This window comes from Superficieibacter sp. BNK-5 (assembly GCF_047456055.1).
Lineage (GTDB): Bacteria > Pseudomonadota > Gammaproteobacteria > Enterobacterales > Enterobacteriaceae > Superficieibacter.
The window spans coordinates 973,519-1,204,204 of the sequence record NZ_CP179893.1 but is presented as its reverse complement, the minus strand read 5'-3'; the positions used below and the strand labels follow the sequence as shown (position 1 = coordinate 1,204,204).

Genomic DNA, 230,686 nt, shown 5'->3' with positions numbered 1-230,686 from the left:
TTACGCTGGCGTCATCGACCGCAATATCCGGAATGATATTCGGATCGATAATGACTTCTTTCACCTGACGCTCGCTATTGATGATCACCGCGTTGCTGGTCATCTCAGCGGCGGTCCCGGCGGTAGTATTGATCGCCACCAGCGGCACGCCCGCATTTTTCACTTTACCGACGCCGGAATAAGCGGTCGATGGCGCGAGGTTGGCGGTCAGGATTTTCACCGCTTTCGCGGTATCAATCGGGCTACCGCCGCCGAAGGCAATCAGGTAATCGCACTGCGCATCCTGATACGCGGCATAGCCTTTTTGTACCAGTGCTTCGGTCGGATTAGGGAAGACGTCATCAAACAGATGGTATGACATTTGATGCGCATCCAGCGCGGTAAACAGGCTGTCCAGCAGGCCGAGTTTGACCAGTTGACTGTCGGTAACAATCAGCGCCTTGCCCCACTGTTTGTCTGCAACCAGTTTTACCATATCGCCAATGGCACCTGCGCCGTGCAGGCTGATTTTTGGAAGTGCCAACATAAAGCTCATGAAATTCTCCTTAATGCTATCCGTTATCCTTCAGGCTGCCACGGTAAGGCGACGTTCTTATCCCGGTCACGAGCTTATGCCTTGATGCAGCTTGAATGATGTTATGTATGATTAGCCGCAATAAACGTTGCGCCCCGCCTGAGTGCGCGGGGCGTGAATTTTTACGCGTACAATTCTAATGCGCTTGCCATCGGGGTAACGCCAAAGCGTTTGCCGAGGGCGATCAACTCTTCACGGGTGATGGTCTGTTTCATGCCGCCCATGGAGATCACTTTCACCAGCACTTCTGCGGATTTTTCAGCGGTATCGATCAGACCGAAGGTTTCATCCAGCGTCGGACCGCTGCCGAACACGCCGTGGAAAGGCCACAGCACCAGCGAATGCTGCTGCATATCCCGCGCCGTCGCCTGGCCGATCTCATCGGTACCCGGCACCATCCACGGCAGAATGCCGACGCCGTCCGGGAAGACTACCAGGCATTCGGTGCTGCCTTCCCATAGCTTACGGGTGATCAGCGCGCTGTCATTTTCCAGCACATAGGTGAGGGCGATCAGGTTGGTGGCATGGCAGTGCATGATCACCCGGTCTTTACCGTTGGTTGCCTTGATGCGCTCGCAGTGGGAAAGAAAGTGCGCCGGTAATTCTGAGGTTGGCACCGCTTCTTCGGTAAGGCCCCAGAGAATGTGGTAACCCGCGCCGTCGCTGTCCACTTTTACTACGCCGAGGCTGGCGGCCGGATCGAGCTGAACGTTGCGGAAGAATTTGCCGGAGCCGGTAACGATAAAGGCGGTATTGGCGAGCAGTGGCATCGGCTGGCTCAGTGCGATGTAGCGCGGCTGCGCGTGGAAATCTGCCTGGTAAGGCGCAACGTCGGCCTCATCCAGACGTAGCGTCAGGTTGCCGCCGTTGCGCTCGTCCCAGCCTTTCAGCCAGGCATCGGAGGTGGCTTTGATCATGCCCTGGACGAACCAGGAATGGGTAATGGTCTGCATCGTCTTCACTTTCCTTCAAAATGCCGGGGAGCGTTTCGCTTACCCGGCCTGTGTTATCTGTTGAGCTGTCATGCCCGGTGGCGCTTCGCTTACCGGGCCTACGGGTGTTGAACTTTCTGCCCGGTGGCGCTTCGCTTACCGGGCCTACGGGTTTTGAACTTTCTGCCCGGTGGCGCTTTGCTTACCGGGCCTACGGTTTTGCCTGGTGGCCCGTCCATCACGTCGGGTGAATTTGTAGGCCGGATAAGCGCAGCGCCATCCGGCATGGGTTTACCCGCGCTGGCGTAAAATCTCTTTCTCGTACCCGCGCACGTTATCCAGCCACTGACTGCCGGCTGGCGTATCGTGACGCTGGCAATACATCTCCCACACCGCCTGCCACGGCAGGGATTTTTGTTCTTCCAGCAGCGCCAGACGCGCGGTGTAATCACCCGCCTCTTCAAGCTGACGCAGCTGATCGGTCGGTTCCAGCAGGGCGCGCAGCAGGGCTTTTTTCATATTGCGGGTACCAATCACCCATGCGGCGATGCGGTTGATCGACGCATCAAAAAAGTCGAGACCGATATGCACGCGGTCAAACAGGTCATGACGAATAATTTCGCTGGCGATAGCCTGGGTTTCGTCATCCAGCAGCACCACATGGTCGCTGTCCCAGCGGACCGGGCGGCTGACGTGCAACAGCAGGCGCGGAACATAAAGCATGGCGGCGGAGATTTTGTCGGAGATCACTTCCGTCGGATGGAAGTGGCCAGCGTCCAGACAGAGCGCGGTCTGACGGCTGGTGGCGTAGCCCATATAGAATTCATTGGAGCCGACGGTATAGCTTTCCGCGCCGATGCCGAACAGCTTGCTCTCCACGGCATCAATATGATGCGCCGGATCCAGCTTCTCGCTGATCACCTCATCCAGCGCGTCCAGCAGGCGCTGACGCGGGGCGAGGCGGTCGACGGTGACGTCTTTCATCCCGTCCGGAACCCAGATGTTCATCACCGACGGCGTGCCGAGCTGCTCGCCAAAGTACGCGGAGACGCGGCGGCTGGCCTTGCAGTGATCGATCCAGAACTGACGAATCTCAGGGTTAGCATGCGAAAGCGTAAAGCCATCGGCGCTCAGCGGATGGGAGAAGCAGGAAGGGTTAAAATCCAGGCCCAGCTTGTTGACTTTGGCCCACTCCACCCAGTTTTTAAAGTGTTCCGGCTTGATCTGGTCACGCGCGACTGGCGTTTCGGCCTCGTGATAAATCGCATGCAGATTAAGACGCTTCGGTCCGGGGATCAGGCTAAACGCCAGTTCCAGATCGGCACGCAGTTCGGCGGCATTACGCGCTTTGCCCGGATAATTCCCCGTGGCCTGGATACCGCCGGTCAGACTGCCTTCCGGATTTTCGAAACCGGCAACGTCATCGCCCTGCCAGCAGTGCATGGAAACGGGCAGGCGATCGAGCTGGCGCAGGGCCTCCTCGACATTGATACCTACAGCGGCGAACCGCTGTTTCGCGAGTTCCCAGGCGTGTTCTAGTGGAGTGGTCATGCGCAAAGCTCCTTTGTCTGTCGTGTTGACTGAGATTGCGCGACGTAGCGAGCGATCTCATTATCAGGATGAGGGGTGAAAGTGGTCAGGTCGTGGTTAGTAACCACCACCTTGCGAAAATCTGTGACGTCGCTCAGTTCATCCAGCGTCATGAGCTGGACGCCAATATTGCCGAGCGTGGAGGCTTCAATCGGTCCGGCGATCACCGTAATGCCGCAGGCGTCGGCGCAAAGCTGATTGAGCAACTGGTTTTGGCAGCCGCCGCCGACAATATGCAACTGGTTGAACGGCTTGCCGCGCAGAGCGGCCAGTTCGCCCAGCACGTCGGCGTACAGGATCGCGAGGCTGTCGAAAATGCAGCGTGCCAGTTCTGCATCGCTGGTCGGCTCTGGTTGGCCGGCCTCACGGCAGGCAGCCTGGATCTCCGCGCTCATGTTGCCCGGATTAATAAAACGATCGTCGTTGGGATTGATGACAAAGCGGCAGGCGGGCAGCGCTTCGGTACGGGCAATCAGCTCCGGCAGATCGGTAACCTGTTGTTCAGCAAGTACCCGCTGGAGCAGCCACAGGCCCATGATATTTTTCAGCACCCGATAACGCCCTTCCGCGCCGCCTTCGTTGGTGATATTGGCAGCCAGCGCCTTGTCGCTGGTATATGGCGTTTTGCTTTCAAAGCCCATCAGCGACCAGGTGCCGGAGGAGATCCACGCCGCGTCTTTCCCTTCCAGCGGAACGGCAATCACCGCGCTGGCGGTATCGTGACTGGCGACTGCCACCACCGGAATGGCATTACCCTGTGGACAGGTCCAGTGGCCAATCACATTGCCGGGATGCGTGGGTTTGCCGAACCAGGCGCCGTTCACTCCTGTCCAGTCCAGCAATGTTTCATCCCAGCTATCGGTATTGATATTGACCAGTTGGGTGGTGGTGGCGTTGGTATATTCCCAGTTCATCTGCCCGGTAAGGCGGTAGCTGAAGTAATCAGGAATGAGCAGTGCATGAGCGACCTCGCGCGCCACCTCCGGTTGCTGCCGGACCAGCGCGTGAAGCTGATAAAGCGTATTAAACGGCAGAAACTGAATGCCGCTGCGGCGGTAAATTTCCGCCTTGCCGAGTTGAGTCAGCGCCTGCGCCATCACGCCGTCGGTACGATCGTCACGGTAGGCGATGGGCAGACCGACGCGTTGGCCCTGGCGGTTCAGCAGCACGTAATCCACGCCCCAGGTATCCACGCCGATACTGTCAATTACGATGCCCGCCTCGCACACGTTCTCCAGACCACGGCGGATCTCCGCCTCCAGGCTGTCAATGTCCCAGCAGTCATAACCGTCCACTTTTTGCAGACGATTGACGAAGCGGTGCATTTCACGCAGCGTGAGGGTGCGTTGTTCGCGGTCATAGCGTGCAAGCATTACACGCCCGCTGGATGCGCCTAAATCGACAGCGACGCAATGGCGAAAAGTCATGATAGAGTCCTTCTGAGAGTCAATGCCCACAGTCTAAAAAAGGACGCCTGCTTCTACCTTCTTGTTACTGACAGGGGAAATTGGCCGCTGGCAAGAAAGCAAAGATGAACGTGAGGAAGCTCACATTTTGCTGCGAAAGGGGGGATGTGACCGCCGCCGCATTTCTGACGCTTTCCGTTCATTTCTTGAAAAATCGGCAGTGTTTGCACGCTTTGTCGTCAAAATTTCAAGATGAGAATGCGGGGCCTTAATTACTATCATGAGAATTCTTCTCACTGGTGGCGACTCTTATGACCGTACTTCACAGCGTGGATTTCTTTCCTTCGGGTAATTCGCCAGTGGCGATCGAGCCGCGTCTTCCGCAGTCGGCCTTCCCGGAGCATCATCATGACTTTCATGAAATAGTGATTGTCGAACACGGTACTGGCATTCATGTTTTTAACGGCCAGCCCTATACCATCAGCGGCGGAACGATCTGTTTTGTCCGCGATCATGACCGTCATCTGTATGAGCACACCGACAATCTGTGCCTGACTAACGTGCTGTACCGCTCCCCGGATGCTTTTCAGTTTTTAAGCGGCCTGCATTTGCTGCTGCCACAGGAGCAGAATGGTCAATACCCTTCACACTGGCGCGTTAATCAGACGGTGCTGACGCAGGTGCGGCAGCTTGTCGGCCAGCTTGAACCGAAAGACGATGCGGCGGATGCGCCGGAACGGGCAAACCGCGAACTGCTGTTTATGCAACTGCTGGTGCTGCTGCGTAAAAGCAGCCTGGCGGAAGGGGCGGAGGATAATGACGCTCGTCTCAACCATCTGATCGCCTGGCTTGACGATCATTTTGCCGACGAAGTGTGCTGGGACGATCTGGCAGATCATTTCTCGTTGTCGCTGCGGACATTACACCGTCAGCTCAAGCAATCCACCGGCCTGACCCCACAACGTTACCTGAACCGGCTGCGTTTGATTAAAGCGCGCCATCTGCTGCGCCACAGTGACGAAAGCGTGACGGATATCGCTTATCGCTGCGGGTTCGGCGACAGTAACCACTTTTCGACCCTGTTTCGCCGCGAGTTTTCCTGGTCTCCGCGCGATATTCGTCAGGGGCGCGACGAAATTCTTCAGTAACGCGAAGAGAATCAACGTTTTTGAACGACCGTCAGAAGATAATAACCGGTCATTCGTCGTTGAGGTGATCCTGCTGTGGGCAAGTTAATTCTTCGTAAAGCCGACTTTTTCACCAGCGTCGGCCAGGCAGTCGCCGTTGCGGATCGCTATCCGCAAAACGTCTTTGCTGAACATACTCACGAGTTTTGCGAACTGGTGCTGGTATGGCGCGGCAATGGCCTGCACGTCCTCAATGACCGCCCGTACCGCATCACGCGCGGCGACCTGTTTTATATCCGCGCCGAAGACAAACACTCCTATGCTTCGGTCAACGACCTGGTATTGCAAAATATTATCTATTGCCCTGACCGCCTGAAACTTAATTTCGACTGGGACGCGCATATTCCTGGCTTTAGCGGACCTGAAAGGCGGGCGCACTGGCGGCTTGGCAGCACTGGAATGAGTCAGGCACGGCAGGTCATCGCGCAGCTCGAACACGAAAGCGCCCATCCTGACGCGCAGGTCAATGACATGGCCGAACTGCTCTTTGCACAACTGGTGGTGACCCTGAAAAGACACCGCTATACCACCGATAATTTGTCGGCAACGTCGCGCGAGCCGCTGCTGGATAAGCTGATCACCGCGCTGGCAGGAAGTCTGGACACGCCTTTCGTACTCGAAACGTTTTGCGAACAGGAGCAGTGCAGCGAGCGCCCCCTGCGCCAGCAGTTTCGCAGCCAGACGGGGATGACCATCAGCCAGTATCTGCGCCAGCTACGAATTTGCCACGCCCAATACCTCTTACAGCACACTGAAATACTGATTGGCGACATCGCCATGCAGTGCGGCTTTGAAGACAGTAATTATTTTTCCGTGGTATTTAACCGTGAAATAGGCATGACGCCGGGACAGTGGCGTCATCGCAGCCGCGACGGAACCGCCTCTAATATAAATATGATGAATGATTAACGGGAAATAACGACCGCAATACTGCGCTAAAAATTAAAATAAATCTCTGTGCTATAAATCACATTTGTTGGCGAAAATTCTGTTTTATAATAGCGCATTCATCATGGAGGTAAAATGTTAGCCATTATCATTTTGCTGTTTATATCCGCCGCTGCTTTTTTGTTATCGCGAGATAACAAAGGTAACGTCGCGCTTGATGATATTTGTTGGCTAAATTCGCCTGACGATCTTTCTGACGTTGACCTGTTTTCTGCCGACTGTCCGCATTATCAAATGTCGCAGGAGTGGTCCCGTTTATGGGATTGTACCGGGCAGGCATTACGCGCCCGTTTCCACCGGCACAAACAACGTCTCGCGGCGATTTCGCCGTCACCTTGCCAGCGCGTGTTATGTTGCCGTAAACGCGATGAACTGCGTTTTAGTTTCCGTATATCCAGCCTGCGCCAGCTAATCGCGTGCCGCCATGCCAGCGGTGCCGATTGCCATCACGCAGGCCAACCTGGTTTCATCCACAAAGCACAATGCGCGTTTTCGCCATTGTGCTTTTTTTTGTCTGAACAAACCTGAGAGGCTGAATGATGTTTATTGTTTGTGTTGCTGCATGTCCGACCGGCGTTGCCCATACCTACATGGCAGCGGAAGCGCTTGAAATGACCGGAAAAAAACGGGGTCATGAGATCAAAGTAGAAACCCAGGGCAGCATAGGCGCGGAGAATGAGATCCTTGACGAGGATCTGGCGCGGGCCGACGCGGTGATTATTGCCGCCGACGTCGCCATCAGCGGCAAAGAACGTTTTGTAGGACTGGTTAAGCTGGAGTGCAGCGTCTCCGATCCGATTAAATTCGGGGATGCCGTTTTTGAAGCCGTTGAACAGGAGGTTGCGCATGGCTAAGTTTCAGGGAGGAGGCGGCAAGCCTTCAGCGGGTGCAGAAGTGAAAAACGCCATTATGACTGGCGTGTCGTGGATGTTGCCTTTTGTCATTGCCGGGGCGGTCATTATGGGGATCGCGCGTATTGGCGCGTCGATGTACGGCATTGATAATATCTGGGATGCCAGCCATGAGCAGGCTGCCAGCCTGGTCGTACAGGTACTGCATCGCTTCGATGGTTTCGGCGGACTGGCGCTGTCGCTGATGCTGCCGGTGGTGGCGGGTTATATCAGTTTTGCCCTCGCCAATAAGCCGGGCATCGCGCCGGGGATGGTGGGGGGATTACTGGCGAGCAGTCTGGGAACCGGCTTTCTGGGGGCGCTGGCCGCCGGTTTTGTCGCCGGGTATATCGTCCGGGCGCTCATCAAATACATCAAATTACCGAAAGCTCTGGCCTCTGCCGGGCCGATTTTTATCCTGCCGGTCGGCGGGACGCTGCTGACCTGCATTGTGATGGCGTTTGTTATTGGCACGCCGCTGGCGGCGCTTAATCACGGTATGGAGCACTGGCTGCTGTCGATGTCTGGTACCAATAAAGTGCTGCTGGCGGCGGTAATTGGCGGCATGGTGGGCTTTGACCTCGGCGGTCCGGTGAACAAGGCGGCGGTCACCACCGCGATGGCGCTACTGGCTTCCGGGATTTACGATCCTAATACTGCTGCACAGGTCGCCATCATTGTACCGCCTATTGGCCTGGGCGTTGCCACCCTGCTGTGGGCAAAACGCTTCCCGGAATCGCTGCGTGAAGCGGGCAAGGCGTCCACGCTGATGGGGCTGATTGGCGTCTCGGAGGGGGCCATTCCGTTTGCGCTGTCCAATCCTAAAATCATTGTGATTAACATGATCGGCTCTGCGGTTGGTGCGGCGATGGCGGTGGGCCTGGGGGCGGTGAACCAGGCTCCCATTTCCGGATTTTACGGCTGGCTGGCGGTTGAACAGTGGCCGATATATGTTCTCTCCATCGCCTGTGGCTCCGCGATTATCGCCTGTGGATCGCTGCTGGTATTTCGCAATGTGCCAGACGAAGCCATTAAAAAAGAAATGATGGCACCTAAATTTAAAGCCAGTCGTTAATATAAAGAGATATTAACGACGGTTCGTCGCTAATCATAAAAATTAACGGGTAATTATCCGTGGTATTTTCTCGCCCTCAAAAAGGCTGAAATAAAGATGAAAACAGTTCATTTGATCCAACATACGCACTGGGATCGCGAGTGGTATTTTACTGAAAATGATTCTCGGGTCGTGCTTTATTATTTTATGGCTGATTTACTTCAGCGTCTGGAAGCCGATGAGTCATTAGGCCCATTTATACTTGATGGGCAGACCGTGGTGCTGGAAGATTATTTTAACATTGCGCCCGAAAATCGTGCGCGGGTGCAAAAACTGATCGACGAGGGCAGGCTACTTATCGGTCCGTGGTACACCCAGACCGATTTCTTAGTGGTCGGCGCAGAATCCATCACCCACAATTTGCTGCTGGGCATGGCGGACTGCAACGCAATGGGAAGCCGGATGGCCGTGGGTTACGTCCCCGACTCCTTCGGCCAGAGCGCCCAGTTGCCGATGTTCCTGACGCAGTTTGCGATGGATCGCGCGGTGATCTGGCGCGGCTGGTGCGAGCACGACGTGGCTGCCAGCGAGTTTCGCTGGCAGAGCACTGACGGCAGTTGCGTCACCACTGCCGTGCTGCCGTGGGGGTATGGCTGCGCGAAATGGCTGCCCGCCGACGCGCAAAAAGCATGGCAGGTGCTGCCCGCTATTCTGCAAAAACAGGCGAAATTCAGCACCTCCGGGCACGTTTTGCTCCCCAACGGTAACGATCAGTCCCCCTTTGAGCATGGTGTTCCGGCGATGCTCGATGCGCTTAATACGCAGCAGTCCGACTACCATTTCGTGCGCAGCGATTTTAGCCGCTACTTTGACGCCCTGGAACGGACGGGAGTCGAACTGGCGACGTATCAGGGTGAGTTACTCAGTCCGAAATATATGCGCATTCATCGGGGGATTTTCTCGACGCGCATGGATATCAAGCAGGCTAACGTCCGGCTGGAGAACTTCCTCAGCCAGCAGCTTGAACCGTTATTAAGCGTGGTCTGGCAACTGGGGCTGCCTTATCCGCAAACGGCGGTGGAGAATATCTGGCGTGAGGCCATGAAATCCCACGCCCATGACAGCATTGGCGGCTGTAACGCCGATCGCGTCAATGCGATGGTGAAAGCGCGTCTGACCTCAGGTCATGAATCCGCCAGCCAGCTTTTCGACCTCAATATGAAAATGCTGGCGGAAGGGATTGCCGCGCGGCAGCAGGGCAAAAAAATCATTGTCTTCAACCCGCTGCCTTACGCGCGCGACGGGCGAGTGGCGCTGACGATTTACGTGCCGGGCGCACATTTTGCCATCGTCGATGAAGCGGGGCAGCCGTGCCGCTGGAAAATTGTGCAGGAAAAACAGCAGGATATGTCGGTAATTGTGCAGGAGCTTTCCAACAGTACGAGCACAGTGTGGTATCGCAAATGCGACATTATCCTTGAGGCAAAAGCCCTGCCTGCCTGCGGCTATCAAACATTTTATCTTCAGGAGAATGCGCCTGCCGGGTTTAACGTGCCGCAAGAGATGATTGCTGCGCTCGATAACCCGTGGCTGCGCCTGACGCTGACGGACGGGCACATCACGCTGCTCGACAAACGTAGCGGCAAACAGTGGAACTCTCTCCTGCGGCTGGTTGATGGCGGCGATGCGGGGGACAACTATAACTACTCCCCGCCGGAAGATGACTGGCGGGTCACCAGCGACGGCGCATTAGTCTCCGCCATCTGGCAGCGGGATGCGCTGGCCGATACGCTTAACCTGAGCTGGTGCATCGCTGCGCCGCAGGATCTGGCTGCCCGTCAGCAGCATCAGCGTAACGGGCAACTTAACGTCAGCATGACGATCGCCCTCGATCGCGATCGTCCGCTGCTGGATGTACAGGTGCGGATCGACAACACCCTGCGCGATCATCGCCTTCAACTGGAGATCCCCACCGGCACCAGCGGAATGTTCCATTTTGCCGATCAACCCTTTGGCCTGATCCGCCGGGAAAACCGTCCGCAGGCGCTGGATATCTGGCAGCAGGAGCAGTGGACGGAAGCGCCCGCGTCGCTGTGGCCGATGCAAAGCCTGGCAATGATGCATGATGAGCAGCACGGTATGTGCGTGGTCACCGACGGGCTGCGCGAGTATGAAATCCCTGCTGACCGTCCCGATACGCTGGCGATTACTCTGCTGCGTAGCGTCGGCTGGCTGGGACAGCCAGATATGCCGTGGCGTCCGGGGCGCGCTTCCGGCATGGTGCTGCCTTCACCGGACTCGCAGTTGCCTGGTCGTTTTGATTGTCATCTGGCGCTGGTGCCTCTGCATCAGGGGCCGGATGCGGCGTTCTGGCGTGACATTGAGAACTGGCGTACACCCGCTTCCGGCTGGCTGGACTCCGGCTGGTCGCGCTTTAAAACCAATCCTCACGGCATGCGCTTCCCGCCAACGTACAGTCTGCTGCGCTGGGATACCCCGCTGCATTTCAGCACGCTGAAGAAAGCGCAGAACGAGGAGGCGCTGATCCTGCGCGGCTGGAATCCGGGCACCACGTTACTCGACGGTGTCGAACCTGTACTCTCTGGCGACGTGGCGCGCGTGACGCTGGCAGAAACGCCGCTTCCTGGAAGTCATACCCCAGTCCAGCCCTGTACGCCAGTCAGCTGGCGGATCACCCCTGCGGAAAAAGGAAAATCCGATGCGTAAAATAGCGTTTGTGTGTCCCCTCGAAAATGGCCTTCATGCCCGGCCTGCGAGCGAATTGCAACTGCGCGTGGCGCAATTTCATTCCCGCGTCACGCTGCATAATCTGCGTAACCAGCGGCAGGTCGATGCCGGAAGCGTACTGGCGCTCATCGGCGCAGATGTGCTTCACCACGATGCGTGCGAACTGCATATTGACGGTGAGGATGAGCAGGACGTCTGGCAGACGCTGAGCGCATTTATTACGCGCGAGCTGACGGAATGCGACGGGCCACTCGTCCCTGTGACGAGCCATCACGAACAGCCGTTGCCCGTGTTTCTGGCGGCCACCATGGCCACCTGCCTGCGGGGTAACGGCGTCAGTCCGGGACTGGCAAGCGGGGTGGCGGTGCCTCTGGGCGCGGTGGATTTGCCGCAGCTTGCTGCGCAGGAAGCGCCGGAAGACGCTGGCCTTCAGCAGCAGCGCCGGACTGATTACGCCGGGTCAGTTTCTCGCCCTGCGCGGTCCTCATCTCAAAGGTATTGTGATGGGGGAGGGCGGCGAAACCTCCCACACGGTGATCCTCGCCCGTTCCTTTGGCATCCCGCTTTTATGCATGCCGAACGCGTCTGTGCCTGCGGGTGCCCTACTGCTGATCGTCGCGCCGGATGCCTGTGCTGAGCAATGGCGCGACATGGAAGAGGACAAAGTCGCGCGCATTGCCCGGCGACTGGAACCGCTCGCCCGGATGGCAGGCGTCAGCCGTGACGGAGAACGCGTGAAACTGCTGGCGAATATCGCCCTGGCTGACGAAGCGGAAAGCGCATTCGCGGCGGGTGCGGAAGGGATTGGTCTGTTTCGCACCGAAATGTTGTTTTGTGAGCGAAGCGTGCCGCCGGATGAAGAAGAACAATATCAGGCGTACCGGCATGTACTGACGCTGGCGCAGGGCAAGAAAGTCGTGATCCGCACGCTGGATATCGGCGGCGATAAACCCTGTGACTATTTAAACCTGCCGCAGGAAGAGAACCCGTTCCTCGGCTGGCGGGCAGTGCGCCTTTATCCGGCATTTATTGACCTTTTTACCAGTCAGGTACGGGCATTGCTGCGTGCCAGCGCGGCAGGGCCGCTGGATATCATGGTGCCGATGGTGGCGACGCTTGAAGAGATTAAATGGCTGCACGCCCGCTTTCATCAGGTAGCGGAACAGCTCCACGCGGAAGGCGTCGCCGTCGGCGAATGGCGTTTAGGTATCATGGCGGAGGTGCCTTCTGCGCTGTACCTGCTGGAAAGAGCGGCGAAATGGATCGATTTTGCCTCTATTGGCAGCAACGACCTGGTGCAGTATTTTCTCGCCTGCGACCGGGGCAATCCGCATGTTCGTCACCTGTACAACTACTGCGATCCCGCTTTCCTGATGCTGCTTAGCGAGATGGCGAGGCGGACAAACGTGGAACTCTGCCTGTGTGGAGAAATGGGCGGCGATCCGGCGGTAATGCCGCTGCTGCTGGGCGCGGGGCTGCGGCAGATCAGCATGTCCGCCGGACGAATTGCCGGGGCGAAAAAGCAGCTGGCCTCGCTGGAGATGGATGACTGCCGGAAGACGTTGCAGCAGGCATTAGCCTGTGAAAGCGCGGCGGAGGTGACATCCCTGCTGCGTGAGACATCGGCGGCCAGCGTGCTACCCGTTTTCGATCCGGCTCTGTTATTGCTGGATCGGGACGTCACCAGCAAGGCGGAGGCCATCAAGCTGCTCACGGATAACCTTGAGATTGAACAGCGGGTGCGCTCGGGGGTGGACGTCGAGACCGCCATCTGGCAGCGGGAAGCCGTTTTTTCCACCGCGCTCGGCTTTGCAGTCGCCATCCCGCACTGTAAATCCGCAGCGGTACTGAACAGCAGTGTGTCGCTAATGCGCCTGAAGACGCCGTTATCGTGGGGAGAGGGGGTAGACGTCTCGCTGGTGATTATGCTGACGGTGAGCGAGCAGGAGAAGGGCGATCACATGAAAATCTTCTCGCGGCTGGCACGCAAGTTGATGCATGACGATTTCCGCCAGCAGCTATTGCAAGGCAGAGATGCCGGTGACATGACCGCACGACTTGAGCGCGAACTGACACTCTGAGGCACGTTTGCCCGGTAGCGTGGCTATCGGGCAGTTAAGGATGTATTGCTGCTGCGTGACCGGCGCTATCGTGCTGACGCTTGCGGCGATCGTGCTGGCCAGCCGTGCGGGAGGCTACTGCCTGCTGACGATTGGCGTGATGAACTCGGTGTTATACCCGATTATTTTTTCCCGCACCTTAAGCGGGTTGCAGGACGATGCCGCGCGGATCTCGGCCTGAAGATGAGTTTTCTGGTGCCGGTATGCTGTTACCTGTTTCTGCTGTTCAACGGGGGCCGACATTCGTCGTAACCGACGTCCCCCTGCCGTGCCAGCAGGGGGCATCCGTTAACCCGCCATGCCCAGTCCGACAATATTTGCCGCGACAATAATCACCACGCAGCCGAGGCTCAGCACGCTGACCGGACGACGCCCGGCGTTATTCCACTCTTTCAGTACCAGACCGACAATCCCACCGCACAGCACGTAGAAACTCATATGCAGCATCCAGCTGACATAATCGTACTGCGCCGGAATACGCGCGTGGCCCCAGGCATAGAAGAAGAACTGGAGATACCACATCAACCCGCCGAGTGCTGACAGCAGGATATTGCTGACGATCAGCGGTTTTGCCAGCGAGAAGTCCGCTTTTACCGACAAATTTTTCACTTTTGCCAGACGAATAAAGCAGAAGCCGAGGTTGATCAGCGCACCGCCGCCCATAATCACCACGTAGCTTGGTAGAGCAACGTACAGGGAATCGACGCCCAGCGCCGCCGCCGCTTCATGCATCGGCTTGGCGGCGTTCATCGCAAACGACATGCCGGCGGAAAAGATCCCGCACATCACCGCCAGCAGGAGGCCTTTTTTCAGATTGAACTCTTCCGCTTCGATACCCATCTGGCGTTCTTTGAGCCGACCAGCATGGGTAACAATCCCCACGCCTACCAGCGCGACCAGCACGCCCAGCAGCGTCATACGGCCACCACGGGTGTGGATCAGGATGTCGAAATTACCGTTCAGGATCGGCGTCATCAGCGTGCCAACAATCAGCGTGATGCCAATCGCAATGCCAATGCCCATCGACATGCCGAGATAGCGCATGGTCAGGCCATAGTTGATATTACCAATGCCCCACATCGCGCCAAAAAGAAACACTGGCAGCAACGTGGAAGCGCTGAAAGAACCGTAATACGCCCAGAAGTCGGGCAGCAGAATGGCGCTGATCGTCCAGGGCAAAATCAGCCAGGAGACAGTACCGCCGACTGACCACATGGTTTCCCACGACCAGCCTTTGACTTTTTTGAACGGGGCATAGAAACAGGCTGCACTGGCTGCGCCTATCAAATGCCAAAGAATACCCATCGTAATCATGTTACTCATGCATTTATCCTCATCTTTTTTATGGCCGGTAAAACACCCCCGACCCGATGAGTGTAAAAATTGTGCTGTAAAGTAACCTTCAGCGGATTGCCGCGTTGTGTCGCACACTGGCAATGAACCGAGTAATCGAATGAGCAAGCTCACAATTTTGGCTTCATAACCTAAAGTTATAACCTTATTAAAACTACGGCATTGATAAACATTTTCAATATCATTTAATTAACTATAATGAACCAACTGCTTACGCGGCGTTAACACATCTGCCGCCCGACAATAATGGAGATGATTATGAGCTATACACTGCCATCCCTGCCGTATGCCTACGATGCCCTTGAACCGCATTTCGATAAGCAGACGATGGAGATCCATCACACCAAACATCACCAGACCTATGTTAATAACGCCAATGCCGCGCTGGAAAGCCTGCCGGAACTGGCTAATCTGCCGGTAGAAGAGCTGATCACCAAACTGGATCAGGTTCCGGCGGACAAGAAAACCGTGCTGCGCAACAATGCCGGCGGCCACGCTAACCACAGCCTGTTCTGGAAAGGCCTGAAAAAAGGCACCACCCTACAGGGCGATCTGAAATCCGCTATCGAGCGCGATTTTGGCTCCGTGGAAAAATTCAAAGAAGAGTTTGAGAAAGCGGCCGCTACCCGCTTTGGTTCCGGCTGGGCATGGCTGGTGCTGAAAGATGACAAACTGGCTGTGGTTTCTACCGCTAACCAGGACTCTCCGCTGATGGGTGAAGCCGTTGCCGGTGTTTCTGGCTTCCCGATTGTGGGCCTGGATGTGTGGGAACATGCGTATTATCTGAAATTCCAGAACCGTCGCCCGGACTACATCAAAGAGTTCTGGAACGTGGTGAACTGGGATGAAGCTGCGGCGCGTTTTGCGGCGAAAAAATAAGTCTTCTGATTAACACTCTGCACTGAGGTGTAGAGCAAAAGCCTCCGCAGGCTCTGCCGCGGGGGCTTTTTTTATGCCATGGTTCAGGGTGCTATGGTGATCTGTATCAAATAAAAAACAATGATCCATTAAAATAGAAACTGCGTTTCAATTTGTGTGTTCAGGATCACTTTTATAGTTTCGTTGAATGATTATCTTCCTTTCATCGATACGGGAGCACTTTGTGACTGAGGTGCGCTCGCCCATAAAAATCGCCCCATTTTTATGTTTACAGGTGAAGAAGATGCAGATTAAACGCAAGATTGAAAAAATTCCGGGGGGCATGATGCTCGTCCCGCTGTTCCTGGGCGCGCTGTGCCATACCTTTGCGCCGGGGGCAGGAAAATACTTCGGGTCGTTCACCAACGGTATGATTACCGGGACAGTGCCGATTCTGGCAGTCTGGTTTTTCTGTATGGGCGCATCGATTAAGCTGAGCGCGACGGGAACGGTACTGCGTAAATCCGGCACGCTGGTAGTAACCAAGATTGCCGTGGCCTGGCTGGTAGCCGCGATTGCCTCGCGCATCATTCCGGAGCACGGCGTAGAGGTAGGGTTCTTCGCCGGACTCTCCACGCTGGCGCTGGTGGCCGCGATGGACATGACCAATGGCGGGCTGTACGCCTCCATTATGCAGCAGTACGGCACCAAAGAAGAAGCGGGCGCATTTGTTCTGATGTCGCTGGAGTCGGGTCCGTTGATGACCATGATTATTCTGGGCACCGCAGGTATTGCGTCATTTGAGCCACACGTTTTTGTCGGTGCTGTCTTACCTTTCCTGGTGGGTTTTACGCTGGGTAATCTGGACCCGGAATTACGGGAGTTTTTCAGCAAAGCGGTACAAACGCTGATCCCTTTCTTCGCCTTCGCGCTGGGCAACACCATTGATTTAAGCGTGATTGCGCAAACCGGATTGCTGGGTATTCTGCTGGGCGTGGCGGTGATTATCGTGACGGGCATCCCGCTGATTATTGCCGATAAACTGATCGGTGGCGGTGACGGTACAGCGGGAATTGCCGCATCCAGCTCGGCGGGTGCCGCGGTGGCAACGCCGGTCCTGATCGCGGAGATGATCCCGGAATTTAAACCGATGGCCCCTGCGGCTACCTCGCTGGTCGCCACATCGGTGATTGTGACCTCCATTCTGGTGCCGATCCTGACCTCCATCTGGTCACGGAAGGTGAAAGCCAGAGCGGCAAAAGCCGAAGCCGCGAAAGCACATGTGCTGGGAACAGTAGAATAATAGGTAGTCTTTCTGAAAAAGCCCGGTTAGCGCTGCTGCCGGGCTTTTTCTTTTAGCTCTTGATATCAAACACCTCATCAATCGTGCGGCACTCGTGTTCGTTTAATGCGCCTCCCGCATTTCGCGATACCCCGGTGCAATAGCCGAATTTACGCGATACCACGGTCTTAATCGTTGAGACAAAATCATCGCCAATTGCATAGATGGACATGTAGGTGCCGATGTTCTGCTGTATCTCACGTAACGTCTCCAGGTCGCCTTGCTTAAATGCTTCGCGGGCGCTGACAAATAGCTCTGGCATCACATTGTTTAAACCGGAGATCACGCCAGCGCCGCCCGCCAGCAGATTGGGGATGTAATATTCGTCATAGCCAGAAAGTACGGCAAAATCCTCACGCACGGCGCGGGTCGCCTGGATCATACTGCGGGTATGAGACTGGCAATCGACGGTATCTTTAATCCCGGCAAAGTGCGGGAATTCAGCGGCGAGGGTGGCAATCAGATCCGGCGTTAAATCGCAGCCGGTGCGAGCCGGAAAGTTATAGGCAAACCACTGGCCGCTGAGTATGTTACCCAGCTGGCGGAAATAACTCAGCAATTGCTTCGGCGTTTGCCCGTAATAATAAGGCGGTAACACCATCACCGCATCGTAGCCAACGCGGTACGCCTCCTCCGCCATGCGCTGAATATCGTTCATACAGGTCGATGACACGTTGGCAACCATCTTGAGCGAACTCATCGTCCTGGCCTCGCGAATTAAGGTTAATCGCTCTTCCAGCGTAAAAGAAGCAAACTCGCCGATGCTGCCCATCAACAAAATCACGTCAATATTTGCCCTGGTCAGGCGTTGAAGATGCTGCTTCAGGCCGTTCAGGTCGAGCTTTCCGTCTTGATCCAGCGGCGTAATGGCAGGGCACCAGACGCCAGCAAATTGCGATTGTACCGTCACGTTGACTCCTTATTATGAAATGCTGTTTCAAAATCATTTTAATAAATAGCATGTCTGGCAACGCGCCATGTGAACGTGGTTCGCATTTTGGAAGGTACGGGTAAAAAATATGCTTTAATGGAGCAAATTTGTCGGGAAGAGAGATACAGATGCGATATCCGGTTGAGGGGTTCACTGGCAGGGTTCAGGACTACGAAGGAAGCCGTCCCAGCGCCATTGCGAAGGTGCAGGTGGCGGGCGAACTGACGCTGACGGAGCGGGGGCTGACCGGTGATGAGCAGGCAGAAAGCAAAATCCACGGCGGACCCGACCGCGCACTGTGCCACTATCCCCGGGAGCACTATCTCCACTGGGCGCGTGAGTTTCCTGAGCAGGAGGATCTGTTTGTGGCTCCCGCGTTTGGTGAGAATCTGTCAACCGAGGGGCTGAACGAACAGAACGTGTTTATCGGCGATATCTTCCGCTGGGGTGAGACCTTTATCCAGGTAACGCAGCCGCGATCGCCGTGCTTTAAGCTGAACTTTCATTTTGCTATCAGCGATATGGCGTCCATCATGCAGGCGAGCGGAAAAACCGGCTGGCTGTATCGGGTCGTGGCGGGTGGCAAGGTCTCAGCCGAGGCTCCGCTGGTGCTGGCATCGCGGGTAAGCGATGTGACGGTGCATGAAGCCGGGGTGATTGCCTGGTCAATGCCGTTTGATGATGAGCAGTATCATCGTTTGCTGTCAGCGGCAGGTTTGTCAGCAAGCTGGACGCGAACCCTGCAGAAGCGGCGGACGAGCGGTAAGATCGAGGATAATTCGCGTCGGTTGTGGGGAAAGTAGCCTTTCCCCAGCTTCACGCTGGGGAAGACCTTACGCCCGCTTATACAGCGGCAGCCAGATCACCAGACGCAAACCGCCGAGCGGGCTGTCTTCCGCTTTAACCCAGCCGCGGTGCTGCTGGATGGCGGTTTCAACAATGGCCAGCCCCAGGCCGGTGCCGCCTGACTCGCGGTCACGCGCTTCATCGGTACGGTAGAACGGGCGGAAAATCTGCTCCCGGTCTTCCGGACTGACGCCCGGACCATCATCATCAACGGTGATGGTGATGCCCTCTTTATCTACCGCAAAACCGACTGAAATTGTGGTATGCGAGTAGCGCAGCGCATTACGCACAATATTTTCCAGCGCGCTTTCCAGGGCGCTTGGGTTCCCGTACAGCGGCCACGGGCCAGGCGGATATTCGATCGTAAAGGATTTACCCATCTGCTCGGCTTCAAAGGCCGCGTTATCCAGCACTTCGCCCCATAGCTGATTGGCTTTCATGGTCTGGCTGACCAGGGCATTTTTTTGCTGGTTGCGCGACATAACCAGCAGATCGTTAATCATGCTGTCCAGCCGATGCGCTTCGGTCTCGATACGCTCCAGTTCTTTACTTTCGCCGCTGCGACGCCGCAGCAGCGCGGTGCCGAGCTGAAGACGGGTGAGCGGGGTGCGCAGTTCATGGGAGATATCCGACAGCAGGCGCTGCTGGGTCGTCATCATGCGCTCCAGCGCCGTCACCATCTGGTTAAAACTGGCCCCGGCTGCCTGAAATTCCTGCGGTCCGGCTTCCAGCTCCGGATGCTGGCGCAAATTACCCTGCGCGACTTCATCCGCCGCATTTTTCAGCTTACGCGCCGGTCTTGCCAGACTCCATGCCAGCCATAGCAGCAGCGGCGCGCTGACCAGCATGGTGACAATCAGCAGCAGCAGCGGACGGTCAAACAGCAGGTTGATAAAGTCGGACTGTGAACTGCTGGCAGGGCGAATCAGGTACAGCTGGTAGTTATCTTCGCCATCGTGAATCGAAAACGGCCCGACCAGTTCAACCCGACCATATTTTTTCTTTTGCGGTTGGTCGGCATCATCCGACTGACCGATAAAGTTGCGGATGATCTGCATTTCATTACGTTCGGCACCAATCACCCGGCCTTCGCTGGTCACAAGGACCAGACGCTGCCCCGGCGGTGCCCATTTGTCGATCGCGCGGAACAGCCGACGCCACCACATCAAATCATTGGGTGGATCGTTGGCAAGCTCAGCTTCAACATGCTGCTCAATCATCACACCCTGACGCTGCTCGCTTTCCAGCAGCTCGGTCATCTGGCGTGAATCCAGCTTGGGTAGCATCAATACCAGCATCAATACCAGCGCCAGCGTGAGCCAGAAGATAGCAAAGATGCGGGCGGTCAGGCTTCCAATCATGAAGCCGAAACCATCAGATACCCACGACCGCGCAGCGTTTTAAACCACGGATGCCCGTCTTTCCGCTCCGGCAGCTTACGCCGCAGGTTGGAGATGTGCATATCGATAGCGCGATCAAACGGTGTCAGGCGTTTACCGAGCACTTCCTGACTCAAATGCTCGCGGGAAACCACCTGGCCTAAATGCTGGGCCAGCAGATAGAGCAGGGTAAACTCCGTACCGGTCAGCTCCAGCGTTTCACCGTCAAAACTGGCTTCCTGACGTCCCGGATTCAGGCTCAGGCCATCCACTTCGACCGTTGGCGAACCGTTATCGCTATTTTGCTGCTGCTCGCTCCAGTGCGAACGGCGCAGGATAGCGCGGATACGCGCCACCAGCTCACGGTCATTAAACGGTTTCGGCAAATAATCATCCGCGCCCAGTTCAAGGCCAAGCACGCGATCCAGCTCGCTGCCGCGTGCGGTTAACATAATTACCGGTGTCTGGTGTGTCTGGCGTAGCTCTTTAAGCGTGTCGATACCGTTTTTCTTTGGCATCATCACATCAAGTAAAAGCAGATCTATGCTGTCATCAATCAACGTCAGCGCCTGCTCACCATCATGAGCCACTAAAACGTTAAAACCTTCCATGTCGAGCAGCTCTTTAAGTAACGACGTGAGCTCCCGGTCATCATCAACTAACAGGATTTTATTCATTTTTTAAATACCTCCGAGGCAGAAATTACGTCATCAAGGCTCGCTAATCCATGACTTTACGTTGTTTTACACCGCCTGACGCTAGTTTGCAGCCTGAATCGTAGACTGTCTCTCGTGGAATCGCGAAACAAAGTTTTTGGGAGCAAGTGATGCGCAAAGTTACCGCTGCCGTCATGGTCTCAACACTGGCGTTCAGTGCGTTAAGCCAGGCAGGTGAAGCCATCACAGGTGATAACTGGCACCCGACCGAAGGACTTACGCAGCGTAATAGTCAGCAGAGTCACATGTTTGACGGCATAAGTCTAACCGAGCATCAGCGCCAACAGATGCGGGACCTGATGCAACAGGCAAGGCACGAGCAGCCGCCTGTTAATGTTAGCGAAATTGAGGCAATGCACCGCCTTATTACCGCAGAAAATTTTGATGAAAACGCTGTGCGCGCTCAGGCTGAAAAAATGGCGCAGGAACAGGTAGCCCGGCAGGTCGAAATGGCCCGTGTGCGCAACCAGATGTTCCTTCTGTTAACGCCGGAGCAGCAAGCGGTTTTAAATGAAAAGTATCAACAACGGATGGCGCAGATGCGCGATATTGCGCAGTTACAGCAGAGTCCTCCGTTTAAGCCGTTTAGTAGCAGTAAGTAGCATCCCAGTGACATACCCTGTTTTCCTTGCCATAGACACCATCCCTGTCTTCCCCTCCATGATGGAGGGGTTTTTTTTGCCTGTTTTTCGTGAATCGGTAAAAAACACCGTAGCAAAGAAAGCGGGCTGGTCTTGCAAACCGCCTTTTTCTTCCTGACCTCGACCTACGTTATACTACCCGAGGGTTAAGCAGGAGAATCTATGAACCACTCTTACGGCCAACTGGTCAGCCGCGCAGCGATTGCCGCCACGGTGATGGCGTCCTGTTTGTTAATTATTAAAATCTTCGCGTGGTGGCATACCGGCTCGGTCAGTATCCTGGCTGCACTGGTGGATTCGCTGGTCGATATCGCCGCATCACTCACTAATCTCTGGGTAGTCCGCTACTCGTTGCAGCCCGCCGATGATGAGCATACCTTCGGACACGGCAAAGCCGAGTCTCTGGCGGCGCTGGCGCAAAGTATGTTTATTTCCGGTTCCGCACTGTTTCTTTTTCTCACCGGCATTCAGCATCTGGCAAGTCCCGAACCGATGAACGCGCCCGGCGTTGGGGTGGTGGTGACCATTATCGCGCTGATTAGCACGCTGATTTTAGTTACTTTTCAGCGCTGGGTGGTGCGAAAAACCCATAGCCAGGCAGTGCGTGCCGATATGCTTCATTATCAGTCTGATGTTATGATGAACGGAACCATTCTCATCGCCCTCGGTCTGTCATGGTATGGCTGGCACCGGGCGGACGCGCTGTTTGCGCTGGGGATTGGGGTTTATATCCTGTATAGCGCGTTACGTATGGGGTATGAAGCCGTACAGGCTCTGCTGGACCGCGCACTTCCTGATGCAGAGCGGCAGGAAATTATTGAGACCGTCACCGCCTGGCCAGGCGTGCGTGGCGCACATGACCTACGAACGCGGCAGTCAGGGCCGACCCGCTTTATTCAAATTCATTTAGAAATGGACGACAATCTGCCGCTGTTTGAGGCGCATCTTGTGGCCGAACAGATTGAGCAGGCGCTTTTACTTCGTTTTCCGGGATCGGACGTCATCATTCACCAGGATCCCTGCTCGGTAGTACCGCAGGAAGAACAACGGCTTTAAGCTTTTATCTTTCTTGTAAAAGTGTGGGCTGGATCGGCATTTTTTGTATAAATTAGCGCCGATTGGTCTGACCTGAATCAATTCAGCAACAGAGGATTGATATACTATCGGCAGTATTCGTTACGTACTTTGGGTGAGCCTAAGTCCGTTTCCGGCATCAGATTTCATTTTGCATTCTAAGTTCAGAGGTAGTCATGATTAAGAAAATCGGTGTGTTGACAAGTGGCGGCGATGCGCCGGGCATGAACGCTGCGATTCGTGGCGTTGTCCGTGCAGCATTAACGGAAGGTCTGGAAGTGATGGGCGTTTATGACGGGTATCTGGGGCTATACGAAGATCGTATGATCCAGCTCGACCGTTACAGCGTTTCCGACATGATCAACCGTGGCGGTACTTTCCTCGGCTCCGCGCGTTTCCCGGAATTTCGTGAAGAACACATCCGTGCTGTGGCTATCGAGAACATGAAAAAGCGTGGCATTGATGCGCTGGTGGTTATCGGCGGTGACGGCTCCTACATGGGGGCAAAACGTCTGACCGAAATGGGCTTCCCGTGCATCGGCCTGCCAGGTACCATCGATAATGACATTAAAGGCACCGACTACACTATCGGTTACTTTACCGCACTGGGCACCGTTGTAGAGGCGATTGACCGCCTGCGCGATACCTCCTCTTCTCACCAGCGTATCTCCATCGTTGAAGTCATGGGCCGCTACTGCGGCGATCTGACGCTGGCTGCGGCCATTGCTGGTGGCTGTGAATTCGTGATGGTGCCGGAAGTGGAATTCAGCCGTGACGATCTGGTCGCAGAAATTAAAGCCGGTATCGCAAAAGGTAAAAAGCACGCTATCGTCGCCATCACCGAGCATATGTGCGATATTCACGAACTTGCGGATTATATTGAGAAAGAAACGCATCGTGAAACGCGTGCGACCGTTCTGGGTCACATTCAGCGCGGCGGTTCCCCGGTGCCTTACGACCGTATTCTGGCGTCCCGCATGGGCGCGTATGCCATTGATCTGCTGCTTGAAGGGCACGGTGGCCGCTGCGTAGGTATCCAGAACGAAAAACTGGTTCATCATGACATCATCGATGCCATTGAGAACATGAAACGTCCGTTCAAAGGCGACTGGCTGGATACGGCGAAGAAGCTGTACTAAGTGAATTGAATGCCGGGTGGCGGTTGCGCCTTACCCGGCCTACAAAGCTTGTCATATCATCCAGTTACGTGTTGACGTAGGCCTGCGCAAGCGAAGTGCCGCCAGGCAAAAGTCCTACAGCGTTACGTAGAGAGAAATCAGAAGGGAAGGGAAACCTTCCCTTTTTCTTGGGCAGGGGAACTACTCGATATCCAGCGCGTCTTCCGACAGGATGATACCGGTATTGTCGGCGTAAAGATGGTCGCCGGAGAAGAAGGTGACACCGCCGAAATTGACACGCACGTCGCTTTCACCAATGCCTTCACCCGTCGCACCTGCCGGAATGGCGGCGATGGCCTGAATGCCAATGTCCAGTTCTTCCAGGTCGTCGACCTGACGTACCGAACCGTACACCACAATGCCTTCCCACTCATTTTGCGCAGCGGTGCGGGCGAGATCCGCATCGATTAACGCGCGACGGACAGAACCGCCGCCGTCGACCAGCAGCACCCGGCCGCGGCCATTCTGTTCGAGCAGATCGTACAGCAACCCGTTATCCTCGAAACATTTCACCGTAGTGATTTGACCACCAAACGACGGCCGACCCCCAAAGTTAGAGAAGAGCGGTTCCACGACGTTGACATCTTCCTGGTAGATGTCACAAAGTTCGGAAGTATCGTATTTCATAGGCTTAACGTTCCGTTGCTGCGAGAACCTTCAGTATATCGCGCCAGATGCGCTGTTGGCAAAATCAACAATTGTTAATTGATATTTGTCAGTTAATTCATCGTCTGGCTCAGGATAATCCCAACCACAAACAGCAGGTTAGTCAGCAGTGCGCCTTTTACGGTGCGTTCCAGCATCGGCCGCATCGCCAGAGGATCGTGCTCGCGCATGACATAGCGGGCCTGTCTGAACAGCATGGGTGCCGCCAGAATAAACAGCCAGCCCCACGGGCTGTGCAGTGAAATCAGGTTGAACAGGGCGAGGCAAATCAGTGCGCCGAACAGCAACACGCTATGGTAGCGTCGCGCATTGACGGGACCCAGGCGTACCACCAGCGTGTTCTTACCATTCTCCCGATCGCTGGTAATGTCGCGCAGGTTGTTGATATTCAACACCGCTGTTGCCAGCAGACCGCAGGCGGTTGCGGGCAGAATAATAGCCGGAATGAGACTGTGCGCCTGAAGGTACCAACTGCCCATCACGCTCAGCCAGCCAAAGAAAATCAGCACTGATATATCACCCAGACCGATATAACCGTAGGGGCGATTGCCCATGGTATAGGTGATGGCAGCGATAATAGAAAGACAGCCCAGCACCAGGAAACCGATAAAATCGGCCATCGTCTGATAGGCCATCGCGACCAGCGCCAGCCCGGACACACAGGTAAGGACAATGGTAATGACCAGCGCGCGCTTCATCTGTTGCTGAGTGATGGCACCTTTTTGCATACCGCGTAGCGGACCAATGCGATCAGGCTTGTCGCTGCCTTTGACCGCGTCGCCATAATCATTCGCCAGATTGGAGAGAATTTGCAGTAGTCCGGCCGTGACCAGCGCCATGACGGCAACCAGCGGATCAAAATGGCCCTGCCACCAGGCCAGCGCAGTACCCACCACGATAGCGCTAAAGGCCAGCGGGAGCGTTTTAGGTCGCAGGCTTTCCAGCCATGCCTGGGTCGGACTCAAAGGTTGTTCAGTCATAATTCCGGCTAATAAAAATGGGGCTTATACCCGTCATACTTCAGGTCGCAGGTGCGTTGGCTACGTTCGCTCACTCCAGTCACATAGTTATCTATGCTCCTGGAGATTCGCTCACTTGCCGCCTTCCTGCAACCCGAATTATTTTGGGTATCGTAGCCCCATCTGAAGTGATGAAAACGTATTGAGCACGATTATAAGATAAAACGGCTCAGATCTTCATCTGCCACTAAAGCATCAAGGTGTTTACTCACATAGTCTGCATCGATAACGATGGTTTCACCGTTCAGATCGCTGGCGTCATAGGAGATATCCTCCATTAAACGCTCCAGAACGGTATGCAGACGACGAGCACCGATGTTTTCGGTGGTTTCGTTCACCTGCCAGGCCGCCTGAGCGATACGCTTGATACCGTCGTCGGTAAACTCAATGTTGACGCCTTCTGTCGCCATCAGCGCTTTGTACTGCACGGTGACGGAGGCATTTGGCTCGGTCAGAATGCGTTCGAAATCGCCGGTCGTCAGCGCCTGAAGCTCCACGCGGATCGGCAGACGACCCTGTAGTTCCGGGATCAGATCGGACGGCTTAGCCACCTGGAATGCGCCGGATGCGATAAACAGGATATGGTCAGTTTTTACCATCCCGTGTTTTGTGGAAACGGTGCAGCCTTCCACCAGCGGCAGCAGGTCGCGCTGAACACCTTCACGGGAAACATCCGGGCCGTTGGACTCGCCACGCTTACAGATTTTGTCGATTTCGTCGATAAATACAATGCCGTGCTGTTCAACGGCGTCAACGGCTTCCTGTTTCAGCTCTTCCGGGTTAACCAGCTTCGCCGCTTCTTCTTCAATCAGCAGCTTCATCGCTTCTTTGATTTTCAGCTTACGCGGTTTTTGCTTCTGGCCGCCGAGGTTCTGGAACATCGACTGAAGCTGGCTGGTCATCTCTTCCATTCCCGGAGGTGCCATAATTTCAACGCCCATCGGTGCGGCAGCGAGATCGATCTCGATTTCTTTATCGTCGAGCTGGCCCTCACGCAGTTTTTTGCGGAATGCCTGACGCGCCGCAGATGGCTCAGCCTGTTGTTCCGCCTGGCCCCAGTTGTTTTTAGCCGGGGGGATCAGTACGTCGAGAATACGCTCTTCCGCCATCTCTTCGGCGCGGAAACGGTTTTTCTCGATGGATTGAACGCGGACCATTTTGATCGCTGAGTCGGTCAAATCGCGGATAATCGAATCCACTTCTTTACCAACATAGCCAACTTCAGTGAATTTAGTTGCTTCTACTTTGATGAACGGTGCATTAGCCAGTTTTGCCAGACGGCGGGCGATTTCGGTTTTACCCACGCCGGTCGGGCCGATCATCAAAATGTTTTTCGGGGTGACTTCGTGACGCAGATCTTCATCAAGCTGCATACGACGCCAGCGGTTACGTAATGCGATAGCCACTGAACGCTTGGCGGCGTCCTGCCCGATGATGTGTTTGTTCAGTTCGCTGACAATTTCGCGTGGGGTCATTTCAGACATGGGTGATCCTTACGCCTTAGACGGCAATTCTTCAATAGTGTGGAAGTGGTTGGTGTAGATGCAGATGTCGCCTGCAATCCCCAACGCTTTCTCCGCAATGTCACGTGCGCCAAGCTCGGTGTTTTCCAGCAGAGCGCGAGCCGCAGCCTGCGCATAAGGGCCACCGGAGCCAATTGCAATCAAATCATTTTCTGGCTGAACGACGTCGCCATTACCGGTAATGATCAGCGAGGCATTTTCATCAGCGACCGCCAGCAGCGCTTCAAGTTTGCGCAGCATACGGTCGGTACGCCAGTCTTTCGCCAGTTCAACGGCCGCTTTGACCAGATGACCCTGATGCATTTCCAGTTTACGTTCAAAGAGTTCAAAGAGTGTGAAGGCATCGGCGGTGCCGCCGGCAAAGCCTGCGATGACTTTATCGTTGTAAAGACGACGTACTTTTTTGACGTTGCCTTTCATTACGGTGTTGCCGAGCGTGGCCTGGCCATCACCAGCAATGACTACATGGCCGTTACGGCGAACGCTTACTATTGTTGTCACGAGATGCCCCCCTGGGTGCAAAAGCGGAATATGCGCCCCGCAGGTTCGCGGGGCTGAATGGAATTATAGATGGGGGGGTTTTTGGGGGTTTCAACCCCTGACGGCGACGCGAATGCAGTTTGCGTGACCGGCCATCTTCAGACGATTAAGCATACCGTCTGCGTTATCCTTGCCTTTAACCGGACCAATCACTACCCGATTAATGCCGTTACTATTGGTAATGTGGGAGTCAAAACCTTCAAATGCCAGTTGCGCGCGCACGGTTTCTGCTTGTTCAGCACCTTTAAACGCGCCGCACTGCATCAACCAGCGACGATCGTCTTTTTTCTCCGCCGTCTGCGCTGGCGCTTCTGCTTCGCGCGTCGCCGGGGTAGCTGGCTGTGTTTTAGGTTGCGTTGTATTGGTATGCGCAGGCGTCTGGATCAGATCCTGATACGGTTGTTGCGACGTCGTTTGCTTCGGCGGCTGGCTTTGACGCGGTTGTTGCACAGGCTGCTCGGCTACGCGAGGTTGCGTGCGCGGCTGCTGTGCGGGCTGCGTGTTCGACCACTGCTGTTGCTGCTGTTGAGCCTGCACCTGCCGCTGACGTTCAAGCGTTTGCTGACGCTGTGCTGGCGTCTGTTCGTTCCACGGCACTTCGTTAAGCTGCGTCGGCTGCTGGCGCATATCCGCCTGCATCTGCTCCAGCAACTGACGCTGTTCGTCCGTTAGCTGGTCTGGATTTTTTACCTCACCGCCTGCCGAGGGTTCGGTAGGCGTGCGGATGCCGGGCTGACGGCTCTCCAGCTCTTTGATGTATTTCCAGCGTTCTTCAGGCTTCGGCGGCAAGCCGTTACCGGTGACCTGATGGCCCTGAAGCGCTTCTGATTCTTCTTTTTTATGGTGGGTAATAAAGTACAGTCCCCCAATAAAGGCGACCAGGACGGCCGCAGCAATCGCGACCATTGCTGGCGAAACAGCAGGCAGGTTCCGTTGCTTTTTCCGTGATGTGCTCTTTTTGCGCCGCGAAGAAGCCGGTTGGCTGCGGCGTACATAATCTCGTTGTGCCACTATCGTTTCGCTGTATTTATTTGTTATCAGTCCGCCATGTTACTTAAGCGACGGCCCTTTGACCAGACAGGGGAGTCTTAAAGCGGGTTTACTTTAAGACAATATATTACCCGTACTGCCACGTATAATCAGTTCACAATCCAGTAAGCGTGAACCACTGCTGACATTTTGCCCGTGTAATTGATCAAGAAGTAGTAGCATAGCTTCCCGCCCAATCTCAAAACGCGGCTGCGAAACGGTGGTCAGCGGCGGATCGCAGAACTCAGACAGCGAGATATTATCAAAGCCGATAATCGACAAATCCTGCGGAACACGTAATCCCTGACGTTTTGCCCAGGATAGCGCACCCAGCGCCATCACGTCACTGTGGCAAAAGACGGCTGTCGGCGGCTTCGGCAGGGCCAGAAGCTGTTCCAGCGCCCTGGCTCCGGCTTCATAAGTAAAATTGCCGCGGGCAATGTAGTGCGGGTCAACGGTAATACCGCTGCGGCGCAGCGCCTGAACATAGCCCTGTAGTCGGTAGTGACACAGCGGCATTTCTTCCGGCCCCGCAATGCAGCCGATGCGCTGATGGCCCAGATCGTGAAGATAGTTTACGGCATCAAAGGCGGCGGTCAGATTGTCGATATGTACCGTCGGCAGTTCCAGTTCAGGGGCGAATTCATTCGCCATCACCATCGGCGGCAGATTACGCTGCTCTTCAATACTGGCGTCGAACGGCAGCTTTGACCCGAGCAATAGCATACCGTCGATCTGTTTAGTAATAATCAGATCGATAAAGGTTTTTTCCTGCTGGTTCTGGTGGGCACAATCACCAATCAGCACCAGATAACCCTGTTCGGCGGCGGTAACTTCGATACCGCGTATAATTTCGCTAAAAAACGGATCGCAAATATCCGGAACTATCACCAGCAGGGTGCGTGACTCATTACGTCGGGTATTGCGGCCGAGTGCCTGGGGATAATAACCCACGTCAATCGCCGCCTGCTCAACCCGATTACGGGTAGACTGCGACACTTTTTCCGGGTTCATCAGCGCCCGCGACACCGTCGCCGTCGACACTTTTGCTTTTAGAGCCACATCCTTCATCGTCGCCGAAGCAACCGCTTTCCTGGTCTTCACCTCTTCTCTCCTCGCAGACGCCGCGCAGGCACAGAGACGTCCTCTGTCTCTGACATCACCCACATTTTTATCAGATAGTTATCTGAAGAGTTACAGAAATTTCATGAAAAGTGTGATGAACATTAAATTTCTCGATCCGCCTCGCATCGTTGTGGTTTAACCCTCAATCGGATCGACGTCGAGAACCCATTTTACCCGCCGTGATTCTGGCAGCGTGTTGATCAATGCCAGCGTCCCACTGACCACCTGTTGCAGGCGGACGCGCGAAGGATGTTGCAGCAGAATTTGCCAACGATAGCGTCCGCCGCGTTTCGGCGCGAGCGCCGGGACCGGACCGAGGATCCACAATTTATCGTCGGCCAGCGGGCTGGCCTGTAACAAATTGCGCAACTGTTGCAGGAAAACGGGAGCCTGCTGGTTATTGTGGTCCTCCGCACGGATTAACACGTGACTGGTCCACGGCGGCAGTTGCATCGTCTGACGTTCCGCCAGCGCCTGTTGCGCGAAGGCGTCATAACCTTGGTGCAGTAATGTCTGTAATAAAGGATGCTCCGGATGATGGGTTTGCAGGATCACTTCACCCTGTTTCCCGGCACGCCCCGCGCGCCCTGAAACTTGCGTATAAAGCTGGGCAAAGCGTTCTGCAGAGCGGAAATCCGCCGAGAACAGCGCGCCATCAACATCCAGCAGCGCCACCAGCGTGACGTCCGGAAAGTGATGCCCCTTCGCCAGCATCTGCGTGCCAATCAGGATGCGTGCGCCGCCGCGATGCACCTCGGCCAGATACTGCTCCAGCGCGCCTTTGCGACTGGTGGTATCGCGATCGATACGCGAAATCGGCACGCCGTCAAACAGCGGCGTCAGCGCCTGTTCAAGCTGCTCAGTGCCCATTCCTACCGGCACCAGATGCGTCGAGCCGCAGGAGGGGCACTGACGCGGGATGGGCCGCTGGCTATCGCAATGGTGGCAACGCAGATGGTGCTGCGCCTGATGCAGAGTGTAGTAATGATCGCAGCGCGGACACTCAGCAATCCATCCGCAGTCGTGGCACAGCAGCGCCGGCGCAAATCCCCGGCGGTTAAGAAACAGGATCACCTGGTTATCGGCCTGCAGATGCTGACGCATACGGGCGATAAGCGCCGGAGACAGCCCGGCCTGAAGCTGCTGGCCTTTTAAGTCGAGCACATGCTGGCTGGCGGGGCGCGCGTTACCGGCGCGGCGCGTTAGCTGAAGCTGGCGGTACTTTTTCTGACGTACGTTGTGCAACGTCTCCAGCGCGGGCGTCGCGGAACCGAGGATAATCGGAATTTGCTCGCTGTGCGCCCGATACACAGCCAGATCGCGTGCATGGTAGCGCCAGCCTTCCTGCTGTTTATAGGAGCTGTCATGCTCTTCATCAATGACAATAACGCCAAGGTTTTTAAACGGCGTAAACAGTGACGAGCGAGTGCCGATGACAATCGCCGCCTCGCCGTTTTTTGCTTTCAGCCAGGCTGAGAGGCGTTCGCTGTCGTTAAGCGCCGAGTGCAACACCTCGACCGGGGCGTTAAAGCGCTCACGAAAGCGGGCGATGGTCTGCGGCGTGAGGCCAATCTCCGGCACCATCACCAGCGCCTGCTTGCCCTGGGCCAGCACGTTCTCCAGTACGCTCAGATACACTTCCGTTTTACCGGAGCCGGTAACGCCCGCCAGCAGCCAGGCGGAGAAGCTGTCCGAGGCGCTATGGATTGCGCCGACGGCAGTGGCCTGCTCGGTATTGAGCCGCAGGCGCTCGCCTGTCACCGCGTAACCAGTACGCCAGTCGCTCAGTGCGGGAGCTTCACTGCTAAGCTCACTTAGCCCTTTGGTCCGCAGCGCCTGCAATGCCGCGTCGTTAAATTCCAGTTCGGCAACCTGATGCCGCCAGATTTTTCCCTGACGCAACGCCGCCAGCGCCTGCTGCTGTTTGGGCGAGCGTTTCAGGCTATTAATATCGACCGCCTGACCCTGCTCAGTGGCAAACCAGTACCATAGCGGCGCGGCGCTGGCGGGTTTCCCCTGGCGCAGGAGAATGGGCAGGGCGTGAAAAAGCACGTCGCCAACGGGATGATGATAATAATCTGCCGCCCAGAGCAGTAAGCGCCAGACGGAGGTCGAAAAGACCGGCTCGCTATCCAGCACCTCGACCACCGCTTTTAAGTCGTTAAGCGGCAGTTCGCTTTTCTCACTGACCGATACCACAATCCCGATGCGCTCCTGCTGCTTGCCAAACGGCACGCGCACTCGACAGCCCGCCTTCACCGACATCTCTTCCGGCAGAAGATAGTCAAAAGTGCGGGGCAACGGAACGGGCAGCGCAACGTGAGCAACGGGCATAACATCATCCTGACTTGAAAACTGGCGGGATAGTATACACATTACAAGAGGCGGCGAGCGGATCAGTTTGCATACGCTGGTTAAATTCTGTATGATTCGCCCCCTTTGATGCGCTAATCGTGTATCAAAAACAACTACCATTAACATCGCGTGGTGTCTGGCGTTAGGGCTGGAAGAGCGACGCGGCCTTAAACTGAGGTTTTCCATGAAAAAAGATATTCACCCGAATTATGTAGAAATTACTGCAAACTGCTCTTGCGGTAATGTGATCAAAACCCGCTCTACCGTGGGTCACGATCTGAACCTGGACGTGTGCAGCAAATGCCACCCGTTCTTCACTGGCAAGCAGCGTGACGTTGCTACCGGTGGCCGTGTTGACCGCTTCAACAAGCGTTTCAGCCTGCCGACCAGCAAGTAAGTTTTGATGTCAGAAAAAAGCGCCGCAAGGCGCTTTTTTTGTCTCTGAATTTCCCTACCGCCGACGTTTTTCCCGTTGGTGTATAATAAGTGTTATAAAAAAGTATCATTTTATACAAATGAAACAGCGTTCCTCATTTAATGATAAATTGTTTTTATTGTTGATCTGCGTCTTTTAAATCTTTCATTTTCTGCCACCAATTTTATTTTTTGGCAAAATCCAAAAGGTTTTTACCCGTGCTCTGCCATAGACTTCCTGACGTTCCTTAATCTAATTATCAGACCTCAACGTTTCACTGCGGTTTTCACATTAATGAAACTCACAGGTTTATTCTATTGCTGGGATCTCATTTTTGAGAGGGTTTGTCATGAAGTCAAAATATGCATTATTACTTATTCCATTATTATCTTGTGCCGCTCATGCGGGTTACGTTGATTACCGCCATGAATATTATGACGACGGGCGTAACTATGACCGTGTTTATATGTCGCACCGTTTTGCGACAGGTTTCGGCGTTGCCGTAGAAGCCATTTCTCGTTCCGATGATGCGCAATCTAACGATGCGTGGAATAATATGGAAAGTAACGGTAACGAGTATACGGCAAGCTACCAGTTTACCTGGCAGGATCTGGTGTGGCAGCCTGGTATCGCTGTTGAAACTGGCGATAACATCACGATTTATAAGCCATATATCCGCGTGCAGTACAACATCAATGACCACTGGTGGACCGCATTCCGCTATCGTCAGGAGTATGCGCGCAGAAACACTGACGGTAAAGATGACCGTATGGTTTACCGCCCTGAAGCCTGGCTCGGCTATAACGTGGCTGACTGGATGTTTGAGCTGAACGGCATTTATAAAATCGCTGATAGCGAAGATTTATATAATAACAAAAAAGAAGATTATGAACTTAACTTCCGCGTGGCCCATAAATTTGGTTCGTGGGTGCCTTTTGCTGAAATTGGTAACGTCTCTTCAGGCTATAACACCACCACCACAGATGACCGTCAAACCCGTTATCGCGTAGGTATTGGCTATAACTTCTGACCGTTAATGTAATTACTCACAATTATTTATATACGGCTGCTATGCCGTATATATTTCCAATGCTTAAATATCAGGGTATACAGATGAATAAGCGTAAAGTTGGTATTGTAAATTATCTGGCGTATGGCTCGGGCGATTGCCTGGGCGCAGGTACGACAGCACTTACCGCAGCATGGTTGCTTTATTTCTACACCACGTTTTGTGGATTAACACCGATTGAAGCGACTTTTATTTTCGCGATGGCGAGAATACTGGATGCCGTCGTCAGCCCACTGATGGGATACCTTACCGACAACTTCGGCGGCACATGGTTAGGCAAGCGTTTCGGACGTCGCAAGTTCTTTATTTTACTGGGTATTCCCTGCGTATTTACCTATAGCTTAATGTGGATGGGCAGCATGAGCTATTGGTATTATCTGGTCACGTATCTGCTGTTTGATGTGGTTTACACCATGATCCTGGTACCGTATGAAACGCTGGTGCCGGAGATGACCGATGATTTCAAACAAAAAACCAAATTCTCTGGCGCGCGTATCGGTATGGCGCAGCTGTCAGCGATCCTCGCTGCGTTTCTGCCGGGGGTGTTGCTCAATCACTTCGGTAAAGACAATGCCATCTCCTTCTTCTACGCCAGCCTGGTGTTCTCCATCATGTGTGCCATCGTGCTGACCCTGGTATGGTGCTTCACCTGGGAGCGCGATCGCAGCGAAGAAGAACTGACTGCGCAGGCGCAAAAACTCACCCTCGGCCAGAGCCTGCATCGGTTAATCATCGAACTGAGTTCAACGTTCCGCATTCGCATTTTCCGTCAGCATCTCGGGATGTACCTCGGCGGCTATATCGCCCAGGATGTCTTTAACGCAGTGTTCACCTACTACGTGGTGTTTGTATTGATGCAAAGCCCGACGCTGGCCTCGGACCTGATGGGTACCATGGCGATCCTGCAATTCGTTGCGGTGATGGCGATGATCCCGCTATGTATCCGCTTCGGACAGGCTCCGTCATACCGGGTTGTTGTAACGTTATTCGGTTTGTGCTCGCTCTCTTATGCCGCACTTTATTACAGCGGGATGAGCGACAATTATTCCCTGCTGCTGCTTATCTCCGCGATTGCCGGGCTGGGTCGTGGTGGTATCAACTATATTCCGTGGAATATCTATACCTACATTGCCGATGTGGATGAAGTTATTACCGGTCAACGCCGCGAAGGTATTTTCGCCGGTATTATGACGTTGACGCGTAAAGCCTCGCAGGCAGGTGCGGTGATGCTGGTGGGGATCCTGATGCAAATGTCCGGGTTTGTTTCCGGCCAGTCCACGCAGTTGCCGGGCGTGAGTCATACTATCTTAATGATCCTCAGCGTCGGCACCGTCTGCGTATTGCTGATAGGCTTCCTGATTTCGCTGAAGTTCCGTCTGAATCTCAAAACGCACAGCGTGCTGCGTGAAGAGACGCTAAAAATGCGCGAGGCGGGTCGCCTGACGCCAGAAGCGATCGCCCCGGAAGCGCGCCAGACGGTTGAGATGCTGGCCGGTATGCCTTACGAGAAGCTGTGGGGTAACAATACGATTGGCTATCTTAATCAGCGGAAGGCGTTGCAACGTCAGAGTGTGTCACACCCATAATATCGTCAGAAAAAGGCAGAGGAGATCTCTGCCTCAGACGGGTGATAAACGTGATACCGTGGAATAATGCCTGGCGGCGCTTCGCTTGCACAGGCCTACGGATTGCGAATAACCTGTTGATAGGGCTGGTTTTTGTAGGCCGGGTAAGGCGAAGCCGCCACCCGGCAAAACGGCACAAACACTAATAAAAAGTCTCTTTATAATTTATATAGTTCATCGGCGCTAAGAATCACTTCGCCGATGTAAACCGGAATGTCTCCACTTATGGATGGGCGTTCAACGTCCAGGTTTATCTCTTCTTTGAGGTTCATTAATTCGCAACCTTCAAAAAAATCACTACGAAAAAAGCGGCCATTTCTTATCCACGGTCTCCAGCTGCGGCGCATCAAATACCGCCTGCGGGGAGATCACCGTTTCATCCAGCGGAATATTCTTTCCGTAGCGTTCTTTGATTTTGGCCTGAACGGCGGGATAGCTCAGATCGAACTCCTTCATCTTTTGCAGCTTTCCGACCTGCATATTCAGCGCGTGAAAATAGACCTTCCATACAACTTCAGAACAATACTGGCGATCGTCAGACCAGGCGAAAAATAAGTCATACGGTTTCCCCAGATAGCCTTTCGCCGTTTGTGCCAGTTTTTTCTGCTGCTGCGCAGACAGGCCACCGCTGACGCGGCGAATGACATACTTGCCATCTTCGCCGCGGGCGATAAATTTTTGCAGCGGGGTATAGACAACCGGCCCAATGGCCTCGAATACATACGGCTTTTTATTGCGAATGATGACCATACCCGTATGGCTATAGTTAGAGTGAGTCGCTAACTGGATGGCTTTACTCTGCGAGGAGCGGGAGATCTGAAAGATAAGGTCGCCCGTCTGCGGCTCGTAGGCCAGCGCGGGGTAACAGACAGCCAGCCCGAGGGCCAGAAGATATTTTTTCATACGGTTTCCCTGTAAACGAGCAGGGCGGTTCGACATCCATGAACCGCCGTTAAAGCATCAGTACTCCCACGTCTCCGGGTCGATCCCCAGCTCGCGCATGATCACTTTCGCGTCTTCCGGAATTTCGTCGCTGCGCTCTTTACGCAGATCGGCATCATTCGGTAACGGTTGACCGGTAAAGGCGTGCAGGAACGCTTCGCAAAGCAGTTCACTGTTGGTGGCATGACGCAGGTTATTCACCTGACGACGCGTGCGTTCATCGGTGAGGATTTTTAACACCTTCAGAGGAATGGAAACCGTAATTTTTTTTACTTGCTCACTCTTCTTACCGTGCTCAGCGTATGGGCTGATATATTCGCCGCTCCATTCAGCCATGAGTTACCTTGATCCTCTCACTATTAATAAAGGGCCGAACGTAGGTTCAGGCCGTAATTGCGCGTAGTTTACCTTAGTGAGAACGCTCTGACACGAGGTAAGCATTCTCAGATGTGCGCTAATGCATATAATTTTAACGGCTATTTGTCGTTTGCTCAATCTATACGCAAAGAAGTTTAGATGTCCAGATGTATTGACGTCTATTATAACAATGTTTACTCTGGTGCCTGACTTTTCATCGACTTTGCCAGGATGATTCACTATGACGCGTAAACAGGCCACCATCGCAGTGCGTAGCGGGTTAAATGACGACGAGCAATACGGCTGCGTTGTTCCCCCGATCCATCTTTCCAGCACCTATAACTTCACCGGTTTTAATGAGCCGCGCGCTCACGACTATTCGCGTCGCGGTAATCCTACCCGCGATGTGGTACAGCGCGCGCTGGCCGAGCTGGAAGGGGGCGCAGGTGCGGTGCTGACCAATACCGGCATGTCTGCCATTCTGTTAGTGACGACAGTATTTCTGAAGCCTGGCGATCTGCTGGTTGCGCCACATGACTGCTACGGCGGCAGCTATCGTCTATTCGACAGTCTGGCAAAACGCGGATGCTACCGGGTTCTGTTTGTCGATCAGGGCGATGAAAAGGCATTGCAGGCGGCGCTGGCCGAAAAACCGAAGCTGGTATTAGTCGAAAGCCCCAGTAATCCATTGTTACGCGTCGTGGATATTGCGAAAATCTGTCAGCTGGCGCGCGACGCTGGCGCGGTGAGCGTGGTGGATAACACCTTCCTGAGTCCGGCGCTGCAAAATCCGCTGGCGCTGGGAGCCGATCTGGTGTTGCATTCATGTACTAAATACCTGAACGGCCATTCAGATGTAGTAGCGGGTGTGGTTATCGCTAAAGATCCTGAGCTTGTCACCGAACTGGCATGGTGGGCGAATAATATTGGCGTGACCGGCGGGGCATTTGACAGTTATCTGCTACTGCGCGGTCTGCGCACGCTCTCGCCACGTATGGAAGTGGCCCAGCGCAACGCGCAGGGGATCGTTGAATACCTGAAAACACAGCCGCTGGTGAAAAAGTTGTATCACCCGTCGCTGCCGGAAAATCAGGGACATGAGATTGCGGCACGCCAGCAGAAAGGATTCGGGGCGATGCTGAGTTTTGAACTGGACGGCGATGAGCAAACGTTGCGTCGCTTCTTAAGCGGGCTGTCACTGTTTACGCTGGCGGAGTCTTTAGGTGGGGTTGAAAGTCTAATCTCCCACGCTGCCACCATGACGCACGCGGGTATGGCACCGGAAGCACGTGCCGCCGCCGGGATCTCGGAGACGCTGTTGCGTATCTCGACCGGCATTGAAGATGGTGAAGATTTAATTGCCGATCTGGAAAATGGCTTCCGGATCGCATCGAAGGGGTAAACATGAGTGTGATAGCGCAGGCAGGGACGAAGGGTCGTCAACTGCATAAATTTGGTGGCAGTAGTCTGGCAGATGTGAAGTGTTATCTGCGTGTCGCGGGCATTATGGCGGAGTATTCGCAGCCCGGCGATATGATGGTTGTCTCTGCGGCAGGCAGCACCACCAACCAGTTGATTAGCTGGCTGAAGCTCAGCCAGACCGATCGCCTCTCTGCGCATCAGGTTCAACAGTCGCTGCGTCGTTATCAGAGCGAATTGATTACCGGTCTGTTGCCTGCGGGCATAGCTGACGGATTAATCAGCGCCTTTATTCACGATCTTGAGCGCCTGGCGGGATTGCTGGATAGCGGTATTAATGATGCCGTCTATGCGGAAGTGGTGGGCCACGGCGAAGTCTGGTCCGCGCGTTTAATGTCGGCGGTGCTTAATCAGCAAGGGCTGGAGGCCGCCTGGCTGGACGCGCGTGAGTTCCTGCGTGCCGAACGCGCCGCGCAGCCGCAGGTGGATGAAGGCTTGTCTTATCCGTTGCTGCAACAGCTACTGGTACAGCATCCCAATAAGCGTCTGGTGGTCACCGGGTTTATCAGCCGCAACAACACGGGCGAAACCGTGCTGTTGGGGCGTAATGGTTCTGACTATTCCGCCACGCAAATCGGCGCACTGGCGGGCGTTTCCCGCGTCACCATCTGGAGTGATGTGGCTGGCGTTTACAGCGCCGACCCGCGTAAAGTCAAAGATGCCTGCTTGCTGCCGCTGCTGCGTCTGGATGAAGCCAGCGAACTGGCGCGTCTGGCGGCCCCGGTCCTGCACACCCGTACCTTGCAGCCGGTGTCCGGTAGCGATATCGATTTACAGTTACGCTGTAGCTACACGCCGGATCAGGGTTCAACCCGTATTGAACGCGTGCTGGCGTCCGGAACCGGCGCGCGCATCGTGACCAGTCATGATGATGTTTGTCTGATTGAATTCCAGGTGCCTGCCAGTCAGGACTTCAAACTGGCGCATAAAGAGATCGACCAGTTGCTGAAGCGTGCGCAGGTGCGTCCGCTGGCGGTGGGCGTGCATAACGATCGCCACCTGTTACAGTTCTGCTATACCTCCGAAGTTGCCGATAGCGCGCTGAAAATTCTCGACGAAGCGGGTCTGCCGGGGGAGCTGCGCCTGCGTCAGGGGCTGGTGCTGGTAGCAATGGTCGGCGCGGGCGTCAGCCGTAATGCGCTGCATTGCCACCGTTTCTGGCAGCAACTGAAAGGGCAGCCGGTCGAGTTTACCTGGCAGTCGGAAGAGGGCATCAGCCTGGTGGCCGTGCTGCGTACCGGCCCAACCGAAAGTCTGATCCAGGGGCTACACCAGTCTATCTTCCGCGCGGAAAAACGTATTGGTCTGATACTGTTCGGCAAAGGCAATATCGGATCGCGCTGGCTGGAGCTGTTTGCTCGCGAGCAAAGCACGCTCTCGGCGCGCACCGGCTTTGAGTTTGTGCTGGCGGGCGTGGTGGACAGCCGTCGCAGCCTGCTCAGCTATGAAGGGCTGGATGCCAGCCGCGCGCTGGCGTTCTTTAACGACGAAGCCGTCGAGCAGGATGAAGAGTCGCTGTTCCTGTGGATGCGTGCCCACCCGTATGATGATTTAGTGGTGCTTGATGTGACCGCCAGCGAGCAACTGGCCGATCAGTATCTGGATTTTGCCAGCCACGGTTTCCACGTTATTAGCGCCAATAAACTGGCCGGAGCCAGCAGCAGCGATAAATATCGTCAAATCCGTGATGCGTTTGAGAAAACCGGACGCCACTGGCTATACAACGCCACCGTGGGGGCGGGCCTGCCAATCAACCATACGGTGCGCGATCTGATCGACAGCGGCGATACTATTTTGTCGATCAGCGGGATTTTCTCCGGCACCTTGTCCTGGCTGTTCCTGCAATTTGATGGTACCGTGCCGTTTACCGATCTGGTCGATCAGGCGTGGCAGCAGGGGCTGACAGAGCCAGACCCGCGGGTCGATCTCTCCGGTAAGGATGTGATGCGCAAGCTGGTGATCCTGGCCCGCGAAGCGGGATACAACATCGAACCTGACCAGGTGCGCGTGGAGTCGCTGGTGCCGTCGCACTGCGAAGAGGGGTCGGTCGACCACTTCTTCGAAAACGGCGATGAACTGAATGAGCAGATGGTGCAGCGGCTGGAAGCCGCCCGCGAAATGGGCCTGGTGCTGCGCTACGTGGCCCGTTTCGACGCCAACGGCAAGGCGCGCGTCGGCGTGGAAGCGGTACGTCCGGAACACCCGCTGGCGGCGCTGCTGCCGTGCGATAACGTGTTCGCCATCGAAAGCCGCTGGTATCGCGATAACCCGCTGGTGATCCGTGGACCGGGCGCTGGTCGTGATGTGACGGCCGGAGCGATTCAGTCGGATATCAATCGGCTGGCGCAACTGCTGTAAGGATGTTCATAACGGGCATTCAACCGAATGGATGCCCGTTAACCAAAGACGTTGCTCAGACTACTGACAAACGTTATACCGTGGAATGATGCCTGGCGGCGCTTCGCTTGCACAGGCCTACGGTTACGAATAACTTATTGATGTTGATGGTTTTCGTAGGCCGGGTAAGGCGAAGCCGCCACCCGGCAAAACGGCGCATACAATAGCAAAACAGGTTGTCATCCACCTCGTTGCTTCTATTTACGTATTCTCGTTAATATCCTGGTTTACGCTGGCAGCCATTAGCCGGTTACATTTTTCCTGAAGCATAGCTATTCCCACCGGTGGAAAGAGTAGCCCCCATAACAGTACCCAGCCTGTTTTAACGCCAGTCTCTTTTTCCTTATTTGCCAGTTGTGAACACATTTCGTCACTGAGCATCAGACATAACATGGCGGTTCCTAATGGAACAAGTGCTGATATCCATCCCGCGCCGTGTGCGGTCATCAGTCGGGAGGAAGGCATTGCGGACTGCATTTCCCGATGGATCCTGACAAACCAGTAGATTTTGTAGAAAGGAACGATCATTGCCAGCAAGGCGACGATGACCGGTTCCGCGTGCTCAGATCGTTGGGTCGAGGATTTTCTCTGCGAGGGCGGCGCGTAAAACAGCGACGCTTTTATGGGAATCAGTACCAGTAAGGCGAGAACGACTATAACGAGACACGTTGTCGATAAATTTTCCGTCCATGTTTTATAAAGGAATATGGGCAGGCACGTTTTGATTATTACATTCGCAAACAGGCAAAAACCAAATGCAACCGCAAAGGCTTCAACACTCCCCACGGCGACGGCGAGAAGCATGGGGATCAATAACGTAATTGCCCCCTGACTTACCCCGCTCAGAAACGTTCCCGTTGCCAGCCAGAAGTATTGTGATGCGTCGTTGACAAGCCAGTGGCATAACGTTCCGGCAAGAAGTAACAATCCAACAATATAGAGTGGATATCGGTTTTTTAAACGGCATAAAAACCAGGTGAGAATCAGACCAGACAACAATCCGAATTGGGTAAAAGGTATGATTGACGAGATATCTCTCATGTCAATACCTAATGTGTTATGCCAAAAATAATAGTTATAGGTGGAGCTTAGCGTATAACTTATATTGATCAGGAAAAAGAAAAGGAGCATCCCCCAAAAACGGTAGCTACTTAACAGGTCTGCGCAGGTCCATTTCTGGCCGGATAGTGTAGGTGAAGAAATTTCCATTTTATAATCCTTTATTTAATATCTCTCCTAAAAGCATAGCGTCATCTTTTCACGTAATCTATCAATATTTATTTGCGGAATTGAATCTGGAATAATATACATGGCAGTGATGTTATTGCTTGAAATGATATATTTAAAAATGATTTTCTGTGAGTCTGGCGATGCCATAAGCATTTATCTGGCAAGCAAAATAAAAAGGAATCACGGTATTTTATTCTGCTGACTATTTTCCCCCGGAAGCACGTTTTATCCAGGTGCGCCAATGACGCTACGCTGTAGTACAGGTGTCGCAGGCTGCCCACAAGGATATCAGTTGAATCTTTTTCACCTTCCCTGAGCAATTCTCACCCCTCACCCTCATTTTCCTGTTGACGGCATCTCGCTTTTCCGTCATTTTTACATCTGGACGTCTAAACGGATAGATGTTCGAAACGCCCATAATAATGACACGCGATTGATGAGGTAAGGTATGAGCTTTTTTCACGCCAACCAGCGGGAAGCGCTGAATCAGAGCCTGGCGGAAGTCCAGGGTCGGATTAATGTTTCGTTTGAATTTTTCCCGCCGCGCACCAGTGAAATGGAGCAAACCCTGTGGGCCTCTATCGATCGCCTGAGCAGCCTGAAACCCAAGTTTGTCTCTGTGACCTACGGAGCCAACTCGGGCGAACGCGACCGCACGCACAGTATTATCAAAGATATCAAAGAGCGTACCGGCCTGGTTGCTGCGCCGCATCTGACCTGTATTGACGCCTCGCGTAATGAACTACGCGCGATCGCGCAAGATTACTGGAATAACGGTATCCGCCAGATCGTCGCGTTACGTGGCGATTTACCGCCAGATGGCGGCAGGCCGGAGATGTATGCCGCCGATCTGGTAGGGCTGCTGAAAGAGGTCGCGGATTTCGATATCTCCGTGGCCGCCTATCCGGAAGTTCATCCGGAAGCAAAAAGCGCCCAGGCGGATCTGCTCAACCTGAAGCGTAAAATCGATGCCGGGGCCAACCGCGCGATCACTCAGTTCTTTTTTGACGTTGAGAGCTACCTGCGCTTTCGCGATCGCTGCGTGTCGACCGGGATTGACGTGGAAATCGTGCCGGGCATTCTGCCGGTGTCGAACTTTAAGCAGGCGAAAAAATTTGCCGATATGACCAACGTGCGTATCCCGGCATGGATGTCGCAAATGTTTAACGGTTTGGATAATGACGCCGAAACCCGCAAGCTGGTCGGTGCCAATATTGCGATGGATATGGTGAAAATTTTAAGCCGTGAAGGCGTTAAGGATTTCCACTTCTATACCCTGAACCGCGCGGAGATGAGTTACGCCATCTGTCATACGCTGGGCGTGCGGCCGGCAGAGTAAGGAAGACCGGGCAGCTCGCACCGCCCGGTTAAGGTTAATGCGCTTTATTCGCCATAATTTCAATAATCTGCCGGTCGGTTTGTTGCATTGACTGACAGGCCAGCGCACACAGGTTGGCGATGGACTGCTCAACGTCGTGCGCCACAATCCCTTCATTCCCGGTGACGGCGGTGTTGTCCAGCGCCATCAGTACCGCTTTCCATGCCGCCGACGCGCTGGTGGACACCTTCATCGCACAGCTATTCGACGCACCGTCGCAGATCATACCGCTAACATCACCAATCATATTGCTGATGGCCATGGCGATAGTCTCGTAACGCCCGTCCACCAGCCATGCCATGCCTGCCGCTGCGCCCATGGAGGCCGTCGTGGCAGCGCATAGCGCTGATAACGTTGGCAACTGATGATGAATATAAATCGCGCTCAGGTGCGAGAGCATCAGCGCACGCGCCAGTTTTTCCTCGTCGGCATTGAAGTATTCCGCCACCACCATGACTGGCAGGGTGGCGGCGATCCCCTGATTGCCGGAGCCGGAGTTGCTCATGGCGGGTAGCGTTGCGCCTCCCATCCGCGCATCGGAGGCGGCGCTGGTACGGATCACAATCGCGGTGGAGAGATCGTCAGCCAGTAATCCCTTAGCGCACTGTTTTTCCAGCGTCGCGCCGATATGCAGCCCCCACTGACCGTTTAATCCTTCTTGTGACAATGCGCCGTTTAAACGGGCAGCCTCAAGAATAAAGAGGATATGCTTCAGAGGAACAAGATTTGCAAAACGCAAAATGTCCGCCAGCGAAGCACCGGAAAGTGCGGCAAGCGGCGAGTCTGTTAACGCCTGCTGCGAGTGCTCGTCCAGGCTAAACAGCCGCCCGTTCTGGTTTTCAATGGCGACGATGCGGGTATGGCCACCGATAATCGTCGTGCTGGCCCATGTCTCACCGCACCAGACCCTGACGCGAGAGTAAAGAATATCGTCGCAAGGGTCCTGAATCATCACGCGCACTTTCCCTGCCGCTAATAGCGCTTTGGCATCGGCCACGGCCTCAGGCGACGCGGCTTTAAGGACTTCCAGTCCTGCGTCGGCATCGCCCCCCAGCGCCCCCAGCGCAGCGGCGACGGGCAGGCCGACCATTCCTGTTCCCGGAACGGTCACACCCATGCCGTTTTTCATCAGGTTTGGTGACACCCAGGCTTCAATGCGTTCTGGTTTCCCCTCCAGATTTGCCGCAGAGACCGCCGCCGCCAGCGCCAGTGAAATAGGTTCGGTACAGCCGAGCGCGGGCTTTACTTCTTCACGCACCGCCTCGATAAAACTGTCCCATAGTGGATTCATTGTAGACTCAAACATAGCCATAACCTTTTACACATACATCAGGAAAATGCGAGGAACGGGGAGACGCACAGCAGCAGACCCGTCACGATAATAATGGCCAGCGAGACGCCTTTATATTTATGCAGGGCCGGAACCTGATAGACCAGCCATGCCGGGATTAAACAGCCCACCAGACCGAATATCGGGCTACAGATTGAGGTGAAACTCAGGACCGGAGCATTAAGCACGATGGCGCTCCACGCCAGCAAAATAGCGAAAAGCATAATGCCGCGCTGCACCCATTGTTCATTGATGCGGTCCGCCGGATATTTACGGCGCAGCAGGTTCATGACGATCCCCTGCGTGGCTTCGCGGAAACCCAGATAGACGCCAAAAAAAGCGGTCATCACGGCGAAAATGTTCAGGATCACGCTGACGATTTTTACCCAACCCGCGCCCGCGCCGCTAATAAATTGTGCGGCGATTGCCAGCGCGGAAATATTTTGTTCCTGGGCTTTTACCGCTTCGTCGTGGCCCATCGCCAGCGTAAACGAAACGGCATAGAAGAAGACGGTCACGAAGAGAATGCCGAAAGCGATATTCATGGCCCGCAACGCTTTATAGCGCGCCACTTCAATGGATTTTTCCCGCGAACGGTAGGAGATGACCATCGGGCTTAACGTCTGAATAAACAGAATCGAGGTCAGTGTAAAGGGCAGCGTGATAATGGCATTTTTGATTAACAGCCCCAGCGGCGGAAGTGCGCCAACGTTATACAGATGCCACATACCGACCATTGCGACGCCGAGCGCGGCGACCACCAGTAATTTGGTGAGCACCATGCCGGTTGAAATTTTAAACAATAACTTTTCACCGCGGGATGAAATGGCGACCAGAATACAAATTAGCACCAGACCATAAAACGGATTTTCGGAGAGCAGCGTGTCCGTTACGCCAAAGGTATGCAAATAGGAAGCGCTGTCGTTAGTGATGGCAGTGGAATAAACAAACATCCAGATCACCAGCATCACAAAATAGAGTGCGCCTAACAAAATGCCCCAGTTTTTACCCAGATAGCCGCTAATAACGCTTGGATAATCTTTACACTCCGGCGATTCTGCAAGGGTGTTAATAAAGAGACGCTGAAAAAGGTACATCGCCGGATAGCCAATAATTGAGGACAGCAGGAATACCCACAACCCCATCAGGCCGACCTGAACGGGTAAAAAGACAATGCCCGCACCAATGGCCATGCCAATACTCATAATGACCCATCCGGTGTCGGTACTGTCGAATTTTGTCGCTTCACGCCATTCACTCTCGCTCATATCACTCCGCCGACGAGAAGCGGGCGTCTCAATAACTACGCTGTTTTTATTAACAGTTTCCATAACGTTTTCGCTCAATAGGATAAGAAGTTTATGTTTTTATTGCCGTGAAAATAGCGAGCGATGCGCGGCAGGGTATGAGCAGGTACTTTTCTTATAATGGAGGCATCATACGCGAGCGCAGGGAGAAAATTTTCGCCAATCTCAGGAGTAAAATGCTTATTTTTGGAAATTTAAGCTCTAATTAAATTAATTATCAGGAAAGTATTCTATCACTTGTGTATGTGGGAGGCCGATCACACTTCATAAAAATAGCCAGACCTTCCTGGCAGAAGGTCTGTGTTAACCATTACAGCGTCAATTGCCGGTGGCCGGGTGATAGCTTCACAGCCAGTCAGCGAAGGTGACTGATCGTGGTATATGGCTCTGAAAAAGGCCATCCTGAACAGGATGGCCCGCTGAAAAATTACTGGTTGCCGGTTAGCGTGCCAAAAGGGAGCGAATCGTAGTCAATCAGGGCCTTTTTCTTATAGGGATTACCAATCCAGCGCGTTTTCTGCACAAATTGCGGGCTGACAATCGAGCGCGTTGGATCGTACCCGGTGTAGCTTAATCCCGCCAGATCCGACCAGGTATGGATAAGCTCAGAACTGCTGTACTTGCGATTCACGTCGCCGGAGACATCGCGCGGATGCGCCGCCTGCCATTTTTCTGACGTCCACAGCAGGAAGGGGATCGTGTACATATGGCGCGTCGGCGCTTCTTCGTTGCGCCCCTGCGTATGATGCGGCGGTGTGTCGTACACTTCTTCCCCATGATCGGAGAAATAGAGCAGGAAACCGTTAGGATCGGTCGCCTTATAATCCTTAATCAGGCTGGCAACAACATGATCGTTATAGCGGTTGGCGTTGTCATAGTCGTTATATGCTTCCCGCTCTTCAGCGCTTAACCCGGCGGGCAGGTCATCGGTTTTGCCGTCGAATATGCCTTCGTTCTCCGGATAACGGTATTTGTACTTAATATGCGTTCCCAGCAAATGCACGATGATGAATTTTTTTGGCGCGGGGTCGGCCAGCACTTCTTTAAACGGTGCCAGCACGTTGGTGTCATACTCACGGGCGCTCTGCATCCGCTCCTGATTCATATAGAACTGCTTATCGGTCTGCTTCGAGAATACCGTCAGCATGGTGTTACGCGCGGTCAACGTCTGCTGGTTGGTGATCCAGAACGTTTTATAGCCCGCCTGCTTCATCATGTTCATCAGCGACGGCTGCGTCAGATACAGATCGGGATGCTTCTCGTCGGCGAATGTCAGCGCCTGTTGCAGGATCTCGATGGTGTAGGGGCGTGAGGTCACCACATTATTGAATACGGTAAGCTGTTTATCGGTTTTATGCAGCGCGTCCAGCTCCGGCGTGGTTTCACGCGGGTAGCCGTACAGGCTCATGCGGCCGCGCTGAGTGGATTCGCCGATTACCAGCACCAGCGTGCGCGGCATATTGCCCGAACTGTCCTGTAAATTTTTCAGTGGGGCGAGGGCGCTGTTTTTATCCAGCAGACGGTTCAGGCTATCCAACTGGCGACGGTACTGATAATAGCCAGTGACAAATTGCCACGGCGCGGCAGGTTCCAGACGCGTCGAGAGTGAAGCGACCGACCGCTCGAATGACTTATCTTTTATCAGCATACTGCTGGCGACAGGATTCAGGATCAGTCCGTAGAGCAGGGCAAAAGAGACCACCCAGCGCCACGGCTTAGGGATATAAATTGGGCGCAGACGCGACCACAGCAGGATAGTGACCGCCGTATAAGCAACGGCCACCAGCACCAGCTTCAGGCTGAAATACTGGCTGAAGTATTCACTGGCTTCGCTGGCGTTAGTTTCAAACATCACAAACAGAACGCTTTGCGAAAATTCCTGCCCGTAAATCACGTAGTAACTCAGCACCGCGATGGACGAGGCCCACAGCACGACGCCGATAACGGCGGCAATAATGCGGGTACGTTGCGGAAACAGAAAAAGCGGAACGAGCCATAGCGAACTGAACAGTAACGAGTCGCGCAGACCGTTAGTACCGCTAAAACCGCTGAAGGTAATAACGGCCTGAAGCGCCGTGGAGAAAAAACAAAAGTAGAGTAAAGCCCAGCCGAAGGCTTTCCAGCTGAACGCGTGTTCAGACTGAGGTTGTGCGGAAGACATACGTTAGACCTGTAAAAAATTTTACCGGCAAGCGTAGCGGCCGAACATTAAGCCAACCTTAAATTTTGTATGACAAAGACGGAAGTTAACATCAGGGGGGAGGGAAAGGGAAAACACCTCTTGCACCTGGCGGGCGCAAGAGGTGTGAGGGAGATTAGCCCGTATTACGCATACCGGCGGCCACGCCTGCGATGGTGACCATCAGCGCCTGTTCAACGCGCGGGTCCGGCTCTTTGCCTTCTTCCTCGGCGCGGCGCGAACGGTGCAGCAGCTCGGCTTGCAGGACGTTCAGGGGATCGGTATAGACGTTACGCAACTGGATAGACTCAGCAATCCACGGCAGATCCGCCATCAGATGCGAATCGTTGGCGATAGCCAGCACCACTTTGATGTCATCTTCCAGCAGTTCACGCAGCTCGACGCCCAGCGGCCAGAGTTCCTTTTTCACCAGGCGCTGATCGTAGTATTCCGCCAGCCACAGGTCGGCTTTGGAATAAACCATTTCCAGCATCCCCAGACGGGTCGAGAAGAACGGCCAGTCGCGACACATTGCTTCCAGTTCGCTCTGCTTGCCGTCTTCCACCACTTTTTGCAGCGCCGCGCCGGCACCCAGCCAGGCAGGGAGCATCAGGCGGTTCTGCGTCCAGGCGAAGATCCACGGAATAGCGCGCAGTGATTCCACGCCGCCGGTCGGACGACGTTTTGCCGGACGCGAACCGAGCGGCAGTTTGCCCAGCTCCTGCTCTGGCGTCGCGGAACGGAAGTAAGGCACGAAATCTTCATTTTCACGGACAAAGCCGCGATACATATCGCAGGAGATGTCAGAAAGCTCATCCATGATATGACGCCATGCCTCTTTCGGCTCCGGCGGTGGCAGCAGGTTGGCTTCCAGAATCGCCCCGGTGTAGAGCGACAGGCTGCTGATGGTGATCTCCGGCAGGCCGTATTTAAAGCGGATCATCTCGCCCTGCTCGGTCACGCGCAGACCGCCTTTCAGGCTGCCCGGCGGTTGTGAGAGCAGTGCCGCGTGGGCCGGTGCACCGCCGCGACCAATCGAGCCACCGCGACCGTGGAACAGGGTCAGCTCAATACCGGCTTTTTCACAGGTCTTGATAAGCGCATCCTGTGCCTGATACTGCGCCCAGGAGGCGGCCATGACGCCCGCATCTTTTGCCGAGTCAGAGTAGCCGATCATAACCATCTGCTTGCCCTGAATAAAGCCGCGATACCAGTCGATATTGAGTAACTGGCTCATCACATCGTTGGCGTTGTTCAGGTCGTCCAGCGTTTCAAACAACGGCGCAACAGGCAGCGCGAAGCCGATGCCCGCTTCTTTCAGCAGCAGATGAACGGCCAGGACGTCGGACGGCGTTTTCGCCATCGAAATGACGTAGGCAGCAACAGAGCCATACGGCGCTTCGGCGATCACTTTGCAGGTGTCGAGCACTTCGCGGGTCTCTTCGCTCGGCTCCCACTGGCGCGGAAGCAATGGGCGTTTAGAGTTCAGCTCGCGGATCAGGAACGCCTGCTTATCGGATTCCGACCAGCTTTCGTAGTCGCCAATGCCGAGATAGCGGGTCAGTTCGCCCAGCGCTTCGGTATGACGGGTGCTCTCCTGACGAATATCAATACGCACCAGCGGGACGCCGAAACACTTCACGCGTCGCAGCGTGTCGAGCAGTTCGCCATTGGCGATAATGCCGAGACCACAGGCCTGAAGCGATTGATAGCAGGCGTAGAGCGGCTCCCACAATTGCTCATTCTGCGTCAGCAGCCCGGTCGGTTTTGGCAGACGCTGGCCTTTAAGACGTGCTTCCAGCCAGGTCTGCGTCGCCATCAACTGACCGCGCAGGTTTTTCAGCAGGTAGCGATAAGGCTCCTGCGCGCCCGCTTCGCCGACACGTTCGCGCAGTTCGTCGCTGCATTCGACCATCGACAGTTCGGAGATCAAGAGCTGAATGTCTTTCAGGAACAGGTCGGTGGCTTTCCAGCGGCTCAGCAACAGAACGTGGCGAGAAATATCAGCGGTAACGTTCGGGTTGCCGTCACGATCGCCGCCCATCCACGAGGTGAAGCGTACCGGGACAAAATCCACGGGCAGTTTGTAGCCCAGATGTTCTTCCAGTTGTTCGTTCAGCTCGCGCAGGTAATTCGGTACCCCTTCCCACAGGCTGTTTTCAACGACCGCAAACCCCCATTTGGCTTCATCGACCGGGCTTGGGCGATGTTTACGAATTTCATCGGTATGCCATGACTGGGCGATCAGCTGACGCAGACGGCGCATCAGCTGGTTACGTTCGTAATCCACCAGATCGTTGTTATCAAGCTGCTTGAGGCAGGCGTTCACCTCGCCCATCTTGTGAATCAGCGTGCGGCGGGTAATTTCCGTCGGGTGCGCGGTCAGTACCAGCTCCAGCGACAGGGACTCGACGGCTTTTTTGATGATCGTTTCGTTCAGTTCGGGCTGGTTTTTCAGTTTCTTCAGGGTGCGGGCAATGATTTCCGGATTGCTGGCACCTTCACCTTTCGGCGAGATGCTGTGGTACTGCTCGGCGGTATTTGCCAGATTTAAAAACTGGCTGAAGGCGCGGGCTACCGGCAGCAGCTCGTCATTCGACAGGTTTTGCAGGGTAGTGAGCAACTCCTGACGGTTAGCCTCATTACCGGCGCGGGAGGATTTAGACAGCTTACGGATGGTCTCTACGCGGTCGAGAATGTTCTCTCCCAGCGCATCTTTAATGGTCTCTCCCAGCAGCTTGCCGAGCATACTGACATTACTACGCAATGCGGAATATTGTTCGTTCATGTTACCCAGACACCCCATTCATTTTATTTTGTTATACCCAATTCTCTGCAACAGGAAGCATCGGGTATATGACATCGTCTTTTATAAAGCCACGTAAAACCCCTGACGTCAATTGCTGCGAAATCGCTTCAGCAAACGAATAAATCGCCGCAATTTACGAAAGTTAACTCACTGGCGAACAGATAAGTTGCGCTTATATAAATCGCCTGATTTTCTCCCTTTTTTGCCGGGATCAGTGCCAGCAAAAGTGGTGCACCACCTGAGTAATCAACTCGCGGGTGGGCTTGATAAAGCGCGTTTCCAGATACTCATCCGGCTGATGGGCCTGATTGATTGACCCCGGACCCAGTACCAGCGTTGGACACAGCGTCTGAATGAACGGCGCTTCGGTACAGTAGTTCACGACTTCGGTCTGTGCGCCGAGTAGCTTCTCGACCACCTGCACCAGTTGATGATCCGGTGGGCACTCGTAGCCAGGGATCGGCGGATGCAGTTCTGCCACGTTCAGGCGGCCCGGCCAGCGCTCGCTAACGGGGGCAAGCGCTTCATTCAGCAGGCCGTTCAAATCGTCGAGGGTCATGCCCGGCAGCGGACGGATGTCCATATGCAGTTCGCAGCAGGCACAGATACGGTTTGCCGCGTCGCCGCCGTGGATAGCGCCCAGATTCAGCGTCGGATACGGAACGGTAAACGCCTCATAGTGATAGCGCTCTTTCAGGTCGTCGCGCAGTTGCATAATCCGCCCGATGGCGTCGTGCATCAGCTCAATGGCATTGACGCCGCGCGCCGGATCGCTGGAGTGGCCGGACTGCCCGAGCACGCGGATCGCATTGGAAATATGCCCTTTATGCGCGCGTACCGGCTGCAATGAGGTTGGCTCGCCGATGATGGCGCAGTCCGGGCGCAGGGCGGTGCTTTCAGAGAAGTAGCGCGCGCCGGCCATGCTGGTCTCTTCATCGGCGGTCGCCAGAATATAGAGCGGCTTTTTCAGTTGCGTCACGTCTACATCGCGCAGGGCATCGAGGATAAAAGCAAAGAAGCCTTTCATATCCGCCGTGCCGAGGCCGTAGAGCTTGCCTTCATGCTCGGTCAGGGTGAAGGGATCGCGCGTCCAGCGACCATCGTCAAAAGGCACCGTGTCGGTATGTCCGGCGAGTAATAGCCCGCCCGCGCCGTGCCCAATGCTGGCCAGCATATTGAATTTGTTGCGCGTGTCCGGCACTGGCTGCACTTCAACGTTAAATCCCAAATCGCCAAACCAGCCTGCCAGCAGATTGATTAAAGACGCATTACTCTGATCAAGCGCTTCTTCCGTCGCGCTGATGGACGGTGTAGCAATCAGGGCGCGGTAAATCTCGATAAATGGTGGTAAGTTCTTTTTCATTGTTGACACGCCTCGGGTCATGATAGTATCAATATTCATGCAGTATTTATGAATAAAAATACATTATCGTTGAGCATAAGAAAACCCACCGTCTATAAGGTGATGTTAATACGCTGAACAGGGTTAGGGAGATTTCGGTCTTCCCAGGCAAACAGACGCAGAAGGTGAACCGCCCCGATGTTAAATACGCTGATTGTGGGTGCCAGTGGTTATGCTGGCGCAGAGCTTGTGACCTATGTAAATCGCCATCCTGATATGACCATAACCGCTTTGACCGTCTCAGCGCAAAGCAATGATGCAGGAAAGTTAATCTCCGATTTGCATCCACAACTTAAAGGCATCGTCGATCTACCCCTGCAACCGATGTCTGATATCAGCGAGTTTAGCGCAGGTGTGGACGTGGTGTTTCTCGCCACCGCTCACCAGGTCAGCCACGATCTCGCCCCGCAGTTTCTGGCGGCAGGCTGCGTGGTGTTCGATCTTTCCGGCGCGTTCCGGGTCAACGATCTTGCCTTTTATGAAAAGTATTATGGCTTCACGCATCAGCATCCTGAACTGCTTGAGCAGGCGGTCTACGGGCTGGCGGAATGGAATACCGATCGCTTAAAAGACGCTAACCTGATTGCCGTGCCGGGTTGCTATCCGACGGCGGCGCAGCTGTCGCTGAAACCGCTGATTAACGCTGATTTGCTGGATCTCACCCAGTGGCCGGTCATCAACGCCACCAGCGGCGTAAGCGGGGCGGGGCGCAAGGCGGCACTCTCCAACAGCTTTTGCGAAGTCAGTCTGCAACCTTACGGCATCTTTAATCACCGCCACCACCCGGAAATCAGCACCCATCTTGGTACGGATGTGATCTTTACGCCGCACCTGGGGAGCTTTCCACGCGGCATTCTGGAAACCATTACCTGCCGCCTGAAGCCCGGCGTGACGCAGCCGCAGGTGGCCGGGGCTTTCCAGCAAGCGTATGGTGATAAACCGCTGGTTCGCCTGTATGAGAAAGGCGTGCCGGCGCTGAAAAACGTGGTGGGTCTGCCGTTCTGCGATATCGGCTTTGCGGTTCAGGGCGAACACCTGATCGTCGTGGCGGCGGAAGATAATCTGCTGAAAGGCGCGGCGGCGCAGGCGATGCAGTGCGCAAATATTCGTTTCGGCTTTGCTGAAACTCAGTCTCTTATTTAAGGGTACGGTTATGAATCCATTAATTATCAAACTTGGTGGCGTACTGCTGGATAGCGAAGAGGCGCTGGAGCGTCTGTTTACTGCGCTGGTGAACTATCGTGAGTCGCATCAACGTCCGTTGATTATCGTGCACGGCGGCGGCTGCGTGGTGGATGAGCTAATGAAGCAGCTTAACCTGCCGGTGCAAAAGAAAAACGGCCTGCGCGTCACGCCTGCCGATCAAATCGACATTATCACCGGCGCGCTGGCGGGGACGGCCAATAAAACGCTGCTGGCGTGGGCGAAGAAACATCAGATTGCTTCGGTAGGTCTGTTCCTGGGCGACGGCGACAGCGTTAAGGTCACACAGCTTGATGAAGCGCTGGGGCATGTCGGGCTGGCGCAGCCGGGTTCACCGAAACTCATTAACACGCTGCTGGAGAGCGGTTTTCTCCCGATAGTGAGTTCCATCGGCGTCACCGAAGAAGGGCAGTTGATGAACGTCAATGCCGACCAGGCCGCTACCGCGCTTGCGGCAACGCTGGGGGCCGATTTGATCCTGCTCTCTGACGTGAGCGGCATTCTCGACGGCAAAGGGCAGCGCATTGCGGAGATGACCGCTGCGAAAGCGGAACAGCTCATTGCGCAGGGAATTATTACTGACGGCATGATCGTAAAAGTGAATGCGGCACTGGACGCGGCACGCACCCTTGGTCGTCCGGTGGATATCGCCTCCTGGCGGCATGCTGAGCAGTTGCCAGCACTATTTAACGGCACGTCGATCGGTACACGTATTACGGCGTAACCCGATAGCGGCTGCGCCTTATCGGGGCTTTCTGTAAGCCGGATAAGCGCAGCGCCATCCGGCAGTAAACTCGAAGAATACAGGCCGGGCAACCCGGCAACATTAACGAATAAAGGAAGCATGTTATGGCACTTTGGGGCGGGCGTTTTACACAGGCAGCGGATCAACGGTTCAAACAGTTCAACGACTCTTTGCGCTTTGATTATCGCCTGGCCGAGCAGGATATCGTTGGCTCTGTGGCCTGGTCAAAAGCGCTGGTAACCGTGGGCGTGCTCACCGCTGACGAGCAACTACAGCTGGAAGACGCACTGAACGTGCTGCTGGAAGAAGTGCGCGTTAATCCTGAGCAGATCCTGGAAAGCGATGCGGAAGATATTCACAGCTGGGTCGAAGGTAAGCTGATCGATAAAGTCGGTCAGTTAGGCAAGAAGCTCCATACCGGGCGCAGCCGTAACGATCAGGTCGCGACCGATCTGAAATTATGGTGCAAGCAAACCGTCGGCGAACTGCTGACCGCCAGCCGTCAACTCCAGAGCGCGCTGGTGGAAACCGCACAGCACAATCAGGATGCGGTAATGCCGGGATACACCCATCTTCAGCGTGCGCAGCCGGTGACGTTTGCCCACTGGTGTCTGGCGTATGTTGAAATGCTGGCGCGGGATGAAAGCCGTCTTCAGGATGCGCTCAAACGTCTGGACGTCAGCCCGCTGGGCTGCGGCGCACTGGCCGGTACCGCCTATGAAATTGACCGTGAACAGCTGGCGGGCTGGCTGGGTTTTGCCTCGGCAACCCGCAACAGCCTGGACAGCGTATCTGACCGCGATCACGTGCTGGAGCTGCTTTCTGACGCTTCCATTGGCATGGTGCATCTTTCCCGCTTTGCAGAAGATTTGATTTTCTTCAACACCGGCGAGGCCGGGTTTGTCGAGCTTTCCGATCGCGTGACCTCCGGTTCGTCCCTGATGCCGCAGAAGAAAAATCCGGATGCGCTGGAGCTTATCCGCGGTAAATGCGGCCGCGTGCAGGGCGCGTTGACCGGCATGATGATGACCCTGAAAGGTCTGCCGCTGGCGTATAACAAAGATATGCAGGAAGACAAAGAAGGGCTGTTCGACGCGCTCGATACCTGGCTGGATTGTCTGCATATGGCGGCACTGGTGCTTGACGGCATCCAGGTGAAACGTCCGCGCTGTCAGGAAGCGGCGCAACAGGGTTATGCGAACGCGACGGAGCTGGCGGATTATCTGGTGGCGAAAGGCGTACCGTTCCGTGAAGCGCACCATATTGTCGGTGAAGCGGTAGTAGAGGCGATTCGTCAGGGTAAACCGCTGGAGGATCTGCCGCTGGCCGATCTGCAAAAATTCAGCCCGGTAATTGGTGATGACGTCTATCCGATCCTCGCGCTGCAATCGTGCCTCGATAAACGCTCGGCTAAAGGCGGCGTGTCGCCACAGCAGGTGGCACAGGCGATTACGGATGCGCAGGCAAGGCTGGTGTAACGTACAGGCACAGTCCGGTTTCAAACCGCATCTGACTGCTGACAAACGTTATACCGTGGAATTATGCCTGGCGGCGCTGCGCTTGCACAGGCCTACAGATAACGAGTAATTTATTGATATTGTTGATTTTGTAGGCCGGGTAAGGCGAAGCCGCCACCCGCAAAACCGCGCAGAAAATAGCAAAACAGGTTTGTCACCAATCTCGCCCGGTTTCAAACCGGGTTTTTTTACGCAAAAAAATGCGGACCATCCGGTCCGCAAAAAATTCACGTTGGCTTTAGGTTCGAGAGAAACTCTCTGAAGGAGCAGTGGCTTCGAGGGTTAAACAAAGTACCGTCTCGCTTCTGATGACAATTATTGTACAGAGTGCTTGATAGGGATAATCGTTCATTGCTATTCTATCTATCGCCATGAACTATCGTGGCGATGGAGGATGAAGAATGAATATTCGCGATCTTGAATACCTTGTCGCACTGGCCGAGCACCGTCATTTCCGTCGGGCTGCCGATTCCTGTCACGTGAGCCAGCCCACGCTGAGCGGACAAATCCGTAAGCTGGAAGACGAGCTGGGCGTGATGCTGCTGGAGCGTACCAGCCGTAAAGTGCTGTTCACGCAGGCGGGATTGTTGCTGGTGGACCAGGCGCGTACCGTGCTGCGCGAGGTTAAAGTGCTCAAGGAGATGGCGAGCCAGCAGGGCGAGACCATGTCCGGGCCGCTGCATATCGGTCTGATCCCGACGGTCGGTCCTTATCTGCTGCCGCAGATTATCCCAATGCTGCACCAATCGTTCCCTAAACTGGAGATGTACCTGCATGAAGCGCAGACGCATCAGCTACTGGCGCAGCTCGACAGCGGTAAACTTGACTGTGCGATCCTGGCGCTGGTGAAAGAGAGTGAGTCCTTTATTGAAGTGCCGCTCTTTGACGAACCGATGAAGCTGGCGATCTACGAAGATCACCCGTGGGCCGGACGCGATCGCGTGCCGATGTCCGATCTGGCCGGTGAAAAGCTGCTGATGCTGGAAGACGGCCACTGCCTGCGCGATCAGGCGATGGGCTTCTGTTTTGAAGCGGGCGCGGATGAAGATACACATTTCCGTGCGACCAGTCTGGAGACACTGCGTAATATGGTGGCGGCGGGAAGCGGTATTACGCTGCTGCCTGCGCTTTCAGTGCCGCAGGAACGTCAGCGCGATGGCGTGGTTTACCTGCCATGTATCAAGCCGGAACCGCGCCGCACCGTTGGGCTGGTTTATCGTCCAGGGTCGCCGCTACGTAGCCGCTATGAACAGCTGGCGGAGGCCATCCGTGAAAAAATGAATGGCCACTTCGACCAGGCGTTAAAACAGGCGGTTTAAGCCGTTCAGCGCCGCTACCCGATAGGCTTCGGCCATGGTCGGGTAGTTAAAGGTGGTGTTAACAAAATACTCAATCGTGTTACCGCCACCTTTCTGCTCCATAATCGCCTGGCCGATGTGAATAATTTCGGCCGCGCGCTCGCCAAAGCAGTGAATGCCCAGAATTTCTTTCGTTTCCCGATGGAACAGGATTTTCAGCGTGCCAACGTTCATGCCGACAATCTGCGCTCGCGCCAGATGCTTAAACTGCGCCCGGCCCACTTCATAAGGCACCTTCATTGCCGTGAGCTGCTGTTCGGTTTTACCGACGGAGCTGATTTCCGGGATGGTGTAGATGCCGGTGGGGATATCTTCTATCAGATGCGCGGTGGCTTCGCCTTTGCTCATCGCCTGAGCGGCGATACGTCCCTGATCGTAGGCGGCGGACGCCAGGCTCGGATAGCCAATCACATCGCCCACCGCGTAAACGTGCGGCAGCGCCGTCTGGTACATGCTATTCACCTTTAACAGCCCACGGCCATCGGCTTCCAGTCCGATATTTTCCAGCGCCAGCGAATCGGTGTTGCCGGTACGCCCGTTGGCGTACAGCAGGCAGTCTGCCTTCAGCTTTTTGCCGGATTGCAGGTGCATAATCACGCCATCGTCCATGCCTTCGATTTTCTCGTACTCTTCGTTATGGCGGATCACCACGCCACTGTTCCAGAAGTGATACGAAAGGGAATCCGACATCTCCTGATCGAGAAACGCCAGCAGACGATCGCGGGTGTTAATCAGATCGACTTTGACATCCATTCCCCGGAAGATCGACGCATATTCGCAGCCAATCACCCCCGCACCATAGATAATGACGTGGCGCGGCTCATGATGCAGACTCAAGATAGAATCGCTGTCGTAAATACGCGGGTGAGAAAAATCGACGTTAGCCGGGCGATATGGGCGAGAACCGCAGGCGATGACAAACTTTTCTGCCGTCAGCGTTTCCACCGAGCCATCCGGGCAGGCCAGCGCCAGGGTGTGATCGTCGACAAAACTGGCATCGCCCTGCAGGATTTCACAGTGGTTACGCTCGTAAAACCCCTGACGCATCCGCGTCTGTTGATTAATCACGTTATCCGCATGGTTAAGAATATCGGCAAACGAGGAACGTAAAAGGCGGGAGTGGTCGCTGTAGAGCGGGTTTTGATTAAATTCGATGATGCGGCTGACGGCGTGGCGGAGGGCTTTCGAGGGGATCGTGCCCCAGTGGGTACAGCCGCCGCCAACATTATGATAGCGCTCGATAACGGCAACGCGCGCTCCCTGCTTGACCAGTCCCATTGCAGCGCCTTCGCCGCCGGGGCCGGACCCAATAACAATGGCATCATAATCCCAGGAATGTGGCATGGTATGACTCACCTGTTTTTATACACAAAATAAACATGATGATAACATTTGCCGCTGTTTAACCCAATTATCGTTGTGCTTTTTTCCTGCAATAAAGCAGAAACAGCTCGTAAACAATCATTCACAACCTGTGCAAACCGATCTGTTTTGATCTCTGGTATAGTGCTTTCTGGGCCTTTGGAAGGATTCAGACATCGTGATGGGCGTTAGAGCGCAACAAAAAGAAAAAACCCGGCGTTCGCTGGTAGAAGCGGCATTCAGTCAACTGAGCGCGGAGCGTAGTTTCGCCAGCCTGAGTTTACGTGAAGTTGCGCGCGAAGCGGGAATTGCCCCGACGTCGTTTTATCGCCATTTCCGCGACGTGGATGAGCTTGGTCTGACAATGGTTGATGAAAGCGGTTTAATGCTGCGCCAACTGATGCGTCAGGCGCGCCAGCGCATTGCCAAAGGCGGCAGCGTGATCCGCACATCGGTCTCCACGTTTATGGAGTTCATTGGCAATAATCCAAACGCTTTTCGCCTGCTTTTGCGTGAGCGTTCTGGCACATCAAGCGCGTTTCGCGCTGCGGTGGCGCGTGAAATACAGCACTTTATTGCCGAACTTGCGGATTATCTGGAACTGGAAAGCCATATGCCGCGGGCCTTTACGGAAGCACAGGCGGAAGCGATGGTCACTATCGTATTTAGCGCAGGTGCCGAGGCGCTGGACGTGAGCGCAGAGCAGCGCAGACAACTAGAGGAGCGGCTGGTATTGCAGCTGCGGATGATCTCTAAGGGCGCATATTACTGGTATCGTCGGGAGCAGGAGAAACCGACTCAACATGCTGAGGAGAAAGAAAGGTAATGAAACAGACCGTTCAGGATCGAGGTACGTTGCTGCTGGCGCTGATCGCTGGCTTATCCATCAATGGCACATTCGCCGCGCTGTTCAGTTCCATCGTGCCATTCTCTGTGTTCCCCATTATTTCGCTGGTGCTGACGGTTTACTGTTTGCATCAGCGCTATCAAAATCGCACCATGCCCGTGGGGTTGCCGGGCCTGGCTGCTGGCTGTTTTATTCTGGGTATTTTGCTCTATAGCACGGTGGTGCGGGCAGAGTATCCAGCGATTGGCTCTAACTTCCTGCCCGCGGTGCTGTCGGTGATTCTGGTATTCTGGGTAGGGTTCCGGATGCGCAATCGTAAGCAGGAACTGTCGGAGTAATCTTGTCAGCCACGCTATCGTAATTTTGCCGGGAGGCGCAGCGCCTCCCGGCATTTAAGTCGTTGTAGGCCTGCGCAAGCGAAGCGCCGCCGGGCATTTAAGCACTCACTTTCGCGTCAGCAGCACGCCGCATTCCATATGATGAGTGTAGGGAAACTGATCGAACAGCGCCAGCCGCTCCACCTTGTGCGTCTGGCTCAGGGTATCAAGGTTCTTACACAACGTCTCCGGGTTACAGGAGATGTACAGAATGCGCGGATACGCCTGTACCATCTTCTCGGTTTCATTATCCAGCCCGCTGCGCGGTGGATCGACGAAAATAGTCTCACACCGGTAGCTTTTCAGGTCGATGTCCTGCAAGCGGTTAAATTCACGCACGCCGTTCATCGCCTGGGTGAACTCTTCCGCCGCCATACGAATAATCTGTACGTTATCAATGTGATTGGCGCTGATATTATACTGCGCCGCCGCGACGGACGGTTTAGCGATTTCGGTGGCTAATACACGGTCGAAATTGCGCGCCAGCGCCAGTGAGAAATTGCCGTTTCCGCAGTACAGTTCCAGCAAGTCGCCGGTCGAATTTTTCGTCGCATTCAGCGCCCATTCCAGCATCTGAATATTCATCGCCGCGTTCGGCTGGGTAAAACTATTCTCGACCTGACGATAGATCATCTCGCGGCCGCCAACCGGCAGACGTTCATCAATATAATCCTGGTCCAGTTCAATTTTGGTTTTGGTCGCCCGGCCAATCAAATGCACGTTCAGGTTCTGCGCGCGCAGGGCATCTCGCAGCGTTTCCGCCTCCTGACGCCATTCTTCATCCAGCTTTTTATGATAGAGGAGACTGATCACCGCCTGGTTACTGAGGGTAGTCAGGTAGTCGATCTGGAAAAGCTTATGACGCAACACGCGGTTATTGCGCACCCCTTCCATCATGGCAGCCATTAACTGATTAATTAATTCGCTGGCCGCCGGAAAGCTATCGACACGAATGCGACTTTTGGTCTGCTGATCGAACATGATGTGATACAGGTCGTCGCCGTCATGCCAGATGCGGAATTCCGCACGCATACGATAATGGCTGACCGGAGAACGGAACACCTCCGGAACCGGCGCGGCAAAAGGCGTCATCATACTTTGCAGGCGGACGACCTTTTCTGCCAGTTGCGCGTCGTACTGTTCTGTCGGGAGATGTTCGGGGGTCATAATGCATCCTGAATGATAAAGAATTACGCGGGGATTGTAGGGATTGCGCCGGGGATGTCCAGCCTTTATCAGTCATAGCAGTATGGACATCTATACGTGTCTAATTGTAGCATTCTGTTTCCGGTCTCCTGTGAGTGAAAAGGGAATCCAGTGTAAATCTGGAGCTGACGCGCAGCGGTAAAGACTGGCGGGATGAATGTTGTAGACACTGCGCAATGACGTGGGAAGTCTTCATCCGCAAAACGCCACCTAGCCCGAAGACCTGCCGGGATCACGTCGCATTTGGTTTCATCATCGCGTGCTATAGATGAGGCCTGCGGCATCCTTCTGATATTGTGGATGCTTTTACAATGATTAAAAAAGCTTCGCTGCTGACGGCGTGTACCGTCACGGCATTTTCTGGCTGGGCGCAGGATAGCAACCCGGACACTCTGGTGGTCACAGCAAGTCGAATTGAACAACCGGTGAATACCGTTCTGGCCCCGGTGAGCGTGGTGACGCGGCAGGATATCGATCGCTGGCAATCAACCTCGGTGATTGATGTGATGCGTCGGTTGCCAGGCGTGGACGTCGCGCAAAACGGCGGTATCGGTCAACTCTCTTCTCTTTTTATTCGCGGCACTAATTCCAGCCATGTGCTGATCCTGGTCGACGGCATTCGCCTTAATCAGGCGGGCGTTAGCGGGTCATCAGACTTAAGCCAGTTCCCGGTGGCGCTGGTGCAGCGCATTGAGTATGTTCGCGGACCACGCTCGGCGATTTATGGCTCGGATGCGATTGGCGGCGTAGTGAATATCATTACCACGCGTGAAAAGGACGGTACAACCTTAAACGCGGGCATCGGCTCACACGGCTATCAGAACTACGGCGGCAGTACCCAGCAAACGCTGGGCGAAAACACGCGCGTCACCCTGGCGGGCGACTATACCTACACCAAAGGCTTTGATGTGGTCGCCGATGGCAACAACGGCGGATTAGCGCAGACGGATGGCGATGGGTTTATGAACAAGACGCTGTACGGCGCGCTTGAGCATGACTTCTCTGAGCAGTGGACCGGCTTTGTCCGCGGTTACGGCTACGATAACCGCACCGCCTACGATGGCTATTACAGCTCATTTACGCCTGATGTGCTGGTGGATACCCGCCAGCTGTATAGCCAGACGTGGAATGCCGGGCTGCGCTTCAATCAGGATATTTTCCATTCTCAACTCTATTCTGGTTACAGCCACAGTAAAGATTACAACTACGATCCTCATCTGGGGCGTTATGATTCTTCCGCCACGCTGGATGAAATCAAACAGTACAACGTGCAGTGGACCAACTCTGTTGATATCGGGCACGGAAACGTGGGCGCAGGTATCGACTGGCAGAAACAAAGCACCGAGCCGGGCACTAACTATGTGACCAATGGTTACGATCTGCGCAATACCGGCATCTACCTGACCGGACTGCAGCAGGTGGCCGACTTCACCTTTGAAGGCGCTGCCCGCAGTGACGATAACTCGCAGTTTGGCCAGCATGGCACCTGGCAGGGCAGCGCGGCGTGGGAGTTTGTTGAAGGCTACCGTTTTATTGCCTCTTATGGCACGGCGTTTAAAGCGCCGAACCTTGGCCAGCTGTACGGCTACTACGGGAGTAAAAGCCTCGACCCTGAAGAGAGCAAGCAATGGGAAGGTGCATTTGAAGGCCTGACGGCTGGGGTGAACTGGCGTATCTCGGGCTATCGTAATGACGTTGATAATCTTATCGATTATAACGATCAGCTAATGAAATATTACAACGTCGGGAAAGCGCGCATCAAAGGTATTGAAGCCACAGCAGCCTTTGATACGGGTCCGGTAACGCACAATATCGGCTATGACTATGTGGATGCCCGCAATGCCAGAACCGATCAACCGCTGGCGCGCCGGGCGAAACAGCAGGTTAAATATCAGCTCGACACGCAAGTCTATGATTTTGACTGGAGTCTGACATACCATTATCTCGGCACGCGATATGATGCCGACTACAACACTTATCCGACCCGGACGGTCAAAATGGGTGGTGTCAGTTTGTGGGATGCGGCAGTTTCATATCCAGTCACCTCACACCTGACAGTTCGTGGTAAAATAGCCAACCTGTTCGATAAAGATTACGAGACAGTTTATGGCTACCAAACTGCAGGACGGGAATACAACTTGTCTGGCAGCTACACCTTCTGATCCCCGACCCACCGTGCTGGTGTTTGATTCCGGCGTCGGTGGGTTATCGGTCTATGATGAGATCCGGCATCTCCTGCCGGACCTTCACTACATTTATGTTTTCGATAATGTCGCTTTTCCTTACGGAGAGAAGAGTGAAGCCTTTATCGTTGAGCGCGTGGTCGAAATCGTTACTGCGGTCCAGAAGCGTTATCCCCTGTCACTGGCGGTCATTGCCTGCAACTCGGCCAGCACCGTTTCATTACCTGCCCTGCGTGACAAGTTTACCTTCCCGGTGGTTGGCGTGGTTCCGGCAATTAAACCGGCCGCCCGTTTAACGGCGAACGGTGTCGTAGGCTTGCTGGCGACGCGCGGGACGGTGAAACGTCCCTATACGCATGAGCTTATCGCCCGCTTCGCCAACGAATGCAAAATCGAAATGCTTGGCTCTGCGGAGCTGGTGGAGCTGGCGGAGGCCAAACTTCATGGCAAACCAGTGCCTTTAGAAGAACTGCGACGCATTTTGCGCCCGTGGCTGCGAATGGCTGAACCGCCGGACACCGTAGTGCTGGGCTGCACGCACTTCCCGCTACTACAAGACGAGTTAGCGCAGGTGCTGCCGGAAGGTACGCGACTGATCGATTCCGGCGCGGCGATTGCCCGACGCACGGCCTGGCTGCTGGAACATGAAGCGCCCGATGCTAAATCAACTGAGGCGAATGTGGCATTCTGCATGGCGCTGACGCCAGCATCAGAACAATTATTGCCCGTTTTACAGCGCTACGGCTTTGAAACGCTCGAAAAACTGGCAGTTTAAGGGCGTTTTGCATAAAAAAGAGACGGTTGAAAAGTTTTTTGAAAAGAGGGCTTGTCAACGTCAGAGAACTCCCTATAATGCGCCTCCACTGACACGGAACAACGGCACGCAAGCCGCCGGGTCAGCGGGGTTCGAATAAGAACGCCGACAGAGAAAAGCGAAAATAAACGCTTGACTCTGAATGAGGAAAACGTATTATACGGGACCTCGCGACACAGCGCTAAAGCGCGTCGCAACTGCTCTTTAACAATTTATCAGACAATCTGTGTGGGCACTCGAAGATACGGATTCTTAAATGCCGAAAGGCAAAAAAGAAATACCAAGTCTCAGAGTGAACACGTAATTCATTACGAAGTTTAATTCATGAGCATCAAACTTAAATTGAAGAGTTTGATCATGGCTCAGATTGAACGCTGGCGGCAGGCCTAACACATGCAAGTCGAACGGTAACAGGAAGCAGCTTGCTGCTTCGCTGACGAGTGGCGGACGGGTGAGTAATGTCTGGGAAACTGCCTGATGGAGGGGGATAACTACTGGAAACGGTAGCTAATACCGCATAACGTCTTCGGACCAAAGAGGGGGACCTTCGGGCCTCTTGCCATCGGATGTGCCCAGATGGGATTAGCTTGTTGGTGGGGTAACGGCTCACCAAGGCGACGATCCCTAGCTGGTCTGAGAGGATGACCAGCCACACTGGAACTGAGACACGGTCCAGACTCCTACGGGAGGCAGCAGTGGGGAATATTGCACAATGGGCGCAAGCCTGATGCAGCCATGCCGCGTGTATGAAGAAGGCCTTCGGGTTGTAAAGTACTTTCAGCGGGGAGGAAGGGAGTGAGGTTAATAACCTCATTCATTGACGTTACCCGCAGAAGAAGCACCGGCTAACTCCGTGCCAGCAGCCGCGGTAATACGGAGGGTGCAAGCGTTAATCGGAATTACTGGGCGTAAAGCGCACGCAGGCGGCGTGTCAAGTCGGATGTGAAATCCCCGGGCTCAACCCGGGAACTGCATTCGAAACTGGCATGCTAGAGTCTTGTAGAGGGGGGTAGAATTCCAGGTGTAGCGGTGAAATGCGTAGAGATCTGGAGGAATACCGGTGGCGAAGGCGGCCCCCTGGACAAAGACTGACGCTCAGGTGCGAAAGCGTGGGGAGCAAACAGGATTAGATACCCTGGTAGTCCACGCCGTAAACGATGTCGACTTGGAGGTTGTGCCCTTGAGGCGTGGCTTCCGGAGCTAACGCGTTAAGTCGACCGCCTGGGGAGTACGGCCGCAAGGTTAAAACTCAAATGAATTGACGGGGGCCCGCACAAGCGGTGGAGCATGTGGTTTAATTCGATGCAACGCGAAGAACCTTACCTGGTCTTGACATCCACAGAACCTGGCAGAGATGCCGGGGTGCCTTCGGGAACTGTGAGACAGGTGCTGCATGGCTGTCGTCAGCTCGTGTTGTGAAATGTTGGGTTAAGTCCCGCAACGAGCGCAACCCTTATCCTTTGTTGCCAGCGGTCCGGCCGGGAACTCAAAGGAGACTGCCAGTGATAAACTGGAGGAAGGTGGGGATGACGTCAAGTCATCATGGCCCTTACGACCAGGGCTACACACGTGCTACAATGGCATATACAAAGAGAAGCGACCTCGCGAGAGCAAGCGGACCTCATAAAGTATGTCGTAGTCCGGATCGGAGTCTGCAACTCGACTCCGTGAAGTCGGAATCGCTAGTAATCGTGGATCAGAATGCCACGGTGAATACGTTCCCGGGCCTTGTACACACCGCCCGTCACACCATGGGAGTGGGTTGCAAAAGAAGTAGGTAGCTTAACCTTCGGGAGGGCGCTTACCACTTTGTGATTCATGACTGGGGTGAAGTCGTAACAAGGTAACCGTAGGGGAACCTGCGGTTGGATCACCTCCTTACCTTAAAGAAACGTTCTTTGTAGTGCTCACACAGATTGTCTGATGAAAAACGGGCAGTAAAAATCTCTGCAGGCTTGTAGCTCAGGTGGTTAGAGCGCACCCCTGATAAGGGTGAGGTCGGTGGTTCAAGTCCACTCAGGCCTACCAAATTCGTCCTGATACTGCGTTGTGAAACGACTCGCATACATAAGTATGCTTCGCCGTTCCACGCCTTGTCTCAGAACGAATTACGGTTAAATGAGATAACTACGATGGGGCTATAGCTCAGCTGGGAGAGCGCCTGCTTTGCACGCAGGAGGTCTGCGGTTCGATCCCGCATAGCTCCACCATCCTTTACTGTCCGAAACAAGAAAACTTCAGAGTGTACCTGAGAAGGTTCACTGCGAAGTTTTGCTCTTTAAAAATCTGGATCAAGCTGAAAATTGAAAAACACTGAACAACGAAAGTTGTTCGTGGGTCTCTCAAATTTTCGCAACACGAAGCGAAACATCTTCGGGTTGTGAGGTTAAGCGACTAAGCGTACACGGTGGATGCCCTGGCAGTCAGAGGCGATGAAGGGCGTGCTAATCTGCGATAAGCGCCGGTAAGGTGATATGAACCGTTATAACCGGCGATACCCGAATGGGGAAACCCAGTGTGACTCGTCACACTATCATGTCATGAATACATAGTGGCATGAGGCGAACCGGGGGAACTGAAACATCTAAGTACCCCGAGGAAAAGAAATCAACCGAGATTCCCCCAGTAGCGGCGAGCGAACGGGGAGGAGCCCGGAGTCTGAATCAGCATGCGTGTTAGTGGAACGGTCTGGAAAGTCCGGCGGTACAGGGTGATAGTCCCGTACACCAAAATGCATATGCTGTGAACTCGAAGAGTAGGGCGGGACACGTGGTATCCTGTCTGAATATGGGGGGACCATCCTCCAAGGCTAAATACTCCTGACTGACCGATAGTGAACCAGTACCGTGAGGGAAAGGCGAAAAGAACCCCGGCGAGGGGAGTGAAAAAGAACCTGAAACCGTGTACGTACAAGCAGTGGGAGCCTCTTTTATGGGGTGACTGCGTACCTTTTGTATAATGGGTCAGCGACTTATATTCTGTAGCAAGGTTAACCGTATAGGGGAGCCGGAGGGAAACCGAGTCTTAATTGGGCGTTAAGTTGCAGGGTATAGACCCGAAACCCGGTGATCTAGCCATGGGCAGGTTGAAGGTTGGGTAACACTAACTGGAGGACCGAACCGACTAATGTTGAAAAATTAGCGGATGACCTGTGGCTGGGGGTGAAAGGCCAATCAAACCGGGAGATAGCTGGTTCTCCCCGAAAGCTATTTAGGTAGCGCCTCGTGAATTCATCTTCGGGGGTAGAGCACTGTTTCGGCCAGGGGGTCATCCCGACTTACCGATCCGATGCAAACTGCGAATACCGAAGAATGTTATCACGGGAGACACACGGCGGGTGCTAACGTCCGTCGTGAAGAGGGAAACAACCCAGACCGCCAGCTAAGGTCCCAAAGTCATGGTTAAGTGGGAAACGATGTGGGAAGGCCCAGACAGCCAGGATGTTGGCTTAGAAGCAGCCATCATTTAAAGAAAGCGTAATAGCTCACTGGTCGAGTCGGCCTGCGCGGAAGATGTAACGGGGCTAAACCATGCACCGAAGCTGCGGCAGCGACGCTTATGCGTTGTTGGGTAGGGGAGCGTTCTGTAAGCCGTTGAAGGTGGCCTGTGAGGGCTGCTGGAGGTATCAGAAGTGCGAATGCTGACATAAGTAACGATAATGCGGGTGAAAAACCCGCACGCCGGAAGACCAAGGGTTCCTGTCCAACGTTAATCGGGGCAGGGTGAGTCGACCCCTAAGGCGAGGCCGAAAGGCGTAGTCGATGGGAAACGGGTTAATATTCCCGTACTTGGTGTTACTGCGAAGGGGGGACGGAGAAGGCTATGTCGGCCGGGCGACGGTTGTCCCGGTTTAAGCGTGAAGGTGGGTGTTCCAGGTAAATCCGGAACGCTGTTAACACTGAGGCGTGATGACGAGGCACCACGGTGCTGAAGTGACAAATGCCCTGCTTCCAGGAAAAGCCTCTAAGCATCAGGTAACACGAAATCGTACCCCAAACCGACACAGGTGGTCAGGTAGAGAATACCAAGGCGCTTGAGAGAACCCGGGTGAAGGAACTAGGCAAAATGGTGCCGTAACTTCGGGAGAAGGCACGCTGGTGCGTAGGTGAAGTGACTTGCTCATGGAGCTGAAACCAGTCGAAGATACCAGCTGGCTGCAACTGTTTATTAAAAACACAGCACTGTGCAAACACGAAAGTGGACGTATACGGTGTGACGCCTGCCCGGTGCCGGAAGGTTAATTGATGGGGTTATCGCAAGAGAAGCTCCTGATCGAAGCCCCGGTAAACGGCGGCCGTAACTATAACGGTCCTAAGGTAGCGAAATTCCTTGTCGGGTAAGTTCCGACCTGCACGAATGGCGTAATGATGGCCAGGCTGTCTCCACCCGGGACTCAGTGAAATTGAACTCGCTGTGAAGATGCAGTGTACCCGCGGCAAGACGGAAAGACCCCGTGAACCTTTACTATAGCTTGACACTGAACATTGAGCCTTGATGTGTAGGATAGGTGGGAGGCTTTGAAGCGTGGACGCCAGTCTGCGTGGAGCCGACCTTGAAATACCACCCTTTAATGTTTGATGTTCTAACCTGGCGCCATAATCTGGTGTGGGGACAGTGTCTGGTGGGTAGTTTGACTGGGGCGGTCTCCTCCTAAAGCGTAACGGAGGAGCACGAAGGTCAGCTAATCCTGGTCGGACATCAGGAGGTTAGTGCAATGGCATAAGCTGGCTTGACTGCGAGCGTGACGGCGCGAGCAGGTGCGAAAGCAGGTCATAGTGATCCGGTGGTTCTGAATGGAAGGGCCATCGCTCAACGGATAAAAGGTACTCCGGGGATAACAGGCTGATACCGCCCAAGAGTTCATATCGACGGCGGTGTTTGGCACCTCGATGTCGGCTCATCACATCCTGGGGCTGAAGTAGGTCCCAAGGGTATGGCTGTTCGCCATTTAAAGTGGTACGCGAGCTGGGTTTAGAACGTCGTGAGACAGTTCGGTCCCTATCTGCCGTGGGCGCTGGAAGACTGAGGGGGGCTGCTCCTAGTACGAGAGGACCGGAGTGGACGCATCACTGGTGTTCGGGTTGTCATGCCAATGGCACTGCCCGGTAGCTAAATGCGGAAGAGATAAGTGCTGAAAGCATCTAAGCACGAAACTTGCCCCGAGATGAGTCTTCCCTGAGACTACAAGTCTCCTGAAGGAACGTTAAAGACGATGACGTTGATAGGCCGGGTGTGTAAGCGCAGCGATGCGTTGAGCTAACCGGTACTAATGAACCGTGAGGCTTAACCTTACAACGCCGAAGCTGTTTTGGCGGATTTGAGAGAATATTTTCAGCCTGATTACAGATTAATCAGTGTGCAGCCTGCACCCTGATAAACAGAATTTGCCTGGCGGCACTAGCGCGGTGGTCCCACCTGACCCCATGCCGAACTCAGAAGTGAAACGCCGTAGCGCCGATGGTAGTGTGGGGTCTCCCCATGCGAGAGTAGGGAACTGCCAGGCATCAAATTAGCAGTAAACCGGGGCAACAAACCGGTGTAGTGTGACGAAATTCGGTGGAGTGGTAGTTCAGTCGGTTAGAATACCTGCCTGTCACGCAGGGGGTCGCGGGTTCGAGTCCCGTCCATTCCGCCACCCTAATTAGGGGCGTAGTTCAATTGGTAGAGCACCGGTCTCCAAAACCGGGTGTTGGGAGTTCGAGTCTCTCCGCCCCTGCCAGAAAATTATCCTTTGCTTCGGCAAAGGATTTTTTTTGCCCAAAATTCGTCAAATTCCTCCTTCATCTATTCCAGAGATCCCGCCTTGCGGCGGGAACATCAGTCAATAGCGCCTGCTTTAAGGATCTCACGGATTTGTGACTGCTTATCGCTGTTCTGCAGCCAGATGGCATATAAAGGCCGTGTCAGCGTCATACTGTCAGTTACCGTATGCAACCCCCCTTTTTCTCTGGCCCAGTTCACAGGCAGCCACGTACAGCCATTTAATGCAGTCAGTTGCTGCCGGGCTAACTCAGCGGAACTGGTCGTCAGAAGGGGGATATCATCACTGGCGATCAGCCCTTGTTCATGTTGCTGAAAATCAGCACCCCACTCCAGACGTAAATAGTTAAGTTCAGCCTTCAGACGCGATGCTGATGCACAAAACAGTGCCAGTGTGAAATGCCCTAACAGTTGGCTGCTGAACTCATCCATCTTGGGTGCTTCCGTAGTAATCAGCAAGTCCAGTTGCCGCTCATGAAGTTGTTTCACCAGCGACTGTCGCTGGGCAATTCGCGCCTCAAACTGTAACCCGTCCTGCGCCTGATATAACTCGCTTAGCCAGTCCGTCAGCAGGCACTCCCATAGCGAGGCGCTGGCACCAATCGAAAACTCATTGTGGCGCGATGTATTCGCCACCTCCTTCCGCGCCGCCTGCCAGGTATTCATTAGCGTCTCTGCGTAGGGCAAAAGTTTTTCACCCGCAGCCGTTAAGCGGATGTTGTTACGATGGCGGGTAAAAAGATTTACGCCGAGCTGGTTTTCCAGCTGGCGAATACGAAAACTGACCGCAGACTGCGTCAGGTATAGCGCTTCAGCGGCACGCCCAAAGTGGCGTGTTCTGCTCACTTCAAGGAAAGTTTTTAGCAATTCCGTATCCACATCTTTCTCCGCAAAAATTTTTGTCGTTATGATTTAAATGTTTTGTTTTACACTCTGTCAAGCGTAACTAATACTCCGCGCCATAAATAGCTCGGCCAGAAGAATTAGGAGCGTGTAGGATGGCGGAAAGCTTTACGACGACTAATCGATATTTCGACAATAAATACTACCCCCGTGGGTTCTCTCGTCACGGTGATTTCACCATCAAAGAGGCACAACTGCTTGAGCGTCATGGTTATGCCTTCAACGAGCTGGACCTGGGTAAACGTGAGCCTGCAACCGAAGAAGAAGTTCAATTTGTCGCGGTATGCCGTGGTCAGCGCGAACCGGTCACAGAAGCAGAGCGTGTGTGGTCCAAATACATGACGCGTATCAAGCGTCCTAAGCGTTTCCACACTCTGTCTGGCGGTAAACCGCAGATGGAAGGTGCGGAAGACTACACCGAATCAGAAGATTAAGTATTCAGGGGCGCAAGCCCCTTTTTTACGTCATCATCTTTTGCAGATGGATAAGCAATCTGTCGATTCCCCGATAACTCAGCGCTTCCTGCAAATGCTGGCGTTCCAGCCGATCGCAATGTTCAATATCAGCAATCGTCCGTGCAACCTTCAGCAAACGCTGCCAGGCGCGGATAGATAGCCCGAGCTGGGATAACGTCTGCTCGAGCCAGAACGCATCGTCATCGCTTAATCGACAGTGCTCGCGCAGCGCACTACTTTCAAGGTGGGCATTCAGGGTATTCTGCCGGGCATACTGGCGCTCATGTGCTTCCATAACCCGCTGCCTGACCGTTTCGCTGCTCTCGCCGCGCTTTACCGGCTGGCTAAGCAAACCCGGTGGGGGAAGCGGGATCTCCAGTGACAAATCAAAACGATCGAGAAAAGGACCGGACAACCGTCCGAGATAGCGCAGCGTCTGCTCCGGCGAGCAGCGATTATGATTGCCCTGATAATGTCCGGTGGGGCTGGGATTCATGGCGGCAATAAGTTGAAAGCGCGCCGGATAGGTGATTTTTGCCCGGGTACGGGAAATATGAATTTTCCCGGATTCAATCGGCTCGCGTAAAGCGTCAAGCACGCGCCGTTCAAATTCGGGTAGCTCATCAAGAAACAGAATACCGTTATGCGCCAGCGAGATCTCACCCGGCGCAGGAATCGACCCTCCGCCGACCATCGCGGTCAGCGACGCACTGTGATGCGGTGAGCGAAAGGGCCGACACCGCCACTGTTGGCGGACGTTGCTGGCATTGACCAGGCTGACAATAGCGGCGCTCTCCAGCGCCTCCTGATTACTGAGCGGCGGTAAAAGCCCATTCAGGCGGCTGGCCAGCATGGTTTTCCCGGTACCCGGTGGTCCGATAAACAGCAGATTATGTCCTCCGGCGGCGGTGATCTCTAACGCTCGCTTTCCCTGCTCCTGACCAATCACATCCGCAATATCCTGCGCAACGGTTGGCACAGCGACATCCTCAGAAGGTGGAAACGGTAACGCCTGCTTGCCTTCAAGAAACGCACAGACTTCCTGAAGATGTGTGGCGATAAAACAGTCTTCTCCACCGATTAATGCGATTTCTGCCGCATTCTCGTGCGAGACGATAATTTGCCGCCCGGTTTTTAATGCCTCCATGGCGCTGGATATCGCCCCGGGAACCCCACGTAACGCGCCTGTAAGCGCCAGTTCGCCTACAAACTCATATCGACCCAGTTGCGAGGCGTTGAGCTGCTCAGAGGCAGCCAGAAGCGCAATGGCGATAGGTAAGTCATACCGGCCGCCCTCTTTAGGTAAATCGGCCGGGGCAAGGTTAATGGTGATCTTTTTTGCCGGGAAGATATAACCGCTGTTTATGATCGCGCTACGAACGCGATCCCGCGCCTCTTTGACGGTCGTCTCCGGCAGACCGACCATCGTCAGACCAGGCAGACCATTGCTGATGTGCACTTCTACCGTAATCAGCGGGGCTGAAACCCCGAGTGCGGCGCGTGTGAAGACAATTGATAGCGACATAGCTCCTCCTTTGCGAGAGAGTAGTCGTCTGGCGATACGCTGTTAATGGCAAAATCCTGCCTTTGCGAGTGTGATTCCCGGCTTTTTAAGCCTGCGTGCAACATTACAAATTTTTCTGGATCGCCTTTGCAAAAAGAACATAAACGGCAGGCCATCACCTAAAAGGTGAAATATTTTCATTTAAATTTTTTCTCATAAAAAACAAAGATATTTTGCTAAACCGTTAGCGTGCTCAGAAAAAAGGTCATAAAAAAATCTTGTGTTTGTCCCTGAATCTGTGATAACTCTTTAGGTATTCCTTCGAACAAGAAGCCAGAAAGTACAGAAAATGACAGCCCTTCTACGAGTGATTAGCCTGGTCGTGATTAGCGTGGTGGTGATTATTATCCCACCGTGCGGGGCTGCACTTGGACGAGGAAAGGCTTAAAAATCAAGCCTTAACGAACTAAGACCCCCGCACCGAAAGGTCCGGGGGTTTTTTTTGACCTTAAAAATAGCAACAAGGAACAGAGAATGGCTAACAGCATAAAATTCTGTTCCACACGATCTACGGCGGGGAAGTCACTATGAATGGAGCACAATGGGTGGTACATGCGTTGCGGGCGCAGGGAGTTAATACCGTGTTCGGTTATCCTGGCGGCGCAATTATGCCGGTTTACGATGCACTGTATGACGGCGGCCTGGAACACCTGTTGTGTCGTCATGAGCAGGGCGCGGCCATGGCGGCTATCGGCTACGCTCGTTCAACCGGCAAAACCGGCGTATGTATCGCTACATCCGGTCCTGGGGCGACCAACCTTATCACCGGCCTCGCCGATGCGCTGTTAGACTCCGTGCCCGTTGTCGCTATCACCGGCCAGGTCGCCGCGCCGTTCATTGGTACGGACGCGTTTCAGGAAGTGGACGTCCTTGGTTTGTCGCTGGCCTGCACCAAACACAGTTTTCTGGTGCAGTCGCTGGAAGAGTTGCCGCGTGTAATGGCGGAGGCCTTTCAGGTGGCAAACTCAGGCCGTCCCGGCCCGGTGCTGGTTGATATCCCGAAAGACATCCAGTTAGCTGTCGGCGAGCTGGAGCCGCATTTTTCCACCGTAGAAAACGATGTTACGTTCCCGCAGGCAGAAATGGAGCAGGCACGTCAGATGCTGGCGCAGGCGCAGAAACCGATGCTCTACGTCGGTGGTGGCGTTGGCATGGCGCAGGCCGTGCCAGCGCTGCGTGAGTTTATTGCTGTCACGCAAATGCCTTCCACCTGCACGCTGAAAGGACTGGGCGCGGTCGAGGCTACCGATCCGCACTATCTCGGCATGTTGGGTATGCACGGTACAAAAGCGGCCAACTTTGCGGTACAGGAATGCGATTTGTTGATTGCCGTTGGCGCGCGCTTTGACGACCGCGTGACCGGTAAGCTGAACACCTTTGCCCCGCACGCCAACGTCATCCATATGGATATCGACCCGGCGGAAATGAATAAACTGCGCCAGGTACACGTTGGCTTGCAGGGCGATCTGAACACGCTGCTGCCCGCTCTGCAACAGCCGTTAGCGATTGACGCCTGGCGTCAGTACAGCGCGGACCTGCGCCGTGAACATGCGTGGCGTTACGATCATCCCGGTGAGGCCATCTATGCGCCGTTGCTGCTGAAACAACTTTCCGATCGTAAGCCGACGGACAGTGTGGTGACGACCGATGTCGGCCAGCATCAGATGTGGTCGGCGCAGCATATGACCTACACCCGTCCGGAGAACTTCATCACCTCCAGCGGCCTGGGGACGATGGGCTTTGGTTTGCCTGCGGCGGTCGGCGCGCAGGTGGCGCGACCGGATGATACGGTTATCTGTATCTCCGGTGACGGCTCCTTTATGATGAATGTACAGGAGCTGGGCACCGTAAAACGCAAGCAGCTGCCGTTGAAAATCGTTTTACTCGACAATCAGCGGTTAGGTATGGTTCGACAATGGCAGCAGCTGTTTTTTCAGGAACGTTATAGCGAAACCACCCTTACCGATAACCCCGATTTCCTCATGCTGGCCAGCGCCTTCGGCATCCCTGGTCAGCACATCACCCGAAAAGACCAGGTTGAAGCGGCCCTCGACGCCATGCTGAACAGCGAAGGACCATACCTGCTTCATGTCTCAATCGACGAACTTGAGAACGTCTGGCCGCTGGTACCGCCTGGTGCCAGTAACGCACAAATGCTGGAGAAATTATCATGATGCAACATCAGGTCGCCGTAGAGGCTCGCTTCAACCCGGAAACGTTAGAACGTGTTTTACGTGTCGTTCGCCATCGTGGCTTTCAGATTTGCGCCATGAATATGGAAACGGCTACCGATGCACAGAACATAAATATTGAATTGACCGTTGCCAGCCCCCGGCCCGTCGAATTACTGTTTAGTCAGTTGAATAAACTGGTCGACGTCGCTCGTGTCGAGATACAGCAACGAACAACTACATCACAACAAATCCGCGCCTGAGCGCAATAGGAAAGAAAATGACGACGAAAAAAGCTGATTACATTTGGTCCAATGGCGAGATGATTCGTTGGGAAGACGCGAAAGTTCACGTGATGTCTCACGCGCTCCATTACGGTACCTCAGTATTTGAAGGGATCCGTTGCTACGATTCTCACAAAGGGCCAGTGGTGTTCCGCCATCGCGAACACATGCAGCGTCTGCGTGATTCAGCCAAAATCTATCGTTTCCCGGTTTCACAGAGCGTTGACGAACTGATGGAAGCCTGCCGTGCGGTGATTCGTAAAAACAACCTGACCAGCGCCTACATTCGTCCGCTGGTATTTGTCGGTGATGTCGGGATGGGTGTGAACCCGCCAGAAGGTTATACCACTGACGTGATCATCGCCGCGTTCCCGTGGGGCGCTTACTTGGGTGCAGACGCGCTGGATCAGGGGATTGATGCGATGGTCTCCTCCTGGAACCGCGTGGCACCGAATACTATCCCAACCGCGGCTAAAGCGGGCGGCAACTACCTTTCCTCTCTGCTGGTAGGCAGCGAAGCGCGCCGTCACGGTTATCAGGAAGGGATCGCGCTGGACGTTAACGGCTATATCTCTGAAGGCGCGGGCGAGAACCTGTTTGAAGTGAAAGACGGCATCCTGTTTACCCCGCCGTTCACCTCTTCCGCGCTGCCGGGTATCACCCGCGATGCCATCATCAAGCTGGCGAAAGATCTGGATATCGAAGTGCGTGAGCAGGTACTGTCCCGCGAATCACTCTATCTGGCGGATGAAGTCTTTATGTCCGGCACTGCCGCTGAAATCACGCCAGTACGCAGCGTTGACGGTATTCAGGTGGGTGAAGGCCGCTGCGGCCCGGTCACCAAACGTATTCAGCAAGCATTCTTTGGCCTCTTCACCGGTGAAACCGAAGACAAATGGGGCTGGTTGGATCAAGTTAATAACTAATTAAAAAATGGGACGGCACGCACCGTCCCATTGAATAGACAGACACTGGGAGTAACTAAAGCATGCCTAAATATCGTTCCGCCACTACCACCCACGGCCGTAACATGGCCGGAGCACGTGCGCTGTGGCGCGCCACCGGGATGACCGACTCCGATTTCGGCAAGCCGATTATCGCGGTCGTCAACTCCTTCACCCAGTTCGTGCCGGGCCACGTACACCTGCGCGATCTGGGCAAGTTGGTGGCTGAACAAATCGAAGCGTCAGGCGGCGTGGCGAAAGAATTCAATACCATTGCGGTGGATGACGGTATCGCGATGGGCCACGGGGGCATGCTTTATTCACTGCCGTCGCGCGAGCTGATCGCCGACTCCGTTGAATATATGGTAAATGCCCACTGCGCCGACGCGATGGTCTGTATTTCTAACTGCGACAAAATCACCCCCGGCATGCTGATGGCCTCGCTGCGCCTGAACATTCCGGTGATTTTTGTCTCCGGCGGCCCGATGGAAGCCGGGAAAACCAAACTCTCCGATCAGATCATTAAGCTCGATCTGGTGGATGCGATGATCCAGGGCGCTGACCCGAAAGTCTCTGACGATCAGAGCGAACAGGTCGAACGTTCCGCCTGTCCGACCTGTGGGTCGTGTTCCGGGATGTTCACCGCCAACTCAATGAATTGCCTGACCGAAGCGCTGGGCCTGTCGCAGCCGGGTAACGGTTCGCTGCTGGCGACGCACGCCGACCGTAAACAGCTGTTCCTCAACGCCGGTAAACGCATTGTTGAGCTGACCAAACGTTATTACGAGCAGGAAGATGCCAGCGCGCTGCCGCGCAATATCGCCAGCAAAGCCGCCTTTGAGAACGCGATGACGCTGGATATCGCGATGGGTGGCTCGACCAACACCGTGCTGCATCTGCTGGCGGCGGCGCAAGAAGCGGAAATCGACTTCACCATGAGCGATATCGACAAGCTTTCCCGCAAGGTGCCGCAGCTGTGCAAAGTCGCGCCAAGCACGCAGAAATACCATATGGAAGACGTCCATCGCGCGGGCGGCGTCATCGGCATTCTGGGCGAGCTGGATCGTGCCGGACTGCTGAACCGCGACGTAAAAAATATTCTTGGCCTGACGCTGCCGCAAACCATCGAACAATATGATGTGGTAATAACCCAGGACGAGGCGGTAAAAAATATGTACCGTGCCGGACCGGCAGGCATCCGCACCACGAAGGCGTTCTCGCAGGAGTGTCGCTGGGATACGCTGGATGACGACCGCGCTGAAGGCTGCATCCGTTCGCTGGAGCACGCCTACAGTCAGGACGGTGGTCTGGCCGTGCTGTACGGTAACTTTGCCGAAAACGGCTGCATCGTGAAAACCGCAGGCGTGGATGACAGTATCCTGAAATTCACCGGCCCGGCGAAAGTGTATGAAAGCCAGGATGACGCGGTGGAAGCGATCCTCGGCGGCAAAGTCGTCGCAGGCGATGTGGTCGTGATCCGCTATGAAGGGCCGAAAGGTGGGCCGGGGATGCAGGAAATGCTCTATCCGACGACCTTCCTGAAATCGATGGGCCTCGGCAAAGCCTGTGCGCTGATCACTGACGGACGGTTCTCCGGCGGCACCTCTGGTCTCTCTATCGGTCACGTTTCGCCGGAAGCGGCCAGCGGCGGCAATATCGCGCTGATTGAAGATGGCGACATGATTGCGATTGATATCCCGAATCGCGGTATTCAGTTGCAATTGAGCGATCAGGAAATCGCTGCCCGTCGTGAGGCACAGGATGCGCGTGGCGCAGACGCCTGGACGCCGAAAGCGCGTGAACGTCAGGTCTCCTTCGCGCTGCGCGCTTACGCCAGCCTCGCCACCAGCGCGGATAAAGGCGCGGTGCGCGATAAATCCAAACTGGGAGGCTGATGATGGCCGACGCACAACCTCTCTCCTCCGCCCCCGAAGGGGCGGAGTATCTCAGAGCGGTGCTCCGCGCGCCGGTCTATGAAGCGGTGCAGGTCACCCCGCTGCAAAAAATGGAAAAAATCTCCGCGCGGCTGGATAACGTCATTCTGGTAAAACGTGAGGATCGGCAGCCGGTACATAGCTTTAAGCTGCGCGGTGCTTACGCCATGATGTCCGGGCTGACGGAGGAGCAGAAGTCGCACGGCGTGATTACCGCTTCGGCGGGCAACCATGCACAGGGCGTAGCGTTTTCCGCCACGCGTCTTGGCGTCAAAGCGCTGATTGTAATGCCAGTGGCAACGGCGGATATCAAAGTCGACGCCGTGCGTAGTTTTGGCGGCGAAGTGCTGCTCCACGGCGCGAACTTTGACGAAGCCAAAGCCAAAGCGATTGAACTGTCGCAACAGCAGGGCTTCACCTGGGTACCGCCGTTCGATCATCCGATGGTGATCGCCGGGCAGGGCACGCTGGCGCTGGAGCTGCTCCAGCAGGATGCGCATCTCGATCGCGTATTTGTCCCGGTAGGCGGCGGCGGCCTGGCGGCGGGCGTCGCGGTGCTGATCAAACAGCTAATGCCGCAGATCAAAGTGATCGCCGTTGAAGCCGAAGACTCCGCCTGCCTGAAAGCGGCACTGGATGCTGGCCATCCGGTCGATCTGCCGCGTGTCGGGCTGTTTGCCGAAGGCGTGGCGGTGAAGCGCATCGGCGATGAGACGTTCCGTTTGTGTCAGGAATACCTTGACGACATTATCACCGTCGACAGCGATGCGATTTGCGCGGCGATGAAGGATCTGTTCGAAGATGTGCGCGCGGTGGCGGAACCCTCCGGCGCACTGGCGCTGGCGGGTATGAAGAAATACATCGCTCAGCACAATATTCATGGCGAACATCTGGCGCACATTCTTTCGGGGGCGAACGTAAACTTCCACGGTCTGCGCTACGTTTCCGAGCGCTGCGAGCTGGGTGAACAACGGGAAGCGTTACTGGCCGTAACTATTCCGGAGGAGAAGGGCAGTTTCCTGAAATTCTGCCAGTTACTCGGCGGTCGTTCGGTCACCGAATTTAATTACCGTTTTGCCGATGCCAAAGACGCCTGCATTTTTGTCGGCGTGCGTTTAAGCCGCGGGCTGGAGGAGCGTCAGGAGATCCTGCAACTGCTCCATGAAGGCGGCTATGGCGTGGTGGATCTTTCAGATGACGAGATGGCGAAGCTGCATGTGCGCTATATGGTCGGTGGTCGCCCGTCAAAACCGCTTCAGGAGCGGCTGTTCAGCTTTGAGTTCCCGGAATCCCCCGGCGCATTGCTGAAGTTTTTGCATACGTTAGGAACCCACTGGAACATCTCCCTGTTCCACTACCGCAGCCACGGCACCGACTATGGCCGCGTGCTGGCGGCGTTTGAGCTGGGCGATCATGAGCCGGATTTCGAGACGCGGCTGAAAGAACTGGGCTATGAGTGTCATGATGAGACCCATAACCCGGCGTTTCGGTTCTTCCTGGCTTAAATGCTAACGTCTCCCGTGTACGGGAGACGTTACAGCGATTGTCGGGCGAGAAATGGGCTTTCAACCCGTACGGTATCCTGATGCGTCTCACCATTAATAATATGCAAGGCGCTGAGACGTCCGATTTCATAATGCGGCAATTGCACCGTTGATAGCGGCGGATAAAACAGCTCGCCGGTTCCTACCATATTGTCATATCCCAGCACAGCAATATCCTCAGGGATCTTCAGACCTCGTGTTAATAACGCCTGATAGACGACAAACGCTACGCGATCGTTACCACAAACAATCGCATCAAAGCGATGCGACGCCGCCAGGTGCTGGTTAATAATATTGGCGGCATTGAGGTAATGCTGATCGCCTTCTGGTAAGTAATGATGGATGAGCGTGCGTGGATCGATGCCCGAATCCAGACAGGCACGTTCAATTCCTGCCCTCCGCCGCTGGCTGGCAACCAGAGCCTGGGGAAGATGAATACACAGCAGCTTTTTATAGCCTGCCTGAAACAATGCTTTTACCCCAGCATATTGCCCATTTTCATCATCAGGAATGTAGCTGGCGAACTTATCCGTCAAACTTTCACAATTTGCCAGTACGCACGGAAGTGTACGGAGTTTTTTGGGAACGGGTACCTGACGTAATCCCATAGTGGTGTAAATAATACCATTGGGGCGGTGAGACATCAGGAGATCGACAATTTTATCCGGGTTGTCATTGGAAAACATATTTACCAAAAAACTGTTCCATCCATGCGCGCGCGCCGTTTCCTCAATGGAAAGCGTAATGTCGACAGAAAAGGGCGTCGTCATCGTATCCAGCGCCAGTACACCAATAGTGCTCGGCGTTGATTTAGCACCACGAATTTTCCGGGCTGATATATCTGAAACATAGTTAAGTTGCTTCACGGCAGCCATGACTTTGTTATACGTCTCTTTCTTCAACCGTGCAGGCTCGTTGAGCGCACGTGATACCGTCATCAGTGAAACGTTCGCGAGCTTTGCCACATCTTTTAATGACGCCATTTGCAAGCCGATCCTTAGTGGTTGATGCCAGACAAAACCTGGTAAAGAAATGGGAAGGCGATAACATTACCTTAATGTTAACGTTAACTTTTGTGATTAACATCGCAAGTCCCGCAATGCTTGGGTGATCATTCAAAATGTTAACGTTATCTTTTTTTCCAAAATGACTTCTTTTAATTTTTTCAGCAGGTAGATATGGACGGATTACTGGCTTCAGCAAATCATTTTATTAAGGAAAATCAGCCGGATGTGGATTATCGCTGGTATCCGCGCTTTCATTTAGCGGCTCCTGTCGGTTGGATGAACGATCCCAATGGTCTTACGTGGTTCAACGGTTATTTTCATGCTTTTTATCAGCATTACCCTTATGCGGCGGAATGGGGACCAATGCACTGGGGGCATGCAAGAAGCCGCGATATGATTCGTTGGGAACATCTTCCTGTCGCGCTGGCACCTGAAGGTCCGGAAGATAAGGACGGCTGTTTTTCGGGTTCCGCCGTGGTAGAGGGAGAAATACTTTCGCTGATCTATACAGGGCACAAATTCCATGGACAGCCCGTAGATGAAAATCTTTATCAGGTGCAGTGCCTGGCAACCAGTCGCGATGGCGTAACATTTCGACGGGAAGGTCAGGTGCTGGATACGCCAGCAGGCGCACACCATTTTCGCGATCCGAAAGTATGGCGTGAAGATAATGGCTGGTACATGGTGGTTGGCACAAAAGTGAATGATACTGGTGAGATCCTCATTTATCGTTCAGATGATTTACGTCATTGGCAGCATGAAAGCGCTATTCGCGGCACTGATATTTGCGATGGCTATATGTGGGAATGTCCGGATCTTTTTCCGCTCGGCGATAAACAGATATTGATGTTTTCTCCTCAGGGGGTAAACGCAGACGGCGATCATTATCGTAATCTTTTTCAGAGTGGCTATGTGGTGGGCAACTGGCAACCAGGGATGCCGTTTACCCCGCAACATGCTTTCCAGGAACTCGATCACGGTCATGATTTTTATGCCCCGCAAAGTTTTACCACACCGGATGGTCGCCGGGTCATCATCGGTTGGCTGGCAATGTGGGAATCCCCGATGCCGGAAAAAGCGGATGGCTGGGCAGGAATGCTCACCCTTCCACGCGAATTAACGCTTTCTGAAACGGGCCGAGTCCGCCAGGTGCCCGTTAAGGAAATAGAGACACTACGCACAGAACGTCTCGAGTGGCAGCCGGGTGAATTGTTCCAGCAAAATCTGCCGCTGATGGATGATGCACAGGCGCTGGAAGTGTTACTCGAATGGGATATTTCCCGCAGTATGGCAGAGCAGTATGGGATTTGCCTGGGCGCCGGCGCGCGTATCTTTATTGATAATCAGACACGGCGGATTGTGCTTGAGCGCAATTATCCAACGCTAAATGTCAGTGGTTACCGCAGCGTACCTCTTCCAGAGGGTGAAAGGTTGAACCTGCGCCTCTTTATTGATAAATCCTCGTTAGAACTTTTTGTTAATGAGGGGGAATACACGCTGAGTAGTCGTATTTATCCGGCAGAGAACGATCGTCAGCTTTCTCTGTTCTGCCACCATGGTAATGCCGTAGTGCATGAATGCTCTGCATGGCAATTGGCGTACTAACTAATATAGGGTAGTTAAGCCGCTACCCCTTATTCCGTTCCACTTTGCATCGGAGGTTACTCGCAAAGGATATGCATTTTTAGAATTGGCATCATGTTCGATAATTTATCATCAGAATCTATTAACAGAGGGATGGATAGTTACCCGGCAGTCGCCTGTAATGAGCGGGTGTTATCCAGGATATTTATAGCAGAAAATCACAAGCGTGATTGTATCCTTATGGCAGGATAAAAAAATGAAAATAAATATGCTTTTCAGTAATAAGAATTATTGCTGTGCTTCAGGGTATTTGCTCTTCTTCTTTGGAGCATGGTCATTATGGTGGTCATTTTACGCCATATGGTTAAAAACAAAGATAGGACTGACAGGCGAAGAACTCGGTTTACTTTATTCAGTAAACCAGTTTTTCAGTATGATTTTTATGATTGGCTATGGCATCATTCAGGATAAGCTAGGGGTAAAAAAAAGGCTTATCTGGCTAATGGCAATAATACTGATTTTAAGTGGCCCATTCCTTATCTATGTTTATGAGCCATTGCTCAGTACCAACTTTACGGTAGGTATGTTCCTAGGAGCAATATTTTTTGGCCTGGGTTTTCTTGCCGGATGCGGGCTGATCGAAAGCTTTGTTGAGAAGCTGAGCCGGATGTTCACATTTGAATTCGGTACGGCACGACTTTGGGGTAGCGTGGGCTATGCCGTTGGCACTTTTGTTGGTGGGATTTTTTTCAGCATTAACCCACATATTAACTTCTGGTGCGTCTCAGCGATGGGGCTATGCTTCCTGCTCATTAATATTGTATCACCATCGTCAACCGACACGCATAAAACGCAACAGGCCAGCGAAGTCAATGTCCATGACTTTATGACTATCTTTAAAGATAAGCAATTTTGGTTTTTCGTGTTATTTGTCGTGGGAACATGGTCTTTTTATAACATCTACGATCAACAAATGTTTCCCGTTTTTTATGCCGGACTATTTGATAATCCGGATATGGGATCCCGCGTATATGGTTACCTGAATTCATTTCAGGTTATTCTGGAGGGGGTGGGCATGGCGTTAGTGCCTTTCCTGATCAATCGTATTGGACCTAAATATTCATTGATTCTCGGTGGTATCATCATGACCTGCCGTATCCTTGGCTCAGCATTGTTTACTGATGTCTACATCATTTCATTTATTAAAATGCTGCATGCAATTGAAGTTCCGCTATTTGTACTGTCAGTCTTTAAATTCAGTATTGCCAACTTTGATAAACGGCTCTCTTCAACGATATATTTAGTCGGATTTAATATCGCCGGATCGCTTGGCATCATCCTGCTCTCGTTACCTATTGGTAAGCTATTTGATAGAGTGGGCTATCATTCTATCTTCTTTATCATCTCCTCAGCTGTCGCCGCCATGGTGCTTTTGGGTTTATTGACGCTCAGTAAAAAAAGGCAACCCGTTGCGGCTTCCTTCCCGGTTAACGAGGCCTGACGGGTGCAATGAGTCGCCCATGCAATAAGTGCAACAACGGGAAACGCGTCTGTTTCCCGTTTCCTGGTGAGAGATAGTGGCGCAAGAATGGCTCGATTCTTCCAGCAGGCCTGTATTGAAGCGATAAAATACGATTCGATGAACAGCGTTTTATCTACGAGCGCAGCCTGCTCACGCCATTTCGTGGGCTGGTGACGTTTGAGTTGGACGGTCACGAGCCGACTTCCGAAACGCGCTGAAAGATATGATGAGACCCATAACCCGGCGTTTCGGTTCTTCCTGGCGGGTTAGCCGTGATGATGACCGGAAAGAGCGATATGCGGCTTTGCGGTCATTTATCAAAATGACGTAGACAGCACGTGTCCTGGTGCGATAATGCACTAATAATATCTCGCAAAAAGGGCAACCAGATGGCAGGACGCTTCCACGGATTTGCACAAGAAGGACTCGATTTTCTCCAGCAGGTACGTATTGAAAACGATAAAGCCTGGTTCGATGAACACCGTTTTATCTACGACCGTAGCCTGCTCACGCCATTCCGCGCGCTGGTGGAAGACTTAGCGCCCGCGATGCTGGAGATCGACCCGCTGTTAGAAACCCGTCCCGCCATTGGCAAAACGCTGTCACGGATTCATCGCGATACGCGCTTCTCGCACGATAAATCGCGCTACCGTAGCCGGATGTGGCTGACCTTTAAACGCTCGGCTAAAAACTGGACCGACGCGCCGGTCTGGTTTTTTGAAATCAGCCCGGACACGCTGCGTTACGGCCTCGGCTACTACAGCGCCAGCAAGGCGACGATGGACCTGTTCCGCCATACGTTAAAACAGCGCCCGGCGCAGTTTCTTGAAGTAGCCGAATGCTGCCAGGCACCCTTTGAACTGGTGGGCGAAAGCTATAAGCGGCTAAAAATAAAAGATCTCGACCCCACCATTTCCGACTGGTATCACCGTAAAACCTTTGCCGTGATGGTGACGGATAACGAGGTGGGAAAATTATTCAGTGTGGATCTGGTCGACACGCTGACGCAAGGCTTTCAGCAGCTTGAACCGCTGTATCAGTGGCTGATGACGGTGGAGACAATGAAACAGGTGGACCCGGCGGATTTATAATGCAGCCGGGCTAACGCTGCTTCTGGAATATTATTTGAATAAGCCCTGCACATAGTTATCCAGCTTATCCGACTCATAAAACGCCATGCACTGCGCCAGCACGTTATTGGCGGTTTGAGCATGGTCGGGATGCAGGGACATCGTCAACTTGTCATAATCCTTTGTCTCTTTGGCGACGAATTTCAGAAACGCGTCCCAGACGCCCGCATTGCCCAGCGCATAACTCTCTACCATAAATGAGGCATCGTGAGACGGCGCAGAATTTGCGTCGGCCGGGGTAAGATCGCGATAGTTATCAACAAGACACTGCTTTAGCGCCAGATGCTTTACATCCTGCACGGTAATGCCCTTCGGTTTAGCCTGTACGCTGAAGCACATCGCTGCCAGCACGGATAACAGCATTATTTTTGTGCGCATTTTATTTCCTTATTAACCCTGAACAATTTTCCAGAACGCATCAATTAACGGTTCATGCAGCCGTTTTTTCTGTACGCAGACGCCCAGCTCAAACGGTGACTCCTCGTCGTTGCGCTCTAAAATCATCACCCGATTACGCACCGGTTCCGGACTGTTTTCCAGTACCACTTCTGGTAGTAACGCTACCCCGCAACCGAGTGCGACCATGGAAACCATCGCTTCGTGCCCGCCAACCGTTGCATAAATTAAAGGATTACTGATTTTATGACGGCGGAACCACAGCTCAATACGGCGACGCACCGGACCCTGATCGGCCATGATAAACGGCACCGTTGACCAGTCGGGCGCATCGACAGAGATTTGATTACGCACCGGGCAGGGCAGGGCAGGCGCGATGAGTACCACTGCCAGATTCTCCAGAATAGTAAAGGCTACCGCACCGGGTAAGGTCTCGGGCTTTCCGGCAATCGCCAGATCCGCTTCGCCGGTGACGACTTTCTCCATCGCGTCGGCAGCATCGCCGGTAGTGAGTTTGATCTCAACGGAAGGATGCTCGGCACGAAAACGGTCGAGGATCGGGGGCAGATGGCTGTAGGCAGCGGTGACGGAGCAGAACAGGTGTAACTCACCGGAAAGCGACGGCCCTTTCTGATCCATGGTGTGACGTAGCTGCTGGTATTGCAATAGCGTCTGCTGGGCAAAAACGCGCAGCTCCTCGCCTGCCTCGGTCAGGGTAACGGTGCGGTTATCACGAATAAACAGCGGCTGGCCGAGGTCCTCTTCCAGACGCTGAATCTGCCGGGAGAGCGTGGAAGGGCTGACGTGCATCGCCCGGGCGCTACGGCCAAAATGACGGCTATCCGCCAGATGTAAAAAGGTTTTTAGATCGCGTAAATCCACCAGCCGCTCTCCCTGATTTTACATTGCATAAATTGCAATGTGACGTTGTGAATATATCAATTTCCGCAATAAATTTCCTGTCATATAGTAAGTTCATTATCGCAAAAGCGAACTGAATAATAAGCACGACAACACAACATCACGAGGTATCACCATGGCTAACTACTTTAATACACTGAATCTGCGTCAGCAGCTGGCACAGCTGGGCAAATGCCGCTTTATGGGCCGCGACGAATTTGCCGATGGCGCAAGCTATCTTCAGGGTAAAAAAGTGGTCATCGTCGGCTGCGGCGCGCAGGGGCTGAACCAGGGCCTCAACATGCGCGACTCCGGTCTGGATATCTCTTACGCCCTGCGTAAAGAAGCCATTGCCGAGAAGCGCGCGTCATGGCGCAAAGCGACTGAAAACGGCTTCAAAGTTGGCACCTACGAAGAGTTGATCCCGCAGGCCGATCTGGTGGTTAACCTGACGCCGGACAAGCAGCATTCTGACGTGGTGCGTGCCGTTCAGCCGATGATGAAAGACGGCGCGGCGCTGGGTTATTCGCACGGTTTCAATATCGTCGAAGTGGGTGAGCAGATCCGTAAAGACATCACCGTGGTGATGGTGGCACCGAAATGTCCGGGCACTGAAGTCCGTGAAGAGTACAAGCGCGGTTTCGGCGTGCCGACACTGATTGCCGTTCACCCGGAAAACGATCCGAAAGGCGAAGGCATGGCGATTGCCAAAGCCTGGGCTGCGGCGACCGGTGGTCATCGCGCGGGCGTACTGGAGTCTTCTTTCGTTGCGGAAGTGAAATCTGACCTGATGGGCGAGCAGACCATTCTGTGTGGCATGTTGCAGGCCGGTTCGCTGCTGTGCTTCGACAAGCTGGTGGAAGAAGGTACTGACCCGGCCTATGCCGAAAAACTGATTCAGTTCGGCTGGGAAACCATCACCGAAGCGCTGAAGCAGGGCGGTATCACGCTGATGATGGACCGCCTGTCCAACCCGGCAAAAGTCCGTGCTTATGCACTGTCTGAACAGCTTAAAGGGATCATGGCACCGCTGTTCCAGAAACATATGGACGACATCATCTCCGGTGAGTTCTCTTCCGGCATGATGGCCGACTGGGCCAACGATGATAAGAAACTGCTGACCTGGCGCGAAGAGACTGGCAAAACCGCTTTCGAAACCGCGCCACAGTTTGAAGGCAAAATTAGCGAGCAGGAATACTTCGATAAAGGCGTCCTGATGATCGCGATGGTGAAAGCCGGTGTTGAACTGGCGTTCGAAACCATGGTCGATTCCGGCATCATCGAAGAGTCCGCTTACTACGAATCCCTGCACGAGCTGCCGCTGATCGCGAATACTATCGCCCGTAAGCGTCTGTACGAAATGAACGTGGTCATCTCCGATACCGCTGAGTACGGTAATTACCTGTTCTCTTACGCTTGTGTGCCGCTGCTGAAATCGTTCATGACTGAGATTCAGCCGGGCGATCTGGGTAAAGCTGCCGAAGGCACTGCGGTCGATAACGCCCAGTTGCGTGATGTTAACGAAGCCGTGCGTAACCATCCGATTGAAGAAGTGGGTAAAAAACTGCGCGGCTATATGACCGATATGAAACGTATCGCTGTCGCTGGCTAACGCTTCCCTTCTCTCTTCCCGAACCTGAACTGCTTCTCCGGCAGTTCAGGTTTTTTATTGCCTGAATGCTGTAATTGTTATTTGCTGTTGTTTTATGATCCTTATCACATGAGATCGCTATCAATATTTACTAATCGACACAAAACGATAATATGTGGCTGTGATTTATCCTCTGACAGCCCGACAGCAAGGCTGCTAAACATCATAACGGGAGAGAGAAATGAAATTAACCAAACAGTCACTGGCAAAGATGATCGACCAGACGCTGCTGAAGCCTTTTGCCTGTGAGCAGGACTTTAAGCAACTGTGCGAAAAGAGCAAACATTACGGCTTTAAAATGGTGGCGATCAATCCGGCGGTCGTAAAAACCTGCCTGAAGTATCTCGAAGGAAGCGAGGTTCTGGCCGGAGCGGCAATTGGTTTCCCGCTGGGCCAAAACACGATTGAAACCAAAGCGTTTGAAACGGAAGACGCCATCGCCAACGGTTCCGGCGAGATTGATTATGTGATTAACATCGGCGAGCTAAAAAACAAAAATTACGCCTACATCAAAAAAGAGATGGAGACGATCGTCGGCATTTGTAAGAAGCATCAGGTGACGTCGAAAGTCATCTTCGAAAACTGCTATCTGACTGATGAAGAGAAAGTGAAGCTGTGTGAAATCGCGCTCGAAGTGCGTCCTGATTTTATCAAAACCTCTACCGGCTTTGGCACCGGCGGCGCGACGCTGGCAGACGTTAAGCTGATGAAAAGCATCGTTAAAGATCAGATTAAAGTGAAAGCGTCCGGCGGCATTCGCGATTTAAAATTTGCTCAGGAACTGATTGACGCTGGCGTGGAGCGTATCGGCACCAGCTGCGGCGTAGAAATTGTTGACGCGCTGGCCGGGTAAACTTCAGGCGTTAATGTTTATTAAAGGGGGAGTGGTTTCCCCCTTTGGTGCGTTTCAACCTGAGAATTATTTCAGCAGGTCAATCAGCCGTAACAGAGCCAGTAATAACTCCAGCACGGCGATGAGCACAATCAGCTTCTGCGTCAGCGTGTCCATCCGCTCTCCTTATGAAAGGAGCGCAACCCTTGCACTTTACCCTTACACTGCCTGTCGGTGCAGGTTCACAATTTGCTAAATTGAAGTATCACGCATCGCTGCTCTAACCACTATCCGTGGTCTGAGGGCGAAAAATAAAAAACCCTGCCTCACCAGCAGGGTTTTTTATTGTCTGCGATTGGCTTACAGAAAAGTCATATCACTGGTATTTACTACTCCTGCGCCATCGGCGTCTCTTCGACTTTCACCGGCGTGCTGCCCTGAATTCCCTGAACGGTTTTTTCCACCTCGGCCACCTGGTCGCTGTTATGCAACAGGGTATAAGTGAGATCAAACTGGGTACTTGCTCCTGGCTGAAGCTGCTTCACGCGTTTCTGTTCCCGCTCGATGGTAACCGGATAGGCGTAACTGGTGCCCGGTTCGATACCAGTCACGTAGCCGTATTTATCGGTATCGGTATTTTTCCATAACGTCAGCACCGGAAGCTGTCGCGTATCAAACTGGATAGCCGCGCCCTTATTGCCAGCTTTATTCACCACTGCCGCCAGCGAATGATGATCGCTGTCAGATAACGGTTTGATGTTAAATACCATCTCATCAAAACCTTTCGTCTGCCCGTGGTAGGTCTGCCACGCTTTCACGCCGCCTTTTGCATAGTCATTAAAAGGACCAATACTCTCTATCGGTGCGAGGAAGCGCGCGCCCTCTTCGAGAATCGGCTTGCCAAAGTTGCTGTGGTAGATAATTTGATAATCGTGCGTATAGTCGGCGTGGTTGGTGAGGACGTCATGCAGGCTGAAGCTGTTGCTGCCGGGGACGTAGCGCAGTTCGGTCATGGTTTGCAGGTCAGCTTTTTTGAATGTGCTCTCTTTAATCAAACCACGAACGCGGATTTCATAAGGTGCGGTATCACTGACTTCCACTTCCACCCGCGAGGCGGGTGTATTGCCCGCCTTGCCGTGAAGCGTGTAGATCTGGCCGTCGGCGGTAACCGGGTGGCCGGTCCATTCATAGCCGCAGCGCACCATCATTTCGTTGAAGCCTTCCAGCCAGCCCAATCCGTTACGGCTCTCCAGATTAATGTATGCCGGGTTCACCACCTCTTTCACCGGTGAGTCCCAGCCCATGCGCACGCCAAAACCTTCGACGTGTAGCAGGTCCATGCCACGGGTAGGGCTAAGCGCAATGGTCAGGCCGTCTTTACTGCTGATGGTCAGCACTTTGCTGCCTTCCTGCTTACCGCCGTGCAGAACTTTTTGTTCAATACTGAAATGGCTGTCTTTTACCTTCAGCTTATCGCTGCTGATTTGCCAGTTGCCCTGCTCGGTGTTGCTTTCCGCGTCAGTGAGTACCCATGTTTTCGCCAGCGTCGGCGTGGAGATAAGCAGTGCCAGCGTGGTCAAAACAAATACCTTTTTCATGCAAAATCCCTCTTTTGATAGTGATGTCATTACTCGTCTTCAACCAGAGTTGCCAAAAACTCTCCCAGAGCGGCGCTGGCTTCTTGCTCCTGCGTCCCTTCGCAGTGCAGGGTAATCATGCTGCCGTTTACCACGCCCAGCTTCATCAGCCCGAGCATACTTCTGCCATCGGCGCTTTTATCCTGGTAAGACAGGCGGGTCTGGCAATCATATTTTTTTGCCATTTTTGCCAGCATCGCGCACGGGCGGCTGTGTAGCCCCATCGGATTAATAATTAAAATATCTTTATTGATCATGAGAATGTCCTTTCATTCATGACTAAAGCAGGCCCGAATGCCAGGCCTGCTCATGGCTTACGCTAAAGAATTATTCAGCGGTGCGGCGGTGGAAGCGGCCTGCGCCAGATATTTGCGCTTGCGGTAGAAACCGTAGATAACGCCGCCAACCAGCCCTCCGCAGACAATAGAGGCGATCCACAACATGCCGTGGGTGACTAACGGCAGGATGATCAGGCCGCCATGCGGGGCGGGAACCGCAACGTGAAACCAGTAGGTCAGGGTGGCACCGATGGAAGAACTGAGCATCAGAATCGGGATCACACGCAGCGGATCTTTCGCAGCAAAGGGAATTGCCCCTTCGGCAATAAAGGTGGCGCTGAGAATAAAGTTGACCAGACCAGCCGCCTGCTCCTCTTTCTCGAAATACTTTTTAAACAGGACGGTCGCGAAGGCAATCACCAGCGGCGGCACCATGCTTGCGGTCATGACGCCCGCCATAAATAGCGCGTTACCCTGCTCGGCCAGCAGCATCGTGCCGGTAACGTAGGCGGCTTTATTTACCGGACCGCCGAGGTCGAAGGCGCTCATACAGCCGACTACGACACCCAGAATCAGTGGGTTAGCGTGCTCCAGCCCGGCAACCCACGCCATCATGCCTTTATTAATCGCCGCGATGGAATCGCCCATATGCGTCATCACCAGACCAATGACCAGCACTCCGACCAGCGGCAGCAGGAAGATAGATTTAAAGCCTTCCAGCGAGCGGGGGAAGTTGCGGGTGATGTGCAAGACCCATTTCATAAAATACCCAGCGGCAAAACCCGCAATGATGCCGCCGAGGAAACCCGCGCCAACGTTGGCGGCTATCAGGCCACCGACGAAACCTGCGACAAAGCCCGGTCTGTTCGAAATGGAGTAAGCGATAAAGGCGGTAAACACCGGCACCATCATTGAAAAGGACAATTTACCGAGGTTAAAAATGCTGGCGGCGAACGGGGTATACTGGGCATTGGTCGGATCGAAAGAGTAGATGCCCCAGAAGAATGAGACGGCAATCAATACACCGCCGGCCACCACGAAAGGCAGCATATTCGAGACGCCGTTCATCAGGGCCTTATACAGCAGACGCCCCAGGCTTTCGCCATCGCTGGTATCCGTTTTACGCTCTCCGACTTCTGCACTCCCCTCATGGTGATAAACTGCTTCGTTGCCGCTCATCGCCCGGGAAAGCAGCTCATTGGCCTTTTTCACACCGTGGCCCACCGAGGCGCGAACCAGCCGCTTGCCGTGGAAACGCGCCATCTCGACGGCTTTATCCGAGGCGATAATCACCGCATCGGCGCGGGCGATTTCCTCATCCGTTAACGCATTTTCAATACCCGCTGCGCCGTTCGTTTCGACGCGGATAGCTACTCCTGCCTGCTGTGCTGCCTTTTTTAATGCGGCTTCGGCCATGAAGGTATGGGCGATACCGGTAGGGCAACCGGTAACAGCAACAAAAAATTTTTCCTTGTTCGGCATGTTTTTCGCTCCTGGATCAACATTTAATGGTGAACAGCCTCATCACCTGCCATATAACATTGTGATTTGCTGGTCTCTGTTTTCGTTTATGATTGTTTTGTGCGCGTTTTTATGTCAATTGGTTTTGTTTGTTGTTGTGATAACGATCCTGGTTTCGGGCGGTAATTAAGCGGGCAAAAAAGAGCGCCCCCGAAGGGGCGCATGACCGGAAATGCGCTTACGCGGTGAATTTATTCATAATATCAAGCACTTCACTGGCATCTTTTGCCTGATCGAGGTGCTCTCTGAAGTCGTCATCCATGATTGCAGCGGCGAGTTTGGTTAAAATTTTGATGTGCTCATCCCCTGCGCTGGCCGCCGGAACGGCAATCATAAACAGATTTTCTGCCCAGTCGTCTTCTTCCTCATCCCATAAAATCGGCTGCGTCAGACGGGCAAAAGCCACGGCTGGCATAGCGACCGCCGCGCTTTTACCATGCGGGATCGCATAGTTGTAGCCAACGGCAGTCGAAAACTCTTCCTCTCTTTTTAATAACGATAACATGTAGTTATCAAACCCTCCCGGCTGAAGCTTCCCCGCAGCTTCAATGCGTTTCGCCAGTTGTGTCAGCGCATCCTGCTTATCCTTTGCCGCCATTTGCAGAACAATTGTTTCGGTAGAAAAAATCGACATGGGTTGACCTCGCTGTTTAAAAGTACCGTCTTGATTGATGAATTTTGACTTATGCTATCGATATCACGTAATAAATTTATTAACCGATATCAAATGACAATAAACGATTGACACTGTTTTTTTCATGACTACACTCGCAAGAACAGAAATAAGCCGAAATTCATATCAACGAATGCCAGGAGGATGCATGGACAAGCAGGAGATTGGGATTGCCGTTATTGGTGCGGGCCGGGCCGGGATGATCCACGCGCGCAACTACGCCAGAGGGATCGCCGGAGCGCGCCTGGTTGCCGTGGTCGATCCGGTTGGATCGGTCGCCGAGGCCGCTGCCGGGGAATTACATCTTGATAAGTTCTACACCGATTATCACCAGGCCATTGCCGATAGTGAGGTCGACGCCATCGTGGTCGTCACGCCGACCAAATATCACTGCGAGATCGTCTGCGCCGCCGCCCGTGCCGGGAAACACATTTTCTGCGAGAAGCCGATGGCGATGACGCCTGAAGAGTGTCAGCAGATGATAGAGGTGACGCAACAGCATGGCGTACAGCTACAGCTTGGGTTTATGCGCCGGTTCGACCGCAACTTTATGGAAGCAAAGGCGGCGATTGACGCGGGCGTGATTGGTGATGTGGTGCTGGTGAAGGCGCTAACCCACGGCCCCAGCATCCCGAAGGCGTGGATGTACGACATCTCCATCAGCGGCGGTCCGCTGGCAGAAGTTTCCAGCCATGATATCGATGCTGTGCGCTGGTTCTCCGGGGCGGATTTTGCCGAGGTGTACGCGCTGGCGGGCAACTATCGCTGCCCGGATGCGAAGGATAAATTTCCGGATTACTACGATACCGTCACCCTGAGCGGACGCATGACCAACGGCACGCAGTGCATTGTTGAAGGTGCAGTTTCCGTTGGTTATGGCTATGACTCCCGCGTCGAAATCCTCGGCACCGACGGCATTCTCTTCGTTGGCGATCTCCAGGAAAGTTCAGCGCGTTATGCCAACCGGCAGCAAAAGCAGTTGATTACTAAAACGGTCAATAGCTGGCAGACGCTCTTTATTAAAGCCTATGAAGAAGAAGATAGCGCCTTTATCGCCTCTATTCGCAGCGGCTCGCCCGTCAAAGCCTCTGGCAACGATGGCCTGGAAGTCGTCAAAGTGGTGAACGCCGGCAATCTTTCTATTACCGAAAAACGCGTTGTTACCCTGAACGAAAGATAAGAGGTGGTCGATGAAAGCGATTCAGTTATTTGGTAAAAATGAACTCAAACTGGTGGAGCTGCCGAAGCCTGAGATTCAGCCTGATGAGATCCTGCTGGCCTGCAAAGCCGGAGCCATTTGTGGTACGGATCTGCGAATGTATGCCAATGGCCACCGCAACTCTCCCCATGCCCTGACGCTGGGCCATGAGCTTTCCGGCGTGATTGAAGAGATCGGCAGCGAAGTTAGCGGTGCATACTTTAAAGGGATGCGCGTTGCCGTCGCGCCAAACTATGGTTGTGGCGTGTGCGACAGTTGCATCAGCGGCAACACCCAGAGCTGTAAAGATTTTCAGGCGCTGGGCATCCAGAAACACGGCGCGTTTGCCGAGTATGTGGTGCTCCCGGCCAGGGCGGTACGGCAGGGGAATATCGTCGAACTTCCCGATCACGTCTCGTTTGAAGAGGGGGCGATGATTGAACCGTTCTCCTGCGTTTACAATGCCTTTGAACGCTGTCATACCCAGGTGGGCGATACCGTACTGGTGATTGGCGCAGGGCCGATTGGGCTGATGCATGCGCTTTTGCACAAGGCCGCGGGCGCGGGGAAAGTGCTGATCAGCGATATTAACCCTGAGCGTCTGGCGCTGGCATGCGAGTTTGACCCGGCGTTTATTCCGGTGAGCGGCACCGACACCAAAGCTGACGTCATGCGCATCACTCAGGATCGCGGCTGTGACGTGGTGATCACCGCTGCCTCCACGCCGGAAATCCAGACCTTGTCGTTTGAACTGACCGCGCTGAACGGTCGGGTACTCTTTTTCGGCGGCCTGCCAGCGGGCAAAGAGATGGTGAGTCTGAACACCAACATCATTCACTATCGCCAGATTAGCGTCACCGGCATGAGCGGGCAGAACCTGCGCCAGTATCGCGCCAGCCTGAAAATGGTTGCCAACGGGCAAATTAATCTGAAAAAGATCTTGACGCATACTTTCTCGCTTGAACAATATCAGCAGGCTTTTACCTGTGCTAAATCGGGTAATGCGCTGAAGGCAGGCTTTGTTTTATAGTCCTGCTCTGGCTATCCATTTCGGGAAAGATAATGAGCGACCATTCGGAAGATAAACTTTTTACGCAGGAACGGCAGCAGGCGATTCTGGCTTATGTTGAAGCACACAAAAAAGCGACGGTTGCCGAACTGTGTCAGCTCTTTAAAGTATCGACCGGGACGATTCGCAACGATCTTCGCGAGATGGAAAAGTTGAAGCTGGTCACGCGTACCCACGGCGGCGTGCTGATCCGCAGTAAAACCGGTCTCGAAATGATGGCGACCGAAAAGGAAGTGCGTAACCACGACGCCAAAGTCGTGGTTGCCCGCCGGGCGCTGGAGCAGATTGAAGACGGCGATACGCTGTTGCTGGATACCGGCTCTACCACGCTCGAGCTGGCGAAGCTGCTGGGTGAGCGTAAAGGACTGTCGGTTATTACCAACGATTTGCAGATTGCCATTATTCTGGAAGAGATCCCAGGGGTGGTGAACCTCTTTATTATTGGCGGCGCGGTGCGGCAAAAATTGCACTGCGTTATCCCGTTCAACCGTGACAGCGGCCTGTCGAATCTGATCATCGACAAGGCCTTTATGGGCGCAAATGGTTTTACGCTCAAAAATGGCGCGACCACGCCGGACGTTCGCCAGGCGAATCTGAAGAAAGAGATGATCGCCTGCGCGTCAAACGTCATTCTGCTAATAGACTCTCATAAAGTCGGCCATGACACTTTCGCCAAATTTGCCGAGGTTAGCGATATCAGTATCCTGATCACAGACAATATCAGTGAGGAAGACCGCGCCGGTATCGAGGCGCGAGGGGTGATGGTTGTTAGCGAGTAGAATACGCTTCAGACGACTGGCCAGGCACGCGCTGTGCAATCTGCCTGGCGGCGCTGCGCTTGCACAGGCCTATGGGTGGCAATCAAATCTTTGATATTGAAGGATTTAGCAGGCCGGGTAAGGCGAAGCCGCCACCCGGCAAAAAAAACAAACATCGCTGCATAAACAGATTTGCCATCAATCTTAAACCCGGCCCACGGGGTTTATTTCTTCCGGCGTAATGCCACGACTGAATCCGAGACCTGACCTTCCTGTCCTTCTGGCCCTTTCATTATCCGCTTCACGTCGTCGCAAAAGAGGACTTCCCATCCTTCAGGCAGGGTACCCAGCTGTGCTAACGCCTCCTTCGCTGACTGGAAGGGGCGATCGGCGTGTTTTGACCACTCGGGTGCTTTGGCGTGAGAGGTGATCAGCAGCATGCCGCCAGGTAAGACATGATCGAGGGCGGTGCGAAAGATCGTAAAGCGATCGAAGGTCAGCGGTGACTCAAGAAACGAGGCGACGATCAGATCATAATGGCCCTGTGGAAAACGCTGGGTCAGATCGTGCCGCGCAAACGTTATACGCTCCAGAACGCCGGATCGCTCAGCATTGGCAGACGCATACTCCAGCGCTGTAGACGACAGATCGACCGCCGTCACCTCCCAGCCTTTTTTGGCTAACCAGACGGCATCATCTCCGCGCCCGCAGCCCAGCTCAAGGGCTTGGCCTGGCGTAAGCGGATCGGCGAAGCGCACCAGAATTTTACCCGGAATGCCACTGGAAACCGGCGACATTGCCGCGTAATGATCTTCCCAGAAAATCAGGGGTGATTGTTCACTCTCAGACATACTTTTCTCCTGTACGGCTAACTCATGTAATAAACAAAGTATCATAAGTTTATTCACCGTCAACAGGCGCTATAATCAGCATTTGGCTTGCGCCAGCTAAGTCTATGTAATACTGTAAGTTACATGAAAATAAATAATTCTTTCTCCGCAACGCTGCATATTCTGCTGCATCTTGAGCAGATGGACCGACCGCTCACCTCAGAGCAGATGGCCGCGTTTATCGATGGCAATCCGGCCTTTATCCGTAAGCTGCTGGCGGGGCTACGTGAGCGGCAAATTGTGACCTCCACTAAAGGCCATCATGGTGGCTGGACGCTGGCACGTCCGGCAGGCGACGTAACGCTGTACGATATCTATATCGCGCTCGGCTCTCCGACGCTGTTTGCGCTGGGCAACCGTAACGAGAATCCGCAGTGCCTGGTGGAAAAAGGGGTAAACCGGGTGATGTCAGAGACGTTCGCCGACGCTGAATCATTAATACTGGAACGTTTTAAGCGACTAACGCTGGCGGAAGTGGGGCGGGAGTTTATCGACTATTTCAACGATAAAGGGCAGGGCGAATAGCCTCTGCCCTTCTAAATTAGTTGCGGTACAGCACCTTGATGATGTGGTAACCGAACTGGGTATGCAGCGGGCCAGTAGGTTCCAGCACCGGGCAGGAGAACACGACTTTATCAAATGCTGGCACCATCTGACCCTGACGGAATTCACCTAAGTGACCGCCTTTTTTGCCTGACGGACAGGTAGAATGTTTTTTCGCCAGCTTTTCAAAATCGCCGCCGTTTTTAATCTGCTCCAGCAGATCTAAAGCCAGTTTCTCTTCCTTTACAAGGATATGCATTGCTGCCGCTGTTTTTGCCATGATTGTGCCTTGAGTCATAAAGATTTCAGTCGCTATACTACCACGCACTTTTTCTTCCCTCCCGACTTTCATTGAGTGACTCTATGCGTTTAAACCCCGGACAACAACAAGCCGTCGAATTTGTCACCGGACCTTGCCTGGTGCTGGCGGGTGCTGGCTCCGGTAAAACCCGCGTCATCACCAACAAAATCGCCCATCTGATCCGCGGCTGCGGCTATCAGGCACGGCACATCGCGGCGGTGACCTTTACCAATAAAGCGGCGCGCGAGATGAAAGAGCGCGTGGCGCAGACGCTGGGACGTAAAGAGGCGCGTGGGCTAATGATTTCCACCTTCCATACGTTAGGGCTGGAAGTGATCAAGCGCGAATACGCCGCGCTGGGGATGAAATCTAACTTTTCGTTATTCGACGATACCGACCAGGTCGCGCTGCTTAAGGAACTGAGTGAAGGGCTGATCGAAGACGACAAAGCGGTGCTGCAACAGCTGATCTCGACGATCTCCAACTGGAAAAACGATCTGCTGACCCCGGCACAGGCGGCCGCACAGGCGAAGGGTGAACGGGATCGGATCTTTGCCCACTGCTACGGCCTGTACGATGCGCATATGAAAGCCTGCAACGTGCTGGACTTTGACGACCTGATCCTGCTGCCGACGTTGCTGCTTCAGCGTAATGAAGAGGTACGTGAACGCTGGCAGAACAAAATCCGCTATCTGCTGGTGGATGAGTACCAGGATACCAACACCAGCCAGTATGAACTGGTCAAACTGCTGGTAGGAAACCGTGCACGTTTTACCGTGGTGGGCGATGACGATCAGTCGATCTACTCCTGGCGCGGTGCGCGTCCGCAAAACCTGGTCTTACTCAGTCAGGATTTCCCGGCATTACAGGTGGTTAAACTGGAGCAGAACTACCGTTCCTCCGGGCGCATTCTGAAGGCGGCGAATATACTGATCGCTAACAACCCGCACGTATTTGAAAAGCGTCTGTTTTCTGAACTGGGCTACGGTGCCGAGTTGAAAATACTCAGCGCTAACCATGAAGAGCATGAAGCCGAGCGTGTAACCGGTGAGCTGATTGCCCATCACTTTATTAACAAAACGCAGTATAAAGACTATGCGATTTTGTATCGCGGCAACCACCAGTCGCGGGTGTTCGAAAAGTTTCTGATGCAAAACCGCATCCCGTACAAAATCTCCGGCGGCACCTCGTTTTTCTCTCGTCCGGAAATTAAAGACCTGCTGGCTTATCTGCGCGTGTTGACCAATGCCAACGATGACAGCGCTTTTTTGCGCATTGTGAATACGCCAAAACGGGAGATCGGCCCGGCCACGCTGCAAAAGCTCGGAGAGTGGGCGAATAGCCGTAACAAAAGCCTGTTTAGCGCCAGTTTTGATATGGGTCTGACGCAGACGCTCAGCGGACGCGGCTATGTATCCCTGACCCGCTTTACGCACTGGCTGGGAGACGTTCAGCGTCTGGCCGAGCGCGAGCCGATTGCCGCCGTGCGCGATTTGATCCACGGGATAGATTACGAGTCCTGGCTGTTTGAAACCTCGCCCAGCCCGAAAGCGGCGGAAATGCGCATGAAAAACGTCAACCAGCTCTTCACCTGGATGACCGAAATGCTGGAAGGCAGCGAGATCGACGAGCCGATGACCCTGACCCAGGTGGTAACGCGTTTTACCCTGCGCGACATGATGGAGCGAGGAGAATCAGATGAAGAACTGGATCAGGTTCAACTGATGACGCTGCACGCCTCAAAAGGTCTGGAGTTCCCTTATGTCTTCCTGGTCGGCATGGAAGAGGGACTGTTGCCGCACCAGAGCAGCATTGATGAAGACAACGTGGATGAAGAGCGTCGCCTCGCCTATGTGGGGATCACCCGCGCGCAGAAAGAGTTGATCTTCACCCTGTGCAAAGAGCGTCGTCAATACGGCGAACTGGTGCGCCCCGAGCCGAGCCGCTTTCTGCTGGAACTGCCGCAGGACGATTTAGTCTGGGAACAGGAACGCAAAGTGGTGACGGCGGAAGAGCGAATGCAAAAAGGGCAGGCAAGTATCGCTAATATTCGGGCGATGATGGCCGCGGCAAAAAAATAATCTTGCTCAGGGAAGGAGAATGGCATCATGAAATTGAAGGCGCTTATTATTATCACCCTGCTGTATTCGGCAGCCGCCAATGCGCAGGATAAATGGGCGTATCTCGACTACTGTGCGGTGTCGATGAAAAACATGGTGGCCAGCAGCAATCAGTCGTTAATGGTGGCCGAACACGTCAGTCTTCAGGATTTGGACGTCGAAGCTGAAGCGCATGACGATAACGTGATGTTTCAGTTATTCGACAAGCGGAAAAAAAGCACGCCAGATTCCCCCGGTGCCGGGATGCTCGGTTGGCTGACATACCACCCTGCGAGCAATACCCTGACTGACGGCAATGACACCGCGCTCCGGTTCGACCAGCAGAAAGGTAAACGCTATCAACACTGTTTATCCCGCATGCAAAGGTGTGCTGACATTAATCAGCAATTAGCGCTGGAGGCCACCATTGCGTCTCCGCGCTATGTAGTTACGGGGACATCACGGGCCTGGTTTTATGCCGCCCCCGTGCCTCAGTGCCGTAGTGAATCTGTCTTTATTGTCCCTGGCGATAGTGTCTCCCGCATCGGATTTGTTATCGCGCGTGATGACAACACCCAACAACGCTATCAGGCTTTGCGCGGCAACGATCCGCACAATTACGTACTGGCGGGATTCAACACTGTTCATGGATGGGTAGAAGCCGATAATCTTGCGAGTGTGGATGAGGTTTGTGACGATGCCCGCAAAAAAGCGGGTATAACCACACCCGCTGAGGATGATTTCATCACCCGAACAGTCGCCAACAAGCGCCAGCGCTTATACTTCTACGATGCGCCCAATAAAGCGTGCCTGCGCGAAGAGAACGCGTTTGTCGTGGATGGCGATCGTGTACAGATGCTGAATAAGCCCGCCTTTGCCGGGTATCGGTTTATCCGATATACCCATCCGACAAGCCAGAAAGTGACCGAAGGATGGGTCTCATCCGAAGGACTGTCACTGCCCTGAAGACAATACTTCCAGCGGCCAGTGAACATAACTTTGCCACTGGCTTTCCTGCTCGATCAGCTCCGTGCCAAGCGGGTGATGGCTTAGCCAGCCCGCAGGAAGGATCAGCGTCAGCTTTTCATCCGTGGCATCGAGGGTAATATCCGGCACCAAATCGTCGCGACGGCGGCTGGCGAACAGGATGGCCAGACGCAGTAAGCGGCAAAGATGCTCAGCGACCCGTGGCGGGACCGCATTTTGCTGATGCAGCGAGGAAAGATCGACGGCGTTGGTCTGATTCAGCAACAGCGTGGCCAGCAGCTTTTTCTGTGCTGGCGTAAAACCGGGGAGATCGAGGTTTTTAACCAGGTAAGCGGCGTGTTGCGGCGCAGATTTAAAATCCACGCTCAGGCCGATTTCATGCAATAAGCAGGCATTTACCAGCAGTTCGCGGCTAATTAGCTCCAGATCCCATGTTTTTTCCAGCTGACTCGCAAAACGTGATGCCAGTTTCGCTACCCGCTGTGCCTGGTCGGTATCGACCATAAAACGACGCTGAATATTACGCATCGTGCGGCTACGGATATCTTCCTCTACGGTGAGATGCAGCATCCCGTAGACCAGCCCTTCGCGCAGTGCGCCGCCAGCCAGGGTCATACACTGAATATTCAGTTCGGTGAAGATGGCAATCAGAATGGCAAGGCCGCTGGGGAAAACCAGCGCGCGCTCCAGCGTCAGACCTTCAATCTCTAACTCTTCGAGACGACCGCACTGGATAGCCCGCTGTTTAAGCTGCTCAAGTTTAGCGAGGGTGATGCGTTCATCCATCCCCTGCGCCATCATGATTTCCTGCAACGCCTGCACCGTACCCGAGGCTCCCACGCAGATTTTCCAGCCGTGATAGCGTAGCTCATCGGCGATCGGACGCAGCACCTCGCGGGCGGCGTTCTCCGCTTCCTCAAAGTTACTCTTACCCAGATTACGGCTGGAGAAATAGCGTTCAAGCCAGGTCACGCAGCCCATGGAAAGACTGAATAACGACGTGGTTTGTGCCCCCGTGCCGGTGACCAGTTCGGTACTGGCACCGCCGATATCGACCACCAGACGCTGATCGGCACCGCCGGTAGTATGGGCAACGCCCTGATAAATCAGACGTGCTTCTTCTTCGCCCTTAATCACCTGCACCGGACAACCAAGAATTTCCTGCGCACGGGCAATAAACTCGCCCGCATTAACCGCAAGACGCAGCGTTGCCGTGGCGACGACGCGAATTTGCGACTGGGGGATGTCCTGCAGGCGCTCGGCAAACAGGCGCAGGCACTGCCAGCCGCGCTCCATCGCGTCAGGAGAGAGCACGTTATTACTGCTCAGACCCGCAGCCAGCCTGACTTTGCGCTTGATACGGGCGACGGTCTGGATGCTTCCCGCCACCTCGCGCACGACCAGCATATGAAAGCTATTCGATCCCAGATCGATGGCGGCATAGAGCGAAGCGGCAGACGGCATTCTCGTTAACCCGGACGACGACGGTTACGCGGAGCGCCGGTACGACGCGGTCCGTTGCCAGGACGCGGGCGCGTCAGGCGCAGCGGTCTCGGCAGATCGGTCATTAATGCATCCGGATTGTATTTGCTCACCGGAATGGAATGCCCAATGTAGGTTTCAATCGCTGGCACGTTCAGCGCGTACTCTTCACAGGCCAGGCTGATAGAGTGACCGCTTGCGCCTGCGCGACCAGTACGACCAATGCGGTGTACGTAGTCTTCACAATCGTCCGGCATGTCATAGTTGAAGACGTGCGTAACGGCGGGAATGTGCAGGCCGCGTGCAGCAACGTCAGTTGCCACCAGAATATCGAGATCGCCACGGGTGAATTCATCAAGAATACGCAGGCGTTTTTTCTGTGCCACATCACCGGTCAGCAGGCCAACGCGATGTCCGTCGGCCGCAAGATGGCCCCAGATATCTTCACAGCGATGTTTGGTGTTGGCAAAAACGATCGCGCGATCCGGCCACTCTTCTTCAATGAGCGTTTGCAGCAGGCGCATTTTTTCGTCGTTGGACGGGTAGAATAGCTCTTCTTTAATACGGTGGCCGGTTTTTTGTTCCGGTTCGACCTCAACGTATTCAGCGTTGTTCATCTGCTCAAACGCCAGTTCGCGTACGCGATAAGACAGAGTGGCGGAGAACAGCATATTCAGGCGCTGGTTGGTGGCCGGCATACGGCGGAACAGCCAACGGATATCTTTAATAAAGCCCAGATCGTACATACGATCGGCTTCGTCCAGCACAACGACCTGAATCGCGCCCAGGTTAATATGGTTTTGTTTGGCGTAGTCGATCAGGCGACCGGTGGTGCCGATCAGAATATCAACGCCGCTTTCCAGCACTTTAAGCTGTTTGTCATAGCCGTCGCCGCCGTAAGCCAGCCCTAATTTCAGGCCGGTTGTTTGCGCCAGCGGCTCTGCATCAGCATGGATCTGCACCGCCAGTTCGCGGGTCGGAGCCATAATTAATGCGCGCGGTTGGTTCACCTGACGACCGTCGATCGCCGGATGAGAAAGGAGATAATGAAACGTTGACGTCAGAAACGCCATCGTTTTCCCGGTACCGGTTTGCGCCTGCCCTGCAACATCACGACCTGCCAGCGTAAGCGGGAGGGCGAGTGCCTGAATGGGCGTGCAGTTATGAAACCCTTTAGTTTCAAGGGCTTCAATCACCTTAGGGTGCAGGGCGAAGTCGGAAAACTTCTGTTCTGTTAAATGTGTTTTGCTCATAGTGTGGTAGAATATCAGCTTACTATTGCTTTACGAAAGCGTATCCGGTGAAATAAAGTCAACCTTTAGTTGGTTAATGCAACATCAACAGTTGTTGTTTAATGCTACACCAACATGCCAGGCTTATTCCTGTGGAGTTAAATATGAGCGATAAAATTATTCACCTGACTGACGACAGTTTTGACACGGATGTACTCAAAGCAGAAGGATTGGTTCTCGTTGATTTCTGGGCAGAGTGGTGCGGTCCGTGTAAAATGATCGCTCCGATTCTGGATGAAATCGCTGATGAATATCAGGGCAAACTGACGATTGCCAAGCTGAACATCGACCAGAACCCGGGCACTGCGCCGAAATACGGCATCCGCGGTATCCCGACGCTGCTGCTGTTCAAAAACGGTGAAGTGGCGGCGACCAAAGTGGGCGCGCTGTCTAAAGGCCAGTTGAAAGAGTTCCTTGACGCTAACTTAGCGTAAGGCGTTTCTTTTCGCGGCGTCCGTTATCCTTAAATTAACAGGATCTCTGGACGCCCGGCCTGAGTCGTGCTAAGTTAGTTTTGACTTCGTTTTAAACATATCTTGTTTTACCCGCTGCTTCTCGTAAGAAGCAGAAAGATTCCGGGCTTGTCGCTCAATCCGTCTTGTCGTTTCAGTTCTGCGTACTCTCCTGTGACCAGACAGCGAACAGACATGAGCCGATGGCCGTTAACAGGCATGGATGACCCTGCCATACCATTCACACATTAAGTTCGAGATTTACCCCGAGTTTAAGAACCCACACCACTATGAATCTTACCGAATTAAAGAATACGCCGGTTTCTGAGCTGATTACTCTCGGCGAAAATATGGGACTGGAAAACCAGGCTCGCATGCGCAAGCAGGACATCATTTTTGCCATCCTGAAGCAGCATGCTAAGAGTGGCGAAGATATCTTCGGTGACGGTGTACTGGAGATATTGCAGGACGGATTTGGTTTCCTCCGCTCCGCAGACAGCTCCTACCTCGCCGGTCCTGATGACATCTACGTTTCCCCTAGCCAAATCCGCCGTTTCAACCTCCGCACTGGTGATACCATCTCTGGTAAGATTCGCCCGCCGAAAGAAGGCGAACGTTACTTTGCGCTGTTGAAAGTCAATGAAGTTAACTACGACAAACCAGAAAACGCGCGTAATAAGATCCTCTTTGAGAACTTAACGCCGCTGCACGCGAACTCTCGCCTGCGTATGGAACGTGGTAACGGTTCTACCGAAGACTTAACGGCTCGTGTACTGGATCTGGCCTCACCGATCGGTCGCGGTCAGCGTGGTCTGATTGTTGCGCCGCCGAAAGCCGGTAAAACCATGCTGCTGCAAAATATCGCGCAGAGCATCGCATATAACCATCCTGACTGCGTGCTGATGGTGCTGCTGATTGACGAACGTCCGGAAGAAGTAACCGAGATGCAGCGTCTGGTGAAAGGTGAAGTTGTGGCTTCTACCTTTGACGAACCGGCATCCCGCCACGTTCAGGTCGCAGAAATGGTGATCGAAAAGGCCAAGCGCCTGGTTGAGCATAAGAAAGACGTGATCATTCTGCTCGACTCCATCACCCGTCTGGCGCGTGCCTATAACACCGTGGTACCAGCATCAGGTAAAGTCCTGACCGGTGGTGTGGACGCTAACGCCCTGCACCGTCCGAAGCGCTTCTTCGGCGCGGCGCGTAACGTGGAAGAGGGCGGCAGCCTGACCATCATCGCAACGGCGCTGGTCGATACCGGCTCTAAAATGGATGAGGTCATCTACGAAGAGTTTAAAGGCACCGGTAACATGGAACTGCATCTGGCCCGTAAGATTGCTGAAAAACGCGTCTTCCCGGCTATCGATTACAACCGTTCCGGTACCCGTAAAGAAGAGCTGCTCACCACTCAGGAAGAGCTGCAGAAAATGTGGATCCTGCGCAAAATCATTCACCCGATGGGCGAAATTGACGCGATGGAATTCCTCATTAATAAACTGGCAATGACGAAAACCAACGATGATTTCTTCGATATGATGAAACGTTCGTAAGTAAAGATTTGTCAAAAAAACGCCACGCTTTTGCGTGGCGTTTTTGTTTTCCGTTGCCTACGCTTTAGTTAACAATATTAAAAGGGCAAGGAGCCTGCAGAAGTTGCTGTCTGACTGAAATTTGTCAGATTTTCCTGAAGTCAGATCAGAGTTTTCCTTCTGGATAGGTTGCTTCGTGGTTATACTTCTGACACAACAATTACTTGAGAGTGTGAATTGTGAATTTACTGGCTGCAGCCGCTGATCTGATCAGTATATTTCTGTTCACTACCTTATTTCTTTTTTTTGCGCGTAAGGTAGCTATAAGAGTCGGGTTGGTTGATAAACCTAACTTCCGCAAGCGGCATCAGGGCCTGATCCCCCTAGTGGGCGGCATCTCTGTTTTTGCTGGTATCTGTTTCACTTTCGAAATCATTAACTACTATATTCCGCATGCCTCGCTTTATCTGATATGTGCTGGCGTACTGGTTTTTGTCGGTGCGCTGGACGACAGATTCGATATCAGCGTTAAATTCCGCGCCACGGTGCAGGCCATCGTCGGTATCGTAATGATAAGCGTCGCTAACCTACATCTCAGTAGCCTGGGCTATATCTTCGGCCCGTGGGAACTGGTTCTCGGCCCCTTTGGTTTTCTTCTTACGCTATTTGCCGTCTGGGCGGCGATTAATGCCTTCAATATGGTTGATGGCATCGACGGGCTGCTGGGCGGGTTATCCAGCGTCTCGTTTGGGGCGATTGGCCTGATCCTGTTATTTGACGGACAAACCAGCCTGGCAATGTGGTGCTTCGCCATGATCGCCGCCATTCTGCCCTACATCCTGCTGAATCTGGGGGCGCTGGGCCGCCGTTATAAAGTCTTTATGGGCGATGCAGGAAGTACGCTGATTGGCTTTACGGTGATCTGGATACTGCTGGAAACCACCCAGGGTAAAACGCATCCTATCAGCCCGGTGACCGCGCTGTGGATTATCGCTATTCCTCTGATGGATATGGTGGCGATTATGTACCGCCGCCTGCGTAAAGGGATGAGTCCCTTCTCACCTGACCGTCAGCACATCCACCATCTTATTATGCGTGCCGGTTTTACTTCTCGTCAGGCTTTTGTTCTTATTACGCTTGCCGCTGCGCTGCTGGCCGCCATAGGGGTGATTGCTGAAGCGACGCATATTGTTCCAGAATGGGTCATGCTGATACTCTTTTTGGTAGCCTTCTTCCTGTATGGCTACTGCATCAAGCGGGCCTGGAAAGTGGCGCGCTTTATTAAACGCATGAAGCGTAGAGCGCGTCGGCTTGGTAGTAGTAATCCAAAATTAACCAAATAAATCTGAGGAAGAGATGACTCAACCATTACCAGGAGCACAGTCAGTGAGCGCTGAGAATGAACTGGATATTCGCGGTCTGTTTCGTACTTTGTGGGCAGGAAAGCTTTGGATAGTGGGAATGGCGCTGCTGTTTGCTCTGGTTGCTCTGCTTTACACTTTCTTTGCGCGCCAGGAATGGGGCGCGACGGCAATTACTGACCGGCCTACCGTGAATATGCTGGGCGGCTTCTATTCTCAGCAGCAGTTTTTACGCAATCTCGACGCCAGGGCAAATCAGGTGCCGGTTGAGCAGCCATCGGTAATGGACGACTCCTACAAAGAGTTCATTGTGCAATTGGCTTCCTGGGATACTCGCCGGGATTTCTGGTCACAAACTGACTATTACAAACAGCGGATGGTCGGCAACTCCAGAGCTGACGCGGCGCTGCTGGACGATCTGATTAACGATATTCAGTTCACACCGGGCGATGCGCTTAAAAGCATCAGCGATAGCGTTAAACTGACGGCGGAAACCGCGCAGGACGCCAATAACTTGCTGCGTCAGTATGTGGCCTTCGCCAGCCAGCGCGCAGCGGGTCATCTGAACGATGAACTGAAAGGGGCCTGGTCTGCGCGTACTATCCAGATGAAAGCGCAGGTGAAACGCCAGGAAGCGGTGGCAAAAGCGATTTACGATCGCCGGGTAAAAAACATCGAGCAGGCGTTAACCGTCGCCCAGCAGCATAATATTTCCCGCAGTGAAACCGATGTGCCGGCAGATGAATTACCCGATTCTGAACTGTTCTTGCTGGGACGCCCAATGCTTCAGGCCAGGCTGGAAAATTTACAGTCCGTAGGACCGGAATTTGATCTGGATTACGATCAGAACCGGGCAATGCTGACGACGCTGAATGTTGGCCCCATACTGGATCCGCGTTTTCAGACCTATCGGTATTTGCGTACGCCGGAAGAACCTGTAAAACGTGACAGCCCTCGCCGCGCCTTCCTGATGATCATGTGGGGCATTGTGGGTGCGTTAATAGGCTCCGGGGTTGCATTAGTGCGCCGCCGTGTTCGCTAAACGCCGCATCTGTAATGAAGGCCGCTGGCCTTCATTATCCAATCGAAGAGAATCGATGTGAAAGTACTGACTGTATTCGGCACTCGGCCAGAAGCCATTAAGATGGCACCTCTGGTTCATGCGCTGGCAAAGGATCCTCATTTTGAGGCGAAAGTATGCGTCACTGCGCAGCATCGGGAGATGCTTGATCAGGTGCTGCACCTTTTTTCTATTGTCCCGGATTACGATCTCAACATCATGAGTCCGGGCCAGGGGCTGACCGAAATTACCTGCCGTATTTTGCAGGGTCTGAAACCTATTCTTGAGTCTTTTAAACCAGACGTGGTGCTGGTTCATGGCGACACTACTACGACGATTGCCACCAGTCTGGCGGCGTTTTATCAGCGTATTCCGGTGGGGCACGTTGAGGCGGGACTGCGTACCGGCGATCTCAATTCTCCTTGGCCGGAAGAAGGCAACCGGATGCTAACCGGCCGCCTGGCCACATGGCACTTTGCGCCGACGGAAAATTCACGCCAGAATCTGCGCGATGAAAATACCCTCGATGAACAGATTTTCGTGACCGGCAACACCGTGATTGACGCGCTGTTCTGGGTACGTGACCGGGTGATGGCGGATGAAGCGCTGCGCGCTGAACTGACCGCGCGTTACCCGTTTCTCAGCAATGGCAAAAAGATGATTCTGGTCACCGGCCATCGTCGCGAAAGCTTCGGCGAAGGCTTTGAGCAAATCTGTCACGCGCTGGCAGACATCGCCGCACAAAATCGCGACGTACAGATTGTCTATCCGGTTCACCTGAACCCCAACGTCAGCGAGCCGGTAAATCGCATTCTTGGGCACGTCGATAACGTGATCCTGATTGAGCCGCAGGACTACCTGCCGTTCGTCTGGTTGATGAATCACGCATGGCTGATCCTGACCGATTCCGGCGGTATTCAGGAAGAAGCGCCCTCACTGGGTAAACCGGTACTGGTGATGCGTGACACTACCGAGCGTCCCGAAGCCGTTGAGGCAGGTACGGTGCGTCTGGTGGGCACGGATCGCGAAGATATTGTTAAGCAGGTCACGCGCCTGCTGTATGACGACGATGAGTATCAGGCGATGAGCCGCGCCCATAATCCTTACGGTGACGGCAAAGCGTGTGAACGCATTCTGGATGCACTGAAAAACAATCAGGTAACGCTATGAGTTTTAATACCATTTCCGTTATTGGCCTCGGCTACATTGGCCTCCCTACTGCCGCCGCTTTCGCTTCCCGACAGAAGCAGGTGGTCGGTGTGGATATTAATCAGCACGCGGTAGATACCATTAATCGCGGGCAAATCCACATCGTCGAGCCGGATCTCGATAAGGTCGTCAAAGCCGCCGTCGAGGGCGGTTACCTGCGTGCCAGCACGACGCCGGTCGAAGCGGATGCCTGGCTGATTGCGGTGCCAACGCCATTTAAAGGCGATCACGAGCCGGACATGGTCTACGTCGAGGCGGCGGCAAAATCCATCGCTCCGGTGTTGAAAAAAGGCGCGCTGGTGATCCTCGAATCCACCTCGCCGGTGGGTGCCACCGAACAAATGGCTCAGTGGCTGGCGGAAATGCGCCCTGACCTGAGCTTCCCGCAGCAGGCGGGCGAACAGGCGGATGTCAACATCGCCTACTGCCCGGAGCGTGTTTTGCCCGGTCAGGTAATGGTTGAACTGATTAAAAATGACCGCGTAATCGGCGGCATGACGCCGGTGTGCTCGGCGCGCGCCAGTGAGCTGTATAAGATCTTCCTTGAAGGCGAGTGCGTGGTGACTAACTCGCGCACCGCGGAAATGTGTAAGCTAACGGAAAACAGCTTCCGCGACGTCAACATCGCCTTTGCGAACGAGCTTTCCCTTATCTGTGCCGATCAGGGGATTAACGTCTGGGAATTGATCCGTCTGGCGAACCGTCATCCGCGAGTCAACATTCTCCAGCCCGGTCCGGGCGTGGGCGGCCACTGTATCGCGGTTGACCCGTGGTTTATCGTGGCGCAAAACCCCGACCAGGCACGCCTCATCCGCACTGCGCGTGAAGTGAACGACTATAAGCCACACTGGGTGATTAACCAGGTGAAAGCAGCCGTTGCCGACTGCCTGACCGCCAGCGGCAAGCGGGCCAGCGAGATTAAAATTGCCTGCTTCGGTCTGGCCTTTAAGCCGAACATCGACGATCTACGTGAAAGCCCGGCGATGGAAATCGCCAAACTGATCGCCGACTGGCACAGCGGTGAAACGCTGGTGGTAGAACCGAATATTCATGAGCTGCCGAAAAAACTGGCCGGTTACTGTACGCTGGTGGATACGCAGCAGGCGCTGAACGACGCCGATGTGCTGGTGATGCTGGTCGATCACAATGAATTTAAAGCGATTAGCGGTGACAGCCTGACCCAGCAATATGTAGTCGATACCAAAGGGGTCTGGCACTGATGCTTTGCGCCCGCGTGGAGCCGCTCGACTGGGAAAGCCAGTTCTTTGGTCTGAAAAGCGCCATTGTGCGCCTTGACGACAGCGCGGCGGAATTGACCACCGGAGCACTCTCCGGCTGGGCACGGGTGCAGGCAAAAATTCCGACAGACCGCTCAGACTGGCTGGATGCGCTGCAACAATTAGGTTTTCGGGTGGTGGAAGGCGAGGTCGATCTGGCGCTTACGGTGAGACCTGGAGCCTCTGTAGCCGCTGAAGTGGCGACAGAGGCGGATATCCCGGCGCTGTGTGACATGGCGGCGCAGGACTTCGCGCTGAGCCGTTTTCGTGCGCCGTGGTATCCGCCGCAGGACAGCGGACGTTTTTATGCCCGGTGGATAGAAAATGCGGTGCGCGGCACCTTTGATCACCAGTGCCTGCTATTACGGGCAGAAAGCGGCGACATTCGCGGTTATGTCTCGCTGCGTGAACTTAATGAAACCGATGCGCGTATCGGCCTGCTGGCAGGACGTGGTGCGGGTGCAGAACTGATGCAGGCGGCGCTGAACTGGGCGCAGGCTCGCGGCAAAAAAACAGTGCGGGTGGCGACCCAGATGGGCAACACCGCCGCGCTTAAACGTTACATTCAGAGCGGCGCGAACGTAGAAAGCACCGCATTCTGGCTATACAGGTGACAAGATGATCCCATTTAATGCGCCTCCCGTGGTGGGAACCGAAATCGATTATATGCAATCGGCAATGGGCAGCGGCAAGCTCTGCGGCGACGGCGGCTATACCCGCCGCTGTCAGCAGTGGATGGAGCAGCGTTTTGGCAGCGCAAAAGTGCTACTGACGCCGTCCTGCACCGCGTCGCTGGAGATGGCGGCACTGCTGCTGGACATCGGCCCGGGCGATGAAGTTATCATGCCGAGTTATACCTTTGTCTCCACCGCCAACGCTTTCGTGCTGCGCGGCGCGAAAATTATTTTCGTCGATATCCGTCCGGATACCATGAACATCGACGAAACGCTGATTGAAGCGGTCATCACCGATAAAACCCGTGCGATTGTCCCGGTGCATTACGCGGGCGTGGCCTGCGAGATGGACACCATCATGGCGATCGCTAAAAAGCACGACCTGTTTGTAGTCGAAGATGCCGCGCAGGGCGTGATGTCTACCTACAAAGGCCGCGCGCTGGGCACTATCGGCCATATCGGCTGCTTTAGCTTTCACGAAACGAAAAACTATACCGCCGGCGGCGAAGGCGGCGCGACGCTGATTAACGACCGCAAGCTAATCGAGCGGGCGGAAATCATTCGCGAGAAAGGTACCAACCGCAGCCAGTTCTTCCGTGGTCAGGTGGATAAATACACCTGGCGCGATATCGGCTCCAGCTATCTGATGGCCGATTTGCAGGCGGCCTACCTGTGGGCGCAGCTGGAAGCGGCGGATCGCATCAATCAGCAGCGTCTGGCGCTGTGGCAGACCTATTACGACGCGCTGTCGCCGCTGGCGAAAGCCGGGCGTATTGAGCTGCCGTCCTGCCCGTCAGACTGCGCTCATAACGCGCATATGTTCTATATCAAGCTGCGCGATATGGAAGATCGCAGCCGCCTGATTGCGTGGCTGAAAGAAGCGGAAATCCTCGCGGTATTCCACTACATCCCGCTGCATGATTGTCCTGCAGGCGAGAAATTCGGCGAGTTTTTTGGTGAGAATCGTTATACCACGCGTGAAAGTGAGCGTTTGCTTCGCCTGCCGCTGTTCTTCAACCTGGCTCCTGTAAATCAGCGCACGGTGATCAACTCGTTATTAAGTTACTTCGCCTGAGATGTCGCTGGCGAAGGCTTCAGTGTGGACTGCCGCGTCCACGCTGGTGAAAATCGGCGCGGGATTGCTGGTGGTCAAACTGCTGGCGGTCTCCTACGGCCCGTCAGGCGTGGGTCAGGCGGGTAACTTCCGCCAGTTAGTGACCGTCCTCGGCGTGCTCGCCGGGGCAGGCATTTTTAACGGTGTGACCAAATTCGTCGCCCAGGCGCATGACGATCCGGCGCAGTTGCGCACGGTGGTCGGCACCTCGTCGGCGATGGTGCTGGGCTTCTCCACGCTGCTGGCGCTGATCTTTCTACTGGCCGCTGCGCCCATCAGCCAGGGGCTGTTCGGGCATACCCATTATCAGGGGTTGGTGCGCCTGGTCGCGCTGGTGCAGATGGGCATTGCCTGGGCCAACCTGCTGCTGGCGTTTATTAAAGGATTTCGCGATGCGGCGGGCAATGCGCTGGCGCTGATTGCGGGCAGTATTATCGGTGTCGTGGCCTATTATGGCTGTTATCGTTTCGGCGGCTACGAAGGCGCGCTGCTGGGGCTGGCGCTGGTGCCTGCGCTGGTAGCGATCCCGGCGGCGCTGGTGCTGATAAAACGCCGTACCATTCCGCTGCGCTATCTCAAGCCGCAGTGGGACAAATGGCTGGCGGGGCAGTTAGGCAAGTTTACCCTGATGGCGCTGATCACCTCGGTGACGCTGCCGGTGGCCTATGTGATGATGCGAAACCTGCTGGCGGCGCATTATAGCTGGGACGATGTAGGGATCTGGCAGGGCGTGAGCAGCATCTCTGATGCCTACCTGCAATTCATCACCGCCTCGTTTAGCGTTTACCTGCTGCCGACGCTCTCCAGGCTGACGACGAAGCAGGAGATTAGCCGGGAGATTGTCCGATCGCTGACGTTCGTGCTGCCCGCGGTGGCGGCGGCCAGTTTTACCGTCTGGCTGCTGCGTGATTTCGCCATCTGGCTGCTGTTTTCGACAAAGTTTGCGGCGATGCGCGATCTCTTTGCCTGGCAACTGGTCGGCGACGTACTGAAAGTGGGTGCTTACGTCTATGGCTATCTGGTGATCGCCAAAGCCTCACTGCGATTCTATATCCTGGCCGAAATCAGCCAGTTTATTTTGCTGATGGCCTTTTCGCATTGGTTGATCCCTGCGCATGGCGCGCTGGGGGCAGCCCAGGCGTATATGGCGACGTATATTATTTATTTCACGCTCTGTAGCGGCGTATTTTTACTTTGGCGTAGACGGGCATGACAGCACTGATACATGTACTGGGATCGGACGTCCCACATCACAACCAGACCGTCCTGCGGTTCTTCAATGATGAACTTGCCGCCACGGGCGAGCACGCGCGCGAGTTTATGGTCGTGGGAAGCGGCGCGGTGTTTCCGGCGCTGTCATTGACCTTTTACCCGGATAAAAAAACGCTGGCGCAGGCCGTGATCGCCAGGGCGAAAGCCGACCGGACGCAGCGCTTTTTCTTCCACGGCCAGTTTAACACCGGTCTGTGGCTGGCGCTGCTGAGTGGTGGCATCAAGCCGCAACAGGTGAGCTGGCATATCTGGGGGGCGGATCTGTATGAGATCTCGCACGGGCTAAAATTCCGCCTGTTCTATCCGCTGCGTCGTCTGGCACAGGGCCGGGTAGGCTGCGTTTTCGCCACGCGCGGCGACCTGAGCTATTTCGCCGAACGTCATCCAGAGGTGCGTGGCGAGCTGCTTTACTTCCCGACCCGGATGGAGCCTTCACTTAATACCATGGCAGACACCCTTCACCGTGACGGCAAGCTGACGGTCTTAATTGGCAATTCCGGCGATCGCAGTAACGAGCACGTTGCCGCGTTAAAAGCCGTGCATCAGCAATTTGGCGACACGGTGAACGCGATTGTGCCTATGGGCTATCCGCCCAATAATGAGGCGTATATTGCCGAAGTACGTCAGGCCGGGCTGGCGTTGTTCAGCGAGGAGAATCTGCAGATCCTCAGCGAGAAGCTGGAGTTTGATGACTATCTGGCATTGCTGAAGCGCTGTGACCTGGGCTACTTTATCTTTGCCCGCCAGCAGGGAATTGGCACGCTATGTTTGCTGATCCAGGCGGGCGTGCCCTGCGTACTGAACCGGGAAAATCCGTTCTGGCAGGATATGACGGAGCAGCATATTCCGGTGCTGTTTACCACCGACACGCTGAATGAAGCCGTCGTCCGGGAAGCTCAGCGCCAGTTGGCCTTAGTTGATAAAAACAGCATCACGTTCTTCCGGCCCAACTACCTGAAGCCGTGGCACCGGGCGCTGCGAATTGCGGCAGGAGAAGAAGCATGAGTCAGATGCAGTTCTGCGGCCTGCTGGTGGTCTGGCTGCTCTCTACGCTGTTTATCGCCACGCTGACGTACTTCGAGTTTCGGCGGGTGCGCTTTAACTTTAACGTTTTCTTTTCGCTGCTGTTTTTGCTGACTTTTTTCTTTGGCTTTCCGTTGACCTGCATTCTGGTGTTTCGTTTCGACGTTGGCGTGGCGCCTCCGGAAATCCTGCTCCAGGCGCTGCTGGCTGCGGCCTGCTTCTATGCGGTCTACTATGTGACGTACAAAACGCGGTTGCGCTCTGCCGAACGCCTGACGCCACGGCGACCGCTGTTCACCATGAACCGGGTCGAGACGCACCTGACCTGGATCCTGCTGATGGGCATTGCGCTGCTGAGTGTTGGCATTTTCTTTATGCATAACGGTTTCCTGCTGTTCAGGCTGCACTCCTACAGCGAAATCTTCTCCAGCGAAGTGTCCGGCGTGGCCCTGAAGCGCTTCTTCTACTTCTTTATTCCGGCGATGCTGGTGCTCTATTTCCTGCGTCAGGATGCTCAGGCGTGGCTGTTTTTCCTCGTCAGCACCGTGGCCTTCGGCATGCTGACCTATATGATCGTCGGTGGGACGCGTGCCAATATCATCATCGCCTTTGCCATTTTCCTGTTCATCGGGATTATTCGCGGCTGGATTTCGCTGTGGATGCTGGCGGCAGCGGGGGCGTTTGGCATTGTCGGCATGTTCTGGCTGGCGCTCAAGCGCTACGGGCTGAACGTCAGCGGCGACGAGGCGTTTTATACCTTCCTGTATCTGACGCGCGATACGTTCTCGCCGTGGGAAAACCTGGCGCTGCTGCTGCAAAACTACGACAAGATCGAGTTTCAGGGGCTGGCGCCAATCGTGCGCGACTTCTATGTGTTTATCCCCACCTGGCTGTGGCCGGACCGTCCGGGGATTGTGCTGAATACGGCCAACTATTTTACCTGGGAAGTGCTTAACAACCATTCCGGACTGGCGATCTCGCCGACGCTGATTGGCTCGCTGGTGGTGATGGGCGGAGCCTGGTTTATTCCGCTCGGCGCGGTTACCGTGGGGCTAATAATCAAATGGTTCGACTGGCTTTATACCCTGGGCATCCGGGAGACGAATCGCTATAAATCGGCGATCCTGCACAGTTTCTGTTTTGGCGCAATCTTCAATATGATCGTACTGGCGCGTGAAGGGCTGGACTCATTCGTTTCGCGCGTGGTCTTTTTCCTGGCAATTTTCGGCCTCTGTTTGCTGGCGGCCAAACTGTTGTACTGGCTGTTTGAAAGCGCGGGCCTGATCCGCAGACGTTTCCGGCCGCTGCCGCAACCTCAAGTCTGATAAGGATACTCATGACGAATACAACGTCCGCTCCGTCTTATACTCTGCGTGGCCTGAAGCTCATTGGCTGGCGCGATATGCAGCATGCGCTGGATTATCTCTACGCTGACGGTGCGCTGCGCAGGGGAACGCTGGTTGCTATCAACGCGGAAAAAATGCTGGCGGTGGAAGACAACGCCGAGGTGCGCGGCCTGATTGAAGCGGCGGAATTCAAGTATGCCGATGGCATCAGCGTGGTGCGGTCGGTGCGTAAAAAATATCCTGATGCGCAGGTATCGCGGGTAGCCGGTGCGGATTTATGGGAAGCGCTGATGGCGCGGGCTGGTGCAGAAGGCACGCCGGTGTTTTTGCTCGGCGGCAAACCAGAAGTGCTAGCGCAGACGGAAGCGAAATTGCGCGGACAGTGGAACGTGAATATTGTCGGCAGTCAGGACGGTTATTTTACGCCCGAGCAGCGCCCGGCGCTGTTTGAGCGTATCCGCGACAGCGGGGCGAAAATTGTGACCGTTGCCATGGGGTCGCCGAAGCAGGAGATCCTGATGCGCGATTGCCGTCTGATCCATCCTGATGCGCTCTATATGGGCGTGGGCGGGACGTATGATGTCTTTACCGGGCACGTAAAACGCGCGCCGAAGGTGTGGCAGAATCTCGGGCTGGAGTGGCTCTATCGGCTGCTGTCTCAACCCAGCCGTATTAGCCGCCAGATCCGCCTGCTGCGTTATCTGAGCTGGCACTATACCGGCAAGATGTAACGCGGGTGCCTCTCTGCCGGGTGGCGGCTTCGCCTTACCCGGCCTACGCTTCATTGACTTATCAGTATCCCTGTAGGCCCGGTAAGCGCAGCGCCACCGGGCACGCAGCCAACAGCAGCCTCTGCGTTGTAATGTTGCCGAATTACGCTTCACTTACCGAACCTTCCTCCTGCCTGTTTATTGTGCAATACATTCACTTCTTTAATCCTTTATTTGCCATTTAACGAAAATTGTTAAACCATTCGTGCGCGTTGATGCGCATAAGAAATGTTTTTACTCATAAAAAGAACCGGCATCGCCCGGAAATTTGCAAGCACAGAGGATTTATGGCTGAGAAACAACCGGAGCTTCAGCGAGGACTGGAAGCCCGGCATATCGAACTTATCGCCCTTGGGGGCACTATCGGCGTGGGCCTGTTTATGGGCGCGGCAAGCACCCTCAAATGGGCCGGGCCGTCCGTTTTGCTGGCCTATATCATTGCGGGTCTGTTTGTCTTCTTCATCATGCGATCGATGGGCGAAATGCTCTTCCTTGAGCCGGTCACCGGTTCCTTCGCGGTCTACGCGCACCGCTATATGAGCCCGTTCTTTGGCTACCTCACCGCATGGTCGTACTGGTTTATGTGGATGGCGGTAGGCATCTCGGAAATTACCGCGATAGGCGTTTACGTCCAGTTCTGGTTCCCGGAGATGGCGCAGTGGATACCTGCGCTGATTGCTGTCGCGCTGGTGGCTATGGCAAACCTCGCCGCCGTGCGTCTGTACGGTGAGATTGAATTCTGGTTTGCGATGATCAAAGTCACCACCATCATCGTGATGATCGTGGTGGGGCTTGGCGTTATCTTCTTTGGTTTCGGTAACGGCGGTCATAGCATCGGCTTCGGCAATCTTACCCAGCATGGCGGTTTCTTTGCCGGCGGCTGGAAAGGCTTCCTGACGGCGCTGTGTATTGTTGTCGCCTCTTACCAGGGCGTGGAACTGATCGGCATTACCGCTGGCGAAGCGAAAAATCCGCAGGTCACGCTGCGCAGCGCGGTAGGCAAGGTGCTGTGGCGTATCCTGATTTTTTACGTCGGCGCGATCTTCGTTATTGTCACTATCTTCCCGTGGAATGAAATTGGTTCTAACGGCAGCCCGTTTGTTCTTACCTTCGCGAAGGTTGGCATTACCGCGGCCGCGGGTATCATCAACTTTGTCGTGTTGACCGCTGCGCTGTCCGGCTGCAACAGCGGGATGTACAGCTGCGGGCGTATGCTCTATGCGCTGGCAAAAAACCGTCAGTTGCCTGCTGCGATGGCGAAAGTGTCGCGTAACGGCGTGCCAGTTGCAGGCGTGGCGATATCTATCGTCATCTTGCTTATCGGTTCATGTCTGAATTACATCATTCCGAATCCGCAGCGCGTGTTTGTTTATGTCTATAGCGCCAGCGTGCTGCCAGGCATGGTGCCATGGTTTGTGATCCTGATTAGCCAGCTGCGTTTTCGCCGTGCGCATAAAGAGGCGATTGCCAGTCACCCGTTCCGTTCTGTGCTGTTCCCGTGGGCCAACTATCTGACGATGGCGTTCCTGATTTGCGTGTTAATCGGGATGGGTTTTAACGCCGATACGCGACTGTCGCTTTTTGTCGGGATTATTTTTATGGCTGCCGTGACGCTTATTTATAAGGTATTTGGCCTCAATCGCTTCAGTTCTGCGCAGAAAGTGAAGTAATAAGCGGCAAAGTGCGCAAAGCATAACCAAACGCGCATTTTATTTAAAAAGGCACTAGACAGAGGGGTGGGAAGTCCGTATTATCCACCCCCGCAACGGCGCTAAGCGCCCGTAGCTCAGCTGGATAGAGCGCTGCCCTCCGGAGGCAGAGGTCTCAGGTTCGAATCCTGTCGGGCGCACCATTAACCCGGTGCTGGAGCTGCGGTGGTTTTATACCGCGTAAAAAGATTTCAGTGGTGGCTGTAGCTCAGTTGGTAGAGTCCCGGATTGTGATTCCGGTTGTCGTGGGTTCGAGCCCCATCAGCCACCCCATTAGATTTAAGCGTTTTGTGGAATGCGAAGGTGGCGGAATTGGTAGACGCGCTAGCTTCAGGTGTTAGTGTCCTTACGGACGTGGGGGTTCAAGTCCCCCCCTCGCACCACTACTTAAATTGAACTAAAAAGTCAAAAAGCAGTACATCGGCGAGTAGCGCAGCTTGGTAGCGCAACTGGTTTGGGACCAGTGGGTCGGAGGTTCGAATCCTCTCTCGCCGACCAATTTTGAACCCCGCTTCGGCGGGGTTTTTTGTTTTCCGCATCTTTCTACGTTTCCGCGTTGATATCCTCCAACTTTCTTCTTTCGTCAGACGTTAATTGACTCTCTGTCCTGATTGCCTTTTTATACAACGCGTTTCGCTGTAACAGGCGATCCAGAATGCTCTGGATTTAACGCAGCGGGATGACAGGCGGATGAGCAGTGTGTAATAATCCTGTATGTAGATGCTCATTCCATCTCTTATGTTCGCCTTACGGCCTCATAAACCCAGGAATGATGCAGAGCCGTTTACGGTGCTTATCGTCCACCTGCCAGATGTCGCTTCGGCCTCATCAAACATCATGGACATAACGTTGAGTGAAGCACCCATTTATGTTGTCAAACAGACCTGTTTTAACGCCTGCTCTGGTTTCAGAGCAGGCGTTTTTTTATGGAAGACATCAGGAGTGTGCCCGGCAACGGTGCGCCGCCGGGCAGGGGAGGATTTACGGCTGCGGATTGTTTTGCAACGTCAGTAGCAGACCGTCACGGCGCATCGCCGCCGCTTCTTCCGGCTTATGTTGACGGTCGAGCGTATCAGCAAGCCACGCATAGTCAAACGCGTCAGGACGCTGTTTCAGCGCGGCGCGGAAGGCCAGGCTGGCTTCCTGCCACTCGCCATGTTTCATCAGTGACTGGCCCAGCGTACTCCATAACAGCGGACGGTCGCCCGCCGTTTTGATCTGCTGGCGGAGAATTTTCTCCAGTTGCTCAGGATTATTGGTCTTCAGACGCGGGATAAGCAACGTCAGACGGTCATCGTACTGGCGTTTTAAGCCGTCAATAATGATCTGCTGCGCGGTGTCATGATCGTTGCACTCGATTAAGTGATCGGCCATGGCGACCTGAAGCGGGATCTGGCGGCGTGTCTTGCGGCTCTGATTTTTCCACCAGTCTTTCAGACCTTCGCTGCCCTGATCGGCGCGCGCCTGATCCATCAGACCAATCCACGCCTGCTGCTCCAGCGCGGCACGATGTTCTTCATCGCCGACGTCGGCCTTCGCCATCGAAGGAATAATCTCCAGCAACGAACTCCATGCTCCGGTACGGATATAGGCCTGTTCGGCCAGACGCAGCACTTCCGGGTGGCGCGGCGCAACTTCCAGCAGACGGTCAACCTCACGGCGTGCCGCATGATTTTCATTACGCGCCAGATGCAGACGCGTGCGGGTGATATCGACCGGGATCACATCATTGCCCGCCAGCTCGGCGGCGCGCTCAAGATGTTGATTCGCTCGAGCTTCGTCACCACGTTGCTGTGCCGCTTCCGCTGCCAGCAAATAGTTCACCACCGGCTGCTCGGCGTGATCGGCATTTTTCGACATCAGCTTCTCGACCTGCTGATAATCGCCTTCCGCCAGTTTCAGCAGCGCCTGTTCGGTTTGTTTGCGCGCGCGGCGGCGTTTACGGCCGGTAAACCAGCCGCGGGTATGCGCGCCGGTACGCATGATGCGGCGCAGGAGCCACTCCACGGCAAACAGCACGACCATCGCAAGAACAAGGATGATCACCAGCCCCGTGACGCTGGTTTCAATATTGTAGTTATCCGTCTGGATCAGCACGTAGCCCTGATGCCCGGCGACAATCGGACCGAGCACAATACCCGCCAGCAGCAGTGCGAAGAGTAATAAGACCTTTATCATCATTACTCTCCTTGTGGCGCAGCGGCTGGGGCTGACTCAGCCGCCGCCGTAGGGGCAGATTCACCGGCCGCAGGCTGCGCCAGCAGGTTACGCACCCGCGTTTGCATCAGTTTTTCCAGAATCGGCTGGCTTTGCAGCGTTTCCGGCACGTCCATGGTGATGCTTTGCTGACTGAGTTGATCCAGTTCATCAAGGAACCCTTTGGTGGTCGCATCATCGGTATCGTAATAAGCACGCACCCAGGTGGAAACGTTATCCAGCGCCTGTTTGTACACCTCATCCTGATGACGCGGTACCGCCTGCGCCGCTACCAGCAGACGGGAACGAATGTTTTCCCGCAGGTAGACGTCCTGATTCGGGGCCAGCAGGGGAATAGCCGTTTCATCGCGGCGGCGGATGGTAATAAAGCTGTCCATAAAGCTCTGCCAGCTTTTTTTCAGGTTCGCGCGCCATTCACCAAGAGAGCTGGAAAGCTCTTCGCTGTCCGAATCCATCGGTGAATCATCGTCATTGCTGTCTGCCAGACGCAGGTTATCGATTTGGTTGGAGAGCTGATTCAGCTTGAGAATAATGCCGTCGTAATCCACCTGTGAGACAGCGGACAGGCTGGCGATATCGTCGGTAATTGCCCGGCGAGCGGTGATCAGACTCGGATCGTTCATATCCGCCAGGCTTGCATCGGCGCTTTTCAGCAGCGCGGCTGCCGTGGTGACGTCCTGATCGCTCCACAGCTTACGCCCGGCCAGTTTTACCAGGAAGTCGGACTGCGCCAGGAGCCAGGTTTTAGCATCGCTACCGGAAATAGTGGCTACTTTTTGCTGAACGTCATTAAGCTCTTTCGCCATTGCCGTTTGCTGACGTCCCGCGTCATCAAGCTGGGTCGCCTGTTTCTTAATAATGCCTTCCAGCTCGGTTTTTTGCGTCTCCTGCGCTTTTTGCAGCGCGGCGATCTGGTTTACCAGCGCATCATTGTTCGCCGTTTGCTTACCAGCCTGCTGTTTGCCCCAGCTATACAGACCGACGCCGGAAGCCAGTGCAATGGCGATGGCGACAACGCTAAGCACCAGCGCGGTGTTGGTTCTGCCTTTCTTCTCAGCTTTTTGTGGCTGTGGCGTGGTGTCCACGGCCTCCCTGGTCTCTTCAACCACGGCAGAGGAGGTTTGTTGTTCCGTCATTATGGCTTCCCATTATGAAATTTATTGTAATGCGCGCAGCAGCGCATCGTTGTCAGCGTTATCAGCGACCTGAATATCTTGCCAGCCCAGTTCCCGGGCGAGGTGCGCCAGACGCTCGCTGACGACCAGTAGCCGACAGCGGAGTAACCAGTGCTCACGATACCATTGGGGGATCAGACTCCAGAGCTGTTGCAACATCTCCCCGCTGGTTACCACCAGAGTGGTGACGCCACGATTTTGCCAGCGCATCGCTTCTTCCGCACCATCGTAATGTTTTGCACTACGTTGATAACATTCACAAAATATAACTTCAACACCCCGCTCCGTCAGCGTTTCCGCCAACAGTTCACGACCGCCGTTACCCCGCAGGATTAGCGCACGCCTGCCCGCAACGTTCTGTAATTCAGGTAATTGTAGCAATACTTCGCTAATTTCCCGATCTTGTGGATAGCGAATGTCGTATCCGCTCACGGTATGCAGCGCCAGCGCGGTGGTGCGGCCAATAGAAAAATAACGCGGCGCGGAGGGCCATGACGCGCCCTGACGTTGAATCTGCGCGTGGGCAAACTCCACCGCGTGTCGGGAGAGGGCAAACACCAGATCGTCGGCGGTCAGGCTGGAAAGGAGGGGGCTGAGCTTCGGCAGTTCGCGCCCCGGCATAAATTCAATCAGCGGAAAGCTCCAGGCCACCTGCCCAAGTGCGCACAGTCGGCTCACTAATGCTTCTCCTTGCGGAGCGGGACGGGTGACCAGAATGCTCATGCCGGTGATTCTCCTTTATAGACCTCGTCGAGGATCTCCCTCGCGCCGTTCGCCAGCAGTTCATCCGCCAGTGAAACGCCCATCTGCTCTGCTTCTTCCGGTTTGCCCCGACGTTCGCCGCGAACGACCTGTGAACCATCCGGCGCGCCGACCAGCGCCCGTAACCAGATTTCGCCATCCACTATTTCAGCATAGCTGCCAATTGGCACCTGACATCCCCCTTCGAGGCGGGTATTCATCGCGCGCTCCGCCTTGACCCGAATCGCAGTTTCGACGTGATTTAACGGCGCAAGCAGTTCGCGGGTGCGATCGTCATCCATTCGGCATTCAATCCCGACGGCACCCTGGCCGACCGCAGGCAGAGAGAGTTCTGGCGGCAGCGCCACGCGCACGCGTGATTCCAGGCCAAGCCGTTTTAACCCTGCGACGGCGAGGATAATGGCATCATACTCACCGTTATCCAGCTTGCTCAGACGCGTGCCCACGTTACCGCGCAGGGAACGGATAATGAGATCCGGGCGCAGTGCGGCTATCTGGCACTGGCGGCGTAAACTTGACGTCCCAACCACGCTGCCTGCAGGCAGCGCATCCAGAGAGTCGTGGTGATTCGAGACAAAGGCGTCGCGCGGGTCGTCGCGCTCGCAAATCGTCACCAGCCCCAGCCCCAGCGGAAACTCAACGGGGACATCTTTCATGGAATGGACGGCGATATCCGCGCGGTTATCCAGCAGCGCCAGTTCCAGTTCTTTAACGAACAGCCCTTTGCCGCCCACTTTTGCCAGTGGGGTATCAAGGATCACGTCGCCTTTTGTCACCATCGGAACCAGCTCAACGCTCAGTCCCGGATGGCAGGCCATCAGGCGATCTTTGACATAATGTGCCTGCCACAGCGCAAGCGGGCTTTGGCGCGTGGCAATTCTTAAAACATTGTCTAACATGCTTGTTACCGTCATTGTCATCTACGTCCCATCCTAACACTCTTGTCAGCGGGATGTCAGTTTTCGCGGGAAGGACGGAGGGAAGCGTAGCCCAGGATTTACACCCGGCAAACGATGCTACAATGGTATGTAGTGCTTCTTTCTTTACGGTCAATGCGCAAGGTGTTAGATTGATCACGTTTTAAGCCATTTGTTCGTCTGCATCACCAAATCAGAGGGACGACAAGCGGGGACGTTTATTTGAATTACTGAAACCTCCTGCTTTGAGCCGCCGTCGCTGCTCAGGGACTCAGGTTTCACACATCAGGCGATATGTCTTGTACCTCTATATTGAGACGTTAAAACAGAGACTGGATGCCATAAACCAACTGCGTGTCGATCGCGCGCTGGCTGCTATGGGGCCTGCTTTCCAGCAGGTTTACAGTCTACTGCCGACATTGCTGCATTATCACCATCCGCTGATGCCGGGTTACCTTGACGGTAACGTTCCCCAGGGCATCTGCTTTTACACGCCTGATGAAACCCAACGCCACTACCTTGATGAACTTGAACTGTACCGGGGCATGCCGCCGCAGGAAACGGCGAAAGGCGAACTGCCGATTACCGGCATCTACTCCATGGGCAGCACCTCATCGGTAGGGCAGAGCTGTTCCTCTGACCTTGATATCTGGGTGTGCCACCAGGCCTGGCTCGACAACGATGAGCGCCAGTTGCTGCAGCGTAAATGCAGCCTGCTTGAGTCCTGGGCTGCCTCATTAGGCGTTGAGGTCAGTTTCTTCCTGATTGATGAGAACCGTTTCCGCCATAACGAAAGCGGCAGCCTGGGTGGCGAAGACTGCGGTTCCACCCAGCATATCCTTCTGCTTGATGAATTTTACCGTACCGCCGTGCGCCTCGCGGGCAAGCGTATTCTGTGGAATATGGTGCCCGGCGACGAAGAAGAACATTACGATGATTACGTGATGACGCTCTATGCGCAGGGCGTGCTGACCCCGAACGAATGGCTGGATCTCGGCGGATTAAGCTCGCTTTCCGCTGAAGAGTATTTCGGTGCCAGTCTGTGGCAGCTTTATAAAAGCATCGATTCACCCTATAAAGCGGTGTTGAAAACCCTGCTGCTGGAGGCGTATTCGTGGGAGTATCCCGACACGCGCCTGCTGGCAAAAGACATTAAACAGCGTCTGCACGACGGGGAGATCGTCTCTTTTGGTCTCGACCCTTATTGCATGATGCTCGAACGGGTGACCACTTACCTTACGGCCATTGAAGACATGACGCGCCTTGATCTTGTGCGTCGATGTTTTTATTTAAAAGTCTGTGAAAAGCTTAGCCGGGAACGCGCCTGCGTCGGCTGGCGTCGTGAAGTGATCAGTCATTTAGTGAGCGAATGGGGATGGGACGAAAGCCGTCTCGCCATGCTGGATAACCGGGCTAACTGGAAAATCGACCAGGTGCGCGAAGCGCATAACGAACTGCTCGATGCCATGATGCAGAGCTACCGCAACCTTATCCGTTTTGCCCGCCGCAACAACCTCAGCGTTTCCGCCAGCCCGCAAGATATCGGCGTGCTGACGCGTAAACTGTACGCCGCTTTTGAAGCGTTGCCGGGTAAAGTAACGCTGGTTAACCCGCAAATCTCACCGGATCTCTCCGAGCCGAACCTGACCTTTATCCATGTGCCGCCGGGCCGTGCCAACCGCACCGGCTGGTATCTGTATAACCGTGCGCCAAACATGGAATCTATCGTCAGCCATCAGCCGCTGGAATATAACCGATACCTGAATAAACTGGTGGCCTGGGCGTGGTTTAACGGTCTTTTGACCTCACGTACCCACTTGTTTGTCAAAGGCAATGAGGTTGTCGATTTAGCGAAACTACAGGAGATGGTGGCGGAGGTTTCCCATCACTTCCCGCTGCGTCTGCCCGCCCCGACGCCGAAAGCGCTCTACAGCCCGTGTGAAATTCGCCATCTGGCGATTATCGTCAACCTTGAATATGACCCGACGGCGGCGTTCCGCAATCAGGTGGTTCACTTTGACTTCCGCAAGCTGGACGTCTTTAGCTTTGGCGAACAGCAAAACTGTCTGGTCGGCAGCGTCGATCTCCTCTACCGCAACTCGTGGAATGAGGTGCGTACTCTGCACTTCAATGGCGAGCAGGCGATGATCGAAGCGTTTAAAACCATCCTCGGCAAAATGCATCAGGATGCCGCGCCGCCGGATAGCGTTGACGTCTTCTGCTACAGCCAGCACCTGCGCGGCTTGATCCGCACCCGCGTGCAGCAACTGGTCTCCGAATGTATCGAACTGCGCCTCTCCAGCACCCGTCAGGAGACCGGACGCTTCAAAGCGCTGCGCGTGGCAGGCCAGACGTGGGGACTGTTCTTCGAACGCCTGAACGTTTCCGTGCAGAAGCTGGAAAACGCCATTGAGTTCTACGGCGCGATTTCCCATAACAAGTTACATGGTTTGTCGGTGCAGGTGGAGACCAATCAGGTCGAACTGCCAGCGGTAGTTGACGGTTTTGCCAGCGAAGGGATTATTCAGTTTTTCTTCGAGGGGACAAGCGACGACAACGGCTTTAACATTTATATACTCGACGAGAGCAACCGCGCCGAGGTTTATCATCACTGTGAAGGTAGCAAAGAAGAGCTGGTGCGCGACGTCAGCCGCTTCTACTCGTCGTCGCACGACCGTTTCACCTACGGCTCCAGCTTTATCAATTTCAACCTGCCGCAGTTCTATCAGATTGTGAAAATTGACGGTCGCGTGCAGGTCATTCCATTCCGCAACCAGCCGCTTACTATTCCGCCAGCTAATCAGGATAACGGCGCGCCGTTGTTACAGCAGTACTTCTCCTGATAGCGCTGTTTTGCCGGGTGGCGGCTGCGCCTTACCCGGCCTACAAAATCTGCTATATCAACGAGTTGCTCGTAACCTGTAGGCCCGGTAAGCGCAGCGCCACCGGGCAGGATCACAGCGGGAGCTTCAGCGTAATTTCGCCGGGTGGCGGCTGCGCCTTATCCGGCCTACAAAATCTGCTATATCAACGAGTTGCTCGTAACCTGTAGGCCCGGTAAGCGCAGCGCCACCGGGCAGAATCACAGCGGAAGCTTCAGCGTAATTTCGCCGGGTGGCGGCTGCGCCTTATCCGGCCTGCGCTCGTTTAACCTTTAACGAAAGCTCACCGTTTCACCCGCCTGTTGGCTTGCCGCCTGCTCCAGCAAATCCCAGAACGTTTCGCCGCTACGATCGCAAATCCACTCATCGCCTTTCAGATCGAAATGATAGCCGCCCTGCTTTGTCGCCAGCCACACCTGGTGCAGCGGTTCCTGACGATTGACGATGATTTTGCTGCCGTTTTCAAAAGTAATGGTCAACACACCGCCGTTAATTTCACAGTCGATATCGCTATCGCCATCCCAGTCATCCAGACGTTCTTCGATGGTTTGCCATAGCGCGTCGGCAAGGCGATGAAATTCACTGTCGTTCATGGTGACATCCCGTTGGTAAATGATGGCGAGAGTATACAGGAAAATCGCTGAGGTTAACGGCGCGCTATACGGCGTGGCTTACATCAGCCAGCCATAAACCTCATAAGCCGCCCAGCCCAGCGCTGCGCCAGCGGGAAGGTCCAGCAGGTAGTGCTGTTTGGTGAACGTACAGGAACAGGCAATCAGAAGCGGGAACAAAAATACCCACGGTCCCAGCGTGCCGAGCGCCAGCAGCGCGGTTAACGTGGCAACGGAGACATGCATACTCGGAAAGCAGTTTGATGAGTCGTCGAATTTTTGTACAAACAGCAGAAATTTCTCGGACCAGCTTTTGCCCGTATTGATCGTGCGCCAGTGTTCAGGCGTGGAAACCGGGAACAGACTGAAGAAAGCCATCTGCATCACCAGCAGAATGATGTAGGAAAAAATGATAATGATGAAGTGGTGTTCGTCGGTGACGATCCAGTTAATGTAGAGGATCGCCGGGTAGTAAAGAAAACTGTAAACCCATGACCATCCAGGCCAGAACGGGATTTTTTCATCAATTGAGGAGCTAAACTCACGCGCCTCTCTCAACATGTGCCGCTGGGTAAAAAAGTAGAACTGATACACTCCAACTATAATAATGCCGCTAAGTATCAAGTGGATAATATAATCGAGGGGTCTCATGAGTTATTCCTTTAACGAGTATGGCGTAATATCGGGACAGGCTATCCCGCATTTGAACGAATAGCGTTGGTTCGTGGCTGTTCTGTCATTCTCCGAATGGCACCGGGCGTATTGTCACTGTTATAGCCCGGCACCTTATGAGCACTGATAGATACAATGTTCAGGTTCAGCGTGCACTAGCGTAAATGCACAACATCATGAAAGTACACAGGTTATTTTAAGCATTCTTTTTTCTCTTTGATAATTAGAATGTCGTAGTTATGGATCTCCCGAACATTCTTTTCTTTTACGCGTGTTTTTTCAGGGCATGGCGAAGACGTTCTGGTGAGCTGGGAATCCGTCCAGGTATAAACATAACGATCGTCATAAGCGAAACGCTCGGTTGTTGTTAGCTGCCCGCTAATAGTTATAACCTGCACGTCTTGGGACCGACCATCGTTACGGATAAAATAAGCATGATCTTTACCGCCATTGAAATCGCGATTAATCTTTAAGTCAGCTTTATCCAGAGTGATAACATTAAGCTGATCCTCACCGAACGGCGATAAGGTCGCTATATATAAACGATTCTGATATTGCGCAATGCGTTCAGTAATGATGCGGAATTGTTTAGGATCCAGATCTGGCAATATCTCCCATGCACCCCATTGTGAATCGGGTGATAGCGCCTTGCGCCAGCGAACCGCTGTTTTACCTACATCAAACGTGTTTTCATTCATTTCCGGAGATATTTCGGCCGTTTCGGCGAAGGGCGGGCGTGGTATGCCTGTCGGAATAAAAGTACCATCCCTCATAAGTTCACCGTCCAGGAGACCACTTTTGAAGTCTGCCCAATAGCCGTACCGTGAGTGCATCGTCTGCCATATCACACGTACTGCTTTTGCATTGGGTGTCGGGTAGCGCCAGAGTTGTGCACCATCGAAAGCGTAAACGTAGCGGTCATCTCGTGCATACCATTTTTTGTAATGCGGGCTGTCGCTAAGATGGGACTCGCGTTCATCAGGTACGTGATAATCCATCAGGATTAACGGTCCTGAAGACTCGAAAATTTGCAATTCTTCACTTCTTGTGAGCAGATAACCATGGTTTCTCCCGGCGTTAAAGCGTTTATCGATTGTTAAGCCAGGTTTATCAAGGATTACCGTGTCCAGTCTGTTTTCGCCAAATTCCGTTTTCCTGATGACATACAACGTGTCCTGATACTGTGCCACCGTACCGTTTATTGGCTTGAATTGTTCCGGGTCGAGGCCGGGAATTTCTTCCTGCTCGCAGAGCGGGCCTTTACGCCAGAAAACGTTTTTCTCTGTCATACTAAATGCCGCACAGCGTTTGTTCGCTTGCTCGTCCCAATCCAGATTATCCTGGTTGAGAACATAACGGTGCAGGCCATTTTTATCCCGCCAGCTCAACAGCGAGCCGGGCATCCAGCGAACCACTGAAAAAGTGTCTGGATCAGCGTCCAGTTGTTCGCCATTGATCATGATTTTTGTGCGAGTGCGAGCCAACGTATCCCACGGCCCAAAAGGTGCGATAACACAAGGGTTAAACGTGGCGGAAAATTTTCCGCCCGTATCCCAGGATTTTTGTGCCAGCACGGTAAAACTGTCAGGATCGATAAGGCGTCGTCCGTTTACGTAGAGATAACGTCCGTCGCGCAAAATAAGTCCTAACCAATCCGGATTCCATGTGCCGTTGAAAACGACCTTACGCAACGTTTTCATATTTACACTTTCTTCACCACCGTTATCCTCCGTGCGTTCCCCTGCGTAATAGAGACTATCTTTATCTGCGGCGAAATTTCCAAAGGCGCGAAAGGTGGCAACATCTACCGGTGGCTTATTAGGCGGATTGCGTACAATCTGACCTGCGTAAACAATGTACCGCCCATCGCTATGGTAAGAATAATGTTCTTGCCGGGAATGCGCGCCTGCTCTGACATAATCGGTCGCCAGATCCGTCAGCGGCGGGATTTCCTCCCACTCTTCCATTTGTGCAGGATCGATAGAGAAATCAGGCAAACGGCGCAGATGCCGGAAGTTAACCTCTGCAAGCGGCAGGTTGCGGCCTTTATTATCGTTGGGCTGGATATAGATAACGCCTTTCCCTTGCTGCTGATAGGCGTTGTTTGGTGGATCATATACTCTGCACCCCCACGCCGCAGGTACCGCTAACGCCAGAGAAAAAGCATAAAGAAGATTTCTGTTCATCACCGTGTCATCCTGACTACCGGGTAAGAGGGTTAATAAATTAGTAGAGCATATCTTCCAGCGCCTTCTTACTCTAACTGCGTTACAACGCCGCTTTTCGGATTTTATAAAGACTTGCTTTTACCTCTTCTCCTGCGATGATAGACAACAGAAAGCATGAACTTACAGGCAACCCTCAATGAAAAACGTTTTCTGTTCGCTGGCCGTTCTTATCACACTCTTTAGCCTGACGGGCTGTGGTCTGAAAGGGCCGCTCTATTTTCCGCCCGCTGATGAAAAAGCGCCGCCGCCGACGAAGAAGGTCGAACCACAAACGCAAAGCGCCACGCCAGATCGTAACGATCGCGCGACGGATGAAGGCCCTTCTCAGGTTGATTACTGATCGTTTCTTTCTGTACCCGCGCACATGGAGCAGATAATGCAGTTCTCAAAAATGCACGGCCTTGGCAACGATTTTATGGTCGTCGACGCGGTGACGCAGAATCTCTTTTTCTCACCAGAACTCATCCGCCGTCTGGCGGACAGGCATCTGGGGGTAGGTTTCGATCAACTGCTGGTAGTAGAACCGCCTTACGATCCCGATCTCGATTTCCACTATCGCATCTTCAACGCCGACGGTAGCGAAGTGGCGCAGTGTGGCAACGGCGCGCGCTGCTTTGCCCGGTTTGTGCGCCTGAAAGGACTGACTAATAAGCGCGATATCCGTGTCAGCACGGCTAACGGCAGAATGGTGCTGAGCGTGACCGAAGATGAGCTGGTGCGGGTGAATATGGGCGAGCCGAATTTTGAGCCGTCGCAGGTGCCGTTCCGCGCCAACAAAGCGGAAAAGACCTATATTATGCGCGCGTCGGAGCAAACCATACTCTGCGGCGTGGTCTCAATGGGAAATCCCCATTGTGTGATTCAGGTCGATGATGTCGCCACCGCTGCGGTGGAAACGCTGGGGCCGATCATGGAAAATCATGAACGCTTCCCGGAACGGGCAAACGTTGGTTTTATGCAGGTGGTGAGCCGCGAGCACATCCGCCTGCGCGTCTATGAACGCGGTGCGGGCGAGACGCAAGCCTGCGGCAGCGGTGCCTGTGGCGCGGTTGCCGTGGGGATCTTACAGGGGTTACTGGCAGAAGAGGTCCGCGTTGAATTACCTGGCGGGCGTCTTGATATTGGCTGGAAAGGTTCGGGTCATCCGCTGTTTATGACCGGCCCGGCGACACATGTTTACGACGGATTTATCCATTTATGAAACAGATTGGGGAAGAGCAACTGGATACGCCAGCCGTGCTGGATGACAGCATCGTAGCGGACTATCTGCTGCAACATCCTGAATTTTTCATTCGTAATGCCTGCCTTGTAGAGCAGATGCAGGTGCCGCACCCGGTGCGCGGTGCCGTATCGCTGGTCGAGTGGCATATGGTGCGCGCGCGTAATTATATCACTCAGATGGAAGATGATATGACGCTGCTGATGGAGCAGGCCAGCGCCAACGAAAGCCTGTTCCATCGTTTGTTGAACTTACAAAATCGTCTGGCGGCGGCCGACAGTCTGGAAGAGATGTTAAATCGTCTCCACCGCTGGGCGCGCGAGCTGGGTCTGGCGGGGGCGACTATTCGCCTGTTCCCGGATCGCTGGCGCATCGGCGCACCGTCGCGTTTTACCCATTTAGCGCTCAGCCGCCAGGTTTTTGAGCCGCTGCGCATTCAGCGCCTGGGGCAGGGAAATCATTACCTCGGGACGTTGAATGGACCAGAACTGCTGGTAGCATTGCCTGAGGCGAAAGCCATCGGATCGGTGGCGCTATCGCTGCTGGGCCGCGAGGGCGATCTGGGCGTGATGATTTTTAGCAGCCGCGATCCGCATCATTATGAATCGGGACAGGGCACGCAACTACTCCAGGAAATCGCCCTCATGCTCCCCGGCCTGCTTGAACGCTGGATCGAACGCGTATGAGCGACTCCCCGCTGTACGAGGCGGTGGCGCGTTTCCTGCGCTACCTCAGCGTTGAGCGCCAGCTAAGCCCCGTCACGCTGCTTAATTATCAACGTCAGCTTGACGCCATTATCGCCCTTGCCGATGACGCCGGGCTGAAACAGTGGTCGCAGTGCGACGCCGCGATGGTGCGTAACCTGGCGGTTCGCAGCCGCCGCAAAGGTCTTGGCCCTACGAGCCTCGCGCTGCGCCTTTCCGCGCTGCGTAGCTTTTTCGACTGGCAGATTAGCCAGGGAGAGCTGAAAGCGAATCCGGCAAAAGGTATCTCAACGCCAAAAGCGCCGCGCCATCTGCCGAAAAATATTGACGTCGACGATGTGAATCGCCTGCTGGATATCGATTTAAACGATCCGCTGGCGGTGCGCGATCGGGCGATGCTGGAAGTGATGTACGGCGCAGGGCTGCGTCTCTCCGAACTGGTGGGTCTGGATCTTAAGCATCTGGATCTCGATAGTGGTGAAGTGTGGGTCATGGGTAAAGGCAGCAAAGAGCGCCGTCTGCCTGTCGGACGCAACGCAAAGGCCTGGATTGAACACTGGCTTGATCTGCGCGGATTGTTTGGCAATGATGAGGATGCGCTGTTTTTATCGAAGCTCGGCAAGCGTATCTCGGCGCGAAATGTGCAGAAGCGTTTCGCCGAATGGGGCATTAAACAGGGGCTGAACAGCCATGTTCATCCGCACAAGCTGCGCCACTCCTTCGCCACGCATATGCTGGAGTCGAGCGGCGATCTGCGCGGCGTTCAGGAATTGCTCGGCCACGCGAACCTTTCGACAACCCAAATCTATACCCATCTCGATTTTCAACACCTTGCCTCAGTGTATGACGCGGCGCATCCGCGCGCCAAACGGGGGAAATAATGCGCTTTTACCGACCGCTGGGCCTTATTTCAGCGCTGACCTTTGATCTCGACGACACGCTTTACGATAACCGCCCGGTGATCCTGCGTACCGAGGAAGAGACGCTGAAATTTTTACGCAACTACCATCCGTCGCTGGTGGCGCTGGAAAACAGTGATTTTCAGCGTTTGCGCCAGGCGCTGCGTAAGGCGGAACCTGAAATTTACCATGACGTCACCGAATGGCGGCGTCGCGCCGTTGAGCAGGCGATGCTGGATGCCGGGTTAAGCCGGGAGGAAGCCGCCGCGGGTGCGGAGGCGGCAATGGTCAATTTTGCGACCTGGCGCAGCCGTATTGATGTGCCGCAGGCCACCCACGACACGCTGACCGCGCTGGCGGAAAAATGGCCGCTGGTGGCGATCACCAACGGTAATGCCCAGCCGGAACGGTTCGGCCTTAACGATTATTTTAAATTTGTACTGCGCGCCGGGCCGGATGGGCGTTCCAAGCCTTACCACGATATGTACCATCTGGCGGCGGAGCGGCTGGATCTTCCCCTCGGTGAGATTCTGCACGTTGGGGACGATTTGACTACTGATGTCGCGGGGGCCATCCGTTGCGGTATGCAGGCCTGCTGGATCAAACCGGAAAACGCCGATCTGATGCAGGCCACCGACAGCCGCCTGTTACCGCATATCGAAATTTCCCGGTTGGCATCCCTCTCGACGCTGATATAATCACCAGCAGTATTGTATAAATCACCAGGGTTTTCCTGGTCGACTAAGCGAAACGCCCCGGCGCGTTTCGTGGTTTTCCTGTTTTCAACGCGGCGGTGCCAATGGACGTTTCTTACCTGCTCGATAGCCTTAATGACAAACAGCGCGATGCCGTAGCCGCGACGCGCAGCAACATGCTGGTGCTGGCAGGCGCGGGCAGTGGTAAGACGCGTGTGCTGGTGCACCGTATCGCGTGGCTGTTGAGCGTAGAAAATTGCTCGCCCTATTCTATTATGGCTGTGACCTTTACTAACAAAGCGGCAGCCGAGATGCGCCACCGTATTGGTCAACTGATGGGTACCAGCCAGGGCGGAATGTGGGTAGGGACGTTTCACGGGCTGGCGCACCGCCTGCTGCGCGCGCACCATCTGGATGCAGGGCTGCCACAAGATTTCCAGATCCTCGACAGCGAAGACCAGCTACGTCTGCTTAAACGTCTTATCAAAGCAATGAATCTGGATGAGAAGCAGTGGCCGCCGCGTCAGGCGATGTGGTACATCAACGGCCAGAAAGACGAAGGGCTGCGCCCGCACCATATCCAGAGCTACGGCAACCCGGTCGAGCAGACCTGGCAGAAGGTCTATCAGGCCTACCAGGAAGCCTGCGATCGCGCCGGGCTGGTAGACTTTGCCGAACTGCTGCTGCGCGCGCACGAGCTGTGGCTTAACAAGCCGCACATTCTTCAGCACTACCGCGAGCGCTTTACCAATATCCTGGTGGATGAATTCCAGGATACCAACAACATTCAGTACGCGTGGATCCGCCTGTTGGCGGGCGATACCGGCAAGGTGATGATCGTCGGCGATGACGATCAGTCCATCTACGGCTGGCGCGGGGCGCAGGTAGAAAACATCCAGCGCTTCCTCAACGACTTTCCCGGCGCGCAGACTATCCGTCTGGAGCAAAACTACCGTTCTACCAGCAACATTCTCAGCGCGGCTAACGCCCTGATTGAAAACAATAACGGTCGGTTGGGCAAAAAGCTGTGGACCGACGGCAGCGAAGGCGAGCCGATTTCGCTGTACTGCGCCTTTAACGAGCTGGATGAAGCGCGCTTTGTGGTGAACCGCATCAAAACCTGGCAGGAGAACGGCGGCGCGCTGGAGCATTGCGCCATTCTCTACCGTAGCAACGCCCAGTCGCGCGTGCTGGAAGAGGCATTATTGCAGGTAAGCATGCCGTACCGGATCTACGGCGGCATGCGATTCTTTGAACGTCAGGAAATCAAGGATGCCCTTTCCTATCTGCGCCTGATCGCTAACCGTAATGACGATGCGGCGTTCGAGCGCGTGGTCAACACGCCGACGCGCGGCATTGGTGACCGCACGCTGGACGTGGTGCGCCAGGCGTCACGCGAGCGTCAGCTTACGCTATGGCAGGCGTGCCGTGAACTCTTGCAGGAAAAAGCCCTCGCCGGGCGTGCGGCCAGCGCGTTACAGCGCTTTATGGAACTGATCGACGCCCTGGCGCAGGAAACCGCCGATATGCCGCTCCACGTCCAGACCGACCGGGTGATCAAAGACTCCGGTCTGCGAATGATGTACGAGCAGGAGAAAGGCGAAAAGGGCCAGACGCGTATCGAAAACTTAGAAGAACTGGTGACGGCGACGCGCCAGTTTAGCTACAACGACGAAGACGAAGATCTGATGCCGCTTCAGGCGTTCCTTTCCCACGCCGCGCTGGAGGCAGGCGAAGGGCAGGCGGACACCTGGCAGGATGCCGTTCAGTTGATGACCCTGCACTCCGCCAAAGGGCTGGAGTTCCCGCAGGTGTTTATCGTCGGTGTCGAAGAAGGCATGTTCCCCAGCCAAATGTCGCTGGATGAAGGCGGACGTCTGGAAGAGGAACGTCGTCTTGCCTACGTTGGCGTCACGCGCGCCATGCAAAAGCTCACCATGACCTACGCCGAAACGCGCCGTCTGTATGGCAAAGAGGTTTACCACCGTCCATCGCGCTTTATCGGTGAACTGCCTGAGGAATGTGTGGAAGAGGTGCGCCTGCGCGCCAGTATCAGCCGCCCGGTCAACCATCAGCGGATGGGCACGCCTATTTCCGAAAATGATACCGGCTACAAGCTGGGCCAGCGCGTTCGCCATGCAAAATTCGGCGAAGGCACCATCGTGAACCTTGAAGGCAGCGGCGAACACAGCCGTTTGCAGGTCGCCTTCCAGGGACAGGGGATCAAATGGCTGGTCGCAGCATATGCGAAACTGGAAACAGTGTAACCTTAAGAAAAATATCATTATTTTGCAATATTCTGCTAGCCTTAATGACGGAGGGGCAATTATTGCTCGTTGGCGTCCCGTTGCGTGTTGACGGCAAATTTCTGCTGGCGTAACATGCGCGCACGATTACGCTAAGAGGACATTCGCCTTGGACACACCCAGTAGATACTGGCTCATTATCCTGTCATCCAGGATCAACTCCTAAGGCTATCCCTTTTTGCTGATAGCCTTAGCGGTTGTCAGCGACTTCTCTTGTTTCCCGTCGCGCTGAGTCAGGCTGTTTAATGGTCTGAAACCCAATTGTTTCTGTGTGCCCACCGAACTGTCCGATAATTTTTTGCATTGGGAGTCCCGGTCATGCTGAGCGCATTTCAACTGGAAAACAATCGTCTGATTCGTCTTGAAGCTGATGAAATCAATCACCTTGCCAGTTCGGTATGGGTTGATTTAGTCGAGCCGGACGATGAAGAACGACACCGTGTGCAAATGGATTTGGGTCAGAATCTGGCCACCCGCCCCGAACTGGAAGACATCGAGGCATCGGCACGTTTTTTTGAAGACGAAGACGGCCTGCATATTCACTCCTTTTTCTTCTTCGAAGATGCAGAAGATCACGCCGGTAACTCCACCGTGGCTTTCACCATCCGTGAAGGCCGCCTGTTTACCCTGCGTGAGCGTGAGCTGCCCGCGTTTCGTTTATACCGTATGCGCGCCCGTAGTCAGGAGATGGTGGATGGCAACGCTTACGAGCTGCTGCTGGATCTGTTTGAAACCAAAATCGAACAGCTGGCGGATGAAATCGAAAACATCTACAGTGACCTGGAAAAACTCAGCCGGGTGATCATGGAAGGCCATCAGGGCGACGAATACGATGAAGCGCTTTCCACGCTGGCTGAGCTGGAAGATATCGGCTGGAAAGTCCGCCTGTGTCTGATGGATACCCAGCGTGCGCTGAACTTCCTGGTGCGCAAAGCGCGTCTACCGGGGGGGCAACTGGAGCAGGCGCGTGAGATCCTGCGCGATATCGAATCCCTGCTGCCGCACAACGAATCCCTGTTTCAGAAAGTGAACTTCCTGATGCAGGCGGCGATGGGCTTTATCAACATCGAGCAGAACCGCATCATCAAGATCTTCTCGGTGGTCTCCGTGGTATTTCTGCCGCCGACGCTGGTCGCTTCCAGCTATGGGATGAACTTTGAGTTTATGCCGGAGCTGAAATGGAGCTTTGGCTATCCGGGAGCGATTATCTTTATGATCCTCGCAGGGCTGGCTCCGTATCTGTACTTTAAACGCAAAAACTGGCTGTAGGTTTTCTGCCGGATGGCGCTTCGCTTATCCGGCAATTTGTCAGCTATCTACGACGTCCCCGTCGCTGCGTATAAATCGCATCCATCACAAACACCGCCAGCGCAACCCAGATAAAAGCGAATGTTACCATCTTATCTGCGCCCGGATGCTCGTCATAAAACACCACCGCCAGCAGAAACATCAGCGTCGGACCAATATACTGGAAAAAGCCCAGCGTAGAGAGCCGCAGGCGGGTCGCTGCGCCGGTAAAGCACAGCAGCGGGATGGTCGTCACGATACCCGCGGCGATCAGCAGCAGGTTCAATGACCATGTGTTTTGCCCCATATGACTGGTCGCGCTGTCGGCGATGCCAAACAGCCAGATGGCCGCTACCGGCAACAGCCAGAGTGTTTCAACCAGCATGCCGGTTTGTGCATCCACGGCGATTTTTTTACGCACCAGACCGTAAAAGGCAAAGCTGAAGGCCAGGCCGAGGGCGATCAATGGCAGCGAACCGAAGGTCCAGAGCTGCACCAGCACGCCGCAGGCGGCGAGGATCACTGCCAGCCACTGCATCCGGCGAAAACGCTCGCCGAGAAAAATCATTCCCAGCACGATATTCACCAGCGGGTTAATAAAGTAGCCGAGGCTCGCTTCGAGCATGTGATGATTATTCACCGCCCAGATAAACAGCAGCCAGTTGCCGCCGATCAGCACGGCGGAAAGCGCCAGCAGAAAGATTTTTTTCGGCGTCGCCAGCAGTTTTTTGACCTGCGTCCACTGACGGCTAATGCTGATCAGCGCCAGCATAAAAAAGAATGACCAGATCACGCGGTGGGTCAGAATTTCGTTGGCCGGAACGTAGTAAATCAGCTTGAAGTAGGCGGGAGCGATGCCCCAAATAAAATAGGCAGCAAGGGCGAGCAACACTCCTTGCCGCGTTTGTTTAGCATCCATCGGAAAAACTCGTTACAAAAAAGTAACCCCAGTCTACCCGAATTTACTGGCTCAACCCACCATATAAGTGGCGGTTGCGCTGGCGATGTAAACCTGTTCTTCGTTATGTAATTCCACCCGCGCGACGGCGACTTTATTCCCGGCACGCAGCAAACTGCTGGTGGCCGTGAAGCGGTTGCCGCGTCCCGGACGCAGATAATCGACGCGCAAATCGATGGTGCCCATTCTTGAAAGTCGCTGACGCAGTTCCTCTTCGCTGATGGTATCGTGGCGGGTGAGCGTACTGCCTACGCAGACCAGACCTGCGGCCACGTCCAGCGCCGAGGCGATCACGCCGCCGTGCAGAATGCTTTGCGCCCAGTTGCCCACCATCATCGGCTGGTTACTAAAACTCAACTGGGCAAACTCTTTCTCGTAGCGGTCCAGCTCCAGGCCGAGCGCACGATTAAAAGGCATATGGTAGACAAAAATTTCGCCTACCATGCGGAGGGTGTCTTCGGCGGTAAGTACGGCTGACATAAAAGGCTCATCTTGCTGATTGTTAATTATATGTTGATTTTATGCTTGTGATTTGTTGAATGCCAGATCCGAATCACCTTTGATAGGCATCAAAATGAGAAATATGTAGAATGCTTGTTAGCCAGTTTTATACAAACATAATAATTTTGTTCAGGAGCACTCAATTGAAGCGTAAGTCTTTGGCCAGGTTAACCGCGTTAGCGGCGCTATTGCCCTTTTTTGCCTGCGCGCAGGAAGCCACGGTTAAAGAGGTACACGATGCGCCCGCGGTAAAGGGCAGTATCATCGCTAACCTTCTGCAGGAACATGATAATCCGTTCACGCTGTATCCGTATGATTCAAACTATGTGCTTTATACCTGGACCAGCGATCTCAATAAAGAGGCGATCAACACCTACAACTGGGCGGATAACGCGCGTAAAGATGAAGTGAAATTCCAGCTTAGCCTGGCGTTTCCGTTCTGGCGTGGCATCCTTGGACCGAATTCGGTGCTGGGCGCATCCTATACGCAAAAGTCATGGTGGCAGCTGTCGAATAGCGGTGAATCGTCACCGTTCCGCGAGACGAACTATGAGCCTCAGCTTTTTCTCGGTTTTGCGACTGATTATCGTCTGGGTGACTGGTCACTACGCGATATCGAAGTAGGTTTCAACCACGACTCCAATGGTCGTTCCGATCCGACATCGCGTAGCTGGAATCGCGCCTATACGCGTTTAATGGCGCAAAACGGCAACTGGCTGGTTGAAGTGAAGCCGTGGTACGTGCTGGGCAGCACGGATGACAATCCGGATATCACCAAATATATGGGTTATTACCAGCTTAAGCTCGGTTATCAGCTGGGTGAGGCCGTTCTGAGCGCGAAAGGGCAATATAACTGGAACACGGGCTACGGCGGCGCGGAACTGGGTGTCAGTTATCCGGTATCGAAGCATGTGCGTCTTTATACCCAGGTGTATAGCGGTTATGGTGAGTCGCTTATTGATTATAACTTTAATCAAACCCGCGTTGGTGTGGGTGTGATGCTGAACGATTTATTCTGATTAATTAACGCCATCCGGTGATTCACCAGGATGGCGTTATTCCTTTCGGGAGTTGCAAAAGTATTATTCTGGCGTCATTCTGTATTGTCTTATCCGTAAAAATCACGCCGCACTATTCTGCGGTGAGATACCTCATGGGGAAAAGAGTGGAATGCGCAAAAGTAAAATTATTATTGCATTTGTGATCTTCATTATTGTTTTGTGTTTTGCAGTTGTTGCGTTTTATTTATTGGTGATTCGGGAGCCTGGCGTGCCAGAAAATAAAGCGCAGCAAGTCGCCATCCTGCAGGTGGCCGGGCTGGCTGGACTGGCAGAGCGCAGCGATCGGGATATTAGTGCGCTTTACCACGAGCGCATCATTCCCCGGCTGGTGGATTTGAAACGTGGGCAACTGCTGCCGCCTGACGCTACCGGCGAGCCGCTGGCATCCTGTACGGCACCTGGCGACGGTGGACCGCTTTGCGACCGCGTTGAAATCTATCTGCTGAAAGGAAAAAACGGCGATATTCAACAGGTTATTCTGCCTGTTAACGGTAAGGGCGCGAAGTCGATGATGTACGCTTTCGTGGCGCTGGATACCGACGGCACCACGGTAAAAGGCATTAATTACTACCAACAAAATGAAACCCCTCTGCTGGGCGCGAGAGTGGCAGATCCTGAATGGCGTAGCCAGTGGCCGGGAAAACGTCTGGTAGATGAGCACGGTCAGCCCGCGCTGAAGGTGGTGCAGAACAGCGCGGGTCCTCATGACGACTATACGGTGGACGGTATTTCTGGCGCGACCATGACCTCTTCCGGCGTTGAAAAAAGTATGCGTTTTTGGATGGGTGAGCGTGGTTTTGGTCCTTTTCTGCAACATCTGCGGGCGGATAAGGATATTTTAAATCCGTAAGCCACTAATAATAAAATACTAAGTATATGGCCAGCGTGATTACAAGCGCTGGCTTTTTTATTCCCTTCAGTCGAATATCCACATTTTTCTGACCATTATTTCCGTTTCTGTTGTCGCCTTTATTGGGTGAGAAAGCACTTATGTTCTGGTTATTAAATAGTAATTATTAGAAATAATTTGAATAACTCTTAATTACACCTCTTTTTTATGATCCAGGTCATATACAAATCGCCAATAACAGATAATGATAATCGTTATCATTTGTGTTATTTATGGTATGCGTCGTGCTCACATCTCCTTGCCGTTTTCTTGCCGCGCTGTTCGGCGTGTTGTTCTGCGCAACCGCGTGGGCCGCGCCAAACTATGCGCCGTACATTAATGATATTGAACAGCGGCTGGATAAAACTGCCGAGCTTTATCAGCAGCAGAAAAACAATGAAGCGCGGCGTGAAGTGCAGTCGGCCTACTTCGAAGTCTTTGAAAACCTTGAAGGGCCGATTCGAATTAATTTTTCCGCCCGTAAAAGCTATGAAATGGAAAGCACCTTCGGCGAGATCCGCCGGATGATCGGCGAAGGTAAGCCGACTGCGGAAGTGCAGGCCAAAATTGACGGCCTGAAAAAGGCGCTGCGCGAGGTGGAACCGGTACTGGACGGCGGACACCGGCTGGTGGCAGAAGAGCAGCATAACGCGCTTTCCAGAGAAGATATCGCGGTTTACTGGCAGGACAGCTTCCGTACCATTGACGATCTGCTGGCACAGGCGGTCAACGACTATCAGGCGGGCAACTACAGCGCCGCCAGCCAGCATGTACAGCAGGCGCACTATCAGGGATTTAAAAACTCGGAAATGGAGATGTCGGTGCGCCAGAACCGCTCGGCCAAAGACGCCGCGTCTATTAACCAACAGTTTACGGCGCTAATTGCGCTGACCGCGCAGCCTGACCATTTGAACGATGTCTCTTACCAGGTCACGACCCTGCTACAGGATATCGAAGACGTTCTGCCTGGCCTGCCGACGACCCGTGACGAGCAGCCAGTGAACGCGCCGCAGGAACAGGGGACAGCGCCTGCCGCTGACGATGCGGCGTCCCGCACCGACTGGGGCAGCGTGGCGAACGGTATTAATCAAAGTATTGCCAGCGCTATTGCTCAATATCAGAACGGCGGTGCGGCGGATGCGATCCTGAGCGTGCAGGACACCTATTTCGACCATTTCGAAGCCAGCGGCATGGAGAACAAAATCGGCTCGCGCGATGCCGCGTTTAAAACCACCCTCGAAGGCTATTTCACGCGGATGGTCGGCCTGATGAAGGCGGGTCAGCCGGTAGAGAAAATCAATGCGGAAGCGGCGGCGCTGCAACAGGATCTGACGAAAGCGGTCGCCCTGCTGGGCGAAGGGGAAGAGACGCAGTGGAGCCTGCTGCTGTACAGCCTGATGATCATCGTCCGTGAAGGGATGGAGGCGCTGCTGATCGTGGCCGCCATCGTGGCATATATGGTGAAAAATAATCACAAGGACAAACTGCCGCTAATCCGTCAGTCGGTGGTGGTCGCGCTGATTGCCAGTGTGATCACCGCCGTTATCTTCCAGTTGCTGTTTACCAACTCGGGTGCCAGCCGCGAACTGCTGGAAGGCTTTACCATGCTGATTGCGGTGGTGATGCTGTTCTTCATGAGTTACTGGCTGCTCTCCAAAGTCGAGGCCCGGCACTGGAAAGCCTGGCTGGAGGGCAAACTTTCCCATTCATTATCCCGCGGATCGCTGGTCGGTCTGTGGCTGACCTGCTTTCTTGCCGTCTATCGCGAGGGGGCCGAAACCGTACTGTTTTATTACGCCCTGCTTGGCGATGCACAGGATCTCGCGGGTCATGTGGCGATTGGCGCTGGATTTGTCATTGGCTGCGTCGTCCTGCTGATCGCGTGGCTCATCATGCGTTATTCGGTGGTTCGTCTGCCGCTGAAACCCTTCTTTATGTTTACCGGCAGTTTGATGTACCTGATGGCGTTCGTCTTCGCCGGGAAAGGGGTGCTGGAACTGGTGGAAGGCAAATTGTTCCAGCCTACTCTGATCCCCGGCGTGCCCGAAATCAGCTGGCTGGGAATTTATCCCTGGCTGGAAACGTTGTTGCCGCAGGTGGCGCTGCTGATCGCCGCGCTGGTTGCACTCTGGGTAATGCGGCGGCGTAGTCACGTTCCGGGGGAACCCATAAAAAACAACCCGTAACCCTTTTTACGACAAGAGGATATGTCAGATGACTATGAAGAAAACCCTGATTGCCAGCGCCGTGATCGCCGGGATTTTTACCGCGCCTGCCGCGCTGGCGTTTAAAGAGTATCCGGCTGGCGAACCGGTGACGATGAACGAGATGGAACTGGCCGCCGTTTATTTGCAGCCGATTGATATGGAGCCGCGCGGCATGGGCCTGCCAGCGGCGAAATCCGATATCCACCTGGAAGCCGATATTCATGCGGTGGAAGGCAATAAAAACGGCTTTGGTGCCGGGGAATGGATCCCGTTCCTGACCATTAACTACACCCTGGTGAATAACGATACGGGCGAAAAACAGGAAGGCACCTTCATGCCGATGGTCGCCAGCGACGGCCCGCACTACGGCGCTAACATCAAAATGATGGGTGTGGGTAACTACAAAGTCACCTACCACATTGACCCACCATCAAAAGCCGGGATGCACCGCCATACCGACAGCGAAACTGGCGTTGGCCGCTGGTGGAAACCGTTTGATGTTAGCTATGAATTTAAATATGTCGGCCTGAATTAAGCCGGGAGGTCGGGATGACCGTATGGTTGTCCCGGCACGCGTTTCTGATCACCCTCTCTGCCGTACAGAACGGATGTTATGAGCTATTTTTTCGTTACGACGTTACAGGTTTTTTTCTGCATTGCACTGTTATCCGGCGTGCTGTGGAGCCGTGGTGATGCGCCAGGGCTGCGACCGCTGGTGTGGACGTTGGTCATTGCGCTGGTGGCCGGGCTGCTGGCCGGGCTTTACCTCCACGGTTCACGACAAGGTGAACTGCTGCTGGTCTGCGCTGAAATTCTGATTTCTTTCCTGTTCCTGCTGAGCTTCTGGTGGGCATCAATCCGCCTGCGCTACCTGTGGCAGGGCATCCTCGTTTTTGCGGCCGCGCGCCACTGGGCGCAGGATCCTAACCTTGGCGGACTCACCAGCACCCACGTCCTGAATACCGACCTGTTGTTGAACCTGAGCGCGCTGGTGGTAGCGTTCGGCATCCTTAGTCTGGCGGCGACGGTATGCGGCATGTTAATTCGGCGGATGCGCTGGCTTTACTGGCCGCTGACGATAGTGATTGTCGTCATGCTATGGCTGCCGCTGAGCGGTAATGTGCTGTTGTTGATGATGAAGCTGCAAATCGTGCCGCTGGCGAAACCGCTATTGAGTTTTGTCGCGCGAGTCACCAATAACGCGGCGCTCTATAACTGGGCGGGAGCCGCATTGTTGCTGGGGCTGTGCCTGTGCTGGCTTCCTTCTTTGCGGCGCTATTTCCGCGAGACAGCGGCGACGCATGACGCGGTGGCACATCGTCTGGCGCTGGCCCGGCGACGCAATGCCATGCGTTTGTTGCTGACTACCCTTGGCTGCGCAGCAGTGGTCGTCGCGGGCCAGCTCTGGTGGGTGTTAGTGGCTTCCCAGCCGCCCCGGCTGTCGGAAGCGCAGCCGGTGACCCTCGCAAGCGATGGTCAGATCCATCTGCCGGTTGAGCAACTACGTGACGGTAAGCTGCACCGTTTTGTCTGGGTAGCGGATGATGGCAAGGCGGTGCGCTTTTTCGTCATCAACCGTTATCCCGACAAACTGCGTTTTGGCGTGGTCTTTGACGCCTGCCTGCTGTGCGGCGATCAGGGCTACGTAATGGAAGGTAATCAGGTGATCTGCGTCGCCTGCGGGGTGCATATTTTTATTCCGTCCATCGGTAAACCCGGCGGCTGTAACCCTGTGCCGATTGAAAACTGGCGCAATGACGACAAAACGCTGACCATTCCCGGGGCGTCGCTGGCAGCGGGGGTGAATTACTTCTCAACGGTGCTGACTATTCAGGTTACCGATCCGGTGGATGGTTCATCGCTCACCAATACCGCCGCCGAATTTAAATACAGCTACGGCGGTAAAACCTGGTTCTTTGCCTCAGAGGCGAACTACAACCGCTTCCGCGACACGCCTGAACAGTTTGTTCCCGCCGGGATGAAGGAGGAATAGTCATGCTATGGCGAATGCTACGACAGTCCTGGGGCCGCAATGTGCGGCGTAAAGGACTGGCGATCCTGACCGTGTTCCTGGCGTCCAGCCTGATTTCCGCGCTGCTGGCGGTGTCGATTGATATTGGCGATAAGATGTCGCGCGAGCTGAAATCTTACGGCGCAAACATCCTGATTGAACCTGCCGGGCAGGCCGCGTTGCCCGCGTTGTTCAGCGAAAAAAGCAGCCCACTTTCCGGACAGGATTTTCTCGACGAAGCGGAACTGCCGAATATTAAAGATATTTTCTGGCGTAATAACATTGTTGGCTTTGCGCCCGCGCTGGGCGGCGACGTGACGGTGAATCATCAGGATGTGCGTATTCTGGGCACCTTTTTTAGTCAACCAGTCGATATCCCGGATGAAGAGGGGTATCAAACCGGGCAGCGTACCGTCAGCCCTTTCTGGCAGGTCGTCGGCGAGTGGCCACAGGAGCCTGCGGGTGACGCGCCGCAAACCTTAGTCGGGCACGCGCTGGCGAAGCGATACGGCTGGAAGGTGGGGGATACGCTGACGGTGCAGGCAGAAGAACGTTCTCAGCACGTTGTCGTTAGCGGGATTTTGTCCAGCGGCGGCGAGGAAGATAACCAACTGGTAATGCCGTTACATGTTGTGCAAACCCTGCTGGGGCTGCCCGGTAAGGTACAGACCATCCGCGTGTCGGCCCTGACGGTGCCAGAAAATGAGCTGTCCCGCCGGGCGCGGGAAAACCTTGAAGCGCTTAATGCTGAAGAGTACGACCTCTGGTACTGCACGGCCTATGTCTCCTCAATTGCTCATCAACTGGAAGAGGCGATCTCCGGGGCGGAAGTGCGTCCGGTCTGGCAGGTTGCTGCCTCTGAAGGGGTGGTTATCGACAAAATCCAGCTGCTGATGGCGGTGGTCACGCTGGCCGCGCTGGCCGCCGCCGCGATGGGCATTGCCTCGCTAATGACCAGCACCATCATGGAGCGCGCGCGGGAAATCGGCCTGATGAAAGCGCTCGGCGCGCGACAGTGGCAAATCCTGTTGCTGTTTTATCTGGAAGCCGCCTCAAGCGGACTGGCAGGCGGTGCGCTGGGATGTATTGCCGGATGGGGGCTGGCAAAAGCGATTGGCCTGATGCTGTTTGATGCGCCGCTGAACTTTGCATGGATCGTCGTCCCCTGCGTACTGGTGATCGCGGTGCTGATTGCGCTACTGGGCACGTGGTTCCCGGCGCGGCGTATCGCCCGTCTTTATCCGGTGGAGGTGCTGTATGGCCGCTAAGCGCGACATGCTCTGGTTACTGGTCTGGCGGGCGCTACGCCTGCGACTTCAGCGCGTTAGCGTGGTCTTTGCCGCGCTGATGGTCGGAGCCACCATCGTGACGGCACTTTCCGCCGTCTGGTTTGACATCAATACCAAAATGAGTGAAGAGCTGCGCACCTTCGGGGCCAATTTCTATATTGGTCCCGGTCACGGTGCCAGTATGCCGCAGGCGGAACTCCAGACCATTCTTGACCAGGCACCCAAAGGTCTAATTTATGGTGCCAGCCCCTGGCTGTACGGCATGGCGCGTACCGAGCTGGAAAAGGTGGTGATCGTCGGCGTGTGGTTTGAATCGCTGCAAAAACTGGCTCCTTACTGGCAGGTAACCGGCGACTGGATCAACGTCAGCTTTGACGATCGCAACGCGATGGTTGGCGTGAAGCTGGCGGAACGGCTGAATGTTAAACCGGGCGACAGCATCACCCTGGTCGATCATAACGCGCGGAAAAAGCTGATGGTCAAAGGGATCGTGGAATCAGGCGATGCCACCGACAATATGCTTATCGTCAGCCTTGATGTGGCCCAGGCATGGCTACGTCAGCCAGGTAAAATCAGTCACGGGCTGCTGAGCGTCAGTAATGACGTCGGCCAGGTGGAAAGCTACGCCCGGCGTTTGCAGCAGCAATTCCCCGATCTCGAGATCCGCCCGGTGCGCAAAGTCTCCGCGTCGGAAGGGCAGGTGCTGGACAAGATCAAAGGGCTGATGGGGCTGGTTTCGCTGGTTATTCTTGCGCTCTCATCGCTGTGCGTAAATACCACCCTGATGGCTATCGTCGGGGAACGTTCGCGTGAGTTTGCGCTGCAAAAAGCGTTGGGTTCGGGTAATGGCGATATCATCCGCCAGATGCTGCTGGAGACTGGCATTATCGCCCTGGCGGCGGTAGTGGCGGGCTGGATCCTGGGCTATCTGCTGGCGCAACTGCTGGGGCTGACGGTATTTAACGCCGCCATCTCGCTGCGCCTGCCGGTGCTGCCCATCACCCTGATCCTGTCTTTACTGGTCGCGGCACTCGCGGCCATTGTGCCGGTACGGCGTGCAGTCAGCGTCGAACCGGCGAAAGTGCTTAAAGGAGAGTAATCCCATGACCGTCATGCATATGCCTCAGGTGGCGATTGAAACGCGCCATTTGTATAAGCGCTTCGGCGATGTGATCGCGCTGGATGATATCAATCTGCGTATCGCACGCGGTGAATTTGTGGCGATTATGGGCGCGTCAGGCTCCGGTAAAACCACGCTGATGAATATCCTGACCTGTCTTGATACCGCCAGTGAAGGTCAGGTGATCCTTGATGGAACCGACGCGGCGGCGCTGGACGAAGAAGGGCGTCGACGTTTTCGCGCCGAAAAAATCGGCCTGGTTTTTCAGCAGTTTCATCTTATTCCGTTCCTGACGGCGCTGGAAAACATCATGCTGGCGCAGCACTATCATAGCGTGGTGGACGAAACCGCCGCCCGATCCGTGCTGGCGCAGGTGGGGCTGGAGCATCGAATGACGCATCTCCCCAGCCAGCTTTCCGGCGGCGAACAGCAGCGCGTGTGTATTGCCAGAGCGCTGGTGAATGAACCGCCGGTGATTTTCGCCGACGAGCCGACCGGCAACCTGGATGAAGAAAACGAGCAACGGGTACTGGACTTACTGAAGGATTTGCACCAGCAGGGGCGCACCATTGTGATGGTGACGCACAACCCGGCGCTGGGACAATTTGCCGATCGCATCCTGCGTCTGCAGCATGGTAAGTATCTGGGCGAGGAGAAGAATCAACATGCGCTGGCTTAACGTTGTGCTACTCATGCTGTTGGTGAGCCTTAGCGGCTGTAAAGAGGAAAAACTGGCGCTGGGTGAAACGGCCCCCGCGCTGGCAGCCTTTGATCTGCAGGGTAATGAAGCCAGCCTTGAACGCTGGCAGGGCAAAGGCATTTACCTGAATTTCTGGTCCTCCGGCTGCGGCGGTTGCCTGGCAGAAATGGACACGCTCCAGGCGCTGAGCCAGCAATGGAACGACAATGTCGTTGTGGTGGCCGTCAATACCGATCCGGACTCGGTGAGCGTTGAGTCGCTGCTGGCCAAACACCATATCAGCTATCCGGTACTGCGCGATCAGCTAAAAATTACCCAGGAACGTTATCAGGTGATCGGTACGCCGACGTCAATACTGATCGACGCTCGGGGGAAGGTGGTGGACCTGCATCAGGGCGTGCGCACGCCAGCGGCATTACAGGACGCTTTTGTGCGTCTGGCGAAACATTGATTTTACGGATGAATTTGCATAAAACTGGAAGCAGCCTCGAATGATTTCATGTCAGGCATTGCAGTTTCCTTCTCAGGCGCTGAAAATAGCGCCTGTTTTTATTTTGGGCGGTTGGAGTCAATGTGGCGCAGGCGGAAGTATTGAATCAGGAGTCGCTGGCTAAACAGGTTTTGCGGGAAACCTTTGGCTATCAGCAGTTTCGCCCCGGCCAGGAAGACATTATTCATACGGCGCTGGAGGGACGCGACTGTCTGGTCGTGATGCCCACCGGCGGCGGTAAATCGTTGTGTTATCAAATCCCTGCGCTTTTACTTGATGGACTGACCGTGGTGGTTTCACCGCTGATCTCGCTGATGAAAGATCAGGTCGATCAGCTGCTGGCAAACGGCGTGGCGGCGGCCTGTCTGAACTCAACGCAGACGCGCGAACAGCAGCAGCAGGTCATGGCTGGCTGTCGCAACGGCGAAATTCGTCTGCTCTATATCGCGCCAGAACGACTGATGCTGGACAACTTCCTCGACCACCTTGCGCACTGGAATCCGGTGCTGCTGGCGGTGGATGAAGCGCACTGTATTTCCCAGTGGGGCCATGATTTCCGTCCGGAGTACGCTTTGCTGGGCCATTTGCGCCAGCGCTTCCCCGCGCTGCCGTTTATGGCGCTGACCGCCACGGCGGACGACACCACCCGACTTGATATCGTCAGGCTGCTGGGGCTTAACGATCCGCTGATCCAGATCAGCAGCTTTGACCGGCCGAATATCCGCTATATGCTGATGGAGAAGTTTAAGCCTCTGGACCAACTGCTGCGTTACGTGCAGGAGCAGCGCGGTAAATGCGGCATTATTTACTGTAACAGTCGTGCAAAGGTGGAAGACACCGCCGCGCGGCTACAAAGCCGGGGCTTCAGCGCCGCCGCCTATCATGCAGGGCTGGAAAATAGCGTGCGCGCCGCGGTACAGGAAAAGTTCCAGCGCGACGATTTGCAAATCGTGGTGGCGACGGTGGCGTTTGGCATGGGTATCAACAAGCCTAACGTGCGTTTTGTGGTGCATTTCGACATTCCTCGCAACATCGAATCCTACTATCAGGAAACGGGGCGTGCCGGGCGTGACGGGCTGCCTGCGGAAGCGATGCTGTTTTACGATCCGGCGGATATGGCCTGGCTACGCCGCTGCCTGGAAGAAAAACCGGCCGGTCAGCTTCAGGATATTGAGCGCCACAAGCTTAATGCGATGGGCGCTTTTGCCGAAGCGCAAACCTGCCGCCGTCTGGTGCTACTCAACTATTTTGGCGAAGGGCGGCAGGCCTCCTGCGGCAACTGCGATATTTGTCTCGACCCGCCAAAACAGTATGACGGTTCTAATGATGCGCAAATTGCCCTGTCGACCATTGGCCGCGTCAACCAGCGCTTCGGGATGGGCTACGTGGTGGAAGTCATCCGTGGCGCAAACAACCAGCGTATACGCGAATTTGGTCACGATAAACTTAAAGTCTATGGCATGGGGCGGGATAAGAGCCATGAGCACTGGGTGAGCGTGATCCGCCAGCTTATCCACCTTGGCATGGTGACGCAGAATATTGCCCAGCACTCCGCGTTACAGCTCACAGACGCTGCGCGCCCGATATTGCGCGGCGAGCCGTTAATGCTGGCCGTACCGCGCGTTGTGGCGCTGAAACCACGCGTAATGCAAAAAGCCGCGGTCGGGAATTACGATCGCAAGCTGTTCGCCAAACTGCGCAAGCTGCGTAAAGCCATTGCTGACGAAGGCAATATTCCGCCGTACGTTGTCTTTAACGATGCCACGCTTATCGAGATGGCCGAACAGATGCCGGTTTCCGCCAGCGAGATGCTGAGCGTCAACGGCGTCGGCGTGCGTAAACTTGAACGTTTTGGTAAAGAATTTATGGCGTTAATTCGCTCGCATGTGGATGGCGATGATGATGAGTAGTCAGCCGACGCAAAAAGTGCCAGGATGATGACTCATTGAACTATTTTCCCGCGAGTTAATCATGTTGATGCTATTTCTCACCGTGGCTTTTGTGCATTTTATTGCCCTGATGAGCCCCGGCCCGGATTTTTTCTTTGTTTCTCAGACCGCCGTCAGCCGTTCCCGTAAAGAAGCCATGATGGGCGTGCTTGGCATTACCTGCGGCGTCATGGTCTGGGCGGGCGTTGCACTGCTGGGGCTGCATCTGATCCTCGAAAAAATGGCCTGGCTGCACAATATTATTATGATTGGTGGCGGTCTTTATCTGTGCTGGATGGGCTACCAGATGCTGCGTGGCGCGCTGAAAAAAGAGGCAGCCGATGCGCCTGCGCCGAAAGTGGAACTGGCGGCTGGTGGGCGCAGTTTCCTGAAGGGGTTAATGACCAATCTCGCCAATCCTAAAGCCATCATTTACTTCGGTTCTGTTTTTTCACTGTTTGTCAGTGACAGCGTGGGTACACCGGAGCGCTGGGGCATTTTTGTGCTGATCGCCATTGAAACTCTGGCGTGGTTTACCGTAGTTGCCAGTCTGTTTGCGCTGCCGGCGATGCGTCGCGGCTATCAGCGTCTGGCGAAATGGATTGATGGTTTTGCGGGTGTGCTGTTTGCAGGCTTCGGCATTCACCTGATTATTTCACGCTAAGAACCGGCCCACCCGGTGTGCATCGGGTGGGGTATTTTTACTGTTCGAGCTGTTGTAACTCGTCCTTCGACAGGCCGGTGATTTCCATAATTGCCTGACTATCGAAACCACGCTGCAACATTTTTTGCGCGATTTCCAGTAAGGCGGTAAGTTTACCTCTCTGAAGCAGCTCCTCTGCCATCGTCATTAGTGTCTCTCCATGTTTTGGCACCCGCTGTGCCAGTTCATATAATAACGGCTCAATACTCTGCGCGTATCATATAGTTTTTGTTGTCTGCTTTAGCAGGCAGAGCAACGGGGCCGCCTTCACGCATGCCTTGCCGACGCCAGTAGCGCCCCCACCAGCATAAACAGCGAGCCAAATACCCGGTTTAACGCTTTCATCTGCTTTGGCCCTTTAATCCAGGCGGCAATTCGCTGTGCCAGCGTGGCGTAGCCGATCATCACGACGATGTCGACCACGATAGTCGTCACGCCGAGAATGACGTACTGTGCAATTTGCGGCTGTGTGGGCAGGATAAACTGCGGAAACAGCGCGGCGAGAAAAACGATGCTCTTGGGGTTGGTCAGATTAACGAACACCGCGCGTTTAAACAGCCGCCCTCGTGATTGTGTTTGCGCCAGAGTATTGAGATCCAGCGCCCCGGCAGCGCGCCACTGTTGAATGCCAAGCCAGATAAGGTACGCCACACCCGCCCATTTCAGGATTTCAAACGCCAGCAGCGAGCGTGAAAATAACGTGCCCAGTCCTACACCGACCAGCACGATATGGATCCCCAACCCGGTTTGCAGACCGGCAATGGAGGCTGCTGCGCCACGATAGCCGTAGCTGATGGCCGTGGACATCGTATTGATTGCACCTGAGCCGGGCGAGAGACTGAGGATAATGGATGTCAGCAGATAAGCGAACCACCACTCGAAGGTCATGAGAAATTCCCTGATTGTTTATTTTTATGCCACAATACCCTGGTGTTGTAGCCTTGTGCGATAAGTCACAAAAAAACGATTTTACACGGTGAGCGGGGGTGGAAACCCGATGTTTCGGCAAAAAAGGAACTGGGAAACAAGAGAAAACGCGTTCGCGGCTTTTTCTATGGGGCCGCTAACCGATTTCTGGCGTCAGCGGGAAGAGGCGGAATTTATGGGCGTCGATAACGTTCCGGTCCGTTTTGTGCGTTTTCATGCGCCGGAAAACGATCGTGTCATCGTGGTATGTCCGGGTCGCATTGAAAGCTACGTAAAATATGCCGAACTGGCGTATGACCTGTTCCATATGGGGTTTGATGTATTAATCATCGACCATCGTGGGCAGGGGCGTTCGGGACGTCTTTTGTCCGATACGCATCGTGGCCACGTGGTTAACTTTAGCGATTACGTGGATGATTTCGCGGCGTTCTGGGAACAGGAAGTGCAGCCGGGACCGTGGCGTAAGCGTTATATTCTGGCGCACTCCATGGGCGGGACTATCGCCACATTGTTTTTACAGCGCACCCCCGGTGCCTGCGACGCCATCGCACTCTGTGCGCCGATGTTCGGCATTATTATTCATCTTCCGGACTGGATGGTGCGGCAGATCCTCGACTGGGCTGAGGGCCATCAGCGTTTTCGGGAGAGCTATGCGCTGGGAACGGGACGCTGGCACGCGCTGCCGTTTAGCGTTAACGTCCTGACCCACAGCCGCGCACGCTACCGTCGTAATCTGCGCTTTTATGCCGATGAACCAAAACTGCGCGTGGGTGGACCGACCCATCACTGGGTGCGGGAGGGTATCCTGGCTGGTGAACAGGTGCTGGCGGGCGCAGGCGACGACGCCACGCCCATGTTGTTGCTTCAGGCGGAAGAGGAGCGCGTTGTCGATAACCGCGTTCACGACCGCTACTGTGAAATTCGCGCCGCAGCGGGCCATCCTTGCGAAGGAGGTCAGCCGCTTGTCATAGGAGGCGCTTATCATGAGATCCTTTTTGAAAAGGACGCCATGCGCTCAGTCGCGCTAAATGCCATCGTCGACTTTTTCGATCGACACCATTGATTATTGCTTTACTGACCAGAGGTTGAATTTTCTTATGTATCAGGTTGTTGCATCCGATCTGGATGGTACACTACTCTCTCCTGACCACCGTTTATCCCCGTTTGCCAAAGAGACGCTTAAGCTGCTGACCGCGCGCGGAATTAACTTCGTCTTTGCTACCGGTCGTCATCATATTGACGTTGGTCAAATCCGTGATGCCCTTGAAATCAAAGCCTACATGATCACCTCGAACGGTGCCCGGGTGCACGATACCGATGGCAATCTGGTGTTTACGCATAATCTGGACAGCGATATTGCCGCCGACCTGTTTGGCGTGGTGCATACCAGCCCGGATATTATCACCAACGTCTATCGCGACGATGAGTGGTTTATGAACCGCCATCGTCCCGAAGAGATGCGTTTTTTCAAAGAGGCGATCTTTAACTATTCGCTGTATGAGCCGGGACTGCTGGATCCGCAGGGGATCAGCAAGGTGTTTTTCACCAGTCCAAATCATGAAAAACTGCTGCCGCTTGAGCAAGCGATCAACGCCCGCTGGGGCGATCGCGTTAACGTGAGTTTCTCCACGCTGACCTGTCTGGAAGTGATGGCGGGCGGCGTGTCGAAAGGGCATGCGCTGGAAGCGGTGTCTGCGGCGATGGGCTACGGTTTACAGGACTGCATTGCTTTCGGTGACGGCATGAACGATGCGGAAATGCTGTCGATGGCAGGCAAAGGCTGCATTATGGCGAATGCCCATCAGCGTCTGAAAGATATGTATCCGGCGCTGGAGGTCATTGGCACCAATGCCGATAACGCCGTACCGAATTACCTGCGCAAGTTGTATCTTGATTGATTCTTTATTGACCAGATGTCAACCGTGCTCTCCGCTACAATGAGTGCTCTTCAACTTAAGAGACATTCATTGTGGCGCTTCTTATCATCACCACTATCCTGTGGGCTTTCGCCTTCAGCCTGTTTGGCGAGTACCTTGCCGGGCACGTAGACAGCTATTTTGCGGTGCTGGTGCGCGTCGGGCTGGCAGCGCTGGTTTTCCTGCCGTTTTTACGCGCTCGGGGGCATAGCCTGAAAACCCTCGGGTTGTATATGCTGGTCGGGGCCATGCAGCTTGGCATTATGTATATGCTGAGTTTCCGCGCTTATCTTTATCTTACTGTCTCTGAACTGCTGCTGTTTACTGTGCTGACACCGCTGTATATCACGTTGATTTACGATCTGATGAGTAAACGCCCGTTGCGATGGGGATACGCATTCAGCGCGCTGCTGGCGGTCATTGGCGCGGGCATTATTCGTTATAATCAGGTCACCGATCATTTCTGGACCGGCCTGGTGCTGGTGCAGCTTTCCAATATCAGCTTTGCGATTGGCATGGTGGGCTATAAGCGCCTGATGGAAACGCGTCCGATGCCGCAGCATAATGCGTTTGCCTGGTTCTATATCGGAGCGTTTTTAGTGGCGGTAGTGGGCTGGTCCGTACTGGGGAATGCGCAGAAGATGCCAGAAACCACGCTTCAGTGGAGCATCCTTGTGTTTCTGGGGGTGGCAGCTTCAGGGATTGGCTACTTTATGTGGAACGTTGGCGCGACGCAGGTGGATGCCGGCACGCTCGGTATCATGAATAATATGCACGTGCCCGCGGGGCTGCTGGTGAACCTGGCGATCTGGCACCAACAACCTCACTGGCCGACGTTTATCACGGGTGCGGCGGTGATCCTGGCGTCGCTGTGGGTCCATCGCCAGTGGGTCGCTCCGCGCTCCGTACAAACGGCAGGTGATCGCAGGCGTGATTCCGCGTCGAGCGAATAAATGCCTCAACCACTGGCTGACGCTGTTCGCCGTCGCGCACGGCGGCGTACAGCCGGCTCCATAATCCCTCACCCAAGGTTTTGGTTACCACCAGGCCCTGACGTTCAAAACTCTCCACCACCCAGTGCGGCAGCGCGGCAATCCCCATCCGGGCCGCTACCATCTGGATCAGCAACAGGGTGTTATCCACGCTTTTGAACTGCGGATTGATACCTGCCGGTTGCAGAAAGTGACGCCAGACGTCCAGTCGACTGCGCTGTACCGGGTAAATCAGCAACGTTTCGCTGGCCAGATCGTCTGGCGTTATGCGCGCTTTCGCCGCCAGCGGATGATCCGGAGCCAGCACCAGCCGCACCTCAAAATCAAACATCGGCGAGTAGTGCAGACCGCTACGCGGCAGAATATCTGACGTCATCACCAGATCCAGCTCGCTTTGCTGAAGCGCGGGCTGCGGATCGAAGGTCACGCCAGATTTAAAATCCATCTCAACCTGCGGCCATTTCACGCGGAAATTCTCAAGCGCCGGGGTCAGCCACTGAATGCAGCTGTGGCACTCAATCGCAATGCGCAGCGTGGTCTGTTGCGGTTCATTACAGGCCTGTAGCGCCCGGCTGATCTGCGGCAGCACCTGGTTTGCTAACTGGAGCAGCACTTCTCCCTGCGGCGTAAAGCGCAGCGGCTGACTTTTGCGCACGAATAGCCGAAAGCCAAGGCGCTGTTCCAGATCGCTGAACTGGTGAGAAAGGGCGGATTGGGTCTGGTGCAGCGTTGCTGCGGCCGCCGCCAGCGAACCACTGTTCCGCAACGCCTGGAGCGTTTTCAGGTGTTTAATCTCGATCATGAAAGTCCTTCACTTCGGCATGAACAAATTGCGCTTGAGGATTATACAGTACCTACACATTATGGATGTGTAAACATCTGGATGGCTAAATAACAAATTTCTCAAGGGGCATACAATGACAATTTTGAATCACACCCTCGGTTTTCCCCGTATTGGCCTGCGCCGCGAACTGAAAAAAGCGCAGGAAAGCTACTGGGCTGGCAATAGCTCCCGCGAAGATCTGCTGGCGGTAGGCCGTGAACTGCGCGCTCGTCACTGGGATCAGCAGAAGCAGGCGGGCGTTGACCTGCTGCCGGTAGGTGATTTCGCCTGGTACGACCATGTTCTGACCACCAGCCTGCTGCTGGGCAACGTGCCGGCTCGTCATCAGAACAACGACGGCTCGGTCGATATCGATACCCTGTTCCGCATTGGCCGCGGCCGTGCGCCGACCGGCGAACCGGCGGCGGCAGCGGAAATGACCAAATGGTTTAATACTAACTATCACTATATGGTGCCGGAGTTCGTCAAAGGCCAGCGGTTTACCCTGACCTGGACGCAGTTACTGGAGGAAGTGGACGAAGCGCTGGCACTGGGCCATAAGGTGAAGCCGGTGCTGCTCGGGCCAGTCACTTACCTGTGGCTGGGTAAAGTCAAAGGCGAGTCGTTCGACCGTCTGAGCCTGCTTAACGACATTCTCCCGGTCTACCAGCAGGTGCTGGCTGAACTGGCAAAACGCGGCGTTGAGTGGGTGCAAATTGACGAACCGGCGCTGGTGCTGGAACTGCCGCAGGAATGGCTGAACGCGTTCAAACCGGCCTATGACGCGCTCGCAGGCCAGGTGAAGCTGTTGCTGACCACCTACTTTGAAGGCGTTACCGATAACCTTGACACCCTCACCACGCTGCCGGTCCAGGGTCTGCATGTGGATCTGGTACATGGTAAAGATGATGTGGCAGAACTGCACAATCGTCTGCCTGCTGACTGGCTGCTGTCCGCCGGGCTGGTAAACGGGCGTAACGTCTGGCGCGCCGATCTGACGGAGAAATACGCGCAAGTTAAAGATATCGTTGGTAAACGTGAACTGTGGGTGGCATCGTCCTGCTCGCTGCTGCACAGCCCCATCGACCTGAGCGTGGAAACCCGTCTGGATGCTGAAGTGAAAAGCTGGTTTGCCTTCGCCCTGCAAAAATGCGAGGAACTGGCCCTGCTGCGCGATGCCCTGAACAGCGGCGATACCGCTGCAATCGCCGAGTGGAGCGCGCCGATTCAGGCCCGTCGCCACTCAACGCGTGTGCACAATGCGGCGGTGGCAAAACGTCTGACGGCCATTACCGCTCAGGACAGCCAGCGCACAAATGCTTATCCGGTTCGCGCCGAAGCCCAGCGTGCGCGCTTTAATCTACCTGCCTGGCCGACCACTACCATCGGTTCTTTCCCGCAGACGACTGAAATCCGCGGCCTGCGCCTGGACTTTAAAAAGGGCAATCTTGATGCGAATAACTACCGCACCGGCATTGCCGGACATATCAGGCAGGCGATCGTGGAGCAGGAGCGGCTGGGTCTCGACGTGCTGGTGCATGGCGAAGCCGAGCGTAACGATATGGTGGAATACTTTGGCGAGCACCTGGACGGTTTCATCTTTACCCAGAACGGCTGGGTACAGAGCTACGGTTCCCGCTGCGTGAAGCCGCCGGTAGTGATTGGCGATATCAGTCGCCCGGAACCGATCACCGTGGAGTGGGCGAAATACGCGCAGTCGCTGACCGACAAACCGGTAAAAGGCATGCTGACCGGCCCGGTAACTATTCTTTGCTGGTCCTTCCCGCGCGAAGACGTGAGCCGTGAAACCATTGCTAAGCAGATTGCGCTGGCGCTGCGTGACGAAGTGGCGGACCTGGAAGCGGCCGGTATCGGCATCATTCAGATTGACGAACCGGCATTGCGCGAAGGTCTGCCGCTGAAACGCAGCGACTGGGATGCTTACCTGCAATGGGGCGTGGAAGCTTTCCGTCTCAATGCGGCGGTCGCGAAGGACGATACCCAGATCCACACTCACATGTGCTACTGCGAGTTTAACGACATCATGGACTCCATTGCGGCGCTGGATGCCGATGTGATCACCATCGAAACCTCGCGTTCCGATATGGAACTGCTGGAGTCGTTTGAAGAGTTCGACTACCCGAACGAAATCGGGCCGGGCGTGTATGACATCCACTCGCCGAACGTCCCGAGCGTGGAGTGGATTGAAGCCCTGCTGAAGAAAGCGGAACAGCGTATTCCGGCAGAGCGCCTGTGGGTGAATCCGGACTGCGGCCTGAAAACCCGCGGCTGGCCGGAAACCCGCGCTGCGCTGGCGAACATGGTCAAAGCGGCGCAGAATTTGCGTCAGGAGTAATGTAGCGCCCGCGAAGGGCTGCAACGGCGCATAAAATATGTAGTACCGGTTTGTCATCAACCTCTGGAGGCTTCGGCCTCCTTTTTGTTTTTCCCCGCCGGACCGATCATAAATTCACCTTTTTGACACTCCTCACAAAATATATAACATTATATTGTTATAACAATTACCACCAAAACAATAAAGAGACCTCTGTATGGACTACAACCAGGTGGGAAAGGCGATTGTGAAGCACTGTGGCGGCCTGTCGAATTTGCTCCACGTCACCAACTGTATGACTCGCGTGCGGATGACTATCGGCGATCAATCGCAGGTGGATATTGCGGCACTCAAAAGCATTGAAGGCGTACTCGGTGTGGTGGAGGACGATACATTGCAGGTAATTGTCGGGCCGGGAAAATCGTCGAAGGTCGCGAATGTGATTAACGATCTACTGAAAGACCAGCCCGTAAGCGAGGTGCCGCTCAGCGCCGTGGAACAAAAAGCAAAGCAGGCGCGGGAAAAAGCCAAAAAACAGACCCGTACCAAAGTTATCCTTAAACATATCGCCAACATTTTTGTGCCGATCCTGCCGTCATTGATTGCCGCCGGTATTCTGATGGGGATTAACAACGTGCTGGTGAACTCCGCCGCCTCGTGGGCGCTGGCGCATCACGTGGCGGCGCTGGGCGACCTGTCGCCGACTCAGGTGGTACTCGATCAGCGGCATATGCTGGGCGTGAGCCAGTTCCTCGATATCGTCTCAAAGGCGCTGTTCGGTTTCCTTGCCATCTATACCGGGGTGACGGCGGCGAAGGAATTTGACGGTAACGCGGTGATGGGCGGACTGCTGGGGGCGATCACCATTGTGCCGCAAATTACCGCGCTGGGGCTGATCCCGGGGCAGGGCGGGCTGATTGGCGTCATTCTCTGCGTCTGGTTGATGTGTCTGCTGGAAAAACAGGTCCGACGCGTTGTGCCGGATATTGTGGATGTCGTCGTGACGCCGACTATCGTGCTGGTGGTGATGGCGGCGGCACTGCTGTTGGTGATTATGCCCGCGGCAGGCATTGTTTCTGACGGTATTTTGCACGGGCTGAATGGTCTGCTCTCGACCGGCGGCATTGCGGCGGGCTTTGTGCTCTCGGCGCTGTTTCCGTTCCTGATTTCGCTTGGCCTGCATCACGGCCTGTTTCCTATTCATCTTGAGATGATCAACGCCACCGGCCACGCGCCGCTGTTTGCCATCCAGATTATGTCCAACGCCGGGATGGTTGGTGCGGCGACGGCGGTGCTGTTGCTGACCCGCGATCCGGTAATGAAAAAAATCGCCAAAGGGGCGATCCCGACCTCCATCCTGGCGGTGGGTGAACCGACGATATTTGGCGTCAATATTCCTGCCGGATTCGCCTTTATCACCGGTTCTATTGGCGCAGGTTTCGGCGGGATGATGGTGGTACTGCTGGGCGTCTCGACCAATGGCGTTGGCGCTGCCGGACTCTCTGCACTGCCGCTGATCGCTGACGGCAAATATTTGCAGTACATCATCTCGTGGCTGACCGGCTGTGCCGCCGCGTTTGTATTGACGTATATCGTTGGCAAAGTGCGCGGTTACGATAAAGAAACGGCGTAAAGAAAGAGGAAGGAGTAAAGCATGAAAGCGATTATGTTGATGTTTGATTCGCTGAATAAGCGCCTGCTGTCGGCTTATGGCAACGACAGCACCATTACGCCGAATTTTCAGCGGCTGAAAGAGCGTACTGTCCGCTTTGATAATTTTTATGTCGGCAGTATGCCCTGCATGCCGGCCCGTCGGGAGTTGCATACCGGGCGCTATAATTTTTTACACCGCGGCTGGTCGCCGCTGGAACCATTCGATGATTCGGTTCCGGAGCTGCTTAAAAAGAGCGGGATTCACACACACCTTGTGACAGACCATAAGCACTACTGGCGCGACGGCGGGGCGACTTACCATTCACGTTACAGTACCTATGAATTTATTCGCGGCCAGGAAGGGGATAGCTGGAAAGGCGTCGTTGATAAACCGGAATATCACTATGAATCCGGCGAGCCGGAGGAGATCAAACAGCGGCGGATCGCCAGCCGGGTCCAGCATCAGATCAACGTGCAGTTTATGCAGAACGAAGACGATCACCATCTGGCGCGAACGATCGATAAAGGGCTGGAATTTATCGAGACTAACCACGCCAGCGATAACTGGTTTCTGCAACTGGAATGCTTCGATCCGCATGAGCCGTTTTTCGTGCCGGAAAAATACCTGAAAATGTATGGCATTGACGATCCTGCGCAGTTTGATGGCTGGCCGCCCTATTATTTCGTTACCGAAAACGCTGAACGTAAGAGCCTGATCCAGAAATATTACATGGCGCTGTTGACCATGGTGGATGCGTATGTCGGCAAAGTGCTGGACTACATGGATCGTTACGATCTGTGGCGCGACACCCTGCTTATCGTCAATACCGACCACGGCTTCCTGCTCGGCGAGCACGAATGGTGGGGGAAAAATATTATGCCGCTGTACAACGAAGTGGCGAATATTCCCTGCTTTATCTGGCATCCGCAGTATGGCTGCGCGGGCGAATCGCGGCAGGCGCTGGCGCAAACCATTGATATTCCCGCGACGCTACTGGACTGCTTTGGTCTGGATAAACCGGCGGATATGCAGGGCGTGTCGCTGCTGCCCGTACTGCGCGACGACACGCCAGTGCGTGATTACGCGCTGTTTGGCTACCACGGCTGTCATATCAATATTACCGATGGCCGCGACGTCTATATGCGCTCGCCCGTTGAGCACGGTATCGACGGCCTGTACGAATATACGCTGATGCCGACGCGCATTAATCGCCGCTTTAGCCCGCAGGAGCTGCGAGAAACGACGCTGCATCCGCCGTTCAGATTCACTAAACAGTGCCCGGTGATGAAAATTCCTGCCGAGTCGGTGATGACGCGTGGGGCCGATCGTTTTGGGCATCGCCTGTATGATTTAAAGGCCGATCCGACGCAGCAAACCCAGTGCCATGACGAGCAGGCGGCGCGGCGACTGCGGGAGAATATGATTCGGATGATGCAGGAAAGCGATGCGCCTGAGGAACTGTATTCGCGCTATGGTCTGGATGATGCGCACAGCCCATTGTTAGGGCTGGACCCGCATCTGCTGCCGGAACTGGCCGCCTTTGCGCCGCAGGTACGCTATGGCCTTTTCGCCTTATTACAACATCTGGAAGGTAGCGGGCAGAACGCGCTGGCTGAAAGGCTGCGAACCCTCAGCCAGGTCAACTGGAATAAGGAAAATTTGTGGGCTTTCGTACAGAATGAGCTTCCGACGGAGCAGCATCCGGCTGTGTACTATAAGATGGCGTTAGAAATGCGACTCGATTGAGAGGGATCCCCGGCCCCGGCCGGGGAAAAGGAGTGCGGTATTAATGAAAGAAGAACTGGACTATTCTCGCGGCGCGAAGCCCTTATATGCCCAACTGTATGACATTTTGCTCTCCAGGCTGAAAGCGGGGGAATATAAGAAAAACGATATCCTTCCTACTGAAGCGGAGTTTGAAGAACGCTTTGGCGTGAGCCGGATCACGGCCCGGCGCGCGCTGGCAGAACTGGTAGCAAAAGGGCTGGTTAAACGGCAAGCAGGTATTGGTACCATGGTGATCAGTACCTCTGAAAAGCAGGCGATCAAAGCCCGTATTTGCCTTATCGACGGTCGTCAGCAGAATGCGATTTCACGTAATAACCTGAAACTGGAGTTTCGGCTGCCGCCAAAAGAGGTCGCAGAGGCTTTTGCCATAGGGGATAAAACGCGGCTTCAGTACCTTACCCGCACGATTTCCCGCCAGAATGAACGTCCGGCGCAGGTAAACTATATCTGGTTGACGTCGCGGCTGGAAAACCTGTCGCTGAATGATTTTGACGGCGGTTTGTATTGTTTTCTGGAGGAACGCAATGAAAATATCGACAGCTATCAGGACATTATCACGTCTGAACTACCCACTGATGAGGACTGCGCTATTTTGCAAATCCCGCCTTCCGAACCTTTACTGGTAAAAACCCGCAAAGGTTATAACGAGAGCAGAGAGCTGGTTGAATTTGCGGTTTCAAAACATATCGCCAGTAGTTATCAGTACATCGTTGAGAACAGCCGCTGATATCAGCACGCGCAACTCAACAGGTCACAGAGAGAATGAAGTATGGCTATCAACGGTTGTCACGTCATGGCAAAGCCAACGGGTTCAGTATGCAACATTGATTGCCAGTACTGTTTCTATCTTGAAAAAGAAGCGCTTTATCCGGAGCGCAACAAAAACTGGCGGATGTCGGATGAAACGCTGGAGTCCTACATACGTCAGCATATCGAGGCGCAAAGCGGTAACGAGGTGAACTTTGCCTGGCAGGGCGGTGAGCCGACGATGATTGGACTGCCCTTTTTCCGCCGGGTGGTAGAACTGTGCGAGAAGCATGCTAACGGCAAAAAAATCAGTCATGCCCTGCAAACCAACGGTATTTTGCTCAATCCGGAATGGGCGCAGTTTTTTGCCGAGCATCATTTTCTGATTGGTCTGTCCGTCGATGGCCCCGCACATCTGCATGATAAATATCGCGTAACGCGTTCAGGTAAAGGCACCCACGCGCAGGTGATGGCAGGCATGGCGCTGCTCAAAGAGTACAACGTTGAGTTTAATACTCTGACTGTGGTGGGCGCGCATAACGTCGCTCACGCCCGCGACGTGTACGAGTTTTTGTTGGCAGCCGGTTCCCGCTATATCCAGTTTATCCCGCTGGTGGAGCGGATGAGTACCGAAGCATCGCCGGTACTTAATCTGGTGATGCCCGGTGAGAGCGCGGCAAAACTGGCACCGTGGACGGTGCCCTCGTGGCAGTACGGCGAATTCCTTAACCAGATCTTTGATATCTGGGTGCGGCGCGATGTCGGAAACGTCTACGTGCAGATGTTTGATGTGGCGCTCTCGGCCTGGTGCGGCCAGCCGCCGGTGCTGTGCGTGTTTTCTGAAAACTGCGGCCATGCTTTCGCTCTGGAATCTAACGGCGATCTCTATAATTGCGACCACTATGTCTACCCTGAGCATATGCTGGGCAATATTCATCAGAAAAGTATTAAAGAGATGAATAACAGCGAGCAGGCCATTACGTTTGGTCGGGCTAAGCGGGAGACGCTGACCGCCGACTGTCGTAAGTGCGACTATCGTTTTGTTTGCCACGGCGGTTGTCCTAAACATCGTTTTGCCGTCTCGCCTTCCGGGCATCCTGGTCATAACTATCTGTGCGCAGGGTATGAACATTTCTTTCGCCACATCACGCGTAACATGAACATCATGAAGGATCTGGTCACCAACGGCTATCCGCCGCAGGCGATCATGCGTGTGCTGGCGCAGGAAAAAACGGTCAATGCGGGGAGTGTGAATCGTAACGATCCCTGCCCCTGCGGTAGCGGCAAAAAATATAAAAAATGCTGTGGGATGTCTGCCTGACGGTTACGAATAACACTTTAATATTGATGGTTTTGTAGGCCGGGTAAGGCGAAGCCGCCACCCGGCAAAACGGCGCACACAATAGCAACCCCAGGTTTACCACCAACCTCATTATTCCGCTTTTTTACCCACATAGCGGGCAAACCATGCCAGCATTTTCTGCCAGCCATCTTTCGCCGAGGCCTCATGGTAGCTCGGACGATAATCCGCATTAAACGCGTGCCCGGCTTCCGGGTAGACAATAATGTCCGCCGTTGCATTGGCGTCTTGCAGCGCCTGACGCATTCTCTCCAGGCTTTCCTGAGGAATACTGTTGTCCTGAGCACCATACAGGCCCAGCACGGGCGCACTCAGCTCGGTGGCCACATCCACAGGATGTTTCGGCGATTTTAACGTCTGATCGCCGACCACTTTGCCATACCACGCCACGGCAGCTTTAAGCTGAGGATTATGCGCGGCATACAGCCAGGTAATGCGTCCGCCCCAGCAAAAACCGGTGATGGCAAGGCGATGAGCGTCGCCGCCATTACGCGCAGCCCAGTTCGCGACATGGTCCAGATCGGCCAGCACCTGCGCATCCGGCACGTTAGCCACCAGCTCTTTTAACAGCGTGCCAACGTCATCATAAGCATTGGGATCGCCCTGACGGAAATAGAGTTCCGGGGCGACAGCCAGATAGCCTTCCAGCGCCAGCCGACGACATAAATCGCGGATATGCTCATGTACGCCGAAAATTTCCTGCACTACGATAATGACAGGCAGCGCACCTTCCGCGTCTTTTGGCCTGGCGTGATAAGCGGGCATGTGCTCGCCCTGTGTCGGGATAGTGGTTTCACCGGTCGCGATAGCGTCTTCAGGCGTGCGAACAATGGTGGAAGCATGGGGTGAGGCCGCGGGTGCGAAACCCGGCTGATTATCAGTAGTCATGGCATTCTCCGTACCCAGTATTAGCGCAGAGTTAACTATAGACTCCACGTTAACAATTCACCGCATCAGATGCCGATTCGAAATGTCACCTGAACGACGCGTTAGGTTTGTTAATGTGATCAATATCACTATTTTATGGAAATGAACTGCAATAAGTTTCTACATGAGTGACTGTGGTCACGAAATAATCCCGGTCACTTCTGTAAAGTACCTTTTTGCTTCTTCTGACAAACTGACCCACAGAGGAGTTTTTTATGTCTAAGTCTGATGTTTTTCATCTCGGCCTCACCAAAAACGATCTACAAGGGGCTACGCTGGCTATCGTCCCTGGCGATCCAGAGCGTGTGGAAAAGATCGCCGCGCTGATGGATAAGCCGGTCAAGCTGGCATCCCATCGTGAATTTACCTCCTGGCGTGCAGAACTCGACGGTAAAGCGGTTATCGTGTGTTCAACCGGTATCGGCGGACCTTCTACGTCTATTGCCGTTGAAGAACTGGCGCAACTCGGCATTCGTACTTTCCTGCGCGTGGGGACCACTGGCGCGATCCAGTCCCATATTAACGTTGGCGACGTTCTGGTGACCACGGCTTCCGTGCGTCTGGACGGTGCCAGCCTGCACTTCGCGCCGATGGAATATCCGGCAGTGGCTGATTTCGCCTGTACTACCGCGCTGGTGGAAGCGGCGAAGGCGGTTGGCGCGACAACCCACATTGGCGTAACCGCCTCTTCCGACACGTTCTACCCAGGCCAGGAGCGTTACGATACGCATTCAGGGCGTGTGGTAAGCCGTTTCAAAGGCTCAATGGAAGAGTGGCAGTCCATGGGCGTGATGAACTACGAAATGGAGTCAGCCACGCTGCTGACCATGTGCTCCAGCCAGGGCCTGCGTGCCGGGATGGTTGCTGGCGTGATTGTTAACCGCACCCAGCAGGAAATTCCGAATGCGGAAACCATGAAACAAACCGAGAGCCATGCGGTGAAAATTGTGGTTGAAGCCGCTCGCCGTCTTCTCTGACAAACGTTATACCGTGGAATATGCCTGGCGGTGCTGCGCTTGCACAGGCCTACGGGTTACGAATAACTTATTGATATTTTCTGTTTTTGTAGGCCGGGCAAGGCGAAGCCGCCACCCGGCAAAACGGCTCGCACAATAGCAAAACCTGGTTTGTCATCAACCTCAAGGGCCGACATGTTCGGCCCTTTCTTTTTGCGTAACGCTTCGCAGAAAAACCTTTTAAGCTGGACGTTTATACAGCAAAGCCGTATTTTGCAGGGTGAATGAGTTATGCAGGAGGGTGAATGGACAGCGCAATCATTATCAGCGTACTACTGATGCTGGCAGGGATCGTCGTCGGCTGGCTGGCGGCAAGCTATCGTGCCGCGCAGCAGCAGGCCGAGATCCTTGCGGAGCAGCGGGAGGTTTTTGGTGAACTGAGCGCCGCAAAGCAGCAGCTTGCCCAGCACAGCCACTGGCGCGACGAGTGCGAACTGCTGAATAACGAGCTGCGTAGCCTGCGGGAAATCAACACCTCGCTGGAAGCCGACCTGCGCGAAGTAACGACCCGCCTTGAAGCGTCTCAGGACAAAACCCGCCAGATGGTCAACAGCGAGCAGCGGCTTAACGAGCAATTTGAAAACCTCGCCAACCGAATTTTCGAGCACAGTAATCGCCGGGTGGATGAGCAAAATCGCCAGAGCCTGCATGGCTTACTGACGCCGTTGCGTGAGCAACTTGACGGTTTTCGCCGCCAGGTGCAGGACAGTTTTGGTCAGGAGGCGCGAGAGAGGCACACTCTGGCACATGAAATTCGTAACCTCCAGCAGCTTAACGCGCAAATGGCGCAAGAAGCCCTTAATCTCACGCGCGCCCTGAAAGGCGATAACAAAGCGCAGGGAAACTGGGGAGAAGTGGTGCTGACTCGCGTCCTGGAAGCCTCCGGCCTGCGTGAAGGCCATGAATATGAAACGCAGGTGAGCATCGAAACCGACACCCGCTCGCGAATGCAGCCGGACGTCATCGTGCGCCTGCCGCAGGGCAAAGACGTGGTCGTCGATGCCAAAATGACGCTGGTGGCCTATGAACGTTACTTCAACGCGGAAGAGGATTATACCCGCGAGGCAGCGCTCCAGGAACATATTGCCTCGGTACGCAATCATATTCGCCTGCTGGGGCGTAAAGATTATCAGCAGTTGCCGGGGCTGCGCAGTCTCGACTATGTGCTGATGTTTATCCCCGTTGAACCGGCATTTTTGCTGGCCCTTGACCGCCAGCCGGAGCTGATTACCGAAGCGCTGAAAAACAACATTATGCTGGTCAGCCCGACCACGCTACTGGTGGCGCTGCGCACCATTTCCAACCTGTGGCGCTACGAACATCAAAGCCGCAACGCGCAGCATATCGCCGAGCGTGCCAGTCGCCTGTACGACAAAATGCGGCTGTTCGTTGACGATATGTCGTCGGTGGGGCAAAGCCTCGATAAAGCGCAGGACAACTATCGTCAGGCGATGAAAAAACTGACCTCCGGGCGCGGTAATGTGCTGGCACAGGCAGAAGCTTTTCGCGGGCTTGGCGTGGAGATCAAGCGCGAGATTAATCCGGATTTAACCGAGCAGGCGACCGCTCAGGATGAAGAATTTCGACTACGCTCAGGAGCGGACGCCGATGACGAGCGCGAATTCTCTGCGGAAAATACCGGGATTCATGAGCTAAACTCCTTCTCTCGCGGCGGTTGAGTCATAGGGTAAACGTTCTTGATCTGTTACACTTTACGAACAATTTCTTGATAAGCAGGCCTTAAGATGGACGAGAATTCTCAGGATACGACGCATTTTGGTTTTCAGACTGTCGCCAGCGCACAGAAAGCTGACATGGTGGCACATGTATTCCATTCCGTTGCCGCAAAATACGATGTCATGAACGATCTGATGTCGTTCGGCATTCATCGCTTATGGAAGCGTTATACCATCGATTGTAGTGGTGTGCGTCGCGGGCAAACCGTGCTGGACCTGGCGGGAGGAACCGGCGATCTTACGGCAAAATTCTCCCGTCTTGTCGGTGAAACCGGCCGCGTTGTGCTGGCGGATATTAACGACTCTATGCTGAAGATGGGACGCGAAAAGCTGCGTAATCTCGGCGTCGTGGGCAACGTTGAATACGTTCAGGCCAATGCCGAAGCGCTGCCTTTCCCGGATAACACCTTTGACTGCATCACCATCTCCTTCGGCCTGCGTAACGTGACCGATAAAGAAAAAGCGCTGCGCTCCATGTATCGCGTGCTGAAACCGGGCGGACGTCTGCTGGTGCTGGAATTCTCAAAACCGATTATCGAGCCGTTAAGTAAAGCCTATGACGCTTACTCGTTCCATGTCCTACCGCGCATCGGTCAGATGGTGGCGAACGATGCAGAAAGCTACCGTTATCTGGCTGAATCCATCCGTATGCATCCCGATCAGGAGACGCTGAAGGCGATGATGGAAGAGGCGGGGCTTGAGAACGTGAGCTATTACAACCTGACGGCAGGTATCGTCGCGCTGCATCGTGGCTATAAGTTTTAACAGGAGAGCGTAATGCCGTTTAAACCCTTAATCACTGCGGGTATCGAAAATGTCCTCAACGCGTTCCTGTGGCGTGAACGCGGTCTGAAACCTGCCCGCCAGCGTCTACAGGGAAAAGTATTACGCGTTGTGCTGCAAGAGTTCTCCTCGCCGTTGGTGCTCAGTTTTAGCGAACGTCAGATTGATGTGCTGGGTGAGTGGGAAGGTGAGGCGGACTGTACGGTGATTACTCGCCTGAATGTGCTGCCAAAACTGCGCGACCGCCAGCAGCTTACCGCGCTTATCCGCAGCGGTGAGCTGGAAGTGAACGGCGATATTCAGGTGGTGCAAAACTTTGTCGCCTTGAGCGATCTGGCCGAGTTTGACCTGGCGGAGCTGCTGGCTCCGTGGACAGGCGATATTGCTGCCGAAGGCGTCAGTCGCTTTCTACGCCGTGGGGCAACCTTTCTGAATCGTAGCGTGCAGCGCCAGCAGCGCTATGTGGCTGATGCGCTGACGGAAGAGTGGCGTCTGGCACCGGGTGCGCTGGAAGTGGCGTGGTTTGCTGAAGAAGTCGCTGCCGTCGAACGTTCGGCGACGAATCTGACGACACGGCTGGAAAAACTGGAGGACAAATGACCCCAGGTGAAGTTCGCCGCCTGTATTTTATCATCCAGACATTTTTGAGCTACGGGCTGGATGAGCTGATCCCAAGAATGCGCCTTACGCTGCCGCTGAGACTCTGGCGGCGCACGCTGTTCTGGATGCCCAATCGTCACAAAGACCGGCTGTTAGGTGAACGCCTGCGCCTGGCGTTACAGGAGCTGGGGCCGGTATGGATTAAATTCGGGCAGATGCTCTCAACCCGCCGTGACCTCTTCCCGCCGCAAATCGCCGATCAACTGGCGATGTTGCAGGACAAGGTCGCGCCTTTTGACGGCGTACTGGCTAAACAACAGATTGAAAAAGCGATGGGCGATCTGCCGGTAGAAACGTGGTTTGAGGATTTCGATATCAACCCGCTGGCCTCGGCATCGATTGCTCAGGTGCATACGGCGCGGCTTAAAGATAACGGCAAAGAGGTGGTCATCAAGGTGATCCGTCCGGATATCCTGCCGGTCATCAAAGCCGACATGAAGCTTATCCGACGGCTGGCACGTTGGGTGCCACGGTTGTTACCCGATGGTCGTCGCCTGCGCCCGATGGAAGTGGTGCGTGAATATGAGAAGACACTGATCGACGAGCTGGACCTGCTGCGTGAAGCGGCGAATGCTATCCAGCTACGCCGCAATTTTGAAGATAGCCGCATGCTGTACGTGCCGGAAGTGTATTCCGACTACTGTAGCCAGAATATGCTGGTAATGGAGCGTATTTACGGCATTCCTATTTCTGATATCGCCCAGCTTGAGCAGCACGGCACCAACATGAAATTGCTGGCCGAGCGCGGCGTGCAGGTTTTCTTTACCCAGGTCTTTCGCGACAGTTTTTTCCATGCGGATATGCATCCCGGTAACATTTTTGTGAGTTACGATCATCCTGAAGATCCGCAGTATATCGGCATTGACTGCGGCATCGTCGGGTCGCTTAACAAAGAAGATAAGCGTTATCTGGCTGAGAATTTTATCGCCTTCTTTAACCGCGATTACCGTAAAGTAGCGGAACTGCATGTGGATTCCGGCTGGGTACCGCCAGACACCAACGTGGAAGAGTTTGAGTTTGCGATCCGTACCGTTTGCGAGCCTATCTTTGAGAAGCCGTTGGCAGAAATCTCGTTTGGCCATGTGCTGTTGAACCTGTTTAACACGGCGCGCCGTTTTAATATGGAAGTACAGCCGCAGCTTGTCCTCCTGCAGAAAACGTTGCTGTATATCGAAGGGGTGGGCAGACAGCTCTATCCGCAGCTTGATTTATGGAAAACCGCGAAACCTTTCCTTGAAACGTGGATCAAAGATCAGGTGGGCATTCCTTCGCTGATCCGGGCGTGCAAAGAGAAAACGCCGTTCTGGATCGAAAAAATGCCGGAAATACCTGAATTGATTTACAACAGCCTGCGTCAGCACAAACAATTGCAACATAGTGTTGATAAAATCGCTGTGGAACTTCGGGTCAATCACGTGCGGCAGGGACAATCCCGCTATTTGTTTGGAATGGGAGCCACGTTGATTCTCAGTGGTACGCTGCTGTTGATTAATCGGCCTGACTGGGAAATGATGCCCGCCTGGCTTATCGCTGGTGGCCTTGTGATATGGCTTATCGGCTGGCGCAAAACGCGCTAAATTTCGCATCGCGATTGCAAAAGCGCCTGGCGTATAATGCGATCTGCTTATTTATTCACACTCGTCACCTTGCGAGTTTGTCATTGAGGGTTTTGTATGGGTGGTATTAGCATCTGGCAGTTACTGATCGTCGTCGTAATTGTGGTATTGCTGTTTGGTACCAAAAAACTCAGTTCGCTGGGTTCTGATTTGGGTTCCTCGATCAAAGGCTTCAAGAAAGCCATGAGTGATGAAGATGAGAAGAAGACGCCACCGGCTCAGGATGCGGACTTCTCAACTAAAACCCTTGCGGAAAAACAGGAAGAGGCCAGGAAGGAAGAGATCAAACGCCACGACGACAAGCAGGTGTAATTCGTGTTCGATATTGGTTTTAGTGAACTGCTACTGGTATTCGTTATTGGCCTGATTGTTCTTGGGCCAAAGCGTTTGCCGGTGGCCGTCAAAACGGTTGTCGGCTGGATCCGTGCGCTGCGCTCGCTGGCTTCCACGGTGCAAAATGAACTGGCTCAGGAGTTAAAGCTCCAGGAGCTGCAGGACAGCCTCAAGAAAGTGGAAAAGGCCAGCCTCAACAACTTATCGCCTGAATTAAAAGCTTCAATGGATGAGTTGCGTGAAGCCGCGGAATCCATGAAACGCTCTTACAGCGCTCACGATCCCGAGAAAGAGAGTGACGAAGCCCATACCATCCATAACCCGCTGGTAAAAGGTAACGAAGCGCAGCACGAAGGCGTCACACCTGCGACGGCAGAAAACCAGGCCAGCGCCCAGGAACAATCCCCGCAGGAACCTGCCGTGGAAAATGTTGACGCTGCTGTAACGCTCACCAAAAAACCGGTTGCGGCACCCGTTTCTGACTCATCTTCTTCTTCAAGTGATAAAGCGTAAACATGGCCGTAGAAGACACTCAACCCCTTATTGCGCATCTGATTGAGCTGCGCAAACGCCTGCTTAACAGCATTATTGCTGTTATTGTCATTTTTCTGGCACTGGTTTCTTTTGCTAATGAAATTTACTACCTGGTGTCCGCACCGCTGATTAAGCAAATGCCGCTGGGTGCCACGATGATTGCCACCGATGTGGCGTCGCCGTTTTTCACGCCGATTAAACTGACCTTTATGGTGTCGGTGATTTTGTCCGCGCCGGTGATCCTTTATCAGGTCTGGGCCTTTGTTGCGCCTGCGTTGTATAAGCATGAGCGCCGTCTGGTGATGCCGCTGCTGGTCTCCAGTACGCTGCTGTTTTACATCGGGATGGCGTTTGCCTATTTCGTTGTATTTCCGCTGGCGTTTGGTTTCCTGACGCATACTGCGCCGGAAGGTGTGCAGGTCTCGACGGATATCAGTAGCTACCTGAGCTTTGTCATGGCGCTGTTTATGGCCTTCGGCGTCGCCTTCGAGGTACCGGTTGCCATTATCCTGATCTGCTGGTTAGGGGTGACAACGCCGGACGATTTGCGCGCCAAGCGTCCCTACGTACTGGTAGGCGCGTTTGTGGTCGGAATGCTGCTGACGCCGCCGGATGTGTTCTCGCAAACGTTGCTGGCAATTCCGATGTATTGCCTGTTTGAAGTAGGCCTGTTCTTCTCGCGTTTTTATGTCGGCAAACGGCGTACCCGCGATGAAGATGCCGCGCAGGAAGCTGAAAGCGAAGAATAGTTAATTGTACGTAAAGGGCGGCTGAAGTTAGATGGCAAAACTGTTTTGTATATTGTATGCGCCGTTTTGCCGGGTGGCGGCTTTGCCTTACCCGGCCTACGAAAATCATCAATATCAGTAAGTTATTCGCAATCCGTAGGCCTGTGCAAGCGAAGCGCCGCCAGGCATCAGTCCACGGTATAACGTTTGTCAGCAGTCTGACCGCCCGTTCAGGGCGGTTTGTTTTTGGGGAAAACGATGTTTGATATCGGGGTGAATCTTACCAGTTCGCAGTTTGCGAAAGACTATGCAGAGGTTGTGGCCCGCGCGCGAAACGCAGGTGTTAGCGGGATGCTGCTGACCGGTACTAACCGACATGAAAGCGAACTGGCGCAGCGGATGGCGAGGGAACTGGTCAATTGCTGGTCAACCGCGGGCGTCCATCCTCATGACAGCAGTAGCTGGAACGCGGAGGTTGCTGACGCTATCTACGCGCTGGCATCGCAGCCGGAAGTGGTGGCGATGGGGGAGTGCGGGCTGGATTTTAACCGCAATTACTCCACGCCGCAGGCGCAGGAAGCCGCATTCAGCGCGCAACTGGCGATGGCCGCTGAACTTGCAATGCCGGTGTTTCTCCACTGCCGTGATGCACATTCACGTTTTATGACCTTGCTGGAACCCTGGCTGGATAAGCTGCCGGGCGCAGTCGTTCACTGTTTTACCGGGACGCGCGAGGAAATGCAGCAGTGTATCGATCGGGGGTTGTATATCGGCATCACCGGCTGGGTGTGCGATGAACGACGCGGGCTGGAACTGCGGGAGCTACTGCCTTTTATCCCCGCAGAACGGCTGATGATTGAGACCGATGCGCCCTGGCTACTGCCGCGCGATATCCGGCCGAAACCTGCTTCCCGGCGTAACGAACCCGCGCTGCTGAAACATATTCTCGAGCGTGTGGCGCACTGGCGCGGCGAAACCGCAGACACGCTGGAAAGTATCACTGACGCCAATGTCAGGGCTTTATTTGGAATACAGTTTTAAGCGTCAGACCTTACGGAATTCGGTATTTTTCACGCTGTGCATGACCTGTTTATTTAACAAGTTCAGCAGCAGCATAGAGCGGGCTTCGCCGTCAGGCTCGGTGAAAATCGCTTCCAGACCTTCAAATGCGCCTTCGGTGATGAGCACGCTGTCGCCAGGGTAAGGCGTGCCTGGATCGGTGATCCCTTCAGGCTTAGCGATAGAAAGCTGGTGAATTACCGCAGAGGGAACGGTCGCCGCTTTTACGCCGAAACGGACAAAATGGCTGACGCCGCGCGTGGCGTTAATGGTAGTGGTGTGAATAACTTCCGGATCGAACTCAACAAACATATAGTTGGGGAACAAAGGCTCACTGACCGGGGTACGTTTGCCGCGCACCATTTTCTCCAGGGTGATCATGGGCGTCAGGCAGTTTACCGCCTGGCGTTCGAGATGCTCCTGAGCACGCTGAAGTTGTCCGCGTTTGCAGTACAGTAAATACCAGGCTTGCATAATGACTCTATTCCGCTAATCCGGGGCGCAAGCATAACAAAAGGACGCCCTTAAGTTAATTATAATCCCCGCTGATTGTTAGCAAGATCAGAATTCACCCTAATTTAACAAAAATACAGCATCCCCCAGCCTTAGGCCGTATAATAAACCGCTGACAAAGAGGCCATACTGACGCCATGAAATACCACGACTTACGCGATTTTCTGACGCTGCTGGAACAGCAGGGTGAACTTAAACGCATCACGCTTGCGGTCGATCCTCATCTTGAAATCACCGAAATTGCCGATCGCACGCTGCGGGCGGGCGGGCCTGCGTTGCTGTTTGAGAATCCAAAAGGTTACACCATGCCGGTGCTGTGCAATCTCTTCGGCACGCCTAAGCGCGTGGCGATGGGCATGGGCCAGCAGGACGTTAAGGCGCTGCGTGAGGTTGGCAAGCTGCTGGCCTTTTTGAAAGAGCCGGAACCACCGAAAGGGTTTCGCGATCTGTTCGATAAACTGCCGCAGTTTAAGCAAGTGCTGAATATGCCGACGAAACGTCTGCGTGGCGCGCCCTGTCAGCAAAAGGTGTTCCAGGGCGACGAGATCGATTTATCACGTATTCCGATTATGACCTGTTGGCCAGAAGATGCCGCGCCGCTGATCACCTGGGGGCTGACGGTCACTCGCGGCCCGCATAAAGAGCGGCAGAATCTGGGCATTTATCGCCAGCAGTTGATTGGCAAAAATAAGCTGATTATGCGCTGGCTGTCGCATCGCGGCGGCGCGCTGGATTATCAGGAGTGGTGTGCAGCCCATCCGGGCGAGCGCTTCCCGATTTCAGTGGCGCTGGGTGCCGATCCGGCGACTATCCTCGGCGCAGTCACGCCGGTTCCTGATACGCTCTCCGAATATGCCTTTGCCGGCCTGCTGCGCGGCACCAAAACCGAAGTGGTGAAGTGTGTCTCAAACGATCTCGAAGTACCTGCCAGCGCGGAAATCGTGCTTGAGGGATATATCGAGCCAAGTGAAATGGCACCGGAAGGCCCCTATGGCGACCATACAGGTTACTATAACGAGGTCGATAACTTCCCGGTCTTTACCGTCACGCATATTACCCAGCGTGAAGATGCGATTTACCACTCCACTTATACCGGACGTCCGCCAGACGAACCGGCGGTACTGGGCGTCGCGCTCAACGAAGTCTTTGTGCCAATTTTGCAAAAGCAGTTTCCGGAGATCGTCGATTTCTACCTGCCGCCGGAAGGGTGCTCCTATCGGCTGGCCGTGGTGACGATGAAGAAGCAATATGCCGGTCACGCGAAGCGCGTGATGATGGGCGTATGGTCCTTCCTGCGCCAGTTTATGTACACCAAGTTCGTTATCGTTTGCGATGATGACGTTAACGCCCGCGACTGGAACGACGTGATTTGGGCGATCACTACCCGTATGGACCCAGCCCGTGATACGGTACTGGTAGAAAACACGCCAATTGATTATCTGGATTTTGCCTCTCCGGTTTCTGGCCTCGGCTCAAAAATGGGCCTGGATGCGACGAATAAATGGCCGGGTGAGACGCAGCGCGAATGGGGAAGACCCATTAAAAAAGATCCAGACGTAACGGCACGTATTGATACCATCTGGGATGAACTGGCTATTTTTACTGAAAGCAAAAGCTAACCCCGGACGGTAAATCAGAGTGGCATATCGCCATTCACCTGCAACCTGAAATGTGACGAGTATAGACCCGACAGAGGGAAACCATGACAACCTTAAGCTGTAAAGTGACCTCGGTGGAAGCGATCACCGACACTGTGTATCGCGTCCGTCTGGTGCCGGAAACCGCGTTTTCCTTTCGCGCAGGCCAGTACCTGATGGTCGTTATGGATGAACGTGACAAACGTCCGTTCTCCATGGCTTCTACCCCGTCTGAAAAAGAGTTTATCGAGTTGCATATCGGTGCCTCGGAGCTGAATCTCTACGCGATGGCCGTTATGGATCGCATTTTGAAAGAGCGAAATATCGTTATCGATATTCCTCATGGCGAAGCCTGGCTGCGCGAGGATGAAGATCGTCCGTTGATTTTGATTGCCGGCGGAACGGGCTTTTCCTATGCACGCTCTATCCTGCTTACCGCGCTGGCACAGAACCCGGATCGCCACATCACTATTTACTGGGGCGGGCGTGAAGAGAAGCATCTTTACGATCTATCCGAGCTGGAAGCGCTTTCCGTCAGTCATCCCAATCTGCGGATTGAAGCGGTGGTGGAACAACCGGAAGAAAACTGGCGCGGGCGTACCGGTACGGTGTTGACCGCCGTGCTTCAGGATCATGGCTCGCTGGCCGCGCACGATATCTACATCGCCGGTCGTTTCGAAATGGCGAAAATTGCCCGCGATCTGTTTTGTAATGAACGCGGCGCGCGCGAAGATCGCCTGTTTGGCGATGCCTTTGCGTTTATCTGATCGTGATACCGGGAAGACGGCGTTTTCCCGGTTTTTACCTGTATAGTAAACTTATCTCAGCGCTCATCTTGCTGTATCGCTTACTTTCATCTCACTGAAAATTGTGAGGTTGTACGCAAATAACACTTTTTACTCCCTCCGTTTACCCTTTCACAATTGCGTATAGTAAACAAAATCCTCATTCTGCTGTTTTGCCATAAGCTGAGGATTAGCGATGAAATTAGGACTGGATATTGGTGGTACAAAAATCGAAGCCGTCGTTCTGGACGATCATGGAGCGATTTGCTATCGGGAACGTTACGCGACGCAAAAACAAAGCTATGCGAGTTTTTTTCAGTCGGTCGTCGAGATTATTCGCCTGGCGCAGGCCGCATTTCCTCTCCCTTTGACGGTTGGCATCGGTGTCCCTGGCGCGGTTGATCCCACCAGCGGGCTGATTAAAAACTCCAATATTCTGGTGCTGAATCAACAACCTTTCGCCAGTGAGCTTGCACAAACGTTAGCGATCCCGGTGACCATTACCAACGATGCCAACTGCTTTACGTTGTCGGAAGCGATGGACGGAAGCGGACAAGGGTATGGCGTGGTGTTCGGCGTCATTCTTGGTACTGGCTGCGGCGGCGGGCTTTGTGTGGATCAGCGTTTAATTACGGGTCCGAACGCCTGCGCGGGAGAGTGGGGGCATAACGCGCTTCCTCGCTATGATGCTAACGTGGATGGCGAATCAGCGCTCTGCTATTGCGGCTATCACAATTGCATTGAGAGCTTTATTTCTGGCAGCGGGCTGGAGCGGCAGTACCACAGCATGTTTAATAAACACGCTGCTGTACCTGAAATCATCAGGCAGGTCGGCGCAGGTGACGAACAGGCAATCGAATTATGGCAGCGGCATGGCGATCAGCTTGCCCGCGCTTTAGCCAGCATCATTAATATGATCGACCCTGACGTGATTGTGCTGGGTGGCGGCGTGTCGAACATTGATATGCTCTATACCGGTTTGCAACAGCGAGTGGCGAATTACGTTTTTGGCCGCCAGTGTAATACGCCAATTTTACGTGCCAGCCACGGCGACAGCAGCGGCGTGCGTGGCGCGGCCTGGCTTGGGGCGGCATCGTCGAGAACCTTAACAACGAGTAATGAATGACTAAGCCGGTACGGATCAGAGATATCGCGGAAGCCTGCGGCGTGTCAGTGGGCGCGGTTTCTCGCGCCCTGAAAGGGCAGTCCGGTTTACGCGAAGAGACGCGTCAGCGCATTATTTCGGTGGCGGAGCAGCAGGGCTATGATTTTTCCCGCCTGCGTAGCGAAAAAATAAAACGCATCCTGTTTTTACTTCACCGCCAGCACAATATCAGCCGTGCGCTACCGTTCTATTCGCAACTATTGCTGGGTATTGAAGATCGCTGTCGCGACAAAGGCATTGCACTGAGCTTTCTGGCGATTGGCCCTGGCGACGCGGTGAGTGAACAGGTGATGCGGCACCAGCCAGATGCGCTGATTTGCGCAGGTTTCTTCGAGCCTGAACTGCTGTCCTTGTTGCAGCAAATGAAGCTGCCGCTGGTGCTGGCGGATTCATGGACTCCGGGATTATCGTGTGTTAATCCCGATAATATGCTGGGAGGTGAATTAGCCACCCGCCACCTTATTGCGCAGGGAAGACGGCGTATTGCATTTCTGGCGAGCACGTTGTCGCACTACAGTATTCGCCAGCGTGAAAAAGGCTATCGAAAAGCGTTGTTCGATGCGCAAATGCTGATGCCACCTGACTATGAAGCTATTGCGCCGCCACTGCTGGATACCGGGCAGTCGCTTATTCAGGCAGTCAACGAGCTTCTCGATCTCCCTGAACCGCCGGATGCGATTTTCGCCTATAACGATGCCGCGGCGCTGGTGGTGATGCAACTCTGTGCCGAACGCGGATTACGTATTCCTGAAGATATTGCGCTGGTCGGTTTTGATGACATTGATTCCGCCGCATGGGCATCGCCGCCGTTAACCACTATCGCCGTTGATAAACAACAACTGGGACGTGAAGCGGTGCGGCTTCTGCTTGAGGGAACGCAGGAAGATAATCAACTGCTTCCCGTCAGTCTGGTGATGCGCGGCAGCACTGGAAAAACGGGACTCTGACGTACAAGAGGTCCCTATTACGCAGATTGTTCAGGGAGGAGTGCAATGCATAAAGCGTTTATCGTCGCGATAATTTTGGTTGGTGGTCTGGCAAGTCAGACATTATTTTCGCCAACTGTAGAGGGCGTTCCGGTCGTGGTGTCGCCGGTGTCGGCCGCTAATCTGGCGGTTGCCAGCAGCGCTAAACAGCAGGTGGGAAAGACGCTGTTTTACGATCCTGCTTACAGCCGAATCAGCTATCCCGGCGGTGATGTGCCGCTGGAGCGTGGCGTTTGTGCCGATGTGGTGATCCGCGCCTTGCGGAGTCAGCAGGTCGATTTACAGCAGTTAGTGCATGACGATATGAAGGCGCATTTCTCCGCCTATCCGCAAAAGTGGAAGCTGACCCGTCCCGATACCAACATTGACCATCGGCGGGTATTTAATCTGGAAACCTGGTTTGCCCGCCATCATAAATCTCAGCCGGTAAGCGACAGTCAGGCGGATTATCTTCCCGGCGATATCGTTTCATGGCGGCTCGATAACGGCCTCGCCCATATTGGTATTGTTGCTGATGAACGGGCGCGGGACGGGACGCCGCTGGTGGTTCACAATATTGGGTCGGGTGCACAGCTGGAGAATGTGCTGTTTAGCTGGCGCATTGCGGGACACTATCGTTACTTTTAACTTAACGCGAAAAAGCCCGCCCCTGACAGGCGGGAAGAACGGCAACTAAACTTTTTTTACCGGGACAAAGCTGTGTTTCATGCCGGATAAGACCTTTTAGCGTCATTATCCGGCATGGTCGTCCGGCCAGAAACAGACGTTAAACCCGCTCAAACACCGTCGCGATCCCCTGACCCAGACCGATGCACATTGTCGCCAGACCAAACTGCACGTCCTGACGTTCCATCAGATTCAACAGTGTGGTGCTGATACGTGCGCCCGAGCAGCCGAGCGGGTGGCCCAGGGCGATTGCGCCGCCGTTGAGGTTGATCTTCTCGTCGATCTGCTCCATCAGCCCCAGATCTTTAATGCATGGCAGGATCTGCGCGGCGAAGGCTTCGTTCATCTCAAACAGACCGATGTCGCTGGTCGAAAGCCCCGCTTTTTTCAGCGCCAGCCTTGAGGCCGGAACCGGCCCGTAGCCCATGATAGAGGGATCGCAGCCGACAACCGCCATGGAGCGGATGCGGGCGCGAGGCGTAAGGCCCAGCTCGCGGGCGCGGCTTTCGCCCATCACCAGCATGGCGGCTGCGCCGTCAGAAAGGGCAGAGGAAGTGCCTGCGGTAACTGTGCCGCTGACCGGATCAAATGCCGGTTTTAATGCTGACAGAGCATCAACCGTGGTTTCCGGGCGGATCACTTCATCGTAGTTAAACTGCTTCAGTACGCCATCGGCATCGTGACCGCCGGTGGGAATGATCTCCTTTTTAAACGCGCCGGATTGCGTGGCGGCCCAGGCGCGGGCATGGGAACGCGCGGCGAACTGGTCCTGCATTTCACGACTGATGCCGTGCATACGGGAGAGCATCTCTGCCGTCAGGCCCATCATGCCCGCCGCTTTGGCGACGTTGCGGCTTAAGCCCGGATGGAAATCGACGCCGTGGCTCATCGGCACATGGCCCATATGTTCCACGCCACCCACCAGACACGCCTGCGCATCGCCGGTCATAATCATTCGCGCCGCGTCGTGCAGAGCCTGCATCGACGAACCGCACAGACGGTTAACGGTCGCCGCCGGAACGGAGTGGGGGATTTCAGCTAACAGCGCGGCGTTGCGGGCGATGTTGAAGCCCTGCTCCAGCGTCTGCTGCACGCAGCCCCAGTAAATATCGTCCAGGGCGCTGGCCTCTAACGCCGGATTGCGCGCCAGCAGGCTACGCATTAAATGTGCCGAGAGATCTTCCGCACGCACATGGCGGAACGCGCCCCCTTTGGAACGCCCCATCGGGGTACGAATTGCATCTACAATAACAACCTGTTCCATTGTGACTCCTTAAGCCGTTTTCAGCTCGCCGACCGGACGGGCAGGCTCCACCGGGGGATAGTACGGTTCGTTCTGGCGCGCTTTCTGTTGCAGACCCTCCGGCACGGTATACAGCGAACCGAGGTGCTGATATTGCTGGGCCATATCGAGGTATTTTGCGCTGCCAAGCGTATCCAGCCAGCGGAATGCGCCGCCGTGGAACGGCGGGAAGCCGAGACCGTAGACCAGTGCCATATCAGCTTCCGCCGGGCTGGCTATGATGCCTTCTTCCAGACAGCGCACCACTTCGTTGACCATCGGGATCATCATGCGGGCAATAATCTCGTCGTCGCTAAAATCGCGCTTCGCTTTGCTGACGTCGGCCAGCAGACTATCGACAGCATCATCTTCTTCTTTCTTCGGTTTACCTTTGCTGTCTTCTTTATAGCGCCAGAAACCGAGGCCGTTTTTCTGTCCGTAACGGTTGGCATCGAACAGCGCGTCGATCGCATCGCGATAATCTTTTTGCATCCGCTGCGGGAAACCCGCCGCCATGACGGCCTGGGCGTGATGCGCAGTATCAATGCCGACCACGTCCAGCAGGTAGGCCGGACCCATCGGCCAGCCGAACTGTTTCTCCATCACTTTATCGACTTTGCGGAAGTCCGCGCCGTCGCGCAGCAGCTGGCTGAATCCGGCGAAGTAGGGGAACAGGACGCGGTTAACAAAGAAGCCGGGGCAGTCGTTGACTACAATCGGCGTTTTACCCATTTTGCTGGCCCAGGCGACCACTTTGGCAATCGTCTGGTCAGAGGTTTTCTCGCCGCGAATCACTTCGACCAGCGGCATCCGGTGCACCGGGTTAAAGAAGTGCATACCGCAGAAGTTTTCCGGGCGTTTCAGTACGCTGGCCAGTTCGCTAATCGGAATGGTCGAGGTGTTAGAAGCCAGGACGGTATCCGGACGAACCTTCTCTTCCGTTTCCGCCAGCACCGCTTTTTTCACTTTTGGGTTTTCAACTACCGCTTCAACGACGACATCGGCACGTTCAAAATCGGCGTAATTTAACGTTGGCTGGATAGTGGAAATAATCCCGGCCAGCTTCAGGCCATTGATTTTGCCGCGCTCAAGCTGCTTGTTCAGCAACTTGCCAGCTTCGTTCATCCCGAGGGTCAACGACTTCTCGTTAATATCCTTCATGATGACCGGCACGCCTTTCCAGGCAGACTGATACGCAATGCCGCCGCCCATGATGCCCGCGCCCAGGACGGCTGCCTGTTTCGGCGTCTCGACATCTTTGGTCAGCTTTTTCGCTTTGCCTTTCACATATTGATCGTTGAGGAAAATGCCGACCAGCGCGCGCGCCTCGGTGGAGTGGGCCAGCGGGACAAAGCTTTGGTTCTCCAGCTCCAGCGCTTCATCCCGACCATGCCGGGAAGCCGCTTCGATCGTTTTTACGGCGGTGATGGGGGCCGGATAATGTTTCCCCGCAGTCTGCATCACCATGCCTTTGGCGATGGTGAAGCTCATGGTGGCTTCAATTTTACTTAAATGCAGCGGCTCCAGTTTTGGCTGGCGTTTGGCTTTCCAGTCCAGATCGCCGTTGATCGCCTGACGCAGAATGGCAATGGCGCCCTCACGCAGTTTTTCGGTTTTCACTACGCCGTCGACCAGCCCGAGTTTAAGCGCCTGATCGGCGCTGACATCTTTTCCGGCGGCGATAATTTCCAGTGCGCTATCGGCACCCAGCAGACGAGGTAGACGCACGGAACCGCCAAAGCCTGGCATGATGCCCAGTTTGGTTTCCGGCAGACCAATGCGCAGATCTGGCGTGGCCAGGCGATAATCGGTTGCCAGCACACATTCGCAGCCGCCGCCTAATGCATAACCGTTGACAGCGGAAAGGGTTGGGACCGGTAGATCTTCCAGACGGCAAAAAACGCTGTTCGCAAAACGCAGCCACTGGCTTAACTGCTCCTGCGGGACGAGGAACAGCGAGAGAAATTCGGTGATATCAGCGCCCACGATAAAAGCCGCTTTATTTGAACTGAGCAGCAGCCCTTTTAAATCTTTTTGTTGCTCCAGCACGTCCAGCGCCTTGCCGAGGCTGGCGACGGTCGCAGTGTCGAGTTTGTTTACCGAGCCGGGCGCATCGAACACCAGTTCAGCGATGCCGTCTTCCAGCCAGTCAAGGTACAGGGTGTCGCCTTTGTAAAGCATGTCAGTCTCCTGAATCCGCGAAGGGATCTGGTCATACCAGATGAAGCGGAGTGTGGATTTTATGTTAAAAAAATGCAAATTAATCATTAAAAAATTGCTGGCGCGATCACGCTCATGCGAAATCGCCCAGCCTTTGTGAGGTGTGTTAAGATGCGAAGATCAGGGGCTAAATTTTGAAGGATAACGAGATGGACTCACTGGCTACACTTTATAAAAATCATATCGTTACGTTGCAGGAGCGTACCCGCGACGTACTGGCACGCTTTAAGCTTGATGCGCTACTTATTCATTCCGGTGAACTGTTTAATGTCTTCCTTGACGATCACCCGTACCCGTTCAAGGTTAACCCGCAATTCAAGGCGTGGGTGCCGGTCACGCAGGTACCCAACTGCTGGCTACTGGTGGATGGCGTTAATAAACCGAAGCTGTGGTTTTACCTGCCGGTCGATTACTGGCACAACGTGGAACCGCTGCCGACCTCCTTCTGGACAGAAGAGATAGAGGTCATTGCCCTCCCGAAAGCGGACGGCATTGGCAGCCAGTTGCCTGCCGCGCGCGGGAATCTGGGTTATATCGGCCCGGTTCCAGAGCGCGCGCTGGGACTGGATATTGCTGCCAGCAATATTAACCCGAAAGGGGTGATTGATTATCTGCATTACCATCGTGCGTATAAGACCGACTATGAACTTGCCTGCATGCGCGAAGCGCAAAAAACGGCGGTTAACGGGCATCGTGCGGCGGAAGAGGCTTTCCGATCCGGCATGAGCGAGTTTGATATCAATATCGCCTATCTGACGGCGACGGGCCACCGCGATATTGACGTGCCTTACAGTAACATCGTGGCGCTAAATGAGCATGCGTCTGTGCTGCATTACACTAAACTCGATCACCATGCGCCGTCTGAAATGCGCAGTTTCCTGCTGGATGCGGGCGCGGAATATAACGGCTACGCGGCTGATCTTACGCGTACCTGGGCGGCGAACAGTGATAACGATTACGCGCAACTGATTAAAGATGTGAATGATGAACAACTGGCGCTGATTGCCACCATGAAAGCGGGCGTTAGCTACGTGGATTATCATCTTCAGTTCCATCAGCGCATCGCCAAAATTCTGCGTAAGCACCAAATCCTCATGGATATGAGTGAAGAGGCGCTGGTGGAAAACGATCTGACCGGACCATTTATGCCGCACGGGATTGGGCATCCGCTGGGGTTGCAGGTGCATGATGTCGCTGGCTTTATGCAGGATGATACCGGGACTCATCTCGCCGCGCCGTCGAAATACCCGTATCTGCGCTGCACTCGCGTGCTGCAACCGGGCATGGTGCTGACGATTGAGCCGGGGATTTACTTCATCGAATCGCTGTTAGCGCCGTGGCGTGAAGGGCAGTTCAGTAAGCATTTCAACTGGCAGAAAATCGAGGCGCTTAAACCGTTCGGTGGCATTCGTATCGAAGACAACGTGGTGATCCATGAAAATCATGTTGAAAATATGACGCGGGATTTAAAACTGGCGTAATGGACAGTTGGTTAATCCCGGCGGCACCGGTTAGCGTCGTTGAAGAGATCAAAAAAAGCCGCTTCATTACGCTGCTCGCCCATACGGACGGCGTTGAGGCGGCGAAAGCCTTTGTGGAGTCCGTGCGGGCTGCGCATCCGGATGCTCGCCATCATTGCGTAGCGTGGGTCGCCGGTGCGCCGGATGATTCACAACAGCTGGGCTTTTCAGACGACGGTGAACCAGCTGGAACCGCGGGGAAACCGATGCTCGCGCAATTGATGGGCTGCGGTGTCGGAGAGATTACTGCCGTGGTGGTGCGCTACTACGGCGGCATTCTTCTCGGAACGGGTGGGCTGGTAAAGGCCTATGGTGGCGGCGTGAGTCAGGCATTGCGACAGTTAACGACGCAGCGCAAGACGCCATTAACCGAATATACTTTGCAGTGTGAATATAGTCAGTTGGCCGGAATAGAAACCTTGTTAGGGCAGTTTGCCGGTAACATCGTCAGCAGCGAGTATCAGGCCGCTGTGTTGCTGCGAGTGGCGCTTCCTTATGCGAAAGTGAATGAATTTTCAGCAAGGCTGGCGGATTTTAGCCGTGGTTCATTGCAATTGTTAGCGATTGAAGAATAATCCCCACCTTATTTTTACTATCACAGGAAGCGGCAGAGATGCATTTTCGCGCCATTACCCGAATCGTTGGACTACTGGTTATCTTGTTTTCGGGGACAATGATCCTCCCCGGACTGGTAGCACTGATTTATCGCGATGGGGCCGGTCGGGCATTTACCCAGACCTTTTTTGTCGCGCTGGCCATTGGCTCCTTGCTGTGGTGGCCCAACCGCCGGCAAAAAGGCGAATTGAAGTCGCGTGAAGGGTTTCTGATTGTCGTACTTTTCTGGACGGTGCTGGGGAGCGTCGGTGCCTTACCTTTTATCTTCTCTGAACGGCCTAATCTGACCGTCACCGATGCGTTCTTTGAATCTTTCTCCGGCCTCACAACGACGGGCGCGACCACGCTGGTTGGGCTGGATTCCTTACCTCACGGTATTCTTTTCTATCGGCAAATGCTGCAATGGTTCGGCGGGATGGGGATCATTGTGCTGGCGGTGGCTATCCTGCCGATCCTGGGGGTCGGGGGGATGCAGCTCTATCGCGCCGAAATGCCGGGGCCACTAAAAGACAATAAAATGCGCCCGCGTATTGCTGAAACGGCGAAAACGCTATGGCTGATTTACGTTTTACTGACGGTGGCCTGTGCGCTGGCGCTGTGGTTCGCCGGGATGCCCGCCTTCGATGCCATTGGGCATAGCTTCGCGACTATCGCCATCGGGGGCTTCTCTACCCATGACGCCAGCGTGGGATACTTTGACAGCCCTACCATTAATACCATTATTGCTATCTTCCTGCTGATTTCCGGCTGTAACTATGGTCTGCACTTTTCCCTGCTAAGCGGGCGAAATTTGAAGGTTTACTGGCGCGATCCGGAATTTCGCATGTTTATTGGCGTCCAGCTGACGCTGGTGGTGATTTGTACCCTGGTGCTGTGGTTTCACGATGTGTATAACGCGGCGGTGACGACGCTGAACCAGGCTTTTTTCCAGGTCGTGTCAATGGCGACGACGGCGGGGTTCACCACAGACAGTATTGCCCGCTGGCCGCTATTCCTGCCAGTGCTGTTGCTGTGCTCTGCTTTTATTGGTGGCTGCGCGGGGTCTACCGGCGGCGGCCTGAAAGTGATTCGTATCCTGCTGCTGTTTAAACAGGGAAACCGGGAACTGAAGCGTCTGGTGCATCCGAATGCCGTCTATAGCATTAAGTTAGGCAACCGGGCGCTGCCGGAGCGGATCCTTGAAGCGGTGTGGGGCTTTTTCTCCGCTTACGCGCTGGTCTTTATTGTCAGTATGCTGGCGATCATTGCGACCGGCGTGGATGACTTCTCAGCCTTCGCCTCGGTGGTTGCCACACTGAACAACCTCGGACCCGGACTTGGCGTGGTGGCGGATAACTTTGCCAGCATGAACCCGGTCGCGAAATGGATATTGATCGCCAACATGCTGTTTGGTCGACTTGAAGTCTTTACGTTACTGGTGCTTTTTACCCCAACGTTCTGGCGTGATTAACTGGAGTATGCATTGAAAACATTGATTCTGTTCTCGACGAGAGATGGGCAAACGCGCGAGATTGCCGCTTTTATTGCGTCTGAACTCAAAGAGCAGGGCATCTGGTCTGATTTGATCAATCTTAACCGCACGGATGAAATCGACTGGACGCTCTATGATCGGGTAGTGATTGGCGCTTCCATTCGTTATGGACATTATCATCCGGCGCTCGACAGTTTTATTAAAAAGCATCTGCAGGCGCTTAAGGCGCTGCCGGGCGCTTTCTTCTCGGTGAATCTGGTAGCACGTAAAGCAGAGAAGCGTACGCCGCAGACCAACAGCTATACCCGCAAGTTTCTCCTCAGTTCGCCGTGGCAACCGACATTGTGCGCGGTCTTTGCGGGGGCGCTACGTTACCCTCATTACCGTTGGTATGACCGTATGATGATCCGCCTGATTATGAAGATGACCGGGGGGAAACGGATACCCGCAAAGAAGTGGTCTATACCGACTGGAATCAGGCGGCGGTTTTTGCGCGGGAAATCGCCCAATTATCCGACAATACGTCGCTGAAATAAGCGATAAGAATGAAAAACAGGCAAACGATAAGTTTTTTTAAATTTATGCTTGTCAGCCCGGAATAACTCCCTATAATGCGCCTCCACTGACACGGAACAACGGCAAACAAGCCGACCAGTTAGCGAGGCTCCTTCGGGAACTTCAGCAGAGAAAAGCGAAATTAACGCTTGACTCTGAAGCGGGAAAGCGTAATATGCACACCCCGCGCCGCAGCGAAAAACGAAGCGGCACTGCTCTTTAACAATTTATCAGACAATCTGTGTGGGCACTCGAAGATACGGATTCTTAATGCCGAAAGGCAAAAAATGAATACCAAGTCTCAAGAGTGAACACGTAATTCATTACGAAGTTTAATTCTTTGAGCATCAAACTTAAATTGAAGAGTTTGATCATGGCTCAGATTGAACGCTGGCGGCAGGCCTAACACATGCAAGTCGAACGGTAACAGGAAGCAGCTTGCTGCTTCGCTGACGAGTGGCGGACGGGTGAGTAATGTCTGGGAAACTGCCTGATGGAGGGGGATAACTACTGGAAACGGTAGCTAATACCGCATAACGTCTTCGGACCAAAGAGGGGGACCTTCGGGCCTCTTGCCATCGGATGTGCCCAGATGGGATTAGCTTGTTGGTGGGGTAACGGCTCACCAAGGCGACGATCCCTAGCTGGTCTGAGAGGATGACCAGCCACACTGGAACTGAGACACGGTCCAGACTCCTACGGGAGGCAGCAGTGGGGAATATTGCACAATGGGCGCAAGCCTGATGCAGCCATGCCGCGTGTATGAAGAAGGCCTTCGGGTTGTAAAGTACTTTCAGCGGGGAGGAAGGCGATAAGGTTAATAACCTTGTCGATTGACGTTACCCGCAGAAGAAGCACCGGCTAACTCCGTGCCAGCAGCCGCGGTAATACGGAGGGTGCAAGCGTTAATCGGAATTACTGGGCGTAAAGCGCACGCAGGCGGCGTGTCAAGTCGGATGTGAAATCCCCGGGCTCAACCCGGGAACTGCATTCGAAACTGGCATGCTAGAGTCTTGTAGAGGGGGGTAGAATTCCAGGTGTAGCGGTGAAATGCGTAGAGATCTGGAGGAATACCGGTGGCGAAGGCGGCCCCCTGGACAAAGACTGACGCTCAGGTGCGAAAGCGTGGGGAGCAAACAGGATTAGATACCCTGGTAGTCCACGCCGTAAACGATGTCGACTTGGAGGTTGTGCCCTTGAGGCGTGGCTTCCGGAGCTAACGCGTTAAGTCGACCGCCTGGGGAGTACGGCCGCAAGGTTAAAACTCAAATGAATTGACGGGGGCCCGCACAAGCGGTGGAGCATGTGGTTTAATTCGATGCAACGCGAAGAACCTTACCTGGTCTTGACATCCACAGAACCTGGCAGAGATGCCGGGGTGCCTTCGGGAACTGTGAGACAGGTGCTGCATGGCTGTCGTCAGCTCGTGTTGTGAAATGTTGGGTTAAGTCCCGCAACGAGCGCAACCCTTATCCTTTGTTGCCAGCGGTCCGGCCGGGAACTCAAAGGAGACTGCCAGTGATAAACTGGAGGAAGGTGGGGATGACGTCAAGTCATCATGGCCCTTACGACCAGGGCTACACACGTGCTACAATGGCATATACAAAGAGAAGCGACCTCGCGAGAGCAAGCGGACCTCATAAAGTATGTCGTAGTCCGGATCGGAGTCTGCAACTCGACTCCGTGAAGTCGGAATCGCTAGTAATCGTGGATCAGAATGCCACGGTGAATACGTTCCCGGGCCTTGTACACACCGCCCGTCACACCATGGGAGTGGGTTGCAAAAGAAGTAGGTAGCTTAACCTTCGGGAGGGCGCTTACCACTTTGTGATTCATGACTGGGGTGAAGTCGTAACAAGGTAACCGTAGGGGAACCTGCGGTTGGATCACCTCCTTACCTTAAAGAACCTGCCTTTGTAGTGCTCACACAGATTGTCTGATGAAAAAGTATCGAGCAAACAGTATCAGAGTCCCCATCGTCTAGAGGCCCAGGACACTGCCCTTTCACGGCTGTAACAGGGGTTCGAATCCCCTTGGGGACGCCATACCGGATAATGAGTGAAAGACATTATCCCTGAATATCTTAAAGATGACTTTCGAGTCGTGTTTAAGATATTGCTCTTTAAAAATCTGGATCAAGCTGAAAATTGAAAAACACTGAACAACGAAAGTTGTTCGTGGGTCTCTCAAATTTTCGCAACACGAAGCGAAACATCTTCGGGTTGTGAGGTTAAGCGACTAAGCGTACACGGTGGATGCCCTGGCAGTCAGAGGCGATGAAGGGCGTGCTAATCTGCGATAAGCGCCGGTAAGGTGATATGAACCGTTATAACCGGCGATACCCGAATGGGGAAACCCAGTGTGACTCGTCACACTATCATGTCATGAATACATAGTGGCATGAGGCGAACCGGGGGAACTGAAACATCTAAGTACCCCGAGGAAAAGAAATCAACCGAGATTCCCCCAGTAGCGGCGAGCGAACGGGGAGGAGCCCGGAGTCTGAATCAGCATGCGTGTTAGTGGAACGGTCTGGAAAGTCCGGCGGTACAGGGTGATAGTCCCGTACACCAAAATGCACATGCTGTGAACTCGAAGAGTAGGGCGGGACACGTGGTATCCTGTCTGAATATGGGGGGACCATCCTCCAAGGCTAAATACTCCTGACTGACCGATAGTGAACCAGTACCGTGAGGGAAAGGCGAAAAGAACCCCGGCGAGGGGAGTGAAAAAGAACCTGAAACCGTGTACGTACAAGCAGTGGGAGCCTCTTTTATGGGGTGACTGCGTACCTTTTGTATAATGGGTCAGCGACTTATATTCTGTAGCAAGGTTAACCGTATAGGGGAGCCGGAGGGAAACCGAGTCTTAACCGGGCGTTAAGTTGCAGGGTATAGACCCGAAACCCGGTGATCTAGCCATGGGCAGGTTGAAGGTTGGGTAACACTAACTGGAGGACCGAACCGACTAATGTTGAAAAATTAGCGGATGACCTGTGGCTGGGGGTGAAAGGCCAATCAAACCGGGAGATAGCTGGTTCTCCCCGAAAGCTATTTAGGTAGCGCCTCGTGAACTCATCTTCGGGGGTAGAGCACTGTTTCGGCCAGGGGGTCATCCCGACTTACCGATCCGATGCAAACTGCGAATACCGAAGAATGTTATCACGGGAGACACACGGCGGGTGCTAACGTCCGTCGTGAAGAGGGAAACAACCCAGACCGCCAGCTAAGGTCCCAAAGTCATGGTTAAGTGGGAAACGATGTGGGAAGGCCCAGACAGCCAGGATGTTGGCTTAGAAGCAGCCATCATTTAAAGAAAGCGTAATAGCTCACTGGTCGAGTCGGCCTGCGCGGAAGATGTAACGGGGCTAAACCATGCACCGAAGCTGCGGCAGCGACGCTTATGCGTTGTTGGGTAGGGGAGCGTTCTGTAAGCCGTTGAAGGTGGCCTGTGAGGGCTGCTGGAGGTATCAGAAGTGCGAATGCTGACATAAGTAACGATAATGCGGGTGAAAAACCCGCACGCCGGAAGACCAAGGGTTCCTGTCCAACGTTAATCGGGGCAGGGTGAGTCGACCCCTAAGGCGAGGCCGAAAGGCGTAGTCGATGGGAAACGGGTTAATATTCCCGTACTTGGTGTTACTGCGAAGGGGGGACGGAGAAGGCTATGTCGGCCGGGCGACGGTTGTCCCGGTTTAAGCGTGAAGGTGGGTGTTCCAGGTAAATCCGGAACGCTGTTAACACTGAGGCGTGATGACGAGGCACCACGGTGCTGAAGTGACAAATGCCCTGCTTCCAGGAAAAGCCTCTAAGCATCAGGTAACACGAAATCGTACCCCAAACCGACACAGGTGGTCAGGTAGAGAATACCAAGGCGCTTGAGAGAACCCGGGTGAAGGAACTAGGCAAAATGGTGCCGTAACTTCGGGAGAAGGCACGCTGGTGCGTAGGTGAAGTCACTTGCTGATGGAGCTGAAACCAGTCGAAGATACCAGCTGGCTGCAACTGTTTATTAAAAACACAGCACTGTGCAAACACGAAAGTGGACGTATACGGTGTGACGCCTGCCCGGTGCCGGAAGGTTAATTGATGGGGTTATCGCAAGAGAAGCTCCTGATCGAAGCCCCGGTAAACGGCGGCCGTAACTATAACGGTCCTAAGGTAGCGAAATTCCTTGTCGGGTAAGTTCCGACCTGCACGAATGGCGTAATGATGGCCAGGCTGTCTCCACCCGGGACTCAGTGAAATTGAACTCGCTGTGAAGATGCAGTGTACCCGCGGCAAGACGGAAAGACCCCGTGAACCTTTACTATAGCTTGACACTGAACATTGAGCCTTGATGTGTAGGATAGGTGGGAGGCTTTGAAGCGTGGACGCCAGTCTGCGTGGAGCCGACCTTGAAATACCACCCTTTAATGTTTGATGTTCTAACCTGGCGCCATAATCTGGCGTGGGGACAGTGTCTGGTGGGTAGTTTGACTGGGGCGGTCTCCTCCTAAAGCGTAACGGAGGAGCACGAAGGTCAGCTAATCCTGGTCGGACATCAGGAGGTTAGTGCAATGGCATAAGCTGGCTTGACTGCGAGCGTGACGGCGCGAGCAGGTGCGAAAGCAGGTCATAGTGATCCGGTGGTTCTGAATGGAAGGGCCATCGCTCAACGGATAAAAGGTACTCCGGGGATAACAGGCTGATACCGCCCAAGAGTTCATATCGACGGCGGTGTTTGGCACCTCGATGTCGGCTCATCACATCCTGGGGCTGAAGTAGGTCCCAAGGGTATGGCTGTTCGCCATTTAAAGTGGTACGCGAGCTGGGTTTAGAACGTCGTGAGACAGTTCGGTCCCTATCTGCCGTGGGCGCTGGAAGACTGAGGGGGGCTGCTCCTAGTACGAGAGGACCGGAGTGGACGCATCACTGGTGTTCGGGTTGTCATGCCAATGGCACTGCCCGGTAGCTAAATGCGGAAGAGATAAGTGCTGAAAGCATCTAAGCACGAAACTTGCCCCGAGATGAGTCTTCCCTGAGACTACAAGTCTCCTGAAGGAACGTTAAAGACGATGACGTTGATAGGCCGGGTGTGTAAGCGCAGCGATGCGTTGAGCTAACCGGTACTAATGAACCGTGAGGCTTAACCTTACAACGCCGAAGCTGTTTTGGCGGATTTGAGAGAATATTTTCAGCCTGATTACAGATTAATCAGTGTGCAGCCTGCACCCTGATAAACAGAATTTGCCTGGCGGCAACAGCGCGGTGGTCCCACCTGACCCCATGCCGAACTCAGAAGTGAAACGCCGTAGCGCCGATGGTAGTGTGGGGTCTCCCCATGCGAGAGTAGGGAACTGCCAGGCATCAAACAAGTAAGAAGCCCATCCTGACGGATGGGCTTTTTGCGTTTCTGTCGTAAAACTTCCACCTGTCATTGCCTTCTCTCTCCTTTATAACTACAAGCCATACTCCTGCATATACGGTAAACTAGCCGTGATTTTGCATCAGGATAGCGTCTATGAATCACTCCCTTAAGCCCTGGAATACCTTTGGCATCGATCAGTCTGCAAATGAGATTATCTGTGTCGAAAATGAGCAACAACTCTTAAGCGCATGGCAAAAATCCACTCAGGAACAGTCTCCCGTGCTGATATTGGGAGAGGGCAGCAACGTCCTGTTTCTTGCCTCGTTCAGCGGTACAATAATCGTTAATCGTATCAAAGGAATTAACATTACTGAGCGGCAGAATGCGTGGCATATACATGTGGGGGCAGGAGAAAACTGGCACCACCTGGTGCAATATACTCTGCAACATGGCATGCCCGGCCTGGAAAACCTGGCCATGATCCCGGGCTGTGTCGGCTCTTCGCCCATCCAGAATATTGGTGCCTATGGCGTTGAATTACAGCGCGTCTGCGATTATGTGGATTGTGTTGAACTGGCTACCGGGCAAACTTCACGTCTTAACGCCTCAGAATGCCGTTTTGGCTATCGCGACAGTATCTTTAAACATGAATATCAGGATCGTTACGCTATCGTCGCGGTGGGTTTGCGTTTGCCAAAGTTATGGCAGCCGGTTTTAACCTACGGTGATTTAGCACGCCTGGATCCCGAAACGGTAACGCCTCAACAGGTCTACGAGGCTGTCTGCCATATGCGCACCACCAAACTGCCCGATCCTAAAGTAAATGGTAACGCTGGTAGCTTCTTTAAGAATCCCGTTATCAGCAGCGCAGAAGCTCAGACTCTGCTGACGAACTTCCCGGACGCCCCGCATTATCCGCAGGCCGACGGTTCCGTTAAACTAGCCGCAGGATGGCTCATCGATCGGTGCCAGCTCAAAGGCACACAAATCGGTGGGGCGATGGTGCACAAACAGCAGGCTTTGGTGCTCATTAATACCGGCAATGCGCGTAGTGAAGACGTTGTTCATCTGGCACACCAGGTTAGACAACAGGTGGGTGAGAAATTTAACGTATGGCTTGAACCTGAAGTGCGCTTTATCGGCAGCCGTGGGGAAGTCAGTGCCGTGGAGACTATCGCGTGAAAGATAATACTATTCCGTTAACGTTAATCTCTATTTTATCCGACGGAGACTTTCACTCTGGCGAGCAGTTAGGCGAACGACTGGGCATGAGCCGTGCAGCCATTAACAAACACATTCAAACGCTGCGCGACTGGGGAGTAGATGTCTTTACCGTACCAGGCAAAGGCTATAGCCTCCCTGAACCCATCCAGTTATTGAACGAACAACTGATCCGCAGCCAAATTGAATATGGATCAGTGGCGGTATTACCGGTCATTGACTCCACCAACCAGTATCTCCTCGACCGTATTAATGAATTGCAATCGGGAGATGCCTGCATTGCCGAATATCAGCAGGCGGGCCGGGGACGCCGCGGGCGTAAATGGTTTTCACCTTTCGGCGCGAACCTCTATCTCTCGATGTACTGGCGACTGGAGCAGGGACCAGCGGCGGCAATTGGTTTGAGTCTGGTCATTGGCATTGTTATGGCCGAAGTACTACATGACCTGGGCGCAACCCAGGTGCGGGTAAAATGGCCTAATGACCTCTATCTTCAGGATCGCAAACTGTCAGGTATTCTGGTTGAGCTTACCGGTAAAACAGGCGATGCTGCACAGATTGTCATTGGCGCTGGCATCAATATGGCGATGCGACGGGTTGAGGAAGACGTGGTAAACCAGGGCTGGATCACCCTTCAGGAAGCCGGGATCGCAATCGATCGTAATGCCCTTGCCGTTCGATTAATCAAAGAGCTAAGAACCTCTTTACAACTCTTTGAGCTGGAAGGGCTAACGCCTTATCTTTCCCGTTGGGAAAAGTTAGATAACTTTATTAATCGGCAGGTGAAACTCATTATTGGCGACAGAGAAATCGTCGGTATTTCTCGCGGGATAAATGCGCAGGGCGCACTCATGCTGGAACAAAATGGAGAAATTAAACCGTGGATGGGTGGCGAAATTTCTCTTCGTAGCGCGGAATAAAAGCAGGGAGCAAGCGCTCCCTTATTTTATTTACGCAGCCGAACCTGCCTGACTGCATGGTTGGCGCTTTTTGTCATGATCAGGCTGGCACGCTCGCGGGTAGGTAGGATATTCTCTTTAAGATTCAGTCCGTTAATCTCTTTCCATAATGAGGTGGCTACCTTCACCGCTTCCTCTTCAGATAACTTTGCGTAGTTATGAAAATAGGAATCCGGATCGGTAAAAGCGCCTTCGCGAAATTTCAGAAATCGGTTGATATACCAGGTCTGTAATAATTCTTCCGGTGCATCAACATAAATAGAAAAATCCACGAAGTCAGAGACAAATACATGGTGTGGATCGTGTGGATAGTCCATTCCACTCTGCAATACATTTAAGCCTTCGAGAATTAATATATCGGGTTGAGAGACATTTTTATCGCCATCGGGGATCACATCATAAATAAGATGCGAATAGACCGGTGCAGTGGCATTGGATACACCTGATTTGATATCAGAAACAAACTTAACCAGCCGATGCATATCATAGGACTGAGGAAAGCCTTTCTTCTTCATTATCCCCCGGTCTTTCAAAACCTGGTTTGGATGCAGAAAGCCATCGGTAGTAATGAGTTCTACGCGGCGATGCTCCGGCCAGCGGCTTAACAGCGCCTGTAGTACGCGCGCAGTAGTACTTTTACCTACCGCGACACTCCCGGCAATGCTAATGATATAAGGAATACGTTGCCCATCGGTTCCAAGAAATTGTTCAAGCACGGCCTGGCGGCGCAGGTTGGAACTAATGTAAAAATTGAGCAAACGCGACAGGGGCAGATAGATCTCTGCCACTTCTTCCAGAGAAAGGTCTTCATTAATCCCTTTCAGGCGGGCGATCTCACCTTCAGTCAGCGTCATCGGAACTGAATCACGAAGAGCAGCCCACTGGCGGCGGTCAAATTCCATATAAGGTGTCGTTAACGCGTGTTCTTTTTTGCTCATAACATGTTTCTCGCTGCCCTCCCGTCCTCTGAACGTCCAGGGAATGAAGGCGCGGCACATTTCAGTTAATTTACACAATGGGCAGGAGGTTAACACCAGATGAAAGGGAAGATAAGAAAAAATCGCCTGAAGCTGTCCAAACTTAGATGTAAAAACAGCCGCGTGCGTTATCTGGCAGCCTGATAGCGGATGCCATCAGGACGATAATCAGATGAAATAATGCACTGTAATGCGTGATTTTACACCATATTTGCCCACGTGCGCACAAAATATGAGCGATAGAACGATTTATGCAAATTTTTAGTTGCATGCAGGCGCAGGTCTACCTAGAATGCGCGCTACTTGATGCCGACTTAGCTCAGTAGGTAGAGCAACTGACTTGTAATCAGTAGGTCACCAGTTCGATTCCGGTAGTCGGCACCATCAAGCCCGGTGGGGTTCCCGAGCGGCCAAAGGGAGCAGACTGTAAATCTGCCGTCACAGACTTCGAAGGTTCGAATCCTTCCCCCACCACCATTTCTGGCAACGCTTAGCGTCGCCTGAGTTGGTTCAGTAAAATGAGCCAGCTTAAACAGAAAGAACTGGGTAGCCGAGTTTCAGGATGCGGGCATCGTATAATGGCTATTACCTCAGCCTTCCAAGCTGATGATGCGGGTTCGATTCCCGCTGCCCGCTCCAGACGTGCTGATATGGCTCAGTTGGTAGAGCGCACCCTTGGTAAGGGTGAGGTCCCCAGTTCGACTCTGGGTATCAGCACCACTTCTTTATCTCTCCTCCCCTGTTTCTCTTCTGTTATTTCATTCAACAAGTCGGGCGTGTTGCCTGGTTGATGTGGTGATATCACCGATTTATCCGTGTCTTAGAGGGACAATCGATGTCTAAAGAAAAGTTTGAACGTACAAAACCGCACGTCAACGTCGGTACTATCGGCCACGTTGACCATGGTAAAACAACGCTGACCGCTGCAATCACTACCGTACTGGCGAAAACCTACGGCGGTGCTGCTCGCGCCTTCGACCAGATCGATAACGCACCGGAAGAAAAAGCTCGTGGTATCACCATCAACACCTCTCACGTTGAATATGACACCCCGACTCGCCACTACGCGCACGTAGACTGCCCGGGCCACGCCGACTATGTTAAAAACATGATCACCGGTGCTGCGCAGATGGACGGCGCGATCCTGGTTGTTGCTGCGACTGACGGCCCGATGCCGCAGACCCGTGAGCACATCCTGCTGGGTCGTCAGGTAGGCGTTCCGTACATCATCGTGTTCCTGAACAAATGCGACATGGTTGATGACGAAGAGCTGCTGGAACTGGTAGAAATGGAAGTTCGTGAACTTCTGTCCCAGTACGACTTCCCGGGCGACGATACTCCGATCGTTCGTGGTTCTGCTCTGAAAGCGCTGGAAGGCGAAGCAGAGTGGGAAGAGAAAATCATCGAACTGGCAGGCTACCTGGATTCTTACATCCCGGAACCAGAGCGTGCGATTGACAAGCCGTTCCTGCTGCCGATCGAAGACGTATTCTCCATCTCCGGCCGTGGTACCGTTGTTACCGGTCGTGTAGAGCGCGGTATCATCAAAGTGGGTGAAGAAGTTGAAATCGTGGGTATCAAAGATACTGCGAAATCCACCTGTACCGGCGTTGAAATGTTCCGCAAACTGCTGGACGAAGGTCGTGCAGGCGAGAACTGTGGTGTTCTGCTGCGTGGTATCAAGCGTGAAGAAATCCAGCGTGGCCAGGTACTGGCTAAGCCGGGTTCAATCAAGCCGCACACCAAGTTTGAATCTGAAGTGTACATCCTGTCCAAAGATGAAGGCGGCCGTCATACTCCGTTCTTCAAAGGCTACCGTCCGCAGTTCTACTTCCGTACAACTGACGTGACTGGCACCATCGAACTGCCGGAAGGTGTTGAGATGGTAATGCCGGGCGACAACATCAAAATGGTTGTTACCCTGATCCACCCGATCGCGATGGATGACGGTCTGCGTTTCGCAATCCGTGAAGGCGGCCGTACCGTTGGCGCGGGCGTTGTTGCTAAAGTTCTCGGTTAATTGCTGATAACGTTTGACGCAATGCGCAATAAAAGGGCATCATTTGATGCCCTTTTTGCACGCTTTCGAACCAGAACCTGGCTCATCAGTGATTTTTTAAGTCATAATCATTGCTGAGACAGGCTCTGTAGAGGGCGTTTGAGGAAGTATATAGCACCGAAACGCAACAGCGCATTTCGGTTTGGCTCGCCTCGCTTACGCGGGGTGAAAATATTTGTCTGAATTCTGGTGACAGGTTGGTTTATGAGTGCGAATACCGAAGCTCAAGGGAGCGGGCGCGGCCTGGAAGCGATGAAGTGGGTGGTTGTTGCTGTATTGCTCATCGTAGCTATCGTCGGCAACTATCTTTATCGTGACATGATGCTGCCGCTACGCGCGCTGGCAGTAGTAATTCTTATTGCTGCAGCGGGTGGTGTCGCGCTGTTGACAACGAAAGGCAAGGCGACCGTTGCTTTTGCCCGCGAAGCGAGAACCGAAGTCCGTAAGGTGATTTGGCCAACTCGTCAGGAAACGTTACACACTACGTTAATCGTGGCTGCAGTGACTGCTGTCATGTCGCTGATCCTGTGGGGGCTGGATGGTATTCTGGTCCGCCTGGTATCCTTTATCACTGGCCTGAGGTTCTGAGATGTCTGAAGCTCCTAAAAAGCGCTGGTACGTCGTTCAGGCGTTTTCCGGTTTTGAAGGCCGCGTAGCTACATCGCTGCGTGAGCATATCAAATTACACAATATGGAAGAGTTGTTTGGTGAAGTCATGGTTCCGACCGAAGAGGTGGTCGAAATCCGTGGCGGCCAGCGTCGCAAAAGCGAGCGCAAATTCTTCCCGGGTTACGTGCTGGTCCAGATGGTGATGAACGACGCGAGCTGGCACCTGGTGCGTAGCGTGCCGCGCGTAATGGGTTTCATTGGTGGCACCTCTGACCGTCCTGCGCCAATCAGCGACAAAGAAGTTGATGCGATCATGAACCGCCTGCAACAGGTTGGCGATAAACCGCGTCCGAAAACGCTGTTCGAGCCGGGTGAAATGGTTCGGGTTAGCGATGGTCCGTTTGCTGACTTCAACGGCGTGGTTGAAGAAGTTGACTACGAGAAGTCTCGTCTGAAGGTCTCTGTTTCTATCTTTGGTCGTTCGACTCCGGTAGAGCTGGACTTCGCGCAGGTTGAAAAAGCGTAAGCAGGCGATCAAAAAAGCGGCGATCTAATCGTTGCACAGGGCGCGAAATTGACATACAATTTCGCGCCTTTTGTTTTTATGGGTCCTGCCCGTAAAACGATATTTATATCACGGGGAGCCTCTCTGAGGCGCTATTACCCAATTTGAGGATTTTAGAATGGCTAAGAAAGTACAAGCCTACGTCAAGCTGCAGGTTGCAGCTGGTATGGCAAACCCGAGTCCGCCGGTTGGTCCAGCACTGGGTCAGCAGGGCGTGAACATCATGGAATTCTGCAAAGCGTTCAACGCAAAAACAGATTCTATGGAAAAAGGTCTGCCGATTCCGGTTGTTATCACCGTTTACGCTGACCGTTCTTTCACCTTCATTACCAAAACGCCTCCGGCAGCAGTTCTGCTGAAGAAAGCGGCTGGTATCAAGTCTGGTTCCGGCAAGCCGAACAAAGACAAAGTAGGTAAAATTTCCCGCGCTCAGCTGCAGGAAATCGCGCAGACCAAAGCTGCCGACATGACTGGTGCCGATGTTGAAGCGATGACTCGCTCAATTGAAGGTACTGCACGTTCCATGGGCCTGGTAGTGGAGGATTAAGAAATGGCTAAACTGACCAAGCGCATGCGTGTGATCCGTGAGAAAGTTGATGTAACTAAACAGTATGACATCAATGAAGCTATCTCTCTGCTGAAAGAACTGGCTACTGCTAAGTTCGTAGAAAGCGTAGACGTTGCCGTTAACCTCGGTATCGATGCGCGTAAATCTGACCAGAACGTCCGTGGTGCAACTGTACTGCCGCACGGTACTGGCCGTTCCGTTCGCGTAGCCGTATTTGCCCAGGGCGCAAACGCTGAAGCTGCTAAAGCTGCCGGCGCTGAACTGGTAGGTATGGAAGATCTGGCTGACCAGATCAAAAAAGGCGAAATGAACTTTGACGTCGTTATTGCTTCTCCGGATGCAATGCGCGTTGTTGGCCAGCTGGGTCAGGTTCTGGGTCCACGCGGCCTGATGCCAAACCCGAAAGTCGGTACTGTAACCCCGAACGTTGCTGAAGCGGTTAAGAACGCTAAAGCAGGTCAGGTTCGTTATCGTAACGACAAAAACGGCATCATCCACACCACCATCGGTAAAGTGGATTTTGACGCTGACAAACTGAAAGAAAACCTGGAATCTCTGCTGGTTGCGCTGAAAAAAGCCAAACCGACTCAGGCGAAAGGCGTGTACATCAAGAAAGTTAGCCTCTCCACCACCATGGGTGCTGGCGTTGCCGTTGATCAAGCTGGTCTGAGCGCTTCCGCGAACTAAGATTAGCTTTACGTGGGCGGTGGATTTGTCTACAATCTTCGCCCACGATTCCTCTAACCTCGGTTAGGGGACAACAGATTTGTTCGTTGGAGCCTGGCCTATCCAGGCCTCCGTCGAAGACCGCAGGAGTTTCGTAAGAAACTTAATCCCCTGCGTAGACGGTGACAGAACGCTAAGATTATTTCTGATACTCTGGCTTGTTTCTGCTCACCGTATTAAGACGCTCTTTCCGTTGGGAAGAGTGAAGTGAGTTCCAGAGCATGAGCTCTGGCAAACATCCAGGAGCAAAGCTAATGGCTTTAAATCTTCAAGACAAACAAGCGATTGTTGCTGAAGTCAGCGAAGTAGCCAAAGGCGCGCTGTCTGCAGTAGTTGCGGATTCCCGCGGCGTAACTGTAGACAAAATGACCGAACTGCGTAAAGCAGGTCGCGAAGCCGGCGTATACATGCGTGTTGTTCGTAACACCCTGCTGCGTCGTGCTGTTGAAGGTACTGCTTTTGAGTGCCTGAAAGACGCGTTCGTTGGTCCGACCCTGATTGCATACTCTATGGAACACCCGGGCGCTGCTGCTCGTCTGTTCAAAGAGTTCGCGAAAGCGAATGCAAAATTTGAGGTCAAAGCCGCAGCCTTTGAAGGTGAGTTGATCCCGGCATCGCAAATCGATCGCCTGGCAACCCTGCCGACCTACGAAGAAGCAATTGCACGCCTGATGGCAACCATGAAAGAAGCTTCGGCTGGCAAACTGGTTCGTACTCTGGCTGCTGTACGCGATGCGAAAGAAGCGGCTTAATCGCCATTATCTTTATCAAGCATCTGCTTACGTATAAACTTATTCTGATTTTCAGGAACAATTTAAATGTCTATCACTAAAGATCAAATCATTGAAGCAGTATCCGCTATGTCCGTAATGGACGTTGTAGAACTGATCTCTGCAATGGAAGAAAAATTCGGTGTTTCTGCTGCTGCCGCTGTAGCTGTAGCTGCTGGCCCGGCTGAAGCTGCTGAAGAAAAAACTGAGTTCGACGTAATTCTGAAAGGTATTGGCGCGAACAAAGTTGCAGTAATCAAAGCAGTACGTGGCGCAACTGGTCTGGGCCTGAAAGAAGCTAAAGACCTGGTAGAATCTGCTCCGGCCGCTCTGAAAGAAGGCGTGAGCAAAGATGACGCTGAAGCACTGAAAAAATCTCTGGAAGAAGCTGGCGCTGAAGTTGAAGTTAAATAAGCCAACCCTTCCGGTTGCAGCCTGAGAAATCAGGCTGATGGCTGGTGACTTTTTAGTCACCAGCCTTTTTGCGCTGTAAGGCACTGGTAGCATTTCACACTGTTTGACTACTGGTTGTCCTGACAATGCTTGTTTCTATCGACGCCTTAATATACTGCGACAGAGCGTCTGTTCTGTGTAAATCGCAATGAAATGGTTTAAGCGTGATAGCAACAGGCATTGCGGAAAGTGTTCCATTTTCCGGTCAACAAAATAGTGTTGCATAAACTGCCCCTTTGCTGGGCAGCGTGGGTCGACTTGTCAGCGAGCTGAGGAACCCTAATGGTTTACTCCTATACCGAGAAAAAACGTATTCGTAAGGATTTTGGAAAGCGTCCGCAGGTTCTGGACATTCCTTATCTCCTTTCCATCCAGCTTGACTCGTTTCAGAAGTTTATCGAGCAAGATCCTGAAGGGCAGTATGGTCTGGAAGCTGCTTTCCGTTCCGTATTCCCGATTGCCAGCTATAGCGGTAATTCTGAGCTACAGTACGTCAGCTATCGCCTGGGCGAGCCAGTATTTGACGTGCAGGAATGTCAGATTCGTGGCGTGACCTATTCGGCACCGCTGCGCGTAAAACTGCGTCTGGTGATCTACGAGCGTGAAGCGCCGGAAGGCACCGTTAAAGACATTAAAGAGCAAGAAGTGTACATGGGCGAAATTCCGCTCATGACCGATAACGGTACCTTTGTTATCAACGGTACTGAGCGTGTTATCGTTTCTCAGTTGCACCGTAGCCCGGGCGTCTTCTTTGACTCCGACAAAGGCAAAACCCACTCTTCGGGTAAAGTGCTGTATAACGCGCGTATCATTCCTTACCGTGGTTCCTGGCTGGACTTCGAATTCGATCCGAAGGACAACCTGTTTGTCCGTATTGACCGTCGCCGCAAACTGCCTGCGACTATCATTCTGCGCGCGCTGAACTACACCACTGAGCAGATTCTGGATCTGTTCTTTGAGAAAGTCATCTTTGAAATCCGCGACAACAAGCTGCAGATGGAACTGGTGCCTGAACGCCTGCGTGGTGAAACGGCCTCCTTTGACATTGAAGCTAATGGCAAGATTTACGTCGAAAAAGCGCGCCGTATTACCGCACGCCATATTCGTCAGCTGGAAAAAGACGATATCAAACATATCGAAGTTCCGGTTGAGTACATCGCAGGTAAAGTCGCGGCTAAAGACTACGTTGACGAATCCACTGGTGAACTGATTTGCCCGGCGAACATGGAGCTGAGCCTCGATCTGCTGGCTAAGCTGAGCCAGGCTGGTCACAAGCGTATCGAAACGCTGTTCACCAACGATCTGGATCACGGTGCGTATATTTCTGAAACGGTTCGCGTCGACCCGACTAACGATCGCCTGAGCGCGCTGGTAGAAATCTACCGTATGATGCGCCCTGGCGAGCCGCCGACACGTGAAGCGGCTGAAAGCCTGTTTGAGAACCTGTTCTTCTCTGAAGACCGCTACGATCTGTCTGCGGTAGGTCGTATGAAGTTCAACCGTTCTCTGCTGCGCGACGAAATCGAAGGCTCTGGTATCCTGAGCAAAGACGACATCATCGAAGTGATGAGAAAGCTCATCGGTATCCGTAACGGTATCGGCGAAGTCGATGATATCGACCACCTCGGCAACCGTCGTATCCGTTCCGTCGGCGAAATGGCGGAAAACCAGTTCCGCGTTGGCCTGGTACGTGTAGAGCGTGCGGTGAAAGAGCGTCTGTCTCTGGGCGATCTCGATACCCTGATGCCTCAGGATATGATCAACGCCAAACCGATTTCTGCGGCAGTGAAAGAGTTCTTTGGTTCCAGCCAGCTGTCTCAGTTTATGGACCAGAACAACCCGCTGTCTGAGATTACGCACAAACGTCGTATCTCCGCACTCGGCCCAGGCGGTCTGACCCGTGAACGTGCAGGCTTCGAAGTTCGAGACGTACACCCGACGCACTACGGTCGCGTATGTCCAATCGAAACGCCTGAAGGTCCAAACATCGGTCTGATCAACTCTCTGTCCGTGTACGCACAGACAAACGAATACGGTTTCCTCGAGACCCCATATCGTAAAGTGACTGACGGTGTCGTAACCGACGAAATTCACTACCTGTCTGCTATCGAAGAAGGCAACTACGTTATCGCTCAGGCGAACTCCAACCTGGATGACGAAGGCCACTTTGTAGAAGATCTGGTTACCTGCCGTAGCAAAGGCGAATCCAGCTTGTTCAGCCGCGACCAGGTTGACTACATGGACGTATCCACTCAGCAGGTGGTTTCCGTCGGTGCGTCCCTGATCCCGTTCCTGGAACACGATGACGCCAACCGTGCATTGATGGGTGCGAACATGCAACGTCAGGCCGTTCCAACTCTGCGTGCTGATAAGCCGCTGGTTGGTACGGGTATGGAACGTGCTGTTGCCGTTGACTCCGGTGTTACTGCAGTGGCTAAGCGTGGCGGTACCGTACAGTACGTCGATGCATCCCGTATCGTTATCAAAGTTAACGAAGACGAGATGTATCCGGGCGAAGCGGGTATCGACATCTATAACCTGACCAAATACACCCGTTCTAACCAGAACACCTGTATTAACCAGATGCCGTGTGTGTCTCTGGGTGAGCCAATTGAGCGCGGCGACGTGCTGGCAGATGGCCCGTCTACCGACCTCGGTGAACTGGCGCTCGGTCAGAACATGCGCGTAGCGTTCATGCCGTGGAACGGTTACAACTTCGAAGACTCCATCCTCGTATCCGAGCGTGTTGTTCAGGAAGACCGTTTCACCACCATCCACATTCAGGAACTGGCGTGCGTGTCCCGTGACACCAAGCTGGGGCCAGAAGAGATCACCGCTGATATCCCGAACGTGGGTGAAGCTGCGCTCTCCAAACTGGATGAATCCGGTATCGTTTACATTGGTGCGGAAGTCACCGGTGGCGACATTCTGGTAGGTAAGGTAACGCCGAAAGGTGAAACCCAGCTGACCCCAGAAGAGAAGCTGCTGCGTGCGATCTTCGGTGAGAAAGCGTCTGACGTTAAAGACTCTTCTCTGCGCGTACCAAACGGTGTTTCCGGTACGATCATCGACGTTCAGGTCTTTACCCGCGATGGCGTGGAAAAAGACAAACGTGCGCTGGAAATCGAAGAGATGCAACTCAAACAGGCCAAAAAAGACCTGTCTGAAGAACTGCAGATCCTCGAAGCCGGCCTGTTCAGTCGTATCTATGCGGTGCTGGTTGCCGGTGGCGTTGAAGCTGACAAGCTTGACAAACTGCCGCGCGATCGCTGGCTGGAACTCGGCCTGACCGACGAAGAGAAACAAAATCAGCTGGAACAACTGGCTGAGCAGTACGACGAACTGAAACACGAGTTCGAGAAAAAACTCGAAGCGAAACGCCGTAAAATCACTCAGGGCGACGATCTGGCACCGGGCGTGCTGAAAATCGTTAAGGTATACCTGGCGGTTAAACGCCGTATCCAGCCTGGTGACAAGATGGCAGGTCGTCACGGTAACAAAGGTGTTATCTCTAAGATCAACCCGATCGAAGATATGCCTCACGACGCTAACGGTACGCCGGTAGACATCGTGCTGAACCCGCTGGGTGTACCGTCTCGTATGAACATCGGTCAGATCCTGGAAACTCACCTGGGTATGGCTGCGAAAGGTATCGGCGATAAGATCAACGCCATGCTGAAACAGCAGCAGGAAGTCGCCAAACTGCGCGAATTCATCCAGCGTGCCTACGATCTGGGCGCTGATGTGCGTCAGAAAGTTGACCTGAACACCTTCAGCGATGAAGAAGTTCTGCGTCTGGCTGAAAACCTGAAAAAAGGCATGCCGATCGCAACGCCGGTCTTCGACGGTGCGAAAGAGTCTGAAATCAAGGAACTGTTACAGCTGGGTGGCCTGCCGACTTCCGGTCAGATCACGCTGTTCGACGGTCGTACCGGCGAGCAGTTCGAACGCCAGGTTACCGTCGGCTATATGTACATGCTGAAACTGAACCACCTGGTTGATGACAAGATGCACGCGCGTTCTACCGGTTCTTACAGCCTGGTTACTCAGCAGCCGCTGGGTGGTAAGGCGCAGTTCGGTGGTCAGCGCTTCGGGGAGATGGAAGTGTGGGCGCTGGAAGCTTATGGCGCAGCATACACCCTGCAGGAAATGCTCACCGTTAAGTCTGATGACGTGAACGGTCGTACTAAGATGTATAAAAACATCGTGGACGGCAATCATCAGATGGAACCGGGCATGCCGGAATCCTTCAACGTACTGTTGAAAGAGATCCGTTCGCTGGGTATCAACATCGAGCTGGAAGACGAGTAACTCTCGCTCAACAGGTCACTGGTGCTGGCGTAACCGCCAGCACCAGATTGTGCTAACTCCGACGGGAGCAAATCCGTGAAAGACTTATTAAAGTTTCTGAAAGCGCAAACTAAAACCGAAGAGTTTGATGCGATCAAAATTGCTCTGGCCTCGCCAGACATGATCCGTTCATGGTCTTTTGGTGAAGTTAAAAAGCCAGAAACCATCAACTACCGTACGTTCAAACCTGAGCGTGACGGCCTTTTCTGCGCCCGTATCTTTGGGCCAGTAAAAGATTACGAGTGCCTGTGCGGTAAGTACAAGCGCCTGAAACACCGCGGTGTGATCTGTGAGAAGTGCGGCGTTGAAGTGACCCAGACTAAAGTGCGCCGTGAGCGTATGGGCCACATCGAGCTGGCCTCTCCGACTGCGCACATCTGGTTCCTGAAATCGCTGCCGTCCCGTATCGGTCTGCTGCTCGATATGCCGCTGCGTGATATCGAACGCGTACTGTACTTCGAATCTTATGTGGTTATCGAAGGCGGTATGACCAACCTGGAACGTCAACAGATCCTGACTGAAGAGCAGTATCTGGACGCGCTGGAAGAGTTCGGTGACGAATTCGACGCGAAGATGGGTGCGGAAGCTATCCAGGCCCTGCTGAAGAGCATGGATCTGGAGCAAGAGTGTGAAACGCTGCGTGAAGAGCTGAACGAAACCAACTCCGAAACCAAGCGTAAGAAGCTGACCAAGCGTATCAAGCTGCTGGAAGCGTTCGTTCAGTCTGGTAACAAACCAGAGTGGATGATCCTGACCGTTCTGCCGGTTCTGCCGCCAGATCTGCGTCCGCTGGTGCCGCTGGATGGTGGTCGTTTCGCAACCTCTGACCTGAACGATCTGTATCGTCGCGTCATTAACCGTAACAACCGTCTGAAACGTCTGCTGGATCTGGCTGCGCCGGATATCATCGTACGCAACGAAAAACGTATGCTGCAGGAAGCGGTTGACGCCCTGCTGGATAACGGTCGTCGCGGTCGTGCGATCACCGGTTCTAACAAGCGTCCTCTGAAATCTTTGGCCGACATGATCAAAGGTAAACAGGGTCGTTTCCGTCAGAACCTGCTCGGTAAGCGTGTTGACTACTCCGGTCGTTCTGTCATCACCGTAGGTCCATACCTGCGTCTGCATCAGTGCGGCCTGCCGAAGAAAATGGCGCTGGAGCTGTTCAAACCGTTCATCTACGGCAAGCTGGAACTGCGTGGCCTGGCCACCACCATCAAAGCCGCGAAGAAAATGGTTGAGCGTGAAGAAGCTGTCGTTTGGGATATCCTCGACGAAGTGATCCGCGAACACCCGGTACTGCTGAACCGTGCACCAACACTGCACCGTCTGGGTATCCAGGCGTTTGAACCGGTACTGATCGAAGGTAAAGCTATCCAGCTGCACCCGCTGGTGTGTGCGGCCTATAACGCCGACTTCGATGGTGACCAGATGGCTGTTCACGTACCGCTGACGCTGGAAGCCCAGCTCGAAGCGCGTGCGCTGATGATGTCTACCAACAACATTCTGTCTCCGGCGAACGGCGAACCTATCATCGTTCCGTCTCAGGACGTTGTACTGGGTCTGTACTACATGACCCGTGACTGTGTTAACGCCAAAGGCGAAGGCATGGTGCTGACTGGCCCGAAAGAAGCTGAGCGTATTTATCGCGCCGGCCTGGCCTCTCTGCATGCGCGTGTAAAAGTGCGTATCACTGAATACGAAAAAGATGAAAACGGCGAATTCGTTGCGAAAACCAGCCTGAAAGACACGACCGTTGGCCGTGCGATTCTGTGGATGATCGTACCGAAAGGTCTGCCTTTCTCCATCGTCAACCAGGCGCTGGGCAAGAAAGCGATCTCCAAAATGCTGAACACTTGCTACCGTATTCTGGGCCTGAAACCGACCGTTATTTTTGCGGACCAGACGATGTACACCGGCTTTGCTTATGCAGCGCGTTCAGGTGCATCCGTTGGTATCGATGACATGGTCATCCCGGAGAAAAAACACGAGATCATCTCTGAAGCGGAAGCTGAAGTTGCTGAGATCCAGGAACAGTTCCAGTCTGGTCTGGTAACCGCTGGCGAACGTTACAACAAAGTTATCGATATCTGGGCTGCGGCGAACGATCGTGTATCCAAAGCGATGATGGACAACCTGCAAACTGAAACCGTGATTAACCGTGACGGCGAAGAAGAGCAGCAGGTTTCTTTCAACAGCATCTACATGATGGCCGACTCCGGTGCGCGTGGTTCTGCGGCACAGATTCGTCAGCTGGCGGGTATGCGTGGTCTGATGGCGAAGCCGGATGGCTCCATCATCGAAACGCCGATCACCGCGAACTTCCGTGAAGGTCTGAACGTACTTCAGTACTTCATCTCTACTCACGGTGCGCGTAAAGGTCTGGCGGATACCGCACTGAAAACCGCGAACTCCGGTTATCTGACGCGTCGTCTGGTTGACGTTGCGCAGGACCTGGTTGTTACCGAAGACGATTGCGGCACGCTGGAAGGCATCACCATGACCCCGGTTATCGAGGGTGGTGACGTTAAAGAGCCGCTGCGCGATCGCGTACTGGGTCGTGTGACCGCAGAAGATATTCTGAAGCCGGGTACCGCGGACATTCTGGTTCCACGCAACACGCTGCTGCACGAACAATGGTGTGACCTGCTGGAAGAGAACTCCGTTGACTCTGTCAAAGTGCGTTCCGTTGTATCCTGTGACACCGACTTTGGTGTATGTGCGCACTGCTACGGTCGTGACTTGGCGCGTGGCCACATCATCAATAAAGGTGAGGCTATCGGCGTTATCGCGGCACAGTCCATCGGTGAGCCGGGTACACAGCTGACGATGCGTACGTTCCACATCGGTGGTGCGGCATCTCGTGCGGCTGCTGAATCCAGCATCCAGGTGAAAAACAAAGGTAGCATCAAGCTCAGCAACGCGAAGTCGGTTGTAAACTCCAGCGGTAAACTGGTAGTGACCTCCCGTAATACCGAGCTGAAACTGATCGACGAATTCGGTCGTACCAAAGAGAGCTATAAAGTACCTTACGGTGCGGTTATGGCGAAGGGTGATGGCGAGCAGGTTGCTGGCGGCGAGACCGTAGCAAACTGGGATCCACACACCATGCCGGTTATCACCGAAGTAGCAGGTTTCATTCGTTTCACTGACATGCTTGATGGTCAGACCATCACCCGTCAGACTGACGAACTGACCGGCCTGTCTTCGCTGGTGGTACTGGACTCTGCGGAACGTACCGCAGGGGGTAAAGACCTGCGTCCGGCGCTGAAAATCGTTGATGCTAACGGTAACGATGTTCTGATCCCTGGCACCGATATGCCGGCTCAGTACTTCCTGCCGGGTAAAGCGATTGTGCAGCTGGAAGATGGCGTTCAGATCAGTTCTGGTGACACCCTGGCGCGTATTCCGCAGGAATCCGGCGGTACCAAGGACATCACCGGTGGTCTGCCGCGCGTTGCGGACCTGTTCGAAGCTCGTCGTCCGAAAGAGCCGGCTATCCTGGCGGAAATCAGCGGTATCATTTCCTTCGGTAAAGAGACCAAAGGTAAACGTCGTCTGGTTATCACCCCGTTAGACGGTAGCGATCCTTACGAAGAGATGATCCCGAAATGGCGTCAGCTTAACGTGTTTGAAGGCGAACGTGTAGAACGTGGTGACGTGGTTTCCGACGGTCCGGAAGCGCCGCACGACATCCTGCGTCTTCGTGGCGTACACGCGGTAACGCGTTACATCACCAACGAAGTACAGGACGTTTACCGTCTGCAGGGCGTTAAGATTAACGATAAGCACATTGAAGTTATCGTTCGTCAGATGCTGCGTAAAGCAACCATCGAAAATGCCGGTAGCTCCGACTTCCTGGAAGGCGAGCAGGTAGAATACTCCCGCGTCAAGATTGCCAACCGCGATCTGGAAGCGAATGGCAAAATCGCAGCAACTTATGCTCGCGATCTGCTGGGTATCACCAAAGCGTCTCTGGCAACCGAATCGTTCATCTCTGCCGCATCGTTCCAGGAGACCACGCGTGTCCTGACCGAAGCAGCCGTTGCGGGCAAACGCGACGAACTGCGTGGCCTGAAAGAGAACGTTATCGTCGGTCGTCTGATCCCGGCGGGTACCGGCTATGCGTACCACCAGGATCGTATGCGCCGTCGCGCAGCGGGTGAACTGCCAGCTGCACCGCAGGTGACTGCGGAAGATGCGTCTGCCAGCCTGGCAGAACTGCTGAACGCAGGTCTGGGCGGCTCAGACAACGAGTAATCGCCAGCCTTGTGTTAAAAAAGCCAGTCAGGTTTCCTGACTGGCTTTTTTTTGTTTCTTTTTTGCAGATTACCGCTTCCCTTCATGCTTTATCAAAAAGTTATTCATCTGTTGCTTTTCTTGTAACTTGCTGAATTTGCATGTTTTTACTTATAAAATTCCCGTTTGCTTTTGTTTTATAAAGATTTGTGTGAAAGGATTCATAGAATCGAATGCGTATACGAAATATAACTATAGCGTGAGGTGAAAATATGTTCAGCAAAGAGAGACATCGTGAAATATTGGTCTATTTGAATAAACATGAACGTGTAACCGTTAATCAGCTTGCGATTTTATTTTATGTGAGCAAAGAAACCATCCGTAATGATTTGAATATACTTGCTAAACAGGGATTTGTTCAGCGTTGTCATGGCGGGGCAATAATATTGCGCCGGGTTTTCCATACTCAGCTGGTTAATGATTTTGGTACCTCGATAGTAAAGGTATTGAATCAGGTAAATATGCAGCGAAAAATCACAAGAAAAAGGAAAATAAAAATAATGAAAAATAAAGTATGTATATTAGGGTCTTTTAACGTTGATATTATCGCAAAAGTCGATCGGTTCCCAAAAAGCGGTGAATCGATCCTTGCCAGCAACACGATCATTGGTCCGGGTGGTAAGGGCGCAAATCAGGCTATGGCGGCAAGTAAATGCCAGGTTCAGGTTCATTTTGTGGGTAAAGTAGGTAAAGATCACTTTAGTCAGATGGCTCGTGATCACCTTTCTTCATCAGACATCAGTAGTTTTACCCTCTACCAGGATGAAGAGTATAAAACAGGTAGCGCAATAATATATGTTTCACAGCCTGCGGGTGAAAACATGATAGCGATTCATTCCGGAGCTAATCAACATATTACAGAAAGTGAAGTATCCAGTATTGCCAGTGAGATGGCAGATGCAAAAATATTTTTAACCCAACTTGAAAATAACTTTGAGGCGACGCATAAAGCATTGATGATGGCGTCTCAACTGGGCGCGAAGACCATTCTCAACCCTGCACCTTACTCGGCCCGTACCATAGAATGCCTTCCCTGGGTTGACTATTTAACTCCTAACGAAACTGAAGCCTCAATGATGTCAGGCATTGAAGTTAATGATATAGATAGTGCAAAAAAAGCGGCGCAGGCGATCAGAGCAATAGGTGCTAAAGACATTATTATCACTATGGGTTCACAAGGTGCATTGATATACGAGGGGAGCAAGTTTACCCATATTCCGGCGCTTAAAGCCTTGAGTGTCGATACTACCGGCGCGGGAGATGCGTTTAATGGTGCATTTGCGGCTGCCATCGCGCAGGAGCAATCACTGATTTCCGCTGCAAAATTTGCTTCCGCTTTCGCTTCTCTGGCAGTGGAGCGTGAAGGAGCTTCCAGCATGCCCGAATATCAAAACGTATTATCACGACTCGCTCAATATGAAAGGAAATAAGATGACGACTCAAGTACAAAGTAAGGTTGATACGTCGGGGCCGATGAGAGTTGAAACCAATGGCGTCAACCCGGTTACTGATGGAGAGCGTTATGGTACGCCAGCCGGGCTTTTCCCTATCTGGTTTTCATGGAACGTTTCGATCCTCGGGATTACTTACGGGATTTATGTTTATTCGTTGGGGCTAAGCTTGTGGCAGGCGATCATCGCGGGTGTGGCCGGATATTTTCTCTCCAGTATGTTGGTAGGTATCCTCGCCGTTGGCGGTCCAAGGACGGGTCTGCCGACACTCACTCAGACGCGTTTTGCATTTGGCTATCATGGCAATAAAATTCCGACACTGTTCGCTTACATCTCGAATATGGGATGGAAGGTAACGATTATTACCCTTTCTTCCACGACGGGAGCGTCGCTATTTGCGACGTTATGGCCCGGTGTTTTTGCTGCAGAGGGAGGGCATCCTACTCTGGCTTGCCTGCTGGGTTGGTTCATCGTGACGCTGGTATTAACGATGTCGATTGCGATTTATGGTCACCAGTTGATCATGAAAGTAGAAAAATACATCGCATGGCTGACAGGCGGGATGAGCATTATCTTTATCATTTTGATCCTGCCGCACATTCACTGGTCCCAGTCGGGCACCACGCCTGATGCCGGCCTGTTAACATTTATTGGGGGCATGGTCATGGCAATGACCATGGTGGGGCTGGGTTTCCTCAACTATGGCGGCGACTTTGCCCGCTATCTTCCGCGTAATACCTCCGCGAACAAAGTTATTTTCTGGACCGCAACGGGAATATCCCTTCCGGTTTCTATCCTGCTGATCCTCGGCGTATTACTGGCGGACAGTAATCCTGCCCTGAGTGGTGCTGCTGCGTCCGAGCCTATTGCCGCGTTAACGTCTTTCCTGCCGTTCTGGTTTTACGTCCCTTTTTCTATTGTGATTATCATTTCCCTGCTGGCGGCGGCAATTACCGGGGTGTATAGCTCAGGTCTTGCGCTACTGGCGATGGGCGTTCCGGCCAGTCGCTCCACCACGACAGCGATTAATGCCGTTATCATCGCCTTCGGCGCTTTCTATTTACTGTTTGTCTCTGACTCTTTTCTGGCGACCTTCCAGTCCTTCCTGGCAACGGTATCTGTCGTACTGGGATCAATGGGAGCCATTCAACTGGTGGATTTTGCCCGGCAGAAGCGACTGGGCTGGAACCCGGACATGGCTCGACCTGCGGGGGCTGGTGGACGCAATGGACGCTGGACGGCCTTGCTGTCGCTTTTCATTGCATCAGTCGTAGGGATGGGAACCATTACCTCTGGCGATCCGTGGATTGCGCATCTTGTTGGATTTTTACTAACCGAGGAAACCAAAACCAGCGTGTTTGCTACTGCGAATATCGGCGTGGTTGTGGCGATGATTGTAGGGGCCGCGCTGTATGCGGTATTGACCTATGTCTGTCATTTTGAGGTGCTCACACATAAGGTCAGCGTAAAGGAAAATCGCCATGAATAAGCCTTTATCCGATCTATTACAACGTTTTCAGAAGCCGGATGTCTGGCATCTTCCTGCAACCTACTGGTTCTGGCATACCATCCCGAGTCATCAGCAGATCGACCAGCAATTATTGCAATTGCGGGAAGGGGGATACGGATCGTTTCAGATTGCTGCACGTTTAAGCCTGCCGCTGGAACAATATCTGAGTGATGAATGGCTGGCCGCCTGTCGTTATACCGCTGATAAAGCGGCTGACATGGGGCTGATGATGGGCGTGTATGACGATTACAACTGGCTGTCCGGACATGCTGGTGGAAGAACGGTTGCCGGGCATGATGAGCTGCGTGAGCGACACCTCTTCTGGAGCCAGGCGCACGGCACTGCGTTAGAAAAAGTTATTACCTGTGCCATTTCCGGTATCCGCTCTGCTGATGCTCAGGCCTTACAACAGTGCGGTATGGAATGGATATTTGAAGACGGTAAACCTGCCTGGGATGAATGGGAAATTGTGGCTGCCTATGCTACTCCGGCTTTCTCTTCATTCGATACGGATAGCATCGTCGATGTTGCTTCTCTTGCCCGGGTGGTAGAAACGTCACAGGATGGACTACGCGTGGAATTTGATGTCGACACGCTGCCGTGGCGGGAGAAAACGATCGTGACCCTGTTTACCGCTGCGCGTTGTCGTACTTCAAGAATGATTAATTACCTGATGCCTGAAGCGGCGAAGAACTTTATTCGTGTCGGTTATGAACCCTATGCGCGTGCCTTTGGCGAGCATTTTGGGAAGACGGTCGCTTATATGTTTTTTGACCAGCCACACAGTTGTTTCTGGCAGTGGAATGAACATTCAGGATCGGTGAAATCCTCTCTAATGTTTGATCATCGCCTCATTGATGCGTTGAAAATGAAGGGCGGCCAGTTACCTGAGATCTTACTGTCACTGGTCATGGATATTGGCGAGCGCACCGCCCGGCGACGCTGCGAATTTTTTTCATGCTACTCACAGCTTGCAATGACCTCTTTTTTTGGCGAGCTTGCTGCGTGGTGCCGCCAGCGAAATGTACTGCTCAGCGGCCACGAAGTATTGGGCCATGTCAGTAGCTGGGATTTTGCCAGTAAAATTATTACTGAGGATAACCGCTGTAATTTTGCAATGGATTACTTTGCGCTTGATGGCTGGCGGGATATCACTGCGGTTGATTCTCGTAATAACGAGCCACAGATGGCGGCAAAAGTCGGTGATTCCGTTGCCCGCGCTCATGGACGCAAAGGGTGTATCGTTGAGCAATATTATGCTCGCGTGCGACCGGGCACGCATTTTGCGGCGGGGCAATGGGAACTTTCATTGCACGAAACCCGAAGACAAGCGTTTCGTCATCATCTGCTGGGAGCAAGGCAATTTTTGATGCATGCTTTCTGGTTAACGGATGGAACCGCAGATGACAGCGTGTTAAGTAATCCACGTTTTGATTTTGCCCCCGGCATTAACTTTCAGCCCTGGTACCCTTTCCATGCCAGCTTTGCACATGAGTCTGGTCGCCTTGCCGAGTTTCTTGACGCCGGCAATCCTTATATAGACATCGGTGTGATCTATCCGAAACGCACATTCTGGTATTTCGGTATTGATGGCGAAGAAGGCGCAACTGGAGCCAGATGGGCACAGAAACTCAGCGCAGAAGGCTATGAATATTTCTTTATTGATGAAGAGAATTTATTGCAGGCGCAGGATCGTCTAATCAACGGTGAACGCTACGCTGCGTTGTTATTACCTGATATGAAAGTCGTAAAGTCCGCTGAAACACTACAGCAACTGGAGCGCTTTGTTCACGCTGGCGGACGATTACTGGTAGCAGGAGGCGAAATAACGCATAGCGAAGAGAAGGGCGCAGATAATGGGCTTAATGAGCGCCTGAGAAGGCTTATTGATAATCATGCTCAATGCTGTTTTATGCAGGACGAATTCCCTGACAACCTTAAAACCGAACGTCCTTACATTGAATTTGAATCACAGGGTAAGCAGGTCTGGACGCGGATAACGCATGACGACGACGCACAGTACATCACGTTGTTCAATGATAACGACACGCCGCTGTATGCCTGGTTGCACTTCCCCACGCTGTGTGGACAGCTCTATGAATGGGATATCGCCACAGGAGAGGTTCACTGTCTGGCAGAAGATGTAAACGAGAGTTATCCCGTCAGAGTAGACGCATGGGCCGTTCGTTGCTTTTCTCTTCAGACCAATGAGCGAACACGCAGTATCGCGCTGGACAGCAACTGGCAACTGATGGCTGATAATATTTCCCGTCCTGTTGATGTCAATCAGGGATGGGAAACGCAAGGGTTAGAAGACTGGTGTGGAGTGGGGCGTTACCAGCTTAACTTTGAACTTGACGCTATTATCGATGATGCACAGCTATATTTACCCGAGGTATCCGGCTGTGTAGAGGTCTGGCTTAACGGCGAGAAAATTGGAGAAAAAGGATGGCCAGACTATCGGTTTATGTTATCTGCACATCGACTCCGCAAAGAGAATACGCTGACTATAGTGGTTTATCCTTCCGCTGCTAATCATTATTATGCGAAAAGCGCATGGCAGGGAGAGAGGCCAGACGCTTGCGGGCTTACGGCTGCACCCTACCTGCGCACAAATAACGTCGTTAAGATTGTCAGCAAATTCCTGCATTCATAAGGATGACGCGCATTCTGAGCCAGTGACGTCAGGTGACTGGCTCAGACATAGCACGTTCTTCACATCCTTCGGAAATCAACGGCATCTTGTGTTTCGCTCTGGCAGAAATGAGGGTAAGTACGGTTACGGTAAGGCGAGAGAGATACTTTATAAAAAATCTCCCGAAGCTGCGAGGCTTCGGGAAATAGTCAGGCAGGGATTAATTCACCAGCGGCAAACGACGGTATAACTCAATCATGTCACCCGCCAGATCCTGAATCACCATGGCGTTCATCAGGTGATCCTGAGAGTGGACGGTGATCAGATTGACCGGCAGTTTACCAGCCCCTTCATCAATACCGATAAGCTGCGTCTGGATTTTATGCGCATGCTTAACGTATTCGCGGGATTCTTCCATGGCCTGCTCTGCGCCAGTAAAGTCGCCTTTACGCGCCAGTTGTAGCGCCGTTAATGCCTGGCTGCGTGCTGCGCCAGCATTCACCAACAGCTCCATAATGATCGTTTCTAAATCTTCCACAACGTTACTCCATTAGCTTGAGGGCTTTCTCAAGTACGACATCACCTTTCATCATGCCGTAATCCATCATATCGATAACCGCGACTTTTTTGCCCAGCGGGTCGGCCTGTGCCTGTAATTTTGCCTGCTCGTATTTCACCTGTGGCCCCAGTAAAACGATATCAGCGGTAGCGATATTGTCATTAAACTCAGCGACCGGCACAGCTTTGATCGACACCTCGACTCCTTTCTTCTGAGCCGCATCCTTCATACGTTGAACTAACATGCTGGTGGACATACCGGCAGCACAGCATAAAACGATGTTCTTCATAACTAGCCCTCAATGTTCCTTGGTCCTTAATCATTATCCTTTGAAGGCGCGACAGACAACGCTTTTGCGTTGAATGTGTGTAAGGCATCACAAAGAAATCATCAAAAAACTGAAACCGGTTACATTTTGTCATTGAATCGACGGGCGCTCATACGATTGGCGAACTGAACCGTGTCGGGGAACAGGTGACTTTCAAATGTGCCTCCAGTCACAAAACACGTTTAATCCTCACTGTTCAACTCATCAGCCATTGACACAAAAAGCAGCTGTAAATATTATCGCGTCATGGTGGTATATACCACTTAGCCAATGCAAGGACAGTGAGAATGATATGAATAAGTTCACTGAAGTGATGGAAAGAAATTTATTGCCGCTGGCAATGAAAATTGAAAGCAACGATTATCTTTCTGCGATCAAGGATGGTTTTATCAGGATTATGCCGTTCCTGATTATTGGCTCCTTATTTTTACTGATCGCCAACTTGCCTTTCCCTGGATACAGCGATTTTATCGTTGGTTTGTTTGGCGATAAATTCATTAGCCAGCTTAATTATATTCTTGATGCAACCTATTCAATCATGGCGCTGTTGGTGGTTGTCAGCATCAGTATCAGTATGGCGAAACGCTGGCAGCTTAATGAAATATCCTGTGCACTTATTTCGCTGGTCTGTTTTATGATTATTACCCCATTTAAACTGCTGCAGGAGCAGGGTGGGGCGATCAGCGATGTGATCCCGGTTTTTGCTTTAGGTGCCCAGGGGTTATTCCTGTCAATTATTGTAACGCTCATCGCGGTCAGACTTTATCGTCTGTGCAGCCATCCCCGCCTGATGATTACCATGCCGGATAGCGTGCCCCCGGCGGTAGCGAATAGCTTCAGTTCACTCATTCCTTCATTATTAATCGTGCTGTTTTTCTGGTTAATACGTCTGCTGTTTGAATACACGACGTATGGCACCGTGCAAGAGATGATTTTCACGGTCCTGCAAGCGCCAATGATGAAGCTGGGCAACACGCTGCCTTCACAGATGATCGCTGAATTTTTTATCAGCTTCTTTTGGTTCTTTGGTCTGCATGGCGACTCTATCGTCACAGCGATCATGGGGCCGGTCTGGCGTTCGCTGACCCTGGAAAATTTGCAGGCGATGAAAAGCGGTTTAGCGCCTGTGAATATCATTACGCAACAGTTCCGCGACGTCTTCCTGATTTGCGGCGGCACCGGCTTTACGCTGGCCATGCTGCTGGTGATGTTGTTTCGCGCCAAAAGTAAGCGTATGCGTGAAATTGCAAAATTAGCAACGCCGGCTGCCATTTTTAATATTAACGAACCCATTATTTTTGGCGTGCCCATTGCACTTAATCCACTACTGCTTATTCCATTTATTCTCGTGCCAGTCGTGCTTTGCGTGATTACCTATAGTGCGATGGCAAGCGGTTTTCTGCCGTTAACCTCCGGGCTGGAAATCCCCTGGACAACGCCAATTTTTATTAGTGGCTTTCTGATCTGTGGCTGGAAAGGGATGTTATTCCAGGCGATAAACCTCATCGTGGCGATGACAATTTATTATCCCTTTGTGATGACACTGGATCGACAATATTTGCGCGATGAAGTTAGCCTGAAAACAGAAATGACAGATGAATTATCCGAACAGAATATTACAAGGACCGCATAATGAATAAGAAACTTAAGATAGTCACTATCGGCGGCGGTAGCTCTTATACCCCAGAAATTATAGAAGGTTTTATTCAGCGGTATCATGAGTTACCGATTGGCGAAATCTGGCTGGTAGACGTGGAGGCCGGTCGGGAGAAGCTCGAAATCGTCGGCAATCTGGCAAAACGAATGGTGGAAGCGGCGGGCATCGACTGCCAGATCCACCTTACGCTTGACCGTCGTGAAGCGCTGAAGGATGCCGACTTTGTGACGACGCAGCTACGGGTAGGGCAACTGGATGCGCGTATCAAAGACGAACGTATTCCGCTTTCTCACGGCCTGATTGGCCAGGAGACCAACGGTGCGGGCGGGCTGGCAAAAGCGCTGCGCACTATCCCGGTGATCCTGGATATTTGCCGCGATATGGAAGAGCTATGTCCGGATGCGTGGCTTATCAACTTTACCAATCCAAGCGGTATTGTGACGGAAGCGGTCATCAAACATAGCCGGATTAAATGCGTCGGCTTGTGTAACCTTTCGCAGTCCATGCAGCGGATGGTGGCGGAGATCCTCGGCGTAGATAAATCCCGCTTCCTGTTGCAACTGGTGGGGTTGAACCACTTCTTATACGGCACGCATGTCTATATGGACGGTAAAGATGTGATGCCGGAAGTGCTGAAAAACCTGAAGTATGACAGCGAGCATAAGCCGAAAAATATCCCCGATATTCCGTGGCTACAGGAGCAAATTCAGCATCTGGGCGTCATTCCCTGCCCGTATCACCAGTATTACTACACCACCAGCGACGTGCTGGAAAAACAGCTGCATGAGTATGCCGAACACGGCACGCGCGGCGAAGTGGTGAAAGCCGTCGAGCATGAATTGTTTGAGCTGTATAAAAATCCCGACCTGCATGAAAAGCCGAAGCAGCTTGAACAGCGCGGCGGGGCGTATTACTCCGAAGCCGCCTGTGAGCTAATCAGCGCTATCTACAACGATAAGAATTTGTTGATGACGGTGAACGTGCGCAATAACGGCGCAATTCGCTCGTTACCGGATAACGTTGCGATTGAAACCACCTGCGTGATTGGTCGCTACGGTGCGATTCCGTTAAATAACGATCCGTTGCCGTCCACCGTCTCCGGCCTGGTGTCTGTAATGAAATCCTGGGAAGAGATGGCGGTAGAGGCAGCCGTTACTGGCAGCTACGGCGCGGCGTTGCAGGCGCTTACGCTCAATCCACTGGTGCCGTCGGGCAAAGTCGCGAAGGTTGTGCTGGACGAACTGCTGGAAGCCCATCGCGACTATCTGCCGCAGTTTTTCAGGGCGTAAGCACTTTATGGCTGCGCATGCGGAACAGGTCGCCACGGTTATAACTCCAGGAGTAGTTAAACACCGTGCCGTCGGCCAGCCACGTGCGCTCCTTAATATGCAGCATCGGAGAGTTAACCGGGACGCTCAGCAGCTTCGCCATTTCCGCATCAAACAGGCTGGCGGCTACTTCGGAATCCGTGCCGCCAATTTTTTGCTGGCAGGCTTTTTCGATAAAAGTGTACAGGGAGTGGTGCTGTAACGTGTCGTCGTCAATCGTGGCGACGATGCCCAGCGGAATATAGCTGTCTTCGATCAGGGCCGGGACGCCATCGAAGAGACGCACGCGGCGAATGGCGTGAACCGGCTCATCCGGTGATACGCCGAACTGGCTGGCGAGATGCGCGCCCGCCGGCTGCTGAACATGGTAAACCAGCCGGCTGGTGATGGTCGCCTTTTCGCTCAGTTCCTGAGTGACGCCCAGCGCGCTGTTTTTCCCTTCCGGGTTAAGCAGGTAAACCGGGGGAGCGAAGGTCCGGCAAACGAACGTGCCTTTGCCAACGATTTTTTTCACCAGGCCTTCCTGCTGCATATGGGCAATGGCTTTCTGAACCGTAGCGCGCGTTACCTGATACGTTTCCGCCAGCTCGCGCTCAGAAGGGATGAGTGCACCGACGGGATACTTCTGGTTTTGAATATCACGCCTGAGCGTGTCGCGGATCAGAATATAGACTGGCTTCATGGCGGTCCCGGAGAGATTCATTAAAAGACTGGCGTCGGAATGCGATGGCACCACGTTCGCCAGACGTAAGGATAACAAAATCTGGAAAATCATTATGCTGAATCATAACGAAAGCTGGTGGCAGGAAAAAGGCGCGGCGTTAACCGCCGAGGCAATAGTGAATCAGCCGCGTCTGTGGCAGGAAGGGTTGGCCCTGGTAAACGCGCAACGCGAGGGCATCAACGCCTTCTGGAAAAAGTGCGATGCCGAAAGCCGCATCATCATTACCGGCGCGGGATCGTCTCTGCTGGCGGCGCAGGCCAGCATTAACTGGTTACGCAGCGTATTACCCCGCCAGGTCGAGGTGATCCCGGCGACGGATCTGGTGCTGGCACCGGAAATCGCCTGCGGAAATCTCATCCTGGTGTCAGTCAGTAGCTCCGGCAATACGCCAGAAACCGTTAAGGTCGTGGAGCGGCAACTGGCGGCGCATCCGGGCACGGCGCATATTGCTATTACCAATAACGCGCAAAGCCGTCTGGCACAGCTAGCCAGCGAGCACGTGAACGGACTGTTTGTCGCCGTGCCGGAAGGTACCTCCAATGGCAGCTTTGCCGCGACCTCCGAGTTTACCGTGCCCATGTGGTACATCATGCTGCTGCTGGCTCCGGAGCGTTGGCCGGAGCTGGAGCGTGTGCTGCCTGTACTTCAGCGTGGTGCAGCGTACTTCCTCGACAACTACGCCGCAGATATTGAGCAATGGGCCGCAGAACCACGTGACAATATGGTGGCCGTAGGCGCGCTCTCTCTGAAAGCCATCGCCTGCGAAACCAGTCTCAAACTGCTGGAGATGGGCAACGGGCGCATCATGACCGCCTGGCATTCGATGCTGGAATTCCGCCACGGGCCGAAGCTGACCGTCAATCGCGATGCGACCGTGGTGGGTTATATCGCTGCGCGTCCTGAGATCCGCCGCTATGATCTGGACATGATGAGCGAGCTAACCCGCGAGCGCAGCGCCGAGGCGCAGATTATCGGTATTGGTCATGAGGCGCTGCCTGACAACCATGACGTCTGCGATCGTTACTACCATTTTGCCAGTCCGGAACTGGCCCAGTTCCATGAGTCATTTTCCGCCATGCTCTACGTTCTGTTTGCTCAGCTGGCGGGTCTGTACCGGGCCATCGCACTCGGCGTCACCCCGGATAATCCTTCCCGCGACGGTAAAGTAGCGAAAGTCGCAAAAGTCACCGTCTACTGAGCGTGAGGCAGGGCGGTGAGAGGAAAGCATTCCGCCCTGGTCAGCTTCCTTTGCTGACGGAGAGAGCGTAAAGCGTCGGGAAATGGGTTTCCACTTCCCGACGCGCGCTTTGCGAGGCGTTACGGACGCTTTTTCATCTTCCGACACTGGCTTGCGTGATTATTGCGAGACGCGTCCCAGAAAGTTGTCCCAGTCCTTCCAGACCGGTTGCAGGCCACGTGCGGCGAGGGCATCGGCCACTTCCTGCGGGCGACGTCCGTCGTGCGGTGAAAACTGCTCCAGTTCAGGGTGGTCATCGGCATAGCCGCCGGGCTGCGTTTTGGAGAACGCGCTGACGTTATTAATCGCCAGCGGCACCACCCGATCGCGGAACCACGGCGATTCACGGGTTGACAGCGACAGCTCAATTTCCGGTGCCAGCAGGCGAAATGCGCAGATGGTTTGTACCAGTTGACGCTCATCCATAATTGAAGCAGGCTCAATGCCGCCAGCGCAGGGACGCAGACGCGGGAAGGAGATGGAAAAGCGGCTTTGCCAGTAGTGCTTTTGTAGCCACAGCAAATGTTCCGCTACCATAAAGCAATCCACACGCCAGCTGTCAGACAAGCCAATCAGCGCGCCAAGGCCGATCTTGTCGATCCCCGCCCGTCCGAGACGATCCGGCGTTTCCAGCCGCCAGAAGAAATCCTGCTTTTTGCCTTTCAGGTGGTGCCGGGCGTATTCGGCCTCATGGTACGTTTCCTGATAGACCATCACACCGTCCAGGCCAAGCGTTTTCAGTTCGGCATACTCTTCCTGCGCCAGCGGCTGTACTTCCATTTGCAGGGAGGCGAAACGATGGCGAATCGCAGGCAGATGACGGCGAAAGTAATCCATGCCGACTTTGCCCTGATGTTCGCCAGTGACCAGCAGCAAATGCTCAAATCCCATTTCCCGGATGGCATCGCATTCGCGGGCGATCTCCGCCTCATCCAGCGTTTTACGCTTGATACGGTTACTCATTGAGAAGCCGCAGTAAGTGCAGTCGTTGGCGCACAGGTTGGAGAGGTAGAGCGGGACATAAAAGCTGACCGTGTTGCCGAAGCGCTGGCGGGTCAGGCGCTGCGCCCGTTGCGCCAGCGGCTCCAGATAGTTACTGGCGGCAGGTGAGAGCAGGGCCATCATATCGTCGCGCGTCGGGTGCGTCGCGTTAAGCGCCCGCTCTACATCGGCAGGCGTTTTGGCATTGATGCGCAGGCGAAGGTCATCCCAGTCCAGCGTGCGCCAGTGGTCGGTAAAGGTTTTCATGCGCTGGCCTCCAGAAAGCCTGTCAGCGGGCTGGTGGCAACGGCCTGGCTGCTGCGCGCGCCCGGCACAGCCTGACGCGCCAGGATGCCTGCCTCGACAGCCAGACGGAACGCGTTCGCCATCATCACCGGATCGTCGGCCACTGCAATCGCCGTATTAACCAGTACGGCATCAGCGCCCATTTCCAGCGCCTGCGCCGCATGGCTGGGCGCGCCAATCCCGGCATCCACCACCACCGGCACCGTTGCCTGCTCGATAATAATCTCCAGCATGGAGCGGGTTTCCAGCCCCTGATTCGAGCCAATCGGCGCACCGAGCGGCATAACGGCGGCGCAGCCGATCTCTTCGAGACGCTTACACAGCACCGGATCGGCACCGCAGTAGGGCAGGACAACGAAGCCCTGTTTGACCAGCGCGTCGGCGGCCTTCAGGGTTTCAATCGGGTCCGGCAGCAGCCAGCGGGCGTCAGGATGGATTTCAAGCTTCAGCCAGCGAGTACCCAGCGCTTCGCGGGCCAGTTGCGCGGCGAATATCGCTTCTTCCGCCGTCTTCGCGCCGGAGGTATTGGGCAGCAGTGTGATACCCGCTTCCAGCAAGGGTGTCAGGATTGCATCGTTCTGCTGGCGTAAATCAACGCGCTTCATCGCCAGCGTCACCAGTTGGCTACCCGAGGCGCGAATGGCCTCCGTCATCAACTGTGAGGAGGCGAATTTACCGGTTCCGGTAAAAAGATGGGAATCGAACGTCTTATCAGCAATATGTAACATGTCAGCCTCCGGCGATAACCTGAAAAAGCAGGATCTGGTCGCCTTCCTGCACGATCTGTTGCTCCCACTGCTCACGCGGCAGGATCTGTTGATTGAGCGCCAGCGCCGCGCCCGGTTTACGCTGATGAAGCTCCTCGAGCAGGGCGGCGATGGTAAGATCGTCCGCGCACTGCATCGGTTCGTCGTTAAACAGGATCTGCATGACGACCTCCGCATACCGGGCAGCCGCTGGCGCGGCGCAGGGTCAGGCTGCGCCAACTGTTCGCCCTGGCATCAAAGAGCCGCAGTTCGCCATGTCGGCTATTGATGCCGCTGAGTAACTTAATGGCTTCCAGCGCCTGTAGCGACCCCATCACGCCCACCACCGGACCTACCACGCCCGCCGTGCGGCAGTTACGTTCAGGTTCCTGCTCATCCGGCCATAGACAGCGATAGCAGCCGTGGGGCCACGGCGGCGTCAGCACCATCAGTTGACCACCAAAGCCGACGGCGCTGGCGGTAATGAGCGGCGTGTTATTTTTAACGCAGGCCGCGTTGATGGCCTGACGGGTTGCCATATTATCCGTACAGTCGAGCACCACATCGGCCTGCGCTACCGCGTGGTTGAGCGCGTCACCGGTGAGCCGTTGTTCGAGAGCAACCAGTTCGATATCCGGATTAAGCCGCGACAGGCGCTGTTGGGTCACCTGCGCTTTCGGACGGGCGATATCGTCAGTAGTAAAGGCGATCTGGCGTTGCAGGTTACTCAGATGAACCTCGTCATCGTCCGCCAGTACCAGTGTGCCGATGCCTGCACCCGCCAGATAAAGCGCGGCAGGCGCGCCTAAGCCGCCAAGGCCGACGATCAGTACCCGACTGTCGAGCAATTTTTGCTGGCCCCCGATGGCGATATCCTCCAGCAAAATTTGCCGACTGTAGCGCATAAAATCACGATCATTCATCGCCTGCCCCCGCCAGTTTAAGTAACTGCGCCGTCGCCGCCCGCCAGTCCACCGCCTGGGTAATGGCGCTCACGACAGCAATACTGCCCACGCCCGTTGCCAGCACGTCCGGAGCGCGTTCAAGGCTGATGCCACCAATGGCGACGGTCGGATAATCCGCAAGCCGCTGAACATGGCGGGCAAGCTGGTCCAGCCCCTGCGGCGCAGACGGCATCTGTTTGGTTTGAGTGGGGAAAACATGGCCGAGAGCGATATAGGAGGGCCGTGCCGCCAGCGCGATATCGATTTCCATATTATCGTGGGTGGAGACGCCAAGACGTAACCCGGCAGTCTGAATGGCTTTCAGGTCGGTGGTTTCTAAATCCTCCTGACCCAGATGTACGCCGTAAGCGCTGTGTTTAATCGCCAGCCGCCAGTAATCGTTGATAAACAGCCGTGCATCGTAGCGACGTCCCAGTTCAATAGCCGCCACGACATCAGCTTCGACCTCTTCATCCTGTTTATCTTTAATACGCAGTTGTAGCGTGCGTACCCCGGCGTCCAGCAGGCGGGCGATCCACGCCACGCTATCGACGACCGGATACAGCCCCAGACGGAAGGGGACCGGGGGGAAATCAGGTTGATAACTCATACTTCCTCCTGGCGCAGGTAGATCTCGCCGCCTTTAGCCCGAAAGCTATTGGACATGTCCGCCATCCCGGACTCCACTTCCTGCTTCGCCGCGAAATCGCGCACTTCCTGGCTGATTTTCATCGAGCAAAATTTCGGCCCGCACATGGAGCAGAAGTGCGCCACTTTGCCGGATTCCTGCGGCAGGGTTTCATCGTGATACGCGCGGGCGGTGAACGGGTCTAGGGCCAGGTTAAACTGATCTTCCCAGCGGAATTCGAAGCGCGCTTTCGACATGGCGTTATCGCGAATTTGCGCGCCCGGATGGCCCTTCGCCAGGTCGGCGGCGTGAGCGGCGATTTTGTAGGTAATCAGCCCCTGTTTGACGTCTTCTTTATTCGGCAGGCCGAGGTGCTCTTTCGGCGTGACGTAGCAGAGCATCGCGCAACCAAACCAGCCGATCATTGCCGCACCGATGCCTGAAGTGAAGTGGTCGTAGCCCGGCGCGATATCGGTAGTCAACGGCCCCAGCGTATAGAACGGCGCTTCGTGGCAGTGCTCCAGTTCTTCGGTCATGTTGCGGCGGATCATTTGCATCGGCACGTGGCCGGGGCCTTCGATCATCACCTGTACGTCATATTCCCAGGCGATTTTGGTTAATTCACCCAGCGTATGCAGTTCGGCAAACTGGGCTTCGTCGTTGGCATCCTGAATCGAGCCGGGACGCAGGCCGTCACCGAGGGAGAGCGAGACGTCGTAGGCGGCGCAGATTTCGCAGATCTCACGGAAGCGTTCGTAGAGGAAGTTTTCTTTGTGATGGGAGAGGCACCATTTCGCCATAATCGAGCCGCCGCGCGAGACGATCCCCGTCAGACGTCTGGCGGTCATCGGCACGTAGCGCAGCAGCACGCCCGCGTGGATGGTAAAGTAGTCCACGCCCTGTTCCGCCTGTTCCAGCAGCGTATCGCGGAAGGCTTCCCAGGTCAGATCTTCAGCGATCCCATTCACTTTCTCCAGCGCCTGATAGATCGGCACCGTGCCGATGGGCACCGGGCTATTGCGCAGGATCCACTCGCGGGTTTCGTGAATGTAGCGTCCGGTGGAGAGATCCATCACCGTGTCCGCCCCCCAGCGGGTAGACCATACCAGCTTTTCTACCTCTTCTTCGATGGATGAGGTGACCGCCGAGTTGCCGATATTGGCGTTTACTTTGACCAGGAAGTTGCGGCCGATGATCATCGGTTCGGATTCAGGATGGTTAATATTGGCGGGAATAATGGCGCGCCCGGCGGCGACTTCATCGCGCACAAACTCCGGGGTAATATTTTCCGGCAGACGTGCGCCAAAACCCTGGCCCGGATGCTGCTGGCGCAGCACTTCACTACGGATACGCTCGCGGCCCATGTTTTCCCGGATGGCGATAAATTCCATCTCCGGCGTCACGATGCCATTACGCGCATAGTGCAACTGCGTCACGCGTTTACCGCTTTTCGCCCGCTTCGGCGTCAGCAGGCCGGTAAATCGCAGGTCGTCCAGGCCATCATCCGCCAGACGTTCTTTGGTATACGCTGAACTGCGCTCAGGCAACGCTTCGCTGTCGTTGCGCGCGTCAATCCACGGTTGACGAAGCTTCGCCAGACCCTGCTGGACGTTGATTTTGACCGCAGGATCGCCATACGGACCGGACGTGTCATACACCGGCACCGCTTCGTTATCTTCAAACTGCGGATTCTCTTTACTGCCACCGATAAGCGTCGGACTCAGTTGGATCTCACGCATCGGAATGCGGATACCCGGCCGTGAGCCGGTAATGTAGATACGTTTTGAGTTGGGGAAAGCGGTGCCTTCCAGCGTGTCGATAAAACGTTGTGCGTGCTCGCGTTGTTCGCGGCGGGTCATTTTAGGTTCAGACATAGCTCATTCCAAAAGTAAGGACGTGGCTTGTCAGACGACGGATGGAGTAATGGATGGACGTGCCCGTAACGGCAGGTCAAAAGCAGAATTACTCTTGTTCCCTTCGCAGGTATTAGCCTGATCAGGTTCCGCGGATCCCGAATTAACGGTCTCAGCCTGTGCTTTCACACATGGCACTCCGACAAGATGTAACCCCTCCGCAGAGGGGCAATGTGAATAAATTACGCGCTAATCGTTAAGAACTCAAGCCGGGCGCGCAACGTTAGCTTCGTCATTGGCGCTATCTTTGAGATTGTTTTCAAAAGCAAGCTGAATCAAATTGTCTTCCAGCGTAAAGCGTGCGGCCAGCGACTCGCCGATACCGGAAAGCGCCTGCTGGAATTCGAGATAATTATCATGGTCGATGGCATTTTCCAGGCTGGAATCGTAATAAGCCATAATATCCTGAGTATTGGCTTCCAGCAGCGGATAAAGTTTAGTCGCGGCGATAAGTGGACTTGCCCCTTCCATTTCGCTGGTAATGCGTTCATAAATACTGAAATGACCGGCAGAAAGGTACTCAACCAGGCTATGGCAAAAGTTATCAAGGGCTTTTTCGTCAAGCTGGGTGACTGATTCTTTACCCGGCTTGAGGCCAACAAGATTGTAGTAAGCCACCAGCAGCTGCTTGCGCACCTGTAGCCAGCGATCGACAAGCTCATTACTTCCTCCAACGCGCTCTGTCAGTCTTTCCAGGTGGTTTAGCATAAATGACCCCGTAAAATGTAGATTAGAAAAATTGTTCACTAAAAATGTAAAAATATTGTTATCAACATGCCAGTGAAACTAAGGTTGTGCAAGTGATTATGGTCCGTATTATTGAGAAGTCCGATCGCGGCTGGTGGATAGTCAGCCATGAACAAAAATTATGGCTGCCCGCTGGGGAATTACCACATGGCGAGGCGGTAAATTTTGATCTTGTGGGGCAGCGCGCACTCCACATCGGCGAATGGGAAGGCGAACCCGTCTGGTTAGTGCAGCAACAGCGTCACCGGGAGATGGGATCGGTGCGCCAGGTCATTACCCAGGATGCCGGATTATTCCAGCTTGCCGGGCGTGGCGTTCAGCTTGCCGAATTCTATCGCTCGCATAAATTCTGCGGTTACTGCGGCCATACTATGCATCCGAGCAAGACTGAATGGGCGATGCTCTGCAGCCACTGTCGCGAGCGTTACTACCCGCAAATTGCGCCGTGCATTATCGTCGCCATCCGCCGCGGCGACTCGATCTTGTTGGCACAACATACCCGCCATCGTAACGGTGTGTATACCGTGCTGGCAGGCTTCACTGAAGTCGGCGAGACCCTTGAGCAGACCGTGGCCCGTGAGGTAATGGAAGAGAGCGGCATTACGGTGAAAAATCTGCGCTATGTCACCTCCCAACCGTGGCCGTTCCCCCAGTCGCTGATGACCGCGTTTATGGCAGAGTACGACAGCGGCGAGATTGTCATCGACCCGAAAGAGCTGCTGGATGCAGGCTGGTATCGTTATGATAACCTGCCGCTGTTACCGGAAGCCGGCACCGTGGCACGACGCCTGATCGAAGATACGGTGGCATTGTGTCGGGCAGAGGACGCGTAATTTCCTATATACTGTCGGACATAACGTAAAAGGAAATCATGATGACCGAACTGAAGAACGATCGTTACCTGCGCGCGCTACAGCGTCAGCCTGTGGATGTCACCCCCGTCTGGATGATGAGACAGGCCGGGCGTTACTTGCCGGAATACAAAGCGACGCGCGCCCAGGCAGGCGATTTTATGTCGCTGTGTAAAAACGCCGAGCTGGCCTGTGAAGTCACGTTGCAGCCGCTGCGCCGCTATGCCCTGGACGCGGCGATCCTCTTTTCGGATATCCTGACCATTCCTGATGCGATGGGGCTGGGACTCTACTTTGAAGCCGGAGAAGGTCCGCGTTTTACCTCCCCGATTACCTGCAAAGCGGACGTCGATAAACTGCCGGTGCCCGATCCGGAACTGGAACTGGGCTATGTGATGAACGCCGTGCGCACCATTCGCCGCGAGCTGAAAGGCGAAGTCCCGTTAATTGGCTTCTCCGGCAGCCCGTGGACGCTGGCGACCTATATGGTGGAAGGCGGCAGCAGCAAAGCCTTTACCGTCATCAAAAAGATGATGTATGCCGAGCCGCAAACGCTGCATACGCTGCTGGATAAGCTGGCGAAAAGCGTCACGCTGTACCTGAACGCACAAATTCGCGCGGGCGCGCAGTCGATGATGATTTTTGATACCTGGGGCGGCGTGCTAACCGGGCGCGATTATCAGCAATTCTCGCTCTACTACATGCATAAAATCGTTGATGGCCTGCTGCGTGAAAACGACGGTCGTCGCGTGCCGGTGACGTTATTCACCAAGGGTGGCGGTCAGTGGCTGGAAGCTATCGCGGAGACTGGCTGCGACGCGCTGGGCCTTGACTGGACCACTGATATCGCCGACGCGCGTCGACGGGTGGGCGATAAAGTTGCGCTACAGGGTAATATGGACCCGTCAATGCTTTATGCCGCGCCTGAACGCATCGAAGAGGAAGTGGCGACTATACTTGCAGGTTTCGGCCAGGGTGAAGGCCACGTCTTCAATCTTGGTCACGGCATCCATCAGGATGTCCCACCGGAACATGCAGGCGTATTTGTCGAGGCGGTTCATCGTCTCTCTGCGCCTTACCATTTGTAAGGAGTCGTTATGGATCTTGCGTCGCTACGCGCTCAACAATTTGAACTGGCCTCGTCGGTGATCCGCGAGGATCGCCTGGACAGAGATCCGCCTCAGCTGATCGCCGGGGCGGATGTGGGATTCGAGCAGGGCGGCGAAGTAACGCGGGCAGCGATGGTGTTGTTGAAATATCCCTCGCTGGAACTGGTCGAGCACCAGATCGCGCGCATCCCTACCACCATGCCGTACATTCCCGGTTTTCTCTCATTTCGCGAGTATCCCGCGCTGATGGCGGCGTGGGAAATGCTGTCGCAGAAGCCCGATCTGCTGTTTGTCGACGGTCACGGCATCTCGCATCCGCGCCGTCTGGGCGTTGCCAGCCACTTTGGCCTGCTGGTGGATGTGCCGACGATTGGCGTGGCGAAAAAACGGCTGTGCGGCAAATTCGAGCCGCTCTCCGACGAGCCTGGTGCGCTGGCCCCGCTGATGGATAAAGGCGAGCAGCTCGCCTGGGTGTGGCGCAGTAAGGCACGCTGTAATCCGCTGTTTGTAGCCACCGGCCACCGGGTAAGCGCAGATACCGCCCTGGCGTGGGTACAGCGCTGTATGAAGGGCTACCGCCTGCCGGAGCCGACCCGTTGGGCAGATGCCGTCGCGTCACGGCGCACCGCCTTTGTGCGATGGCAGGAAATTAACGGCTGATTCAGGTAAACTGCGGCTAATTTCCGAATTTGAGATCTCATCATGCTACAAAACCCGATCCATCTGCGGCTGGAGAAGCTTGAAAGCTGGCAGCACACCACGTTTATGGCCTGTCTGTGCGAGCGTATGTACCCTAACTACGCCATGTTCTGCCAGCAAACCGAGTTTGCCGACCCGCAGCTTTACCGCCGTATTGTCGACCTCATCTGGGAAACGCTGACGGTAAAAGATGCGAAGGTGAATTTCGACAGCCAACTGGAGAAGCTGGAAGAGGCGATCCCGGTAGCAGACGACTATGATGTTTACGGCGTCTATCCAGCGATTGATGCCTGCGTCGCATTAAGTGAACTCATTCATTCCCGTCTGAGCGGTGAAACGCTGGAACATGCCATTGAGGTCAGCAAGGCCTCAATCACCACCGTTGCGATGCTCGAAATGACACAGGCGGGTCGGGAAATGACCGATGAAGAGTTAAGACTGAACCCGGCAGTGGAACAGGAATGGGACATTCAGTGGGAGATTTTCCGTCTTCTGGCCGACTGCGAAGAGCGCGACATTGAGCTGATAAAAGGGCTGCGCGCGGACCTGCGAGAGGCGGGTGAGAGCAATATCGGTATAAATTTGCAGCAATGAGACAATAAAACGTGATTTAACGCCTGATTTGTCATGCCTGGAGGCTTCCCATTAGCCCCCCGTCTGGTCTACATTTGGAGGGCGAAAAAAAGTGGCTATCGGTGCGTGTATGCAGGAGAGTGCTTTTCAGGCATTTCCATCGCACTCGATGCTTAGCAAGCGATAAACACATTGTAAGGATAACTTATGAACAAGACTCAACTGATTGATGTAATTGCGGACAAGGCTGATCTGTCTAAGGCACAGGCAAAATCTGCTCTGGAATCCACCCTGGCTGCTATTACTGAGTCTCTGAAAGAAGGTGATGCTGTACAACTGGTTGGTTTCGGTACCTTTAAGGTAAACCACCGCGCTGAGCGTACTGGCCGCAACCCGCAGACCGGTAACGAGATCAAAATTGCCGCAGCTAACGTGCCGGCGTTTGTCTCTGGTAAAGCTCTGAAAGACGCAGTTAAGTAATATTGCGTGACAGCGAACAGTTTTAACGAAGGGGCGTTCTCGCCCCTTTTGTCTGCCTGGCGTCGGGTATTGACGCTGGCAGGCGTGCTGTTGCTGTCGGCCTGCGGTCATCATTCGTCCCTGCCTCCGTTCACCGCCAGCGGCTACGCTGACGACCGGGGTGCGGTGCGGATATGGCGCAAAGATATCAACGGAGAGGTGCATCTCCTTTCCGTATTCAGCCCGTGGCATAGCGGCACGACATCCACCAGTGAATACCGCTGGCAGGATGATAATCTCGCCCTGATCGAACTCAATCTCTACGCTAAGCCTGCCGAACATATTCGGGTCCGCTTTGACGATCGCGGTGAACTCAGCTTTATGCAGCATGAAGTGAACGGTGAGAAACAACAGCTCTCCAGCGACCGCATTGAGCTCTATCGCTACCGCGCTCAGCAAATTCGCCAGACCAGCGATGCGCTGCGTCAGGGACGCGTTGCGCTATATCAGGGACGCTGGCATCAGAACCACACCATTACCACCTGCGCAGGCGAGACGATTAAGCCAGACTTTGATGCGCGGGCGCTACGCCATATTGAGCGCCGCCAGAGCCATTCATCCGTTGACGTGAGCGTGGCGTGGCTGGAAGCGCCGGAAGGCTCTCAGCTACTGCTGGTGGCGAACGAAGATTTCTGTACGTGGCAGCCTGAAGAAGAAAACTTCTGATGACGCGAAGCCCTGAAAGGCCCGGTCTGAGCGTTAAAGCGCATCCCCCCGCCGGACGGGAGAGGGGATGTTGAGGAAGGATTATGGCTTCTGCTCGCGAGCAATCGCCCGATAGCCAATATCCTGACGGCTAAAACTGCCGTCCCAGTGAATATCCGCCATCAGCTTGTACGCTTGTTTCTGGGCTTCGGCGACGGTATGGCCCAGCGCCGTGACGCACAGCACGCGCC

The 230,686-nt window shown here is 54.1% G+C and carries 193 protein-coding genes, 13 tRNA genes, 6 rRNA genes, 3 pseudogenes and 2 riboswitches (2 of these 217 running past the window's edge); of the genes and pseudogenes, 149 read left to right on the top strand and 66 right to left on the bottom strand.

The window, feature by feature from the left end:
• The 4 genes from fucO to rhaB all read right to left on the bottom strand — a co-directional run.
• Window positions 1-535 carry the start of a lactaldehyde reductase gene (gene fucO, locus ACMGGS_RS05780; RefSeq protein ID WP_414165369.1) on the bottom strand. 614 nt of this gene lie to the left of the window's left edge, so only the first 535 of its 1,149 coding nucleotides appear in the window; its start codon is at window positions 533-535; its stop codon lies off the left edge, out of view.
• A 161-nt stretch (window positions 536-696) separates the two neighbouring features.
• Complete coding sequence (gene rhaD, locus ACMGGS_RS05775) at window positions 697-1,527, bottom strand: rhamnulose-1-phosphate aldolase (protein WP_414165368.1); 831 nt, start codon at window positions 1,525-1,527, stop codon at window positions 697-699.
• A gap of 270 nt (window positions 1,528-1,797) precedes the next feature.
• Complete coding sequence (locus ACMGGS_RS05770; protein ID WP_414165367.1) at window positions 1,798-3,057, bottom strand: L-rhamnose isomerase; 1,260 nt, start codon at window positions 3,055-3,057, stop codon at window positions 1,798-1,800.
• Complete coding sequence (rhaB, locus tag ACMGGS_RS05765; protein WP_414165366.1) at window positions 3,054-4,523, bottom strand: rhamnulokinase; 1,470 nt, start codon at window positions 4,521-4,523, stop codon at window positions 3,054-3,056. The genes ACMGGS_RS05770 and rhaB overlap by 4 nt, the downstream gene beginning before the upstream one ends.
• Window positions 4,524-4,813: 290 nt before the next feature.
• Between rhaB and rhaS the strand changes: the two genes are divergently transcribed.
• From rhaS to ACMGGS_RS05720, 9 genes and pseudogenes are all read left to right on the top strand, one after another.
• Window positions 4,814-5,650, top strand: a complete 837-nt coding sequence (gene rhaS, locus ACMGGS_RS05760; protein ID WP_414165365.1) for an HTH-type transcriptional activator RhaS — start codon at window positions 4,814-4,816, stop codon at window positions 5,648-5,650.
• A gap of 75 nt (window positions 5,651-5,725) precedes the next feature.
• Window positions 5,726-6,598 carry an HTH-type transcriptional activator RhaR gene (rhaR, locus tag ACMGGS_RS05755; protein WP_414165364.1) on the top strand — a complete coding sequence of 291 codons (873 nt, stop codon included), beginning with the start codon at window positions 5,726-5,728 and terminating at the stop codon, window positions 6,596-6,598.
• 114 nt (window positions 6,599-6,712) lie between these two features.
• Window positions 6,713-7,165 (top strand): hypothetical protein, encoded by a 453-nt coding sequence (locus ACMGGS_RS05750; RefSeq protein ID WP_414165363.1) that lies wholly within the window; start codon window positions 6,713-6,715, stop codon window positions 7,163-7,165.
• Window positions 7,166-7,176: 11 nt separating this feature from the next.
• Window positions 7,177-7,491, top strand: a complete 315-nt coding sequence (locus ACMGGS_RS05745; protein WP_414166205.1) for a PTS fructose transporter subunit IIB — start codon at window positions 7,177-7,179, stop codon at window positions 7,489-7,491.
• Window positions 7,484-8,602: a PTS fructose transporter subunit IIC gene (locus tag ACMGGS_RS05740; protein ID WP_414165362.1), complete on the top strand. Its 1,119-nt coding sequence runs from the start codon at window positions 7,484-7,486 to the stop codon at window positions 8,600-8,602. Before ACMGGS_RS05745 ends, ACMGGS_RS05740 begins: the two co-directional genes overlap by 8 nt.
• Before the next feature lie 96 nt (window positions 8,603-8,698).
• Window positions 8,699-11,308, top strand: coding sequence for a glycoside hydrolase family 38 C-terminal domain-containing protein (locus ACMGGS_RS05735; protein WP_414165361.1), 2,610 nt, complete (start codon window positions 8,699-8,701; stop codon window positions 11,306-11,308).
• Window positions 11,301-11,492: pseudogene (locus tag ACMGGS_RS05730) on the top strand (HPr family phosphocarrier protein); the annotation flags it as partial. The gene ACMGGS_RS05735 and the pseudogene ACMGGS_RS05730, both read left to right, overlap by 8 nt.
• A 232-nt stretch (window positions 11,493-11,724) precedes the next feature.
• Window positions 11,725-13,410 carry a phosphoenolpyruvate--protein phosphotransferase gene (gene ptsP, locus ACMGGS_RS05725; protein WP_414165360.1) on the top strand — a complete coding sequence of 562 codons (1,686 nt, stop codon included), beginning with the start codon at window positions 11,725-11,727 and terminating at the stop codon, window positions 13,408-13,410.
• Window positions 13,411-13,465: 55 nt separating this feature from the next.
• On the top strand, window positions 13,466-13,630 hold the full coding sequence (locus tag ACMGGS_RS05720) for a hypothetical protein (protein ID WP_414165359.1): 165 nt from the start codon (window positions 13,466-13,468) through the stop codon (window positions 13,628-13,630).
• Between the two features lie 107 nt (window positions 13,631-13,737).
• On the opposite strand, the gene rhaT is transcribed toward ACMGGS_RS05720, so the two are convergent.
• Window positions 13,738-14,772, bottom strand: a complete 1,035-nt coding sequence (rhaT, locus tag ACMGGS_RS05715; RefSeq protein ID WP_194208567.1) for an L-rhamnose/proton symporter RhaT — start codon at window positions 14,770-14,772, stop codon at window positions 13,738-13,740.
• Between the two features lie 288 nt (window positions 14,773-15,060).
• Here rhaT and sodA point away from each other — a divergent pair, with 288 nt between their 5' ends.
• Window positions 15,061-15,681, top strand: a complete 621-nt coding sequence (gene sodA / locus ACMGGS_RS05710; RefSeq protein ID WP_414165358.1) for a superoxide dismutase [Mn] — start codon at window positions 15,061-15,063, stop codon at window positions 15,679-15,681.
• A gap of 283 nt (window positions 15,682-15,964) precedes the next feature.
• Window positions 15,965-16,963 (top strand): 2-keto-3-deoxygluconate transporter, encoded by a 999-nt coding sequence (gene kdgT / locus ACMGGS_RS05705; RefSeq protein ID WP_414165357.1) that lies wholly within the window; start codon window positions 15,965-15,967, stop codon window positions 16,961-16,963.
• A gap of 52 nt (window positions 16,964-17,015) precedes the next feature.
• On the opposite strand, the gene ACMGGS_RS05700 is transcribed toward kdgT, so the two are convergent.
• Window positions 17,016-17,912, bottom strand: a complete 897-nt coding sequence (locus tag ACMGGS_RS05700) for a dihydrodipicolinate synthase family protein (protein WP_414165356.1) — start codon at window positions 17,910-17,912, stop codon at window positions 17,016-17,018.
• Window positions 17,913-18,061: 149 nt separating this feature from the next.
• On the opposite strand from ACMGGS_RS05700, the gene yiiM reads away from it, so the two are divergent.
• On the top strand, window positions 18,062-18,736 hold the full coding sequence (gene yiiM, locus ACMGGS_RS05695; RefSeq protein ID WP_414165355.1) for a 6-hydroxyaminopurine reductase: 675 nt from the start codon (window positions 18,062-18,064) through the stop codon (window positions 18,734-18,736).
• A gap of 30 nt (window positions 18,737-18,766) precedes the next feature.
• Here yiiM and cpxA read toward each other — a convergent pair whose 3' ends face one another.
• Both cpxA and cpxR read right to left on the bottom strand, forming a co-directional pair.
• Window positions 18,767-20,140: an envelope stress sensor histidine kinase CpxA gene (gene cpxA / locus ACMGGS_RS05690; RefSeq protein WP_414165354.1), complete on the bottom strand. Its 1,374-nt coding sequence runs from the start codon at window positions 20,138-20,140 to the stop codon at window positions 18,767-18,769.
• Complete coding sequence (gene cpxR, locus ACMGGS_RS05685) at window positions 20,137-20,835, bottom strand: envelope stress response regulator transcription factor CpxR (protein WP_103676845.1); 699 nt, start codon at window positions 20,833-20,835, stop codon at window positions 20,137-20,139. The genes cpxA and cpxR overlap by 4 nt, the downstream gene beginning before the upstream one ends.
• A 149-nt stretch (window positions 20,836-20,984) precedes the next feature.
• Here cpxR and cpxP point away from each other — a divergent pair, with 149 nt between their 5' ends.
• The 3 genes from cpxP to pfkA all read left to right on the top strand — a co-directional run bounded on the left by cpxP (window position 20,985) and on the right by pfkA (window position 23,728).
• A complete protein-coding gene (cpxP, locus tag ACMGGS_RS05680; RefSeq protein ID WP_414165353.1) occupies window positions 20,985-21,476 on the top strand; it encodes a cell-envelope stress modulator CpxP in 492 nt (163 codons plus the stop codon).
• Window positions 21,477-21,677: 201 nt separating this feature from the next.
• Window positions 21,678-22,571, top strand: a complete 894-nt coding sequence (fieF, locus tag ACMGGS_RS05675; protein ID WP_176919642.1) for a CDF family cation-efflux transporter FieF — start codon at window positions 21,678-21,680, stop codon at window positions 22,569-22,571.
• 194 nt (window positions 22,572-22,765) lie between these two features.
• Window positions 22,766-23,728: a 6-phosphofructokinase gene (pfkA, locus tag ACMGGS_RS05670; RefSeq protein WP_194208573.1), complete on the top strand. Its 963-nt coding sequence runs from the start codon at window positions 22,766-22,768 to the stop codon at window positions 23,726-23,728.
• A 180-nt stretch (window positions 23,729-23,908) separates the two neighbouring features.
• Here the strand turns inward: pfkA and rraA are convergent, their stop codons facing one another.
• The 7 genes from rraA to priA form a co-directional block, all read right to left on the bottom strand.
• Complete coding sequence (gene rraA, locus ACMGGS_RS05665; protein WP_176919644.1) at window positions 23,909-24,394, bottom strand: ribonuclease E activity regulator RraA; 486 nt, start codon at window positions 24,392-24,394, stop codon at window positions 23,909-23,911.
• A 92-nt stretch (window positions 24,395-24,486) separates the two neighbouring features.
• A complete protein-coding gene (gene menA, locus ACMGGS_RS05660; RefSeq protein ID WP_414165352.1) occupies window positions 24,487-25,413 on the bottom strand; it encodes a 1,4-dihydroxy-2-naphthoate polyprenyltransferase in 927 nt (308 codons plus the stop codon).
• A 191-nt stretch (window positions 25,414-25,604) separates the two neighbouring features.
• Entirely contained in the window at window positions 25,605-26,936 is a 1,332-nt protein-coding gene (gene hslU / locus ACMGGS_RS05655; RefSeq protein ID WP_176919646.1) for an HslU--HslV peptidase ATPase subunit, read from the bottom strand.
• 9 nt (window positions 26,937-26,945) lie between these two features.
• On the bottom strand, window positions 26,946-27,476 hold the full coding sequence (hslV, locus tag ACMGGS_RS05650; protein WP_049839591.1) for an ATP-dependent protease subunit HslV: 531 nt from the start codon (window positions 27,474-27,476) through the stop codon (window positions 26,946-26,948).
• 90 nt (window positions 27,477-27,566) lie between these two features.
• Complete coding sequence (gene ftsN / locus ACMGGS_RS05645) at window positions 27,567-28,526, bottom strand: cell division protein FtsN (RefSeq protein WP_414165351.1); 960 nt, start codon at window positions 28,524-28,526, stop codon at window positions 27,567-27,569.
• A 93-nt stretch (window positions 28,527-28,619) separates the two neighbouring features.
• The gene (gene cytR / locus ACMGGS_RS05640; protein WP_414165350.1) at window positions 28,620-29,648 is read right to left on the bottom strand and encodes a DNA-binding transcriptional regulator CytR; all 1,029 of its coding nucleotides are present in this window, start codon (window positions 29,646-29,648) and stop codon (window positions 28,620-28,622) included.
• Window positions 29,649-29,804: 156 nt separating this feature from the next.
• Entirely contained in the window at window positions 29,805-32,003 is a 2,199-nt protein-coding gene (gene priA, locus ACMGGS_RS05635) for a primosomal protein N' (protein ID WP_414165349.1), read from the bottom strand.
• A gap of 205 nt (window positions 32,004-32,208) precedes the next feature.
• On the opposite strand from priA, the gene rpmE reads away from it, so the two are divergent.
• From rpmE to ACMGGS_RS05620, 3 genes are all read left to right on the top strand, one after another.
• Window positions 32,209-32,421 (top strand): 50S ribosomal protein L31, encoded by a 213-nt coding sequence (gene rpmE / locus ACMGGS_RS05630; protein WP_276159724.1) that lies wholly within the window; start codon window positions 32,209-32,211, stop codon window positions 32,419-32,421.
• A 367-nt stretch (window positions 32,422-32,788) separates the two neighbouring features.
• Window positions 32,789-33,469: an oligogalacturonate-specific porin KdgM family protein gene (locus tag ACMGGS_RS05625; protein WP_414165348.1), complete on the top strand. Its 681-nt coding sequence runs from the start codon at window positions 32,789-32,791 to the stop codon at window positions 33,467-33,469.
• Window positions 33,470-33,552: 83 nt separating this feature from the next.
• Entirely contained in the window at window positions 33,553-35,094 is a 1,542-nt protein-coding gene (locus tag ACMGGS_RS05620; protein WP_414165347.1) for an MFS transporter, read from the top strand.
• A gap of 336 nt (window positions 35,095-35,430) precedes the next feature.
• Here the strand turns inward: ACMGGS_RS05620 and ACMGGS_RS05615 are convergent, their stop codons facing one another.
• Together ACMGGS_RS05615 and metJ are read right to left on the bottom strand one after the other, a co-directional pair.
• Window positions 35,431-36,036, bottom strand: a complete 606-nt coding sequence (locus tag ACMGGS_RS05615; protein ID WP_414165346.1) for a YiiX family permuted papain-like enzyme — start codon at window positions 36,034-36,036, stop codon at window positions 35,431-35,433.
• 57 nt (window positions 36,037-36,093) lie between these two features.
• Window positions 36,094-36,411, bottom strand: coding sequence for a met regulon transcriptional regulator MetJ (gene metJ, locus ACMGGS_RS05610; RefSeq protein ID WP_049839584.1), 318 nt, complete (start codon window positions 36,409-36,411; stop codon window positions 36,094-36,096).
• A 262-nt stretch (window positions 36,412-36,673) separates the two neighbouring features.
• Here metJ and metB point away from each other — a divergent pair, with 262 nt between their 5' ends.
• Both metB and metL read left to right on the top strand, forming a co-directional pair.
• A complete protein-coding gene (gene metB, locus ACMGGS_RS05605; RefSeq protein ID WP_176919655.1) occupies window positions 36,674-37,834 on the top strand; it encodes a cystathionine gamma-synthase in 1,161 nt (386 codons plus the stop codon).
• A 2-nt stretch (window positions 37,835-37,836) separates the two neighbouring features.
• Window positions 37,837-40,269 (top strand): bifunctional aspartate kinase/homoserine dehydrogenase II, encoded by a 2,433-nt coding sequence (gene metL, locus ACMGGS_RS05600; protein ID WP_414165345.1) that lies wholly within the window; start codon window positions 37,837-37,839, stop codon window positions 40,267-40,269.
• A gap of 240 nt (window positions 40,270-40,509) precedes the next feature.
• Here metL and ACMGGS_RS05595 read toward each other — a convergent pair whose 3' ends face one another.
• A complete protein-coding gene (locus ACMGGS_RS05595) occupies window positions 40,510-41,517 on the bottom strand; it encodes a hypothetical protein (RefSeq protein WP_414165344.1) in 1,008 nt (335 codons plus the stop codon).
• 469 nt (window positions 41,518-41,986) lie between these two features.
• Here ACMGGS_RS05595 and metF point away from each other — a divergent pair, with 469 nt between their 5' ends.
• Complete coding sequence (gene metF, locus ACMGGS_RS05590; protein ID WP_194208587.1) at window positions 41,987-42,877, top strand: methylenetetrahydrofolate reductase; 891 nt, start codon at window positions 41,987-41,989, stop codon at window positions 42,875-42,877.
• Between the two features lie 34 nt (window positions 42,878-42,911).
• On the opposite strand, the gene ACMGGS_RS05585 is transcribed toward metF, so the two are convergent.
• The 5 genes from ACMGGS_RS05585 to argE form a co-directional block, all read right to left on the bottom strand.
• Window positions 42,912-44,222 carry a serine dehydratase subunit alpha family protein gene (locus ACMGGS_RS05585; RefSeq protein ID WP_414165343.1) on the bottom strand — a complete coding sequence of 437 codons (1,311 nt, stop codon included), beginning with the start codon at window positions 44,220-44,222 and terminating at the stop codon, window positions 42,912-42,914.
• Window positions 44,223-44,245: 23 nt separating this feature from the next.
• Window positions 44,246-45,577, bottom strand: coding sequence for a hypothetical protein (locus ACMGGS_RS05580; protein ID WP_414165342.1), 1,332 nt, complete (start codon window positions 45,575-45,577; stop codon window positions 44,246-44,248).
• 403 nt (window positions 45,578-45,980) lie between these two features.
• Entirely contained in the window at window positions 45,981-47,714 is a 1,734-nt protein-coding gene (locus tag ACMGGS_RS05575) for a phosphoethanolamine transferase CptA (RefSeq protein WP_414165341.1), read from the bottom strand.
• Between the two features lie 154 nt (window positions 47,715-47,868).
• Complete coding sequence (gene ppc / locus ACMGGS_RS05570) at window positions 47,869-50,520, bottom strand: phosphoenolpyruvate carboxylase (RefSeq protein WP_176919664.1); 2,652 nt, start codon at window positions 50,518-50,520, stop codon at window positions 47,869-47,871.
• A 232-nt stretch (window positions 50,521-50,752) separates the two neighbouring features.
• Window positions 50,753-51,904 (bottom strand): acetylornithine deacetylase, encoded by a 1,152-nt coding sequence (gene argE / locus ACMGGS_RS05565; RefSeq protein ID WP_176919665.1) that lies wholly within the window; start codon window positions 51,902-51,904, stop codon window positions 50,753-50,755.
• Between the two features lie 177 nt (window positions 51,905-52,081).
• On the opposite strand from argE, the gene argC reads away from it, so the two are divergent.
• From argC to oxyR, 4 genes are all read left to right on the top strand, one after another.
• Entirely contained in the window at window positions 52,082-53,086 is a 1,005-nt protein-coding gene (gene argC / locus ACMGGS_RS05560; RefSeq protein WP_414165340.1) for an N-acetyl-gamma-glutamyl-phosphate reductase, read from the top strand.
• A 10-nt stretch (window positions 53,087-53,096) separates the two neighbouring features.
• Window positions 53,097-53,870 (top strand): acetylglutamate kinase, encoded by a 774-nt coding sequence (gene argB, locus ACMGGS_RS05555; protein ID WP_414165339.1) that lies wholly within the window; start codon window positions 53,097-53,099, stop codon window positions 53,868-53,870.
• Between the two features lie 125 nt (window positions 53,871-53,995).
• Window positions 53,996-55,369, top strand: a complete 1,374-nt coding sequence (gene argH, locus ACMGGS_RS05550) for an argininosuccinate lyase (RefSeq protein ID WP_414165338.1) — start codon at window positions 53,996-53,998, stop codon at window positions 55,367-55,369.
• A gap of 440 nt (window positions 55,370-55,809) precedes the next feature.
• On the top strand, window positions 55,810-56,727 hold the full coding sequence (gene oxyR / locus ACMGGS_RS05545; protein ID WP_414165337.1) for a DNA-binding transcriptional regulator OxyR: 918 nt from the start codon (window positions 55,810-55,812) through the stop codon (window positions 56,725-56,727).
• Here the strand turns inward: oxyR and sthA are convergent.
• Entirely contained in the window at window positions 56,710-58,110 is a 1,401-nt protein-coding gene (gene sthA / locus ACMGGS_RS05540) for a Si-specific NAD(P)(+) transhydrogenase (protein ID WP_176919670.1), read from the bottom strand. The genes oxyR and sthA overlap by 18 nt on opposite strands.
• 196 nt (window positions 58,111-58,306) lie before the next feature.
• On the opposite strand from sthA, the gene fabR reads away from it, so the two are divergent.
• On the top strand, window positions 58,307-58,954 hold the full coding sequence (gene fabR, locus ACMGGS_RS05535; protein ID WP_176919671.1) for an HTH-type transcriptional repressor FabR: 648 nt from the start codon (window positions 58,307-58,309) through the stop codon (window positions 58,952-58,954).
• Window positions 58,954-59,313 (top strand): YijD family membrane protein, encoded by a 360-nt coding sequence (locus tag ACMGGS_RS05530; protein ID WP_176919672.1) that lies wholly within the window; start codon window positions 58,954-58,956, stop codon window positions 59,311-59,313. The genes fabR and ACMGGS_RS05530 overlap by 1 nt, the downstream gene beginning before the upstream one ends.
• A 105-nt stretch (window positions 59,314-59,418) precedes the next feature.
• On the opposite strand, the gene trmA is transcribed toward ACMGGS_RS05530, so the two are convergent.
• Window positions 59,419-60,519 carry a tRNA (uridine(54)-C5)-methyltransferase TrmA gene (trmA, locus tag ACMGGS_RS05525; RefSeq protein ID WP_414165336.1) on the bottom strand — a complete coding sequence of 367 codons (1,101 nt, stop codon included), beginning with the start codon at window positions 60,517-60,519 and terminating at the stop codon, window positions 59,419-59,421.
• Between the two features lie 104 nt (window positions 60,520-60,623).
• Window positions 60,624-60,804, top strand: a riboswitch (cobalamin riboswitch).
• A 65-nt stretch (window positions 60,805-60,869) separates the two neighbouring features.
• Between trmA and btuB the strand changes: the two genes are divergently transcribed.
• The 9 genes from btuB to ACMGGS_RS05480 all read left to right on the top strand — a co-directional run bounded on the left by btuB (window position 60,870) and on the right by ACMGGS_RS05480 (window position 69,274).
• On the top strand, window positions 60,870-62,720 hold the full coding sequence (gene btuB, locus ACMGGS_RS05520) for a TonB-dependent vitamin B12 receptor BtuB (protein ID WP_414165335.1): 1,851 nt from the start codon (window positions 60,870-60,872) through the stop codon (window positions 62,718-62,720).
• Window positions 62,665-63,516 carry a glutamate racemase gene (gene murI / locus ACMGGS_RS05515; RefSeq protein ID WP_414165334.1) on the top strand — a complete coding sequence of 284 codons (852 nt, stop codon included), beginning with the start codon at window positions 62,665-62,667 and terminating at the stop codon, window positions 63,514-63,516. The genes btuB and murI overlap by 56 nt, the downstream gene beginning before the upstream one ends.
• 378 nt (window positions 63,517-63,894) lie before the next feature.
• Window positions 63,895-65,436: ribosomal RNA gene (locus ACMGGS_RS05510) — 16S ribosomal RNA — on the top strand.
• Between the two features lie 70 nt (window positions 65,437-65,506).
• Window positions 65,507-65,583: transfer RNA gene (locus ACMGGS_RS05505), tRNA-Ile, on the top strand.
• Between the two features lie 106 nt (window positions 65,584-65,689).
• Window positions 65,690-65,765, top strand: a tRNA-Ala gene (locus ACMGGS_RS05500).
• A gap of 174 nt (window positions 65,766-65,939) precedes the next feature.
• A 23S ribosomal RNA gene (locus tag ACMGGS_RS05495) occupies window positions 65,940-68,846 on the top strand.
• Window positions 68,847-68,942: 96 nt separating this feature from the next.
• A 5S ribosomal RNA gene (rrf, locus tag ACMGGS_RS05490) occupies window positions 68,943-69,058 on the top strand.
• Together the 16S, 23S and 5S rRNA genes with 4 tRNA genes alongside form the textbook arrangement of a ribosomal RNA operon.
• 55 nt (window positions 69,059-69,113) lie before the next feature.
• A tRNA-Asp gene (locus ACMGGS_RS05485) sits at window positions 69,114-69,190 on the top strand.
• A gap of 8 nt (window positions 69,191-69,198) precedes the next feature.
• Window positions 69,199-69,274, top strand: a tRNA-Trp gene (locus tag ACMGGS_RS05480).
• Between the two features lie 98 nt (window positions 69,275-69,372).
• On the opposite strand, the gene hdfR is transcribed toward ACMGGS_RS05480, so the two are convergent.
• The gene (gene hdfR / locus ACMGGS_RS05475) at window positions 69,373-70,212 is read right to left on the bottom strand and encodes an HTH-type transcriptional regulator HdfR (RefSeq protein ID WP_414166204.1); all 840 of its coding nucleotides are present in this window, start codon (window positions 70,210-70,212) and stop codon (window positions 69,373-69,375) included.
• A gap of 101 nt (window positions 70,213-70,313) precedes the next feature.
• On the opposite strand from hdfR, the gene ACMGGS_RS05470 reads away from it, so the two are divergent.
• Window positions 70,314-70,652 carry a DUF413 domain-containing protein gene (locus ACMGGS_RS05470; RefSeq protein WP_103677628.1) on the top strand — a complete coding sequence of 113 codons (339 nt, stop codon included), beginning with the start codon at window positions 70,314-70,316 and terminating at the stop codon, window positions 70,650-70,652.
• Window positions 70,653-70,677: 25 nt separating this feature from the next.
• Here the strand turns inward: ACMGGS_RS05470 and ACMGGS_RS05465 are convergent, their stop codons facing one another.
• Complete coding sequence (locus ACMGGS_RS05465; protein ID WP_414165333.1) at window positions 70,678-72,198, bottom strand: YifB family Mg chelatase-like AAA ATPase; 1,521 nt, start codon at window positions 72,196-72,198, stop codon at window positions 70,678-70,680.
• Between the two features lie 328 nt (window positions 72,199-72,526).
• Here ACMGGS_RS05465 and ilvL point away from each other — a divergent pair, with 328 nt between their 5' ends.
• The 6 genes from ilvL to ilvA all read left to right on the top strand — a co-directional run bounded on the left by ilvL (window position 72,527) and on the right by ilvA (window position 79,075).
• Window positions 72,527-72,625: an ilv operon leader peptide gene (ilvL, locus tag ACMGGS_RS05460; protein ID WP_001311244.1), complete on the top strand. Its 99-nt coding sequence runs from the start codon at window positions 72,527-72,529 to the stop codon at window positions 72,623-72,625.
• Window positions 72,626-72,764: 139 nt separating this feature from the next.
• Complete coding sequence (gene ilvG, locus ACMGGS_RS05455; RefSeq protein ID WP_414165332.1) at window positions 72,765-74,411, top strand: acetolactate synthase 2 catalytic subunit; 1,647 nt, start codon at window positions 72,765-72,767, stop codon at window positions 74,409-74,411.
• Window positions 74,408-74,671 (top strand): acetolactate synthase 2 small subunit, encoded by a 264-nt coding sequence (gene ilvM / locus ACMGGS_RS05450; protein WP_176920245.1) that lies wholly within the window; start codon window positions 74,408-74,410, stop codon window positions 74,669-74,671. The genes ilvG and ilvM overlap by 4 nt, the downstream gene beginning before the upstream one ends.
• 17 nt (window positions 74,672-74,688) lie before the next feature.
• Window positions 74,689-75,618 carry a branched-chain amino acid transaminase gene (locus tag ACMGGS_RS05445; RefSeq protein ID WP_194208680.1) on the top strand — a complete coding sequence of 310 codons (930 nt, stop codon included), beginning with the start codon at window positions 74,689-74,691 and terminating at the stop codon, window positions 75,616-75,618.
• Between the two features lie 62 nt (window positions 75,619-75,680).
• The gene (gene ilvD, locus ACMGGS_RS05440; protein ID WP_414165331.1) at window positions 75,681-77,531 is read left to right on the top strand and encodes a dihydroxy-acid dehydratase; all 1,851 of its coding nucleotides are present in this window, start codon (window positions 75,681-75,683) and stop codon (window positions 77,529-77,531) included.
• A gap of 2 nt (window positions 77,532-77,533) precedes the next feature.
• Entirely contained in the window at window positions 77,534-79,075 is a 1,542-nt protein-coding gene (gene ilvA, locus ACMGGS_RS05435; RefSeq protein WP_414166203.1) for a threonine ammonia-lyase, biosynthetic, read from the top strand.
• Window positions 79,076-79,104: 29 nt separating this feature from the next.
• Here the strand turns inward: ilvA and ACMGGS_RS05430 are convergent, their stop codons facing one another.
• Window positions 79,105-80,097, bottom strand: coding sequence for a LacI family DNA-binding transcriptional regulator (locus tag ACMGGS_RS05430; RefSeq protein ID WP_414165330.1), 993 nt, complete (start codon window positions 80,095-80,097; stop codon window positions 79,105-79,107).
• A 195-nt stretch (window positions 80,098-80,292) separates the two neighbouring features.
• Between ACMGGS_RS05430 and ACMGGS_RS05425 the strand changes: the two genes are divergently transcribed.
• From ACMGGS_RS05425 to ACMGGS_RS05415, 3 genes are all read left to right on the top strand, one after another.
• A complete protein-coding gene (locus tag ACMGGS_RS05425; protein WP_414165329.1) occupies window positions 80,293-81,726 on the top strand; it encodes a glycoside hydrolase family 32 protein in 1,434 nt (477 codons plus the stop codon).
• A gap of 235 nt (window positions 81,727-81,961) precedes the next feature.
• On the top strand, window positions 81,962-83,206 hold the full coding sequence (locus ACMGGS_RS05420; RefSeq protein ID WP_414165328.1) for an oligosaccharide MFS transporter: 1,245 nt from the start codon (window positions 81,962-81,964) through the stop codon (window positions 83,204-83,206).
• A gap of 410 nt (window positions 83,207-83,616) precedes the next feature.
• Window positions 83,617-84,318 carry a DUF2461 domain-containing protein gene (locus ACMGGS_RS05415; RefSeq protein WP_414165327.1) on the top strand — a complete coding sequence of 234 codons (702 nt, stop codon included), beginning with the start codon at window positions 83,617-83,619 and terminating at the stop codon, window positions 84,316-84,318.
• Window positions 84,319-84,348: 30 nt separating this feature from the next.
• Here the strand turns inward: ACMGGS_RS05415 and ACMGGS_RS05410 are convergent, their stop codons facing one another.
• Both ACMGGS_RS05410 and ilvY read right to left on the bottom strand, forming a co-directional pair.
• Entirely contained in the window at window positions 84,349-84,735 is a 387-nt protein-coding gene (locus ACMGGS_RS05410; protein ID WP_414165326.1) for a hypothetical protein, read from the bottom strand.
• Window positions 84,736-84,747: 12 nt separating this feature from the next.
• Window positions 84,748-85,635, bottom strand: coding sequence for an HTH-type transcriptional activator IlvY (gene ilvY, locus ACMGGS_RS05405; RefSeq protein WP_176920238.1), 888 nt, complete (start codon window positions 85,633-85,635; stop codon window positions 84,748-84,750).
• Window positions 85,636-85,789: 154 nt separating this feature from the next.
• On the opposite strand from ilvY, the gene ilvC reads away from it, so the two are divergent.
• Both ilvC and deoC read left to right on the top strand, forming a co-directional pair.
• Window positions 85,790-87,265 (top strand): ketol-acid reductoisomerase, encoded by a 1,476-nt coding sequence (ilvC, locus tag ACMGGS_RS05400; protein WP_176920237.1) that lies wholly within the window; start codon window positions 85,790-85,792, stop codon window positions 87,263-87,265.
• A gap of 220 nt (window positions 87,266-87,485) precedes the next feature.
• Window positions 87,486-88,157, top strand: a complete 672-nt coding sequence (deoC, locus tag ACMGGS_RS05395) for a deoxyribose-phosphate aldolase (RefSeq protein WP_414165325.1) — start codon at window positions 87,486-87,488, stop codon at window positions 88,155-88,157.
• Between the two features lie 368 nt (window positions 88,158-88,525).
• On the opposite strand, the gene ACMGGS_RS05390 is transcribed toward deoC, so the two are convergent.
• The 4 genes from ACMGGS_RS05390 to ACMGGS_RS05375 form a co-directional block, all read right to left on the bottom strand.
• Window positions 88,526-89,734: an aldose 1-epimerase family protein gene (locus tag ACMGGS_RS05390; RefSeq protein WP_414165324.1), complete on the bottom strand. Its 1,209-nt coding sequence runs from the start codon at window positions 89,732-89,734 to the stop codon at window positions 88,526-88,528.
• Window positions 89,735-89,763: 29 nt separating this feature from the next.
• Window positions 89,764-90,030, bottom strand: coding sequence for an HPr family phosphocarrier protein (locus ACMGGS_RS05385; RefSeq protein WP_414165323.1), 267 nt, complete (start codon window positions 90,028-90,030; stop codon window positions 89,764-89,766).
• A gap of 57 nt (window positions 90,031-90,087) precedes the next feature.
• Window positions 90,088-91,533, bottom strand: a complete 1,446-nt coding sequence (locus ACMGGS_RS05380) for a PTS fructose transporter subunit IIC (protein ID WP_414165322.1) — start codon at window positions 91,531-91,533, stop codon at window positions 90,088-90,090.
• A gap of 217 nt (window positions 91,534-91,750) precedes the next feature.
• On the bottom strand, window positions 91,751-92,206 hold the full coding sequence (locus ACMGGS_RS05375) for a PTS sugar transporter subunit IIA (protein WP_414165321.1): 456 nt from the start codon (window positions 92,204-92,206) through the stop codon (window positions 91,751-91,753).
• 187 nt (window positions 92,207-92,393) lie between these two features.
• On the opposite strand from ACMGGS_RS05375, the gene ACMGGS_RS05370 reads away from it, so the two are divergent.
• From ACMGGS_RS05370 to ACMGGS_RS05360, 3 genes are read left to right on the top strand one after another with little or no spacing between them, the layout of a single operon-like run.
• Window positions 92,394-93,425: a Gfo/Idh/MocA family oxidoreductase gene (locus ACMGGS_RS05370; RefSeq protein WP_414165320.1), complete on the top strand. Its 1,032-nt coding sequence runs from the start codon at window positions 92,394-92,396 to the stop codon at window positions 93,423-93,425.
• A gap of 10 nt (window positions 93,426-93,435) precedes the next feature.
• Window positions 93,436-94,473, top strand: coding sequence for an alcohol dehydrogenase catalytic domain-containing protein (locus tag ACMGGS_RS05365; protein ID WP_414165319.1), 1,038 nt, complete (start codon window positions 93,436-93,438; stop codon window positions 94,471-94,473).
• A 32-nt stretch (window positions 94,474-94,505) separates the two neighbouring features.
• Complete coding sequence (locus tag ACMGGS_RS05360; RefSeq protein ID WP_176920230.1) at window positions 94,506-95,291, top strand: DeoR/GlpR family DNA-binding transcription regulator; 786 nt, start codon at window positions 94,506-94,508, stop codon at window positions 95,289-95,291.
• 203 nt (window positions 95,292-95,494) lie between these two features.
• Here the strand turns inward: ACMGGS_RS05360 and ACMGGS_RS05355 are convergent, their stop codons facing one another.
• Window positions 95,495-96,121, bottom strand: coding sequence for a class I SAM-dependent methyltransferase (locus tag ACMGGS_RS05355; protein WP_414165318.1), 627 nt, complete (start codon window positions 96,119-96,121; stop codon window positions 95,495-95,497).
• A 123-nt stretch (window positions 96,122-96,244) separates the two neighbouring features.
• On the opposite strand from ACMGGS_RS05355, the gene ACMGGS_RS05350 reads away from it, so the two are divergent.
• Window positions 96,245-96,685, top strand: a complete 441-nt coding sequence (locus tag ACMGGS_RS05350) for an Rrf2 family transcriptional regulator (RefSeq protein WP_414165317.1) — start codon at window positions 96,245-96,247, stop codon at window positions 96,683-96,685.
• Window positions 96,686-96,701: 16 nt separating this feature from the next.
• Here ACMGGS_RS05350 and ppiC read toward each other — a convergent pair whose 3' ends face one another.
• Complete coding sequence (gene ppiC, locus ACMGGS_RS05345) at window positions 96,702-96,983, bottom strand: peptidylprolyl isomerase PpiC (protein WP_024555327.1); 282 nt, start codon at window positions 96,981-96,983, stop codon at window positions 96,702-96,704.
• An 83-nt stretch (window positions 96,984-97,066) separates the two neighbouring features.
• Here ppiC and rep point away from each other — a divergent pair, with 83 nt between their 5' ends.
• Window positions 97,067-99,085: a DNA helicase Rep gene (gene rep, locus ACMGGS_RS05340; RefSeq protein ID WP_414165316.1), complete on the top strand. Its 2,019-nt coding sequence runs from the start codon at window positions 97,067-97,069 to the stop codon at window positions 99,083-99,085.
• A gap of 27 nt (window positions 99,086-99,112) precedes the next feature.
• A complete protein-coding gene (locus ACMGGS_RS05335; RefSeq protein ID WP_414165315.1) occupies window positions 99,113-100,069 on the top strand; it encodes a hypothetical protein in 957 nt (318 codons plus the stop codon).
• Here the strand turns inward: ACMGGS_RS05335 and gppA are convergent.
• Window positions 100,058-101,554: a guanosine-5'-triphosphate,3'-diphosphate diphosphatase gene (gppA, locus tag ACMGGS_RS05330; protein WP_414165314.1), complete on the bottom strand. Its 1,497-nt coding sequence runs from the start codon at window positions 101,552-101,554 to the stop codon at window positions 100,058-100,060. The two genes, ACMGGS_RS05335 and gppA, sit on opposite strands and share 12 nt — an antisense overlap.
• Window positions 101,555-101,559: 5 nt before the next feature.
• Entirely contained in the window at window positions 101,560-102,825 is a 1,266-nt protein-coding gene (gene rhlB, locus ACMGGS_RS05325; protein ID WP_414165313.1) for an ATP-dependent RNA helicase RhlB, read from the bottom strand.
• A 143-nt stretch (window positions 102,826-102,968) separates the two neighbouring features.
• On the opposite strand from rhlB, the gene trxA reads away from it, so the two are divergent.
• The 18 genes and pseudogenes from trxA (at window position 102,969) to ACMGGS_RS05235 (ending at window position 118,158) form a co-directional block, all read left to right on the top strand.
• On the top strand, window positions 102,969-103,298 hold the full coding sequence (trxA, locus tag ACMGGS_RS05320) for a thioredoxin TrxA (RefSeq protein WP_049839509.1): 330 nt from the start codon (window positions 102,969-102,971) through the stop codon (window positions 103,296-103,298).
• 114 nt (window positions 103,299-103,412) lie between these two features.
• Window positions 103,413-103,520: pseudogene (locus ACMGGS_RS05315) on the top strand (hypothetical protein); the annotation flags it as partial.
• An 86-nt stretch (window positions 103,521-103,606) separates the two neighbouring features.
• Window positions 103,607-104,866 (top strand): transcription termination factor Rho, encoded by a 1,260-nt coding sequence (gene rho / locus ACMGGS_RS05310; protein WP_049839510.1) that lies wholly within the window; start codon window positions 103,607-103,609, stop codon window positions 104,864-104,866.
• A 218-nt stretch (window positions 104,867-105,084) separates the two neighbouring features.
• Entirely contained in the window at window positions 105,085-106,188 is a 1,104-nt protein-coding gene (wecA, locus tag ACMGGS_RS05305) for a UDP-N-acetylglucosamine--undecaprenyl-phosphate N-acetylglucosaminephosphotransferase (RefSeq protein ID WP_414165312.1), read from the top strand.
• Between the two features lie 13 nt (window positions 106,189-106,201).
• On the top strand, window positions 106,202-107,248 hold the full coding sequence (gene wzzE, locus ACMGGS_RS05300) for an ECA polysaccharide chain length modulation protein (protein ID WP_414165311.1): 1,047 nt from the start codon (window positions 106,202-106,204) through the stop codon (window positions 107,246-107,248).
• Between the two features lie 57 nt (window positions 107,249-107,305).
• Window positions 107,306-108,436 (top strand): non-hydrolyzing UDP-N-acetylglucosamine 2-epimerase, encoded by a 1,131-nt coding sequence (gene wecB / locus ACMGGS_RS05295; protein WP_414165310.1) that lies wholly within the window; start codon window positions 107,306-107,308, stop codon window positions 108,434-108,436.
• Window positions 108,433-109,695, top strand: a complete 1,263-nt coding sequence (gene wecC, locus ACMGGS_RS05290; RefSeq protein ID WP_414165309.1) for a UDP-N-acetyl-D-mannosamine dehydrogenase — start codon at window positions 108,433-108,435, stop codon at window positions 109,693-109,695. The genes wecB and wecC overlap by 4 nt, the downstream gene beginning before the upstream one ends.
• On the top strand, window positions 109,695-110,366 hold the full coding sequence (gene rffC / locus ACMGGS_RS05285) for a dTDP-4-amino-4,6-dideoxy-D-galactose acyltransferase (protein WP_414165308.1): 672 nt from the start codon (window positions 109,695-109,697) through the stop codon (window positions 110,364-110,366). Before wecC ends, rffC begins: the two co-directional genes overlap by 1 nt.
• 4 nt (window positions 110,367-110,370) lie before the next feature.
• Window positions 110,371-111,501: a dTDP-4-amino-4,6-dideoxygalactose transaminase gene (gene rffA / locus ACMGGS_RS05280; RefSeq protein WP_414165307.1), complete on the top strand. Its 1,131-nt coding sequence runs from the start codon at window positions 110,371-110,373 to the stop codon at window positions 111,499-111,501.
• Between the two features lies 1 nt (window position 111,502).
• Window positions 111,503-112,753 (top strand): lipid III flippase WzxE, encoded by a 1,251-nt coding sequence (gene wzxE / locus ACMGGS_RS05275; protein WP_414165306.1) that lies wholly within the window; start codon window positions 111,503-111,505, stop codon window positions 112,751-112,753.
• Window positions 112,750-113,817: a TDP-N-acetylfucosamine:lipid II N-acetylfucosaminyltransferase gene (locus ACMGGS_RS05270; protein WP_414165305.1), complete on the top strand. Its 1,068-nt coding sequence runs from the start codon at window positions 112,750-112,752 to the stop codon at window positions 113,815-113,817. The genes wzxE and ACMGGS_RS05270 overlap by 4 nt, the downstream gene beginning before the upstream one ends.
• Complete coding sequence (gene wzyE / locus ACMGGS_RS05265) at window positions 113,814-115,160, top strand: ECA oligosaccharide polymerase (RefSeq protein WP_414165304.1); 1,347 nt, start codon at window positions 113,814-113,816, stop codon at window positions 115,158-115,160. The genes ACMGGS_RS05270 and wzyE overlap by 4 nt, the downstream gene beginning before the upstream one ends.
• 11 nt (window positions 115,161-115,171) lie before the next feature.
• Window positions 115,172-115,912, top strand: coding sequence for a lipopolysaccharide N-acetylmannosaminouronosyltransferase (wecG, locus tag ACMGGS_RS05260; RefSeq protein ID WP_414165303.1), 741 nt, complete (start codon window positions 115,172-115,174; stop codon window positions 115,910-115,912).
• Between the two features lie 326 nt (window positions 115,913-116,238).
• A complete protein-coding gene (gene thrP / locus ACMGGS_RS05255) occupies window positions 116,239-117,621 on the top strand; it encodes a bifunctional threonine/serine APC transporter ThrP (RefSeq protein WP_414165302.1) in 1,383 nt (460 codons plus the stop codon).
• Window positions 117,622-117,726: 105 nt separating this feature from the next.
• A tRNA-Arg gene (locus ACMGGS_RS05250) sits at window positions 117,727-117,803 on the top strand.
• A gap of 54 nt (window positions 117,804-117,857) precedes the next feature.
• Window positions 117,858-117,933 (top strand) — tRNA-His (locus tag ACMGGS_RS05245).
• A gap of 24 nt (window positions 117,934-117,957) precedes the next feature.
• Window positions 117,958-118,043, top strand: a tRNA-Leu gene (locus ACMGGS_RS05240).
• A gap of 38 nt (window positions 118,044-118,081) precedes the next feature.
• Window positions 118,082-118,158 (top strand) — tRNA-Pro (locus tag ACMGGS_RS05235).
• Between the two features lie 483 nt (window positions 118,159-118,641).
• Here ACMGGS_RS05235 and hemY read toward each other — a convergent pair.
• Genes hemY through hemC form a run of 4 tightly spaced genes read right to left on the bottom strand, consistent with a single transcriptional unit; the run spans window position 118,642 to window position 122,713 of the window.
• Window positions 118,642-119,838: a protoheme IX biogenesis protein HemY gene (gene hemY / locus ACMGGS_RS05230; protein WP_414166202.1), complete on the bottom strand. Its 1,197-nt coding sequence runs from the start codon at window positions 119,836-119,838 to the stop codon at window positions 118,642-118,644.
• Window positions 119,839-119,840: 2 nt separating this feature from the next.
• Window positions 119,841-121,013, bottom strand: a complete 1,173-nt coding sequence (gene hemX, locus ACMGGS_RS05225) for a uroporphyrinogen-III C-methyltransferase (protein WP_414165301.1) — start codon at window positions 121,011-121,013, stop codon at window positions 119,841-119,843.
• A 21-nt stretch (window positions 121,014-121,034) separates the two neighbouring features.
• Window positions 121,035-121,775: a uroporphyrinogen-III synthase gene (gene hemD, locus ACMGGS_RS05220; RefSeq protein ID WP_414165300.1), complete on the bottom strand. Its 741-nt coding sequence runs from the start codon at window positions 121,773-121,775 to the stop codon at window positions 121,035-121,037.
• Window positions 121,772-122,713, bottom strand: coding sequence for a hydroxymethylbilane synthase (hemC, locus tag ACMGGS_RS05215; RefSeq protein ID WP_414165299.1), 942 nt, complete (start codon window positions 122,711-122,713; stop codon window positions 121,772-121,774). The genes hemD and hemC overlap by 4 nt, the downstream gene beginning before the upstream one ends.
• A gap of 317 nt (window positions 122,714-123,030) precedes the next feature.
• Between hemC and cyaA the strand changes: the two genes are divergently transcribed.
• Complete coding sequence (cyaA, locus tag ACMGGS_RS05210) at window positions 123,031-125,574, top strand: class I adenylate cyclase (RefSeq protein WP_414165298.1); 2,544 nt, start codon at window positions 123,031-123,033, stop codon at window positions 125,572-125,574.
• A 311-nt stretch (window positions 125,575-125,885) separates the two neighbouring features.
• On the opposite strand, the gene cyaY is transcribed toward cyaA, so the two are convergent.
• The 3 genes from cyaY to ACMGGS_RS05195 all read right to left on the bottom strand — a co-directional run bounded on the left by cyaY (window position 125,886) and on the right by ACMGGS_RS05195 (window position 129,085).
• The gene (gene cyaY / locus ACMGGS_RS05205; protein ID WP_414165297.1) at window positions 125,886-126,206 is read right to left on the bottom strand and encodes an iron donor protein CyaY; all 321 of its coding nucleotides are present in this window, start codon (window positions 126,204-126,206) and stop codon (window positions 125,886-125,888) included.
• Window positions 126,207-126,284: 78 nt separating this feature from the next.
• On the bottom strand, window positions 126,285-126,875 hold the full coding sequence (locus tag ACMGGS_RS05200) for a phosphatase PAP2 family protein (protein WP_414165296.1): 591 nt from the start codon (window positions 126,873-126,875) through the stop codon (window positions 126,285-126,287).
• A 212-nt stretch (window positions 126,876-127,087) separates the two neighbouring features.
• On the bottom strand, window positions 127,088-129,085 hold the full coding sequence (locus ACMGGS_RS05195; RefSeq protein WP_414165295.1) for a hypothetical protein: 1,998 nt from the start codon (window positions 129,083-129,085) through the stop codon (window positions 127,088-127,090).
• A gap of 175 nt (window positions 129,086-129,260) precedes the next feature.
• Here ACMGGS_RS05195 and lptM point away from each other — a divergent pair, with 175 nt between their 5' ends.
• The 8 genes from lptM (at window position 129,261) to corA (ending at window position 136,216) form a co-directional block, all read left to right on the top strand.
• Window positions 129,261-129,464, top strand: coding sequence for an LPS translocon maturation chaperone LptM (gene lptM / locus ACMGGS_RS05190; protein WP_176917589.1), 204 nt, complete (start codon window positions 129,261-129,263; stop codon window positions 129,462-129,464).
• Window positions 129,465-129,500: 36 nt separating this feature from the next.
• Window positions 129,501-130,325 (top strand): diaminopimelate epimerase, encoded by an 825-nt coding sequence (gene dapF / locus ACMGGS_RS05185; RefSeq protein ID WP_414165294.1) that lies wholly within the window; start codon window positions 129,501-129,503, stop codon window positions 130,323-130,325.
• Window positions 130,322-131,029, top strand: a complete 708-nt coding sequence (locus tag ACMGGS_RS05180; protein WP_414165293.1) for a DUF484 domain-containing protein — start codon at window positions 130,322-130,324, stop codon at window positions 131,027-131,029. Before dapF ends, ACMGGS_RS05180 begins: the two co-directional genes overlap by 4 nt.
• Window positions 131,026-131,928, top strand: a complete 903-nt coding sequence (gene xerC / locus ACMGGS_RS05175; RefSeq protein WP_414165292.1) for a tyrosine recombinase XerC — start codon at window positions 131,026-131,028, stop codon at window positions 131,926-131,928. Before ACMGGS_RS05180 ends, xerC begins: the two co-directional genes overlap by 4 nt.
• Window positions 131,928-132,644 (top strand): 5-amino-6-(5-phospho-D-ribitylamino)uracil phosphatase YigB, encoded by a 717-nt coding sequence (yigB, locus tag ACMGGS_RS05170; protein ID WP_414165291.1) that lies wholly within the window; start codon window positions 131,928-131,930, stop codon window positions 132,642-132,644. Before xerC ends, yigB begins: the two co-directional genes overlap by 1 nt.
• A 101-nt stretch (window positions 132,645-132,745) precedes the next feature.
• Window positions 132,746-134,908 carry a DNA helicase II gene (uvrD, locus tag ACMGGS_RS05165; RefSeq protein ID WP_414165290.1) on the top strand — a complete coding sequence of 721 codons (2,163 nt, stop codon included), beginning with the start codon at window positions 132,746-132,748 and terminating at the stop codon, window positions 134,906-134,908.
• A gap of 148 nt (window positions 134,909-135,056) precedes the next feature.
• Window positions 135,057-135,113: a YsgD/CorL family protein gene (ysgD, locus tag ACMGGS_RS05160; protein WP_212723238.1), complete on the top strand. Its 57-nt coding sequence runs from the start codon at window positions 135,057-135,059 to the stop codon at window positions 135,111-135,113.
• A gap of 152 nt (window positions 135,114-135,265) precedes the next feature.
• Window positions 135,266-136,216 carry a magnesium/cobalt transporter CorA gene (corA, locus tag ACMGGS_RS05155; RefSeq protein ID WP_176917594.1) on the top strand — a complete coding sequence of 317 codons (951 nt, stop codon included), beginning with the start codon at window positions 135,266-135,268 and terminating at the stop codon, window positions 136,214-136,216.
• Between the two features lie 43 nt (window positions 136,217-136,259).
• On the opposite strand, the gene rarD is transcribed toward corA, so the two are convergent.
• Window positions 136,260-137,153, bottom strand: a complete 894-nt coding sequence (rarD, locus tag ACMGGS_RS05150) for an EamA family transporter RarD (RefSeq protein ID WP_414165289.1) — start codon at window positions 137,151-137,153, stop codon at window positions 136,260-136,262.
• Between the two features lie 51 nt (window positions 137,154-137,204).
• Window positions 137,205-137,672, bottom strand: a complete 468-nt coding sequence (gene yigI / locus ACMGGS_RS05145; protein ID WP_176917598.1) for an acyl-CoA thioesterase YigI — start codon at window positions 137,670-137,672, stop codon at window positions 137,205-137,207.
• 179 nt (window positions 137,673-137,851) lie between these two features.
• Between yigI and pldA the strand changes: the two genes are divergently transcribed.
• The 11 genes from pldA to rhtC all read left to right on the top strand — a co-directional run bounded on the left by pldA (window position 137,852) and on the right by rhtC (window position 150,052).
• Window positions 137,852-138,712 (top strand): phospholipase A, encoded by an 861-nt coding sequence (gene pldA / locus ACMGGS_RS05140; RefSeq protein WP_414166201.1) that lies wholly within the window; start codon window positions 137,852-137,854, stop codon window positions 138,710-138,712.
• Between the two features lie 151 nt (window positions 138,713-138,863).
• Window positions 138,864-139,604 (top strand): NADH:ubiquinone reductase (Na(+)-transporting) subunit C, encoded by a 741-nt coding sequence (gene nqrC, locus ACMGGS_RS05135; protein WP_414165288.1) that lies wholly within the window; start codon window positions 138,864-138,866, stop codon window positions 139,602-139,604.
• A gap of 272 nt (window positions 139,605-139,876) precedes the next feature.
• Window positions 139,877-141,829 (top strand): FTR1 family iron permease, encoded by a 1,953-nt coding sequence (locus ACMGGS_RS05130; protein WP_414166200.1) that lies wholly within the window; start codon window positions 139,877-139,879, stop codon window positions 141,827-141,829.
• Between the two features lie 28 nt (window positions 141,830-141,857).
• Window positions 141,858-142,385, top strand: a complete 528-nt coding sequence (locus ACMGGS_RS05125; protein WP_194208638.1) for an iron transporter — start codon at window positions 141,858-141,860, stop codon at window positions 142,383-142,385.
• Between the two features lie 78 nt (window positions 142,386-142,463).
• Window positions 142,464-143,843: a Fe-S-containing protein gene (locus tag ACMGGS_RS05120; RefSeq protein WP_414165287.1), complete on the top strand. Its 1,380-nt coding sequence runs from the start codon at window positions 142,464-142,466 to the stop codon at window positions 143,841-143,843.
• Window positions 143,844-143,845: 2 nt separating this feature from the next.
• Complete coding sequence (locus ACMGGS_RS05115; protein ID WP_414165286.1) at window positions 143,846-145,129, top strand: ABC transporter permease; 1,284 nt, start codon at window positions 143,846-143,848, stop codon at window positions 145,127-145,129.
• Window positions 145,119-146,249 carry an ABC transporter permease gene (locus tag ACMGGS_RS05110; protein WP_414165285.1) on the top strand — a complete coding sequence of 377 codons (1,131 nt, stop codon included), beginning with the start codon at window positions 145,119-145,121 and terminating at the stop codon, window positions 146,247-146,249. The genes ACMGGS_RS05115 and ACMGGS_RS05110 overlap by 11 nt, the downstream gene beginning before the upstream one ends.
• Window positions 146,250-146,253: 4 nt before the next feature.
• The gene (locus ACMGGS_RS05105) at window positions 146,254-146,949 is read left to right on the top strand and encodes an ABC transporter ATP-binding protein (RefSeq protein ID WP_414165284.1); all 696 of its coding nucleotides are present in this window, start codon (window positions 146,254-146,256) and stop codon (window positions 146,947-146,949) included.
• Window positions 146,936-147,421, top strand: coding sequence for a TlpA family protein disulfide reductase (locus ACMGGS_RS05100; protein ID WP_414165283.1), 486 nt, complete (start codon window positions 146,936-146,938; stop codon window positions 147,419-147,421). Before ACMGGS_RS05105 ends, ACMGGS_RS05100 begins: the two co-directional genes overlap by 14 nt.
• Window positions 147,422-147,543: 122 nt before the next feature.
• Window positions 147,544-149,370, top strand: coding sequence for an ATP-dependent DNA helicase RecQ (gene recQ, locus ACMGGS_RS05095; RefSeq protein WP_414165282.1), 1,827 nt, complete (start codon window positions 147,544-147,546; stop codon window positions 149,368-149,370).
• 61 nt (window positions 149,371-149,431) lie between these two features.
• The gene (gene rhtC / locus ACMGGS_RS05090) at window positions 149,432-150,052 is read left to right on the top strand and encodes a threonine export protein RhtC (protein WP_194208631.1); all 621 of its coding nucleotides are present in this window, start codon (window positions 149,432-149,434) and stop codon (window positions 150,050-150,052) included.
• A gap of 37 nt (window positions 150,053-150,089) precedes the next feature.
• On the opposite strand, the gene ACMGGS_RS05085 is transcribed toward rhtC, so the two are convergent.
• Both ACMGGS_RS05085 and rhtB read right to left on the bottom strand, forming a co-directional pair.
• Complete coding sequence (locus ACMGGS_RS05085; protein ID WP_414165281.1) at window positions 150,090-150,239, bottom strand: hypothetical protein; 150 nt, start codon at window positions 150,237-150,239, stop codon at window positions 150,090-150,092.
• Between the two features lie 119 nt (window positions 150,240-150,358).
• Window positions 150,359-150,979 (bottom strand): homoserine/homoserine lactone efflux protein, encoded by a 621-nt coding sequence (rhtB, locus tag ACMGGS_RS05080; RefSeq protein ID WP_414165280.1) that lies wholly within the window; start codon window positions 150,977-150,979, stop codon window positions 150,359-150,361.
• Window positions 150,980-151,088: 109 nt separating this feature from the next.
• Here rhtB and pldB point away from each other — a divergent pair, with 109 nt between their 5' ends.
• The 3 genes from pldB to ACMGGS_RS05065 all read left to right on the top strand — a co-directional run bounded on the left by pldB (window position 151,089) and on the right by ACMGGS_RS05065 (window position 153,887).
• On the top strand, window positions 151,089-152,081 hold the full coding sequence (gene pldB, locus ACMGGS_RS05075; RefSeq protein WP_414165279.1) for a lysophospholipase L2: 993 nt from the start codon (window positions 151,089-151,091) through the stop codon (window positions 152,079-152,081).
• Between the two features lie 34 nt (window positions 152,082-152,115).
• Window positions 152,116-152,916 (top strand): sugar/pyridoxal phosphate phosphatase YigL, encoded by an 801-nt coding sequence (yigL, locus tag ACMGGS_RS05070; protein ID WP_194208628.1) that lies wholly within the window; start codon window positions 152,116-152,118, stop codon window positions 152,914-152,916.
• Between the two features lie 71 nt (window positions 152,917-152,987).
• A complete protein-coding gene (locus ACMGGS_RS05065) occupies window positions 152,988-153,887 on the top strand; it encodes a carboxylate/amino acid/amine transporter (protein WP_176917605.1) in 900 nt (299 codons plus the stop codon).
• Here ACMGGS_RS05065 and metR read toward each other — a convergent pair.
• Window positions 153,775-154,728 carry an HTH-type transcriptional regulator MetR gene (metR, locus tag ACMGGS_RS05060; RefSeq protein WP_414165278.1) on the bottom strand — a complete coding sequence of 318 codons (954 nt, stop codon included), beginning with the start codon at window positions 154,726-154,728 and terminating at the stop codon, window positions 153,775-153,777. The genes ACMGGS_RS05065 and metR overlap by 113 nt on opposite strands.
• Before the next feature lie 115 nt (window positions 154,729-154,843).
• On the opposite strand from metR, the gene metE reads away from it, so the two are divergent.
• The 5 genes from metE to ACMGGS_RS05035 all read left to right on the top strand — a co-directional run bounded on the left by metE (window position 154,844) and on the right by ACMGGS_RS05035 (window position 162,594).
• Window positions 154,844-157,105 (top strand): 5-methyltetrahydropteroyltriglutamate--homocysteine S-methyltransferase, encoded by a 2,262-nt coding sequence (metE, locus tag ACMGGS_RS05055; RefSeq protein ID WP_414165277.1) that lies wholly within the window; start codon window positions 154,844-154,846, stop codon window positions 157,103-157,105.
• Window positions 157,106-157,301: 196 nt separating this feature from the next.
• The gene (locus tag ACMGGS_RS05050) at window positions 157,302-158,717 is read left to right on the top strand and encodes a PTS transporter subunit EIIC (RefSeq protein ID WP_414165276.1); all 1,416 of its coding nucleotides are present in this window, start codon (window positions 157,302-157,304) and stop codon (window positions 158,715-158,717) included.
• A 21-nt stretch (window positions 158,718-158,738) separates the two neighbouring features.
• Window positions 158,739-160,484, top strand: a complete 1,746-nt coding sequence (locus ACMGGS_RS05045) for a sulfatase (RefSeq protein ID WP_414165275.1) — start codon at window positions 158,739-158,741, stop codon at window positions 160,482-160,484.
• Between the two features lie 43 nt (window positions 160,485-160,527).
• Window positions 160,528-161,253, top strand: coding sequence for a GntR family transcriptional regulator (locus ACMGGS_RS05040; RefSeq protein WP_414165274.1), 726 nt, complete (start codon window positions 160,528-160,530; stop codon window positions 161,251-161,253).
• 42 nt (window positions 161,254-161,295) lie between these two features.
• Window positions 161,296-162,594 (top strand): anaerobic sulfatase maturase, encoded by a 1,299-nt coding sequence (locus ACMGGS_RS05035; protein ID WP_414165273.1) that lies wholly within the window; start codon window positions 161,296-161,298, stop codon window positions 162,592-162,594.
• Window positions 162,595-162,705: 111 nt separating this feature from the next.
• Here ACMGGS_RS05035 and ACMGGS_RS05030 read toward each other — a convergent pair whose 3' ends face one another.
• Window positions 162,706-163,521, bottom strand: a complete 816-nt coding sequence (locus tag ACMGGS_RS05030; RefSeq protein ID WP_414165272.1) for a dienelactone hydrolase family protein — start codon at window positions 163,519-163,521, stop codon at window positions 162,706-162,708.
• Window positions 163,522-163,775: 254 nt separating this feature from the next.
• Here ACMGGS_RS05030 and udp point away from each other — a divergent pair, with 254 nt between their 5' ends.
• The 9 genes from udp (at window position 163,776) to tatD (ending at window position 172,007) form a co-directional block, all read left to right on the top strand.
• Window positions 163,776-164,537 (top strand): uridine phosphorylase, encoded by a 762-nt coding sequence (gene udp, locus ACMGGS_RS05025; protein WP_176917609.1) that lies wholly within the window; start codon window positions 163,776-163,778, stop codon window positions 164,535-164,537.
• Between the two features lie 284 nt (window positions 164,538-164,821).
• On the top strand, window positions 164,822-166,255 hold the full coding sequence (gene rmuC, locus ACMGGS_RS05020; protein ID WP_414165271.1) for a DNA recombination protein RmuC: 1,434 nt from the start codon (window positions 164,822-164,824) through the stop codon (window positions 166,253-166,255).
• Window positions 166,256-166,321: 66 nt separating this feature from the next.
• Complete coding sequence (gene ubiE / locus ACMGGS_RS05015) at window positions 166,322-167,077, top strand: bifunctional demethylmenaquinone methyltransferase/2-methoxy-6-polyprenyl-1,4-benzoquinol methylase UbiE (protein ID WP_414165270.1); 756 nt, start codon at window positions 166,322-166,324, stop codon at window positions 167,075-167,077.
• Between the two features lie 12 nt (window positions 167,078-167,089).
• Window positions 167,090-167,695, top strand: a complete 606-nt coding sequence (gene ubiJ, locus ACMGGS_RS05010; protein ID WP_414165269.1) for a ubiquinone biosynthesis protein UbiJ — start codon at window positions 167,090-167,092, stop codon at window positions 167,693-167,695.
• The gene (gene ubiB / locus ACMGGS_RS05005) at window positions 167,692-169,332 is read left to right on the top strand and encodes a ubiquinone biosynthesis regulatory protein kinase UbiB (RefSeq protein WP_414165268.1); all 1,641 of its coding nucleotides are present in this window, start codon (window positions 167,692-167,694) and stop codon (window positions 169,330-169,332) included. The genes ubiJ and ubiB overlap by 4 nt, the downstream gene beginning before the upstream one ends.
• Before the next feature lie 96 nt (window positions 169,333-169,428).
• Entirely contained in the window at window positions 169,429-169,683 is a 255-nt protein-coding gene (tatA, locus tag ACMGGS_RS05000) for a Sec-independent protein translocase subunit TatA (RefSeq protein WP_176917614.1), read from the top strand.
• 3 nt (window positions 169,684-169,686) lie between these two features.
• Window positions 169,687-170,217: a Sec-independent protein translocase protein TatB gene (tatB, locus tag ACMGGS_RS04995; RefSeq protein WP_176917615.1), complete on the top strand. Its 531-nt coding sequence runs from the start codon at window positions 169,687-169,689 to the stop codon at window positions 170,215-170,217.
• A gap of 2 nt (window positions 170,218-170,219) precedes the next feature.
• Window positions 170,220-170,987, top strand: coding sequence for a Sec-independent protein translocase subunit TatC (tatC, locus tag ACMGGS_RS04990; RefSeq protein WP_176917616.1), 768 nt, complete (start codon window positions 170,220-170,222; stop codon window positions 170,985-170,987).
• Window positions 170,988-171,224: 237 nt separating this feature from the next.
• Window positions 171,225-172,007 (top strand): 3'-5' ssDNA/RNA exonuclease TatD, encoded by a 783-nt coding sequence (gene tatD, locus ACMGGS_RS04985; protein WP_414165267.1) that lies wholly within the window; start codon window positions 171,225-171,227, stop codon window positions 172,005-172,007.
• A 3-nt stretch (window positions 172,008-172,010) separates the two neighbouring features.
• On the opposite strand, the gene rfaH is transcribed toward tatD, so the two are convergent.
• A complete protein-coding gene (gene rfaH / locus ACMGGS_RS04980; protein WP_414165266.1) occupies window positions 172,011-172,499 on the bottom strand; it encodes a transcription/translation regulatory transformer protein RfaH in 489 nt (162 codons plus the stop codon).
• Window positions 172,500-172,675: 176 nt separating this feature from the next.
• On the opposite strand from rfaH, the gene ubiD reads away from it, so the two are divergent.
• The 5 genes from ubiD (at window position 172,676) to ACMGGS_RS04955 (ending at window position 177,738) form a co-directional block, all read left to right on the top strand.
• Window positions 172,676-174,157, top strand: coding sequence for a 4-hydroxy-3-polyprenylbenzoate decarboxylase (ubiD, locus tag ACMGGS_RS04975; RefSeq protein WP_414165265.1), 1,482 nt, complete (start codon window positions 172,676-172,678; stop codon window positions 174,155-174,157).
• A gap of 83 nt (window positions 174,158-174,240) precedes the next feature.
• A complete protein-coding gene (fre, locus tag ACMGGS_RS04970; protein ID WP_194208615.1) occupies window positions 174,241-174,942 on the top strand; it encodes an NAD(P)H-flavin reductase in 702 nt (233 codons plus the stop codon).
• A 214-nt stretch (window positions 174,943-175,156) separates the two neighbouring features.
• A complete protein-coding gene (locus tag ACMGGS_RS04965; RefSeq protein WP_414165264.1) occupies window positions 175,157-176,086 on the top strand; it encodes an ROK family protein in 930 nt (309 codons plus the stop codon).
• Complete coding sequence (locus ACMGGS_RS04960; protein ID WP_414165263.1) at window positions 176,083-177,072, top strand: LacI family DNA-binding transcriptional regulator; 990 nt, start codon at window positions 176,083-176,085, stop codon at window positions 177,070-177,072. The genes ACMGGS_RS04965 and ACMGGS_RS04960 overlap by 4 nt, the downstream gene beginning before the upstream one ends.
• A 45-nt stretch (window positions 177,073-177,117) precedes the next feature.
• Window positions 177,118-177,738: a DUF1287 domain-containing protein gene (locus ACMGGS_RS04955; RefSeq protein ID WP_414165262.1), complete on the top strand. Its 621-nt coding sequence runs from the start codon at window positions 177,118-177,120 to the stop codon at window positions 177,736-177,738.
• A 139-nt stretch (window positions 177,739-177,877) separates the two neighbouring features.
• On the opposite strand, the gene fadA is transcribed toward ACMGGS_RS04955, so the two are convergent.
• The gene (fadA, locus tag ACMGGS_RS04950; RefSeq protein WP_414165261.1) at window positions 177,878-179,041 is read right to left on the bottom strand and encodes an acetyl-CoA C-acyltransferase FadA; all 1,164 of its coding nucleotides are present in this window, start codon (window positions 179,039-179,041) and stop codon (window positions 177,878-177,880) included.
• A gap of 9 nt (window positions 179,042-179,050) precedes the next feature.
• Entirely contained in the window at window positions 179,051-181,240 is a 2,190-nt protein-coding gene (fadB, locus tag ACMGGS_RS04945; RefSeq protein ID WP_414165260.1) for a fatty acid oxidation complex subunit alpha FadB, read from the bottom strand.
• Between the two features lie 188 nt (window positions 181,241-181,428).
• Between fadB and pepQ the strand changes: the two genes are divergently transcribed.
• From pepQ to birA, 10 genes and pseudogenes are all read left to right on the top strand, one after another.
• Window positions 181,429-182,760, top strand: coding sequence for a Xaa-Pro dipeptidase (gene pepQ, locus ACMGGS_RS04940; RefSeq protein WP_414165259.1), 1,332 nt, complete (start codon window positions 181,429-181,431; stop codon window positions 182,758-182,760).
• Window positions 182,760-183,374, top strand: a complete 615-nt coding sequence (locus tag ACMGGS_RS04935; protein WP_414165258.1) for an IMPACT family protein — start codon at window positions 182,760-182,762, stop codon at window positions 183,372-183,374. The genes pepQ and ACMGGS_RS04935 overlap by 1 nt, the downstream gene beginning before the upstream one ends.
• A 38-nt stretch (window positions 183,375-183,412) precedes the next feature.
• Window positions 183,413-184,864, top strand: a complete 1,452-nt coding sequence (gene trkH / locus ACMGGS_RS04930) for a Trk system potassium transporter TrkH (protein ID WP_176917628.1) — start codon at window positions 183,413-183,415, stop codon at window positions 184,862-184,864.
• A 12-nt stretch (window positions 184,865-184,876) separates the two neighbouring features.
• A pseudogene (gene hemG, locus ACMGGS_RS04925) lies at window positions 184,877-185,421 on the top strand (menaquinone-dependent protoporphyrinogen IX dehydrogenase).
• A 374-nt stretch (window positions 185,422-185,795) separates the two neighbouring features.
• Window positions 185,796-187,337, top strand: a 16S ribosomal RNA gene (locus ACMGGS_RS04920).
• Between the two features lie 72 nt (window positions 187,338-187,409).
• A tRNA-Glu gene (locus tag ACMGGS_RS04915) sits at window positions 187,410-187,485 on the top strand.
• A 183-nt stretch (window positions 187,486-187,668) separates the two neighbouring features.
• Window positions 187,669-190,575, top strand: a 23S ribosomal RNA gene (locus tag ACMGGS_RS04910).
• A gap of 96 nt (window positions 190,576-190,671) precedes the next feature.
• Window positions 190,672-190,787: ribosomal RNA gene (gene rrf / locus ACMGGS_RS04905) — 5S ribosomal RNA — on the top strand.
• A gap of 155 nt (window positions 190,788-190,942) precedes the next feature.
• On the top strand, window positions 190,943-191,971 hold the full coding sequence (gene murB, locus ACMGGS_RS04900; protein WP_414165257.1) for a UDP-N-acetylmuramate dehydrogenase: 1,029 nt from the start codon (window positions 190,943-190,945) through the stop codon (window positions 191,969-191,971).
• Complete coding sequence (birA, locus tag ACMGGS_RS04895) at window positions 191,968-192,930, top strand: bifunctional biotin--[acetyl-CoA-carboxylase] ligase/biotin operon repressor BirA (protein WP_414165256.1); 963 nt, start codon at window positions 191,968-191,970, stop codon at window positions 192,928-192,930. Before murB ends, birA begins: the two co-directional genes overlap by 4 nt.
• Window positions 192,931-192,956: 26 nt before the next feature.
• Here birA and coaA read toward each other — a convergent pair whose 3' ends face one another.
• Complete coding sequence (gene coaA, locus ACMGGS_RS04890) at window positions 192,957-193,907, bottom strand: type I pantothenate kinase (protein WP_414165255.1); 951 nt, start codon at window positions 193,905-193,907, stop codon at window positions 192,957-192,959.
• Window positions 193,908-194,254: 347 nt separating this feature from the next.
• Between coaA and ACMGGS_RS04885 the strand changes: the two genes are divergently transcribed.
• The 16 genes from ACMGGS_RS04885 to ACMGGS_RS04810 all read left to right on the top strand — a co-directional run bounded on the left by ACMGGS_RS04885 (window position 194,255) and on the right by ACMGGS_RS04810 (window position 213,962).
• A tRNA-Thr gene (locus tag ACMGGS_RS04885) sits at window positions 194,255-194,330 on the top strand.
• Window positions 194,331-194,338: 8 nt separating this feature from the next.
• Window positions 194,339-194,423, top strand: a tRNA-Tyr gene (locus ACMGGS_RS04880).
• A gap of 87 nt (window positions 194,424-194,510) precedes the next feature.
• Window positions 194,511-194,585 (top strand) — tRNA-Gly (locus ACMGGS_RS04875).
• 5 nt (window positions 194,586-194,590) lie between these two features.
• Window positions 194,591-194,666 (top strand) — tRNA-Thr (locus ACMGGS_RS04870).
• Between the two features lie 115 nt (window positions 194,667-194,781).
• Window positions 194,782-195,966: an elongation factor Tu gene (tuf, locus tag ACMGGS_RS04865; RefSeq protein ID WP_276159198.1), complete on the top strand. Its 1,185-nt coding sequence runs from the start codon at window positions 194,782-194,784 to the stop codon at window positions 195,964-195,966.
• A 243-nt stretch (window positions 195,967-196,209) separates the two neighbouring features.
• Complete coding sequence (secE, locus tag ACMGGS_RS04860; RefSeq protein WP_003862342.1) at window positions 196,210-196,593, top strand: preprotein translocase subunit SecE; 384 nt, start codon at window positions 196,210-196,212, stop codon at window positions 196,591-196,593.
• 1 nt (window position 196,594) lies between these two features.
• Window positions 196,595-197,140 carry a transcription termination/antitermination protein NusG gene (nusG, locus tag ACMGGS_RS04855; protein WP_414165254.1) on the top strand — a complete coding sequence of 182 codons (546 nt, stop codon included), beginning with the start codon at window positions 196,595-196,597 and terminating at the stop codon, window positions 197,138-197,140.
• Window positions 197,141-197,297: 157 nt separating this feature from the next.
• A complete protein-coding gene (gene rplK / locus ACMGGS_RS04850) occupies window positions 197,298-197,726 on the top strand; it encodes a 50S ribosomal protein L11 (protein ID WP_176919487.1) in 429 nt (142 codons plus the stop codon).
• Window positions 197,727-197,729: 3 nt separating this feature from the next.
• A complete protein-coding gene (gene rplA / locus ACMGGS_RS04845) occupies window positions 197,730-198,434 on the top strand; it encodes a 50S ribosomal protein L1 (RefSeq protein WP_414165253.1) in 705 nt (234 codons plus the stop codon).
• 293 nt (window positions 198,435-198,727) lie between these two features.
• Entirely contained in the window at window positions 198,728-199,225 is a 498-nt protein-coding gene (gene rplJ / locus ACMGGS_RS04840) for a 50S ribosomal protein L10 (RefSeq protein WP_038865708.1), read from the top strand.
• Window positions 199,226-199,291: 66 nt separating this feature from the next.
• Window positions 199,292-199,657 carry a 50S ribosomal protein L7/L12 gene (gene rplL / locus ACMGGS_RS04835; RefSeq protein WP_049842133.1) on the top strand — a complete coding sequence of 122 codons (366 nt, stop codon included), beginning with the start codon at window positions 199,292-199,294 and terminating at the stop codon, window positions 199,655-199,657.
• Between the two features lie 321 nt (window positions 199,658-199,978).
• On the top strand, window positions 199,979-204,007 hold the full coding sequence (gene rpoB / locus ACMGGS_RS04830; RefSeq protein WP_414165252.1) for a DNA-directed RNA polymerase subunit beta: 4,029 nt from the start codon (window positions 199,979-199,981) through the stop codon (window positions 204,005-204,007).
• Window positions 204,008-204,082: 75 nt separating this feature from the next.
• A complete protein-coding gene (rpoC, locus tag ACMGGS_RS04825; protein WP_176916992.1) occupies window positions 204,083-208,306 on the top strand; it encodes a DNA-directed RNA polymerase subunit beta' in 4,224 nt (1,407 codons plus the stop codon).
• A gap of 251 nt (window positions 208,307-208,557) precedes the next feature.
• Window positions 208,558-209,775: a ribokinase gene (gene rbsK, locus ACMGGS_RS04820; RefSeq protein WP_414165251.1), complete on the top strand. Its 1,218-nt coding sequence runs from the start codon at window positions 208,558-208,560 to the stop codon at window positions 209,773-209,775.
• Between the two features lies 1 nt (window position 209,776).
• On the top strand, window positions 209,777-211,285 hold the full coding sequence (locus tag ACMGGS_RS04815; protein ID WP_414165250.1) for a purine-cytosine permease family protein: 1,509 nt from the start codon (window positions 209,777-209,779) through the stop codon (window positions 211,283-211,285).
• A complete protein-coding gene (locus ACMGGS_RS04810; protein WP_414165249.1) occupies window positions 211,278-213,962 on the top strand; it encodes a hypothetical protein in 2,685 nt (894 codons plus the stop codon). The genes ACMGGS_RS04815 and ACMGGS_RS04810 overlap by 8 nt, the downstream gene beginning before the upstream one ends.
• A 199-nt stretch (window positions 213,963-214,161) precedes the next feature.
• Here ACMGGS_RS04810 and ACMGGS_RS04805 read toward each other — a convergent pair whose 3' ends face one another.
• Together ACMGGS_RS04805 and ACMGGS_RS04800 are read right to left on the bottom strand one after the other, a co-directional pair.
• Entirely contained in the window at window positions 214,162-214,479 is a 318-nt protein-coding gene (locus ACMGGS_RS04805) for a PTS lactose/cellobiose transporter subunit IIA (RefSeq protein WP_194207312.1), read from the bottom strand.
• A gap of 4 nt (window positions 214,480-214,483) precedes the next feature.
• On the bottom strand, window positions 214,484-214,789 hold the full coding sequence (locus ACMGGS_RS04800; protein ID WP_103678670.1) for a PTS sugar transporter subunit IIB: 306 nt from the start codon (window positions 214,787-214,789) through the stop codon (window positions 214,484-214,486).
• Window positions 214,790-215,120: 331 nt separating this feature from the next.
• Here ACMGGS_RS04800 and ACMGGS_RS04795 point away from each other — a divergent pair, with 331 nt between their 5' ends.
• Window positions 215,121-216,461: a PTS sugar transporter subunit IIC gene (locus ACMGGS_RS04795; RefSeq protein ID WP_414165248.1), complete on the top strand. Its 1,341-nt coding sequence runs from the start codon at window positions 215,121-215,123 to the stop codon at window positions 216,459-216,461.
• Window positions 216,461-217,774, top strand: a complete 1,314-nt coding sequence (locus ACMGGS_RS04790) for a 6-phospho-beta-glucosidase (protein WP_414165247.1) — start codon at window positions 216,461-216,463, stop codon at window positions 217,772-217,774. Before ACMGGS_RS04795 ends, ACMGGS_RS04790 begins: the two co-directional genes overlap by 1 nt.
• Here the strand turns inward: ACMGGS_RS04790 and ACMGGS_RS04785 are convergent.
• Window positions 217,764-218,588 carry a GntR family transcriptional regulator gene (locus tag ACMGGS_RS04785; RefSeq protein WP_414165246.1) on the bottom strand — a complete coding sequence of 275 codons (825 nt, stop codon included), beginning with the start codon at window positions 218,586-218,588 and terminating at the stop codon, window positions 217,764-217,766. The two genes, ACMGGS_RS04790 and ACMGGS_RS04785, sit on opposite strands and share 11 nt — an antisense overlap.
• A 1-nt stretch (window position 218,589) precedes the next feature.
• Between ACMGGS_RS04785 and ACMGGS_RS04780 the strand changes: the two genes are divergently transcribed.
• Entirely contained in the window at window positions 218,590-219,735 is a 1,146-nt protein-coding gene (locus tag ACMGGS_RS04780; protein WP_414165245.1) for an SIS domain-containing protein, read from the top strand.
• 159 nt (window positions 219,736-219,894) lie between these two features.
• Here ACMGGS_RS04780 and thiH read toward each other — a convergent pair whose 3' ends face one another.
• The 7 genes from thiH to rsd all read right to left on the bottom strand — a co-directional run bounded on the left by thiH (window position 219,895) and on the right by rsd (window position 226,000).
• Window positions 219,895-221,022 carry a 2-iminoacetate synthase ThiH gene (thiH, locus tag ACMGGS_RS04775; protein WP_414165244.1) on the bottom strand — a complete coding sequence of 376 codons (1,128 nt, stop codon included), beginning with the start codon at window positions 221,020-221,022 and terminating at the stop codon, window positions 219,895-219,897.
• The gene (gene thiG, locus ACMGGS_RS04770) at window positions 221,019-221,789 is read right to left on the bottom strand and encodes a thiazole synthase (RefSeq protein ID WP_414165243.1); all 771 of its coding nucleotides are present in this window, start codon (window positions 221,787-221,789) and stop codon (window positions 221,019-221,021) included. Before thiG ends, thiH begins: the two co-directional genes overlap by 4 nt.
• Before the next feature lies 1 nt (window position 221,790).
• On the bottom strand, window positions 221,791-221,991 hold the full coding sequence (gene thiS / locus ACMGGS_RS04765; protein ID WP_414165242.1) for a sulfur carrier protein ThiS: 201 nt from the start codon (window positions 221,989-221,991) through the stop codon (window positions 221,791-221,793).
• Entirely contained in the window at window positions 221,975-222,730 is a 756-nt protein-coding gene (locus tag ACMGGS_RS04760; protein WP_414165241.1) for a HesA/MoeB/ThiF family protein, read from the bottom strand. Before ACMGGS_RS04760 ends, thiS begins: the two co-directional genes overlap by 17 nt.
• Complete coding sequence (thiE, locus tag ACMGGS_RS04755) at window positions 222,723-223,361, bottom strand: thiamine phosphate synthase (protein WP_414165240.1); 639 nt, start codon at window positions 223,359-223,361, stop codon at window positions 222,723-222,725. The genes ACMGGS_RS04760 and thiE overlap by 8 nt, the downstream gene beginning before the upstream one ends.
• Window positions 223,358-225,253 (bottom strand): phosphomethylpyrimidine synthase ThiC, encoded by a 1,896-nt coding sequence (gene thiC, locus ACMGGS_RS04750; RefSeq protein WP_414165239.1) that lies wholly within the window; start codon window positions 225,251-225,253, stop codon window positions 223,358-223,360. The genes thiE and thiC overlap by 4 nt, the downstream gene beginning before the upstream one ends.
• 81 nt (window positions 225,254-225,334) lie before the next feature.
• Window positions 225,335-225,444, bottom strand: a riboswitch (TPP riboswitch).
• Window positions 225,445-225,496: 52 nt separating this feature from the next.
• Window positions 225,497-226,000, bottom strand: coding sequence for a sigma D regulator (gene rsd / locus ACMGGS_RS04745; protein WP_176916981.1), 504 nt, complete (start codon window positions 225,998-226,000; stop codon window positions 225,497-225,499).
• Window positions 226,001-226,098: 98 nt separating this feature from the next.
• On the opposite strand from rsd, the gene nudC reads away from it, so the two are divergent.
• The 6 genes from nudC (at window position 226,099) to ACMGGS_RS04715 (ending at window position 230,456) form a co-directional block, all read left to right on the top strand.
• Window positions 226,099-226,872 carry an NAD(+) diphosphatase gene (gene nudC, locus ACMGGS_RS04740; protein ID WP_414166199.1) on the top strand — a complete coding sequence of 258 codons (774 nt, stop codon included), beginning with the start codon at window positions 226,099-226,101 and terminating at the stop codon, window positions 226,870-226,872.
• Between the two features lie 41 nt (window positions 226,873-226,913).
• The gene (hemE, locus tag ACMGGS_RS04735; protein ID WP_414166198.1) at window positions 226,914-227,978 is read left to right on the top strand and encodes a uroporphyrinogen decarboxylase; all 1,065 of its coding nucleotides are present in this window, start codon (window positions 226,914-226,916) and stop codon (window positions 227,976-227,978) included.
• 9 nt (window positions 227,979-227,987) lie between these two features.
• Window positions 227,988-228,659 carry a deoxyribonuclease V gene (nfi, locus tag ACMGGS_RS04730; RefSeq protein ID WP_414165238.1) on the top strand — a complete coding sequence of 224 codons (672 nt, stop codon included), beginning with the start codon at window positions 227,988-227,990 and terminating at the stop codon, window positions 228,657-228,659.
• Between the two features lie 42 nt (window positions 228,660-228,701).
• Complete coding sequence (locus tag ACMGGS_RS04725) at window positions 228,702-229,292, top strand: YjaG family protein (protein ID WP_414165237.1); 591 nt, start codon at window positions 228,702-228,704, stop codon at window positions 229,290-229,292.
• A 186-nt stretch (window positions 229,293-229,478) separates the two neighbouring features.
• Window positions 229,479-229,751 carry a nucleoid-associated protein HU-alpha gene (gene hupA / locus ACMGGS_RS04720; protein ID WP_159762011.1) on the top strand — a complete coding sequence of 91 codons (273 nt, stop codon included), beginning with the start codon at window positions 229,479-229,481 and terminating at the stop codon, window positions 229,749-229,751.
• Window positions 229,752-229,757: 6 nt separating this feature from the next.
• A complete protein-coding gene (locus tag ACMGGS_RS04715) occupies window positions 229,758-230,456 on the top strand; it encodes a DUF1481 domain-containing protein (protein WP_414165236.1) in 699 nt (232 codons plus the stop codon).
• Between the two features lie 81 nt (window positions 230,457-230,537).
• On the opposite strand, the gene purD is transcribed toward ACMGGS_RS04715, so the two are convergent.
• On the bottom strand, window positions 230,538-230,686 hold the 3' end of the coding sequence (gene purD, locus ACMGGS_RS04710; protein ID WP_414165234.1) for a phosphoribosylamine--glycine ligase. Its footprint extends 1,144 nt past the window's final position; the window shows 149 of its 1,293 coding nt (coding positions 1,145-1,293); the start codon falls outside the window, past its right edge; it ends in the stop codon at window positions 230,538-230,540.

What these genes read in the sequence shown, in the direction of transcription:
- kdgT (WP_414165357.1), top strand. Translation starts at nt 15,965, where the DNA reads ATGCAGATTAAACGCAAGATTGAAAAAATTCCGGGGGGCATGATGCTC.
- ACMGGS_RS05595 (WP_414165344.1), bottom strand. Translation starts at nt 41,517, where the DNA reads ATGGAAATTTCTTCACCTACACTATCCGGCCAGAAATGGACCTGCGCA.
- ACMGGS_RS04760 (WP_414165241.1), bottom strand. Translation starts at nt 222,730, where the DNA reads ATGAATGATCGTGATTTTATGCGCTACAGTCGGCAAATTTTGCTGGAG.
- yiiM (WP_414165355.1), top strand. Translation starts at nt 18,062, where the DNA reads ATGCGATATCCGGTTGAGGGGTTCACTGGCAGGGTTCAGGACTACGAA.
- ACMGGS_RS05470 (WP_103677628.1), top strand. Translation starts at nt 70,314, where the DNA reads ATGGCGGAAAGCTTTACGACGACTAATCGATATTTCGACAATAAATAC.
- ACMGGS_RS05735 (WP_414165361.1), top strand. Translation starts at nt 8,699, where the DNA reads ATGAAAACAGTTCATTTGATCCAACATACGCACTGGGATCGCGAGTGG.
- metF (WP_194208587.1), top strand. Translation starts at nt 41,987, where the DNA reads ATGAGCTTTTTTCACGCCAACCAGCGGGAAGCGCTGAATCAGAGCCTG.
- ACMGGS_RS04810 (WP_414165249.1), top strand. Translation starts at nt 211,278, where the DNA reads ATGAATAAGCCTTTATCCGATCTATTACAACGTTTTCAGAAGCCGGAT.
- rbsK (WP_414165251.1), top strand. Translation starts at nt 208,558, where the DNA reads ATGTTCAGCAAAGAGAGACATCGTGAAATATTGGTCTATTTGAATAAA.
- ubiE (WP_414165270.1), top strand. Translation starts at nt 166,322, where the DNA reads ATGGACGAGAATTCTCAGGATACGACGCATTTTGGTTTTCAGACTGTC.
- rhtC (WP_194208631.1), top strand. Translation starts at nt 149,432, where the DNA reads ATGTTGATGCTATTTCTCACCGTGGCTTTTGTGCATTTTATTGCCCTG.
- ubiD (WP_414165265.1), top strand. Translation starts at nt 172,676, where the DNA reads ATGAAATACCACGACTTACGCGATTTTCTGACGCTGCTGGAACAGCAG.
- rho (WP_049839510.1), top strand. Translation starts at nt 103,607, where the DNA reads ATGAATCTTACCGAATTAAAGAATACGCCGGTTTCTGAGCTGATTACT.
- fre (WP_194208615.1), top strand. Translation starts at nt 174,241, where the DNA reads ATGACAACCTTAAGCTGTAAAGTGACCTCGGTGGAAGCGATCACCGAC.
- cpxP (WP_414165353.1), top strand. Translation starts at nt 20,985, where the DNA reads ATGCGCAAAGTTACCGCTGCCGTCATGGTCTCAACACTGGCGTTCAGT.
- ACMGGS_RS05115 (WP_414165286.1), top strand. Translation starts at nt 143,846, where the DNA reads ATGCTATGGCGAATGCTACGACAGTCCTGGGGCCGCAATGTGCGGCGT.
- tatD (WP_414165267.1), top strand. Translation starts at nt 171,225, where the DNA reads ATGTTTGATATCGGGGTGAATCTTACCAGTTCGCAGTTTGCGAAAGAC.
- thiC (WP_414165239.1), bottom strand. Translation starts at nt 225,253, where the DNA reads ATGTCTGAACCTAAAATGACCCGCCGCGAACAACGCGAGCACGCACAA.
- yigI (WP_176917598.1), bottom strand. Translation starts at nt 137,672, where the DNA reads ATGTCAGCCGTACTTACCGCCGAAGACACCCTCCGCATGGTAGGCGAA.
- ACMGGS_RS05385 (WP_414165323.1), bottom strand. Translation starts at nt 90,030, where the DNA reads ATGATCAATAAAGATATTTTAATTATTAATCCGATGGGGCTACACAGC.
- nudC (WP_414166199.1), top strand. Translation starts at nt 226,099, where the DNA reads ATGGTCCGTATTATTGAGAAGTCCGATCGCGGCTGGTGGATAGTCAGC.
- wecG (WP_414165303.1), top strand. Translation starts at nt 115,172, where the DNA reads ATGACGAATACAACGTCCGCTCCGTCTTATACTCTGCGTGGCCTGAAG.
- ilvL (WP_001311244.1), top strand. Translation starts at nt 72,527, where the DNA reads ATGACAGCCCTTCTACGAGTGATTAGCCTGGTCGTGATTAGCGTGGTG.
- ACMGGS_RS05040 (WP_414165274.1), top strand. Translation starts at nt 160,528, where the DNA reads ATGAAAGAAGAACTGGACTATTCTCGCGGCGCGAAGCCCTTATATGCC.
- thiE (WP_414165240.1), bottom strand. Translation starts at nt 223,361, where the DNA reads ATGAGTTATCAACCTGATTTCCCCCCGGTCCCCTTCCGTCTGGGGCTG.
- rarD (WP_414165289.1), bottom strand. Translation starts at nt 137,153, where the DNA reads ATGGATGCTAAACAAACGCGGCAAGGAGTGTTGCTCGCCCTTGCTGCC.
- thiS (WP_414165242.1), bottom strand. Translation starts at nt 221,991, where the DNA reads ATGCAGATCCTGTTTAACGACGAACCGATGCAGTGCGCGGACGATCTT.
- rffA (WP_414165307.1), top strand. Translation starts at nt 110,371, where the DNA reads ATGATCCCATTTAATGCGCCTCCCGTGGTGGGAACCGAAATCGATTAT.
- argH (WP_414165338.1), top strand. Translation starts at nt 53,996, where the DNA reads ATGGCACTTTGGGGCGGGCGTTTTACACAGGCAGCGGATCAACGGTTC.
- ACMGGS_RS05575 (WP_414165341.1), bottom strand. Translation starts at nt 47,714, where the DNA reads ATGTCTTCCGCACAACCTCAGTCTGAACACGCGTTCAGCTGGAAAGCC.
- ACMGGS_RS04780 (WP_414165245.1), top strand. Translation starts at nt 218,590, where the DNA reads ATGCTGAATCATAACGAAAGCTGGTGGCAGGAAAAAGGCGCGGCGTTA.
- ACMGGS_RS05415 (WP_414165327.1), top strand. Translation starts at nt 83,617, where the DNA reads ATGGCAGGACGCTTCCACGGATTTGCACAAGAAGGACTCGATTTTCTC.
- ACMGGS_RS05580 (WP_414165342.1), bottom strand. Translation starts at nt 45,577, where the DNA reads ATGGAAACTGTTAATAAAAACAGCGTAGTTATTGAGACGCCCGCTTCT.
- pldB (WP_414165279.1), top strand. Translation starts at nt 151,089, where the DNA reads ATGTTTCGGCAAAAAAGGAACTGGGAAACAAGAGAAAACGCGTTCGCG.
- ACMGGS_RS05740 (WP_414165362.1), top strand. Translation starts at nt 7,484, where the DNA reads ATGGCTAAGTTTCAGGGAGGAGGCGGCAAGCCTTCAGCGGGTGCAGAA.
- deoC (WP_414165325.1), top strand. Translation starts at nt 87,486, where the DNA reads ATGAAATTAACCAAACAGTCACTGGCAAAGATGATCGACCAGACGCTG.
- fieF (WP_176919642.1), top strand. Translation starts at nt 21,678, where the DNA reads ATGAACCACTCTTACGGCCAACTGGTCAGCCGCGCAGCGATTGCCGCC.
- fadA (WP_414165261.1), bottom strand. Translation starts at nt 179,041, where the DNA reads ATGGAACAGGTTGTTATTGTAGATGCAATTCGTACCCCGATGGGGCGT.
- nusG (WP_414165254.1), top strand. Translation starts at nt 196,595, where the DNA reads ATGTCTGAAGCTCCTAAAAAGCGCTGGTACGTCGTTCAGGCGTTTTCC.
- ACMGGS_RS05375 (WP_414165321.1), bottom strand. Translation starts at nt 92,206, where the DNA reads ATGTCGATTTTTTCTACCGAAACAATTGTTCTGCAAATGGCGGCAAAG.
- ACMGGS_RS05085 (WP_414165281.1), bottom strand. Translation starts at nt 150,239, where the DNA reads ATGACGATGGCAGAGGAGCTGCTTCAGAGAGGTAAACTTACCGCCTTA.
- xerC (WP_414165292.1), top strand. Translation starts at nt 131,026, where the DNA reads ATGAGCGACTCCCCGCTGTACGAGGCGGTGGCGCGTTTCCTGCGCTAC.
- rplJ (WP_038865708.1), top strand. Translation starts at nt 198,728, where the DNA reads ATGGCTTTAAATCTTCAAGACAAACAAGCGATTGTTGCTGAAGTCAGC.
- ACMGGS_RS05750 (WP_414165363.1), top strand. Translation starts at nt 6,713, where the DNA reads ATGTTAGCCATTATCATTTTGCTGTTTATATCCGCCGCTGCTTTTTTG.
- hemX (WP_414165301.1), bottom strand. Translation starts at nt 121,013, where the DNA reads ATGACGGAACAACAAACCTCCTCTGCCGTGGTTGAAGAGACCAGGGAG.
- wzxE (WP_414165306.1), top strand. Translation starts at nt 111,503, where the DNA reads ATGTCGCTGGCGAAGGCTTCAGTGTGGACTGCCGCGTCCACGCTGGTG.
- rplA (WP_414165253.1), top strand. Translation starts at nt 197,730, where the DNA reads ATGGCTAAACTGACCAAGCGCATGCGTGTGATCCGTGAGAAAGTTGAT.
- ACMGGS_RS04955 (WP_414165262.1), top strand. Translation starts at nt 177,118, where the DNA reads ATGCATAAAGCGTTTATCGTCGCGATAATTTTGGTTGGTGGTCTGGCA.
- ilvM (WP_176920245.1), top strand. Translation starts at nt 74,408, where the DNA reads ATGATGCAACATCAGGTCGCCGTAGAGGCTCGCTTCAACCCGGAAACG.
- rraA (WP_176919644.1), bottom strand. Translation starts at nt 24,394, where the DNA reads ATGAAATACGATACTTCCGAACTTTGTGACATCTACCAGGAAGATGTC.
- pepQ (WP_414165259.1), top strand. Translation starts at nt 181,429, where the DNA reads ATGGACTCACTGGCTACACTTTATAAAAATCATATCGTTACGTTGCAG.
- ubiB (WP_414165268.1), top strand. Translation starts at nt 167,692, where the DNA reads ATGACCCCAGGTGAAGTTCGCCGCCTGTATTTTATCATCCAGACATTT.
- ACMGGS_RS05420 (WP_414165328.1), top strand. Translation starts at nt 81,962, where the DNA reads ATGAAAATAAATATGCTTTTCAGTAATAAGAATTATTGCTGTGCTTCA.
- ACMGGS_RS05445 (WP_194208680.1), top strand. Translation starts at nt 74,689, where the DNA reads ATGACGACGAAAAAAGCTGATTACATTTGGTCCAATGGCGAGATGATT.
- cpxR (WP_103676845.1), bottom strand. Translation starts at nt 20,835, where the DNA reads ATGAATAAAATCCTGTTAGTTGATGATGACCGGGAGCTCACGTCGTTA.
- ppc (WP_176919664.1), bottom strand. Translation starts at nt 50,520, where the DNA reads ATGAACGAACAATATTCCGCATTGCGTAGTAATGTCAGTATGCTCGGC.
- ilvG (WP_414165332.1), top strand. Translation starts at nt 72,765, where the DNA reads ATGAATGGAGCACAATGGGTGGTACATGCGTTGCGGGCGCAGGGAGTT.
- sthA (WP_176919670.1), bottom strand. Translation starts at nt 58,110, where the DNA reads ATGCCACATTCCTGGGATTATGATGCCATTGTTATTGGGTCCGGCCCC.
- ACMGGS_RS04725 (WP_414165237.1), top strand. Translation starts at nt 228,702, where the DNA reads ATGCTACAAAACCCGATCCATCTGCGGCTGGAGAAGCTTGAAAGCTGG.
- rhaD (WP_414165368.1), bottom strand. Translation starts at nt 1,527, where the DNA reads ATGCAGACCATTACCCATTCCTGGTTCGTCCAGGGCATGATCAAAGCC.
- rep (WP_414165316.1), top strand. Translation starts at nt 97,067, where the DNA reads ATGCGTTTAAACCCCGGACAACAACAAGCCGTCGAATTTGTCACCGGA.
- ACMGGS_RS04795 (WP_414165248.1), top strand. Translation starts at nt 215,121, where the DNA reads ATGAATAAGTTCACTGAAGTGATGGAAAGAAATTTATTGCCGCTGGCA.
- ACMGGS_RS05615 (WP_414165346.1), bottom strand. Translation starts at nt 36,036, where the DNA reads ATGAAAAAATATCTTCTGGCCCTCGGGCTGGCTGTCTGTTACCCCGCG.
- ACMGGS_RS05125 (WP_194208638.1), top strand. Translation starts at nt 141,858, where the DNA reads ATGACTATGAAGAAAACCCTGATTGCCAGCGCCGTGATCGCCGGGATT.
- ACMGGS_RS05620 (WP_414165347.1), top strand. Translation starts at nt 33,553, where the DNA reads ATGAATAAGCGTAAAGTTGGTATTGTAAATTATCTGGCGTATGGCTCG.
- sodA (WP_414165358.1), top strand. Translation starts at nt 15,061, where the DNA reads ATGAGCTATACACTGCCATCCCTGCCGTATGCCTACGATGCCCTTGAA.
- ACMGGS_RS05350 (WP_414165317.1), top strand. Translation starts at nt 96,245, where the DNA reads ATGAAAATAAATAATTCTTTCTCCGCAACGCTGCATATTCTGCTGCAT.
- ACMGGS_RS04785 (WP_414165246.1), bottom strand. Translation starts at nt 218,588, where the DNA reads ATGATTTTCCAGATTTTGTTATCCTTACGTCTGGCGAACGTGGTGCCA.
- ACMGGS_RS05030 (WP_414165272.1), bottom strand. Translation starts at nt 163,521, where the DNA reads ATGACTACTGATAATCAGCCGGGTTTCGCACCCGCGGCCTCACCCCAT.
- yigL (WP_194208628.1), top strand. Translation starts at nt 152,116, where the DNA reads ATGTATCAGGTTGTTGCATCCGATCTGGATGGTACACTACTCTCTCCT.
- rfaH (WP_414165266.1), bottom strand. Translation starts at nt 172,499, where the DNA reads ATGCAAGCCTGGTATTTACTGTACTGCAAACGCGGACAACTTCAGCGT.
- wzzE (WP_414165311.1), top strand. Translation starts at nt 106,202, where the DNA reads ATGACTCAACCATTACCAGGAGCACAGTCAGTGAGCGCTGAGAATGAA.
- btuB (WP_414165335.1), top strand. Translation starts at nt 60,870, where the DNA reads ATGATTAAAAAAGCTTCGCTGCTGACGGCGTGTACCGTCACGGCATTT.
- ACMGGS_RS05100 (WP_414165283.1), top strand. Translation starts at nt 146,936, where the DNA reads ATGCGCTGGCTTAACGTTGTGCTACTCATGCTGTTGGTGAGCCTTAGC.
- ACMGGS_RS04790 (WP_414165247.1), top strand. Translation starts at nt 216,461, where the DNA reads ATGAATAAGAAACTTAAGATAGTCACTATCGGCGGCGGTAGCTCTTAT.
- ACMGGS_RS05335 (WP_414165315.1), top strand. Translation starts at nt 99,113, where the DNA reads ATGAAATTGAAGGCGCTTATTATTATCACCCTGCTGTATTCGGCAGCC.
- argC (WP_414165340.1), top strand. Translation starts at nt 52,082, where the DNA reads ATGTTAAATACGCTGATTGTGGGTGCCAGTGGTTATGCTGGCGCAGAG.
- metB (WP_176919655.1), top strand. Translation starts at nt 36,674, where the DNA reads ATGACGCGTAAACAGGCCACCATCGCAGTGCGTAGCGGGTTAAATGAC.
- pfkA (WP_194208573.1), top strand. Translation starts at nt 22,766, where the DNA reads ATGATTAAGAAAATCGGTGTGTTGACAAGTGGCGGCGATGCGCCGGGC.
- ACMGGS_RS04815 (WP_414165250.1), top strand. Translation starts at nt 209,777, where the DNA reads ATGACGACTCAAGTACAAAGTAAGGTTGATACGTCGGGGCCGATGAGA.
- rffC (WP_414165308.1), top strand. Translation starts at nt 109,695, where the DNA reads ATGCTTTGCGCCCGCGTGGAGCCGCTCGACTGGGAAAGCCAGTTCTTT.
- hemD (WP_414165300.1), bottom strand. Translation starts at nt 121,775, where the DNA reads ATGAGCATTCTGGTCACCCGTCCCGCTCCGCAAGGAGAAGCATTAGTG.
- dapF (WP_414165294.1), top strand. Translation starts at nt 129,501, where the DNA reads ATGCAGTTCTCAAAAATGCACGGCCTTGGCAACGATTTTATGGTCGTC.
- lptM (WP_176917589.1), top strand. Translation starts at nt 129,261, where the DNA reads ATGAAAAACGTTTTCTGTTCGCTGGCCGTTCTTATCACACTCTTTAGC.
- ACMGGS_RS05045 (WP_414165275.1), top strand. Translation starts at nt 158,739, where the DNA reads ATGAAAGCGATTATGTTGATGTTTGATTCGCTGAATAAGCGCCTGCTG.
- coaA (WP_414165255.1), bottom strand. Translation starts at nt 193,907, where the DNA reads ATGAGCAAAAAAGAACACGCGTTAACGACACCTTATATGGAATTTGAC.
- hemE (WP_414166198.1), top strand. Translation starts at nt 226,914, where the DNA reads ATGACCGAACTGAAGAACGATCGTTACCTGCGCGCGCTACAGCGTCAG.
- ilvD (WP_414165331.1), top strand. Translation starts at nt 75,681, where the DNA reads ATGCCTAAATATCGTTCCGCCACTACCACCCACGGCCGTAACATGGCC.
- ACMGGS_RS05120 (WP_414165287.1), top strand. Translation starts at nt 142,464, where the DNA reads ATGAGCTATTTTTTCGTTACGACGTTACAGGTTTTTTTCTGCATTGCA.
- ubiJ (WP_414165269.1), top strand. Translation starts at nt 167,090, where the DNA reads ATGCCGTTTAAACCCTTAATCACTGCGGGTATCGAAAATGTCCTCAAC.
- rpmE (WP_276159724.1), top strand. Translation starts at nt 32,209, where the DNA reads ATGAAAAAAGATATTCACCCGAATTATGTAGAAATTACTGCAAACTGC.
- rhaT (WP_194208567.1), bottom strand. Translation starts at nt 14,772, where the DNA reads ATGAGTAACATGATTACGATGGGTATTCTTTGGCATTTGATAGGCGCA.
- thiH (WP_414165244.1), bottom strand. Translation starts at nt 221,022, where the DNA reads ATGAAAACCTTTACCGACCACTGGCGCACGCTGGACTGGGATGACCTT.
- rhaS (WP_414165365.1), top strand. Translation starts at nt 4,814, where the DNA reads ATGACCGTACTTCACAGCGTGGATTTCTTTCCTTCGGGTAATTCGCCA.
- murB (WP_414165257.1), top strand. Translation starts at nt 190,943, where the DNA reads ATGAATCACTCCCTTAAGCCCTGGAATACCTTTGGCATCGATCAGTCT.
- thrP (WP_414165302.1), top strand. Translation starts at nt 116,239, where the DNA reads ATGGCTGAGAAACAACCGGAGCTTCAGCGAGGACTGGAAGCCCGGCAT.
- ACMGGS_RS05035 (WP_414165273.1), top strand. Translation starts at nt 161,296, where the DNA reads ATGGCTATCAACGGTTGTCACGTCATGGCAAAGCCAACGGGTTCAGTA.
- rpoB (WP_414165252.1), top strand. Translation starts at nt 199,979, where the DNA reads ATGGTTTACTCCTATACCGAGAAAAAACGTATTCGTAAGGATTTTGGA.
- ACMGGS_RS05130 (WP_414166200.1), top strand. Translation starts at nt 139,877, where the DNA reads ATGGTATGCGTCGTGCTCACATCTCCTTGCCGTTTTCTTGCCGCGCTG.
- ACMGGS_RS05110 (WP_414165285.1), top strand. Translation starts at nt 145,119, where the DNA reads ATGGCCGCTAAGCGCGACATGCTCTGGTTACTGGTCTGGCGGGCGCTA.
- wecC (WP_414165309.1), top strand. Translation starts at nt 108,433, where the DNA reads ATGAGTTTTAATACCATTTCCGTTATTGGCCTCGGCTACATTGGCCTC.
- ACMGGS_RS05270 (WP_414165305.1), top strand. Translation starts at nt 112,750, where the DNA reads ATGACAGCACTGATACATGTACTGGGATCGGACGTCCCACATCACAAC.
- rsd (WP_176916981.1), bottom strand. Translation starts at nt 226,000, where the DNA reads ATGCTAAACCACCTGGAAAGACTGACAGAGCGCGTTGGAGGAAGTAAT.
- priA (WP_414165349.1), bottom strand. Translation starts at nt 32,003, where the DNA reads ATGCCCGTTGCTCACGTTGCGCTGCCCGTTCCGTTGCCCCGCACTTTT.
- trxA (WP_049839509.1), top strand. Translation starts at nt 102,969, where the DNA reads ATGAGCGATAAAATTATTCACCTGACTGACGACAGTTTTGACACGGAT.
- tatA (WP_176917614.1), top strand. Translation starts at nt 169,429, where the DNA reads ATGGGTGGTATTAGCATCTGGCAGTTACTGATCGTCGTCGTAATTGTG.
- metJ (WP_049839584.1), bottom strand. Translation starts at nt 36,411, where the DNA reads ATGGCTGAATGGAGCGGCGAATATATCAGCCCATACGCTGAGCACGGT.
- trkH (WP_176917628.1), top strand. Translation starts at nt 183,413, where the DNA reads ATGCATTTTCGCGCCATTACCCGAATCGTTGGACTACTGGTTATCTTG.
- rhtB (WP_414165280.1), bottom strand. Translation starts at nt 150,979, where the DNA reads ATGACCTTCGAGTGGTGGTTCGCTTATCTGCTGACATCCATTATCCTC.
- menA (WP_414165352.1), bottom strand. Translation starts at nt 25,413, where the DNA reads ATGACTGAACAACCTTTGAGTCCGACCCAGGCATGGCTGGAAAGCCTG.
- ACMGGS_RS05360 (WP_176920230.1), top strand. Translation starts at nt 94,506, where the DNA reads ATGAGCGACCATTCGGAAGATAAACTTTTTACGCAGGAACGGCAGCAG.
- ACMGGS_RS05430 (WP_414165330.1), bottom strand. Translation starts at nt 80,097, where the DNA reads ATGGCGTCATTAAAAGATGTGGCAAAGCTCGCGAACGTTTCACTGATG.
- ACMGGS_RS05530 (WP_176919672.1), top strand. Translation starts at nt 58,954, where the DNA reads ATGAAACAGACCGTTCAGGATCGAGGTACGTTGCTGCTGGCGCTGATC.
- ACMGGS_RS05625 (WP_414165348.1), top strand. Translation starts at nt 32,789, where the DNA reads ATGAAGTCAAAATATGCATTATTACTTATTCCATTATTATCTTGTGCC.
- gppA (WP_414165314.1), bottom strand. Translation starts at nt 101,554, where the DNA reads ATGCCGTCTGCCGCTTCGCTCTATGCCGCCATCGATCTGGGATCGAAT.
- hemC (WP_414165299.1), bottom strand. Translation starts at nt 122,713, where the DNA reads ATGTTAGACAATGTTTTAAGAATTGCCACGCGCCAAAGCCCGCTTGCG.
- argB (WP_414165339.1), top strand. Translation starts at nt 53,097, where the DNA reads ATGAATCCATTAATTATCAAACTTGGTGGCGTACTGCTGGATAGCGAA.
- metE (WP_414165277.1), top strand. Translation starts at nt 154,844, where the DNA reads ATGACAATTTTGAATCACACCCTCGGTTTTCCCCGTATTGGCCTGCGC.
- ACMGGS_RS04935 (WP_414165258.1), top strand. Translation starts at nt 182,760, where the DNA reads ATGGACAGTTGGTTAATCCCGGCGGCACCGGTTAGCGTCGTTGAAGAG.
- fadB (WP_414165260.1), bottom strand. Translation starts at nt 181,240, where the DNA reads ATGCTTTACAAAGGCGACACCCTGTACCTTGACTGGCTGGAAGACGGC.
- cpxA (WP_414165354.1), bottom strand. Translation starts at nt 20,140, where the DNA reads ATGATTGGAAGCCTGACCGCCCGCATCTTTGCTATCTTCTGGCTCACG.
- hemY (WP_414166202.1), bottom strand. Translation starts at nt 119,838, where the DNA reads ATGATAAAGGTCTTATTACTCTTCGCACTGCTGCTGGCGGGTATTGTG.
- ACMGGS_RS05380 (WP_414165322.1), bottom strand. Translation starts at nt 91,533, where the DNA reads ATGCCGAACAAGGAAAAATTTTTTGTTGCTGTTACCGGTTGCCCTACC.
- nfi (WP_414165238.1), top strand. Translation starts at nt 227,988, where the DNA reads ATGGATCTTGCGTCGCTACGCGCTCAACAATTTGAACTGGCCTCGTCG.
- ACMGGS_RS05370 (WP_414165320.1), top strand. Translation starts at nt 92,394, where the DNA reads ATGGACAAGCAGGAGATTGGGATTGCCGTTATTGGTGCGGGCCGGGCC.
- ACMGGS_RS05050 (WP_414165276.1), top strand. Translation starts at nt 157,302, where the DNA reads ATGGACTACAACCAGGTGGGAAAGGCGATTGTGAAGCACTGTGGCGGC.
- yigB (WP_414165291.1), top strand. Translation starts at nt 131,928, where the DNA reads ATGCGCTTTTACCGACCGCTGGGCCTTATTTCAGCGCTGACCTTTGAT.
- ACMGGS_RS05355 (WP_414165318.1), bottom strand. Translation starts at nt 96,121, where the DNA reads ATGTCTGAGAGTGAACAATCACCCCTGATTTTCTGGGAAGATCATTAC.
- wzyE (WP_414165304.1), top strand. Translation starts at nt 113,814, where the DNA reads ATGAGTCAGATGCAGTTCTGCGGCCTGCTGGTGGTCTGGCTGCTCTCT.
- ppiC (WP_024555327.1), bottom strand. Translation starts at nt 96,983, where the DNA reads ATGGCAAAAACAGCGGCAGCAATGCATATCCTTGTAAAGGAAGAGAAA.
- rmuC (WP_414165271.1), top strand. Translation starts at nt 164,822, where the DNA reads ATGGACAGCGCAATCATTATCAGCGTACTACTGATGCTGGCAGGGATC.
- ACMGGS_RS05770 (WP_414165367.1), bottom strand. Translation starts at nt 3,057, where the DNA reads ATGACCACTCCACTAGAACACGCCTGGGAACTCGCGAAACAGCGGTTC.
- oxyR (WP_414165337.1), top strand. Translation starts at nt 55,810, where the DNA reads ATGAATATTCGCGATCTTGAATACCTTGTCGCACTGGCCGAGCACCGT.
- secE (WP_003862342.1), top strand. Translation starts at nt 196,210, where the DNA reads ATGAGTGCGAATACCGAAGCTCAAGGGAGCGGGCGCGGCCTGGAAGCG.
- tuf (WP_276159198.1), top strand. Translation starts at nt 194,782, where the DNA reads ATGTCTAAAGAAAAGTTTGAACGTACAAAACCGCACGTCAACGTCGGT.
- ACMGGS_RS05365 (WP_414165319.1), top strand. Translation starts at nt 93,436, where the DNA reads ATGAAAGCGATTCAGTTATTTGGTAAAAATGAACTCAAACTGGTGGAG.
- ACMGGS_RS05200 (WP_414165296.1), bottom strand. Translation starts at nt 126,875, where the DNA reads ATGAGACCCCTCGATTATATTATCCACTTGATACTTAGCGGCATTATT.
- metL (WP_414165345.1), top strand. Translation starts at nt 37,837, where the DNA reads ATGAGTGTGATAGCGCAGGCAGGGACGAAGGGTCGTCAACTGCATAAA.
- murI (WP_414165334.1), top strand. Translation starts at nt 62,665, where the DNA reads ATGGCTACCAAACTGCAGGACGGGAATACAACTTGTCTGGCAGCTACA.
- ACMGGS_RS05425 (WP_414165329.1), top strand. Translation starts at nt 80,293, where the DNA reads ATGGACGGATTACTGGCTTCAGCAAATCATTTTATTAAGGAAAATCAG.
- ACMGGS_RS05410 (WP_414165326.1), bottom strand. Translation starts at nt 84,735, where the DNA reads ATGCGCACAAAAATAATGCTGTTATCCGTGCTGGCAGCGATGTGCTTC.
- hupA (WP_159762011.1), top strand. Translation starts at nt 229,479, where the DNA reads ATGAACAAGACTCAACTGATTGATGTAATTGCGGACAAGGCTGATCTG.
- hslU (WP_176919646.1), bottom strand. Translation starts at nt 26,936, where the DNA reads ATGTCTGAAATGACCCCACGCGAAATTGTCAGCGAACTGAACAAACAC.
- uvrD (WP_414165290.1), top strand. Translation starts at nt 132,746, where the DNA reads ATGGACGTTTCTTACCTGCTCGATAGCCTTAATGACAAACAGCGCGAT.
- rhaB (WP_414165366.1), bottom strand. Translation starts at nt 4,523, where the DNA reads ATGACTTTTCGCCATTGCGTCGCTGTCGATTTAGGCGCATCCAGCGGG.
- metR (WP_414165278.1), bottom strand. Translation starts at nt 154,728, where the DNA reads ATGATCGAGATTAAACACCTGAAAACGCTCCAGGCGTTGCGGAACAGT.
- trmA (WP_414165336.1), bottom strand. Translation starts at nt 60,519, where the DNA reads ATGACCCCCGAACATCTCCCGACAGAACAGTACGACGCGCAACTGGCA.
- corA (WP_176917594.1), top strand. Translation starts at nt 135,266, where the DNA reads ATGCTGAGCGCATTTCAACTGGAAAACAATCGTCTGATTCGTCTTGAA.
- ilvC (WP_176920237.1), top strand. Translation starts at nt 85,790, where the DNA reads ATGGCTAACTACTTTAATACACTGAATCTGCGTCAGCAGCTGGCACAG.
- argE (WP_176919665.1), bottom strand. Translation starts at nt 51,904, where the DNA reads ATGAAAAAGAACTTACCACCATTTATCGAGATTTACCGCGCCCTGATT.
- rplK (WP_176919487.1), top strand. Translation starts at nt 197,298, where the DNA reads ATGGCTAAGAAAGTACAAGCCTACGTCAAGCTGCAGGTTGCAGCTGGT.
- ACMGGS_RS04965 (WP_414165264.1), top strand. Translation starts at nt 175,157, where the DNA reads ATGAAATTAGGACTGGATATTGGTGGTACAAAAATCGAAGCCGTCGTT.
- ACMGGS_RS05105 (WP_414165284.1), top strand. Translation starts at nt 146,254, where the DNA reads ATGACCGTCATGCATATGCCTCAGGTGGCGATTGAAACGCGCCATTTG.
- ilvA (WP_414166203.1), top strand. Translation starts at nt 77,534, where the DNA reads ATGGCCGACGCACAACCTCTCTCCTCCGCCCCCGAAGGGGCGGAGTAT.
- thiG (WP_414165243.1), bottom strand. Translation starts at nt 221,789, where the DNA reads ATGTTACATATTGCTGATAAGACGTTCGATTCCCATCTTTTTACCGGA.
- nqrC (WP_414165288.1), top strand. Translation starts at nt 138,864, where the DNA reads ATGCGCAAAAGTAAAATTATTATTGCATTTGTGATCTTCATTATTGTT.
- ACMGGS_RS05585 (WP_414165343.1), bottom strand. Translation starts at nt 44,222, where the DNA reads ATGTTTGAGTCTACAATGAATCCACTATGGGACAGTTTTATCGAGGCG.
- ACMGGS_RS04960 (WP_414165263.1), top strand. Translation starts at nt 176,083, where the DNA reads ATGACTAAGCCGGTACGGATCAGAGATATCGCGGAAGCCTGCGGCGTG.
- tatC (WP_176917616.1), top strand. Translation starts at nt 170,220, where the DNA reads ATGGCCGTAGAAGACACTCAACCCCTTATTGCGCATCTGATTGAGCTG.
- rhlB (WP_414165313.1), bottom strand. Translation starts at nt 102,825, where the DNA reads ATGAGCAAAACACATTTAACAGAACAGAAGTTTTCCGACTTCGCCCTG.
- cyaY (WP_414165297.1), bottom strand. Translation starts at nt 126,206, where the DNA reads ATGAACGACAGTGAATTTCATCGCCTTGCCGACGCGCTATGGCAAACC.
- rplL (WP_049842133.1), top strand. Translation starts at nt 199,292, where the DNA reads ATGTCTATCACTAAAGATCAAATCATTGAAGCAGTATCCGCTATGTCC.
- ACMGGS_RS05465 (WP_414165333.1), bottom strand. Translation starts at nt 72,198, where the DNA reads ATGTCGCTATCAATTGTCTTCACACGCGCCGCACTCGGGGTTTCAGCC.
- ACMGGS_RS05390 (WP_414165324.1), bottom strand. Translation starts at nt 89,734, where the DNA reads ATGAAAAAGGTATTTGTTTTGACCACGCTGGCACTGCTTATCTCCACG.
- udp (WP_176917609.1), top strand. Translation starts at nt 163,776, where the DNA reads ATGTCTAAGTCTGATGTTTTTCATCTCGGCCTCACCAAAAACGATCTA.
- ACMGGS_RS05180 (WP_414165293.1), top strand. Translation starts at nt 130,322, where the DNA reads ATGAAACAGATTGGGGAAGAGCAACTGGATACGCCAGCCGTGCTGGAT.
- ACMGGS_RS04800 (WP_103678670.1), bottom strand. Translation starts at nt 214,789, where the DNA reads ATGAAGAACATCGTTTTATGCTGTGCTGCCGGTATGTCCACCAGCATG.
- ACMGGS_RS05745 (WP_414166205.1), top strand. Translation starts at nt 7,177, where the DNA reads ATGTTTATTGTTTGTGTTGCTGCATGTCCGACCGGCGTTGCCCATACC.